Source organism: Brevibacterium yomogidense (assembly GCF_900163715.1).
Taxonomy (GTDB): Bacteria; Actinomycetota; Actinomycetes; order Actinomycetales; family Brevibacteriaceae; genus Brevibacterium; species Brevibacterium yomogidense_A.
The window spans coordinates 1-227,627 of the sequence record NZ_FWFF01000020.1 but is presented as its reverse complement, the minus strand read 5'-3'; the positions used below and the strand labels follow the sequence as shown (position 1 = coordinate 227,627).

212 protein-coding genes, 5 tRNA genes and 2 pseudogenes (1 of these 219 running past the window's edge) are annotated in these 227,627 nt (G+C 69.2%); 129 read left to right on the top strand and 90 right to left on the bottom strand.

Annotated elements, in window-relative coordinates; translation table 11 throughout:
• Together FM105_RS13535 and FM105_RS13530 are read left to right on the top strand one after the other, a co-directional pair.
• Window positions 1-1,397 carry the 3' portion of an MFS transporter gene (locus tag FM105_RS13535; RefSeq protein WP_087009097.1) on the top strand. 19 nt of this gene lie to the left of the window's left edge, so the window shows 1,397 of its 1,416 coding nt (coding positions 20-1,416); its start codon lies off the left edge, out of view; the stop codon is at window positions 1,395-1,397.
• Window positions 1,398-1,520: 123 nt separating this feature from the next.
• Complete coding sequence (locus tag FM105_RS13530; protein WP_143275894.1) at window positions 1,521-2,945, top strand: MFS transporter; 1,425 nt, start codon at window positions 1,521-1,523, stop codon at window positions 2,943-2,945.
• Window positions 2,946-3,048: 103 nt separating this feature from the next.
• Here the strand turns inward: FM105_RS13530 and FM105_RS13525 are convergent, their stop codons facing one another.
• Window positions 3,049-3,804: an SDR family oxidoreductase gene (locus tag FM105_RS13525; protein WP_087009093.1), complete on the bottom strand. Its 756-nt coding sequence runs from the start codon at window positions 3,802-3,804 to the stop codon at window positions 3,049-3,051.
• A 306-nt stretch (window positions 3,805-4,110) separates the two neighbouring features.
• Between FM105_RS13525 and FM105_RS13520 the strand changes: the two genes are divergently transcribed.
• Complete coding sequence (locus FM105_RS13520) at window positions 4,111-4,701, top strand: SRPBCC domain-containing protein (RefSeq protein ID WP_087009091.1); 591 nt, start codon at window positions 4,111-4,113, stop codon at window positions 4,699-4,701.
• Between the two features lie 198 nt (window positions 4,702-4,899).
• Here the strand turns inward: FM105_RS13520 and FM105_RS13515 are convergent, their stop codons facing one another.
• Both FM105_RS13515 and FM105_RS13510 read right to left on the bottom strand, forming a co-directional pair.
• Window positions 4,900-5,925, bottom strand: a complete 1,026-nt coding sequence (locus FM105_RS13515; protein ID WP_143275893.1) for a CobW family GTP-binding protein — start codon at window positions 5,923-5,925, stop codon at window positions 4,900-4,902.
• Window positions 5,922-7,625: an amidohydrolase gene (locus FM105_RS13510; protein ID WP_087009087.1), complete on the bottom strand. Its 1,704-nt coding sequence runs from the start codon at window positions 7,623-7,625 to the stop codon at window positions 5,922-5,924. Before FM105_RS13510 ends, FM105_RS13515 begins: the two co-directional genes overlap by 4 nt.
• A 128-nt stretch (window positions 7,626-7,753) precedes the next feature.
• On the opposite strand from FM105_RS13510, the gene FM105_RS13505 reads away from it, so the two are divergent.
• From FM105_RS13505 to FM105_RS13490, 4 genes are read left to right on the top strand one after another with little or no spacing between them, the layout of a single operon-like run.
• Window positions 7,754-8,638, top strand: coding sequence for a DUF5926 family protein (locus FM105_RS13505; RefSeq protein WP_087009085.1), 885 nt, complete (start codon window positions 7,754-7,756; stop codon window positions 8,636-8,638).
• Complete coding sequence (locus FM105_RS13500) at window positions 8,635-9,450, top strand: glycosyltransferase family 2 protein (RefSeq protein WP_087009083.1); 816 nt, start codon at window positions 8,635-8,637, stop codon at window positions 9,448-9,450. The genes FM105_RS13505 and FM105_RS13500 overlap by 4 nt, the downstream gene beginning before the upstream one ends.
• Window positions 9,447-10,460, top strand: coding sequence for a prephenate dehydratase (gene pheA / locus FM105_RS13495; protein WP_087009081.1), 1,014 nt, complete (start codon window positions 9,447-9,449; stop codon window positions 10,458-10,460). Before FM105_RS13500 ends, pheA begins: the two co-directional genes overlap by 4 nt.
• 37 nt (window positions 10,461-10,497) lie before the next feature.
• On the top strand, window positions 10,498-11,574 hold the full coding sequence (locus FM105_RS13490) for an LCP family protein (RefSeq protein WP_087009079.1): 1,077 nt from the start codon (window positions 10,498-10,500) through the stop codon (window positions 11,572-11,574).
• Window positions 11,575-11,667: 93 nt separating this feature from the next.
• On the opposite strand, the gene FM105_RS13485 is transcribed toward FM105_RS13490, so the two are convergent.
• Entirely contained in the window at window positions 11,668-12,606 is a 939-nt protein-coding gene (locus tag FM105_RS13485) for an NAD-dependent epimerase/dehydratase family protein (RefSeq protein WP_087009078.1), read from the bottom strand.
• Window positions 12,607-12,664: 58 nt separating this feature from the next.
• The gene (locus tag FM105_RS13480) at window positions 12,665-13,438 is read right to left on the bottom strand and encodes an enoyl-CoA hydratase (protein ID WP_087009076.1); all 774 of its coding nucleotides are present in this window, start codon (window positions 13,436-13,438) and stop codon (window positions 12,665-12,667) included.
• 127 nt (window positions 13,439-13,565) lie between these two features.
• Here FM105_RS13480 and clpB point away from each other — a divergent pair, with 127 nt between their 5' ends.
• Entirely contained in the window at window positions 13,566-16,184 is a 2,619-nt protein-coding gene (gene clpB, locus FM105_RS13475; protein ID WP_087009074.1) for an ATP-dependent chaperone ClpB, read from the top strand.
• 16 nt (window positions 16,185-16,200) lie between these two features.
• On the opposite strand, the gene FM105_RS13470 is transcribed toward clpB, so the two are convergent.
• Window positions 16,201-18,012, bottom strand: coding sequence for an OmpA family protein (locus tag FM105_RS13470; protein ID WP_143275892.1), 1,812 nt, complete (start codon window positions 18,010-18,012; stop codon window positions 16,201-16,203).
• A 288-nt stretch (window positions 18,013-18,300) separates the two neighbouring features.
• On the opposite strand from FM105_RS13470, the gene FM105_RS13465 reads away from it, so the two are divergent.
• A complete protein-coding gene (locus FM105_RS13465) occupies window positions 18,301-18,816 on the top strand; it encodes a hypothetical protein (protein WP_087009069.1) in 516 nt (171 codons plus the stop codon).
• Between the two features lie 36 nt (window positions 18,817-18,852).
• Here the strand turns inward: FM105_RS13465 and FM105_RS13460 are convergent, their stop codons facing one another.
• Window positions 18,853-19,644 (bottom strand): exodeoxyribonuclease III, encoded by a 792-nt coding sequence (locus FM105_RS13460; RefSeq protein ID WP_087009068.1) that lies wholly within the window; start codon window positions 19,642-19,644, stop codon window positions 18,853-18,855.
• An 86-nt stretch (window positions 19,645-19,730) separates the two neighbouring features.
• Between FM105_RS13460 and FM105_RS13455 the strand changes: the two genes are divergently transcribed.
• The 7 genes from FM105_RS13455 (at window position 19,731) to FM105_RS14735 (ending at window position 26,427) form a co-directional block, all read left to right on the top strand.
• Window positions 19,731-20,645 carry an acyl-CoA thioesterase domain-containing protein gene (locus FM105_RS13455; protein WP_087009066.1) on the top strand — a complete coding sequence of 305 codons (915 nt, stop codon included), beginning with the start codon at window positions 19,731-19,733 and terminating at the stop codon, window positions 20,643-20,645.
• Window positions 20,642-21,535 (top strand): SDR family NAD(P)-dependent oxidoreductase, encoded by an 894-nt coding sequence (locus FM105_RS13450; protein WP_087009064.1) that lies wholly within the window; start codon window positions 20,642-20,644, stop codon window positions 21,533-21,535. Before FM105_RS13455 ends, FM105_RS13450 begins: the two co-directional genes overlap by 4 nt.
• Before the next feature lie 44 nt (window positions 21,536-21,579).
• Window positions 21,580-22,158: an orotate phosphoribosyltransferase gene (gene pyrE, locus FM105_RS13445; RefSeq protein WP_087009063.1), complete on the top strand. Its 579-nt coding sequence runs from the start codon at window positions 21,580-21,582 to the stop codon at window positions 22,156-22,158.
• 146 nt (window positions 22,159-22,304) lie between these two features.
• On the top strand, window positions 22,305-23,204 hold the full coding sequence (locus FM105_RS13440) for an ABC transporter ATP-binding protein (RefSeq protein WP_256970412.1): 900 nt from the start codon (window positions 22,305-22,307) through the stop codon (window positions 23,202-23,204).
• A 4-nt stretch (window positions 23,205-23,208) separates the two neighbouring features.
• Entirely contained in the window at window positions 23,209-24,615 is a 1,407-nt protein-coding gene (locus tag FM105_RS13435; RefSeq protein ID WP_087009059.1) for an ABC transporter permease, read from the top strand.
• Complete coding sequence (locus FM105_RS13430; protein WP_087009057.1) at window positions 24,612-25,241, top strand: TrmH family RNA methyltransferase; 630 nt, start codon at window positions 24,612-24,614, stop codon at window positions 25,239-25,241. The genes FM105_RS13435 and FM105_RS13430 overlap by 4 nt, the downstream gene beginning before the upstream one ends.
• Window positions 25,242-25,290: 49 nt before the next feature.
• Window positions 25,291-26,427 (top strand): EGFR-like transmembrane domain-containing protein, encoded by a 1,137-nt coding sequence (locus FM105_RS14735; protein ID WP_179207192.1) that lies wholly within the window; start codon window positions 25,291-25,293, stop codon window positions 26,425-26,427.
• Window positions 26,428-26,556: 129 nt separating this feature from the next.
• Here FM105_RS14735 and FM105_RS13420 read toward each other — a convergent pair whose 3' ends face one another.
• From FM105_RS13420 to FM105_RS13410, 3 genes are all read right to left on the bottom strand, one after another.
• The gene (locus FM105_RS13420; RefSeq protein ID WP_087009055.1) at window positions 26,557-27,717 is read right to left on the bottom strand and encodes an acyl-CoA dehydrogenase family protein; all 1,161 of its coding nucleotides are present in this window, start codon (window positions 27,715-27,717) and stop codon (window positions 26,557-26,559) included.
• Between the two features lie 31 nt (window positions 27,718-27,748).
• Entirely contained in the window at window positions 27,749-28,942 is a 1,194-nt protein-coding gene (locus tag FM105_RS13415; protein ID WP_087009054.1) for an acyl-CoA dehydrogenase family protein, read from the bottom strand.
• 71 nt (window positions 28,943-29,013) lie between these two features.
• Window positions 29,014-30,357, bottom strand: coding sequence for an MFS transporter (locus tag FM105_RS13410; protein WP_087009052.1), 1,344 nt, complete (start codon window positions 30,355-30,357; stop codon window positions 29,014-29,016).
• A gap of 224 nt (window positions 30,358-30,581) precedes the next feature.
• On the opposite strand from FM105_RS13410, the gene FM105_RS13405 reads away from it, so the two are divergent.
• On the top strand, window positions 30,582-32,576 hold the full coding sequence (locus FM105_RS13405; RefSeq protein ID WP_087009050.1) for a BCCT family transporter: 1,995 nt from the start codon (window positions 30,582-30,584) through the stop codon (window positions 32,574-32,576).
• A 115-nt stretch (window positions 32,577-32,691) separates the two neighbouring features.
• The gene (fbaA, locus tag FM105_RS13400; RefSeq protein WP_087009048.1) at window positions 32,692-33,714 is read left to right on the top strand and encodes a class II fructose-bisphosphate aldolase; all 1,023 of its coding nucleotides are present in this window, start codon (window positions 32,692-32,694) and stop codon (window positions 33,712-33,714) included.
• A 3-nt stretch (window positions 33,715-33,717) separates the two neighbouring features.
• On the opposite strand, the gene FM105_RS13395 is transcribed toward fbaA, so the two are convergent.
• Window positions 33,718-34,221, bottom strand: coding sequence for an arsenate reductase/protein-tyrosine-phosphatase family protein (locus FM105_RS13395; RefSeq protein ID WP_179207191.1), 504 nt, complete (start codon window positions 34,219-34,221; stop codon window positions 33,718-33,720).
• 128 nt (window positions 34,222-34,349) lie between these two features.
• Here FM105_RS13395 and FM105_RS13390 point away from each other — a divergent pair, with 128 nt between their 5' ends.
• Window positions 34,350-35,636: an adenylosuccinate synthase gene (locus FM105_RS13390; RefSeq protein ID WP_087009044.1), complete on the top strand. Its 1,287-nt coding sequence runs from the start codon at window positions 34,350-34,352 to the stop codon at window positions 35,634-35,636.
• 121 nt (window positions 35,637-35,757) lie between these two features.
• Here FM105_RS13390 and purL read toward each other — a convergent pair whose 3' ends face one another.
• Window positions 35,758-38,130 carry a phosphoribosylformylglycinamidine synthase subunit PurL gene (gene purL / locus FM105_RS13385; RefSeq protein WP_087009042.1) on the bottom strand — a complete coding sequence of 791 codons (2,373 nt, stop codon included), beginning with the start codon at window positions 38,128-38,130 and terminating at the stop codon, window positions 35,758-35,760.
• A 167-nt stretch (window positions 38,131-38,297) separates the two neighbouring features.
• On the opposite strand from purL, the gene FM105_RS13380 reads away from it, so the two are divergent.
• Together FM105_RS13380 and trhO are read left to right on the top strand one after the other, a co-directional pair.
• Window positions 38,298-39,359, top strand: a complete 1,062-nt coding sequence (locus tag FM105_RS13380) for a Glu/Leu/Phe/Val dehydrogenase dimerization domain-containing protein (protein ID WP_087009040.1) — start codon at window positions 38,298-38,300, stop codon at window positions 39,357-39,359.
• A gap of 10 nt (window positions 39,360-39,369) precedes the next feature.
• Window positions 39,370-40,260 carry an oxygen-dependent tRNA uridine(34) hydroxylase TrhO gene (gene trhO / locus FM105_RS13375; protein WP_087009038.1) on the top strand — a complete coding sequence of 297 codons (891 nt, stop codon included), beginning with the start codon at window positions 39,370-39,372 and terminating at the stop codon, window positions 40,258-40,260.
• 13 nt (window positions 40,261-40,273) lie between these two features.
• Here the strand turns inward: trhO and FM105_RS13370 are convergent, their stop codons facing one another.
• The 4 genes from FM105_RS13370 to purD all read right to left on the bottom strand — a co-directional run bounded on the left by FM105_RS13370 (window position 40,274) and on the right by purD (window position 44,845).
• The gene (locus tag FM105_RS13370; RefSeq protein WP_087009036.1) at window positions 40,274-41,437 is read right to left on the bottom strand and encodes a DUF6882 domain-containing protein; all 1,164 of its coding nucleotides are present in this window, start codon (window positions 41,435-41,437) and stop codon (window positions 40,274-40,276) included.
• A 39-nt stretch (window positions 41,438-41,476) separates the two neighbouring features.
• Window positions 41,477-42,253 carry a phosphoribosylformylglycinamidine synthase subunit PurQ gene (gene purQ, locus FM105_RS13365; protein WP_256970410.1) on the bottom strand — a complete coding sequence of 259 codons (777 nt, stop codon included), beginning with the start codon at window positions 42,251-42,253 and terminating at the stop codon, window positions 41,477-41,479.
• Complete coding sequence (gene purS, locus FM105_RS13360; protein ID WP_087009034.1) at window positions 42,250-42,516, bottom strand: phosphoribosylformylglycinamidine synthase subunit PurS; 267 nt, start codon at window positions 42,514-42,516, stop codon at window positions 42,250-42,252. The genes purQ and purS overlap by 4 nt, the downstream gene beginning before the upstream one ends.
• A gap of 76 nt (window positions 42,517-42,592) precedes the next feature.
• A complete protein-coding gene (gene purD, locus FM105_RS13355; protein WP_087009032.1) occupies window positions 42,593-44,845 on the bottom strand; it encodes a phosphoribosylamine--glycine ligase in 2,253 nt (750 codons plus the stop codon).
• Window positions 44,846-44,943: 98 nt separating this feature from the next.
• On the opposite strand from purD, the gene FM105_RS13350 reads away from it, so the two are divergent.
• The 11 genes from FM105_RS13350 (at window position 44,944) to purM (ending at window position 55,313) form a co-directional block, all read left to right on the top strand.
• The gene (locus FM105_RS13350; RefSeq protein WP_087009030.1) at window positions 44,944-45,810 is read left to right on the top strand and encodes an ABC transporter permease; all 867 of its coding nucleotides are present in this window, start codon (window positions 44,944-44,946) and stop codon (window positions 45,808-45,810) included.
• Window positions 45,794-46,567, top strand: coding sequence for an ABC transporter ATP-binding protein (locus FM105_RS13345; RefSeq protein ID WP_087009028.1), 774 nt, complete (start codon window positions 45,794-45,796; stop codon window positions 46,565-46,567). The genes FM105_RS13350 and FM105_RS13345 overlap by 17 nt, the downstream gene beginning before the upstream one ends.
• Entirely contained in the window at window positions 46,564-47,655 is a 1,092-nt protein-coding gene (locus FM105_RS13340; RefSeq protein WP_256970408.1) for a glycosyltransferase family 2 protein, read from the top strand. The genes FM105_RS13345 and FM105_RS13340 overlap by 4 nt, the downstream gene beginning before the upstream one ends.
• A gap of 5 nt (window positions 47,656-47,660) precedes the next feature.
• On the top strand, window positions 47,661-48,650 hold the full coding sequence (locus FM105_RS13335; protein ID WP_143275891.1) for a hypothetical protein: 990 nt from the start codon (window positions 47,661-47,663) through the stop codon (window positions 48,648-48,650).
• 34 nt (window positions 48,651-48,684) lie between these two features.
• Window positions 48,685-49,149, top strand: coding sequence for a DUF3151 domain-containing protein (locus FM105_RS13330; RefSeq protein ID WP_087009024.1), 465 nt, complete (start codon window positions 48,685-48,687; stop codon window positions 49,147-49,149).
• Between the two features lie 5 nt (window positions 49,150-49,154).
• On the top strand, window positions 49,155-50,177 hold the full coding sequence (locus tag FM105_RS13325) for an asparaginase (RefSeq protein WP_087009022.1): 1,023 nt from the start codon (window positions 49,155-49,157) through the stop codon (window positions 50,175-50,177).
• Window positions 50,174-50,572 (top strand): sterol carrier family protein, encoded by a 399-nt coding sequence (locus FM105_RS13320; RefSeq protein ID WP_087009020.1) that lies wholly within the window; start codon window positions 50,174-50,176, stop codon window positions 50,570-50,572. Before FM105_RS13325 ends, FM105_RS13320 begins: the two co-directional genes overlap by 4 nt.
• Before the next feature lie 122 nt (window positions 50,573-50,694).
• Entirely contained in the window at window positions 50,695-52,137 is a 1,443-nt protein-coding gene (locus tag FM105_RS13315) for an aldehyde dehydrogenase family protein (protein ID WP_087009243.1), read from the top strand.
• 65 nt (window positions 52,138-52,202) lie between these two features.
• Complete coding sequence (locus FM105_RS13310; RefSeq protein WP_087009018.1) at window positions 52,203-52,649, top strand: hypothetical protein; 447 nt, start codon at window positions 52,203-52,205, stop codon at window positions 52,647-52,649.
• Complete coding sequence (gene purF, locus FM105_RS13305; protein WP_087009016.1) at window positions 52,636-54,201, top strand: amidophosphoribosyltransferase; 1,566 nt, start codon at window positions 52,636-52,638, stop codon at window positions 54,199-54,201. The genes FM105_RS13310 and purF overlap by 14 nt, the downstream gene beginning before the upstream one ends.
• Window positions 54,202-54,203: 2 nt before the next feature.
• Window positions 54,204-55,313: a phosphoribosylformylglycinamidine cyclo-ligase gene (gene purM, locus FM105_RS13300; RefSeq protein WP_087009014.1), complete on the top strand. Its 1,110-nt coding sequence runs from the start codon at window positions 54,204-54,206 to the stop codon at window positions 55,311-55,313.
• Between the two features lie 136 nt (window positions 55,314-55,449).
• Here purM and FM105_RS13295 read toward each other — a convergent pair whose 3' ends face one another.
• On the bottom strand, window positions 55,450-55,647 hold the full coding sequence (locus tag FM105_RS13295) for a DUF3073 domain-containing protein (protein WP_087009012.1): 198 nt from the start codon (window positions 55,645-55,647) through the stop codon (window positions 55,450-55,452).
• A gap of 216 nt (window positions 55,648-55,863) precedes the next feature.
• On the opposite strand from FM105_RS13295, the gene FM105_RS13290 reads away from it, so the two are divergent.
• The 3 genes from FM105_RS13290 to FM105_RS13280 all read left to right on the top strand — a co-directional run bounded on the left by FM105_RS13290 (window position 55,864) and on the right by FM105_RS13280 (window position 58,956).
• Entirely contained in the window at window positions 55,864-56,682 is an 819-nt protein-coding gene (locus FM105_RS13290) for a hypothetical protein (RefSeq protein ID WP_087009011.1), read from the top strand.
• A 90-nt stretch (window positions 56,683-56,772) separates the two neighbouring features.
• Window positions 56,773-58,032 carry an MFS transporter gene (locus FM105_RS13285; protein WP_087009009.1) on the top strand — a complete coding sequence of 420 codons (1,260 nt, stop codon included), beginning with the start codon at window positions 56,773-56,775 and terminating at the stop codon, window positions 58,030-58,032.
• Window positions 58,033-58,092: 60 nt separating this feature from the next.
• Window positions 58,093-58,956, top strand: coding sequence for a fumarylacetoacetate hydrolase family protein (locus tag FM105_RS13280; protein WP_087009008.1), 864 nt, complete (start codon window positions 58,093-58,095; stop codon window positions 58,954-58,956).
• A 15-nt stretch (window positions 58,957-58,971) separates the two neighbouring features.
• Here FM105_RS13280 and aqpZ read toward each other — a convergent pair whose 3' ends face one another.
• From aqpZ to FM105_RS13260, 4 genes are all read right to left on the bottom strand, one after another.
• A complete protein-coding gene (gene aqpZ, locus FM105_RS13275; protein WP_256970407.1) occupies window positions 58,972-59,742 on the bottom strand; it encodes an aquaporin Z in 771 nt (256 codons plus the stop codon).
• Window positions 59,743-59,812: 70 nt separating this feature from the next.
• A complete protein-coding gene (locus FM105_RS13270) occupies window positions 59,813-60,847 on the bottom strand; it encodes an acyltransferase family protein (protein ID WP_087009006.1) in 1,035 nt (344 codons plus the stop codon).
• A gap of 68 nt (window positions 60,848-60,915) precedes the next feature.
• The gene (locus FM105_RS13265; protein WP_087009004.1) at window positions 60,916-62,058 is read right to left on the bottom strand and encodes a fatty acid desaturase family protein; all 1,143 of its coding nucleotides are present in this window, start codon (window positions 62,056-62,058) and stop codon (window positions 60,916-60,918) included.
• Window positions 62,059-62,169: 111 nt separating this feature from the next.
• Window positions 62,170-62,373 carry a cold-shock protein gene (locus FM105_RS13260; RefSeq protein WP_087009002.1) on the bottom strand — a complete coding sequence of 68 codons (204 nt, stop codon included), beginning with the start codon at window positions 62,371-62,373 and terminating at the stop codon, window positions 62,170-62,172.
• Between the two features lie 505 nt (window positions 62,374-62,878).
• On the opposite strand from FM105_RS13260, the gene FM105_RS13255 reads away from it, so the two are divergent.
• Complete coding sequence (locus FM105_RS13255; protein WP_087009000.1) at window positions 62,879-64,090, top strand: globin domain-containing protein; 1,212 nt, start codon at window positions 62,879-62,881, stop codon at window positions 64,088-64,090.
• Between the two features lie 118 nt (window positions 64,091-64,208).
• On the opposite strand, the gene FM105_RS13250 is transcribed toward FM105_RS13255, so the two are convergent.
• From FM105_RS13250 to FM105_RS13235, 4 genes are all read right to left on the bottom strand, one after another.
• Window positions 64,209-64,928 carry a helix-turn-helix domain-containing protein gene (locus FM105_RS13250; protein ID WP_087008998.1) on the bottom strand — a complete coding sequence of 240 codons (720 nt, stop codon included), beginning with the start codon at window positions 64,926-64,928 and terminating at the stop codon, window positions 64,209-64,211.
• A 312-nt stretch (window positions 64,929-65,240) separates the two neighbouring features.
• Window positions 65,241-65,316, bottom strand: a tRNA-Phe gene (locus tag FM105_RS13245).
• Between the two features lie 92 nt (window positions 65,317-65,408).
• A tRNA-Asp gene (locus FM105_RS13240) sits at window positions 65,409-65,482 on the bottom strand.
• 45 nt (window positions 65,483-65,527) lie between these two features.
• A tRNA-Glu gene (locus tag FM105_RS13235) sits at window positions 65,528-65,600 on the bottom strand.
• A 159-nt stretch (window positions 65,601-65,759) separates the two neighbouring features.
• Between FM105_RS13235 and FM105_RS13230 the strand changes: the two genes are divergently transcribed.
• Window positions 65,760-66,119 carry a metallopeptidase family protein gene (locus FM105_RS13230; RefSeq protein WP_179207190.1) on the top strand — a complete coding sequence of 120 codons (360 nt, stop codon included), beginning with the start codon at window positions 65,760-65,762 and terminating at the stop codon, window positions 66,117-66,119.
• A gap of 88 nt (window positions 66,120-66,207) precedes the next feature.
• Window positions 66,208-66,705, top strand: coding sequence for a Cys-tRNA(Pro) deacylase (gene ybaK, locus FM105_RS13225; protein WP_087009238.1), 498 nt, complete (start codon window positions 66,208-66,210; stop codon window positions 66,703-66,705).
• Window positions 66,706-66,864: 159 nt separating this feature from the next.
• Here the strand turns inward: ybaK and FM105_RS13220 are convergent, their stop codons facing one another.
• Complete coding sequence (locus tag FM105_RS13220) at window positions 66,865-67,491, bottom strand: YigZ family protein (RefSeq protein WP_087008996.1); 627 nt, start codon at window positions 67,489-67,491, stop codon at window positions 66,865-66,867.
• Between the two features lie 117 nt (window positions 67,492-67,608).
• Between FM105_RS13220 and FM105_RS13215 the strand changes: the two genes are divergently transcribed.
• Both FM105_RS13215 and FM105_RS13210 read left to right on the top strand, forming a co-directional pair.
• The gene (locus FM105_RS13215) at window positions 67,609-68,961 is read left to right on the top strand and encodes an aspartate aminotransferase family protein (protein WP_087008994.1); all 1,353 of its coding nucleotides are present in this window, start codon (window positions 67,609-67,611) and stop codon (window positions 68,959-68,961) included.
• Entirely contained in the window at window positions 68,961-69,731 is a 771-nt protein-coding gene (locus tag FM105_RS13210; protein WP_087008992.1) for a GPP34 family phosphoprotein, read from the top strand. Before FM105_RS13215 ends, FM105_RS13210 begins: the two co-directional genes overlap by 1 nt.
• A gap of 9 nt (window positions 69,732-69,740) precedes the next feature.
• On the opposite strand, the gene FM105_RS13205 is transcribed toward FM105_RS13210, so the two are convergent.
• Both FM105_RS13205 and FM105_RS13200 read right to left on the bottom strand, forming a co-directional pair.
• Window positions 69,741-70,472, bottom strand: coding sequence for a DUF6308 family protein (locus tag FM105_RS13205; protein ID WP_087008990.1), 732 nt, complete (start codon window positions 70,470-70,472; stop codon window positions 69,741-69,743).
• Between the two features lie 154 nt (window positions 70,473-70,626).
• Window positions 70,627-71,283 carry a TetR/AcrR family transcriptional regulator gene (locus tag FM105_RS13200; protein WP_087008988.1) on the bottom strand — a complete coding sequence of 219 codons (657 nt, stop codon included), beginning with the start codon at window positions 71,281-71,283 and terminating at the stop codon, window positions 70,627-70,629.
• A 149-nt stretch (window positions 71,284-71,432) separates the two neighbouring features.
• Here FM105_RS13200 and FM105_RS13195 point away from each other — a divergent pair, with 149 nt between their 5' ends.
• From FM105_RS13195 to FM105_RS13185, 3 genes are read left to right on the top strand one after another with little or no spacing between them, the layout of a single operon-like run.
• Window positions 71,433-72,581: a phosphotransferase family protein gene (locus FM105_RS13195; RefSeq protein WP_087008986.1), complete on the top strand. Its 1,149-nt coding sequence runs from the start codon at window positions 71,433-71,435 to the stop codon at window positions 72,579-72,581.
• Window positions 72,574-74,223: a class I adenylate-forming enzyme family protein gene (locus FM105_RS13190; protein WP_087008984.1), complete on the top strand. Its 1,650-nt coding sequence runs from the start codon at window positions 72,574-72,576 to the stop codon at window positions 74,221-74,223. Before FM105_RS13195 ends, FM105_RS13190 begins: the two co-directional genes overlap by 8 nt.
• 13 nt (window positions 74,224-74,236) lie before the next feature.
• A complete protein-coding gene (locus tag FM105_RS13185; RefSeq protein ID WP_087008982.1) occupies window positions 74,237-75,649 on the top strand; it encodes a short-chain fatty acid transporter in 1,413 nt (470 codons plus the stop codon).
• 10 nt (window positions 75,650-75,659) lie between these two features.
• On the opposite strand, the gene FM105_RS13180 is transcribed toward FM105_RS13185, so the two are convergent.
• The 6 genes from FM105_RS13180 to FM105_RS13155 all read right to left on the bottom strand — a co-directional run bounded on the left by FM105_RS13180 (window position 75,660) and on the right by FM105_RS13155 (window position 83,107).
• Window positions 75,660-77,288: an amidohydrolase gene (locus FM105_RS13180; RefSeq protein ID WP_087008980.1), complete on the bottom strand. Its 1,629-nt coding sequence runs from the start codon at window positions 77,286-77,288 to the stop codon at window positions 75,660-75,662.
• Between the two features lie 43 nt (window positions 77,289-77,331).
• Window positions 77,332-79,053 (bottom strand): thiamine pyrophosphate-dependent enzyme, encoded by a 1,722-nt coding sequence (locus FM105_RS13175; RefSeq protein WP_087008978.1) that lies wholly within the window; start codon window positions 79,051-79,053, stop codon window positions 77,332-77,334.
• 109 nt (window positions 79,054-79,162) lie between these two features.
• On the bottom strand, window positions 79,163-79,948 hold the full coding sequence (locus tag FM105_RS13170) for an amino acid ABC transporter ATP-binding protein (protein WP_087008977.1): 786 nt from the start codon (window positions 79,946-79,948) through the stop codon (window positions 79,163-79,165).
• 48 nt (window positions 79,949-79,996) lie between these two features.
• A complete protein-coding gene (locus FM105_RS13165) occupies window positions 79,997-80,791 on the bottom strand; it encodes an amino acid ABC transporter permease (protein WP_218777960.1) in 795 nt (264 codons plus the stop codon).
• Between the two features lie 147 nt (window positions 80,792-80,938).
• Window positions 80,939-81,772: an ABC transporter substrate-binding protein gene (locus tag FM105_RS13160; RefSeq protein WP_087008968.1), complete on the bottom strand. Its 834-nt coding sequence runs from the start codon at window positions 81,770-81,772 to the stop codon at window positions 80,939-80,941.
• A 177-nt stretch (window positions 81,773-81,949) separates the two neighbouring features.
• Window positions 81,950-83,107: an MFS transporter gene (locus FM105_RS13155; RefSeq protein ID WP_256970405.1), complete on the bottom strand. Its 1,158-nt coding sequence runs from the start codon at window positions 83,105-83,107 to the stop codon at window positions 81,950-81,952.
• A 326-nt stretch (window positions 83,108-83,433) separates the two neighbouring features.
• On the opposite strand from FM105_RS13155, the gene FM105_RS13150 reads away from it, so the two are divergent.
• From FM105_RS13150 to FM105_RS13135, 4 genes are all read left to right on the top strand, one after another.
• A complete protein-coding gene (locus FM105_RS13150) occupies window positions 83,434-84,225 on the top strand; it encodes a lysophospholipid acyltransferase family protein (protein WP_256970404.1) in 792 nt (263 codons plus the stop codon).
• A gap of 177 nt (window positions 84,226-84,402) precedes the next feature.
• Entirely contained in the window at window positions 84,403-85,182 is a 780-nt protein-coding gene (locus FM105_RS13145) for a glucose 1-dehydrogenase (protein ID WP_087008964.1), read from the top strand.
• Between the two features lie 99 nt (window positions 85,183-85,281).
• Window positions 85,282-86,496 carry a cysteine desulfurase family protein gene (locus FM105_RS13140; protein ID WP_087008962.1) on the top strand — a complete coding sequence of 405 codons (1,215 nt, stop codon included), beginning with the start codon at window positions 85,282-85,284 and terminating at the stop codon, window positions 86,494-86,496.
• Window positions 86,497-86,603: 107 nt separating this feature from the next.
• Window positions 86,604-88,577, top strand: a complete 1,974-nt coding sequence (locus FM105_RS13135; protein WP_087008961.1) for a DNA/RNA non-specific endonuclease — start codon at window positions 86,604-86,606, stop codon at window positions 88,575-88,577.
• A 12-nt stretch (window positions 88,578-88,589) separates the two neighbouring features.
• On the opposite strand, the gene FM105_RS13130 is transcribed toward FM105_RS13135, so the two are convergent.
• Complete coding sequence (locus FM105_RS13130; protein WP_143275890.1) at window positions 88,590-89,246, bottom strand: hypothetical protein; 657 nt, start codon at window positions 89,244-89,246, stop codon at window positions 88,590-88,592.
• 187 nt (window positions 89,247-89,433) lie between these two features.
• Here FM105_RS13130 and FM105_RS13125 point away from each other — a divergent pair, with 187 nt between their 5' ends.
• Window positions 89,434-89,751 (top strand): 4a-hydroxytetrahydrobiopterin dehydratase, encoded by a 318-nt coding sequence (locus tag FM105_RS13125; RefSeq protein ID WP_087008957.1) that lies wholly within the window; start codon window positions 89,434-89,436, stop codon window positions 89,749-89,751.
• Window positions 89,752-89,825: 74 nt separating this feature from the next.
• Here FM105_RS13125 and FM105_RS13120 read toward each other — a convergent pair whose 3' ends face one another.
• Window positions 89,826-90,482, bottom strand: a complete 657-nt coding sequence (locus FM105_RS13120; protein ID WP_087008955.1) for an RraA family protein — start codon at window positions 90,480-90,482, stop codon at window positions 89,826-89,828.
• A 170-nt stretch (window positions 90,483-90,652) separates the two neighbouring features.
• On the opposite strand from FM105_RS13120, the gene FM105_RS13115 reads away from it, so the two are divergent.
• Complete coding sequence (locus FM105_RS13115) at window positions 90,653-91,579, top strand: threonine/serine dehydratase (protein ID WP_087008952.1); 927 nt, start codon at window positions 90,653-90,655, stop codon at window positions 91,577-91,579.
• A gap of 42 nt (window positions 91,580-91,621) precedes the next feature.
• Here the strand turns inward: FM105_RS13115 and FM105_RS13110 are convergent, their stop codons facing one another.
• Together FM105_RS13110 and FM105_RS13105 are read right to left on the bottom strand one after the other, a co-directional pair.
• The gene (locus FM105_RS13110; protein WP_087008950.1) at window positions 91,622-94,192 is read right to left on the bottom strand and encodes an excinuclease ABC subunit A; all 2,571 of its coding nucleotides are present in this window, start codon (window positions 94,190-94,192) and stop codon (window positions 91,622-91,624) included.
• A gap of 81 nt (window positions 94,193-94,273) precedes the next feature.
• Entirely contained in the window at window positions 94,274-95,227 is a 954-nt protein-coding gene (locus FM105_RS13105) for a malate dehydrogenase (RefSeq protein ID WP_101601698.1), read from the bottom strand.
• Window positions 95,228-95,363: 136 nt separating this feature from the next.
• On the opposite strand from FM105_RS13105, the gene FM105_RS13100 reads away from it, so the two are divergent.
• Window positions 95,364-95,876 carry an ArsR/SmtB family transcription factor gene (locus tag FM105_RS13100; RefSeq protein ID WP_087008946.1) on the top strand — a complete coding sequence of 171 codons (513 nt, stop codon included), beginning with the start codon at window positions 95,364-95,366 and terminating at the stop codon, window positions 95,874-95,876.
• Window positions 95,877-95,917: 41 nt separating this feature from the next.
• On the top strand, window positions 95,918-97,585 hold the full coding sequence (locus tag FM105_RS13095; RefSeq protein ID WP_087009234.1) for a SulP family inorganic anion transporter: 1,668 nt from the start codon (window positions 95,918-95,920) through the stop codon (window positions 97,583-97,585).
• 12 nt (window positions 97,586-97,597) lie between these two features.
• On the opposite strand, the pseudogene FM105_RS13090 reads toward FM105_RS13095, so the two are convergent.
• A pseudogene (locus FM105_RS13090) lies at window positions 97,598-97,975 on the bottom strand (PQQ-dependent sugar dehydrogenase); the annotation flags it as partial.
• 171 nt (window positions 97,976-98,146) lie between these two features.
• On the opposite strand from FM105_RS13090, the gene FM105_RS13085 reads away from it, so the two are divergent.
• The 3 genes from FM105_RS13085 to FM105_RS13075 are packed head-to-tail and all read left to right on the top strand — an operon-like array spanning window position 98,147 to window position 99,632.
• Complete coding sequence (locus FM105_RS13085) at window positions 98,147-98,641, top strand: dihydrofolate reductase family protein (protein WP_218777959.1); 495 nt, start codon at window positions 98,147-98,149, stop codon at window positions 98,639-98,641.
• A gap of 32 nt (window positions 98,642-98,673) precedes the next feature.
• On the top strand, window positions 98,674-99,174 hold the full coding sequence (locus FM105_RS13080; protein ID WP_087009232.1) for a DinB family protein: 501 nt from the start codon (window positions 98,674-98,676) through the stop codon (window positions 99,172-99,174).
• The gene (locus tag FM105_RS13075) at window positions 99,171-99,632 is read left to right on the top strand and encodes a VOC family protein (protein ID WP_087008942.1); all 462 of its coding nucleotides are present in this window, start codon (window positions 99,171-99,173) and stop codon (window positions 99,630-99,632) included. Before FM105_RS13080 ends, FM105_RS13075 begins: the two co-directional genes overlap by 4 nt.
• A 4-nt stretch (window positions 99,633-99,636) precedes the next feature.
• On the opposite strand, the gene FM105_RS13070 is transcribed toward FM105_RS13075, so the two are convergent.
• Complete coding sequence (locus FM105_RS13070; RefSeq protein WP_087008940.1) at window positions 99,637-100,653, bottom strand: helix-turn-helix transcriptional regulator; 1,017 nt, start codon at window positions 100,651-100,653, stop codon at window positions 99,637-99,639.
• A 105-nt stretch (window positions 100,654-100,758) separates the two neighbouring features.
• Here FM105_RS13070 and FM105_RS13065 point away from each other — a divergent pair, with 105 nt between their 5' ends.
• The 4 genes from FM105_RS13065 to FM105_RS13045 all read left to right on the top strand — a co-directional run bounded on the left by FM105_RS13065 (window position 100,759) and on the right by FM105_RS13045 (window position 103,232).
• Window positions 100,759-101,703 carry an SDR family oxidoreductase gene (locus tag FM105_RS13065; RefSeq protein ID WP_256970403.1) on the top strand — a complete coding sequence of 315 codons (945 nt, stop codon included), beginning with the start codon at window positions 100,759-100,761 and terminating at the stop codon, window positions 101,701-101,703.
• Between the two features lie 41 nt (window positions 101,704-101,744).
• Window positions 101,745-102,305: a hypothetical protein gene (locus tag FM105_RS13060; protein WP_087008935.1), complete on the top strand. Its 561-nt coding sequence runs from the start codon at window positions 101,745-101,747 to the stop codon at window positions 102,303-102,305.
• A 259-nt stretch (window positions 102,306-102,564) separates the two neighbouring features.
• Window positions 102,565-102,789: a hypothetical protein gene (locus tag FM105_RS13050; RefSeq protein ID WP_087008931.1), complete on the top strand. Its 225-nt coding sequence runs from the start codon at window positions 102,565-102,567 to the stop codon at window positions 102,787-102,789.
• Window positions 102,790-102,791: 2 nt separating this feature from the next.
• Window positions 102,792-103,232, top strand: coding sequence for an N-acetylmuramoyl-L-alanine amidase (locus FM105_RS13045; RefSeq protein ID WP_087008929.1), 441 nt, complete (start codon window positions 102,792-102,794; stop codon window positions 103,230-103,232).
• A gap of 49 nt (window positions 103,233-103,281) precedes the next feature.
• Here the strand turns inward: FM105_RS13045 and FM105_RS13040 are convergent, their stop codons facing one another.
• The 3 genes from FM105_RS13040 to FM105_RS13030 form a co-directional block, all read right to left on the bottom strand.
• Window positions 103,282-104,409 carry a DNA alkylation repair protein gene (locus tag FM105_RS13040; RefSeq protein WP_087009230.1) on the bottom strand — a complete coding sequence of 376 codons (1,128 nt, stop codon included), beginning with the start codon at window positions 104,407-104,409 and terminating at the stop codon, window positions 103,282-103,284.
• Window positions 104,410-104,568: 159 nt separating this feature from the next.
• Window positions 104,569-104,641, bottom strand: a tRNA-Lys gene (locus FM105_RS13035).
• A 253-nt stretch (window positions 104,642-104,894) separates the two neighbouring features.
• Window positions 104,895-105,362, bottom strand: coding sequence for a VOC family protein (locus tag FM105_RS13030; protein ID WP_087008928.1), 468 nt, complete (start codon window positions 105,360-105,362; stop codon window positions 104,895-104,897).
• Between the two features lie 198 nt (window positions 105,363-105,560).
• Between FM105_RS13030 and poxB the strand changes: the two genes are divergently transcribed.
• Window positions 105,561-107,276 (top strand): ubiquinone-dependent pyruvate dehydrogenase, encoded by a 1,716-nt coding sequence (poxB, locus tag FM105_RS13025; RefSeq protein ID WP_087008926.1) that lies wholly within the window; start codon window positions 105,561-105,563, stop codon window positions 107,274-107,276.
• Window positions 107,277-107,361: 85 nt separating this feature from the next.
• On the opposite strand, the gene FM105_RS13020 is transcribed toward poxB, so the two are convergent.
• Window positions 107,362-108,309: a hypothetical protein gene (locus tag FM105_RS13020; RefSeq protein WP_087008925.1), complete on the bottom strand. Its 948-nt coding sequence runs from the start codon at window positions 108,307-108,309 to the stop codon at window positions 107,362-107,364.
• Window positions 108,310-108,485: 176 nt separating this feature from the next.
• Between FM105_RS13020 and FM105_RS13015 the strand changes: the two genes are divergently transcribed.
• From FM105_RS13015 to FM105_RS13005, 3 genes are all read left to right on the top strand, one after another.
• Complete coding sequence (locus FM105_RS13015) at window positions 108,486-109,139, top strand: hypothetical protein (protein WP_256970402.1); 654 nt, start codon at window positions 108,486-108,488, stop codon at window positions 109,137-109,139.
• A 195-nt stretch (window positions 109,140-109,334) separates the two neighbouring features.
• The gene (locus FM105_RS13010; protein ID WP_087008923.1) at window positions 109,335-109,955 is read left to right on the top strand and encodes a DUF47 family protein; all 621 of its coding nucleotides are present in this window, start codon (window positions 109,335-109,337) and stop codon (window positions 109,953-109,955) included.
• A 9-nt stretch (window positions 109,956-109,964) separates the two neighbouring features.
• A complete protein-coding gene (locus tag FM105_RS13005) occupies window positions 109,965-110,975 on the top strand; it encodes an inorganic phosphate transporter (protein WP_087008921.1) in 1,011 nt (336 codons plus the stop codon).
• Between the two features lie 233 nt (window positions 110,976-111,208).
• Here FM105_RS13005 and pstB read toward each other — a convergent pair whose 3' ends face one another.
• The 7 genes from pstB to mshD form a co-directional block, all read right to left on the bottom strand.
• Window positions 111,209-111,988 carry a phosphate ABC transporter ATP-binding protein PstB gene (gene pstB, locus FM105_RS13000; RefSeq protein WP_087008919.1) on the bottom strand — a complete coding sequence of 260 codons (780 nt, stop codon included), beginning with the start codon at window positions 111,986-111,988 and terminating at the stop codon, window positions 111,209-111,211.
• A gap of 52 nt (window positions 111,989-112,040) precedes the next feature.
• Window positions 112,041-113,246 (bottom strand): phosphate ABC transporter permease PstA, encoded by a 1,206-nt coding sequence (gene pstA / locus FM105_RS12995; RefSeq protein ID WP_087008917.1) that lies wholly within the window; start codon window positions 113,244-113,246, stop codon window positions 112,041-112,043.
• Window positions 113,246-114,217 carry a phosphate ABC transporter permease subunit PstC gene (pstC, locus tag FM105_RS12990; RefSeq protein WP_087008915.1) on the bottom strand — a complete coding sequence of 324 codons (972 nt, stop codon included), beginning with the start codon at window positions 114,215-114,217 and terminating at the stop codon, window positions 113,246-113,248. Before pstC ends, pstA begins: the two co-directional genes overlap by 1 nt.
• A 155-nt stretch (window positions 114,218-114,372) precedes the next feature.
• A complete protein-coding gene (locus FM105_RS12985; RefSeq protein WP_087008913.1) occupies window positions 114,373-115,464 on the bottom strand; it encodes a phosphate ABC transporter substrate-binding protein PstS in 1,092 nt (363 codons plus the stop codon).
• Window positions 115,465-115,666: 202 nt separating this feature from the next.
• Window positions 115,667-116,641 carry an NUDIX hydrolase gene (locus tag FM105_RS12980; protein WP_087008912.1) on the bottom strand — a complete coding sequence of 325 codons (975 nt, stop codon included), beginning with the start codon at window positions 116,639-116,641 and terminating at the stop codon, window positions 115,667-115,669.
• Window positions 116,638-118,845: an RNA degradosome polyphosphate kinase gene (locus FM105_RS12975; protein WP_087008910.1), complete on the bottom strand. Its 2,208-nt coding sequence runs from the start codon at window positions 118,843-118,845 to the stop codon at window positions 116,638-116,640. Before FM105_RS12975 ends, FM105_RS12980 begins: the two co-directional genes overlap by 4 nt.
• On the bottom strand, window positions 118,838-119,809 hold the full coding sequence (gene mshD, locus FM105_RS12970; protein WP_179207189.1) for a mycothiol synthase: 972 nt from the start codon (window positions 119,807-119,809) through the stop codon (window positions 118,838-118,840). The genes FM105_RS12975 and mshD overlap by 8 nt, the downstream gene beginning before the upstream one ends.
• A 229-nt stretch (window positions 119,810-120,038) precedes the next feature.
• On the opposite strand from mshD, the gene FM105_RS12965 reads away from it, so the two are divergent.
• From FM105_RS12965 to gabT, 5 genes are all read left to right on the top strand, one after another.
• A complete protein-coding gene (locus FM105_RS12965; protein ID WP_087008908.1) occupies window positions 120,039-120,836 on the top strand; it encodes an ammonia permease in 798 nt (265 codons plus the stop codon).
• 205 nt (window positions 120,837-121,041) lie between these two features.
• Window positions 121,042-121,659, top strand: coding sequence for an FABP family protein (locus FM105_RS12960; RefSeq protein ID WP_087008906.1), 618 nt, complete (start codon window positions 121,042-121,044; stop codon window positions 121,657-121,659).
• A gap of 29 nt (window positions 121,660-121,688) precedes the next feature.
• A complete protein-coding gene (locus FM105_RS12955) occupies window positions 121,689-122,483 on the top strand; it encodes a hypothetical protein (RefSeq protein WP_087008904.1) in 795 nt (264 codons plus the stop codon).
• Window positions 122,484-122,521: 38 nt separating this feature from the next.
• On the top strand, window positions 122,522-123,724 hold the full coding sequence (ygfZ, locus tag FM105_RS12950) for a CAF17-like 4Fe-4S cluster assembly/insertion protein YgfZ (protein ID WP_087008902.1): 1,203 nt from the start codon (window positions 122,522-122,524) through the stop codon (window positions 123,722-123,724).
• Window positions 123,725-123,885: 161 nt separating this feature from the next.
• Window positions 123,886-125,250: a 4-aminobutyrate--2-oxoglutarate transaminase gene (gabT, locus tag FM105_RS12945; protein WP_087008900.1), complete on the top strand. Its 1,365-nt coding sequence runs from the start codon at window positions 123,886-123,888 to the stop codon at window positions 125,248-125,250.
• 129 nt (window positions 125,251-125,379) lie between these two features.
• Here gabT and FM105_RS12940 read toward each other — a convergent pair whose 3' ends face one another.
• Complete coding sequence (locus tag FM105_RS12940) at window positions 125,380-126,360, bottom strand: bile acid:sodium symporter family protein (protein ID WP_087008898.1); 981 nt, start codon at window positions 126,358-126,360, stop codon at window positions 125,380-125,382.
• Between the two features lie 161 nt (window positions 126,361-126,521).
• On the opposite strand from FM105_RS12940, the gene FM105_RS12935 reads away from it, so the two are divergent.
• A complete protein-coding gene (locus tag FM105_RS12935) occupies window positions 126,522-127,613 on the top strand; it encodes an LLM class flavin-dependent oxidoreductase (RefSeq protein WP_087008897.1) in 1,092 nt (363 codons plus the stop codon).
• 120 nt (window positions 127,614-127,733) lie between these two features.
• Window positions 127,734-128,813, top strand: coding sequence for a C40 family peptidase (locus FM105_RS12930; RefSeq protein ID WP_087008894.1), 1,080 nt, complete (start codon window positions 127,734-127,736; stop codon window positions 128,811-128,813).
• Window positions 128,814-128,959: 146 nt separating this feature from the next.
• On the opposite strand, the gene pepN is transcribed toward FM105_RS12930, so the two are convergent.
• Window positions 128,960-131,635, bottom strand: coding sequence for an aminopeptidase N (gene pepN / locus FM105_RS12925; RefSeq protein ID WP_087008892.1), 2,676 nt, complete (start codon window positions 131,633-131,635; stop codon window positions 128,960-128,962).
• Between the two features lie 197 nt (window positions 131,636-131,832).
• Here pepN and FM105_RS12920 point away from each other — a divergent pair, with 197 nt between their 5' ends.
• Window positions 131,833-133,326 carry an FUSC family protein gene (locus FM105_RS12920; RefSeq protein WP_256970400.1) on the top strand — a complete coding sequence of 498 codons (1,494 nt, stop codon included), beginning with the start codon at window positions 131,833-131,835 and terminating at the stop codon, window positions 133,324-133,326.
• 39 nt (window positions 133,327-133,365) lie between these two features.
• Here the strand turns inward: FM105_RS12920 and FM105_RS12915 are convergent, their stop codons facing one another.
• Window positions 133,366-133,941, bottom strand: coding sequence for a helix-turn-helix domain-containing protein (locus FM105_RS12915; protein ID WP_087008890.1), 576 nt, complete (start codon window positions 133,939-133,941; stop codon window positions 133,366-133,368).
• 80 nt (window positions 133,942-134,021) lie between these two features.
• On the opposite strand from FM105_RS12915, the gene FM105_RS12910 reads away from it, so the two are divergent.
• The 9 genes from FM105_RS12910 (at window position 134,022) to FM105_RS12870 (ending at window position 140,907) form a co-directional block, all read left to right on the top strand.
• The gene (locus tag FM105_RS12910; protein ID WP_087008888.1) at window positions 134,022-134,717 is read left to right on the top strand and encodes an AzlC family ABC transporter permease; all 696 of its coding nucleotides are present in this window, start codon (window positions 134,022-134,024) and stop codon (window positions 134,715-134,717) included.
• 1 nt (window position 134,718) lies between these two features.
• Entirely contained in the window at window positions 134,719-135,060 is a 342-nt protein-coding gene (locus FM105_RS12905) for an AzlD domain-containing protein (protein ID WP_087008886.1), read from the top strand.
• Between the two features lie 194 nt (window positions 135,061-135,254).
• On the top strand, window positions 135,255-135,569 hold the full coding sequence (locus tag FM105_RS12900) for a DUF2516 family protein (protein WP_087008884.1): 315 nt from the start codon (window positions 135,255-135,257) through the stop codon (window positions 135,567-135,569).
• A 259-nt stretch (window positions 135,570-135,828) separates the two neighbouring features.
• Entirely contained in the window at window positions 135,829-136,701 is an 873-nt protein-coding gene (locus FM105_RS12895) for an alpha/beta fold hydrolase (RefSeq protein WP_256970399.1), read from the top strand.
• Window positions 136,702-136,705: 4 nt separating this feature from the next.
• On the top strand, window positions 136,706-137,479 hold the full coding sequence (locus FM105_RS12890; RefSeq protein WP_087008883.1) for a PIN domain-containing protein: 774 nt from the start codon (window positions 136,706-136,708) through the stop codon (window positions 137,477-137,479).
• A 9-nt stretch (window positions 137,480-137,488) separates the two neighbouring features.
• Entirely contained in the window at window positions 137,489-138,817 is a 1,329-nt protein-coding gene (locus FM105_RS12885) for a glycosyltransferase (protein WP_087008881.1), read from the top strand.
• Window positions 138,814-139,374: a YbjN domain-containing protein gene (locus tag FM105_RS12880; protein ID WP_087008879.1), complete on the top strand. Its 561-nt coding sequence runs from the start codon at window positions 138,814-138,816 to the stop codon at window positions 139,372-139,374. Before FM105_RS12885 ends, FM105_RS12880 begins: the two co-directional genes overlap by 4 nt.
• Before the next feature lie 140 nt (window positions 139,375-139,514).
• The gene (locus FM105_RS12875; protein WP_087008877.1) at window positions 139,515-140,069 is read left to right on the top strand and encodes a dihydrofolate reductase family protein; all 555 of its coding nucleotides are present in this window, start codon (window positions 139,515-139,517) and stop codon (window positions 140,067-140,069) included.
• Window positions 140,070-140,160: 91 nt separating this feature from the next.
• Window positions 140,161-140,907 carry a phosphoglyceromutase gene (locus FM105_RS12870; RefSeq protein WP_087008874.1) on the top strand — a complete coding sequence of 249 codons (747 nt, stop codon included), beginning with the start codon at window positions 140,161-140,163 and terminating at the stop codon, window positions 140,905-140,907.
• A 93-nt stretch (window positions 140,908-141,000) separates the two neighbouring features.
• Here FM105_RS12870 and phoU read toward each other — a convergent pair whose 3' ends face one another.
• Entirely contained in the window at window positions 141,001-141,663 is a 663-nt protein-coding gene (gene phoU, locus FM105_RS12865; RefSeq protein WP_087008873.1) for a phosphate signaling complex protein PhoU, read from the bottom strand.
• Window positions 141,664-141,834: 171 nt separating this feature from the next.
• On the opposite strand from phoU, the gene FM105_RS12860 reads away from it, so the two are divergent.
• Both FM105_RS12860 and FM105_RS12855 read left to right on the top strand, forming a co-directional pair.
• Entirely contained in the window at window positions 141,835-143,088 is a 1,254-nt protein-coding gene (locus FM105_RS12860) for a sensor histidine kinase (protein WP_256970398.1), read from the top strand.
• A complete protein-coding gene (locus FM105_RS12855) occupies window positions 143,085-143,765 on the top strand; it encodes a response regulator transcription factor (protein WP_087008870.1) in 681 nt (226 codons plus the stop codon). Before FM105_RS12860 ends, FM105_RS12855 begins: the two co-directional genes overlap by 4 nt.
• 105 nt (window positions 143,766-143,870) lie before the next feature.
• On the opposite strand, the gene FM105_RS12850 is transcribed toward FM105_RS12855, so the two are convergent.
• On the bottom strand, window positions 143,871-144,449 hold the full coding sequence (locus FM105_RS12850; protein ID WP_087008868.1) for a hypothetical protein: 579 nt from the start codon (window positions 144,447-144,449) through the stop codon (window positions 143,871-143,873).
• 268 nt (window positions 144,450-144,717) lie between these two features.
• Here FM105_RS12850 and FM105_RS12845 point away from each other — a divergent pair, with 268 nt between their 5' ends.
• The 4 genes from FM105_RS12845 (at window position 144,718) to ispF (ending at window position 147,297) form a co-directional block, all read left to right on the top strand.
• The gene (locus tag FM105_RS12845) at window positions 144,718-145,200 is read left to right on the top strand and encodes a CarD family transcriptional regulator (protein ID WP_087008866.1); all 483 of its coding nucleotides are present in this window, start codon (window positions 144,718-144,720) and stop codon (window positions 145,198-145,200) included.
• 111 nt (window positions 145,201-145,311) lie between these two features.
• Window positions 145,312-145,896, top strand: a complete 585-nt coding sequence (locus tag FM105_RS12840; protein ID WP_087008864.1) for a PaaI family thioesterase — start codon at window positions 145,312-145,314, stop codon at window positions 145,894-145,896.
• Complete coding sequence (locus tag FM105_RS12835; RefSeq protein ID WP_256970397.1) at window positions 145,886-146,746, top strand: IspD/TarI family cytidylyltransferase; 861 nt, start codon at window positions 145,886-145,888, stop codon at window positions 146,744-146,746. Before FM105_RS12840 ends, FM105_RS12835 begins: the two co-directional genes overlap by 11 nt.
• Window positions 146,743-147,297, top strand: a complete 555-nt coding sequence (ispF, locus tag FM105_RS12830) for a 2-C-methyl-D-erythritol 2,4-cyclodiphosphate synthase (protein ID WP_087008858.1) — start codon at window positions 146,743-146,745, stop codon at window positions 147,295-147,297. The genes FM105_RS12835 and ispF overlap by 4 nt, the downstream gene beginning before the upstream one ends.
• A 13-nt stretch (window positions 147,298-147,310) precedes the next feature.
• On the opposite strand, the gene FM105_RS12825 is transcribed toward ispF, so the two are convergent.
• From FM105_RS12825 to FM105_RS12805, 5 genes are all read right to left on the bottom strand, one after another.
• The gene (locus FM105_RS12825) at window positions 147,311-148,684 is read right to left on the bottom strand and encodes an amino acid permease (protein WP_087009222.1); all 1,374 of its coding nucleotides are present in this window, start codon (window positions 148,682-148,684) and stop codon (window positions 147,311-147,313) included.
• A gap of 270 nt (window positions 148,685-148,954) precedes the next feature.
• Window positions 148,955-149,635: an MBL fold metallo-hydrolase gene (locus FM105_RS12820; protein ID WP_087008857.1), complete on the bottom strand. Its 681-nt coding sequence runs from the start codon at window positions 149,633-149,635 to the stop codon at window positions 148,955-148,957.
• Complete coding sequence (locus FM105_RS12815) at window positions 149,635-150,729, bottom strand: S-(hydroxymethyl)mycothiol dehydrogenase (protein ID WP_087008855.1); 1,095 nt, start codon at window positions 150,727-150,729, stop codon at window positions 149,635-149,637. The genes FM105_RS12820 and FM105_RS12815 overlap by 1 nt, the downstream gene beginning before the upstream one ends.
• A gap of 209 nt (window positions 150,730-150,938) precedes the next feature.
• Window positions 150,939-151,058 carry a methionine/alanine import family NSS transporter small subunit gene (locus FM105_RS12810; RefSeq protein WP_087008853.1) on the bottom strand — a complete coding sequence of 40 codons (120 nt, stop codon included), beginning with the start codon at window positions 151,056-151,058 and terminating at the stop codon, window positions 150,939-150,941.
• Window positions 151,055-152,665, bottom strand: a complete 1,611-nt coding sequence (locus tag FM105_RS12805) for a sodium-dependent transporter (RefSeq protein ID WP_087008851.1) — start codon at window positions 152,663-152,665, stop codon at window positions 151,055-151,057. Before FM105_RS12805 ends, FM105_RS12810 begins: the two co-directional genes overlap by 4 nt.
• A gap of 170 nt (window positions 152,666-152,835) precedes the next feature.
• Here FM105_RS12805 and cysS point away from each other — a divergent pair, with 170 nt between their 5' ends.
• The 5 genes from cysS (at window position 152,836) to FM105_RS12780 (ending at window position 158,172) form a co-directional block, all read left to right on the top strand.
• Window positions 152,836-154,389 carry a cysteine--tRNA ligase gene (gene cysS, locus FM105_RS12800; protein WP_087008849.1) on the top strand — a complete coding sequence of 518 codons (1,554 nt, stop codon included), beginning with the start codon at window positions 152,836-152,838 and terminating at the stop codon, window positions 154,387-154,389.
• Window positions 154,390-154,455: 66 nt separating this feature from the next.
• Window positions 154,456-155,412, top strand: a complete 957-nt coding sequence (rlmB, locus tag FM105_RS12795) for a 23S rRNA (guanosine(2251)-2'-O)-methyltransferase RlmB (RefSeq protein WP_087008848.1) — start codon at window positions 154,456-154,458, stop codon at window positions 155,410-155,412.
• 53 nt (window positions 155,413-155,465) lie between these two features.
• Window positions 155,466-156,401, top strand: coding sequence for a restriction endonuclease (locus FM105_RS12790; RefSeq protein ID WP_087008846.1), 936 nt, complete (start codon window positions 155,466-155,468; stop codon window positions 156,399-156,401).
• 152 nt (window positions 156,402-156,553) lie between these two features.
• Window positions 156,554-157,711: a thiolase domain-containing protein gene (locus tag FM105_RS12785; protein WP_087008844.1), complete on the top strand. Its 1,158-nt coding sequence runs from the start codon at window positions 156,554-156,556 to the stop codon at window positions 157,709-157,711.
• Complete coding sequence (locus tag FM105_RS12780) at window positions 157,711-158,172, top strand: Zn-ribbon domain-containing OB-fold protein (protein ID WP_256970395.1); 462 nt, start codon at window positions 157,711-157,713, stop codon at window positions 158,170-158,172. Before FM105_RS12785 ends, FM105_RS12780 begins: the two co-directional genes overlap by 1 nt.
• A gap of 131 nt (window positions 158,173-158,303) precedes the next feature.
• On the opposite strand, the gene FM105_RS12775 is transcribed toward FM105_RS12780, so the two are convergent.
• Both FM105_RS12775 and FM105_RS12770 read right to left on the bottom strand, forming a co-directional pair.
• On the bottom strand, window positions 158,304-159,029 hold the full coding sequence (locus FM105_RS12775) for a hypothetical protein (RefSeq protein ID WP_087008840.1): 726 nt from the start codon (window positions 159,027-159,029) through the stop codon (window positions 158,304-158,306).
• Between the two features lie 73 nt (window positions 159,030-159,102).
• The gene (locus tag FM105_RS12770; RefSeq protein WP_087008838.1) at window positions 159,103-159,894 is read right to left on the bottom strand and encodes an SDR family NAD(P)-dependent oxidoreductase; all 792 of its coding nucleotides are present in this window, start codon (window positions 159,892-159,894) and stop codon (window positions 159,103-159,105) included.
• Window positions 159,895-160,019: 125 nt separating this feature from the next.
• Between FM105_RS12770 and FM105_RS12765 the strand changes: the two genes are divergently transcribed.
• Window positions 160,020-161,003, top strand: a complete 984-nt coding sequence (locus tag FM105_RS12765) for a LacI family DNA-binding transcriptional regulator (RefSeq protein WP_087008836.1) — start codon at window positions 160,020-160,022, stop codon at window positions 161,001-161,003.
• A complete protein-coding gene (locus tag FM105_RS12760; protein WP_087008834.1) occupies window positions 161,000-162,019 on the top strand; it encodes a LacI family DNA-binding transcriptional regulator in 1,020 nt (339 codons plus the stop codon). The genes FM105_RS12765 and FM105_RS12760 overlap by 4 nt, the downstream gene beginning before the upstream one ends.
• Here FM105_RS12760 and FM105_RS12755 read toward each other — a convergent pair.
• Both FM105_RS12755 and FM105_RS12750 read right to left on the bottom strand, forming a co-directional pair.
• A complete protein-coding gene (locus FM105_RS12755) occupies window positions 162,006-162,935 on the bottom strand; it encodes a trehalose-phosphatase (protein WP_179207188.1) in 930 nt (309 codons plus the stop codon). The two genes, FM105_RS12760 and FM105_RS12755, sit on opposite strands and share 14 nt — an antisense overlap.
• Window positions 162,932-164,440: an alpha,alpha-trehalose-phosphate synthase (UDP-forming) gene (locus FM105_RS12750; protein WP_087008830.1), complete on the bottom strand. Its 1,509-nt coding sequence runs from the start codon at window positions 164,438-164,440 to the stop codon at window positions 162,932-162,934. The genes FM105_RS12755 and FM105_RS12750 overlap by 4 nt, the downstream gene beginning before the upstream one ends.
• Window positions 164,441-164,532: 92 nt before the next feature.
• Between FM105_RS12750 and FM105_RS12745 the strand changes: the two genes are divergently transcribed.
• The 7 genes from FM105_RS12745 to FM105_RS12715 all read left to right on the top strand — a co-directional run bounded on the left by FM105_RS12745 (window position 164,533) and on the right by FM105_RS12715 (window position 171,926).
• Entirely contained in the window at window positions 164,533-166,401 is a 1,869-nt protein-coding gene (locus FM105_RS12745; protein ID WP_256970424.1) for a serine/threonine-protein kinase, read from the top strand.
• A gap of 96 nt (window positions 166,402-166,497) precedes the next feature.
• Window positions 166,498-167,373 carry a DsbA family protein gene (locus FM105_RS12740; RefSeq protein ID WP_087008826.1) on the top strand — a complete coding sequence of 292 codons (876 nt, stop codon included), beginning with the start codon at window positions 166,498-166,500 and terminating at the stop codon, window positions 167,371-167,373.
• Window positions 167,374-167,469: 96 nt separating this feature from the next.
• Window positions 167,470-167,543 (top strand) — tRNA-Thr (locus FM105_RS12735).
• A gap of 94 nt (window positions 167,544-167,637) precedes the next feature.
• Window positions 167,638-169,188, top strand: coding sequence for a sensor histidine kinase (locus tag FM105_RS12730; protein ID WP_087009221.1), 1,551 nt, complete (start codon window positions 167,638-167,640; stop codon window positions 169,186-169,188).
• Entirely contained in the window at window positions 169,185-169,874 is a 690-nt protein-coding gene (locus tag FM105_RS12725) for a response regulator transcription factor (protein ID WP_087008824.1), read from the top strand. Before FM105_RS12730 ends, FM105_RS12725 begins: the two co-directional genes overlap by 4 nt.
• Window positions 169,875-169,935: 61 nt before the next feature.
• Window positions 169,936-170,385 carry a hypothetical protein gene (locus tag FM105_RS12720; protein WP_087008822.1) on the top strand — a complete coding sequence of 150 codons (450 nt, stop codon included), beginning with the start codon at window positions 169,936-169,938 and terminating at the stop codon, window positions 170,383-170,385.
• Between the two features lie 41 nt (window positions 170,386-170,426).
• On the top strand, window positions 170,427-171,926 hold the full coding sequence (locus tag FM105_RS12715) for an NCS2 family permease (RefSeq protein ID WP_256970393.1): 1,500 nt from the start codon (window positions 170,427-170,429) through the stop codon (window positions 171,924-171,926).
• A gap of 93 nt (window positions 171,927-172,019) precedes the next feature.
• Here the strand turns inward: FM105_RS12715 and FM105_RS12710 are convergent, their stop codons facing one another.
• Complete coding sequence (locus tag FM105_RS12710) at window positions 172,020-172,847, bottom strand: SGNH/GDSL hydrolase family protein (protein WP_306298598.1); 828 nt, start codon at window positions 172,845-172,847, stop codon at window positions 172,020-172,022.
• Window positions 172,848-172,978: 131 nt separating this feature from the next.
• Between FM105_RS12710 and FM105_RS12705 the strand changes: the two genes are divergently transcribed.
• Window positions 172,979-174,271 carry an amidohydrolase gene (locus tag FM105_RS12705; protein WP_179207187.1) on the top strand — a complete coding sequence of 431 codons (1,293 nt, stop codon included), beginning with the start codon at window positions 172,979-172,981 and terminating at the stop codon, window positions 174,269-174,271.
• A gap of 41 nt (window positions 174,272-174,312) precedes the next feature.
• Window positions 174,313-176,115, top strand: a complete 1,803-nt coding sequence (locus FM105_RS12700) for a threonine/serine ThrE exporter family protein (protein ID WP_256970392.1) — start codon at window positions 174,313-174,315, stop codon at window positions 176,113-176,115.
• A gap of 47 nt (window positions 176,116-176,162) precedes the next feature.
• Here FM105_RS12700 and FM105_RS12695 read toward each other — a convergent pair whose 3' ends face one another.
• Complete coding sequence (locus tag FM105_RS12695; protein WP_087008816.1) at window positions 176,163-176,858, bottom strand: uracil-DNA glycosylase; 696 nt, start codon at window positions 176,856-176,858, stop codon at window positions 176,163-176,165.
• 231 nt (window positions 176,859-177,089) lie between these two features.
• On the opposite strand from FM105_RS12695, the gene FM105_RS12690 reads away from it, so the two are divergent.
• The 4 genes from FM105_RS12690 to groL all read left to right on the top strand — a co-directional run bounded on the left by FM105_RS12690 (window position 177,090) and on the right by groL (window position 181,460).
• On the top strand, window positions 177,090-178,556 hold the full coding sequence (locus FM105_RS12690) for an aldehyde dehydrogenase family protein (RefSeq protein WP_087008814.1): 1,467 nt from the start codon (window positions 177,090-177,092) through the stop codon (window positions 178,554-178,556).
• 126 nt (window positions 178,557-178,682) lie between these two features.
• Window positions 178,683-178,973 carry a DUF3263 domain-containing protein gene (locus tag FM105_RS12685; RefSeq protein ID WP_087008812.1) on the top strand — a complete coding sequence of 97 codons (291 nt, stop codon included), beginning with the start codon at window positions 178,683-178,685 and terminating at the stop codon, window positions 178,971-178,973.
• Window positions 178,974-178,984: 11 nt separating this feature from the next.
• The gene (locus FM105_RS12680) at window positions 178,985-179,641 is read left to right on the top strand and encodes a LytR C-terminal domain-containing protein (protein WP_087008810.1); all 657 of its coding nucleotides are present in this window, start codon (window positions 178,985-178,987) and stop codon (window positions 179,639-179,641) included.
• A 184-nt stretch (window positions 179,642-179,825) separates the two neighbouring features.
• On the top strand, window positions 179,826-181,460 hold the full coding sequence (gene groL / locus FM105_RS12675; RefSeq protein WP_087008808.1) for a chaperonin GroEL: 1,635 nt from the start codon (window positions 179,826-179,828) through the stop codon (window positions 181,458-181,460).
• A gap of 122 nt (window positions 181,461-181,582) precedes the next feature.
• Here the strand turns inward: groL and FM105_RS12670 are convergent, their stop codons facing one another.
• On the bottom strand, window positions 181,583-182,371 hold the full coding sequence (locus FM105_RS12670; RefSeq protein ID WP_087008806.1) for a DUF1707 SHOCT-like domain-containing protein: 789 nt from the start codon (window positions 182,369-182,371) through the stop codon (window positions 181,583-181,585).
• 69 nt (window positions 182,372-182,440) lie between these two features.
• On the opposite strand from FM105_RS12670, the gene FM105_RS12665 reads away from it, so the two are divergent.
• The 3 genes from FM105_RS12665 to FM105_RS12655 all read left to right on the top strand — a co-directional run bounded on the left by FM105_RS12665 (window position 182,441) and on the right by FM105_RS12655 (window position 184,383).
• Window positions 182,441-183,187 (top strand): sulfite exporter TauE/SafE family protein, encoded by a 747-nt coding sequence (locus FM105_RS12665; protein ID WP_087008805.1) that lies wholly within the window; start codon window positions 182,441-182,443, stop codon window positions 183,185-183,187.
• A gap of 145 nt (window positions 183,188-183,332) precedes the next feature.
• Window positions 183,333-184,163, top strand: a complete 831-nt coding sequence (locus FM105_RS12660; protein ID WP_087008803.1) for a hypothetical protein — start codon at window positions 183,333-183,335, stop codon at window positions 184,161-184,163.
• A 1-nt stretch (window position 184,164) separates the two neighbouring features.
• Window positions 184,165-184,383 carry an RNA-binding S4 domain-containing protein gene (locus tag FM105_RS12655; protein ID WP_087008801.1) on the top strand — a complete coding sequence of 73 codons (219 nt, stop codon included), beginning with the start codon at window positions 184,165-184,167 and terminating at the stop codon, window positions 184,381-184,383.
• Window positions 184,384-184,466: 83 nt separating this feature from the next.
• Here the strand turns inward: FM105_RS12655 and FM105_RS12650 are convergent, their stop codons facing one another.
• The 11 genes from FM105_RS12650 to FM105_RS12600 form a co-directional block, all read right to left on the bottom strand.
• Window positions 184,467-185,585, bottom strand: a complete 1,119-nt coding sequence (locus FM105_RS12650) for an alpha/beta fold hydrolase (protein WP_087008799.1) — start codon at window positions 185,583-185,585, stop codon at window positions 184,467-184,469.
• 146 nt (window positions 185,586-185,731) lie between these two features.
• Complete coding sequence (gene pspAB / locus FM105_RS12645; protein WP_087008797.1) at window positions 185,732-186,307, bottom strand: PspA-associated protein PspAB; 576 nt, start codon at window positions 186,305-186,307, stop codon at window positions 185,732-185,734.
• 86 nt (window positions 186,308-186,393) lie between these two features.
• Entirely contained in the window at window positions 186,394-187,278 is an 885-nt protein-coding gene (gene htpX, locus FM105_RS12640) for a zinc metalloprotease HtpX (RefSeq protein ID WP_087008795.1), read from the bottom strand.
• A gap of 101 nt (window positions 187,279-187,379) precedes the next feature.
• Window positions 187,380-187,664 carry a PspA-associated protein PspAA gene (pspAA, locus tag FM105_RS12635; protein ID WP_087008793.1) on the bottom strand — a complete coding sequence of 95 codons (285 nt, stop codon included), beginning with the start codon at window positions 187,662-187,664 and terminating at the stop codon, window positions 187,380-187,382.
• Complete coding sequence (locus FM105_RS12630) at window positions 187,661-188,455, bottom strand: PspA/IM30 family protein (RefSeq protein ID WP_087008791.1); 795 nt, start codon at window positions 188,453-188,455, stop codon at window positions 187,661-187,663. The genes pspAA and FM105_RS12630 overlap by 4 nt, the downstream gene beginning before the upstream one ends.
• A gap of 124 nt (window positions 188,456-188,579) precedes the next feature.
• The gene (locus tag FM105_RS12625) at window positions 188,580-188,870 is read right to left on the bottom strand and encodes a WXG100 family type VII secretion target (protein WP_087008789.1); all 291 of its coding nucleotides are present in this window, start codon (window positions 188,868-188,870) and stop codon (window positions 188,580-188,582) included.
• Window positions 188,871-189,096: 226 nt separating this feature from the next.
• The gene (locus FM105_RS12620) at window positions 189,097-190,920 is read right to left on the bottom strand and encodes a trypsin-like peptidase domain-containing protein (protein WP_087008787.1); all 1,824 of its coding nucleotides are present in this window, start codon (window positions 190,918-190,920) and stop codon (window positions 189,097-189,099) included.
• On the bottom strand, window positions 190,917-192,815 hold the full coding sequence (locus FM105_RS12615) for a sensor histidine kinase (RefSeq protein WP_087009215.1): 1,899 nt from the start codon (window positions 192,813-192,815) through the stop codon (window positions 190,917-190,919). The genes FM105_RS12620 and FM105_RS12615 overlap by 4 nt, the downstream gene beginning before the upstream one ends.
• A gap of 28 nt (window positions 192,816-192,843) precedes the next feature.
• Window positions 192,844-193,608, bottom strand: a complete 765-nt coding sequence (locus tag FM105_RS12610) for a response regulator transcription factor (protein ID WP_087008785.1) — start codon at window positions 193,606-193,608, stop codon at window positions 192,844-192,846.
• 67 nt (window positions 193,609-193,675) lie between these two features.
• Window positions 193,676-195,292, bottom strand: coding sequence for an FMN-binding glutamate synthase family protein (locus tag FM105_RS12605; protein ID WP_087008784.1), 1,617 nt, complete (start codon window positions 195,290-195,292; stop codon window positions 193,676-193,678).
• A 120-nt stretch (window positions 195,293-195,412) separates the two neighbouring features.
• On the bottom strand, window positions 195,413-196,045 hold the full coding sequence (locus FM105_RS12600; RefSeq protein ID WP_087009214.1) for a CGNR zinc finger domain-containing protein: 633 nt from the start codon (window positions 196,043-196,045) through the stop codon (window positions 195,413-195,415).
• Between the two features lie 155 nt (window positions 196,046-196,200).
• Between FM105_RS12600 and FM105_RS12595 the strand changes: the two genes are divergently transcribed.
• Window positions 196,201-197,193, top strand: coding sequence for an EamA family transporter (locus FM105_RS12595; RefSeq protein ID WP_256970391.1), 993 nt, complete (start codon window positions 196,201-196,203; stop codon window positions 197,191-197,193).
• 235 nt (window positions 197,194-197,428) lie between these two features.
• Here FM105_RS12595 and FM105_RS14955 read toward each other — a convergent pair whose 3' ends face one another.
• From FM105_RS14955 to FM105_RS12575, 4 genes are all read right to left on the bottom strand, one after another.
• On the bottom strand, window positions 197,429-197,851 hold the full coding sequence (locus FM105_RS14955; RefSeq protein ID WP_256970390.1) for an MmcQ/YjbR family DNA-binding protein: 423 nt from the start codon (window positions 197,849-197,851) through the stop codon (window positions 197,429-197,431).
• Window positions 197,852-198,143: 292 nt separating this feature from the next.
• Entirely contained in the window at window positions 198,144-199,292 is a 1,149-nt protein-coding gene (locus FM105_RS12585; RefSeq protein ID WP_218777958.1) for a glycosyltransferase, read from the bottom strand.
• A 150-nt stretch (window positions 199,293-199,442) separates the two neighbouring features.
• Window positions 199,443-201,122, bottom strand: coding sequence for a DNA repair helicase XPB (locus FM105_RS12580; protein ID WP_087008777.1), 1,680 nt, complete (start codon window positions 201,120-201,122; stop codon window positions 199,443-199,445).
• A complete protein-coding gene (locus FM105_RS12575) occupies window positions 201,119-203,467 on the bottom strand; it encodes a helicase-associated domain-containing protein (protein ID WP_143275889.1) in 2,349 nt (782 codons plus the stop codon). Before FM105_RS12575 ends, FM105_RS12580 begins: the two co-directional genes overlap by 4 nt.
• Before the next feature lie 65 nt (window positions 203,468-203,532).
• Here FM105_RS12575 and FM105_RS12570 point away from each other — a divergent pair, with 65 nt between their 5' ends.
• The 5 genes from FM105_RS12570 (at window position 203,533) to FM105_RS12550 (ending at window position 207,373) form a co-directional block, all read left to right on the top strand.
• Window positions 203,533-203,757 (top strand): hypothetical protein, encoded by a 225-nt coding sequence (locus tag FM105_RS12570; protein ID WP_087008773.1) that lies wholly within the window; start codon window positions 203,533-203,535, stop codon window positions 203,755-203,757.
• A gap of 201 nt (window positions 203,758-203,958) precedes the next feature.
• On the top strand, window positions 203,959-204,327 hold the full coding sequence (locus FM105_RS12565) for a cold-shock protein (RefSeq protein ID WP_087008772.1): 369 nt from the start codon (window positions 203,959-203,961) through the stop codon (window positions 204,325-204,327).
• Entirely contained in the window at window positions 204,327-205,328 is a 1,002-nt protein-coding gene (locus FM105_RS12560) for a DUF3027 domain-containing protein (protein ID WP_087008770.1), read from the top strand. The genes FM105_RS12565 and FM105_RS12560 overlap by 1 nt, the downstream gene beginning before the upstream one ends.
• Complete coding sequence (locus FM105_RS12555; protein WP_087008768.1) at window positions 205,325-206,644, top strand: MFS transporter; 1,320 nt, start codon at window positions 205,325-205,327, stop codon at window positions 206,642-206,644. The genes FM105_RS12560 and FM105_RS12555 overlap by 4 nt, the downstream gene beginning before the upstream one ends.
• 228 nt (window positions 206,645-206,872) lie before the next feature.
• Entirely contained in the window at window positions 206,873-207,373 is a 501-nt protein-coding gene (locus FM105_RS12550; protein ID WP_087009210.1) for a DUF456 domain-containing protein, read from the top strand.
• 283 nt (window positions 207,374-207,656) lie between these two features.
• On the opposite strand, the gene serC is transcribed toward FM105_RS12550, so the two are convergent.
• Window positions 207,657-208,814, bottom strand: a complete 1,158-nt coding sequence (gene serC, locus FM105_RS12545) for a phosphoserine transaminase (RefSeq protein ID WP_087008766.1) — start codon at window positions 208,812-208,814, stop codon at window positions 207,657-207,659.
• A gap of 99 nt (window positions 208,815-208,913) precedes the next feature.
• Between serC and pdxH the strand changes: the two genes are divergently transcribed.
• The 7 genes from pdxH to FM105_RS12510 all read left to right on the top strand — a co-directional run bounded on the left by pdxH (window position 208,914) and on the right by FM105_RS12510 (window position 215,780).
• Complete coding sequence (gene pdxH / locus FM105_RS12540) at window positions 208,914-209,612, top strand: pyridoxamine 5'-phosphate oxidase (protein WP_087008764.1); 699 nt, start codon at window positions 208,914-208,916, stop codon at window positions 209,610-209,612.
• A gap of 140 nt (window positions 209,613-209,752) precedes the next feature.
• Window positions 209,753-210,436 (top strand): metal-dependent transcriptional regulator, encoded by a 684-nt coding sequence (locus FM105_RS12535; protein ID WP_087008762.1) that lies wholly within the window; start codon window positions 209,753-209,755, stop codon window positions 210,434-210,436.
• 329 nt (window positions 210,437-210,765) lie between these two features.
• Window positions 210,766-211,632: a C40 family peptidase gene (locus tag FM105_RS12530; protein WP_087008760.1), complete on the top strand. Its 867-nt coding sequence runs from the start codon at window positions 210,766-210,768 to the stop codon at window positions 211,630-211,632.
• Between the two features lie 218 nt (window positions 211,633-211,850).
• The gene (locus FM105_RS12525; RefSeq protein ID WP_087008758.1) at window positions 211,851-212,060 is read left to right on the top strand and encodes a heavy-metal-associated domain-containing protein; all 210 of its coding nucleotides are present in this window, start codon (window positions 211,851-211,853) and stop codon (window positions 212,058-212,060) included.
• 73 nt (window positions 212,061-212,133) lie between these two features.
• Window positions 212,134-214,446, top strand: a complete 2,313-nt coding sequence (locus tag FM105_RS12520; RefSeq protein WP_087008757.1) for a heavy metal translocating P-type ATPase — start codon at window positions 212,134-212,136, stop codon at window positions 214,444-214,446.
• Window positions 214,443-214,802: a metal-sensitive transcriptional regulator gene (locus tag FM105_RS12515; RefSeq protein WP_087008755.1), complete on the top strand. Its 360-nt coding sequence runs from the start codon at window positions 214,443-214,445 to the stop codon at window positions 214,800-214,802. The genes FM105_RS12520 and FM105_RS12515 overlap by 4 nt, the downstream gene beginning before the upstream one ends.
• Window positions 214,803-215,222: 420 nt before the next feature.
• Complete coding sequence (locus FM105_RS12510) at window positions 215,223-215,780, top strand: HNH endonuclease (protein ID WP_087008753.1); 558 nt, start codon at window positions 215,223-215,225, stop codon at window positions 215,778-215,780.
• A 146-nt stretch (window positions 215,781-215,926) separates the two neighbouring features.
• On the opposite strand, the gene FM105_RS12505 is transcribed toward FM105_RS12510, so the two are convergent.
• Entirely contained in the window at window positions 215,927-216,193 is a 267-nt protein-coding gene (locus FM105_RS12505) for a GlsB/YeaQ/YmgE family stress response membrane protein (protein WP_087008751.1), read from the bottom strand.
• 224 nt (window positions 216,194-216,417) lie between these two features.
• On the opposite strand from FM105_RS12505, the gene FM105_RS12500 reads away from it, so the two are divergent.
• On the top strand, window positions 216,418-217,416 hold the full coding sequence (locus tag FM105_RS12500) for a universal stress protein (RefSeq protein ID WP_087008749.1): 999 nt from the start codon (window positions 216,418-216,420) through the stop codon (window positions 217,414-217,416).
• 52 nt (window positions 217,417-217,468) lie between these two features.
• Here the strand turns inward: FM105_RS12500 and FM105_RS12495 are convergent, their stop codons facing one another.
• The 3 genes from FM105_RS12495 to FM105_RS12485 all read right to left on the bottom strand — a co-directional run bounded on the left by FM105_RS12495 (window position 217,469) and on the right by FM105_RS12485 (window position 220,346).
• Entirely contained in the window at window positions 217,469-218,578 is a 1,110-nt protein-coding gene (locus tag FM105_RS12495; protein WP_143275888.1) for a hypothetical protein, read from the bottom strand.
• A 127-nt stretch (window positions 218,579-218,705) separates the two neighbouring features.
• Window positions 218,706-219,584, bottom strand: a complete 879-nt coding sequence (locus tag FM105_RS12490; RefSeq protein ID WP_087008744.1) for a cytochrome c biogenesis CcdA family protein — start codon at window positions 219,582-219,584, stop codon at window positions 218,706-218,708.
• Window positions 219,585-219,593: 9 nt separating this feature from the next.
• Entirely contained in the window at window positions 219,594-220,346 is a 753-nt protein-coding gene (locus tag FM105_RS12485; RefSeq protein WP_087008742.1) for a DsbA family protein, read from the bottom strand.
• Between the two features lie 139 nt (window positions 220,347-220,485).
• On the opposite strand from FM105_RS12485, the gene FM105_RS12480 reads away from it, so the two are divergent.
• The 4 genes from FM105_RS12480 to FM105_RS12465 are packed head-to-tail and all read left to right on the top strand — an operon-like array spanning window position 220,486 to window position 223,111.
• Complete coding sequence (locus FM105_RS12480; RefSeq protein WP_256970388.1) at window positions 220,486-221,142, top strand: hypothetical protein; 657 nt, start codon at window positions 220,486-220,488, stop codon at window positions 221,140-221,142.
• 53 nt (window positions 221,143-221,195) lie between these two features.
• Window positions 221,196-221,561 (top strand): BlaI/MecI/CopY family transcriptional regulator, encoded by a 366-nt coding sequence (locus FM105_RS12475; protein WP_256970387.1) that lies wholly within the window; start codon window positions 221,196-221,198, stop codon window positions 221,559-221,561.
• Between the two features lies 1 nt (window position 221,562).
• Entirely contained in the window at window positions 221,563-222,657 is a 1,095-nt protein-coding gene (locus FM105_RS12470) for a M56 family metallopeptidase (RefSeq protein WP_087008739.1), read from the top strand.
• Between the two features lie 52 nt (window positions 222,658-222,709).
• Window positions 222,710-223,111, top strand: a complete 402-nt coding sequence (locus FM105_RS12465) for an Ldh family oxidoreductase (protein ID WP_087008736.1) — start codon at window positions 222,710-222,712, stop codon at window positions 223,109-223,111.
• Here FM105_RS12465 and FM105_RS12460 read toward each other — a convergent pair.
• A pseudogene (locus tag FM105_RS12460) lies at window positions 223,108-224,073 on the bottom strand (ISL3-like element ISPfr2 family transposase); the annotation flags it as partial. The gene FM105_RS12465 and the pseudogene FM105_RS12460 overlap by 4 nt on opposite strands.
• A gap of 586 nt (window positions 224,074-224,659) precedes the next feature.
• Window positions 224,660-224,971 carry a putative quinol monooxygenase gene (locus FM105_RS12455; protein ID WP_087008735.1) on the bottom strand — a complete coding sequence of 104 codons (312 nt, stop codon included), beginning with the start codon at window positions 224,969-224,971 and terminating at the stop codon, window positions 224,660-224,662.
• A gap of 107 nt (window positions 224,972-225,078) precedes the next feature.
• Between FM105_RS12455 and FM105_RS12450 the strand changes: the two genes are divergently transcribed.
• The 3 genes from FM105_RS12450 to FM105_RS12440 all read left to right on the top strand — a co-directional run.
• Window positions 225,079-226,020, top strand: coding sequence for a GlxA family transcriptional regulator (locus FM105_RS12450; protein ID WP_087008733.1), 942 nt, complete (start codon window positions 225,079-225,081; stop codon window positions 226,018-226,020).
• Window positions 226,021-226,439: 419 nt separating this feature from the next.
• A complete protein-coding gene (locus tag FM105_RS12445) occupies window positions 226,440-227,165 on the top strand; it encodes a hypothetical protein (RefSeq protein ID WP_143275887.1) in 726 nt (241 codons plus the stop codon).
• Window positions 227,166-227,358: 193 nt separating this feature from the next.
• Window positions 227,359-227,627: type II toxin-antitoxin system RelE/ParE family toxin (locus FM105_RS12440; RefSeq protein ID WP_087009207.1), on the top strand; the 269-nt coding region annotated here is incomplete at its 3' end.

The following is a 227,627-nucleotide window of genomic DNA, read 5'->3' as shown; positions in this document are numbered from 1 at the left end:
GTGGAGACGGGACACCCGGCGACCCTCCGGATGATGCGGGCGGCGGTGCGCCGTCACGGGTGCCGGGGCGCGCGGCGTACGTCGCGCTGCTGGGCACGACCTCGGCCGGCACAGTGGGCGGCACGATCATCAACGCGCCGCTGGACTGGATCAAGGAGGACTTCGGGGCGTCCGACAGCCGCGTCGTCCTGAGCATCGCGGCGTACACCGTCGCGATGGCCGTCTTCGTCCCGCTGGCCGGCTGGCTGTGCGACCGTCTGGGCGCCATCCGCGTCGTCGCGGTGGGGCTGGGCCTGCTGTCCGTCGCCCAGCTCGCCGCAGTCTTCTCGACGAGCCTGGAGATGCTGATCGTGCTGCGCGCCGTCCAGGGGATCGCGTGCGCGACGTTCCCACCGGGCGTGCAGAGGTCCCTGCCCGCGCTGTGGCCCGCCAAGGGCGCCTCCGCGCTGGCTGCGTGGGCGGCCGCGATCGGTGTCGGCCAGGCGATGGGTCCGCCCATCGGCGGTCTCGTCGCCCAGTTCTTCGGCTGGCGCGGCGTCTTCGGCTTCGCCGGGATCTTCTCCGCGATCCTCCTGGTGGCAGTACTCGTGACGGTGCCGCATCTCCCGGGCCGCAGGGTGCCGATCCATGCGCCGGGCGTCGTCGTCCTCATGCTGTCGATCGGGCTGTTCGTCGTGGCCGCCACGATGGTCGGCCAGCGCGTCGCCTGGGGCCCGGATGTGATGGTGGGCCTCGCCGCGCTGGTGAGCGGCGTGATCTTCCTCGTGATCGCGGCGAAGCGGCCGGACAGGCTCCTGCCGCCGAGGTCCCTGCTGGAGCGCAGGTACGCTCGCGCGACTGCGATGGCGGCGACGACGATGTTCATCATGGGGATCGTGCTGTCCTCGTTGCCGCTGTGGATCGCGCAGGAGCTGGGTCTGGGACCCGGCCCGGTCGGAGTGATCGTCTTCGCGATGGCGGCTGCGATGGCGACATCGGCGCGACTGACGTCTGCCCTGCGGACGAAGCTGGGCGGCTGGAGAGCCGCGATCACCTCGCTGGGCGCCCTGATCGCCGTCCCGCTGCTCCTGGGCGTGTGGATGGACTGGGGGCCGGGCACGGCGCTCGTCGGCGTGCAGTCGGTGGGCATCATCATCGCCCTGCTCCTGATGGGCGTCGCGATCAACGCGGGCCAGAGCATCTCCGCCTTCTCCGTGTCGCTGTCGCAGACGGGGAAGAACTCCCTGGCGTTCGGCATGCACAACACGGCGCGCTTCATGGGACTCGCGACGGGCTTCGCCTGGACGGCGCTGCTCTACCCGGTCGGGTCGATGCTGCTGCTGTTCGCCGGTGCCGCGGTCGCGGCCGCTGCGGCGATGTCGCTGGTGGTGTCCGGGGGACCGCTCACGGACCGGTGAGGCGCGTGCCGCCCAGCCAGCCCGTAGCCTGCTGCCTGACCCTCCGGTTCGAGAGCACCGCCGTGGTCTAGAGTGACGTGGAGTCGCTGTTTCTATCGAGTGTTCGACAAAGGTGTGGTGCAGATGCAGGAGTCGTCGCGACCCACTGTTTGGCCCCTCTACGTCGTCACCTTCCTCGCCACGTACACGATCGCCGTCGCCGCGATCTCCGCTCCCGGCATCCAGTACGGTCTGCAGATCTCCGAGTCCGGAACCTCCCTGGTCGTCGGCGCGTACTCTGCGACCTTCGCCGCGGGCCTCATCTTCTTCGGGCGACTGGGGGACCGGTGGGGTCGCCGGCGCATGTTCCGCGTGGGCACCCTGGCGCTGGCGATCACCGCGCTGCTCACGGCCAGCGCCCCGACCGTGGAGTTCCTCGTCGCTGCGCGACTGGTCCAGGGCTGTGCGGCAGCGGTCACCACGCCGCAGGTGCTCGCGAGCATCCAGTCGATCCTGCAGGGGAGTGCGCGGCTGCGTGCGGTGGGCCTCTACAGCGTCTTCGCCGGCAGCGGCACCGTGTCCGGCCAGGTGATCGGAGGGCTGGTCAACAGCGCTTTCGGCCCAGACCTGGGGTGGCGAGCCGCGTTCGCCACCGTGGGCGTGCTCGCCGTCATCGCGTGGGTGGGCGCGAGGCACCTCACGGAGACCCGATCGCCGAGGCCGCTGGGACTCGACGCCCGAGGCTCGGTGCTCGTGGCGCTGGCGCTGCTGTTCCTCATCGCCGGGCTCACGAATGTCGCGGCCATCGACCTGGTCGCGCCGCTGTCTCCACCGGGCCCGCTGCTGTGGACCGCGGGACTGCTGGGGGCCTCGGCGGTGTGCTTCGGCCTGCTGGCCCTGCACGCACGCCTGCGCGAGCGCTCGCAGCGTCCCTCGATCCTGCCGCTGGAGGTCATGCGGGAACCGGCGGTGCGCACCGGGATGGCGCTCGCGTGCCTGCTGTTCATGATGATCGGCGGGTTCGCCTACAACTACGCGATCCTCAGCCAGCAGGGCTATGGGCTGGCGCCCTGGGAATCGGGACTGGCGACCGCGACACTGGCGCTCGCCTTCGTCATCGCATCCGCCCTGGCCCCGCGGATCGTGGTGCGGCTGGGCGGCACGGTGCACGGAGGGCGGCGGACGCTGCTCATGGCATCGGTGATCCAGGGCGTCGGGCTCGTGGGCCTGGGCATCGTCGCGATCGTGGGCGTCGACCACTTCTTCGTCTGGTACCAGTTCGCAGGGGTGCTGATCGGCGGCGGACAGGGGCTCATGATGGGGCCGCTGGTGTCCGTCGTCATGGCCGCGGTGCCCGATGAGGCGGCGGGGCTGACCGGCGGGCTGGTGGCCACGGCGCAGCAGACGGGGATCGGGCTGGGCATCGCCGTGCTGTCGACGATCTTCGCGGGGCTGACCCAGCTGCTGCCGATGACGACTGCGTATGGCTGGACCACCCTGGCGACCGTGCTGCTCACGGTGCTGTTCGCCCTCTTCGCCGCGCGGATCGTGGAACAGGCTGAGGAGTAGCGGAACGGGCTGAGGGGCAGGGGCGCGTCACGCCTCCCCTGCCCCTCAGCCTGCACGCCCCGCGGAGGATCTCCGTCAGGGCACGTCGGTCAGAGCGTCGCCCTCAGGCGCCTCCGCCCAGGGTGACGCCGCCGTCTGCGACGACCAGCTCGCCGGTGATCCACGAAGCCTCGTCCGACAGGAGGAAGGCGGCCAGGGCCGCGATGTCCTCCGGGACGCCCAGGCGCTTGGCCGGGTAGGCGGCCGCGACCTTCTCCTCGCCCTCCTCGTAGAGCTTCTCCGCGAACTTCGTCTTCACGACGGCCGGGGCGATCGCGTTGACGCGGATGTCCGGGCCGAGCTCCATCGCGTACTGCTTGGTGATGTGCGTGATCATCTGCTTCGTCGCGCCGTAGAACCCGATCATGTGGGGCTGGCGGACTGCGGCGACCGACGACAGGTTGACGATCGATCCGCCGCGCTCCTTCATCGACGCCGCGTAGACCTTGCGCGTCCACTGCATGGTGGAGAGGACGTTCACGCTGAACAGCTTCGAGATCGCCCGGTCCTCCATGTCGATGAGGGGGCCGTAGACGGGGTTGATGCCGGTGTTGTTCACGAGGATGTCGACGGGTCCGAAGGCCTCGGTCACCTGGGCGATGGCCGCATCCTGGTGGGCGTCGTCGTCGCCCTTGCCGGCGGCGTAGATCGCTTTGTCGGGTCCGCCCAGCTGCTCGACCGCCTCTTTGAGGGCGTCCTCGCCGCGAGCGGTGAGCAGGACGCGGGCGCCCTCATCGACGAGTCGCTGGGCGATCCCCAGCCCGATGCCGCGCGATGCGCCGGTGACGATCGCGACCTTGTCCTGGAAACGTGCTGACATGTTCTCTCCTTCGAGCGGGGTCAGATCAAGTGCGTGGACACGGGTCCCGCACTTCTTATCGTTCGTTCAGAATCTTTCACACCTGCGTGTGCGGGTCAACGGAATTGAGGACGATCTCAAGTGACGGACTCATCGGCCTCTGCGGTTCGTCCTCCGCTGTGCGGACCCGGCCGGGCTCGCCGCAAGGACCCAGCCGGGCTTACTGTGCGGAGCCTGCCCGGCGCGTCGCTCGGAGCCGGTCGGGCAGACCGCTCGGATAGGGTCGGATCGGATACGTCCCCCGCGCACGTGCAGAAGGAGTCCCGCATGCCGCTGACCGATCAGACCGTAGCCGCCGTCACCGGTGCGCTCGCCTCCCTCCCGGTATCCGCGGAGTCGCAGTCGCTGTCGCACGGTACGACGCTGCTGACGCTGGGTCTGACGGTCGATGCTCCTGCGTCGCGGGTCTGGGACCATCTCACGCAGCCGGAGCTGCTGGCGCTCTGGTCGCCGATCGTCCCTGACCGTCCACTCACCGAGGTCGGTCCGGCCCAGTCCCAGGAGTCACCCGACGCCCCCGCGGCCGAGGCCCGGGTCATCGAACTGGAGCCCGGCACCGTCCTGCGCCATGCCTGGGGCATGGGCGAGGTGCTGTGGGAGCTCACGGAGTCCGAGGTCCACGTCGGCGCCGAGGCGGCCGAGCAGCCCATCGAGTCGACGCACCTCGCTCTGACCCAGACATTCGCACAGCAGGAGCTGGTGCCGATGACGGCGGCAGGCTGGCACGTGTGCTTCACGGTGCTCTCGCTGGTGCTCGACGGCCAGGACGTCGAGCGGGTCGTCGGTGAGGACGCGATGGCCGTGGGCTGGGACGCCCTGCGCGACGCCTACGTCCGCAACTTCGAACTCACCGACTGACGGCTCCGGCCGGCCGCCGACTACGGCCAGCTGACGGATACGGCCCCGGCCCCACCCAGCCCCGGGCCGTCCCCGGGCCGCAACGCAGGGTCGAGAGCTCAACACCTGCACGAATCCGGGACGCGGGCCGTGCGGATGTTGAACACTCGAATCCGCAGTACCGCCGCCGAGGTGCCGGTCGCCGCCACCGAGGTCCGATCACTGTGGCGACCGCCCCGCCAGTTCCTGCGCAGCTCGCTCCAGTGCCTCATCTGCGTCAGGTCCCGCTGCGATGAGGACGATGGCGGACGGCCCGGGAGCCGAACCAGACGGCCCGGGAACTGATCCACTGGAAACTGACTCACCGGGAGCCACCGAGCCGGGAGCCGATGACCCTGGGGCCGCCCCGGCCGGCTCGACCGTCACGAGTCCTCCTGCCAGCTGCACCGTGACCCACGCGCCCGCCGAGTCCTGCACGATCCCCTTCGCCCGCACCAGGTTCGGTTCGTGGGACCGCAGCACTTCGACGACCCCCTCGACGTCGATCGGTCCTGTCATGTCGACGGTGAGCGTCGAGTGGACCGCGGAATGCTCTGAAGAGGGATCCGACGGAGAATCCGGATGGCTGTCTGCGGGGCGGCCGGTCTCACGCGCGACACTCTCGAGAGCCCTGAGCGTGGCTGTCCAGTCCTCGCCCCGCACGACCTGCACAGGCACTTCTCCCGCAATCGCCTTGCACGCTTCCACCGTCAGCGAGATTCCCAAGTCGCCCGCCGCATCCGCCTTCGTCACCACCAGCAGGTCGGCAGCCGCGATCTGCGCCCGGACGATGTCGGCCACGTACTCGTCTCGCAGTCGCCTCACCGTCACCCCGGCATCGACGCACACGACTATCCCGCCGGGCCGGAATCCCGGGTAGGTCCTCCACGCGCCCAGCTGGGCGGGGTCGCCGATCCCGCTCACCTCGCACACGACGTGATCCAGGTCGTCGCGTGCCGCCAGTGCGCCCATGGTGCGCTGCACGTCGTCCGTGATCTGACAGCAGATGCACCCGTTCGTCAGCTCGATCGTGTCTGCTCCGGACGACCGGATGAGCGCCGCATCGATGTTCACGTCGCCGAAGTCGTTGACGACGACCGCTGCTCGCCCCAGCGCTCCGCTGCCCAGGACGTGGTTGATGAGCGTCGTCTTCCCCGACCCCAGGTAACCGCTCATCAGTGTGAGCGGCTTCGTGCGTGTACTCACCGCTCCTGCACGTTGCTGGCGAAGTGCTGGCCTCCCACTACGGTGCCGTGGATGCGGATGTCGCCCATGGCCTCGGGCGCGACCGCGAGCGGGTCCTCCGCGAGCACCGCCAGGTCTGCGAACTTGCCCGGCTCGATCGATCCGACCTCGTCGTCGCGTTTGAGCATGAACGCGCTGCCCAGCGTGATCGCCTCCAGCGCCGCCTCCGCACTGATCCGCTCGTTCTCACCCATGACACGTCCGGACTGCGTGAGGCGGGTCGCCGCGTGCTTCGCGGACGCGAGGGGCCCCAGCGGGGTGACGGGGGAATCGGAGTGCACGCTGATCGGCACGCCGCTCCGCAGAGCCGTGGCAGCCGCATTGTTCCGGCGCGCCCGATCAGGTCCCATCGTGAGGTCCAGGTGCTGGTCGCCCCACTGCCAGATGTGGTTGGAGAAGATGTTCGCGCACGCGCCCAGGGCCGCGAGCCTGCGGTACTGCGCGGGGGTGGACATCTGCGAGTGCGTGCACGTGTGGCGGTGATCGGGCCGCGGGTGCGCGATGAGCACCCGCTCGAGGGTGTCGAGGAACAGCTGGGTCGACTGGTCGCCGTTGCAGTGGACGTGGATGAGCAGCCCGGCCTGGTGGAAGACCTCGAACGCGCGGTGGAACTCCTCCGGGCTCACGTTCCACATGCCGTTGGGCTGATCGCCGTAGTAGCCGGGCTCCCGCACCCGTGCGGTGAAGCCCTGCAGCGTGCCGTCGAGCATGAGCTTCACGGCACCGAACCGCAGCTTGTTCGTGGATGCATCCTGCAGCCCGATGAGCCGCTGCGCGTCCTCGACGAGGCCGGAGGACACCGGGCCCACGCCCGCACCGAAGTGGAAGACGTGCAGCCGAGCGGGGTAGTCGTCACCCACCGCGCCGCGGTACAGGTCGACCCCCTCGTCGCTCATGAGCAGGCGCGATCCCAGGTCCGTCACGGTCGTCGTGCCGGTGTTCACCGCGTTCTGGCCGAACTTCGCGAGTGCCTCCGCATCGACGCTCAGCAGGTCGCTGTTCTTCGCCAGCTCCTGCACGAGCCCCATCGCCGCGAACTCGTGCAGCTCGCCGTTGGGCCTGCCGTCCGCGTCGAGCGAGACGCCCTCGACGTCCGTCGCCTCATCCACCCCGCACCGCCGGATCGCCGCGGTGTTGACGGTGCACGCGTGGCCGCTCGCGTGATTGATAAAGATCGGGCGCGTCGTGGACACCCGGTCGAGGTCAGGTGCAGTGAGAGGCTGCCCGTCGAAGAAGATCGGGTCGAGACCCCACGCGATCATCGTGCGGTCCGGGTCCTTGAGCTTCCCCTCCTCCGCTCGCAGTCGGGAGATGACGTCCTCGACCGATCGGCAGCCTGGCCAGTGCACACCATCGGGGTCCGTGCGGTCGACGAACCCGATGTACGTCCCCTTCCAGACGTTGCCGGTGCCGGCATGGCTGTGGGCCTCGACGAATCCGGGCAGCAGGACCGCGTCCTTGTACCGATCGTCGACGACGGCGCGTGGGTAGGTGAGCAGCTCCTCCACCGTCCCGACGGCGCGGAAGCGGTCTCCGCGCACCGCGACGGCCTCGGCGGTGGGGCAGGTGGGATCCATCGTCCGCACCAGCCGTGCGGGGTAGATGATCGTCGGTTCTGCGGCCGACTGCTGGGACGGGCCGGTCGTGGACGGATCAGTCATGGGAGGCTCCTTTGCCGTGTCCGATGATGCGGGCGGTGACGCTTCCCTCATCCTGCCAAACGACCCGGCGCCCGACCCACCGCATCTCACACTCCAGCCCACCCCACAGCCCACGTAGACTCATCCGCATGGGAAAGAAGTCCAAGAAGTCCAAGGAAGAGATCATCGCCAAGCGCCTCGCGAAGGCGAAGGCGGGCGCATGGGTGCCGCGGCCGTTCGACGGCCTGCCGTTCGAGGCGGACCTCGTCTGCCTGCGTGAGCTGGTCCCCGCCGCCACCGCCACCGCGAAGCTGACGGAGGAGTACGGGGGCCGCGAGGTCACCTTCGCCTCGCTGCTGCCCGCCGCATGGCAGGCGCTGCACCGCCAGGACGGCCTCCTCATGGCGGGCCTGCAGGTGCCGTTCTCCTCGCCGGACCCGTCCCGCGACATCGCCGCCGCGCTGCTGGCCGTCGCCGAGGGCGAGCCCGGCACATTCCGCGAGGTCGACTCCCAGCCGGGCGAGGGCCCGCGCCTGCAGGACATCCTCGACCTCTCCGTGCCCTTCGACGTCACCGTCCACGAGACGTTCGACTTCTGGCTCCCGGAGGACGAATCGCAGCGTGACGAGGACGTCGTCGCCGCGCTCGACCAGGCCAACGAGGCGATCAGCCCCACGGAGAAGCTCGTGTCCGCCCCCGCCGCGTACTGGACCAAGATGGCGGGCCGCGTCTACGTCCGCTGGGCGCACACGGAGGACGAGGACACCGTCCTCAACGCCCTGGCCCGCCTGCACGCCGCGGGCGGCAACGACATGGGCGCGGACAGCGGCAAGTACCTGGGCTGCTTCCGCGCCCACGGCATCGCGGTCCCCGTCTGGGAGTTCGCGCCGGACACGCAGCCGGACGATCTCGAGGAGGGCCTCGCGGCCTTCGTCACCCGGTTCGACGAGGCCGCCGCCGTCACCGCACCGCTCGAGCACGAAGAGCGCCGAGCGAAGGCCGGCGTGGTCTCGCGCCAGCTGACCATCCGATGAGCACACCCGTGCAGAACTCCGCCGCCGAGGTCCCGGCCGGCACCCCGCACGCCGTCGCCGTGATCATCCCGGCGAAGGACGAGGAGGACCGGATCGCGGCGACCGTCGCCTCGGCGAAGCTGATCCCCGGTGCCGACCTGGTCCTCGTCGTCGACGACGGCTCGTCGGACGACACGGGGCCGCGCGCTCGCGCGGCCGGCGCCCAGGTCGTCACCCACCGCACCAACAAGGGCAAGGCCCAGGCGATGATGACGGGTTCGTTCGCCGTGCGGAACCGGGAGATCTCCGAGCTGGCCCCGGGGGAGCAGGCGCGCCACCGCGCGCTGCTGTTCATCGACGGGGACCTCGAGGACTCCGCCGTGAACACGGCACCGCTGGCCGGGCCGGTCCTTGCCGGCGAAGCGGACGCGACGATCGCGGTCCTGCCCGCGCAGAAGCGTGCGGGCGGCGGGTTCGGCTTCGTCGTCGGCCTCGCGAAGAAGGGCATCGAGCGGCTGTCCGGGTTCCAGGCCACCCAGCCGCTGTCCGGCATGCGCTGCATGACCCGGGAAGCGTTCACGGCGACCCAGCCGTTCGCCCCGGGGTGGGGCGTCGAGACCGGCATGACGATCGATCTCGTCTGGGCCGGCATGCGCGTGCGCGAGGTCGAATGCGACCTCCACCACCGCGTGACGGGCCGCGACCTCCGAGCACAGCTGCACCGCGCCGCCCAGTACCGGGACGTCGCGCGTGCGCTCGCCGCCCGTGAGCTGCGCGGTCGTGTGAGCGGTGGCCGACGGCCGGGTCGCGAAACCGGAGGCGCGCTCTCGTGACGGACCAGTCCAGCACGCGGTACGCCTACCTGGGCCCCGCGGCGACCTTCACCGAGGCCGCCCTGATCGGCCTCCTCACGGAGCGCGGAGTGCTCGAGACGGCCGAGCGCATTCCGATGCGCTCCGCCGACGCGATGCTCGAGGCGGTGCGCGCGGGCGAGGTCGATGCGGCGGTCGTGCCCATCGAGAACTCGGTCGAGGGAGGCGTGCCGGCCACCCTCGATGCGCTGACCCGCTACGGTCGGCTGCAGATCGTCGCCGAGGCCGTCGTCCCCGTCCGCTTCGTGCTCGCCGCCCTGCCGGGGACGGTCACGCGCGAGACGCTCAGGTCCTACGGCACCCACCCGCACGCGGAGGCGCAGACGCGGCTCTGGATGCAGCGGAACGCGCCCCAGGCCGAGTACCGGGTGACGTCCTCGACGGCGGCGGCCGCGCAGGAACTGGCGGCGTCCGCGGAGCCGGCGGGGGCCTCGGCGGGGGCGGCGGGTTCGACGGACCTGCCCTACCAGGCGGTCATCGGGCCGCTGCTGGCGGCGCAGACGTACGGGCTCGAGGTGCTCGCCGACGACATCGGCGACAACACGCTGGCGGAGACGCGGTTCATCTGCGTCGAGCGCCCGGGCGCGATCCCGGAGCCCACCGGCTGGGACCGAACGACGATCGTCGTGGGGCTGGCGAGCGACAGGGCCGGTGCGCTGCTGGAGATGCTCGAGCAGCTGTCCGCCCGCGGCGTGAACATGTCACGCATCGAATCGCGGCCCACCGGCGACGGGCTGGGCCTGTACCAGTTCTCGATCGACGTACTGGGCCACGTGGCGGAGGCGCGTGTGGCCGAGGCGCTGCGCGGCATCCACCGCGTTGCGGGGTCCGTGAAGTTCCTGGGCTCGTACCCCATGGCATCGGCCACCCGCACAGAGCTGAACGGAACGAAGAAGGCCGTCGATCCGCGGGTCGCGGACGACGCGTTCGACCGGGCGCAGGCGTGGCTCGACGACGTGACGGGCCGGTAGACTGCGGTGAACTCCGACCCGACCCGCAAGGACGCCTGTGTCTCAGAATCCTGACTTCGATGCGATCTTCGGCTCCGACGATGCGACGACTGCATCGGGCGGGGCCGCTGCGACGCGGACCGCTGCCCGCCCGCGCAAGAAGAAGACCGGTCGGAAGCTCCTGGCGATCCTCCTCGTCCTGGTCCTGCTCGTCGTCGCGGCCATCGCCGCCTACGTGTTCTACCTGGGCAGCCTGTGGAACGACAACTCGAACCAGATGGGTGAGGACGCGGTGTTCGGCGGCCAGCAGCCGGTCGCGGAGGACGACGGGGCCCTGAACATCCTCCTGCTGGGCTCCGACGCCCGTGACGAGGACGTCGACTACTCCGGCGATTCCAGCGGCAACCGCTCGGACACGATCATGGTCATGCACCTGAGCGGTGACCGCCAGGGCGCGCAGATCATGTCGATCCCCCGCGACACCTGGGTGGACATCGAGGGCCACGGGCAGGGGAAGATCAATGCGGCCATGAGCCACGGCGGACTCCCGCTCGCCACGCAGACCGTCAGCGACTTCATCGACGCACCCATCCACCACGTCGCGATCATGGACTTCGAGGGCTTCCAGGCGCTCACTGACAGCGTGGGCGGCGTGACGGTGGAATCGGAGAGCTCCTTCGAATCCGGCGGCCATTCCTTCACCGAGGGCGCGAACGAACTCTCCGGCGAGGAAGCGCTGGCGTTCGTCCGGGCGCGCAAGAACTTCGCGGACGGCGACCTCCAGCGCATCCGCAACCAGCAGGCGTTCCTCTCCGGACTCATGGACGAGATCATCACGGCCGGCACCCTGGGCAACCCCGTGAAGGTGGCGGGCTTGGTGCGGGACTTCTCCCCCTACATGACGGTGGACGACAAGCTGGACTCCTCGAAGATCGCATCGCTGGCCTACGAGATGCGCAGCATGCGGTCGGGGGACATGCAGTTCTTCTCCGCTCCGATCGCAGGTGCGGGCCGGTCGGGCGACGGGCAGGCGATCCTCAACGTCGACGAGGAGGAGCTCGAGACGATCAGGGACGCGTTCGCCGACGATGCCGTGGACGAGTACGCGGACAGTGCGGAGTCAGTCCACCTCTGACGGGGCGGAGGACGGCTCGAAGATGCCTCACGAATGAGTTCTGGTCTTTGAGCTGAGCCTGTCGTGCGTTCTGCGAACAGGCCGTCGACCCGTTCAGTCCTGCGGCGAGAGGTGCTGGACCGGCTCGATGTCCAGCAGGGAGCGCAGGCGCGACAGGTCGTAGGTCCGCTCCCGCACGTACGCCTCGATCTCCGCGGTCGTGTGCGGCGGACGGTTCCTGGCAGTCGGCGCCTTGATGCGCTTCTGGGCGATCCACGCGCGCGCCTTCGCCAGGTCGGCCGGACGAGAATCGAGCGTCATATGCGGGTGATCCGTCCGCGCGATGTAGGTGTTGATCGCCTCGTGGAGCACGTAGGGCTGCGGATCCGCGATGTTCACCGGGCCGCTGACGCGTGGGCGGTCGAGTCCCGCGATCGCTGCGGCGACGACGGTGTCCACATGCGCGAGCATCGTCCGGTTCTTCGCACCGTCAGGCAGGGTGAGGACGCCCCGTCGTGAGAAGCGCGTGAGCGCCTCGATCACGCCGTCGTCCTGACCGGGGGAGTAGAGGCGTGCGGGACGCAGCACCAGGGCGTCGGGGCGGACGCGCGTGAGCACGCCCTCTGCGAGCGCTGCGGTCCGCGCGAACTCATCGCGGTACTCGTCGATGTCGAGCGGCCCGGCCTCCTCGTAGAGCCGCGCATGATCCCGGTGCAGTCCGTAGACGGCGGTCGAGGACAGGTGGATGAAGCGTGCGCGGGGGAAGGCGTCGAGCACCTTCCGCGTGCCGACGACGTTGATGTCGTGGAAATCCTCCGGCGCACCCCAGTCGGTGCTCAGTCGGGCGCAGTGGACGACCGCGGTGACGCGTCGTGCGAGCGCCGTGACGTCGACGGGTGCGTTCTGGCGGAGGTCCCAGTCGATGTGGTGGACGTGCGACGGGAGGTCGGGGTTCTGTCGGCCGACGGTGAGGACGGGGGTGCCGCGCGCCAGCAGATCGCGCACGACGGCCTCTCCGACCAGTCCGGTGGCGCCGGTGACGATGACGGTCATGGGGTGGCGGGCTCCTCATTCCAAGGGGGTCGGCACCAGGCTAGCCTGTGGCGCGGGTTCAGCGGCCCTTCCACTCCGGTGCGCGCTTGGTGAGGAACGCGTCGATCCCCTCCTGCGCGTCATCGAGCACCGCGTTCGCGGCCATCGTCTTCGACATCTCCTGGTACGCGTCCTCGACGGGCATGCTGACCTGGCGGTAGAACGCCTCCTTGCCGATCGCCACGGTGGCGGAGGACGCCTGCGCGATCTTCACCGCGAGTTCGTCCGTGGCGCGGATCAGCTGGTCGTCGTCCACGACGTCCGACACCATCCCCAGCTCCAGCGCCCGCTCCGCGCTGACGGGGTCGCCGGTCAGCAGCATCCGCATGGCCTGCTTGGTGGGCAGGGCGCGCGCGATGGCCACGCCCGGGGTGGAGCAGAACAGTCCGATCTTCACGCCCGGCGTGGCGAACGCGGCGGACTTCGCCGCGACCACCAGATCGCACGTCGCCGCCAGCTGCGCACCCGCAGCGGTCGCCAGCCCGTGGACGCGGGCGATGACGGGCTGGGGGATCCGCTGGATCGTGAGCATGAGCTCCGTGCAGACGTCGAAGATCTCCTGCTGGCGGGCGTGATCCGCGCCCCGGACCTCCTTGAGGTCGTGGCCGGACGAGAAGATGGGGCCCTCTGCCGCGAGGACGACGACGTGGACGGAGGTGTCCTCGCCGATCGCGGCGAGTGCGTCGCGCAGCCGGCTCATGAGTTCGGTCGACAGCGCGTTGCGGGTCTGCGGTGAGTTGAGGGTGAGCGTCGTGACGGTGCCCTGCGTGGAGGAGAGGATCAGATCAGCCATGTCGCCATGCTAGGCGTCACATCATCGCGATGACAGAATGGTCCAGAAATGTCACATTGAGTGGAATAGGCTCAACTTTGATGATGTTCTTCTGGCATACGAATCATCCCTGTGGGAAGAAGGACCTATGGAAGCGAAGTTCACCACCAAGAGTCAGGAAGTGCTGGGGGCTGCGGCGAAGGACGCCGTGGCCCGCGGTCACGGCCACATCGAACCCGCCCACCTGCTCGCCCAGCTCGTGGCCCAGCCGGACAGCATCGCGGTGTCGCTGCTGGAAGCCGCGGGGGCCTCGGCGGCGGATGCGGCGAGTGCCGCGAAGCGAGTGCTCGACGGCCAGCCGACCGTCTCCGGATCATCCGTGACCCAGCCGGGCCTCTCGCGGCCGTCCATGCAGCTCATCAATGCGGCGGAGCAGGAGATGCAGGCGCTGGGCGACCAGTTCGTCTCCACCGAGCACCTGCTGCTGGGGGCGGCGGCGGACACCGGCGACATCGGCCAGGCGCTGCAGCGCGCCGGCGCGGGCCGCGACGCGCTGCTGGCCGTGCTGGACCAGGTGCGCGGCGGGAAGAAGGTCACCAGCGAGGACCCGGAGTCCACGTTCCAGTCGCTCGAGAAGTTCGGCGTCGACCTCACCGCGGTCGCGCGCGAGGGCAAGCTGGACCCCGTGATCGGCCGCGACGCGGAGATCCGCCGGGTCGTGCAGGTGCTCAGCCGCCGCACGAAGAACAACCCGGTGCTGATCGGCGAGCCCGGCGTCGGCAAGACCGCCGTCGTGGAAGGCCTCGCGCAGCGCATCGTCGCCGGTGACGTGCCGGAATCGCTGCGGAACAAGCAGCTCGTCAGCCTGGACCTGTCCGCGATGGTCGCGGGCGCCAAGTACCGCGGCGAGTTCGAGGAGCGGCTCAAGGCCGTGCTCGAGGAGATCAAGGAGTCCGACGGCGAGGTCGTCACGTTCATCGACGAGATCCACACGCTCGTTGGCGCGGGCGCCGGCGGCGATTCGTCGATGGACGCCGGCAACATGCTCAAGCCCATGCTGGCGCGCGGCGAGCTGCGCATGATCGGCGCGACCACACTGGACGAGTACCGGGAGAACATCGAGAAGGACCCCGCGCTGGAGCGCCGCTTCCAGCAGGTGTTCGTGGGCGAGCCCAGCGTCGAGGACTCCGTCGCGATCCTCCGCGGGCTCAAGGAGCGCTACGAGGCGCACCACAAGGTGACGATCGCGGACTCCGCCCTGGTCGCCGCGGCATCGCTGTCGAACCGGTACATCGCTGATCGGCAGCTGCCGGACAAGGCGATCGACCTGGTCGACGAGGCCGCCTCCCGCCTGCGCATGGAGATCGACTCCGCACCCATCGAGATCGACGAGCTGCAGCGCTCCGTCGACCGCCTCAAGATGGAGGAGATGGCGCTGTCGAACGAATCCGACGCGGCTTCGAAGGAGCGCCTGAAGGCGCTGCAGCAGGAGCTCGCGGACAAGCAGGAGGACCTGGCCGGCCTCACCGCCGTCTGGGAGCGCCAGCGTGCGGGCCTCAACCGGGTGGGCGACCTCAAGGAGAAGCTCGACGACCTGCGCAACCAGGCCGAGGTCGCCCGCCGCGACACGGACCTGGCGACCGCCTCCCGCCTGCTCTACGGGGAGATCCCCGCCGTGGAGAAGGAGATCGCCGCCGCCGAGGCCGCTGAGGCAGAGGATGCGGGCTCCGGTTCCGGGACGGGCACCGGCCGGCCCATGGTGGGCGACCACGTCACGGCCGACGACATCGCCGAGGTCGTCGCCGCCTGGACCGGCATTCCCGCCGGCCGCCTGCTGCAGGGGGAGCGGGAGAAGCTGCTCCACGCGGAGGACGAGATCGGCAGGCGGCTCATCGGCCAGCACGCGGCGGTCGAGACGGTGTCGGACGCGATCAGGCGATCGCGCGCGGGAGTGTCCGATCCGGACAGGCCCACGGGCTCGTTCCTGTTCCTGGGCCCCACGGGTGTGGGCAAGACGGAGCTGGCGAAGTCCCTGGCCGACTTCCTCTTCGATGACGAGCGCGCGATGATCCGCGTCGACATGAGCGAGTACGGCGAGAAGCACTCCGTGTCCCGCCTGGTCGGCGCGCCTCCCGGGTACGTGGGCTATGAGTCCGGCGGTCAGCTCACCGAGGCCGTCCGCCGGCGACCGTACTCCGTCGTGCTGCTGGACGAGGTCGAGAAGGCCCACCCGGACGTGTTCGACATCCTGCTGCAGGTTCTGGACGACGGCCGGCTGACGGACGGGCAGGGGCGGACCGTGGACTTCCGGAACACGATCCTCATCCTCACCTCCAACCTGGGCTCGCAGTTCCTGGTGGATCAGAGCCTGGGCGCGGACGAGCGGCGCGCCAAGGTCATGGACGTCGTGAACCTGTCGTTCAAGCCGGAGTTCCTCAACCGCCTGGACGACGTCGTCGTGTTCGACGCGCTCAGCACGAGGGAGCTGGCCCGGATCGTCGACCTGCAGATCGCGGCGATGCAGAAGCGGCTGGCGGAGAAGCGGATCACGCTCACCGCGACGGATGCGGCGAAGGACTGGCTGGCGATCGAGGGCTACGACCCGGCCTACGGCGCTCGCCCGCTGCGCAGGCTGGTGCAGCGCGAGATCGGGGATCGACTGGCCAAGCAGATCCTGTCCGGCGACGTCCACGACGGCGATGCCGTGACGGTGGACCGTCCCGCCGAGTTCGAGGAGAAGGGGCTGAGGCTGACCGCCGTGCGGTGACGTGAGCGGCCCTCCCTCAGCCCTCTGCGGCCTCGGGCACCGGCAGGCGCAGCTGCGCGGTGTCCGCGATGCGCAGGACGACCTCGTCCCCGGAGAGCTCCGTGTCCGGGTAATGGGCCCACAGGGTGATCGGCTCGCCGGCGAGGTCCGTGCCCAGGGGCGAGCCCTGGGCGCACAGGCAGTCGGTCGTCGACGCGGTCGTGGGGGAGAGCAGCGTCTGCGCCTCCTCGTCGAGGATGCTGAAGTCCGCGGCGCTGGGCTGCTCGGACTGTCCCGCGTAGGGGTTGGGGCCGAAGTGCTGGTCGCCGGCGGCCGGCTGGAGCACGGACAGTGCGTCGGCCTCGTAGGAGCCGGAGGCCGTGCGAACCTGCGCCTCGAGTCGGATGCCGTCGTCGGTGCGCTCGAAGGCGGTGACGGCGATCTGGATCTCCGCATCGTCGCCCTCGCCGCGCCCTGTCATGACGCCCTCCGCGAGCGCTTCCGACGTGGCATTCGATGCGTTCTCCATGTCCGGGATGTCCGGCAGCTCACGGCCGGCGTCGACGGATGCGTCGACGTCCTCGACGGACTCGAACGAGAAGGACACGCGCCGGTTCTTCTCCTGGTTCGACTCGATCGCCCTGTCCTGGGAGTCACGATTCGGGACCGCTGGTCGCGACTCTCCGAAGCCCTCCGTCTCCAGGGTGATGTCGGAGCCATCGAGGCGCTGCGCCATCTCCTCCTCGACCGCTGCGGCGCGTCTCTCGGAGAGGTCCTGGTTGTAGTCGTCCTCACCTTCGTCATCGGTGTGGCCCTCGATCGTGACCGTCTTCCCGGCGGCATCCTCCTCCAGCTGCGCGGCGGAGTCGTCAAGGATGTCCTGGGCCTCGCCCGTCAGCTCATCGGAATCGAATTCGAAGAGGACGTCCGCGGGCAGGTTCACGCGCGTGATCTCCTGGTCCTTCTCGACGAAGGAGCCGCCGACGGTCTCCGCCGTGGAGGTGAGCGGGAGGGTCCGGGAGATCGTGGCACCCGCGCCGTAGTCCCACGGGAACTCCTGGGAGATCGACGAGCTGTTCGCGATGCGAGTGAGCTCCGTGTCGTAGGTGAACTCCTCACCCTGGCTCACGGGCACATCCGCAAGGGGCTCGAGGTGCTCGCCGGCGAGGATGTCCACCTGGTCGCCGGACGGGGCGGGGAAGTCGAGGTAGAAGAGCTCCGTGGGACCGCTGCTGGGATCGCCGGGCACGCTCGTGGCCAGGGCGGAGCACACGCACTGGGTCTTGTGGACCGTATCCGGGGCGGGGCCGGCCTCCGAGACGTCCGCCGGAGCGCTGGGGTCGAAGTTGCCGCTGCCGCCGTCGTGCTGAAGCGGCTCGAGGAGGGTGTTGGACTCCTGGTCGACCAGTCGCACCCACGGGCGCAGCCCCACGCTCTCAGCAGAGCTGGTGAGCGCGTTCGAGGCCAGGCCCTCGCCCTCGGACGGCTGCAGCCATGCACCGATGAGTCGGACGTGCTCACCATCCGAGTCGAGCGAGACGATCTGCAGCTTCGCGCTGCCGGTCCCGTCCTGCGTGGGAACGGTCACCACGCGCTCCGCGAGGGGATCCGGCAGGGTGTTCGCGCGGTGGAAGCCGTCCTCCTCGACGACCGCCGGTGGTGCCTCCGAGGCCTCGGAGGTCGTGCCGGCGTCTGGTCCGGAGTGCCGTTCGCTTCCGCCGTCACCCCCTCCATCGTCGCCTCCGGAGGTGCATCCGGAGAGCGTGAGGACGGCGGCGAGAACCAGGGCGCCCGCGCGCCCCGGATTCCACCCGGACATGCGTCGGGAAGGCCGTGTCAGTGCGTGCATGGGGCCGAGAGTACACGAGCCGAACGGTCGTCCAATGTTCAATGTATGCCGTGTGACCTGCGGTGATACTAGCGAGAACTGTAGGTTAACGGATGGTTGATCCGGCCTTCTGGCTCTGATCCCGGTGGTAGCGTCACCGGCGGATTGCGCCCCAACGTCCGATTCCGGACACGTCATGGGTCTCTGTCTCCAGCTCACTTTCCCTGCCCTGCTCCCAGTGGCACCTTCCCGATGAGAGGACCCGATGACGGCGAACAGCGCGGCCACGACGAGACCTGAGCGACTCGCATGAACGTGGGAGTCCTGGCCTTCATCGTCGCAGCGGCGGGCTTCGTGGCCCTGCTGATCGGGGCGATCGTCGTGGTGCTGTGGCTGATCCGCCGCTCACGGCCGGGTCGAGCACCGGCCCCTGCAGGACACGAGACGCTCGACGGGGTCATCCGGTGCGTGCTCGTGACGACCGTGCCGCGGTCGCGCGGCCAGCATCAGGACGACAACGACCAGCGGCGCGTGAGCGTGCTCATCGACGTCGAGAGCCCGCATGGACGCAGCCGGATCGTCGATCAGCCGGAGCGCCCCAAGTACCTGCCGTGGATCCTGCGGTGGAGGATCTTCACGAAGAACCCGTTCCGCTACGGCGATCTCCAGCTGCTGATCGATGATCCGGACGAGCGCCGGCTGGCAGCCGATGCCGCTCGCGCCGGCGGCTACGAGTTCCGCCTCGCGGAGCCGCTGCGCGTGCTGGTCACCGACACGGGAGGTCAGGGCCGCCGACCGCGCTGGCGGTTGGCCGACGCGCGGTGAGCACGCGGGCCCCTTCCCGCATCGACGTGAGGCGCCTCAGACGTCGTAGTCGACGATGACCGGCGCGTGGTCGGAGGCGCCCTTGCCCTTGCGCTCCTCGCGGTCGATCATCCCGGCGGTGGCGGTCTGCGCGAGCGCGGGGGATGCGAGCTGGAAGTCGATGCGCATCCCCTCCTTCTTGGGGAAGCGGAGCTTCTGGTAGTCCCAGAACGTATAGACGCCGGGGCCGGGGGTGAACGGCCGTGAGGTCTCCGTGAGGCCCGCGTCCACCAGTGCCTGGAACGCCGCGCGCTCCTGATCGGACACGTGCGTCGCGCCGTCGAAGGCCTCCATGTCCCACACGTCCTCGTCCAGCGGTGCGACGTTGAAGTCGCCCGTCAGCACGAACCTCTCGTCGCCGTCGGCTGCCAGCCGAGCGGCTGCGACCTCACGCAGCCGCTCGAGGAACTCGAGCTTGTAGGCGTAGTGGGGGTGGTCGAGTTCGCGGCCGTTCGGCACATAGAGGGAGTACACGCGCACACCGCCGGTCACCGCGGAGATCGCGCGCGCCTCCAGCGCGGAGTCCTCGCCGAAGCCGGGCATCCCGGCGAAGCCGATCTCCACGTCGTCCAGGCCGACGCGGGACGCGATCGCGACGCCGTTCCACTGGTTGAGTCCGTGGAACGCCACCTCGTACCCGCGCTCGTCGAAGATCTCATGCGGGAACTGCGCGTCCTTGCACTTGAGCTCCTGGATGGCCAGCACGTCCGCGTCGGAGCGGTCGAGCCATGCTCCGATCCTCTCCGCCCGGGCCCTGATCGAGTTCACGTTCCACGTTGCGATGCGCATGGCCCCACCGTAGCGGAGCGCGGCAGCGGCACGCTCACAGCGCCGGGTGGTCATGCATCGGGCCGAACGATCGATAGATTGGTGTCATGCCTGCAGCACTGAACCATCACATCGGCGCGGACGGCGAGACCGTCCCGCACGCGTACTTCGTCCGCACCGGGGAGCGCTCGTTCCGCTCGACCGTCCACTCCCAGGGCGCGTGGCAGGACGGCGAGCAGCACATGGCCGCCGCGTCGGGCCTCGTCATCCACGAGCTGGAGCGCGCGCTCCCGTCGTCCAAGCTCATCTCCCGGATCACCTTCGACATCCTGGGCGTCATCCATTCGGGTGAGTTCGACATCGAGGTCGACGTCGTCCGCCCGGGCCGCACGATCGAGCTGGTCGAGGCACGCATGGTCCATCGCGCGGAGCACACCGGCGCCGCCGAGGTCCCTGCCACTTCTGACCGAGCCGCGCGCCCGGCCGTGCCGGGCCGTCCCCGGACGTCCGTCACCGCGCGCGTGTGGCGGCTGGTCGCATCCGACACGTCCTCCGTCATGGGTGCGGAGGTGGATCCCCTCCCCGCGCGGGACGCGGGTGAGTCCCGGGACCTGTCCGAGCTCTGGCCCGGCGGGTACATCGGGTCGCTCACCGGCGCCGAGGTCCCGGGCGGCCGTCCCGGACGGCGCCGGCTCTGGGCGGACACGGACGTGCCGCTGGTCGACGGCGAAGCCGACGGTGACTATGCGGGCTTCGTGAAGTTCTGCGACGGGATGAACGGGTTCGCCGTGCGGGAGGACCCGCAGCAGGTGTTCTTTCCCAACGTCGACCTCACCCTCCACTTCATGCGGCAGCCGGTTCCCGGCCCCGTCGGGATGGACATCGACGTCGCGTTCGGCGACAGCGGGATGGGCGTCACCCACGGGGTCTTCCACGACGAGCGGGGACCGGTCGCGCACTGCGCGCAGTCCCTGACAGTCCGGCTCCCGCAGGGTTCGCAGCGAGCGGACCAGTCGGGATGACGGCGACCGACTCGGCGGCGACAGGTCCGACGGGGACCAGTCGGACAGGGGCCGGTTCGACAGTGGCCGGTTCGTCTGGGTCCCAGGGCCGGCCTCGGGCACTCATCACCGGCGCCAGCGCCGGTCTGGGCCGCGAGTACGCGCGACAGCTCGCCGCCGACGGCTACGACCTCGTGCTCGCCGCCCGCGGACGCGACGCCCTCGACGAGTGTGCCCGCGAGCTGGAGGCCGGCTTCGGGATCACCGCGGATGTGAGGGTGGTCGACCTCGCGACGCAGGAGGGGATCGACGACCTCGCGGATCTCATCGACCGCGTGCGGATCGATGTGCTCGTCAACAACGCGGGCTTCGGCCTCAAGACGTCGATGCGGGGCACGGACGACGAACGGCTCATCGCGAGCGACATGGTCATGCTGCGGGCGGTGACGATCCTCAGCGTGCGCGCCGCCCGGCGCATGGAGGAGCGGGGGAGGGGCGGGATCCTCACGGTGTCGTCCCTCGCGGCGCTGGGCGCCTACGGCGTGTACTCATCCGTGAAGAGCGCCGCACTGCTGGCGACGGAGGCGCTGGCCGTCGAGCTCGCTGACACCCCCGTCACCGTCACCGCGGTGCTGCCCGGGTTCGTGAAGACGGAGTTCCACGATCGGATGAGGGTGCGCCGCGCGGGCCCGTCCTGGGCGTGGCTGGACGCCGAGGACGTGGTCGCGGAATCGCTGCGCGACGCACGGTCGGGCGCTGTCGTGAGCGTGCCGAGCCTTCGCTACAAGGCGGTGTACGCCCTCGCGCAGTGCGTTCCGCGGTCACTCGTGCGCGACCTCAGCGGCGGATTCGGGATGGCGCGGAGGAAGGCGCAGGCGCGCTCCGGCGGACGCCGGGCGGCAGGGTCGTGAGACGCGTGATCCCCGACGGCGGCGGACGGTTCTAGGATGAGGGCATGACTGACAGTGCTGTGAACCGCTCGCGCCTCCTCGCGCTCATCGATGAACTCGCGGTCGTCCGCGGACGCGTCACCCTGGCATCCGGCATGGAGGCCGACTACTACCTCGACCTCCGCCGCGTCACTCTGGAGCACCGGGCGGCACCGCTCGTGGGCGATGTCGTCCTCGACCTCCTCCACGAGCACGGCATGCTGGAGGGCCCGGACGCGGTGCAGGCGGTCGGCGGCCTCACGATGGGAGCAGATCCCGTCGGCACGGCGGTCATGCACCGTTCCGCAGTCCGCGGCACCCCGCTGGACACCTTCGTCGTGCGGAAGGCCGCGAAGCAGTACGGCATGGGCCGTCGTGTCGAGGGCCCCGATGTCGCGGGGAAGCGCGTCATCGCCATCGAGGACACCTCCACGACGGGCGGTTCCGTGCTCGACGCGGTCGCGGCGCTGCGTGAGGCGGGCGCCCACGTCGTCGGCGTCGTCGTCGTGATGGACCGCGATACCGGTGCGAAGGAGCGTGTGGAGAAGGAAGCCGGGGTACCGTACCTCGCAGCGCTGAGCACACACGACCTCGGCCTGGAATGAGAACCATCGGCGGCTGAGAGGTTTCCGCGAAGCCTCTGACTTCAGCGTCGAGCGGTTTGCTCGCGGAGCCGCACGACAGCAGACTGACCTAGGCGTTCCAACAGCGTCTGCCCGTGTGTGCTCGCTGCGGCGTGCACACAACCGACATGCAGAAGGACGATCAAGTGCTCGAAGTGAAGGGGTTGACGGTCTCCCACGGCCGGAAGACCTACCTCAAGGACGTCTCATTCTCCGCCGATTCGGGACGCCTCACCGGTGTGGTCGGCCTGCGCGGCTCGGGGAAGACGGAGCTGGTCCGCACGATCATGGGCCTCATCGACGCGGATGAGGGCACGATCGAACTGGCCGGCACGCAGCTGGGCTTCGGCGACCGCCAGAACTTCGGGTACCTCCCGAGCGAGCGCGGCGGCTACCCGCGGATGAAGGTGCTCGAGCAGATCGTCTACCTCTCCCGCCTCCACGGGATGACGCTCGGAGCGGCGGAGAAGAACGCCGTCACCCTCCTGGCGCGCCTCGACATGTCAGACCGGGCCTACGCCCAGCTGAGCCACCTCTCGGGCAGCGAGGTGGCGCGCGTGGACATCGCGGCGGTCCTCGCGGCGGACCCGGACGTCGTGCTCCTCGACGAGCCGTTCGACGGACTGGACGCGGAATCGGCGACAGCGGTCTTCCAGCTGCTGAAGGACCATGCGGACTCCGGCGTGCCGGTCCTCTTCACGACGGACAAGTGGCGTCTGGCCCAGGAGCACGCGGACGATCTCATCGTCCTGTCGCACGGACGGATCCTCGCGGAGGGGACGCTCGACTCCCTCCAGGGAGACACGACGACGTACTCGGTCCGCTACGCGGACGCAGCGGCCGCTGATGCCGCAGTATCGACGCTGGAGGACGCCGGCGCGACCGACGTCGTCGTCGATGCGGACACGGTCGCGTTCGGCGCGGTCGCGGAAGACGAAGCGGTCGCCGCCGTGCGCGCGACTGAGGGTGTACGCGCGTTCGGTCCGGTCAAGCGGGACCTCGCAGACCTGTTCAAGGAGTCGGTGTAAGCACATGGTGGACAAGAAGCGCAATGACGAGGTCGATCCGACGGACGACGTCCCCACCGACCCGGTGGTCGAGGACTCGTCGGTCGACGACGACACGATCGATGACGAGGCCCTGGCCGATGACTTCATCGACGTGGGCGACGCGGACGAGGTCCCCGAGGAGCTGCGCGAGGACCGACCGGATCCCGCAGCAGTGCCCAAGACCGGCCTCGTGAGCGAGTTCCACGATCTCTCCGCGTCGCAGGCGGCCTATCTCGTGGCCCACCGGGAGACCTCGTCGGTCTCCCGCAGCCCGCTCTTCTACGTGACCTCCCTCCTGCTGGGCGTGGCCGTCATCGCCGCGATGATCATCGGATTCCAGCAGGCAGGCGCAGGCCCCGGCGAGGGCGAGGGCTCAGACACCCTCGCGATCGTCGGCGTGCCGCAGGAGCAGGTGGACGCGTTCTCACAGCAGCTCGGCCTCCCCGCCGTCGCCGTCGAGGACCAGGCCGCAGGCGAGGCGCTGCTGCGCAGCGGCGAGGCGGGCGCGGTCTACGTGCTCGACCCGACCGGAATGCAGCCCGCGTCCCTGCTCGCGCTCAACCGCGACCCGGAGGCGATCCTCGACAAGCTCAACCAGCCGGTCCCGGTCGACTACCTCGAGCAGCCCGCCGTCGCACCGGTCCTCGGTGATCCCGTGGCCTGGGGCCTCGGCATCGTCGTCGCGCTCGCCGGCCTCACGCTGGGAGCAGCGCTCTACCAGAATCTCCGGACGGAGAAGCGGAACCGGCTCGCAGAGGTGATCGCCTCCACGATCCCCGCCCGCTCGTCCGCATGGGGACGCGTCTACGGACTCTCGCTGCTGTCGCTGACGTTCACGCTCATCGCCGCCGGCGTGCTGCTCGTCGGCCTGTCGATCGGTCAGCAGACCACGATCGCGATGGCTCTGCTCCCCGTCCTGGGGTGGTTCGCGCTCATCGCGCTGATGACGGTATTCATCATCCTCTCCGCACATCTATGGGTCGCGACGAGTGCATCGCGACGGGTGCGGCGGATCGGCTATGCGGCCGTCGTCCTCCTCACCGTCGCCGGTGTGCTGGCACCGCTCGTGCTGCGGACGCAGGAGACCGTCATGCTCTGGCTGTCGTACACGCCGTTCACGGCACCCGTCGCCATGCCGATGCGCTACCTCGCCGGCCAGGCCGAGTGGTGGGAGGGGCTCGCATCCGCAGGTGCTTCGGCCGTTGTGGGAGTCATCGTGTTCTGGCTCGCATCCGCGGCCTACCAGCGCACGCTGCTGCGCGGCGCGGGCCGTTCGGGACGCAAGGCCAAGGCGGGCGTCGCGGCGAAGAGCGGCTCGACGGCGAAGAACGACTCGACAGCGAAGAGTGACTCGACGTCGAAGCGGAGCCCCGCGAAGTCGAAGGCGTGACCGAGTCCGACAGCACGCCTGTGGGGGTGGGGCCCTGGGAGGGCCCCACCCCCACAGGCGATCAGTGGGATCCCCAGCTGCTGGCGGACGGCGACCGCCGCAACGTGGTCGACGGCTACCGGTACTGGTCGATGGACGCGATCGTCGCGGACCTGGATCAGCGTCGTCACGGCTTCCACGTGGCGGTCGAGAACTGGCAGCACGACCTCAACATCGGATCCGTGGTGCGCACGGCCAACGCGTTCAATGCAGCCGCGGTGCACATCGTGGGGCGCCGCCGATGGAACCGTCGCGGTGCGATGGTGACGGACCGCTATCAGCACCTCCACCATCACGCAGACGTCAGCGAGCTCGTCACCTGGGCGGAGCAGGCGGACATGCCCCTGATCGGCATCGACAACTTCCCCGATTCCGTCGACCTGGAGACGTACGAGCTGCCTGCGGAGTGCGTCCTGCTGTTCGGGCAGGAGGGTCCGGGGCTCAGCCCGGAGGCCCACGCCGCGTGCGACGCGGTGCTGTCCATCGCACAGTTCGGATCGACCCGCTCGATGAACGCGGCCGCGGCCGCCGCCATCGCGATGCACGCGTGGGTCCGCCGCCATGTGTTCGGGCAGATGCCCCGCTGACCCGCTGATAGATTGGCCCCAGTCGTATCCACGTCGAATGGAGCCCGCCATGGCCGCCCCCGCCCGGCACACTCGTTCCAGGCCACTCGCGGCGACGGCCCTCGCCGCCGTGCTGCTCGTCCTCCTGAGCGGCTGTGTGAAGCTGAACGCTGATTTCCAGGTCGATGCGGAGGAGAACCTCACCGGAGCGATGGAGATCCTCGTGGATCCTGTCGCGCTCGAGGACATGGGCTCGCCCGACCCGTCGCAGGAACTGGACGACGCCGTCCAGGAGGCGCAGTCGGACCCCGAGGTCCCTGAGGGCACGACGGTCGAGCGGGTCGATGACGAGGAGGGCTACATCGGCATGCGCGTCGCATTCGACGCGGTGCCGGCCTCCGAGTTCCAGAGCGGTGGAGGCGGACTGGGCGATGTGGGCGTCGAGGGCATCCAGGTGGAGAGCACCGACGGTGAGATCACCTTCTCCATGACGAATCCGCTCGTCGCGGGGATGGACTCCGCCGATCCGTACGGGTCCACGAGCGGGATGCCGTCTGCCCGATCGATGTTCGATGAAGCGGTGGTCTCCGTGACGTTCCCGGGCAGCGTGGTCTCCGCAGACGGCGCCGAGGTCGACGGGAGCACTGCGACGTGGAACCTCCGCGAGTACGACGGTGACACCCTCAGCGCCACCGGCGAAGCCTCGAGCTTCCCCTGGGTGACCGTCCTCATCATCGCGGGTGTGGTCGTCCTCCTGCTCATCATCGCGGGAGTCATCGTGCTGCTCGTCGTGCTGCGCAGGAAGAAGGCGCGGCAGGCCGGAGGACCGCAGCAGATGATGCATGCGGGCGCCGCTGGTGGACCGGGAGCCATGGGCCCAGGACCCGGACAGTACCCAGGAGGCCCACCGTCCGGGCCGCACACCGCAGGTGGGCAGCCGGGGCCCTACGGCCAGCCGGGACCGCAGAGGCAGCCCGGCCCATACGGACAGCCCGGTCCATACAGCCACCCAGGACCGCAAGGACAGCCGGGGCCTCACGGACAGCCAGGGTCGTTCGGCCCCGGGCCCCAGGGACCCTACGGACAGCAGCCGGGCGGAGCCCCCTACCCGCCGTCACAGGGTGCGCCGAACGGCGGTGACGATGCTCGTCGCTTCGCGCCGCCGCCGCGGCAGGAGCCGCCTCCCGGCTCCCACCCGAACAGCTGAGGGGAGGGGCCACCGGCACCCGGACCGCTGAGGCACCCGGGCCGCTGAGGCACGCGGATGAATGACGGAGGGGCCGTCCCCTGTGGGACGGCCCCTCCGCTGTGCCTGCTCTGCGCAGGTCAGGTCACCTCAGCTGAGGTCCGCGGCCTGCGGCTCGATGAGCCCGCCCAGCGATGCCAGCTCCTGCGACACGGTGTCGACGTCGTCGAACGTGCGCGGGATGACGGTGAGGCGCTTGGCGTAGTGACCGATGGGGTACTCCATCGTCATGCCGATGCCGCCGTGCATCTGGATCGACTCCTGGCTGATCTCGCGCGATGCGTCATCGATGATGAGCTTCGATGCGAGCACGTCGCGGTGACGCGACTTCGAATCGCCCGCGCCCTCGTCGGCGCTCTCCTCGCCGGTGATGGCGAGCTTCGCGTACAGCGCCATCGACTTCGCGCTCTCAAGCGTCGCGTAGGCGTCGGCGGCGCGGTGCTGGAGCACCTGGTTGACACCGATCGGAGCACCGAACTGCTCACGGGTCTTGAGGTACTCCGCCGTCATGGTGAGCGAAGCCTCCATCGCGCCCACCGCTTCCGCGGCGAGCGCCGCGTTCGCGGTGTCCACGACGCGTTCGATGACCGCGCTCGCGTCGCCGGCGCCCAGGCGAGTCGCCGGAGCATCGGCGAACACGACGGATCCGGTGCGGATGCCATCGGCCTGCATGCGTCCTTCGACCGTCACGCCCTGCGCGTCCGCATCGACGAGGAACAGGCCCACGCCGCCGTCCACGGCGGCGGACACGACGAACGTGTGCGCATCCGCGGCACCGAGCACGGACGACTTCTCGCCGCTCACGGCGAAGCCGCTGCCGGAATCCGCTGCGGTGGTCGAGGGAGCGGTGAGGTCGTAGCGGCTCGTGGGCTCGTAGCCTGCGAATGCGAGCAGCTTCTCACCCTCGATGAGGCCCGTGAGGATGTCCTGCTTCTGCTCCGAGGTGCCCGCCGCGTCGACGAGTCCGCCGCCCAGGACGACCGTCGACAGGTAGGGCTCGAGGACGAGTGCGCGTCCGAACTCCTCCATGACGACGGCGACTTCGGCGAAGCCCATGTCCGCACCGTCGTAGTCCTCGCTGAACGGCAGGCCCAACAGGCCCAGTTCGGCGAATGTCTGCCACTTCTCCTCGCTCCAGCCCTTCTCCGAGCGGAGGATCTCTTCGCGTGCGGCAGCGTCGTACTCGGTGCGCAGCAGGCGCGCCACCGTCGACTTCAGTTCGCGCTGCTCATCAGTGAGTTCAAGGTCCATCTGTGTCTCCTAATCCGATGAAGTCGATGTGTCAGAGGCCCAGGATGGCCTTGCTGATGATGCCGCGCTGGACCTCGGAGGAGCCTCCGTAGATGGTCACCTTGCGGTAGTTGAAGTAATCGCGGATCGCGTCGACCGATGCCGTGGGCAGATCCGTGAAGCCGTCCGCCGTGGCGGGCGCCTCGATGAAGTCCAGGCCCTGCGGGCCCAGCACGTCGACGAGCAGCTCGGTGATGTCCTGCTGCAGCTGCGAACCGTGCAGCTTGAGGACGGAGGACCGCGGGTCCGGCTGGTCGTTGCCCGCCACCTGCGTGGACAGGATGCGCAGCTGGGTGAATTCCAGAGCGGTGAGACGCGCCTCGAGCTTCGTGAGGCGTGCGGAGAACATCGGGTCGTCCAGGAGGGTGCCGCGCGACGTCCTCGTCATCGCCGCGTACGCCTTCGCGCGTGCGAGGTTCACCTTCGACATGCCGATGCGGGCGATGCCGGTGCGCTCGTTGCCCAGGAGGAACTTCGCGTACGTCCAGCCCTTGTTCTCCTCGCCCACGAGGTTCTCGACGGGGACTTCGACGTTGTCGAAGAAGACCTCGTTGACCTCGACGCTGCCGTCGATGAGCTCGATCGGCCGGACCGTGACGCCGGGCGTCGTCATGTCGATGAGGAGGAACGAGATGCCGGCCTGCTTCTTCACGGTCGGGTCCGTGCGGACCAGCATGAAGATCCAGTCGCCGTACTGTCCCAGCGTCGTCCAGGTCTTCTGGCCGTTCACGATGTAGACGTCGCCCTTGCGGACAGCGGACGTCTTCAGCGACGCGAGGTCCGAACCGGCGTCCGGCTCGGAGAAGCCCTGCGACCACCAGATGTCGATGTTGGCCGTGGCCGGGAGGAAGCGCTCCTTGATCTCCTGGCTGCCGAATGCCGCGATGACGGGGCCGACCATGGAGGCGTTGAATGCGAGCGGCTGGGGGACGCATGCCAGCTGCATCTCCTCGAGCCAGATGTGACGCTGCACGGGCGTCCAGTCCTGACCGCCCCATTCGACGGGCCAGTTGGGCACGGCGTACCCGTGCTTGTTGAGGATGCGCTGGGTCGTGACGAGGTCGTCCTTGCCCATCTCCTGTCCGGTGGCGACCTTGTACCGGATCGCCTCAGGGATCTCGGTGCGGTAGAAGTCGCGCATGTGCTGAGCGAACTCCCGCTCTTCCTGATTCAGTAACTGATCCATGAACACTCCTGTGTGGGAATCGGGGCGCTCCGGCGCATGCCGGATGCCGATCGTCGCAGTGATTCTACCAATTAACTGGACGATCGTTCAGCCGACAGCGACCCGGATTGTGACCGACGCAACGTCCAGAAGAGCAGAAGGCCCGCGATCAGCACCAGCGCGATGCCCAGAGCACCTGCCCGCTGGTACCCCAGGAGCGCGATGAACGTCGCGAACATGACGGGCCCCAGGAAGCTGACCGCGCGACCCGTGGTCGCGTAGAGGCCGAAGTTCTCACCGGCCTCCTCGGGGGGCGTGATCCGTGCGAGGTAGGCGCGTGAGGAGGACTGGACCGGACCGACGAACAGGCACATGAACACCGCGGTGGTCCAGAAGACGGCGGGCGAGTCGGAGATCGCGATGGGGACGGTTCCAGCGATGAGGCAGACGAGTCCGGTGATGATGACCGCGGAGGATCCCACCCTGTCATCGATCCAGCCCGCGGCGATCGCGCCGATCCCGGCGGAGACGTTCGCCGCGACACCCAGCATGATCACCTCGGACGCGGAGAGGCCGTAGGAGCCGGCGGCCAAAACCCCGGCGAACGCGAAGATCGCCGCGAGGCCGTCGCGGAAGACCGCGGAGGCGATGAGGAAGCGCAGAGTCAGGCGATCCTCGCGCCACATCCTGACGATGCGACGGATGAGGCGGCGGTAGTCGGCCAGGAAGAGTCGGATGCTGCTGAACAGTCCCGACTGCCCGCGCGCCGCGGCCTGGCCTGAGTCTTCGGATCCGGACGGGACGGGCGAACGAGGAGCGAAGAAGAGGACGGGCAGTGCGAAGACCGCGAACCACGCCGCGGCGAGCACCGCCACGATGCGGTAGCGCAGCCCGTCCTCGTCGACCGCGCCGAACCAGCCGACCTCCGGGTTGATGACGGTGAAGAGGAGGAGGACGAGGAGGGCCAGGCCGCCGAGGTAGCCCATGCCCCAGCCGATCCCGGAGATCCGACCGACGGTGCTGGGGGTGGACACCGACAGGAGGATGCTGTTGTACGAGACTTCGGCGAACTCGAAGAACACATTGCCGAGCGCCAGGAGGACCAGACCCAGCCACAGGTGCCCCGGGGTGTCCTTCACGAAGAACATGGCGGCCATGCAGGCGACGACGACGAACGTGTGGAAGCCCAGCCAGAATCGGTGCCGGCCGCCGGCGTCGGCACGGGTGCCGGCAGCGGGAGCGACGAGGGCGATGACGAGGCCAGCGGCGGCGGTGGCCCAGCCCAGCGCCTGGGAGCCCGCCTCCTCCGTCGCCGCGACGCCCGTGGTCAGGTACGGCGCGAAGACGAACGTCACGATCACCGCGTTGAAGGATGCGGAGCCCCAGTCCCAGAGCGCCCACGAGGCCACGGCCCGACGGCCTCCAGTTCTCACCATGCCTCCAGAGTAGTGCGCCCCAGCTCATCCCATTCAGAAGACCGCGGCGGAAGCGCCGCTTCTGTCAACCGAGAGTTCTCACCCGATTTCGTGACAGGACGCTGGATTCTTGTTTGACTGGGGGCAACTGCAACGAATGATCGAGCCGCTCGAATCCGTCGCAACGTCCCCGGTCTCGCGGCAGGACGGGTGCGGTGCCGGAGCATCGGGCGAGGGGAGGAACCATGTCCACACCGGACGAAGAGCGCGAGGCGACGGGACAGGGAGTGCATTCCCCTGGGAGCGGGGACCCCTCGGGCCCTCCTGCCACGCCGGAGGAGCAGGCTCACGCCGACGTCGCAGTCACTGCGGATCCGGCTCCCGCCCCGATCTCGGATACGGACTCGGACGAGGAGATCACGGAGAAGCTCAAGCGCCAGGGAGTGCGGCTGGGCAAGGGGAGCATCGCTCCGGCCGTGTTCTGGCCGTCGCTGATCATCGTCCTCGCCTTCGCGCTCTTCGCCATCGTCTTCCCGCAGGCCGCAGACACGGCGCTCACGGGGACGCAGAATTGGATCGTCGGCAATCTGGGCTGGTTCTACCAGATCGTCATCGCCGTCTTCATCGTCTTCGCGATCTTCATCGCGTTCTCCCGGTTCGGCAATATCACGCTGGGCAAGGACGGTGAGAAGCCCGAATTCGGCGTGTTCTCCTGGTTCGCCATGCTCTTCGCGGCAGGTATGGGCATCGGCCTGGTCTTCTACAGCGTCGGCGAGCCGCTGACCTTCGCGACCAGCGGTCCGAAGCCCGGGTGGCCGGGCACCGAGACCACTGCAGAGGGCATCACCTCGGTCATCCCGGGGATGGAGATCGACGTGGCCCAGCTGGCCATGGCACAGACCTTCGTGCACTGGGGGCTGCACCCGTGGGCCGCCTACGCCGTCATCGGCCTCGCCCTCGCGTACGCGATCCATCGCCGCGGCCGCCCGGTCTCGATCCGCTGGGCGCTCGAGCCGATCTTCGGTGAGCGGGTCAAGGGCTGGATCGGCGACGTGGTCGACGTCCTGGCGATCTTCGGCACGCTGTTCGGCATCGCCACATCCCTGGGCCTCGGCGTGCAGCAGATCTCGTCCGGGATGATGGCGATGGGCGTGGTCGACTCCGCGAGCAACGCGCTGCTGGTCACCCTCGTCGTCATCATCACCTTCCTCGCGACCGCTTCGGTCGTCACCGGTCTGGGTGCAGGCATCAGGTGGCTGTCCAACATCAACCTGTCCATGGCGGGTCTGCTGCTGATCTCCGTGCTGCTGCTGGGACCCACTCTCTTCCTGTTCCAGAACTTCGCGCAGTCACTGGGCGTCTACTTCTCCGAGGTCCTCGGCATGACGCTGGACGCGGGAGCCTACACGGGCGACGCCGGTGCCGCCTGGGCATCGAGCTGGACGATCTTCTACTGGGGCTGGTGGATGGCCTGGGCGCCGTTCGTCGGCGTCTTCATCGCCCGCATCTCGCGCGGCCGCACGGTCCGCCAGTTCATCGCCGGCGTGCTGCTGGTGCCCACCACCGTCGGCTTCTTCTGGTTCTCGGTGATCGGCGGAGCCGGGCTCTACCGCCAGCTGTTCGGCGCAGGTGACCTGGTGGGCGAAGAAGGCGTCGTCCCCGAGGCGGCCCTCTTCGACATGCTCGGTGGCCTCCCCCTGGGCGGAATCCTGTCGGTGATCGCGATCATCCTCGTGGCGATCTTCTTCATCACGTCATCCGATTCGGGTTCGCTGGTGGTCGACATGCTGGCCTCCGGCGGACACCCGAACCCCCCGACGTGGTCCCGCGTGATGTTCGCGCTGCTCGAGGGACTGCTGGCGATCGGCCTCCTGATGTCGGGAGGACTGACCGCGCTGCAGGCAGGATCCCTGATCACCGCGCTTCCCTTCAGCGTGATCCTGCTCCTGATGTGCTGGGCGACATTCCGCAGTCTGAATGCCGATCAGAAGCGCAGGGACGAGCTGGAGAGGCAGGCCCGCTACGAGTGGTTCAGCGAACAGCTCGCAGAGGACTTCGACGACACACTCGGATACCAGGTCGATTCGCGGATCGACAGCCGGATCGACTACCGCCTCTCGCGCACGACGGGTGCCTTCGACCGCAGCCCGCAGGGATCCGGAGCCGCGCCGGGGTCCGGGACCCCGCAACAGACGGACGAGCGGGGTCGAGGGCTCTTCGGCCGTCGCAAGCGTGACTGATCCGCCCCGCGCGCCGGGCGTTCGGTCCGGCGCGCGGCGCGGTGCCGCCGCAGTGGAGGATTCCGCGATGGAATGACAGCATGAAGCAGGTCAGCACCACATAGAAGGAGTCGTCATGCCTATCGCCACCCCTGAGGTCTACTCCGAGCTCATCGATCGAGCGAAGGAGAACGGATTCGCGTACCCGGCGGTCAACTGCACGTCGTCGCAGACGATCAACGCGGCGATCCGGGGATTCGCGGAGGCGGAGTCCGACGGCATCATCCAGGTCTCCACCGGCGGTTCGGAGTACCTCTCCGGCCCCACGGTGAAGGACCGGGTGCGCGGTGCGATCGCGTTCGCGGTGTACGCCCACGAAGTCGCGAAGTCCTTCGACGTGAACATCGCACTCCATACCGACCACGCCCCCAAGGACGCGGTCGAGGACTGGGTGAAGCCTCTGCTCGAGGTCTCCAGGGAGCGTGCGAAGCGCGGCGAGGGACCGCTCTTCGGATCGCACATGTGGGACGGCTCGGCCGTGCCGCTGCAGGAGAACCTCACGATCGCGGAGGAGCTCCTGGAGCTGTCGAACCAGGCGAACACGCTGCTCGAGATCGAGATCGGCGTGGTCGGCGGTGAAGAGGACGGCGTGGAGAACGCGATCAACGAGAAGCTCTACACGACCGTCGATGACGCGCGGGCGACGATCCAGGCGCTCGGTGCGGGCGAGAAGGGCCGCTATCTCACCGCCCTCACGTTCGGCAATGTGCACGGCGTGTACAAGCCGGGGCACGTGAAGCTCCGTCCCGAACTCCTGGGCGAGATCCAGGAGGCGATCGGCGCCGAGGTCGGGAAGGACCGGCCGTTCGACCTCGTCTTCCACGGCGGGTCGGGATCCTCGGAAGAGGACATCGCGACGGCGGTGCGCCACGGCGTGGTGAAGATGAACATCGACACGGACACGCAGTACGCCTTCACGCGTCCGGTCGTCGACCACGTCATGAAGAACTACGATGGCATCCTCAAGATCGACGGAGATGTGGGCGACAAGAAGATGTACGACCCCCGCGCATGGGGGAAGGCCGCCGAGGCCTCGATGGCCGACCGCATCGCCGAAGCGTGCCGGCACCTCGGCTCTGCCGGCAACCGTATGGCCTGAGGATCAGGCCCGCGCCCGCGCGACCGCGCGGAGGACCTCGTCGATCTCATCGGCGGTCCGTACCGCCTCGGGGGACCCCAGGCGGTACGGATCCGCGATGTCGTCCCTCCGCGTGAGCGCGGGGCGATCAGCGGACGGCGACGGCGCGCTCCACAGCGGGGACCTCGGCGCCGCCGCACGATCCCGGGCGTACGCCTTCATGACGAACGTCCGGTCGGCGAGGTCGGGCCACGCATTTACGACGAACGCGCGGTGCTCGCGCGTGGCGCAGAGGATCAGCCCTGAGGCGTAGGCGATCGGCTCCGTCAGCTGCCGTGCGCTGAACCCGTCAGCCGTGCCGCCGCGCTCGATCAGCACCTCTGCGAGGCTCTCATCCACGCCCCACCCCCGCATCGCGTGGGTGCCGGCGCTGGCGATGGCCGATCCGGGGAACAGCTGCTGCGCACGGCGCTCGGCATAGGCGGATCGGCAGATGTTCCCGGTGCAGAGGAAGAGGACGTCGACCATGTCGCCGATCCTAGCGGCCGCCCTCGACGGGGTGAACCGAGCGTGTCCGCAGGGACGATGCGCTCCGTGGACCCCGGTCGGCGGTAGGCTTGGCCCGCATAGTCCGTCTTCCGCGTGAGGTGATCGCAGTGCCAGCATTAGTCGTCGTCGGCGCCCAGTGGGGCGATGAGGGCAAGGGGAAGACGACGGACATCCTCGGCACCCGAGTCGATTACGTCGTCAAGCCGAACGGCGGCAACAACGCCGGGCACACCGTCGTCGTCGGCGGTGAGAAGTACGAGCTGAAGCTCCTTCCCGCCGGCATCCTGTCTCCCAACGTCACACCGGTGATCGGCAACGGCGTCGTCGTCAACCTCGAGGCGCTGTTCGAGGAGATCGACATGCTCGAGTCCCGCGGCGCCGACACGTCGAAGCTGCGCGTGTCTGCGGACGCGCACCTCGTGGCCCCCTACCACCAGGTGATCGACAAGGTCACGGAGCGCTTCCTGGGGAAGCGCGCGATCGGGACGACGGGTCGGGGGATCGGCCCCACGTACTCGGACAAGTCGGGCCGCCTGGGCATCCGCGTCCAGGACCTCTTCGACGAGTCGATCCTCCGCCAGAAGGTCGAGGGCGCGCTGCGGCAGAAGAACGAGCTGCTCGTGAAGGTCTACAACCGGCGGGCGATCCTCACCGATGAGATCGTCGACTACTTCCTGTCCTTCGCAGACCGCCTGCAGCCGTACGTCACGGACACCTCGCGCCTGGTGAACGAGGCGCTGGACCGTGACGAGCTGGTCGTCATGGAGGGCGGCCAGGCGACCATGCTCGACGTGGACCACGGCACCTACCCCTTCGTGACCTCGTCCAACCCCACCGCGGGCGGAGCCTGCGTCGGAGCGGGGATCGGCCCGACGCGGATCGATCGCGTCGTCGGCATCGTCAAGGCGTACACCACCCGCGTGGGTGCGGGCCCCTTCCCCACGGAGCTCTTCGATGAGATGGGCGAGCACCTGCAGAAGAAGGGCGGGGAGTTCGGCGTCAACACGGGCCGTCCCCGCCGGTGCGGCTGGTACGACGCGGTCGTCGCCCGCTACGCGGCGCGCGTGAATGGCTTCACCGACTACGTGCTCACGAAGCTCGACGTCCTGTCCGAGCTCGAGACCATCCCGGTGTGCGTCGCCTACGACGTCGACGGCGAGCGCGTGGACGAGATGCCGATGACGCAGACCGGCTTCCACCACGCGAAGCCGATCTTCGAGCACTTCGCCGGCTGGCAGTCGGACATCACCGGGGCCAGGACCTTCGAGGACCTGCCTCCGAACGCCCAGGCGTACGTGGAGGCGCTCGAGCGCCTGTCGGGCTGCCGGATCTCCGTGATCGGCGTCGGCCCCGATCGTGAGCAGTCGATCGTGCGCCACGACCTCATCGACTGACGAGAGCGGCCACGGGCATCGGTCCCGTCGCGGCGCACCACAGCACGCAGCGCTCCGCCTGCGCGGATGAGTGAAGCCCCCGGCACCTGCCGGGGGCTTCACTGCTGGGTCCGAGGACGTATCAGCCGAAGTGGCGGGGGAGCGGCGCACCGTGCGCGGCGGCCAGCTCATCCAGCGTCAGCGTGAAATGGTCGACGAACTCGAGCGCGTTCGGGTGCGACTCATCGCCCGTATCGGTCATGCCGATCCGCACGAACGGGAAGCGGCGAGCCGTGCACATGTCGGAGAAGCGCACCTCTTCGCTGCGCGGCACCGCGACGATCGCACGCGCCGTCGATTCGGAGAACAGCGCCGTGAAGAGGTCGATCCCGTCGCGCTCGAGCAGCTCCGTGAGCCAGACCCGCGCGCCGGCGCCCCACCGCAGCGAGGACTCCACGAGCGCCTGGGCGAGACCGCCCTCGGACAGGTCGTGCGCGGCATCGATCATGCCGTCGCGCGATGCGTTGATGAGGATCTCCGCGAGGCCGCGCTCGGCGTCAGGACGGTACTGCGGCGGGACTCCGCCCAGGTGGCCGTGGACCACGTCCGCCCATGCGGATCCGTCCAACTCGTCCGCCGTGGTGCCCAGCAGGTAGATCGTCTGGCCCGGCAGGCGCCAGCCGCTGGGGGTGGCGCGTCCGACGTCGTCGAACACACCGAGCACGCCCACGACCGGGGTCGGGTGGATGGCGGTGGTCCCCGTCTGGTTGTACATGGAGACATTGCCGCCGGTGACGGGGATGCCGAAGTCCACGCAGGCGGAGGACAGGCCCTCCACGGTCTGCCCGAACTGCCACATGATCTCCGGGTCCTCGGGGGATCCGAAGTTGAGGCAGTCGGTCACGGCCAGGGGGCGGGCGCCGGACGTCGCGACGTTCCGGTAGGCCTCTGACAGGGCGAGCTTGGCGCCGACCGACGGGTCGAGGAAGCTGTACCGGCCGTTCGCATCGGTGGCCAGGGCGATCCCGCGCCCCGTCTGCTCGTCCACGCGGATCACCCCTGCGTCGTCCGGGAACGACAGGGCGGTGTTGCCCTGCACGTACCGGTCGTACTGCTGCGTGATCCAGTCCTTCGACGCCAGGTTCGGGGAGCCGACCAGTGCGAGCAGGGTGTCGCGGATCTCCTGGTCGCTCTGCGGCGTGGCGAGTCCCGCGGCGGACACCGTGTCCTGCCGCGTCGCGTCGGTCCACGAGGGGACCTCCATCGGACGGTCGTAGACGGGGCCGTCGTGGGCGACGGAGCGCGGCGGCACGTCGACGATGACGTCGCCGTGCCATTCGATGACCAGGCGCTCGGTGTCCGTCACCTCGCCCAGCACGCTCGCCTCGACCTCCCACTTGCCGGTGATCGCGAGGAACTCGTCGAGCCGGTCCGGGCGGACGACCGCCATCATCCGCTCCTGGGACTCGGACATGAGGATCTCTTCGGGTGTGAGCGTCGGATCGCGGAGGAGGACGTCCTCGAGGGTGATGTGCATGCCGCCGTCGCCGTTGGAGGCGAGTTCGGACGTCGCGCAGCTGATGCCGGCGGCGCCGAGGTCCTGGATGCCTTCGACGGTGCCCGCGCGGAAGAGCTCGAGGCAGCATTCGATGAGCACCTTCTCCGCGAAGGGGTCGCCGACCTGGACTGCCGGCCGCTTGGAGGGCTTCGTGTCGTCGAACGATTCCGACGCGAGGATCGAGGCGCCGCCGATCCCGTCGCCGCCCGTGCGGGCGCCGAAGAGGACGACCTTGTTGCCGGTGCCGGAGGCGTTGGCCAGGCGGATGTCCTCGTGGCGGAGGACTCCCACGGCCAGTGCGTTGACGAGCGGGTTGCCCTGGTAGCTGGCGTCGAAGACCGTCTCACCGCCGATGTTCGGCAGGCCGAGGCTGTTGCCGTAGCCGCTGATGCCGCCCACGACGCCGGGGAGGACCCGGGCGGTGTCCGGGTGGTCGATCTCGCCGAAGCGCAGCTGGTCCATGACGGCCACGGGGCGTGCGCCCATGGAGATGATGTCGCGCACGATCCCGCCGACGCCGGTCGCGGCGCCCTGGTAGGGCTCGACGTAGCTGGGGCTGTTGTGGCTCTCCACCTTGAAGGTGACGGCCCAGCCGTCGCCGATGTCGACGACGCCCGCGTTCTCTCCGATCCCGACCAGCAGGTCCTTCTTCATGTCGTCCGTGACGTTGTCGCCGAACTTGCGGAGGTGGACCTTCGAGGACTTGTAGGAGCAGTGCTCGGACCACATGACGGAGTACATCGCGAGCTCCGCCGACGTCGGGCGGCGCCCGAGCACCTCGCGGATCTTCTGGTACTCGTCGGTCTTCAGTCCCAGATCCGTGTACGGCTGGTCGACATCCGGGTGCTGTGCGGCGAACTCGACGGTCTCCTTGACCCTCTTCTCCGCGTCGTCCGAAGCGGGTGCCGCTGTGCGTGCCGGTGCGGAATCCGCGGGGGTCGAGTGGGTATGGGTCATGATCCTCAGGAGATCCTTTCGTGAAGACTGCGCCGGTGTCATCCTACCGCCGCCCCGAGTCCGCCGAGCGTCCGCCCGCGGGGTACGGTCGGGGCAGGCGGTCGCCCGCGATCCGGGCCCGCCGACTGTCGGAAGCCGTCACCCGGTCACGAACCGAAGGAGCCTTCGTGAAACTCTTCGATCACCCAGAATTCGACCACCACGAGCAGGTCGTCTTCTGCCACGATCCCGCCACTGGTCTGCGCGCGATCATCGCTGTGCACGACCGCTCGCTGGGACCTGCCGCCGGCGGCTGCCGGATGCACCCTTACGCCAGTGAGGAGGAGGCGCTCACCGATGTGCTGCGCCTGTCCCGCGGCATGAGCTATAAGAACGCCGTCGCCGGTCTGCCCCTGGGCGGGGGCAAGTGCGTGATCATCGCGGATCCCGCCCGCCCGGACAAGGCGGATGTGCTCCGTGCCTTCTCCCGTCACGTGCAGTCGCTCGGCGGTCGCTACTGGACCGCGATCGACGTGGGAGTGGGGCCGGAGGACGCTGACGTCCTCGCGGAGGAGTGCGACTTCGTCTTCGCCCGCGCCAGCCAGTTCCCGCCCGGCGTCAGCGCGAGCACCTTCACCGCGCTCGGAGCCTTCACCTCGATGCGCGCGGGCATCGCCCACGTCTGGGGCCGCGGTGACCGGGACACCAGTGATCTGCAGGGCATGCGGGTCGCGGTGCAGGGCCTCGGCGGCACCGGCCGTGAGCTGTGCCGACTCCTGCACGAGGCCGGCGCGCAGCTCGTCGTCGCGGACGTGGCCCAGGCCGCGGTCGACTCCGTCGTCGCGGATTTCGGAGCCGAGGCGGTGGCACCGGATCGCATCCATGCCGCCGACGTCGACGTGTTCGCCCCCTGCGCCCTGGGCGGGGTCGTGAACGACGACACGATCGAGGAGATCACCGCGAAGCTGGTGAGCGGGATCGCCAACAACCAGCTCGCGGCCCCGGCGCACGGACGCAGGCTGCTGGAGAAGGGCATCACCTTCGTCCCGGACTTCGTCGCGAATGCCGGCGGAATGATGGCGGCGGGCGTCTCGATCTACGACGAGCTCTCGATCGATTCGGCGCGTGCGACCGTGCTCTCGCTCTTCGACTCGATCACCGAGGTGCTCACCGAAGCCGAGCGCGAGGGTCTGCCGACTGCGGAGGTGGCCGAGCGGATCGGACGCGACCGCATGGCGGCGGCGCTCTAGGATACTGCCCATGTCCGTCGCCAAGATCGTCCTCTTCTACGTCTTCACCCCGCTGTCCGATCCGGAGGCCGTGCGCCTGTGGCAGCACGCGCTCGCGGAGCGCCACGGGCTCACCGGTCGGGTCATCGTGTCCTCCCAGGGGATCAACGCGACCCTGGGCGGTGACGTCGCGGATCTCAAGCAGCACATGAAGGTGACGAAGTCCTACGCGCCGTTCCGCGGGGCGGACGTCAAGTGGTCGACGGGGACGGGGAACGACTTCCCGCGTCTGAGCGTGAAGGTGCGGGATGAGCTCGTGACCTTCAACGCGCCGGACGACATCGTCGTGACGCAGGAGGGTGTGCAGGGCGGCGGGGAGCACCTCAAGCCCGGCGCCCTGCACAAGCTCGTCGACTCACGGGGCGACGACGTCGTCTTCTTCGACGGGCGCAATGCCATGGAGGCGGAGATCGGCCGCTTCCGCGATGCGGTCGTCCCGCAGACGGACACCACGCGGGATTTCCTGGACGAGTTGGACTCCGGGAAGTACGACCATCTGAAGGACAAGGCGGTCGTCACGTACTGCACCGGCGGGATCCGCTGCGAGGTGCTGAGCGTGCTCATGAAGAACCGCGGGTTCCAGGAGGTCTACCAGCTGGACGGCGGGGTCGTCCGCTACGGCGAGACGTTCGGCTCCGCGGGACTGTGGGACGGGTCGCTGTACGTCTTCGACAACCGGATGCACATGGAGTTCGGCGAGGGCGTCGAATCGCTCGGCACGTGCGTGGAGTGCGGTGAGAGCACTCCGCTGTTCGTGAACTGCGCGAACGAGGCGTGCCGGTCCCTGTTCCTGCGGTGCGAGGCGTGCACCGCGGCCGGCCTGCACCGGACCTGCGGGACCTGCGAGCCGGCACCCGCCTGACGACCCCGTTCGGTCAGCGGCCGAACAAGCGGCGCAGCAGTCCCTTCTTCTCCTTCTGCGGACGCTCGGTGCCCTGTGGCGCGGCCGGCTCGTCCGGCGTCGCGGCGGCGGGCTCCGGCTGGTCGTCGGTCGCCGGCTGGTCGTCGGCTGCAGCAGGCTCTGCAGGTGCCTGCGGCGCTGCGGCGGACGGGGCGGGCTGCTCTGCAGCCGGTTCCTGTGCTGCCGGCTCTTCTGCCGCAGCCTGCTCGCCGGTCGGGGCGACTGCCTCTGCAGGCGACGCCTCGTCTGAGGCTGCCGGAGCAGCTGTCGGGGTCGGTGCAGTCGCCGGAGCCGGCTCTGCAGCGGCGGGTTCGTCCACCGGTGCGTCGGTGACCGGCGCCCGCTCCTCGGGCGCGGCCTCGACCGGAGCGGGGAGTCCTGCGGCTGCGCCGCCGAAGATCGCAGTGCCGGTCACAGCTCCGACCTGCGCGAACTGCTCCGCCGCCTCGCCCTCGAGGGTCTGATGCGCCTGGCAGGACGCGATGCGCTCCTGCTCGTCGAAGGTGACGTCCGCAGAGCCGTCAGCGCAGAGGATCCGCACGCCGCCGTCCGGCAGCGGTGCCGTGCGCAGGCCGCGCAGCTGCGCGTAGGACGCGAGCGCGGTCCGGTGATCTGAGACCTCCAGCCCCGTGATGCCCGAGGCCAGCGCCTTGACGACGGGCTTGAGCTCCGGCTCGCCGAGCGCGAGCCGTTCGTCATCGATCAGCACCCACACGGTCGTGCCGCCGCCCGCCGCGACGGGATAGTGTGCCCACGCGCCGGTGAGGGCCTTCGACGCGAGCGTGAGGGCGAGGGGGAGGTCCTCCGGCTCCAGGGGCAGCTCTGCGTCGATGAGCTCTGCGACCCCGTGCGCGGAACCGTGCTCGCGCGCACGCGCGGACAGGGCCACGACCTGCTCCGGGAACTCGTTGACGTTGTCCCAGGCCCAGTGCCACGACTTCTCCCCGGGCCGGCTCACGGCGGTGCCCAGCATGTGGGGGCGGAAGTCGATCGGCTGGTCGCCGGTGAAGCGCAGTCGCGGAGCAGAGGAGAAGTCGATCTCGAACTCCCGCTCCGCGATGACGGCGCCGAACCTCTGCTGGACCTCTGCGGAGAGGAACGCGGCACGGTCGACCAGGCTCTGGAGGGAATCGCTCATGTCCTCCACCCTAGTGGAGGAGGAGCGCCCGCCCGCAGGTCAGGCGAGGAGGCTCCGCAGCACGGACGTGAAGAACCCCTGCCCGTCGACGCCCGCACGCATGCCGTCCGCCGAATCGGTGCCGAAGCCCGCTTCCACCGCATGCTCCGGGTGGGGCATGAGGCCCACGACGTTGCCCGCCGCATTCGTGATGCCGGCGATGTCCCGCTGCGACCCGTTCGGGTTGAACCCGCTGTAGCGGGCCACGACGCGGCCCTCGCCCTCGAGCTCATCGAGTGTCGCCGGATCCGCGACGAACCCGCCCTCGCCGTTCTTCAGCGGGATGGTGATCGTCTCGCCTGCCGTGTAGTCGCGCGTCCACACAGTGTCCACGTTCTCCATGGCCAGGTCCTGATCGCGGCAGATGAAGTGCTGGTGGTCGTTGCGGATGAGCGCACCGGGCAGCAGGTGCGATTCGCAGAGGACCTGGAAGCCGTTGCAGATGCCGAGGACGGGCATGCCGCCCTTCGCCGCATCGACGACCGCCGTCATGAGCGGAGCGAAGCGGGCGATCGCGCCGCACCGCAGGTAGTCGCCGTAGGAGAAGCCGCCGGGCAGGATGACGGCGTCGACGTCGGACAGCGAATCGTCGCCGTGCCACAGCGGGACCGCCTGGGCTCCGGACAGCGTGACCGCTCGCTGCGCGTCGCGCTCGTCGAGCGATCCCGGGAACTGCACGACGCCCACGCGCAGGGCGTCTGCGCCGGGGATCGCTCCGCCGTCGCCGCGCGCGCCGATCAGGGGCGCTGCCGTCGCCATCGCGGTGCGGCTGCTCATCGGGAGGCCTCCGCGTCATCCGCCTCACGCACGGAGACGACGTCCTCGATGACGGGGTTGGACAGAAGCGAGGCCGCGGCCTCGCGCGCCTGCGCGAGCGCGTCGGCGGTCACCTCGCCCTCGACGGTCAGGTGGAAGAGCTTGCCCTGACGGACACCGGTGAAGCCGGACAGCCCCAGTCGCTCCAGCCCGGTGCCGATCGCCTTGCCCTGGGGGTCGAGGATCTCTGGCTTGGGCATGACTTCGACGACGATGCGACCCATGCGCGCGTGCTCCTTATGCGGTGGAAGAAGAGTGTGGACTCGGTGAAGAAGAGTGTGGGATCAGTCTAGTCCGTCGTCACCCGGGGAACTGCTGGCCCGTGAGTCGTGCGAACGCGTCGATGTAGCGCTGGCGGGTGCGCTCGACGACAGCGGCCGGCAGCGGCGGGGGAGGAGTGTCCCCGGACCGGTCCCAGCCGGAGTCCTCCGACGTGAGCCAGTCGCGGACGAACTGCTTGTCGAAGCTGTCCTGCGGCTGTCCCGGCACGAACGACTCCGCGTCCCAGAAGCGGGAGGAGTCCGGTGTGAGGGCCTCGTCCCCCAGCACGACTGCACCGTTCGCGTCGCGGCCGAACTCGAACTTCGTGTCCGCGAGGACGATGCCCCTCTCTGCGGCGATCGTGCGCGCACGCTCGAAGACCTCGAGCGTGAGGTCGCGCAGGATGGCGGCGTCGACTGCGCCCAGCATCTCCGCAGTCCGGTCGAAGTCGATGTTCTCGTCGTGCTCGCCGACCGCGGCCTTCGTCGCGGGCGTGTAGATCGCGGGCTCGAGCGGGCTCGATTCGCCCAGCCCCTCGGGCAGCGCGTTCCCGCCCACGGTGCCCGCAGCGCGGTAGTCGGCCAGGCCGGATCCCGTGAGGTGGCCGCGGGCCACGCACTCGACGGGGAACATCTCCAGGCGCGTGCAGATCATCGCGCGCCCTGCGACGACGTCCGGCACGTCGACGCTCACGACGTGGTTGCCGACGAGGTCGGCGAGCTGGTCGAACCACCACAGGGTCAGCCCTGTGAGGACCTTCCCCTTGTCGGGAATCTCCGTGGGCAGCACCCAGTCATAGGCGCTGATGCGGTCCGAGGCGACCATGAGGATCTCCTCGGCCGTCTCCAGCGACCCGACACCCTCGCGGATGTAGAGGTCGCGCACCTTGCCGGAGTACGCGTGCGTCCAGCCGGGGACGGCGGGGGCCGCGGGCTGGGAGCCGGCGGCGGCCTCGGCGGCGGTCGGGTTCGACGGGGCCCGGGCGGGCCCGGCTGTCGCAGCCGTTCCGAGTGCGGCCTCGGGAACGGTGATCGCGTCCTCTGCGGCCAGGAGCGCGATGTCCGTGCGCTTCTGCACGCCCTCCCAGTCGATGAGGTCGGCCGCCGCGTAGGCGCGGGAGCGGGCCGCGGCGATCCCGTCGCCCAGCCCGACGACGGACAGGACGCGTCCGCCGGAGGTGATGAATTCGCCCTGCTCGCCCAGCGCGGTCCCGGCATGGAGGACGTCGACGCCGTCCAGCGCGAGCGCCTCCTCGAGACCCGCGATCGGGTCGCCGGTGCGGGGAGCGCCCGGGTAGTTCTGTGCCGCGAGGACCACGGTGATCGCGGTGCGCTCGTCCCATTCCAACGGCGGATGCTGCGCGAGCGTGCCCTGCGCCGCGGCGAGCAGGAGGCCCGCCAGCGGGGTGCGCAGGCGGGCGAGCACCGACTGGGTCTCCGGATCGCCGAACCGCACGTTGAACTCGATGACGCGCATGCCCTGGGACGTGAGCGCCAGGCCGCAGTACAGGAGGCCCACGAAGGGGCTGCCGCGGCGGGCCATCTCGTCGACCACCGGCTGCGCGACGCGGGCGACGACGTCGTCCACCATCCCCTCCGGGGCCCAGGGCAGCGGCGAGTACGCGCCCATGCCGCCCGTGTTGGGGCCGGTGTCGCCGTCGCCGATCCGCTTGAAGTCCTGCGCGGGGGACAGCGGCACGGCGGTGGTGCCGTCGCAGACGACGAAGAGGGAGACCTCGGGGCCGTCCAGGTAGGCCTCGATGACGACGCGGTCGGCGACTGCGAGGCAGCTCTCCGCATGGGACAGCGCGGCGGCGCGGTCGTCCGTGACGACGACGCCCTTGCCCGCCGCCAGCCCGTCCGCCTTGACGACGTAGGGGGCGCCGAACCGGTCGAGCGCCTCCGCCGCCTCCGCCGAGGTCGTGGCCGCCACCGCCTGCGCGGTCGGCACGCCGGAGGCCTCCATGACCTCCTTCGCGTAGGTCTTGGAGCCCTCGAGTGTCGCGGCCTCCTGGCCCGGGCCGAACACCGGGAACGAGGCTTCCCGCAGCGCGTCCGCGACGCCGGCGACCAGCGGTGCTTCGGGGCCGACCACCACGAGGTCGACGTCGAGCTCCTGGGCCAGGTCCACCGCCGCGGCGGGATCCGTCTGGTCGAGGGGTCGCGTGTCGCAGAGGAGGTCGATCCCGGGGTTCCCCGGGGCGGCGATGACCGCCTCGACCTGAGGATCGCGGGAGAGTGCGGAGACGAGTGCGTGTTCCCGGGCGCCGGGACCGATGACGAGTACCTTCACGCCACCCAGAGTAGTCGGTGCGACGCGCCGGTGAGAGGGCACAGGGTTCGAGGGCTAGAATCGCGGTGTCCGTGTCCCTGATGAGAGCAATCCACTCGATGAGCAAGAGTTCCGAACTGGCGGAGAAGGCGGAGAGATTCGGCCTGACCCGCGTCGGTGCCCGACCACCCCTCCCGTCGTACCTCAAGCAGGTCTGGGAGCGCCGGGACTTCACCCTGTCACTGGCCCGCTACCGGATCCAGAGCGAGAACGAGCGCAATCGCCTGGGCATGGCGTGGGTGCTCCTGCGACCCAGTTTCCAGGCGCTGGTCTACGGGACCGTGTTCGGCTTCATCATGACCGGGAGCAGCCGGCCGGACAATTTCGTGTCGTTCCTCATCATCGGCGTGTTCTCGCTGGAGTTCTTCAACTCCTCGATGAACGGCGGCGCGAAGGCGATCATCTCCAACACGAGCCTCGTGCAGTCCCTGCCCTTCCCCCGCATGGTGCTGCCGGTGGCGAAGGTCCTGGAGAACCTCATGAACTTCATGCCCACGCTGGCACTGATGTTCATCCTCGCGATCATCTTCGGTTCGCGCCCCGACTGGTCGTGGTTCCTCTTCATCCCGCTGGTCATGCTCTTCACGATCTTCAACCTGGGCATCGCGTTCATCTTCTCGCGGCTGACGGTCCACTTCCGCGACCTCAGCCAGCTGATCCCCTTCGTGTCGAGGATGATCTTCTACACCTCCGGGGTGTTCTTCGACTCCAGCCGCCTGCTCGATGGACGTCCGCAGATCCTGGCGGACATCTACGACTGGCATCCGCTGCACAACGTCCTGTCGATCTCGCGCGGGATCCTGCTCGAGAACCAGGAGATCCCCGTCGAGTACTGGTTCAACTTCAGCGTGTGGGCGGTCGTCATGGTGTCCGTCGGCACGGTCTTCTTCTGGAAGGCGGAGGAGCGCTATGGCCGAGACCACTGACAAGTGCGCGCGCGACGGCGCGACCGTCGAGGACCCCGTCGTCATCTGCGACGACGTGCACGTCGAGTACCGCACGCTGGCCACCGGGAAGAAGGCGACGCCGGGCAGCACGTCCGGACTGCTGAACCGCGGCCGCTCGCTGCAGACGGTGCACGCGCTCAAGGGCATCTCCTTCACCGCGCACGCCAACGAATCGATCGGCATCATCGGGACCAACGGGTCCGGCAAGTCGACGCTCATGCGGACGATCACCGGACTCACGCCGGCGACGCGCGGAGCCGTGTACGCGAAGAGCCGCCCGAACCTCCTGGGCATCGGTGCAGCCCTGCTGAACGACCTCTCCGGCAGCCGGAACATCATCCTGGGCGGTCAGGCGCTGGGGATGAGCCGCAAGGAGATCGAGGAGAAGTACGACGACATCGTCGAGTTCACCGGTCTGCGCGATTTCATCGACATGCCGATGCGCACCTACTCCTCCGGGATGACCGCCCGCCTGAAGTTCGGCATCGCGACGGCGAAGCACCACGAGATCCTGATCGTGGACGAAGCGCTGAGCGTGGGCGACCGCGAATTCCGCAAGCGCTCCGAGCAGCGCATCCGGAACATCCGCGAGTCCGCCGGCACCGTCTTCCTCGTGTCGCACTCGATGCGGTCGATCCGCGACACGTGCAACCGCACGATCTGGATCGAGAAGGGCGTGCTCCGCGCGGACGGGGATACGGCGGACGTCGTCAAGGAATACGAGAAGCACAAGTGAGCGGCGCACGGCGCGGGGCGGGAACCGGTCTCGGACCGGAAGCCCTTCCTCCGCTGGACGCCCTGCCGGGCGTGTCCTACATCATGCCGATCCTCAACGAGGCGGGCCACGTCGAGGAGGCCGTGTCGACGATCCTCGCCCAGGACTACCCGGGGCAGAAGGAGATCGTGGTCGCACTGGGGCCGTCGACCGACGGGACCACGGAGATCGTCCGCCGGATGGCCGCGGCGGACCCCCGGATCATCACGGTCGACAACCCCGCCGGCGACACCCCGATCGGCCTGAATCTGGCCGTCGCGCAGACGACGCACCCCGTCGTCATCCGCGTCGACGCGCATTCGGAGCTCACCGCGGACTACACCGCCCGCGGCGTGGCCGTCCTGCGGAAGACGCGTGCGGCGAACGCGGGAGGGCTCATGCGGGCCCGAGGCCGCACGGCCTTCCAGCGCGCCGTCGCACGGGCGTACATGTCGCGGATCGGGCTGGGCGGCCCCGCCTACCATGCGGGCGATGAGGCCCAGGAGGCGGAATCCGCGTACCTGGGCGTCTTCCGCCGCGAGGTGTTCGAGGCACTGGGCGGCTTCGACGGGACGCTGCGCCGCGGACAGGACTGGGAGCTCAACCTGCGCGTCCGCGAAGCCGGGGGCCTCGTCTGGTTCGCCCCGGAGCTGCAGGTCACCTACTGGCCGCGGGCCACGTGGTCGAACCTCGTCAAGCAGTTCTACGCCACCGGGGTGTGGCGTGCGGAGATCGTCCGCCGGTACGGTGCGCGGAACTCCGCGCGGTACTTCGCACCGCCCCTCCTGGTGCTGGGCGTGACCGCCTCGCTCGTCGAGGCGGTGCTGCAGCTGACCGGATCCACCCGGCGGTGGCCGCGGTTCGTGCGCGGCTTCACGTCGCTGGTGCACGTGCCCAGCGCCGCCTACGCGGCGGGCATCGTCACAGCGGTGTGGCGAGCCGACGACGCGGGGATCCGCGAACGGCTGTGGTTCGGACTGGTGCTCCCCTCCATGCACGTGAGCTGGGGAGCCGGGTTCCTGCGGGGACTGGCGACCGGTGCGGCGACCAACAGGGACAGGAGCAGGTGAGCAGGGTGGCGAAGAAGAAGCGCGATCGTCGCGACGACGACCGCATCGAGTCCCTGGCGGACCTGACCCCGGAGCGCGTGAAGGGCAGCAGGCGCAGCGGGACCGAACGCGCGAAGCCGGTGTCCGCGGAGGAACGGGCCGCGTGGGAGGAGCGCGTCGCAGAGGCGGAGGCGGCGAAGGCCGGACGCCGGACGTTCGCCCCGCTCATCGTCGCCGGCGTCGCCGCAGCGGCAGTGGTCGGCCTCATCGGCTGGTCCATCCTGTCCGCCGAGGAGCCGCCGACGGCGGAGTCGCTGCCCGCGCCCGTCATCGCCGCCGACGGCGGGGGAGCCGCGGTGTATCCGGAGAATTCGGCGGAAGCCGTCCGGGAGAACGTGCGGTTCGGCTTCATGCCGGCGGTCGACCTCGTCGAGCTGGGTGACGGGACGATCGCCCTGGGAGCGGGCGGACCGGAGGCCGGCGAGGACGTGTACGGGAAGCCGTATGCGGACCTGACCGCTGAGGAGTTCGCAGACGGCACGATCCCCGCCCCCCGGGAAGAGACGAACTCAGGCTCCCCGGCGACGTGGGACGAGGTCTACGAGGACTTCAGCACCGACACGGTGTTCATGCCGTCGGTCGATTCCGACGCGGCGCTCGACGCGGTGCTCACCTCCGCCGAGGATGCGGAGCGCATCGACGCACTCATCGTGCGGACCGACGATGCGGCGCTCGCGGAGCGGACCGCCGACGCCGGAGCGGTGGCGCTCTTCGACGGCGACCCGGAGGGGACATCGCCCGCTGACCTCGCTGCGTCGGGATTCGGCATGGCGGCCGTGAGCGCCGATGCCGAGGACGTGGACGAATGGCTGGCATCGGACGTGGGCGTGTGGCTCACCGGTGTGGGGTCGGCACAGCAGCTGACCGAGCTGGGGGACGCGGGCGCACTGGGCGCGCTGACCGAGGATCCCTTCGCACTCCAGCCCGCCGAGGACGAGGACGGTGCCGAGGGCTGACCGCACGCTGAGGCGCGTGTCCTATTGTGAGGGCATGAGCCAGAACCTCGGTCACCCCTCGCACATCGGCAACCTCGACGCAGCGCAGCTGGGCCCGCAGCCCACCTACCTCCCCGACGACCACCCGGACGTCGATGCGAAGCGCCGCCTGGACGCGGGCGACGAGCCGATCGACGTCGCGAGCGTCCTCCCCTCGTCCTCCCTCGCCTGGGCCGAACTGTCGGACGAGGCCTTCGATGAGGGCCGCACCGTCGACTCCTACGCGTATGCGCGAGTCGGCTACCACCGCGGTCTCGACGCCCTGCGTGGTGCGGGCTGGCGCGGTGCGGGACCGATCCCCTGGACGCACGAGATCAACCGCGGGTTCCTCCGCTCGCTCTACGCGCTGGGACGCGCAGCTGCGAGCATCGGCGAATCGGAGGAGGCCGCACGGGTGGAGAAGTTCCTGAACGACTCCGATCCGACGGCGATGGAGCAGATCGCCGGACACCGGGGCTGACACCCGTGCAGACGGCTGAGACCTTCACCGCGGACGCCGCCGTCGAACTGGCGATCGTCGAGCGCTCGGGCTTCATCGAGTCCCGGCACATCGGCTCCGCCGTGCTCCTCGACCCGTCCGGAACGCCCGCCGCGACCCTCGGAGCAGTGGACGCACCGGTCTTCGTGCGCTCGACGCTCAAGCCGCTGCAGGCGATCGCGAGCATGCGGATGGGAGCGGAGCTCACAGGGCCGGCACTGGGACTCGCGACCGCCTCGCACCGGGCAGAGCAGCGGCACATCGATGTCGTGGCCGACATGCTGGCCTCCGCCGGTCTGGACGAGTCGCACCTGCGCTGCCCGGCCGTCGCGCCCGCCGACCGCGTGACGCGGGACGCACGAGCCGCCGCAGGACACCCCACCTCACGGCTGCACTTCAACTGCTCCGGGAAGCACGCCGCATTCCTCCTGGCCGCCGTCGCGGGCGGTCACCCCACGGACACCTATCTGGATCCGAACCACCCCGTGCAGCAGGAGGTCGAACGGGTGGTCGAGGAGCTCACCGGTGCCCCGCCCCTGGCGATCGGGGTCGACGGGTGCGGCGCGCCCGTCCACGCGCTCACGCTCACCGCGCTCGCCACCGCGATCTCGCACGTGGCGAGAGGGGCCGATGAGCTGAGCTCCCGGCTCATGGACGGCGTCTTCGCACATCCCTGGACGGTCGAGGGCCGCGGCCGGCCCAACACCACCGTCCTCGAGGAGCTGGGGGTCTTCGCGAAGTTCGGGGCGGAGGGCGTCATGGTCATGGCGACCCGCACGGGGTGGTCCGTCGCTGCGAAGTGCCTCGACGGCTCCTCGCGCCCCACCACCCTGACCGCGCTGCGCCTGCTGGAGGCGAGCGGCGACGTGCCCGCGGAGGCGGCCCAGCGGGTGCTCGAGGAACTGACCCAGCCCGTCACCGGCGGCATCGACGACGACGGGCGGACGGTCCACGTGGGCCGTCTGCGCGAGGGTGCGGCGCTGCGGACGTTCGGAGGAGGAGCACGATGAGCACGAAGCGCAGGACGGATCCCGCTGTCGGGCAGCAGGCCCTGGCCGCCTGGTGCACCGCCCGGACGTGCTCCGCGTCCGGCGTCGACCGCAGAACGCTCGCCACCGCAGTGCGCTACGCGCTCGAGGAGTTCGCAGCCCGTCATCCGGGCGGCAGCGTGGAGGTGCGGGTGCCGCCATTCGGTGTGACGCAGGCGGTCGAGGGCCCCCGGCACACGCGGGGCACCCCGCCCAACACCGTCGAGTCCGACCCGGACACGTGGTTGGCGCTCGCCACCGGTGCTGCTGACTTCGCCGAGGCCGTCGGACGGAACTCCGTCGCCGCGTCGGGCGTCCGGTCGGACATCGGCCATCTGCTGCCGCTCTTCGACGAGCAGGGCCGTTCCCTGAGCTGACGGTTCCCCGAGCTGACGGTTCCTTGAGCTAGCCGCCGCGGGCCGCTCACCGGATCCACTCACCGGATCCACTCACCGGACGTGCACTGGGGTTCAGCAGGTCCGTGGTGTTCAATGGCCTCATGACCGCTCCCACTCTGCAGACCACGTCATTCATCGGCGGCCGGCACCTCCCGACGCTGAAGACCTACGCCAACATCGACCCCGCCACCGGGGACGTGATCGGCGATGTCTCCCGCGCGAGCGCCGATGAGGTCGATCAGGCCGTGGCGGCGGCGGCGAAGGCGCAGCGCGAATGGCGTCGCAGCTCGCCGGAGCAGCGCTCGACGCTCCTCGTCGCGGCGGGGAGCCGCATCCGCGCGAACCGCGAGGAGCTGGCGCGCCTGGAGTCGGAGGACACGGGCAAGCCGCTCACCCAGGCCTACGCGGACGTCGACGTCTGCGCCCGCTACTTCGAGTACTACGGCCACACGATCGAGGCGTACTACGGGCACCAGATCCCGATGGCCGACGACATGCACGTCTACACGCGCCGTGAGCCCTACGGCGTGACCGGACACATCGTGGCCTGGAACTACCCGCTCCAGCTCATCGGCCGTGCCGCGGCGACGTCGCTGGCGACAGGGAACTGCGCCGTCGCGAAGCCGGCCGACGAGACCCCGCGCACCACGGTCCGGCTCGCGGAGATCATCCAGGAGGCGGGCTTCCCCCGCGGAGCCTTCAACGTGGTCGTCGGGCTCGGGGCGGAGGCAGGCGATGCGCTGGCGAAGCACCCCGGCGTCGCGCACCTCGGATTCGTGGGCTCGACCGCGACCGGTTCGCTCATCGCGCACGCCGCAGCGGACCGCGTCATCCCCACCGTGCTCGAACTGGGCGGGAAGTCCGCGAACGTCGTCTTCCCGGATGCGGACATCGACGGTGCGGTGCCCAGCCTGGTCCGCTCCTTCATCCAGAACGCAGGTCAGACCTGCTCTGCGGGCGCCCGCCTCCTCGTCCACGCGTCAGTGCACGACGAGGTCATCGAGAAGATGCGTCGGGCGGTGGGGGAGATCACCGTGGGCCGCGGCACCGACGATCCGGGCCTGGGCCCGCTCGTGTCGGCCAAGCAGATGGACCGCGTGCAGGGGTTCCTGGACGAGCTCGACCCGTCGCAGGTCGCAGTCGGCGGAGGTCGGCCCGCGGGGCTGGGCGGTGCGTTGGAGAACGGCGCGTTCGTCTCCCCGACGATCGTCACGGGGGTGGACCCGTCCCAGCGGATCTTCCACGAAGAGGTGTTCGGTCCCGTCGTCGCCGTGTCGACCTTCGAGGACGACGAGGAGGCCCTCGCACTGGCCAACGGCACGGAGTACGGACTGGTGTCGGCCGTCTGGACCCAGAACCTGTCGCGTGCCCACCGGATGGCGCATGAGATCGAGGCGGGCCAGGTGTTCGTGAACACCTACGGTGCCGGCGGCGGCGTCGAGCTGCCGTTCGGCGGATACAAGAAGTCCGGCTACGGGCGCGAGAAGTCCATCGAGGCGTTCGACGAGTACACGCAGACGAAGACCGTCGTCATCAAGCTGTGAACCGGAACTGCGGCGACGACTAGAATGGTGGCGTCCAGTCACCCCCCGTCACTGAGCAGGAGCCGATGAGCGACCCCGATATCCGGATGACAGACGACGTCGACGTAGTCGTCCGCCGCACGCCCCGCTTCGGGACCTTCCTCCTGCTGGGGGTGCTCCTCGGCTTCATCGCCGCGGGTGTGCTGGTCGTCCTGCCCGTGGACACATCGGTGCTCACGAGCGACTACTCGCTCGGTGCGACGATGGCACTCCTCATGCTGCTGCTGGGCCTGGTCGGCGCGGCGCTCGGGCTGTCGGTGGCCCTCATCCTCGATCGCGTCAATGCGAAGAGGGCCCGCACCTACACGGTGCGGGGCGAATACGTCGCCAGGAAGGCCCCGGCCGCGCCGGAATTCGGGGAGAACGGCAATGCCGCCGCGGCCTCGGCGGATGACCGGACCGCGGACGGCGCGGACGGTTCCGCACCGGCGGCGGACGGCGAGCAGGAGCCGAACGGCGATGTGGAACAATGACGACGTGCCAGCCGTGAACCTGTCCCGCGTCGCCCGCGACGCGAGCACCCCCACGCCCACGCAGTCCTCCGAACGGCCCGACGGCCCCGAAGCGCCCGACGGCCTCGAACCGCCACCAGGGGAGGAGTGCGGCGTCTTCGGCGTCTGGGCCCCCGGCGAGGAAGTGGCCCGGCTGACGTACTTCGCCCTGTATGCCCTGCAGCACCGCGGCCAGGAGTCCGCGGGGATCGCGGCGAGCAACGGCGAGCAGATCCTCATCTACCGGGACATGGGGCTCGTGTCCTCCGTCTTCAAGGAGTCCGACCTCGGGACCCTGCCCGGCCACATCGCGCTGGGCCACACGCGGTACGCGACGCACGGCGCCTCCTCCTGGGAGAACGCCCAGCCCACACTGGGACCCACGCCGTTCGGCACGCTCGCACTCGCGCACAACGGCAACCTCACGAACGTCGAGACGCTCGAGGAGATGGCCGAGGACGCCCACGCGAACCACCAGCAGACCGTGGCGCGCGCGACGAACAAGACCCTGCGCACCCGCGGCCACCGGGACTCCTCGAGCGATACCTCGCTCATCACGAAGCTGCTCGGGTCCTCGGAGAAGGAATCGCTGCACGATGCGGCGATGGAGCTGCTGCCGTCGCTGGAGGGCGCCTTCAGCCTCGCGTTCATGGACGAGGGGACGCTCTACGCCGCTCGCGATCGCCACGGCGTGCGCCCTCTGGTGCTGGGCCGTCTGGACCGCGGCTGGGTCGTCGCATCGGAGACGGCCGCACTGGACATCGTCGGCGCCACGTTCGTCCGCGAGGTGGAGCCGGGCGAGCTCATCGCGATCGATGAGGACGGACTGCGGTCGGAGCGCTTCGCGGAGACGACGCGTGCGCAGTGCGTCTTCGAGTACGTCTACGTCGCCCGGCCGGACAGCGTGCTGGCCGGTCGCACCGTCCACGCCGCCCGTGCGGAGATGGGCCGCGTCCTGGCGCGCGAGCACCCCATCGACGCGGACATGGTCATCGCGACCCCGGAATCCGGAGTGCCCGCAGCGGTCGGTTATGCGGAGGAATCCGGCATCCCGTTCGGTCAGGGACTCATGAAGAACGCCTACGTGGGCCGGACCTTCATCCAGCCCACGCAGTCGCTGCGCCAGCTGGGCATCCGCCTCAAGCTCAACCCGGTGCGCGAGAACATCGAGGGCAAGCGCCTGATCGTCGTCGACGATTCGATCGTGCGCGGCAACACCCAGCGCGCGCTCGTGAAGATGCTGCGCGCCGCAGGGGCGAAGGAGGTGCACGTCCGCATCTCGTCGCCCCCGGTGAAGTGGCCGTGCTTCTACGGGATCGACTTCGCCAGCCGCGCAGAGCTGATCGCCAACGGCCTGGACGTGGACGAGATCGGCCGGAACCTGGGTGCGGACAGCCTGGGCTACATCTCCCTGGACGGAATGATCTCCGCGACCCATCAGCCGCGCGCGGACCTCTGCACTGCGTGCTTCTCCGGCAGCTACCCGATCCCGGTGGAGGGCCCCGGGATGGAATTCACCCACACGAGGACATGACGATGACGCTTCCGCACGACGATTCCCAGCCATCCGGCACCACCTACGCCTCCGCCGGCGTGGACGTGGAGGCCGGTGACCGCGCAGTCGAGCTCATGAAGGCGGCCGTGTCCGCGACCCACACCCCGCAGGTGGTGGGCGGCGTGGGCGGATTCGCCGGGCTCTTCGACGCCACCGCGCTCAAGGACTACCGCTCACCGCAGCTCGCGACCTCCACGGACGGCGTGGGGACGAAGGTCGCACTGGCGCAGCAGCTGGACATCCACGACACGATCGGCCACGACCTGGTCGGGATGGTCGTCGACGACATCGTCGTCATCGGTGCCAAGCCGCTCTTCATGACCGACTACATCGCGTGCGGCAGGGTCGTGCCGGAGCGCATCGCGGCGATCGTGCGCGGCATCGCGGAGGCGTGCCAGAGCGCAGGGGTCGCGCTGATCGGCGGCGAGACCGCTGAGCACCCCGGACTGTTGGGCGAGGACGAGTACGACGTGGCCGGCGCGGCGACGGGCGTCGTCGAGGCGGACGAGGTCCTGGGCGCCCACCGCGTGCAGGCGGGCGACGTGCTGGTGGGCCTCCCGGCCTCGGGCCTGCACTCGAACGGCTACTCGCTGGTGCGCCGCATCATCGCGGACGCAGGCTGGTCGCTGGAGCGCGAGGTCGCGGAGTTCGGCCGGTCGCTGGGCGAAGAGGTCCTCACGCCCACGCGCGTGTATGCGGGGCCGCTGCTGGCGCTCATCTCAGAGCTCCCGGGTGCCGTCCACTCGATCTCCCACGTGACGGGCGGCGGGCTCAGCGCGAACGTCGCACGGGTCCTGCCGCAGGGCACGGTGGGCGTCATGCGCCGCGACTCGTGGACCGTTCCGGCGGTGTTCGATGTGCTCGGCGACCTCGGACGCGTCCCCAGGCTCGACCGCGAGCGCACGTGGAATCAGGGCGTGGGCATGGTGCTCGCGGTCGATCCCGCGCGCGTCGACGACGTGCTGTCCGCGTACCCCGGAGCATGGGCGCTGGGCGATGTGCGCACCGATGATGGTGCCTTCGGGGCGGACGCGGCGTATGTCCAGGGTGCGAAGGGCGTCGACGCCGGCGCTGCGATCCTCGTCGACTGACGGGGGCTGTGAGGCTGCGGGGGCTGCGGGGACTGCAGGGCGGCCCCGCACCACCGCACCACGGCTGAATGCGTGAGGGGCGGGAAGACCGGATGGTCTTCCCGCCCCTCACGTCATCTGGTGACGACGGTGTCCGTCAGCGCTCGTCGCTGCTGTCGTCGTCTTCGTCGTCCTCGTTGTACTTGTCCGCGTACATCGAGAAGTCGTCGTCATCCGACACCGCGGATTCCTTGCCCAGCTCACGCTGCAGTGCGCTGAGGTCCGTTTCCGGGCTGTAGTACTTGAGCTTCCGAGCGACCTTGATCTGCTTCGCCTTGGCGCGACCGCGACCCACTGGCCTGACCCCCTCCGTGCTCATCCAGGGCGGGTGACATGAGGTCCCTGGCCTGTCTTGAATCGTTCTCCGGAGCATCCTACCTCTTCACGGTAACCGTAGCCATTCCGGGTCACGGTCCGAAGCCGGGTTCGAACACCCGCCTTCCATATGGCGGACGGTGTTTCGGACGCTCCCTGGGCGCAGTCCGCCACCCGCGGCGATAGGCTTGTGCCCATGTCATTCACACGTCCGTACGAACTCTGCCTGCGGGTCTTCGAGCCCCTTGCCGCCCATCCTGAGTGGCAGCGCAGCGGCCTGGAGGCCAACAGGGAGCGGATCGAGTCGGCACTGCGGCAGGACGCGGACGACCGACTGGTCGTGCTGCCTCCGGAGCCGATGCCTCCCGCGACGCCGAGCATGCGGATGTACCTGCCTGCCTCGCAGACCTCCGACGGGATCGACAGGGTCTGGCCCGTCCAGCAGGACGTGCTGTCCTGGAGCGCGATCCGGGAGCTGGAGGAGGCCGTTCCCACCGCCCTGCTCGACCCGCTCGTGCCGCGCAGCGTGCGCCGCGAGGCGTCGATGGAGCGGATGGACTGGCTGCGTCGCGAGGACGGCGACCTGGTGTACGCGCAGATGGGCGCGTGGCACGTCCCGTTCCAGTGGTGGCTGGCCTTCGACGAATCGGTCGACCAGGTCATCGAGGAGGAGGGTCCGGACGGATCGACGCACATCCGCATGCGCGCGGAGATCATGAGCGCATCCGCCCGCGTCGACTGGGCCCGCGACATCCTGGTGGGCAGCACCCCGCCCGGCGGCGCGGGGACGATCGTCTCCGAATTCGCCGAGTGGCTGGACGGCTTCGACTTCAACTCGATCCTCGAGCTCGACCTGGGCGGGATGTCCGCGTCCAATTGGGAGAACGACCTGCGCGCACTGGTCGAGGAATGCGTGAATGCGCTGGGTGACGATGACGCGGACCGCGCGGCGGACGCCTTCGGCCGGTACATGCACGGTGTGGAGACACAGCGCCTGCAGTCGCGCGCGAACTGACGTGCGTACGACCGCTGTGCGCGCGACTGACCTGCGTACGACTGCTGTGCACACAGGCACCGCAGTCGCATCGAGGCTGAGGAGTGTGATGTGAGCGGGTCCGGCAGCCGGTGGCTGTGGCTGCTCGTCGGCTCCGCGATCCTCACGCAGACGACGCTCAACCTCGTCCGTCCCACCATCAGCTACCAGCTGCTGGGGATGGGCGCGGACGCGGGAGCGGTCGGAATGGTCACCTCCGCCTACGCGCTGCTCCCGCTCGTGCTGGTGCTGTGGCTGGGGCGGCTCACGGAGAAGACTCCCCGGCTGTCCGTCCTGATCGCCGTGGGCGCCGTGATCTTCGCCGCGTCCTGCCTGCTTCTCTCGATCGCGACCAGTGTCTGGGTCGTGGCCCTGGCCTCCGTCGTGCTGGGCGTCGCCCACATCGTGTTCACGATCGCAGGCCAGGCCGCGATCGCGCGCTACCTGCCGTCCGACGAGCTGGATCGGGGGTTCGGCTGGTTCACGGCCGGGTTCGCGGTCGGTCAGCTGATCGGTCCCGTCCTCGGCGGCATGCTGCTGGGCACCGGTGCGGACCCGGACGAGCGCACCGCGACCATCCGCATGATCATGCTGATCGGTGCGGCGGTGTCGCTGGCGGCGGTCCCCGTGATCGCTCCGCTCATCCTCGGCATGTCACTGCCCGGCTCGCACACTGACGACGCGGCTGAAGACGGTCCGTCGCCGAGGTCCCGGTCGGCTTCCGCTGAGGAGGGGCCCGCCGCAGACCCCGCCGCCCCCACCATGCTGGGGATCCTGCGCGTGCCGTCCGTCCCCTCGCACATGGTCGCCTCCCTCGCCCTGCTGGCGATGGTGGATCTGCTCATCGCGTTCCTCCCGGTCGTGGGGGAACAGCGCGGAGTGTCCCCGGTGTGGGTCGGCGTGTTCCTCGCGGTGCGCGCTGCTGCCACGATCCTGTCGCGGATCTGCCTGCCGTGGCTGTCTGCGCGCTTCAGGCGGTCGGACCTGGTGATCGTCAGCCTGCTGGGAGCGGGCGTCATGATCGTCGCGACGCCGTCGACCCTCACCTGGCCGACTGTCACGATCGTGCTCATGGCGATCGGCGGATTCTTCCTGGGCCTGGGGCAGCCGCTGACCATGACCCTGATCGTGCGGGCGGTGCCGATGACGTGGCGGAGCACCGCGCTGGCGGTGCGGCTCATGGGGAACAGGCTGGGGCAGGTGGCGCTGCCGATGGCGGCGGGCGTCGTCGCCTCGACCGTGGGGCCGGCCGGCGCGATCTGGTTCGCAGGACTGCTGCTGGTCATCAGCGGCGGGGAGAAGACCGTGAGACGGTATCGACGAACGACGTGACCGCGTGTCGATGATCTGGAGCACCGTGGAACGACGGTGCCGTGACGAGAGGATGAGGCGATGAGGCTGGGCAACCAGGATGGACGGGCAGTGCTGCTGCTCGAGGACACGGCAGTGGACGTGGCAGAGCAGTCGGACGGGCGCTTCGGCCCGGACCTGATGGACGTCTACGAGAAGTGGGAGGAGTTCTCCGCCTGGGCGAAGGCGGCGGCGCCGGGCGCCGGCCGACCGGTCTCCGCCGCGCAGCTCGGGACTCCGGTCCCGCGGCCGCGCCAGATCTTCGGCATCGGGCTGAACTACCGGGACCACGCGGATGAGGCGAACCTCGCGCACCCGGAGAACATCGTGGTCTTCACGAAGTTCGCCTCATCGCTCGCGGGACCCGAATCCACCGCGGCGGTGTCATCGGACTCGGTCGACTACGAGGCGGAGCTGGTGGTCGTGGTGGGTCGCGAGGCCCACCGCGTGGGCGTCGACGAAGCGGCCGACGTCATCGCCGGGTACTCGGTGGGGCAGGACATCAGCGATCGGGGAGTGCAGATGCGCCCGCCCGCTCCGCAGTTCTCGCTGGGCAAGTCCTTCCCCGGCTATGCGCCGGTCGGGCCGGCGGTCGTGACGCGGGATGAGCCCGCCGATCCGTCCGCGCTGCGCATCTCGTGCGCGTTCACGGGTCCGACCGCGCAGGCGCAGGGGGCCGACGTCTGGACTGCTCAGGACGGCAGCACCGGCGACATGATCTTCTCCCCGGAGCGGATCATCTCCGATCTGTCGCAGGTCGTCACCCTCTACCCGGGGGATCTCATCTTCACTGGCACTCCCGCCGGTGTCGGCATGGCGCGCGGCATCGCTGTCCAGCCCGGTGATGTCATGACGACGACCATCGAGGGGATCGGGTCGATCACCACGGAGTTCGTGGCCGGCTGACGGGAGGCTCTGCCCTCAGGCCTTCGCGGCCGTGAGCATCTTGTAGGTCAGCCCGGCGATCGCGGCTCCGATGAAGGGGGCGACGATGAACAGCCACACCTGTCCCAGCGCTGCCGGGTTGTACAGGGCCATGGCCAATGACCGCGCCGGGTTGACCGAGGTGTTCGTGACCGGGATGGCGATGAGGTGGATGAGGGTGAGGCTCAGCCCGATGGCCAGGGGAGCGAAGCCGGCCGGCGCCCGGTCGTCGGTGGCTCCGAGGATCACCCACAGGAAGACGGCGGTGAGGACGACCTCGATGACGAGGCAGGCGAGCAGGCTGTAGCCGCCCGGTGACAGGTCACCGAACCCATTCGTCGCGAAGGATCCCGCGGCGGCGGTGTCGATGGCGAAGCCCTCCTGGCCGCTGGCGACGACGTAGATGACGGTGGCGGCGATCGCGCCGCCGATCACCTGGACGAGCATGTAGGGCGCCACAGCGCTGCCCTCGATGCGGCCGCCGCACAGTGCCCCCAGCGTCACCGCGGGGTTGAAGTGTCCTCCGGAGAGGTGGCCCAGAGCGTACGCACCCGTCACGACGGTGAGGCCGAACGCCAGTGCGACGCCGAGGAAGCCGATCCCCATCTGGACGCCGTCGCCGTCGATGACCTTCGCTGCGAGGACCGCGGCGCCGCAGCCGCCCAGCACCAGCCAGAAGGTGCCGAGAAACTCCGCCCACAGGCGGGCGCACATCGGGATCAGGGGAGCGGGTGGAGCGGGAGCTGTGTGGGTGTGTTCCGCGGACATGGCCGTCTCCTCATGCAGGACGAGTGGAATACGGACACTGTATGTCAGCTGCACACGCCTGTGGTAGAGATCACTCCTGCGCGTGTGCGTGTCGAGGGACGCCCGCTCCGCGCTGGCACGGTGCGACTCCGCTGGCGCGGTCGCCGGCGGGCCAGCGGAAGAGGATCGTGTTCCGCAGGGGCACCATCGCGAGTGGGACGAGGAGTCCGGCGATGAGGAGGAGCCCGATGACGGCCCACGGCGCTGTGATCCCCAGTGCATCGATGGACTCGAACGCGACGGTGATCGTCGTCAGATTGACCAGGTAGACGACGATCGATCCTCTGCCGACCCATTCGAGGAATCGGATCCGGGGAAGGCGCGGGGCGAGCCACAGCACCCCGAGCACCCCGACGAGCGAGAGGAGAAACGTCGAGAACCCAAGCGCTGTCCGCAGCTCGCTGTCATGGGCTGCGACGTATCCCCATGCGACGGTGAACGCGAGCATCGCGGCGGGCAGGGCGGGGTGGATCCGCTGCCACGTGCGGAGGTGCCTGCTCACGGTCGCGCCGGCGAAGAAGAACGCTCCGTACCAGAGGACCTTCTGGGCGTAGTCGCTCCATGAGCCGTCGCCGACGATGAACGTCGAGGCGAGAGCCATCGGGAGCGGGAGCGTCCACGCCGGCAGGAGGCGGGTGAGCGGTGCGACGGCATAGCAGACGATGAGCACCGACAGGAACCACAGGTGCTGCCAGCCCATGAGCATCGCGGGGACGTCCTTGAACAGCCACAGCGGATCCTCATCGGTCCAGAGGGCTTCGAAGCAGATGACGACGATGACGGTCCAGAGGGCGAACGGCCACACGAGCCCACGGAGCTTTCCCGCTGCGTAGTCCTTCATCGGCTTCGACAGCGACCGCGGCAGGAGGAGCCCGGAGAGGAAGAAGAGCAGAGGCATGCGGAAGGGCTGCATCGCCTCTCCGAACCGCATCAGCGCTTCGGGGGTTCCGGGGACGCGCTCGCCGACCGGGTACTGGATGTGGAACAGCGCGACAAGCAGCACCGCGAGCCCGCGGAGCATGTCCATCCACCCGGCACGCGTTCGTGCGGGTTCGGTGTCAGCCATCGCCACCAGCGTACGGGAGAGGTGCCGAGCAGCGGATGCGAAGCGGGCCTCGGCGGCGGTGGTGCGGGTCAGCCCCGGCGGTATTCGGCCATCATCGGGCAGTCGAACGGGTCACGTGCGGCGAGGCCCACACGATTGAGGTAGCCGATGACGATGCCATAGGACTGGAGCAGCCCGGTCTCCGTGTACGGGACACCCAGTTCGCGGCACTTCTCGATGACGATCCGGCGGGTCCTCGCGAGATGCCGGCGCGGCATGCTGGGGAAGAGGTGGTGCTCGATCTGGTAATTGAGGCCGCCCATGAACCAGGTCGCCCACCAGCCGCCGCGGATGTTGCGTGACATGCGGACCTGCTTCGAGAAGAAGTCCAGCTTGACGCTGTGGTCGATGACGGGCATCCCCTTGTGGTTCGGTGCGAACGATGCGCCCATGTAGACGCCGAACACCGCCAGCTGGACGCCCAGGAACGCGAAGGCCATGCCCAGCGGCAGGAACATGAAGAGGGGGATGAGGTACGCGGGGAAGCGGATGGCGAGCAGTGTGAGCTCGATCCAGCGGTGCTTGACCTTGCCGCGCGAGCACAGGTGGCGGATCCCCTGCACATGCAGGTTGAGCCCTTCCAGGGTGAGGAGGGGGAAGAAGAGCCAGCCCTGGTAGCTCTGCAGCCACCGGATGGGTCCCTTCGCCTGAGCCGCGTCCGTCGCGACGAAGGACAGGACGCCCGGTGCGATGTCCGGGTCCTTCGAGACCTTGTTCGGGTTCGCGTGGTGGCGCGAGTGCTTCGAGTCCCACCACGAGTAGCTCATCCCGACGACCCCGCCGAAGAAGATCGAGAGGCGGTCGTTCGCGCGGCCGGACGACAGGATGGTGCGGTGCGCCGCCTCGTGCGCGAGGAATGCGACCTGGGTGAAGAGGATTCCCAGTGCCGCAGCGATGAGGAGCTGGAACCAGCTGTCACCGAGGAGGACGAACCCCACGCCGCATGCGACGAATCCGAGGATGAGGCCCGCGCCGATGAGCGCGTAGAACCACGGTGTCCGGGCAAGGAGTCCCTCGGCGCGGACGACCTTCGAGACCTCCAGGTACGACTTCGCCAGAGGGGGGAACGGGCGGGTGCGGACCACACCGGATTCCTTGGCGGGGGAGCTCGTGATGGGGCTGGGGGAGGAGGGACGGGAGATCGTGAGCTTTGAGGGCGCAGATGCAGGCATATGGGTCTACCGCTTCTCGTCGTGGGACGTCATCGTCGATGCCGGGGACGGCGTGGTGAATGGAGAACGGGGGTGGATGGTCGATGACCATCCACCCCCGTTCAGAGCAGATCAGAGAGCCTGGACTCGCGTCGCCTGCATGCCCTTGGGGCTTGACTCTGCGTCGAAGTCGACCGACTGACCCTCTTCGAGGCTGCGGTAGCCGGAGCCCTCGATAGCGCTGAAGTGGGTGAAGACGTCAGCGGACCCATCGCTGGGCTCGATGAAGCCGAAGCCCTTTTCCGCGTTGAACCACTTGACGGTGCCTGTAGCCATACTGCATATCCTTTGTGTACGGGCCACCCACCTGAGTGACCGTGTTTTCCGAGCCGATTGCCGGTCCGGAGATCTGGGGGATGCACACCTGAGAGTGTGCGGTGCATCCGACGCTGCGCGCCGGACGGGTGTGGGTCATCCGCGGTGACGGCTTGGTGTGGCACGCGACGGTGCGTGCAGTGCCTGCCTGCGGACTGTGAGGGGTGAAGCGAGTGAAGAAGATGAAATGTCGTTTCGTCGGGCCTGTGAGGCTGGTCGAATATTCGCCGGGTGCAGATGGGCCTGTCGACCGGAGTGGCTCTCCGACTGACTCAGCGGTGGTGGCTCCTGGCGCCTTGTGAGCGTCCGGCTGCCGCACCGATTGATTTCATCCTAGCACGGCGGATCGGATTCGATGCATCGGCAGGATCCCGAATAATCACGGTCGAACCGGAGGCGCGGAATCGCGCGGCGGAGGAGGATCGGACCGTACTCACCCACGGTGACCACGAGAGGAAGGCACCCCATGAAGCTGTCCCCTGATTCTGAAGCCGTCGTCGCAGCGACGGCGGAGGTCGTCGCCGCGCATGCGGAGGAGATTACGACCGTCTTCTACCGCGACATGTTCGACGCGCACCCGGAGCTGCTCAACGTGTTCAACGTCGCCAATCAGGCGGTCGGGGAGCAGCCCAAGGCGCTCGCGGCCTCTGTGGTGGCCTTCGCGGTGAACCTCATCGATCCGGACGCGCCGGACTTCACCCCGATCATGCAGCGGATCGCGCACAAGCACGTGTCCCTGGGCATCAAGGCGCGCGAGTACACGATCGTGGGCCGCTACCTGCTGGGTGCGGTGGGGAAGGTGCTGGGCGACGCGGTGACGCCGGAGGTCGGCCAGGCGTGGGACGAGGTGTACTGGCTGTTCGCGACGTCGCTCATCGCGGAGGAGGCGAAGCTGTACGCGGAAGCGGGGACCGACCCGGAGGAGCCGTGGCGGCAGTACCGCGTGGTCGAGCGCTTCGAGGAATCCGACGAGGTCTTCTCCCTGCTGCTGGCACCGGTGTCGGGCCAGATCCCCAGCCACCGCACGGGCCAGTACGTCGCGATCGCCGTCGATGTCCCGGGTGGGACGCGGCAGCCGAGGCAGTACACGATCTCGTCCGGGCCGCGCGGCGATTCGATCCGCGTGACGATCAAGCGGGTCCGCGGTGTCGCCGGTGCGCCCGACGGCCAGGTGTCCGGGTGGCTCCACGAGAACGCGGTGCCCGGTACCGTCCTCGACGTGTCGCAGCCTGCCGGCGACGTGATCCTGGATGAGTCCGATTCGCCGGTCGTCCTCGTGTCCGCGGGCATCGGGATCACGCCTGTCGCCGCGATCCTCGAGGACCTGTCCCGCCGGCAGCCGGACCGCACGGTGCGGCTCTTCCATGCGGACAAGTCGCACGGCCAGCACGCCCTGTACGACGGTCTGCGCCGGCAGGTGCTGGCGATGTCCGACGCGAAGGCGCAGAACTGGTACGAGGAGGAGGCGGAGTCCGCCCCGACCCTGCATCCCGCGCGCTCGGGCTTCATGGACCTCACCGACGTGGAGCTGCCGGCCGAGGCGCAGGTGTTCATGTGCGGACCGCTGCCCTTCATGCAGATAGCCCGGCGCACCCTGATCTCGCAGGGCGTTCCCAGCGACAGCATCCACTACGAGGTCTTCGGGCCGGATCTCTGGGTGCGGAACCCGGAGGGTTGATCGAGTCCGCGTGAGCTCCGCGGGTCGATCTGGCCGAGACGCCGGTTACCGGCTCGAAACCCCGCTTCCCGGCGCGGTGTTTCGAGCCGGTAGCCGGCGTCTCGCGTGGGTGATGGTCCTAGGACTGGTCCTGGAGTGAGCGGAGCGCGTTCGCTGCATGCTGTTCGAGTGCGGCGTCGTCCCTGTCGCCGTCGATCCCGCCCGGCCTGTTCGCCCGGGGCGCCTCTCCGGAGAGTCCCAGGACGAGCATGCACCGGTCCGGCCCCACGAAGGGGTGGAGCCTCTTCAGCTCGAGCGGTCCGGAGACCTGTTCGAGCTGGTGGCGGACGAGCTTGGCGTGGACGGAGCACACGAGCGGGCGTTCCTCATCGATGAGCTCCTGGTAGAGGCAGGGGACCAGGCCCACGGTGAGGTCGCGTTCGTCGACCTCCGGTTCGAGGCCGGCGTCGTCCAGATGCTCGTACAGCGCATCGAGCTGGTGGACCGCGTCGTCGCCCAGGTCGTCGCTGTGGTCGAGGTCGGGGTCGATGCGGCGCAGCATCGAGCCGCGTGATCTGGCCTCGCCAGCACGGCGCTGAGCTTCGGGGTTGTGCTCGGCGCGGGTCACGGGGGAGTAGCCCATCGGGGGACGGCCGCGTCTGCCGGTCTCGACGGGAGCGCTCACGACGAGCCCCTCCTCCTCGAGGACGCGCAGGTGATCGCGGGCGGTGTTGATGTGCACGCCGGCATCGTCGGCCAGAGCCGTCAGCTGCTGACCGGGTTTCCGGTGCACGGCCTGCAGCAGTCTCAGGCGGCTCACCTGAGTGAGCCCCCTGTAGTCATCGGTCCGGCGCGGCATGCTGTCAGTGTAGGGATCCGGTGGATTCGGTCGTGGAGTGCGGCTGAGCCCCGGACGTCTGCGTCCCAGTACGTGAGCCGCACTCTCGTCGTCCCCCTCATCGAGTGAGTGCAATCCGGCCCGAGATCTCTCGAACTGGGCCGGATTGCACTTACTCGGCGCGCGCTGCTGAGGTGCGTTTCGTTGCCGCGCTCGGCGCTCGGCGCACAGCGGGCCGGCGATGCGGCGGTCGGCGCGCGGCGAGCGGTAGGTCGGCGATACGGCAATGCGGCACGAAGAAGCCCCCTGGCGGGCCAGGGGGCTTCTTCGTGATGGTGGCTCCGACCGGCGTCGATCCGGTGACCTTTCGATTTTCAGTCGAACGCTCTACCAACTGAGCTACAGAGCCATATTCTGTTGTCGGCCGGATCGGATGAGGGCGATCATCCGGACCGATGAAAGAACAAAGGCTCTTCCTTGAGAGAAGAGCCTTATGCTCCGCGACCCTGACGGGACTCGAACCCGCGACCTCCGCCGTGACAGGGCGGCGCGCTAACCAACTGCGCTACAGGGCCATATTCATTTGTGCGTGCGATGTGCGCAAACGCCTATCGTACACGTACCCCCAACGGGATTCGAACCCGTGTCGCCGCCGTGAAAGGGCGGTGTCCTAGGCCACTAGACGATGGGGGCTTCTAGCGGTCTACCGCCTTTCGGCCTGCGAACCTCCGTAAGCTTAGCCCCATCCTCAGGCGGTTCGCAAATCTTCTGAGCCGTGTGCTCCGTCACAGGGGCCGCCGCTGATCCGGGCGGCAGACTGCCCCTGCTCCCGCCCTCCGTAGACTGGCGCGCATGGACGTGAGTGAGGTCAGCGACGAGCTGTTCGACTCCCTGGTCGACCAGGCGGTGGAGGATCTGCCGCCCGGCGTCGTCGATCATATGGATAACGTCGCGCTCTTCGTCGAGCCGGAGCCGCCGGCGGACACCCCCGGGCTGCTGGGCATCTACGACGGCATCCCCCTGACGGAGAGGGGAGGGGGTTCCTTCAGCTTCGTCCCGCCGGACACCATCACCCTCTTCAAGAACCCGCTGATCGCCTTCGCGGAGGATGTGGAGCATCTGGCCGACGAGATCCTCGTGACGATCGTCCACGAGATCGCTCACCACTACGGCATCGAGGAGGACCGGCTCCACGAGCTGGGGTGGGGCTGAGATACCGGCCCGGATGAGGCGGTGCGCCGTGTGACGCAGGTCGCTCGATTTCGTGTGGGTACAGCGCATCTCGTATCGTGGTCACATCATGTCCCGTCGAACTCAAGTGGTAGCCGCCACGCCCGCTCTGCGCGTCCTCGGATTGGCCGGTATCGAATACACGGTCCACGAGTACGAGCACGACCCTCGCGCTCGCCGCTACGGCAGCGAAGCAGCAGAGAAGCTGGGCGTCATACCGAACAGGATCTTCAAGACACTGCACATCCTCGTCGACTCCCAGCCGGTCAGCGCGCTGGTGCCGGTGTCGGGGCAGCTGGATCTCAAGGCACTCGCCTCCGCCGCGGGCGGCAAGAAGGCGACCCTCGCCGGCGTCGCGGAAGCGGAGCGCCGCACCGGGTACACCGCAGGCGGCATGAGCCCGTTCGGGCAGCGCACCTCCACCCCCGTCTACGTCGACGAATCCGTGGTCGGCCACGACACGGTGTTCATCTCCGCCGGTCGTCGCGGCCTCGAGATCGAGATGCGCCCGAATGACCTGCTGATGCTCACCAACGCAGCCGTCGGCCGCATCGCCCAGCTCGACTGATCGTCCGGCCGATTGACCGTACGGCCAACTGATTGTCCGGCCAACTGACCGTGCGGCCGGCTGGCCGTACGGTCACGTCGACCACCGCGCCCGAGGCCCCAGGCCTCGGGCGCTCTTGTCTTTACTTCCAGCCCGTCGTCGTGCGGATCGCGGCTGCCCTCACGCGGACCACTCCGGTTCGCCGATCGCGGGCTCCGCAGAACCGGCGCTCACATCGGCGAGGCTGTGCAGGCCCGCGTCCAGTTCCGCGGGCGGGATGCGGACGGTGACGACGACCTCGGCGCCGTACTCCGACTCCGTCGTCCAGCCGGCGGCGTGCGCCATCCGATCGATCGCGGCGGCCAGCGCGTAGTCGACCGTCACCGTCACCGGCACGCGCTGGGAGTGCGTGACGATGCGTGCTGCGGCCACTGCCTGCGAGGTCGCGTCGCCGTAGGCGCGCACCAGACCGCCGGCGCCCAGCAGAGTCCCGCCGAAGTAGCGCGTGACGACCGCCAGCACGTAGGTCAGCTCATGGCCGACGAGGACGTCGAGGATGGGTGCGCCCGCAGTGCCGGCGGGTTCGCCGTCATCACTGAAGCGGCGCGTGCGGGAATCCGGGTCCAGGACGAACGCGGTGCAGTGGTGCCGTGCCTTGGGGTGCTCGGCGCGCCGCTGGGCGATGACCTCGCGGGCGCCGTCCTCATCCGCGACGGGAGCGAGGAGGCTCAGGAAGCGGGACCGCTTGATCTCGATCTCCGCCTCCACAGAGCTGGTGAGCGTACGATACGAGGTCGGGGAGGACATGCCGCGACTCTATCCGTCTGCGGGAACGGACCGTAGTGTGGGAAGGGAGGCCGGGGAGGCTGCCCGGCACGTCACTGCGGTGAGGGCCGGCCCCACCCGGAAGCCTGGAGGACGACGATGCTGGATTTCTCGGAGGACGAGTTGGAGGAGCTGCGCGGGGAGTCGCAGCGCGCCTACGACCTGGACCGCGCGCACGTGTTCCATTCGTGGTCAGCGCAGAAGCAGATCACGCCGATGGTCGTGTCCCGCGCCGCGGGATCCTACGTGTACGACGGGGAGGCTCGGCCGCTGCTCGACTTCTCCTCGCAGCTGGTCAACACGAACATCGGCCACCAGCACCCCGCCGTCGTGCAAGCGATCAAGGATCAGGCCGACGTCCTCTGCACGATCAACCCGGCACACGCGAACGACAAGCGCTCCGAGGCCGCCCGGCTGATCGCCGAACGGCTGCCGGAGTCGCTCAACCGGATCTTCTTCACCAACGGCGGTGCGGACGCCGTCGAGCACGCGGTGCGCATGGCCCGCCTGCACACCGGGCGGCGCAAGGTCCTCTCCCGCTACCGCAGCTACCACGGCGGCACGGAGCAGGCCATCAACATCACCGGTGACCCGCGGCGATTCCGCAATGACATGGGCGACGCGGGGACGGTGCACTTCTTCGGCCCCTTCCTCTACCGGTCCGAGTTCCACGCGACGACCGAGGCGGAGGAGACCGAGCGCGCGCTCACGCACCTGCGCCGCACGATCGAGCTGGAGGGCCCGCAGACGATCGCCGCCGTCATCCTCGAATCGATCCCCGGCACCGCGGGCATCATGATCCCGTCGACGGAGTACATGCAGGGCGTGCGCGCACTGTGCGACGAGTTCGGCATCGTCTACATCGCCGATGAGGTCATGGCGGGCTTCGGTCGGTCGGGAAAGTGGTTCTGCTTCGAGCACTTCGACGTCGTTCCGGACCTGGTGGCCTTCGCGAAGGGCGTGAACTCGGGCTACGTGCCGCTGGGCGGCGTGGCGATCAGCGACCCGATCTTCGATACCTTCGCGGACGTCGCCTACCCCGGCGGACTCACCTACTCCGGACATCCCTTGGCCTGCGCCGCCGCCGTCGCGACGATCACAGCGATGGAGGACGAGCGCATGGTGGAGAATGCTGCGCAGCTGGGTGAGGCGGTCGTGGGACCGAGGCTGCGGGAGATCGCCTCGCGGTCGCCGATCGTGGGCGAGGTGCGCGGCACGGGGATGTTCTGGGCGATCGACCTCGTGACGGACAAGGATACGAAAGAGCCGCTTGCACCGTACGGCGGATCGTCGCCGCAGATGAACGAGATCATCGGTCGGATCAAGGCCGGCGGTGTCCTGCCGTTCGCCAACTACAACCGCATCCACGTGGTCCCGCCGCTCAACGTGAGTGAGGCGGAGCTGATGGAAGGCCTCGCCGTCCTCGAGCGCGCGTTCACGGAGCCGGTCTGATGCTCATCTGCGAAGACCTGCTCCTGCTGCTCACCCGCGACGACGGACGGACCGAGGCCTGGGTGAGCTACCGCGACTACGCGCTGGCGGCCGGACTCCTGGCCGATCTGGCGCTGGCCGACTGCGTCGAGTTCGAGGACCGGAAGAATCCGAAGGTATGGCTGGCCGGTGAGGTCGGAGGCGGCGCCGGGCAGGCCCGGAGCGAGGCACGGAGCACGTTCCCGGCGCCGGGCGCCGCACCGGGCGCAGCCGAGGACGCCGGGCCCGGAGCTGTCATGGAGTTCGGCATCCGGGCGCTCGCGGAGCGCTCGAAGCCACCGCGGGTCCAGTCGCTCGTCACCGCGGGCTGGTTCAATCCGCGGGAGGTCGTCTCCCGGAGCCTCGTGGCCCAAGGAGTGCTGGATCTGGAGGAGGCGAAGTACCTCGGGCTGCGACCCGAGCGGTACCCCGCCGTCGATGACGGGCCGGAAGCGCACACCCGTTCTCGCCTGCGAGAGGCACTGGCCGGCCGTGGGGAGATCTCCGTATCGGACGCGATGGTGCTGGGGATCCTGCGGGGCATGGACTCCGCGAAGGTGATCCTCAAGGAGGAGGCCGCGGCCGAGGGGCTGAAGGGCGGTGCACTGAACAAGCGCATCGAGCAGATCACCGACGAGCTGCCGGCTCTCGCCCAGCAGAGCGGCAGGGCCGTCAAGGCGTCCATCGACTCCATCAACGCGGCCATCGCGGCGGGGATCGCCGCGTCCGCCGCGGTGACAGCCTCGACGTAGTCGCTGGGGTCAGTCCCGGGCCTCGTGTTCGTCGCACGGTGCGGGATCTACATCCGTCGCGTGGACCCACAGGGCCGCGTCGAGGACCCGGAGCCGCTCCTTGTCGCTCTTCACGCGGCAGGGCGACGACGAGGCCAGATCCTTGAGGCCGTCGCGGAGGTCGTCGAGCACGTCGTCCACCTGCTCGTCGCGCATGAGCTCGCGGAACACCCGCCAGTCCTTCCCGAAGTCCCGAAGCTCGGCAAGTCCCAGGAAGTCGCAGACCGCAGCATCGCGCACGGGGAAGAGGTCCGGACGCTTGCGTGCCGTCAGCTTGCTGGCCGTCACCCAGGGGTTCGGGTCCGCCGCGCCGGCCTGGCCCAGATTCGCCTTCACGAACTCGTAGAAGTCGCTCATGGGCGCGAAGTGCTTGCCCTTCGCATCCTCGAGTCGGCGGTCCGGCAGAGCCTCGAGCAGACGCCGCACCGTCTTGCGGGTGCCCTTGTCCTCGACGAACAGGCGCACGGAGTGCGCGGGGATCGAGACGGACAGCATGCTCGTCGCGAGGAGGTCTGAGGCGGAGATCGCATCGGACGGGTTCGGGGTGATCCGGGTGAAGCTCGCGCCGGCGTAATCGGTGTCGACGCAGTAGTAGCGCCGCAGGCGCTGCGGGGTCTCCGGACTCGTGAGCGCGGTCAGAGTCTGTTCGCGCGCGTGGTCGATGTACTGCTGCTCCACCTCTGGGAAGCCCTTGCGAGACATGATGTCTCCTCTTCTGCGCCGGAAGGCGTCCTCGTGGATTCGGTGTTCCCCGAGTGTATGCGCTCGCAAGGACCCCTGTGCTTCAGAGCCTCACGTGCGCTCAGCCTCGTGCGCTGCACAGCCTCGCCTCAGGTGCACTCAGCCGTGCATGGGCTCAGCCTCGTGTGACCGTGCGGCAGCCGACCGCGGCGAGTGCGATCGCGCAGTAGCGCTGCGCCAGTTCGGAGCTGCTGAGTGCTCCGTCCGGTCGATACCAGTGGGAGACGGACGTGCACATGGTCACGACCGCACGGCAGGCATCCCGCGGGTGGGCGGCCTCGAAGACGCCGTCGGCGACGCCCTGCTCCACGATCTCCTCCACCAGTCGCTGCTGGCGGTCCCGCTTCGCGATGTGCGCGGCGCGCGCCTCCGCGTCGAGGCTGCGGATCTCCGTCAGCGCGATGAACGCGTCATCTCTGCGCTGGGTGTGGAATTCGAGCAGGCACGTGATCACGTCGGTGAACCGATCGACGGGGCCCTCAGCCGCGGCGTCCGCGGCGGTGGAGCGCTGCCAGAGGTCCTCCATCGCCTGGCTCATGACGGCGACGAGGATCGCATGCTTGGACGGGTAGTGGTGGTAGACACCCGCGACGGACAGGCTGCTCTCCGCGGCGATCATGCGGATGGTCGTGCCGTGGTACCCGTGCAGGGCGAAGCAGCGCAGCGCCCCCTCCAGGACGGGGTGCAGCCGCGAGCGCCCGTAGTCGTGCCACGTGTCCGCGGCGTCGGCGTCAGCGTCGGTGCCGACGCCGGTGCTCACAGAATCGCTCATGGGGCCTCCTTCGCTGCGGGACCTCGGACGGCGGCTCATTGACACGGATCATGATGTGGACCACAGTACTGTGAAAGCTCACCGAGCGCTCGCTCGGTTCACGCTGGCAGCGCAGACGACGGTCGATGAGGACGGAAGAGGTGCGGTGAATGGACGAGCAGTCCGCAGGAACCCAGGTGGACGCCGGTGGCACACAGCCCGGCACGGCACAGCACAGTGATGAGGATCCGTTCGCGCCGGAGGTCGTCGCGACCGCAGCGGACGTGCCGCCGGAGGCGCTGTCGCCCCTGCTGATCCTCGACGTGGTCGAACGGTTCCTCGATGCGCACGGGATCGGGACGGGTCCGGTCACGGCCGCGCGGATCGGCGACGGGCACTCGAACGTGACCTTCCGGGTGACGCGGGACGGCGCCGACGTCGTGCTGCGCCGCGGGCCGCGACCGCCGCTGCCCCGATCCGCGCATGACATGGTGCGCGAGGCGCGGATCCAGCAGGCGCTCGCCGGGAACGGCGTGCCCGTCCCACGGATCCTCGCCGTCTGCGACGACCCGGATCTGCTGGGAGTTCCCTTCTACGTCATGGACCACCTGGACGGCGACGTCATCACGGATGTGGAGCCGCAGCGGATCCAGACGCCGCAGGCCCGCCGCGCGGTCGCGATGAACATGGTCGACACGCTCGTGTCCCTGCACCGCATCGACGTCTCCGCACCGCCCGTTGCAGACATCGGCAGGCCCAGCGGCTACCTCGATCGGCAGGTGGCCACCTTCCGCAGGCTCTGGGACGTGAACACGCAGCGTTCGGTCCCGGACGTGGTGCGGGTGGCGGACCTCCTGGCCGCGGACGTTCCCCGCACCCAGCGCCACGCCGTGGTGCACGGCGACTATCGACTGGGGAACCTCATGATCACCGGTTCCGGTGACCCTGAGGTCAAGGCGATCCTCGACTGGGAGATGGCGACACTGGGGGATCCGCTCGCAGACGTCGGCTATCTGCTGGCGAACTACTCGGAGGCAGGATCGCCGGACTCGGCACTCGATCTGTCGCCGGTCACCCGCCGCGACGGGTACCCCTCGGCGGCAGAGCTCGCGCAGCGGTACGCAGAGGCATCGGGCCTCGACCTCAGCGACCTCGGGTGGTACCGCGCGCTCGCCTATTGGAAGTCCGCTGTCTTCTGCGAGGCGATGTACACCCGCTATCTGGCGGGCGAGCGCCCCGGAGACGACTTCGCACCCCAGCTGGAGGTGGGCGTGCCGGAACTGGCCAAGCGCGCACTGGAGGCATTGGGCCATGGCTGATGAACCGATCTGGACCGCTCTGTACCCGGACGGCCTCAGCGCTGCCCCGCCGCACGTCCCCACCTCCCTCGTCACGGCGTGGAGCGACCGCGTCGCCGCGTCCCCGGAGTCGCCCTGCCTGATCTACTTCGACAGCACGCTCACGGTGCGACGGGTCGATGACGACTCCGACGCGCTGGCCGCCCATCTGCAGGACCGCGGAGTGGGTCGCGGGGACGTGGTGGGCGTCCAGCTGCAGAACATCCCCCAGTTCGCGATCGCGATGCTCGCGCTGTGGAAGGTCGGGGCGACGGTCCTCATCCTCAACCCGATGTACCGGGGCGGCGAGCTCCGTCGCCTCATCGACGACTCCCGCGCGATCGGCTTCATCGGGCTCGACCGGGAGGGCGAGGAGGCGGCTTCGACACTCGCCGGGTCCACGGTGGCGTGGCGCATGACCACCAGTGACCTCGACCTCCAGTCGGAGGACGATCCGCGCCTCTTCGAGGATGCGGCACGTGTGGTCGTCGACGGCGCCGACGACCTCCTCACCGCGGTGCAGGAGAACGCGGGCCGGACCCCCTCCGCCGCCGAGGTCCGGGCTGAGGATGCGGCACTGCTCACCTACACGTCCGGGACCACGGGCCCGCCCAAGGGCGCGCTCAACACGCACCGCAACGTGCTGAGCACTGCGGTCTCCTTCAACGCGTGGCAGGGGATCGGGGCCGGGGACGTGGTGCTCGCCGTCGCCCCGCTCTTCCACATCACCGGCGCCGTCGCCACCGCCGCGGCGACGCTCATCTCCGACGCCCCGCTCGTCTTCATCAACCGCCTGCACCCCGAGGTCATGCTGGAGTCGTTCAACCGGCACCGCGTGAGCGTGACCGTCGGCGCGATCACGGTCTACAATGCCCTCCTCGCCCTGGATCGCGGCGATGCGGCGGACCTCGGCTCCGTCCGGTGGCTGTACTCCGGAGGTGCGCCGATCCCTCCGTCGACCGTGGAGCGGTTCCAGGAGAGGTTCGGCCATTACATCCACAACATCTACGGCATGACGGAGACCGCTTCCGCCGTCATCGGCGTGCCGCCGGGGGCGCGTGCGCCGGTCGATGGCGGCAGCGGAACGCTGTCGATCGGCGTGCCACTGCCGGGCCTCGACGCCCGTGCCGTCGACACCGACGGCCGTGAGGTCGCGGCGGGACAGGAGGGGGAGCTGCAGATGCGCGGCCCCCAGGTCATGCCGGAATACCTGCGCAAGCCCGAGGAAACCGCGCACGTCCTCTCCGCAGACGGCTGGCTGAGCAGCGGAGACGTCGCGATCATCGACGAGGACGGCTGGATCTACCTGGTCGATCGACTGAAGGACCAGATCAACGCGTCCGGCTTCAAGGTCTGGCCCCGCGAGGTCGAGGACGCGCTCTACGAGCACCCCGACGTGTACGAGGCCGCAGTCGTCGGCGCTCCGGATGAGTACCGCGGGGAGACCGTCACCGCCTACGTCTCACTGCGCCCGGGATCGTCCACGACGGCCGCAGCGCTCCAGGAGTTCACGAAGGAGCGGCTGGCGGCGTACAAGTACCCCCGACACGTCCACATCATCGACGAACTGCCCAAGACCCAGACGGGGAAGATCAAGCGCCGCGACCTGCGCGACGCAGTGTGAAAGGCCACCGATCATGCTGAGAGCACTCACCCGGCCCGTCGTCTATCTCGTGGAGAGATGGCTGCCCGGCCCCCTGATCCTCGCGATCATCCTCACGATCATCGCGGCGATCGCCGCCCTGACCATGACCGATACGACGCCGGGCGAACTGGTCATGGGCTGGGGTGAGGGACTCACCGGCCTCCTCGCGTTCATGACCCAGGTCTGCCTCGTGCTGCTCCTGGGCTACACGCTCGCGAACACCAGGCCCGTGCACCGCCTGCTCACCGGCATCGCGTCGGTGCCCAGGACGCCGGTGGCTGCGTACGGCTTCGTCACCGTCGTCGCGGGCCTCGCGTCGCTCATCAGCTTCGGCCTGGGACTCGTGGTGGGCGGCGTCATGGCGATCGAGGTGGCGCGCGCCGCGAAGGAACGGGGCATGAAGCTCCACTACCCGCTGCTCGTGGCATCCGGCTACAGCGGGTTCGTCATCTGGCACATGGGGTATTCGGGGTCGGGACCCCTCAACGCGGCGACGGAGGGCGGCGCCTACACTGACCTGCCCGGCGGGCTCGTCGACATCACGCGCACGACGTTCTCGTGGTGGAACATCACGGCCGCGATCGTCACACTCGCCGTCGTCACGATCGCAATGATGATGCTGGCCCCGAAGAAGGACGAGGAGATCGTGACGGCCCCGGGCCGGGTGTTCGACCGTCCGGGTGACGGTGGTGACGAGGCACGCGCCGGCGACAGCGGCCTCGGCGACCGTGCGGAGGGCGACGCACCCGCAGCGGTCGCCGGACGGACGAAGAGGACGCCGGCGGAGTGGGTGGAGGGCTTCCGCGGCTTCACGACCATCCTGGGCGTGTTCCTGGGCATCTACCTGGTCATGTACTTCGGCAGCAACGGCTTCAACCTCACGCTGGACATCGTCAACTGGACGCTGCTGTGCCTGGTGCTCCTGCTGGTGGGCAACGCCCGCGAACTCGCGAAGCTCGTCGCGGAGGGTGGGCACACCGTCAGCGAGGTGCTGCTGCAGTACCCGCTCTACGCCGGACTGATCGGCATGATGGGCGCCAGCGGACTGACCGTGATCATCAGCGAGTTCTTCATCGACATCTCCACACCGGGGACGCTGGGCTTCTTCGCGTTCCTCGCGGCCGGGCTGCTCAACATGTTCATCCCGTCCGGCGGCGGCCAGTTCGAGGTCATGGCGCCCCTCTTCGCCGCCCCGGCCGATGCGCTGGGCGTCCAGCAGGAGGTCGTCATCATGGCGATCGCGTACGGCGATCAGTGGACGAACATGATCCAGCCGTTCTGGGCGATCCCCCTCCTGGCCGTCGCGGGGATCAAGGTGCGGGAGATCCTCGGGTACACGACCGTCACCCTGGTCCTGTCCGGCATCGTCCTGGGCGCGACGATGCTGCTGGTCGGGGCGGGGTGAGGCGGTCTCGTCACAGGGTCGAGTGCGTGAAGTCCCCGCCTACGAGTGTTGCGACGACGTCGATGTCCTTGATCGTCGTCGGATCGACTGAGAGCGGGTCGTCGCCCAGCACCACCAGGTCGGCGAGCTTGCCGGGTGTGAGAGTCCCCTTCACTGCACCGTGGCCGGAGGCCTCCGCCGCAGTGCGGGTGTAGGCGGTGACCGCCTGCTCCGCGGTGAGGCATTCGTCCGCCGAGCCCATGACATCGCCCGTGCTGGTCAGACGGTCGACGAAGGCCTGGATCCCGCGCAGCGCGTTGCCGTCCGCGCACGGGCGGTCGGAGGACCCGGCGAGCATGACTCCCGCGTCGACGAACGAGCGGGCGCGGTAGAGGAGCCGGCGGCGGTCGGGTCCCGCGGACACATTCATCCCCGCACCGATGTCGCGGGCGAAGGCCGCCTGCGGGGTGACGGCGATCCCGTACTCCGCCAGTGCGGGCAGATGCTCGTCGTGGACCGTTCCCGCGTGCTCGATGCGGTTCGGCACGCTGCGGCGTCCGTACGTGTCCACCGCTTCGATGATGTTGCGCACCGCATGGTCGACCGCGAGGTCGCCGATCGCGTGGACGGCCAGTGACCAGCCGGACCGGTACGCGTCCAGGATCGTCCGGCGGAGCTTCTCCGGGTCGTCCTGCAGGTAGCCGGCGGTGTCGCGGCCGGCGTAGTCCTCCCGCATCGCGGCGGTCTCACCGCTCATCGCTCCGTCCATGAAGATCTTCACGGGGCCGATGCTCAGCCAGTCATCGCCGAATCCTGTCCGCAGGCCCGTGTCCAGACCGATCCCGTAGCCGTCGGCGGAGTGCGATGCGATGGAGTGCAGGCCGTCGGCCATCGGGAGGAGCTGAGCGCGTGCTCGCAGCTTCCCCTGTTCCCGCGCCAACTGATAGGCGTGCACCTCGAGGGGCGAGTGCCCGATCCAGCCGGCGAAGATCCCGCATTCGCCGAAGCTCGTGATCCCCTCCGACGCGTAGCCGGCGGTCGCGCGGTCGACGCAGTCGACCACGGTGTCGAGTGAGTACGGGCGGACGAGGTCCTGGATGAGTTCCTGCGCGGTCTCCTCGACGAGACCGGTCGGCCGGCCCCCGGCATCGCGCACGACTCTTCCGCCCACCGGGTCTGCGAAGCCGGGCGCGAGCATGCCGGCGCGCTCCATCGCTGCGGTGTTGACGATGGCCGAGTGCCCGGACTGCTGACGGAGGAAGAGAGGACGGTCGCCGGTGATGCGGTCCAGCACGTCCAGATCCGGGTACTGGCCGCCGTAGTCCCGGTGACCGTATCCGGTCGCATTGATCCAGTCGCCTTCCGGAGTGGTGCGGGCGGCGTCCTCGATCCGGCGGTAGACCTCGTCGAGGCCGCCGGGCAGCGCGGTGCAGTCGATGCTGGCCAGCGTGAGCCCGTACCACGTGGTGTGGCAGTGCACGTCGTTGAAACCGGGCAGCACCGTCGCCCCGTCGAGGTTGATCCTCCGCTTCGCGTTGAGGCTGCGCACGTCGTCGTCGAAGCCGACGATCCGTCCGCCCCACAGGCCGATCGTCCGCGCGCCGGGGCGGTCGTCGTCCAGGGTGCGGATCCGGGCGTTGTCGAGGATCAGATCGAGCATCGGGGGTCTCCGTTCGACGATCGTGCAGCGGTGACGGTGAGTGTCAGACCCGGGGCAGCCGGACCTCTGGATCCGTCTGGATGTGGAGGAGGGCCGGACCGTCGTACGCGAGCGCCTCCTTCAGCATCGGCACGAAGTCGTCCGTCCGCTTCACGGAGAATCCTCGTCCGCCGTACGCATCGGCCAGTGCGGCGAAGTCCGGGTTGGTCATCGTCGTGCCGGAGGGGCGGCCGGGGTACTCCCGCACCTGGTGTCCGACGATCGTCCCGTAGACGGAGTTGTCATCCACGATGACCGTGATGTTGAGGCGTTCGTGGACGGCGGTCGCGAACTCCTGGCCGTTCATCATGAAGCAGCCGTCACCGGCCAGTGCCACGACGGTGCGATCCGGGAACGTGAGCGCCGCCGCCACGGCGGCGGGCGTCCCCATGCCCATGGCCCCGTTGCGCGGTGCCGCGACGGATCCTGGGCCGTGCAGCGGCCAGTACCGCAGCGCCCAGGCGGAGTAGTTCCCCGCCCCGTACGTGAGGATCACGTCGCGAGGGAGGACGTCCGCCGCACCCCGGTAGGCCCGATCGCGGTCGATGAACGCGTCGCTGCGCTCGCCGCCGACGACACTGGTGCGCCAGTGGACGTACCGGTCCCGGTAGTCCGCGTACCAGGCGGCGCCCGAGGTGCCGGCTGCGCGGGCGCCCGCGGAGACTCCGGCGGGGTTCCCTGCCGACCCGCTGTCTGCGGCAGAGGACGACAGTGCCCGGGACAGGGCCTCCGGGGTCGTGAGGATCTGCCGGTCCAGCGGCCCGAAGTGCCCGTGGGCGTCCGGGTCCGGTCCCGCGACCAGCGTGCTGTCCGGGCTCACGCCGAAGGAGTATCCGCCCGTCATGACGTCGGCGCGCACGCAGCCGATGAACACGTGGAGGTCCGCGTCTTCGAGTGCGTCCCGTGTGCCGGGCCAGCTGGAGTATCCCAGCGGTCCCAGGAAGACCGGCTCGTCGTGATCCACAGCGTCGTGCGCGCGGAAGTCGGCGACGACGCCGACCCCACGGCTGCGGGCCCAGGCGGTGATCTCAGAAGCCGCACCGTCCGTCCAGCCCTGCCCGCCGACGATGAGCAGCGGCTTCTGCGCGGAGGCGACGGCCGATTCGAGGGCGGCGACGTCCTCGGGAGTGGGGGCGGGGGCGGGCCGTGGACGGGGCGCGACCGGCTGGGAGGTCGTCTGCTCGAGCAGCGTCTCCTCCGGCAGCCCCACGATGACCGGACCGGGGCGGCCGGAGGCGGCCGTGTGGAGTGCGTCGGCGACGATCCGTGCCGCGGAATCCGGGTCATCGAGGATGAGCACCTTCTTCGCGGTGGAGCCGAACCATCCCGCGAGGTCGAACTCCTGGAAGGCTTCCCGACCGCGCTGCGCAGTGGGGATGAGCCCGACGAAGAGGACGAGCGGTGTCGCATCCTGGTACGCCGTGTGGACGGAGATCATCGCGTTCGAGGCGCCCGGCCCGCGGGTGACCATGGCGATCCCGGGACGGCTGGTGAGGCGGGCCTCCGCGAGTGCGGCGTAGCCCACTCCGCCCTCCTGGCGGCACACCACCGTGTGGATGGGGGAGTCGTAGAGCCCGTCGAGCACGTCGAGGAACGATTCGCCCGGAACGTTGTAGATCCGCTGGACCCCCTCCGCCTCCAGCTGACGGACGATGAGATGACCTGCGGACATGGTGGCTCCGGCGGCGGCGGCGGCGGCGGTGGCGGAGGCTGTGGCGTCGCTCATGTCCACAGTCCTATCACGCGGCCCGGACGCGGTGCAGTCCCCGTCTCGCTCGCAGGACAGGAGCCGGGACGGGGACTGCAGGGCGGGGGAGCGCAGGGCAGCGAGCGGCTCAGCCGTCGACGGTGCCGTCCGGGTGGAGGACGCGGGCCAGGAACGACTGCGTGCGCTCGTGCTGGGGGTTGCCGATGACCTCGCGCGCGGGCCCCTGCTCGACGAGGACGCCGCCGTCCATGAAGAGGACGCGGTCAGCCACGTCGCGGGCGAAGCCCATCTCGTGGGTGACGACGACCATCGTCATGCCGGCCTCCGCCAGCTGGCGCATGACGCCCAGCACGTCGCCCACGGTCTCCGGGTCCAGCGCGGAGGTGGGCTCGTCGAAGAGCATGAGGGACGGCTGCATCGACAGGGCGCGGGCGATCGCGACACGCTGCTGCTGACCGCCGGACAGCTGATCCGGGAACCGGTCGGCCAGGTGCGCGAGCCCCACCTGCTCCAGGTGCTCCCGCGACTGGGCATCCGCCTCGTCCTTGCTCCGCTTGAGGACGCGCCGCTGAGCGATCGAGCAGTTGTCCAGCGCGCTCATGTGCGGGAAGAGGTTGAAGCTCTGGAAGACCATGCCGACGTGCGCCCGCATGTCGTCGAGCTGCACATCCGGGTCCGTCGCGTCGAAGCCCGCCACGGTGATCGTGCCGTCGTTCGGCTGCTCCAGGAGGTTGATGCAGCGCAGCAGCGTCGACTTGCCGGAGCCCGACGGGCCGATGAGGCAGACGACCTCTCCCGGCTTCACATCGACGCTGATCCCCTTGAGGACCTCGACGTCACCGTAGGACTTGTGGAGGTTCGTGATCGTGCAGCCCTGTGCTGCGGGCGCGTGAGGGGTGGCGGGGGTGCTCATGGGCGCTCCTTGTGCGGGTTCGGGACGGCGGTGCTCATCGACCCGGCCCTACGTTCTCGACAGCTTGGCGGTGCGCGATTCGAACCTGCGGGCCAGCATGCCCAGCGGCACGGTGATGACGAGGTACGCGGCGCCCGCGATGACGAGGGGGGTGAGGCCCGCGTTCGGCGACGAGATCGCCTCGCGGCCGAACTTCGCCAGCTCGTATTGGCTGGCAGTGAGTCCCAGCAGGTAGATGAGCGAGGAGTCCTTCGTCATCATGATGATCTCGTTGGTGAGCGGGGGCAGGATGATGCGGATCGCCTGCGGGATGACGATGGTGATCATCGCGCGAGTGTGGCTCATGCCCAGCGAACGAGCGGCCTCGTACTGGCCCTTCGGGACCGCCTGCAGACCCGCTCGCAGGGTCTCCGCGATGTAGGCGGACTCCACCATGCCCAGCGACAGCATGACGGTGGTGTAGGTGTCGAGCCGGATGCCGAAGGCGAACGGGACCGCATAGCCGAAGGCGATGAAGACGAGCAGCGCGGGGACGCCGCGGAAGAACTCGATGTAGAGCGTCGCGAGCCACCGGTACGGTCCCACGGAGGAGATCTTCATGAGCGCCAGGAGGAGGCCCAGCGCTAGGGCGAGGACGAAGCCCAGCGCGGTGTAGATGATCGTGTTCTTCAGGGCGACCGTGACGACGCCGGGGAACTGCTGGAGTGCGATCTCCGGGTTGAAGAACTTCTCTCCGACCGTCTGCCAATCGGTGACGAAGGCGGCTGCAGCGGCAGCGACGATGAGGATCGCGTACTGCACGATCCTGGACGTTTGTGCGCGCTTGCGCGGACTCATTGCCACGGGGGCTCTCCTCGATCAGAGGTGGGTGTGCAGAGGCGGGTGTGCGGGCTGCGCCCCGCTGCGTGAGGGGGGGCGCAGCATCGTGCGGGGGCCAACGGGTGATCGTAGCCGACCCGGTGGCCCCCTGGATGCGTCACTCGGGACGGGTCACTCGGAGGCGGACCCCGCGTCGGCCTCTTCAGCGCTCAGCCGAGCCGCGTCCGCGACCTCGCCGAACCACTGGTCGACGATGTCGTCGTACTCCCCGGACTCGCGCAGCTCCGTCACCGTCGTCTCGAACTGCTCGAGCATCGCGGAGTTGTCCTGCTTGACCGCGGCGCCGATGACCTCGCCGGTGTCGAACTCCTCGACCAGGTGGAGGGTGTCGTCGGATTCCGTGGCCGCGAAGATCGTGGAGATGTTCGCGATGACCGCGTCGACCTGTCCGGACTGGATGCCCTGGGTCATGAGGCCCGCGTCTTCGAACTGGACGGGAGTGACGCCGTTGTCCGTGGCGTACGCCTCGCCGGTCGTCGCCTGCTGGACACCGGCCTCCTCGCCCTGGATGTCCTCGATGCTCTCGACGTCCGAGTCCTTCTTCGTCATGAGGGCGAGGTTGTCCTTGAGGTACGGCTTGGAGAAGTCCATCTGCGTCTGGCGCTCCTCCGTGATCGTCATGCCGGACAGGGCGATGTCGCACTGGCCGGTGTCCAGCGCGGATCCGGACTGGATCGCTTCGAAGGCGGTCGTGATGACTTCGAGTTCGACGCCCATGCTGTCAGCCGTCGCCTGCGCGAGGTCGATGTCGAAGCCGACGTTCTCGCCGTCCTGGACGAACTCGAAGGGCTCATAGGGGATGTCGGAGCAGAGCGTCAGCTTCCCCGCGCTGACCAGCTGGACTCCGTTGACCTCCTCCGCCGCATCGGGATCATCCCCTCCGCAGCCGGACAGTGCGAGGAGCGCTGCGGCGCTCGCCGCGATGGCAGGCAGGATCTTCTTCACGTGGTGCCTCCTGGGACCGAGTGTGCGGCGGGTGGAGGAGGCGGGATGGCCGACCTGCCCGGTCCGCGGACATACAGGTGAAATATACCTGTGGTTCACGTCACTCGTCACGTGATGGGTATGGATGCGGCGCGGGCCGACGCTTCTGCGGGATCGGTGCCAGCGATGTCAGCAGCGTCAGGCGATGCGCTGGCGGTGGCGCCGGCGGCCCATCCCGAAGGCGATGAGCAGGACGGCGGTGCCGGCGATCGAGCAGAGGACGCCCACTGCGGCAGGAGCCCGGTAGCCCAGACCGGCGGCGACGACCACGCCGCCCAGATAGGCGCCCAGCGCGTTCGCGGCGTTGAACGCGGCGTGGTTCATCGCCGCTGACATGTTCGGGGCCTCGGGGGACTCGCGCAGCAGGCGCGCCTGCAGGCCGTTCGTGAAGAGGCTCATCGCGATGCCGTTGAGGAACAGCAGTGGCAGGGCGATCCACCAGATGTGGGCCAGCAGGGCGAAGAGTGCGAGGATCACGCCCATGCCCGCGACGCCGGCCAGTGCGGACTTGTCGATGGACCGGTCCAGGCACGGTCCTGCGACGAGTGAGCCCGCCGTCATGCCGCAGCCGTAGAGGACGAGGACCCACGGCAGGAGTCCGCCCGGGATGCCCGTCACCTGTGTGACGGTCGGCGTGATGTACGTGTAGAGCGCGAACGAGCCGCCGAATCCGACGGCTCCTGCGAGCAGTGGCAGCCAGACCTGAGGGCGGGTCATGGTCTTCAGCTCCGCCCTCGCAGACGACGTGGGCCGTGCGGGGACCGCCGGCAGGAACGTCAGCAGTCCGACGATCGTCGCGAGGCCGATCACTGCGATGACCACGTAGGCGGCTCTCCAGCCGGCAGCGCTTCCCAGCGCCGTCGCCGCGGGGACGCCCACGATGTTCGCGATCGTGAGACCCAGCATCGTCCGCGAGATCGCGGTGCCGGACCGTTCGGGCGGCACCAGGCCCGCCGCGACGATCGCTGCGATGCCCAGGGTGATGCCGTGGGGCAGTCCGGTGAGGAACCGGACGCCCAGGAGCATCGGCAGATTCACCGCGAGGATCGTGAGCAGGTTGCCGAGCGTGAAGGCGGAGGCGGCGAGGATGAGCAGCAGCTTGCGGTCCATCCGCGGCGTGAGTGCGGTGAGCAGCGGGGCGCCCACGACCACTCCGATCGCGTATGCGCTGACGGCCATTCCGGCCTGGGGGATCGTGATGCCCAGGTCCTCGGCGATCCAGGGCAGCAGCGTCATGGACGCGAACTCGGTGGTGCCGACTGCGAAGCCGCCCGTTGCCAGGGCGGTGAGCGCCATGCTGGGGGAGCGGGGAGCGGAGGGGCGATCTCCGAGGGGACGGCCGCGGGCCATGGGATTCCAATCGGGCAGGCGGTGCGCCGGGCTGCGGCTCCGCGCACGAAGACTCGATTCTAGGCCTCCTCACCGGCGGGGCGACAGGCGAGAAGGGCCGAGGTGACCGTTCTCACCGGATCGGAGCCGAGGAGGTTCGGCGAGGCGGTTCGGCGAGGCTGTTGTGCGGCGCGCGTGCGGCCGGTGGTTACGATGTTCCTAGCATTCAGTCAGGAAGACGGCGTCGCGGCACCCGAGGGGCTGTGCCCGTGCGGGAGGACAGCAGTCAGGACATGAGTCACGAGATGGATGACGGTACGGCGGAGCGCCCGGGCGAGCACGAGGCGACCGGATCGGAGATCGAGCGAGCGGCCGACGAGGGCGGCAGCAGCGGTCTTCCGGCGGGTGTCGGCGACGAGCAGCTCTCGTTCAAGTACAGGGCCATGCGCTCGATGTTCCGCGGATCCATCCGAGCCGCGCACCGGCCGACGGTCACGGGCATCACGAACGTCCCCAAGACGGGGCCCGTGATCATCGCGAGCAACCACCGCTCCTTCGCGGATTCGATCTACCTGTCCGCTCTGTCGCCACGGCGCGTGAGCTTCATGGCGAAGGCCGAGTACTTCGAGCGCAGGAACACCGTGAACAAGATGGTGGGTGGCTTCATGAGCGCGGTGGGGGCGTTCCCGGTGGAGCGCGGATCCGCTGCGGCGGCGGTCAAGGCGTTGGAGACGGGTGAGGAGATCCTGCGCGCGGGCGGCGTGTTCGGCATCTACCCGGAGGGCACGCGCAGCCGTGACGGCTCGATCGGCGAGGGGAAGACCGGGGCTGCGGAGCTGGCGATCCGGACGGGTGCGACGATCGTGCCCGTCGGCATCGTCGGCACGGAGGACGTCATGCCCGTCGACGCGAACGCACCCCAGCCCAAGACGTTCTCCATGACGTTCGGCAAGGCGATCCCCGCCCCGCCGCGCGCGCATCCCGCCGGGCCGCAACGCCGTGAGGTCACGGAGCAGATCATGTCCGCGATCCGCGCTCTGGTCGAAGAGGCCGAAGCGGAACGGGACGCCAAGCGCCGACGCTGACGTGCGGGTGCGTGCCGCTGACGCGCGAGCTCGAACCGCTGACGCGCGCCGTCGCTGACGAATCCTGAGAATCGGGAATGAAACGTTGTAGTTGAAGGTTGTACGAGATGGAGGGGCTGATCGTCCTTCTGACTGCCGGGCGGAGGCCCGGTCCGTACGACGAGGAGTGGTTCTCACATGGCACGTTTCTCTGGCAAGACCGTCATCATCACGGGCGCAGGCTCCGGGCTGGGGCAGGCGACAGCACTGCGCCTGGCGCAGGAGGACGCGAATCTCGTCCTGGTGGACATGAGCGCCGAAGGTCTCGAGGAGACCGGGAAGCTGGTCGAGACCGCAGGCGCAGGCGGCGTCGAGCTCGTCACGGCGAACGTCACGAAGTCCGAGGACGTCCAGAAGTACGTGGACACCGCTGTGAACGCGTTCGGCTCGATCGACGGCTTCTTCAACAACGCGGGCATCGAGGGCCGGCAGAACCTCACCGAGGAGTTCGGCGACGATGAGTTCGCCAAGGTGCTCGCCGTCAACCTCACAGGTGTCTTCGCCGGCATGGCGGCCGTCCTCAAGCAGATGCGGACACAGGGCTCCGGTTCGATCGTCAACACGGCGTCGGTGGGTGGCATCCGCGGCGTCGGCAACCAGTCCGGCTACGCCGCGTCGAAGCACGGAGTCGTGGGCCTGACTCGCAACTCCGCCCGCGAGTACGGCGAGCACGGCATCAGCATCAACGCGATCGCTCCGGGTGCCATCATGACCGCGATGGTCGAGGGCTCGCTGCGCCAGCTGGGCGGTGAGGACTGGGAGGCCGCCGGCAAGGAGTTCGTGTCGGTGAATCCCATGAAGCGCTTCGGCAGGCCGGAGGAGGTCGCGGCACTCGTCGCGTTCCTGCTCTCCGAGGAGTCTGGCTTCATCAACGGCACGATCGTCCCGATCGACGGCGGCCAGCACGCGATGTACTGAGTCGCAGCCAGCGTCACCGGACGACCGAGTCACCGGACGACCGAGTCGGTGGACGACTGAGGCGGTGGACTACTGACTCAGCGGGGGAGACTGGGAGGCATGGCAGCCTCGCAGTCTCCCCTCTCCGCGTCTGACCCCGTCTACGCCGACTACAACGGCACCACGCCCGTCGACCCCCGCGTCGTCTCAGCGATGGGCCCGTACCTGTCCGCGCACTTCGGCAACCCCTCCAGCTCCCACGGGTTCGGAACAGCGCCCGCCGAGGCGGTGGCGCGCGCCCGATCCCAGGTCGCCTCGCTCATCGGTGCGGCCTCGCACCACGAGATCATCTTCACCGGCAGCGGCACCGAAGCCGACCACCTCGCGATCCGAGGCGTGCTGCGGGCGGCGCGGGCGGCCTCGGCGGCGGGTGCGGGAGCCCCGACCCACGCTGCCGGTTCCGGCGCCGGCGCGGCCCGTCCCCACCTGGTGATCCAGGAGACGGAGCACCCTGCGGTGCTGGCCGCCGCCGAGGTCCTGGCTGAGGACGGCGTCGAGGTCACCGCCCTGCCGGTCGACTCGGAGGGACTCGTCGACCCCGCGTCGCTCGCCCGCGCTCTGCGACCGGACACGGTCCTCGTGTCGATCATGCACGCGAACAACGAGACCGGGGCGATCCAGCCGATCTCCGCACTGTCGCGGATCGCTCGGGACGCAGGGGTGCTGTTCCACACGGACGCCGCGCAGAGTGTCGGCAAGGTGCCCGTCGACGTCGACGCGCTGGGCGTCGACCTGCTGACGGTGGTGGGCCACAAGCTCTACGCGCCCAAGGGCGTGGGTGCCCTGTATGTGCGCGCGGGTACATCGATCGCGGCGCTGCTGCCCGGCGGCGGGCAGGAGGCAGGACTGCGAGGCGGGACGGAGAACGTCGCCGGGATCGTGGCGTTCGGTGAGGCGGCGCGGCTGGCGGCGGACGACCTCGAGGCGGGCTCGGGGGAGCGCATGCGGGCTCTGCGGGATGCGCTGGAGTCCAGGCTCGTCGACCTGCTGCCGGGACGGGTGCATCTGAACGGTCCCCGGGAGGCGCGGCTGCCGCAGACGCTCAACGTGAGCATCGCGGGAGCCCGCGGTGTCGACGTGCTGGCGGGAGCGCCGGGTGTATCTGCGTCCACGGGGTCTGCCTGCCACGCGGGCACGGATGCGCCCTCGCCGGTGCTGACCGCGATGGGAGCGGACGCGACGCGGGCGATGGGTGCGCTGCGCCTGTCGCTGGGTCGGTGGACGACCGAGGCCGACGTGGCGCGGCTCGCCGAGGAGATCGCAGCACAGATCTGAGTGCGGCTGACACCTGACGGCCGCTGGCCCCTGAGGGCCCCGCCGATCTCAGTCGTTGCTCAGCCTCTCGCCACATCGGCGACACGTGGAGGGCGGACACTGAGTGCATGGCACAGGAATCCGATACGCCCGACAGCTCCGCCGCCGCCCCGAACTCCGACCCGACCTCCGACTCGAGCTCCGACCCGCGAGCCGTCTCGACGCCGCGGCTCGAGCGCATCCGCGCGTGGATCCGACGGTACGGGCGCCACTACCTGGACGATCCGAACGTCACGTCCGTGGGCGTCGGGTACAAGGAGAAGGACGGGGCGCGCACCGATCAGCTGAGCCTGCAGTTCACAGTGCGGACGAAGGCCGCCGGCGCGCAGCTCGAGCAGATGGACACGAGGGCCATCCCGGAGACGCTGGAGATCGACAGCGACCCCGTCGTCACCGATGTGGTCGAGCGCGCCTTCGTCCCCGCGTACCGCGTCGTCCCGGAGGCGGAGCGCAGCGAGCGCAAGACGCGCAGGGATCCGCTGGAGCCCGGTGTGAGCATCTCCCATCCCGTCGTCTCCGCGGGGACGCTCGGAGCGATCGTGCACGATCGGACGACCGGCAGGCCCGCGGTGCTGTCGAACTGGCATGTGCTGCACGGGCCGACCGGCGCCATCGGCGATCCCGCGCTGCAGCCGGGCAGCCACGACGACAACTCCGGCGACCCCCGCAACGAGTTCGGCCGTCTGCTCCGCTCCCACCTGGGCGCAGCGGGAGACGCCGCGCTCGCCTCCGTAGGGTCCCGCCGGGTCGATCCTGCGATCATGGGCCTGGGCGTCGTGCCGGAGGAGATCGCGGACCCTGATCTGGGCGATCGCGTCGTGAAGTCGGGCCGCACCACCGGCGTGAGCCATGGCGTGGTCAGCCGCATCGAGACGATCGTGTCGCTGGACTACGGCGAGGGCGTCGGTGAGACGTCCATCGGCGGGTTCGAGATCGAGCCCGATGAGCGCCGGGACAACGAGGACGACCCCGCCGGCACCGGGATGCTGAGCGACGGCGGGGATTCGGGCGCCGTGTGGATGCTCAAGGCCGGCAACGGCCACACCTCGCGCGTGATGGCGGGGCTGCACTTCGCGGGAGCGGACTCGCTGAGCGGCGACGAGCGGGCGATCGCATGCCTCGCGTCGTCGGTCCGTGACGTGCTCGACTTCTCGCTGGACGGTTCCGTCGCGCAGGAGACCGCCGCCGAGGCCGCGGTCGGCTCCGGCTTCGACGAGGACTTCCTTGCCGTGCCGGTGGCGGTGCCGACGTTCGCCTCCACCGCGTCGCAGGCGGACGAAGAGCTCGGCGCTGATGACGCTGTCGAGGTCGACGGGTCGACCGTCGTGCCGTACACCCACTTCAGCCTGACGATGAGCCGGGCGCGGCGGTTCGCCCGCTGGGTCGCGTGGAACGTGGACGGCGACGACATGCGCCGCCTCTCGCGTGACGGCATCGACTTCCGCCTGGACGAGCGGCTGCCGGCCGATGTGCAGGCGGGGGAGGACCTCTACGCGACGAATGACCTGGATCGGGGCCACATCGCGCGGCGGGCCGACCTCCTGTGGGGTCCTCGTGCGGAGGCGGAGCGGGCGAACGAGGACTCGTTCCACTTCACGAATATCGTCCCGCAGATGAACACCTTCAACCAGGCCGGACGATCCGGGGTGTGGGGAGAGCTGGAAGACGCCCTCTTCGACGCCGTCGATGTCGCCTCGCTGCGCATCAGCGTCGTCGCCGGGCCCGTCTTCAAGGCCGCTGACCGCGAGTACCGGGGATTCCGCATCCCGCGGGAGTTCTTCAAGGTCGTCTACTACGTCGTCGACGACGAGCTGCGCGCCGCGGCGTTCGTGCTGACGCAGGACCTCGACGACCTTGAGATCGTCGACGGGCTGAAGGACTTCTCCACCTATCAGGTGACGCTCGCGGAGCTGACCGAGAAGACCGGGCTGGAGTTCGCCGAGGCCGTGGAGGCGGAGGTCGGCGCGGAGGCCCGCGCGGAGGCGCGTGCTGGTGCCGGGAGTCCCCGCCGGGTCGGATCGGCGTCCGACATCAGGTGGTGAGGCGCCCCCGCGTCAGAGCGCGCCGTGCTTCTTCATGCCGTCCCGGCCCACCAGCCAGAGGATGAGCCCCAGCAGTGTGACCGCGCCGAATCCCAGGGCACCGAACACACCCACGAGCACGCCGCCGACCCCACTGAGGATTCCACCGACGTTCGTGGGCGGCGCCACGACCACGTCGATGCCTGCATCGGGGCTGCATGTGACGGTGTAGGTGCCCGCCTCCTCTGCGGTGAACCCGCCGTCGCTCACGCGGGTGCCGCCGCTGCTGGACGAGGTGTGCTTCGTCCCTCCGGGCCTGATCTCCACGACGGCGGGGCCGGTCGCAGAGCAGCCAGCGGATCCGGCGGCGACGTAGTCGGGCGAATCGGAGTCGTCGTCGGAGCCGTATCCTGAACCGTTCGTCGACCCCTGTGTCGTCGGGTCGATGACGCCGGGCACGTAGTACAGCATCTGGTCACCGGCCTCGAGGTCGATCTGCGTGGGGCCATCGACGGGATGCGAGATCGAGGCGGTCTCCGCGAGACGGGTGAAGCCGGAGACGGCGAGGATGATTCCTCCTGCGATGCAGATGACGGTGAGGACTCCGCCGATCCAGAAGAGCAGGCGCCCGATGCCGCGCATCCGTGTGCCGGGAATGGGCGTCGGTCTGTAAGGTCCTGCTGCGTGCATGGTGTCTTCCGTTCGTCGTCGCATCTCCAGTCTGACGGGTGAGGAACCTGTCCGTGTGTCCGCGCGGTGGCGGATCAGCCACACGGCCGTGACTCCGCCAAGCGGCGGTGCATCGTCAAGGGGCGGTGCATCGGATCAGGATCGGATGCACAGGTCCCGGGCCGGGCGCGGGACGTAGGGTGGAGACATGACTGAGTACAGCGGACAGCAGCTCACGCACGCACTGCAGGAAGCCCAGCTCACCGACTGGCATGCGGCCGAGGACGGCCTGCGCACCCGCTTCAGCACGGGTGACTTCATGGCCGGACTGGAACTCGTCCAGCGGATCGCCGCCGTCGCGGAGGACGCGGGGCATCACCCGGATCTCCTGCTCACCTTCCCTCACGTCGAGGTCCGTCTCATCAGCCACGATGTCGAAGCCGTGACGGACCGGGATCTGCAGCTCGCACGGCAGATCAGCGAGCTCGCGGCCAGTGCGGAGATCGAAGTCGCCCCGACTGACTGACTGGACGAGCTGGGCTGGTTGGACGGACTGACCCGACCAGCCGCCTCGGCGGTGGTTCGCCAGCGCAGGCTGGGTCAGGGGCCGGACTGTGACTGTGTGCGCTCGATGGACGGAAGGTCCAGCAGGTCGACGGTCGTCGCTCCGTTCCGCAGCTGGTCCATGAACGCTGCTTCCTTCGCGACTCGTTCATCCGCACTCTCGAGTGCCTCTCGTGCGTGCTCGGCCGAGATGATGACGACCCCATCGGCGTCCGCGACCACGAGATCGCCTGATCGCACGGCCGCGCCACCCACTCTGATGGTTCCACCGAACTGTCCGAACCAGTCTTTCCGCGTACCGACTACGGAGGTTCCCGAGGAGAAGACCGGGAAGCCCATCTGGCTCATCGCCTCAGTGTCGCGCACGCTGCCGTCGATGATGAGGCCCGCGATGCCGCGCGTTCGGGCGGCGACGGCGAGCACTTCGCCCCAGTGCCCGTACTCGGCTCCCTGGACGTCGACCGTGAGGACGGTGCCGGACGGCGCCTGGAGCACGGCGTGGTGGAGAGCGAGGTTGTCGCCGCCGCGACCTCGGACAGTGAACGCGCGACCCGACACTTCCGCTCCCGGCCAGGCAGGCCGTAACGACGCGCTGCAGGCGAGGCTGTGCGTGGAGGCTTCGTACAGCGTTGCCGCGGAGTGTCCACGAGCCGCTGTGCCCTGCCGGTCGTCCACACGGCCGCAATCGTCCATGCTCCAAGAATGGCTCGACACGACGCGGGTGGGAAGAGCTGACGCTGAAGAATCGCTCATCGACCGGCTCGTCGCGTGTGCGCTAGCCTGACGGCGACCCAGCTCACGCCGCTGTGACGTCGTCGTGCGGTGCAGTACATCGTCGGCGGTTCCGCTTCGAAAGGCCACGCATGCTCTCGCGCTCCGATGTCCTCTCCGCCCACGAACGGGTGCGCGCCCACGTGCGTCGAACCCCCATGCTCGAGGTGGAGGGTGCCCACGGACGATTCCTCCTCAAGTGCGAGTACCTCCAGCACACGGGATCCTTCAAGGCGCGCGGTGCGTTCAACCGCGTGTTCGCGACCCTGGAGCGCGGAGAGCTGGACCCGGAGATCGGCATCGTGGTGGCCTCCGGCGGGAACGCGGGGATGGCGAACGCGTACGCCGCCCGCCGGGCGGGGGTCCCCGCGACGGTGTTCGTGCCGGAGACCGCCCCGCCGGTGAAGGTCGCGCGACTCGAGTCCTACGGTGCGGATGTGCGCCAGGTGGGAACGGAGTACGCGCAGGCCTTCACCGCCGCGATGGAACACACCGGACGCACCGGCGCCGTCTACTGCCACGCGTACGACCAGCTGGAGATCACCGCGGGTGCGGGCACGATGACGGAGGAGATCCTCGAGGACGATCCGGAAGTCGACACGATCATCGTCGCCGTGGGCGGCGGCGGACTGCTCGCCGGCACGCTCGCCGCGGCGGAGGGCCGGGCGAACGTCGTGGGCGTCGAACCGGAGACCGCCGCGACCCTCGCGACGGCTCTCGCGCAGGGTGAGCCGACGGACGTCGAGGTGGCGGGGATCGCAGCCGATTCCCTCGGTGCACGACGGATCGGCGACATCGGCTTCGACACCGCGCAGCGCGTCGGGGTGACGAGTCTGCTCGTCGATGACGAGGCGATCGTCGCGGCGCGCGCTGGACTGTGGGAGGACTTCCGGATCGCGGCGGAGCACGGAGCTGCCGCCGCATACGCTGCCCTGCTGTCCGGCGCGTACGTGCCGGCGGACGACGAGCGGGTCGCGATCGTGGTGTGCGGGGCGAACACGGACACCACGACGCTCTGAGTCGGGTCGCTGACACGAGCCAGCACGGCCGACTTCTGTCCTTCACACCCGCAGGTAGCGGCCTGTCACGCTGTCCGGGTCGGCGGCGATCTGCTCCGGCGTGCCGGTCGCGATGATCCGGCCGCCCGCGTCGCCGCCGCCGGGCCCCATGTCGATGACGTGGTCGGCGTTCGCGATGAGGTCGAGGTCGTGCTCGATGACGACGACGGTCCCACCCTGATCGACCAATCGCTGGAGCACTCCGACGAGCACGCGGACGTCCAGCGGGTGCAGCCCCACCGTCGGCTCGTCGAACACGAAGAGCGTCTGCTCCTGCCTGCGGTTCAGCTCGGAGACCAGCTTGAGCCGCTGAGCCTCGCCGCCGGACAGGGCAGGCGTCGATTCGCCCAGGGTCAGGTAGCCCAGGCCGACTTCGCGCAGACCCTCGAGTCGCGTCCGGACACGGGGCAGGTCGCCGACGTGCTCGAGCGCCTCCTCCACGGTCATCGCCAGCAGCTGCGGCAGCGACACGTCGTCTCCGTCCGCGCCCTCCGGCCCGCCGTCCTCGGCGCTCGTCGCTGACCGCCGCCTGTGCTCCTGCGCGTCCTGCCCGTAGCGGGTGCCATCGCAGTCGGGGCAGACGACGTCGATGTCCGGCAGGAACTGCACGTCCAAGGAGATCTGCCCGGTCCCGTCGCAGCGCGGGCACCGCAGCGAACCCGTGTTGTACGAGAAGTCTCCGGCCTTCAGGCCGGCGGCTTTCGCAGAACCCAGCCGCGCGAACACCTTGCGCAGCTCGTCGAGAGCGCCAGAGTACGTCGCGACCGTCGACCGCACGTTGATCCCGATCGGAGTCGCATCGACGACGTCGACCCGCTCGACGCCGGACGCGTCCAGCCGGGTGACGTGGGCGGGGGAGCCGGCCGGGGCCTCGGCGGCGGTTCCAGCGGATTCCTCCGCGTGCGCGGCTCCTACCGCGGCGGAGAGCGCGGGCACCAGGCTCTCGAGCACCAGCGTCGTCTTGCCGGACCCGGACACGCCGGTGACGGCCGTGAGGCGACCGCGGGGGATCGTGACGTCCAGCGCGTGGACCGTGTGGATCGGGTCGGTGCGCAGTCGGATGCGGCCGCGTGCGAACGTCTCCGCGGCAGGAGTGCGGGGGCGGGTGATGGCGTCCTCGACTCCTGTGAGGAACCCGCCGATCCGCGAGTCCGGATGCGCGCCCACCTGCTCGACGGTGCCCTGCGCGACGACCGTGCCGCCGTGCCGGCCTGACCCGGGACCGATCTCCACGAGGTGGTGGGCGCGCCGCAGCACGTCGACGTCGTGATCGACCATGACGACGGAGTTCCCGCCGGACAGCAGGTCCTCGACGACGCCCACCAGGCCCTCGAGGTTGGTCGGGTGTAGGCCGATCGACGGCTCGTCCAGGACGTACAGGACGCCGGTCGTCTCATTGCGGACGGCCCGCGCGAGCTGGACTCGCTGCCGCTCGCCGGTCGACAGGGTCGACCCGGCCCGGTCCAGCGCGAGATAGCCGAGACCCAGTTCGAGCAGTCGTCCGGCCATTCCGACGAAGGTGTCCGCGAGTCCGTCCGCCAGCGGGCGCATCTCATCGGGCACCCTGTCGGGCAGTCCGCGGACCCATGCGACCGTGTCCGTCAGCGGCTGGGCCGTCACGTCGCCGAGGCCGTCGTCGCTGATCCGCGGCGCCCTGGCCTGCGAGGACAGCCGGGTTCCGTCGCAGTCGGTGCACCGGTGGGCGGTGAGGAACCGGCTGACGCGGGACAGGCGCTTCTCATCGGTGGCGCGCTCGAGCTCCTTCGTGACCGTGAGGCGGGCGTTGCGGAAGGTGAAGTCGAGCTCGTGGAGGCCCTTCTTCGTCGAGACCTCGATGTGCTTCTTCTCCTCCGGGCCGTCGAGCACGATGTCGCGCTCGTCGTCCGTGAGGTCGCGCCAGGGGACGTCCGTGCGGACGCCGAACTCGCGCACGATCTGCGGCTGCACGTTGAAGCCGAACATCTGCCACGGGATCACGGTCCCGTCGTCGATGGTGAGCGCCGGGTCGCGGATGAGGGAGTCGTCGTCGACGCGGCGGACGGTGCCCGTGCCCTCGCAGGTGGGGCAGGCGCCGCCGGAGTTGAACGCGAGGTCCTCCGCTCCCGGGGCGTCGAATCGGATGCCGCAGGTCTCGCAGGTGAGCGTCTGCTCCGCCGCGACGGCGAGGGTGGGGCGGTGGTAGTGGCCGTTGGGGCAGGCGTGGGATCCCAGCCGGGAGAAGATCAGGCGCAGGACGTTCAGCAGCTCCGTCGATGTGCCGAAGGTCGAGCGCACACCGGGGATCCCGGGTCGCTGCCGCAGCGCGAGCGCGGCCGGTACGTGCGTCACCCGGTCGACGTCCGCGCGGGCCGACTGCCCCATCCGCCGCCGCGTGTAGGTGGATAGCGCCTCGATGTAGCGGCGCGAGCCCTCTGCGTAGAGCACCCCCATCGCCAGTGACGACTTCCCGGAGCCGGAGACTCCGGCGATCCCCACGAGCGTGTGCAGCGGGATGTCGACATCGACATCCCGGAGGTTGTGGACGCGGGCACCCCGGACTGCGATGACGTCCGGCTGTGCGGGGCGGCTGCTCATATGGACTCCTTCCGCCGCCACCGTACGCCGAGACCGGCGCCTCCGTACGCTGAGCCCGGCGCTGCGCGCGCCGGACCGTCGTCACACCCCTGCGGAGTCGAACGCGATCTGATCGGCCTCCCGCAGGATGCGGGCGCTCTCGTCGAGCAGCGACTGCTCCTCATCGGTGAGCTCAGGCTCGAGGATGCGCACGGCTCCGTCATGGCCCAGCACCGTCGGGAGACCCACGAACGTGCCGTACGTCGACTGGTAGGAGGCGACGGCCATGATCGCATGGCTGTTGTCGACGATCGCCTCCGCGATCTGCGCGACGACCGCGCCGATGCCGTGCTGGCTGGCTCCGATGCCCTCGATGATGGAGATGTTCGAGTACTTCACGGCCTCGCGGATGCGGTCCTGGACGACGGCGACGTCCTCGCCGGTCTCCTCGATGAGGTCCAGGACGCGCCTGCCGCCCACGCGGGCGGTCGACCAGGCGTACACCGCCGAGGTGCCGTGCTCTCCCAGCACCACCGCGTCGACCTCGCTGGCGGGCACGCCCAGCTCCTGCCCGACCCGGTAGCGGAACCGGATGGTGTCGATCGTCGTGCCGGAGGACAGGATCGTCATCTCCGGGGCGAGGCGGCGGGCCAGCGCGGCCAGCGGGTCCGGCGGATCCGTGACGACGAGGACCGTCGCGGTCGGATCGACCTCCTTCAGCTGTCCGATCATGTCCGCATACGCGCGGGCGTTCGCGGGGATGAGCACGCGGCGCCCTGCATCATCGGAGCGATCCGTGGCTCCGCCGTCCTTCTCGTTCACCCCGGCGGTGATGATGACGAGGTCCGCGCCCTTCAGATCCTCGTAGTCACCCGCGCGCACGCGGGCGCGAGAGGTCGCCGCCGCAGCATAGGTGAAGTCCTCCGCGAGGCCCACGGCCTTCGCATGGGTGCGATTGACGAGGATGATCTCCGGGTCCAGGCCCGTCGGTGCGATGAGGGAGGCGACGGTGGCCGCCGTGACGGCGCCTGCGCCGATGATGCCGATGCGCTTCAAGAGGTGACTCCTCGTCGTCGGGGGGGGGGTGACGTTCTGGGAACAGCCTATACGTCGTGCATTCCGGTGAGCGAATGCACGATTCTGCACAGTGAAATCGAAGAGCATGTCTTGTGACTGATATGATGAATCCATCATGCCATCAATAGACGCGCAGAAGCCCCTCTACGAGATCAAGGCGAATCTCTTCAAGGGCCTGGCCCACCCGTTCCGCATCCGCATCCTCGAACTGCTCTCCGAGGCCCACCATGTCGCAGTGCTCCAGGGCGACGGGTCCGTCGACGGGCCAGGCTCTGACGCGGTGATCGTCGAAGGTGCGAGTGCGGCCACGGGTGAGATGAACGTGACCGACCTGCTGCGCGCCACCGGGCTCGAGGCCTCGCATCTCTCCCAGCATCTCGCAGTCCTGAGGCGGCACCGGCTCGTCGAGTCGCAGCGCCGCGGCAGCCACGTCTACTACCGGCTGGCGCACGTGCGCGTCTCACGCATGCTCGCGGTCGCGCGGCAGCTGCTCTTCGACACCCTCGCGTCGGACGAGAAGCTGCTCTCCGATGCCGGTGACCTCCCTGTGGTGCATGGTCTGGAGCCCCGCGCCGATGAGAACAGCGATGAGAACACCGATGAGAGCGCCGAGCAGGTGGGCCGGTGACCGCCCAGGCTGTGTCGGCAGGGTCCTCGGTGTTCGCCCGCATGCGCGGGCACCTGCGCAGCCTGCGCCCGGGCCGGCGGGACTACGCGGACCTGCGCGCGACCTGGCGGGCGGATCTGGTGGCCGGCGTGACGGTCGGCATCGTCGCGCTCCCGCTGGCCCTCGGCTTCGGCGTGAGCTCTGGGCTCAGCGCGAGCGAGGGTCTCATCACCGCGATCGTCGCGGGCTTCCTCGCCGCCGTGTTCGGTGGGTCGAACGTGCAGGTGTCAGGCCCGACCGGCGCGATGGTCGTCGTGCTCCTGCCGATCGTCGCCTCCCATGGGGCGGGGGCGGTCGCGGTGGTGTCGATCCTCGCCGGGGTGCTCGTGGCACTCGCCGGACTGCTGAAGCTGGGGCGGACCGTGGGCGTCATCCCGTGGCCCGTCATCGAAGGATTCACCCTGGGGATCGGCGTCATCATCTTCCTGCAGCAGATCCCCTCGGTCACGTCGCCCGAGGGTGTGGGCGCCGGTGGCCACAGCACGAACGCGCTCGTCGCGGCTCTGCAGTCGATCGCGGAGGCGGACTGGGGCTACGTCGCGTGGGCCGTGGGCATCGCGGTCGTCGTCATCGCGTGCATGCTCGTGGCGGGACGCATCCATCCGTCCGTGCCCGGGTCGCTGCTGGGCATCGTCGTGGCGACCCTCCTCTGCCTCGCGCTTCCCACACCGCTGGCCGTCATCGGTGCGCTGCCGTCGGGGCTGCCCGCGCCGTCGCTGCCGACGTTCGACGTTGCTGCCCTGCCGGACCTCGCGGGGCCGGTCGTCGCAGTCGCGGCGCTGGCCGCGATCGAATCGCTGCTGTCCGCCCGCGTCGCCGCGTCGATGGCGAACACCGGTCCGTACAACGCGGACCGGGAGCTCGTGGGGCAGGGCATCGCGTCCGTGGGCGCGGGGCTGTTCGGCGGCATGCCGGCGACGGGGGCGATCGCCCGCACCGCGGTCAACATCCGTGCGGGCGCCCGCACGCGGCTCGCGTCCGTCGTCCACGCGGTCGTCCTGCTCTGCGTCGTGCTCTTCGCGGCAGGACCCGTCGGCATGATCCCGCTGGCGGCGCTGGCGGGGATCCTCATGCTGACCGCCTGGCGGATGGTGAACTGGGCGACGGCCGCGTCGATCATGCGGTCGACCCGGGCGGATGCCGCAGCCTTCCTGCTGACCGCGATCGTGACGGTGGCGTTCGACCTGATCATCGCGGTGGTCATCGGGGTCGTCGTCGCGGCGTTCTTCGCGCTTCGGAACCTGGCGCGGGTCACGCGGGTGACGCGCGAGGCCGTGCCCGGCGAGCCGGAGCCCGGGGACGAGAGGATCGCGATCGTCCGCTTCGACGGACCGCTGATCTTCGCGTCCGGCGACAGGATCTTCGACGAGGTGATGGCGTTCGACGACATCCACGTGGTCATCCTGCGCATGTCCTCCGTCGAGGTCATCGACGCGACGGGCGCGCATGTGCTGGAGGACATCGTGAAGTCGCTCGAGAGGCGCGGTGTCACGGTGCTCATCAAGGGTGTGCAAGCACGGCATGAGGAGCTCTTCCGCACCGTGGGCGTTCTGCGGGCGCTGCGGCACTCCCGTCACCTGTTCGACGACCTCGGTGACGCGGTCGTCCATGCGCGCAGCCACATCGAGCGGGCCGGTCTGCGGGGAGGCCCCGCACAGAGCGGAGGCTGAACGACCTCACCCCACCGGCGCCTCCCACACACGCTCGCCGCGCAGGCTCGCGATGACGATCGAGTCGCCGGAGACCGCGAGTCCGGACGGGCTTGCCTCCGCTGGCTCCCGCTGCTTGACGGGATCGACGAACTCATCGTCCCCGCCGATGCCCTCCACATCCGGCCACCCGTAGTTCGCTCCGGGTTCGATGATGTTGAGCTCGTCCCACGTGTCCTGCCCGAATTCGCTCGGGTAGAGGGTCCCGTCGTCCGCCCAGTCGAGCCCCTGCGGGTTGCGGTGGCCCAGGCTGTAGACGAGGGAGTCTGCGAACGGGCTGTCCTCCGGAACGCCGCCATCGGGCGTGAGGCGCAGGATCTTGCCTGCGGGCGACTCCAGGTCCTGGCCACCGCCCGTGAACGGTTCCGCACGAAATGGTGACGTGCGTAACATGGCGGGTGACCGATCGGCGCCGTCACGGAAGGTGCATATGACCACGATCGCGAATCTGAGTGTCTCGCTCGACGGCTTCTACACCGGGGCGGACCCGAGCGCGCACAATCCATTGGGCGAGGCCGGGGGGTGCTGCACCGGTGGTTCGGCCGCGACGTCGGGGATCGGGCGCAGCTCACCGCCGATGACATCCTGCGCCCCGAGTTCGAGCGGATGGGTGCGCTGGTCATGGGGCGGGACAGCTACGAGCACGCGCAGGCCTCGTGGGGGCCTCGGCCGCCGTTCGAGGTGCCGCTGTTCGTCGTGACCCACAGACCGCGGGCGGACGACGTGCGGGAGGGGTCGACGTTCCACTTCGTCGAGTCGTTCGAGGAGGCGTGGGCGCTGGCGCGCTACGAGGCGGACGACAGGGCGGTCGGACTCCACGGCGGAGGCGCGATCCGGCAGGGGCTGCGCGGTGGCCACCTGGATGAACTGCAGCTGCACCTCGTGCCGGTGCTGCTGGGGCGCGGTCGGAGGCTGTTCGACGATGTGGTCGAGGCGCCTGTGGGGCTGGAGATCCTCCGTGTGGCGGAAGGCCCAGGAGTGACGCATGTGAAGTATCGGGTGCGGCCTGGTGGGTGAGGGTCGTGCCCATCGACGGGGAGGGGCGCATCATGAGTGGTCGAATCGAGTGGAACAGCAGTCTCCGGGATCAGTTCACGTGGCATTGGGATCACCTGCTCCGTGAGCGCCTGAGCGGCCTGACGGATGACGAGTACTTCTGGGAGCCCGTCCCTGCACCGTTCACGACCATCGCATGGCGGCTGGGCCACGTGATCGTGGGAGTGTTGGCGATGCGGAACGCCTCGCACTTCGGACGCGAACCGGTGGACTACTTCACCTTCGACTATGCGGCGACGGCGGACGGTGCACTCGCGCAGCTGGACGAGGAGCTCGCGCGGTGGCTGGCCGGAGTCGAGGCTCTGGGCGAGGACGGACTGGCCCGACCGTGCGGAGAGGCGGAGGGGCCGTTCGCGGAGGATCCGATGTCGCAGCTGGTGCTCCACATCCATCGCGAACTCATCCATCACCTGTCGGAGGTGTGCCTGCTGAGGGATCTGTATCTGCACTCGCGGGGAGACGCCGCAGGGTCCGGAGGAGGTGGCGGAGCATGAGCCGAACCGTGCAGGTCACGTTCGACGCGCGCGACCCGCGTGGGCTCTCCGCCTTCTGGGGCGAGGCGCTGGGGTACGCGCATCCGGCGCCGCCGGGAGTGGAGCTCTCACCCGGCGCGGATGCCATGGCCGCGTGGGATGAGTTCCTCGAGCAGGCCGGTGTCCCGCAGGACCAGTGGAACAGCTCATCCGCGCTGGAGGACCCGGACGGAGCAGGCCCGCGGATCTTCTTCCAGCAGGTGCCGGAGGGCAAGACCGCGAAGAACCGGGTGCATCTGGACGTGCGCGCCGCGCCCGGACTTGAGGGGGAAGAGCGGATGGAGGCGTTCGAGCGCGAGTGTGACCGCCTGGTGGCGCTCGGTGCGACGCGGCTGGAGCGCTTCGACCCCGCACCGCCGTTCAGCCACGGCTTCATCGTCATGGCCGATCCGGAGGGCAACGAGTTCTGCCTGGACTGAGGTCTCACACGGTGGCGTCGTCCGCTTCGCGCGGCTGATTGCAGATCCTCAGGGCCTCTGCCCTGTCGTGGATCGCCCGGCGCAGCGACGCGGGTTCGAGCACCTCGACTCCTGGTACTGCCATGAGCTGGGAGCTCGCGATCGCCACAGATTCCATCCGCAGGCGGATCTCCACGCGCTCGCCTCCTCTGTCCGCTCCTCCGATCGCCGTTCGGGTGCCCGCGCCGGGCACGGCCGCGACCAGGGCCTCGGCGGAGGCCGTCGGCAGCGACAGGCGCACCGGAAGCCTGGCGAGGGACGCTTCGAAGGCCCCGCGCGATTCTCGCCAGTACTCAGCCAGCGAGAAGTCCGCCGGCCTTGCAGCAGGCTCCGGGTGGACCTCGACGTGGGACATCCTGGAGAGCCGATACGTGCGCGGGGTGCCGCGCCGTGCGGCGACGAGGTACCAGCGATCGGTCTTGAGGACGAGGCCGAGCGGATCCACTGCACGATGTCGTGGAGAGACCTCCGCTGGCGGGGACCCGCTCGCGGCTGCGTCGACGGGTGGACGGGAGGTGTAGTCGAATGAGAGGCGTCGACCCTCCCAGACGCTGCGCGCCACCTCCGCCAGGGACGTGGGCCGGTCGGTCGGGGTGAACCACGCCTCGTTGTCGAGGAGGAAGCGCTCGTGGGTGTGCTCGGGGCTCGGCCCCAGTGTCGACCCGGCGGCCAGCATCTTGAGCCGTGCGGCGGTGAAATCGTCGTGCAGCCCGAGGTCCCGTGAGCCCGCCTCCCCGATGATCAGCGTCTGCAGTTCGACGGCTGTCATTCCGGTGACGGGTGAACGCCATCCCTCCACCAGTCCGACGCCGCCTGCTGGCCCGGTGCGGGTCCACACCGGCACGCCGATCTGCTGCAGCGAGGCGATATCGCGCTGGATCGTGCGTGTCGACACCTCGTGCCGATCTGCCAGTGCCTGTGCGGTGGTGGGACGTGCGTTCCCGAGCTCCAGCAGGATGGCGAGCATCCGTGAGGTCCTCATGAGCGAATCCTAGGCCATTCTCGACAGAGGGTGTCCGGAATGGCTGAGACGGTGGGTGGGCACTGGAGGAATCGATTTGGAGGGATCGACATGGAGGGACTCACTGTGGATGCATCACCACTGGACGACCGGATCGCACTGGTGACGGGTGCGACGCGCGGGGCGGGCCGCACGATCGCCCGAGAACTCGCCGCCGCTGGTGCGCACGTGTACTGCACCGGACGCTCCACGCGGGCGCACGCCTCGGACTATGACCGCGAGGAGACGATCGAGGAGACTGCGGCACTCATCACCGATGCCGGTGGGACGGCTACCGCGATCGCTGTGGACCATCGGGACCACGAGCAGGTCGAGTCGCTCATCGAACGGATCGAATCCGAGCAGGGGCGCCTCGACATCCTCGTGAACGACATCGGGGGAGAGGCATACGTCGATTTCGACGTCCCGCTCTGGTCCTTCGACTGGGAACGCGGGATGAAGCTGTTCGAGACCGGCTTCATGACCCACCTCATCACCAGTCATGCTGCTCTCGGTCTGCTCAGCCGGACCACGGGTGGGCTCGTCGTGGAGGTCACCGACGGCACTCGGGAGTACAACGCCCACCAGTACCGATCCACGGTCTTCCTCGACCTCACCAAGACGGCCGTCGACCGGCTGGCGTTCACCGAGGGGCACGATCTGGAGGCCCGTGGCGGTACGGCGGTCTCCGTGACACCGGGCTGGCTGCGCTCGGAGATGATGCTCGATGCATTCGGGGTCACCGAAGAGACCTGGAGGACGGCTGCCGAGGCGAACCGCGGTCGCGCCGATGCCGTGCCGCCGTACGACTTCGTCATCTCCGAGACCCCCATGCTGCTGGCGCGAGGAATCGCGGCGCTGGCCGCAGATCCGCAGCGGGCACTGTGGAACACCCGTTCGACGAGCTCCTTCGAGCTGGCTGAGCACTACGGGCTCTACGACGTCGATGGCTCACGGCCGGATGCGTGGTCGTTCATCGCGGCTCTGGGCTCGTCTTCCGCCGATGAGGTCGAGGTCTCCGACTTCCGTTAGGGGCATTGACCTGCGGACGCGTGACGACTCAGGGTGGAACGATGCTCATCGGATCGATCGTTGCCGCCGAGATCGCCTTCTGGGCGTTCCTCGTCGGAGGTCTGGCCATCAGATACCTCCTCGGTGCGCCCCGGGTGGGAATCGTGTTCCTGATCGCGACCCCGTTGATCGATCTCGCCCTCCTCGTCCTCACCTACATCGATCTGAGCAGCGGGAGCGATTCGAACTTCGCGCATGGTCTCTCCGCGACCTACATCGGCTTCACCGTGGTCTTCGGACCCTCCGCGATCAGAGCCATGGATGCGAAGTTCGCAGGGAAGGACCAGGAGGGGCCCAATGCCGAAACTGATCGGTCCTCGGTCGATGAGCAGCAGAGGATCTGGCGGCGTTGCTGCCTGGCCTCGGGAATCACCGGTGCCCTCCTCTTCGCCGGAATCGCGGTCGTTGGTCTCGCCGGCGCCTTCTGGTTGATCTACTGGTTGGTGGTCGTGGTCTCGATCGTCATCGTCTGGTGGTTCGTCGGGCCCGGTGTCGCCCGACGGCGAGCGAAGCAGCGCGGGTCGAGGATGGACGGCGACGAGAGGCCCGACGGCACCACCTGACCGAAGCGAAAGGTCTTGGAGGTTCAGAGGATCCGAGGCTGTCCTCGGTGGTTCATGAGCCCAACCGCGACATATCGGTCAGCACCATCCGCTCCGAGGTGTTCACCCTTACGACCCCCGGCAGCCTGCTCAGCTCGTGGTCCGGCGTGGAGTGGAAGGCGGTCATGCTGTCCGACTTCGGGACGTTGCGACTCTTCCCACTGCGAGTTCACTCGGGCGTCATTGATCCTGGTCACGGGTCGTACATAGCGTCGTAGCCATGAGTATCCCCACGAAGAACTCAGCAGTGACCCGACGCAGACTCTTCATGACCGGAGGTGCAGGAGCCGCCGCGCTGGGGGCCACCCTGGTCTTCGGCGCGAGCGCGGCCCAGGCCTCGGACCGCGACTTCACTCAGTTCCGCACCACCGACGGCGACGGTGGGGAGATGTCCAACCCCGCGAACCTGACCGGCTGCCCACTGGGCCGCGGAGAGGGTGAGTGAGCATGGCCCTCTGGAAGGGAAGCCCGAACTTCAACACCGGTCGCAACGGCAGCAGCGTCGACCGCATCGTCATCCACTACATCGTCGGCACGCTCGCCGCTGCGGACGCGACGTTCGCCGACCCCAACGCGCAGGTGAGCGCCCATTACGGCATCGGTGAGGGCGCGGTGCACCAGTACGTGAATGAGATGGACACCTCCTGGCATGCCGGCGATCTGGCGATGAATCGCCGCAGCATCGGCATCGAGCACTCCGCGGACCAGTCGCGGCCGCCGGACGCCACGACCTACGCGGCCTCCGCCGAGCTGTGCGCCCGCATCTGCCGCGACTTCGGCATCGACCCGAACACGCAGATCATCGGCCACAGCGACGTCGTGTCCACGGCGTGCCCCGGCACGGTGGATCTCCAGCGGATCATCTCGGAGACCGCCGCGCTGGTCTGATCGTCGCTCGACCTGGCTCGGTGGGTCGGCCCACCACGGCGTTCCCTGCTCAGACTGAGCAGGGAACGCCGTTCGTCGTGAGCTCGAACTCTGCGCGAGTCGTTTCAACTCCGTTGACCTGCAGGGAGAGCGCGTGGGCGCCCGGGTAGTAGCGCCGAGTGCTGATGGGACGGAACGAATGCGAGCGCCGCAGCTCCGTCATCTGACCAGGACGCAGAGTCATCGTCGTGAGCTTGAAGGTCTTGGGCGACTGCCGTCCGTTCGCCTTGAGGTGGTGCACGACGTAGTCGATGGTGAGGCGGACGTCGTCCTCACTGATGTTGCGGATCGCGGCGTGGAACTCGACGGCTTCGCCCACCGCGACGCTCTGCCGGTCGACGGCGGGCCCCTCGATCTGAAGTGCCTGTCCGACGGAGGGGAACCCCAGCAGCGCGAGCGCATCGGGATCGCCTCTCTTGATGAGGGTGCGCAGTCCGTGGCGCACCACCCGTTCCGTGCTGCCATCCGGTTCAGCGAGCCAGCGCTCGGCCGTTCCGATGACGAGGGCCGCGTGGTCGCGGCTCAGGTCGTTGAAGTGATTGGCGACGGAACGGCGGACGTATTCGGCGGGATCTCGATAGAGGTCCTCGAGGAGGGGGACGGTCGCCCCAGGCGTTTGCGAGAGCTCTGGGATCCGCTTTGCCCAGGGCAGGTGGGGGCGGGTGCCCTCGGACGCGAGCCGGCGGACATGGACGTCCGAGGACGCAGTCCATGTCCGGATGATCGCCAGCGCTCGATCGGGATCGTGCGTGATGAGAGAGCGGATGGCGAACTCCGCGGTGAGGAGCCCCGTGAGCTCCGCGAGCAGGGCCATCGCATCGTCGAACGCCTCTGTCCCGCCGTCCGCGACTGCCTTCGACGCGATCACCTCCGTGACCGGCCAGATCATCCAGCCGGTGAAAGTCGGGTTGGTGCCGTGCGCACTCCTGACGACACGCGCCAGCGCGGCGTAGTCGCCCGGCACGTCGGCCAGGAGTGCTGATTCCAGCTGTTCGACCCGTGCACGCAGGGGCAGTCCCTCGAGCTGCGCCGCGGCCGCGTGCAGGCGGGTGAGGGGGAGGTCCGGGACGACGGTCCGGAGCGCGTGTGCCAGTGCCTCGGCTGTCTGAGAGCTGATCAGTTCGTCGGCTGTCGGCATGATCCGCACCTTCTTCCTCACGGGTGCCGCCGGCGGTCCCGGCACGGAACGCGGAAGCGCCCTGAACGAGTGGGTCCAGGGCGCCTCCGCTGTGCACTGACGCCACAGGCTGTGCTGTGACACCTGTGCCACCGCAGACGGACTGCGACATCAGACGGGTGGGCCCAGTGGGGATCGAACCCACGACCCACGGATTAAAAGTCCGTTGCTCTGCCAACTGAGCTATAGGCCCACGCAGAGTCTACCGTCCCAGCGCGGCTGCGCATCCAGCAGCTGCGCAGCCATCCGCACACACGTGTGGCGAGCCCTCGTGGGGCCGCCGCCGCGTCGCGAGTGAGTGCAAACCGGCCCCTCGAGCGCCGAATCTGGGCCAGGTTGTACTCACTCGCGGCGAGGTGGGCTGTGCGTGGGCCGCACGATGCGCAGCTGCGCGGTCCACGCGTCGCGCGGTCCACGCGTCGCGCGGCCCACGCATCGCCCACCCCTCAGGGCATCGGCGTGCCCGGATAGGTGCCGAAGGACCAGAGGTTGCCCTCCGGGTCCTTCACCGTGAACTCGCGACTGCCGTAGTCGGTGTCGACGAGCGCAGCGATGATCTCCGCCCCCGACCGCCGTGCCCGCTCGTGCAGCGCATCGACATCCCGCACGACGATGTACGTGCCCGCGGTGCCGGGCCTGCGCGACCACTCGCGGCCCTCCCGGTACGACCCGAGCATCAGGCCGCCCGCGCCCTCGGGCCACAGCAGCTCTGCGTGGGCGACCATGTCGCCGTCGTCATACCGGGCCGTGAGCCGGAAGCCGAACGTCTCCGTCAGGTAGATGATCAGTGCGTTCGCGTCCTGCGCCTGCAGAGTCGCCCAGACGGTCGGCGTGCCCGATGCCTGTCCGGCGCCGCCGCCCTGTCCAGCGCTGTCGATGTCCGAGGGGTCGCGAGGTTCCGTTGCTCCAGTCATGCCTCCAGCGTGCTCGCTCGAAGCCGTCCGCGAAAGTGCCGCGGCACACTCCGAAGACGATTCACACCGCGCAGTGATCTGCCGATGCGCTCCTGCCCTGACCTGCCGCACATCGCCCACGGCCGCCCCTGCACTTCAGCGGCGCGCCGGGCTAGTCTCGTAGATGGACACACGCCGCAGATCCGTCAGGAGAACGTCATGCCCACCGCAGCACAGCACATCGTCGACACACTGGCAGCGAGCGGCGTGAGCCGCGTCTACGGGATCGCGGGCGATTCCCTCAACGGATTCACCGATGCACTGCGGGACACGGAGGGCATCAGCTGGTTCAGCACCCGGCACGAGGAGGCCGCCGCCTTCGCCGCCTCCGCCGAGGCCGGGCTCACCGGTTCCCTCGCGGCCTGCGCGGGCTCCTGCGGACCGGGCAACACGCACCTCGTGAACGGGCTGTACGACGCGATGCGCTCCCGCGTCCCGGTGCTGGCGATCGCCGCCCAGATCCCCAGCGAGGAGATCGGCACGGGGTACTTCCAGGAGACCCATCCGCAGGAGCTCTTCCGCGAGTCCAGCGTCTACATCGAGCACGTCAGCAGTGCGGAGCAGCTGCCTCGGCTGCTGCGCATCGCGATGCGCGAGGCTCTGTCCCAGCGCGGTCCCGCGGTGCTCGTCATCCCCGGTGACGTGCTGCTCACGCGGATCGACACCGCCGCCGAGGCCGTCCTCCCCGCCGACTCCGCCACCGTCCCAGCCGGGCCGGGGCTGGCGGGCGCCGCGCAGGCGCTCAACGACTGCACGAAGGTGACGATCCTCGCAGGCGCGGGCGTCGCAGACGCGCGCGAACAGGTGATCGAGTTGGCGGAGAGGCTGCAGGCGCCCATCGTCCACGCGCTGCGCGGCAAGGAGTTCATCGAGCACGACAACCCCTATGACGTGGGGATGTCGGGGCTGCTGGGCTTCGCGTCCGGCTACCACGCGATGATGCAGGCGGAGACGCTCGTGATGCTCGGCACGGACTTCCCCTACCCGCAGTTCCTCCCGCGGGATGCGACCGTCATCCAGGTCGACATCCGCGGCGGCCAGATCGGGCGCCGCACCCGGGTCGACCACCCCCTGGTCGGCGATGTGCGCTCGACCGTCGACGCGCTCCTGCCGATGCTCACACAGAAGAAGGACTCGAAGCACCTCTCCCGGATGGTGAAGCACTACGGCAGGACCCGGAAGGAGCTCGACGAACTCGCGACCCCGGCCCGCCGGCGGATCCACCCGCAGTACCTCACCCGGCTGCTCGACGAGGGGGCGACGGACGATGCGGTCTTCCTGCCGGACGTCGGCTCCCCCGTGATGTGGGCGGCCCGCCACCTCACGATGAACGGGAAGCGCAGGCTGATCGGGTCCTTCACCCACGGCTCCATGGCGAACGCCCTGTCCCAGGCGATCGGTGCGCAGGCCAGCCACCCGGATCGCCAGGTGGTCGCGATGGCCGGCGATGGCGGACTGTCGATGCTCCTGGGGGAGCTGCTCACTGTCAACCAGCACGACCTGCCGGTCAAGACCGTCGTCTACAACAACGACTCCCTCAACTTCGTGGAACTGGAGATGAAGGCCGCCGGGTTCGTCACGCACGCGACGGACCTGGGCCGCACGGACTTCGCGGCGATCGCGGATGCGGTCGGGATCAAGGGATTCCGCGTCGAGAAGCCCAAGGAGCTCGAAGAGGCGGTGAGGGAATTCCTCGCACACGACGGTCCTGCACTGCTGGACGTAGTGGTGGAGCGGCAGGAGCTCTCCATGCCGCCCTCCATCAAGGCGGAGCAGGCGGCAGGCTTCGCGCTCTTCGCCGTCCGCACCGTCCTGTCCGGTCGCGGCGATGAGCTGATCGACCTGGCGAAGGCGAACCTGCGCCAGCTGCTGTGATGCGACTGCGGCCCGCCGCCGCACCTCGCGCTGAGCGCGGCAGGTGCGGCGGCGGGCCGCAGCGTGCTCCGGGAGCCCCGGTCCCTCAGAGGCGAGGGTCCGGCCGCCAGGTGCGGGGGGCCTCGGGCGCGTCGCCGTTCTCGCCCGTCGCCTCGTCGATGCCGGGCAGTCCCAGCTGGTCGACCGTCTCACCCTCGATGTCCTTCTTCCCCCTACGCCGCGACGCGGCCGCCATGAGATGGCGCAGGCCTGCGGTGATGTCCGCATCGCGCAGCGGCGAGCTGGACGCGGGGTCGAGGTCAGGGGAGAAGTGGTTCGGCATGTCGCCGAAGGCGTTCTGCGCGTTCTTCACGACGGTGCCCGCCATGATGCGGTTGGCGGTGCCGCCGACGACGGCGCCCACGCCGAACGGCAGCGCGCGCCCGATGACCGATCCGCCGGTGCGTGCGGCGTAGGTGCGGATGAGCTTCTTCCGCAGCTTCTTCACCACCGAGTCCATGACGACGGAGGGGATCTGCTTCGTCACGAGCGCGCCGAAGTTCGAATGGACGGGCGCGCCGCCGTCGACCTGGTCGGAGAACTGGCGGACGAGGTCCTTGCCGGATCCGCCCAGCATGAGCCCCATGACGAGCGCGTTCGCGCGCTTGGGCTCGCGCACCTGCATGCCGTGCAGCTCTGCGAGCGACTGCGAGTACAGGGCTGACAGCTCGAGGAAGCCGCCCGTCTCGACGGCAGCCAGCCCGAGCGCCGCACCGGTGCCGATGCCGGGGACGACGGCGGTCGCGCCCACTGCCGCGCCGCCGCCCATCGCCAGGGTCACGTAGTGCTTGCGGAGGATCTCCGCGATCTCCGCCGGCGAGGCGTGCGGATGGCGCCGGCGCACGCTGCGGATGTAGGCGAGCACGACCGGCCGCTGGACGGACAGTGCCTTCTCGAACAGGCCCTTCGCCTGCGGGCGGAGCTCGCCGTTCTTGTCGAACGCGAGCTTCGTGGCCGCGCCCAGTCCCTTCGTCGCAGTGGAGTTCGTCGTCATAGGTCCTCCTCAGGTCCTTGCCGGAGCCCGCGCCGTGTGGGGGCGTCGTCTCGTGGGGTGCCCGGGCCAGCCGCAGGATCGCTGCGGAGGGGACTCCACCCACGACAGTACAAACGTCGCCTGAGTGCTTCCCGATTCCTGTGAGTCTCCAGAGTCGGAGAGTAGCCTGGAGCATGATGCGCAGACACCACAAGCCCCTCCCGAAAGCGGATCTCGAGGGCTACGCCACCCACCCGGACCCCGCCCAGCTGGCCGAACTCGCGCACGCCGCGGCCTCGCTGCTGGTCTACGGGAACACCGACGGCGCGCCCGCAGCCGCCGATGACGCGGACCGCGCTGCGCGTGACGACGAGGCGACCGCCCGCTTCGTCCACCTGTCCGATGAGATCGGCCTCGAGGCGATCGCGGAGATCTGGGCCACAGCGCCGGCCGTCTCGCTGCCCGGCGTCCTCTGGCGGCTCTACGCCCTGCGCGAATGGATCGTGCGCAGCCCCCGACGCGCGGCGGAGGAGTACACGACCGGCCGCAACGTGTCCCGCGCCGACGGTCTGGGCGGTCGCATCCGCGTCGACGCGTATCTGGCGGAGCTGGTGGCGGGGATCGAGGATCCTCCCGGCCCCGACGAGGTCGCGCGCGCCGCGGACGAGATCCTCGCCGGCGCCTTCCGGGGTGACTTCACCATGGCCCTGCTGCGGGCGGCCGCCTTCGCCGAGGTCGCCGCCGCCGGCCGCTGGGAACTGGGCCGGCGCGACGATTCCCGCGCGTTCGAGCAGCTGGCGACCGACCTCGCCTCATCTGCGCGTTCGCATCGCGCGAACGAACTGGCGTGAGCCCGCCGGGTGATGAGTGGGGTGCTGCCTGGGGTGTGAGTCGTTAGACTGGTGCCGTGGCCCTCGGGCCACACCGGGTGTCGGGCTGCTGAAGCCCCGGGCTCCAACACACGCCGCTTCGAGCGGCCTATCGCCGAGAGGCGCTCTCAGTCCGGCACCCGCCTACTCTTCTGAAGCAGTGAGGATGGTGTTCCTGTGCGCCTTCGCCGTTTGTCTCACGAGGCGGAGTACTTCACGCACCTCACAGGCCTCTCCTCGAGCCTGCGGCAGAGCAGTCTGATCCTCGCGGAGCTGTCCGGCATCCCCGTCGAGGAGCGCCGCGAAGCGGCGGGTCGCCTCGCAGCCGTCTCCGACGAGGCGGATGCCGCGGAATCAGCGGTGCTGCGGGCACTGCGGGAGAACTACGCCACGCCGATCGACCGCGACGCGCTCTATCGACTCACCAACGCACTGTGCCAGACCACCCACAGGCTGGAATCCGTGGGATTCGCGCTGTCGTCCTCCGCCTTCGAACAGCTCCCCGTGGGTGTCCTCGAGATGCTCGCCGTGCTGTCGAACGCGACGGACCAGACGCACAGCATGCTCAAGCGGCTGCCGGGCAAACCGGATCAGTGGCAGTACGTGGAATCGATGTCACGGCTCTTCTACCGGGCGGAGGCGCTGCACCTCCAGGTGTCCGACGCGGTGCCCGCCGCGCGGAGGGGCCTCGCGTATCTGGCCGCCGCGACCCTGCTGGGGCAGACGTTCTACGAGGCCGCCCGCTCCTTCACATCCATCGGCACAGTCGTCGCCGAAGTCGCCGTCCGCGAATCCTGAGCGGGGAACGTGGAGCTGCTCTTCGTCGTCGCGGTCCTCTCCGTCACCGCCTTCGCCTTCGTCAACGGCTTCCATGATGCCGGCGTCACGGTCGGCAACGCCGTCGCGAACCGAGCGCTGAACCCGCGCGTCGCACTGTGGCTGTCGGGGACGTTCAACTTCATCGGTGCGCTCCTGGGCCAGGGGGTCGCACTGGTGATCGCGGAGAACACGGTGTCTCTGCCGCATGACCCGCACGGCATCCTCTCCGTCATCGTCGCGGGGATGATCGCGGCGACGGCCTGGGGGATCGTGACGTACATGCTGGCAGTGCCGGTGTCGTCGTCCTACAGCCTCGTCGGGGGAGTGCTGGGCGCCGGGCTGGTCTACGGGGCGGTCGCTGACTTCGAGGGCATGCTGATGCGGCTCATCCTGCCGCTGCTGATCGCCCCGCTGGTCGTCCTCGGCCTGTCCGCTCTGGTCACAGCCGTCGTCACCAGGCTGGCCGCCACCTCTGCGCCCAAGCCGCTGTTCCGCACTGCGCGCGCCGCGGACGCGGTGATGACGGGGCTCCTGTCGCTGGGGCACGGTGTGCAGGACGCCCAGAAGTCCGCCGCAGTGCTCGCGATGGCCGTCCTCGCCTACGAGGGGATCGACTTCGTGGCGGGGGAGGACACCACCGTGGGCTGGCCCGTGAGGCTCCTCGTCGCGACGGCACTGGCGGTCGGCACCGTCACCTCCGGCTGGCGCGTCGCCCGGACTGTCGCGGTGCGGATGGTGAAGCTCGATCCGCTCAAGTCCGTCATCGCGAACGGCGTCGCGGCGACCACCACGCTCGTGTCGGCCTTCGCCGTCGCGGTGCCCGTCTCGATCGTCTACACGGTGTCCGCCGCGAACGTCGGCACCCAGTTCTCCGGGCGGCGCGGACATATCCGCACGCGCTTCCTCTACCCCGTCATCGGCTCGGCCCTGCTGGGGATCCCCGTGCCGGCGGTCCTGGGCGCGGCGCTCGCCGGGCTGCTCGTCTTCATGGGTGTGTGAGGTGATCGAAAGCAGCCTGCTGGGAGCCAGACGGCGCCCGGGGTGAGTTCGAAAGCTCAACATGCGGACGAAATCGGCTGCCGACCTGTGCGAGTGTTGAGCATTCGAACTGGGTGTGAGCCCGGGTGGGGCTGAGCCCCGGTGGGGTCTCGCGACGGTGATGAATGCAGGAGGGGCCCGGACGGATCGTCCGAGCCCCTCCTGCGCACATAGGGTGCGGTCACATCATCGGATCATCCGAAGCGACCGGAGATGTAGTTGAGCGTCTGCTCGTTCTCCGGGTTCTGGAAGATCGTCTTGGTGTCCGCGTACTCGATGAGCTGGCCGGGCTTGCCGGTGCCCTGGATGTTGAAGAACGCGGTCTTGTCCGCCACGCGCGCAGCCTGCTGCATGTTGTGCGTGACGATGACGACCGTGTAGTCCTCCTTGAGCTGGTTGATGAGGTCCTCGACGGCCAGCGTGGAGATCGGGTCGAGCGCGGAGCACGGCTCGTCCATGAGGATGACGGACGGCTCGACGGCGACGGTGCGGGCGATGCAGAGGCGCTGCTGCTGACCGCCGGACAGTCCGGAGCCCGGCTTGTCGAGTCGGTCCTTCACCTCGTTCCAGAGGTTCGCACCGCGCAGCGACTTCTCCAGGATCGCATCCGCGTCGGACTTCGACAGGCGCGTGCCGTTGAGCTTGTAGCCGGCGAGCACGTTCTCACGGATCGACATCGTGGGGAACGGGTTGGGGCGCTGGAAGACCATGCCCACCTCCGCCCGGATGTTCACCGGGTCCACGCCCGGGTCGTAGATGTTGTCGCCGTCCAGGAGGATCTTGCCGTCGGCATATGCGCCGGGCAGCACCTCATGCATGCGGTTGATCGTGCGGAGGAAGGTGGTCTTGCCGCAGCCGGACGGACCGATGAAGGCCGTGACCGACCGGGGCTCGATGCGGATGTTCACATCTTCGACGGCGAGGAAGCTGCCGTAGTAGACGTTGAGGTCGACGGTGTCGATGCGCTTTGCCATGGGTCTTCGTTCCTTTGCTTCTGTGCCTGCTCGTGCGTGGCTCGCGCCTGGGTCAGCGTCCGGTCTTCGCCGGCGCGAACGCCTGGGCGACGATGCGGGCGATGAGGTTGAGCAGCATCACGATGACGATGAGCACGAGCGCGGCGGCCCATGCACGCAGCTCCGACGGCAGTGGAGCGCCGGGAGCCGTCGGGTTGATGAGCTGACGATAGATGTAGACCGGCAGCGCCGTCATCCATCCGTTGAACGGGTTCCACGTGGTGGTGGCGAGGAAGCCTGCCGTCACGAGGATCGGGGCGGTCTCACCGGCGACGCGCGCGATCGCGAGCGTCACACCGGAGGCAATGCCGGAGATCGACGTGGGGAGGACGACCTTCATGATCGTCTTCCACTTGCGGACGCCCAGTGCGTAGGACGCTTCGCGCAGCTCGTTCGGCACGACGCGGAGCATCTCCTCCGTCGACCGAACGACCACCGGGATCATGAGCACGGACAGGGCGATCGACGCGGTGAGGCCCATCTTCACCATCTGGAGATGAGCGGGGCTGGTGCCGAGGAACGTCGTGACGAACAGATTGACCGCGGCGAACGCGAACAGACCGGCGACGATCGAGGGGATGCCCGTCATGACGTCGACGAAGAACGTGATGGACCGCGCGAACAGGCCGCCCCGGCTGTATTCGGTCAGGTAGATCGATGCCATGAGGCCGATCGGCACGGAGATGACCGTGGCGAGCACGGTGATCATGAGCGTGCCGATGAGTCCGTGGACGAATCCGCCGGCCAGTGGTGCGCCCTCGTCGACGGTGGCCTGGTCCGTGGCTCCGTTGGTCGTGCTCATGTCCTCGGTGAGCAGGCTCGGATTCGAGAGGAGCGTCGGCAGTCCCTGTGCGAACACGGTCCACAGGAGCGAAATCAGCGGGATGAGTGCGATGAAGAACGCCGCCCACACCAGATTGCGCCACAGGCCGTCGGTCGCACGGCGCTTGTTCTCCATCACACGGGTCGTCACGTACATGCCGATGACGAACACGATCGCGGAGAAGATGAGCCAGCCGGTGACGGAGAAGCCCTCCCCGCCGAGCAGGACGGTGATGCCCGCACCGATGATGAGCGCGCCGGCGAGGACGACGGCCCACACCCAGCGCGGCTTCTGACCGGCGGTGAAGGCGTTGCCCTTCTTGGCGGACGTGCCGTTCTTCGACGGCTGCGGTTCGGGGGCGGCCCCCTCGTCTGTCTTCTTCACTGCTGTCGACATCAGTTGGCCCCCGAGAATTCCTTGTTGCGGTTGACGATCGCGCGGGCGACCATGTTCACCGCCAGCGTGATGATGAAGAGCATGAGGCCGGCCGCGATGAGTTCGGACTGGCGCATGCCGAACGCCTCAGGGAAGTTGAGCGCGATCTCAGACGGGATCGTCTGGTTGCCCGACGAGATGAGGCTGAGGTTGAACACGCCGCCGGACAGGACGAGCGTGACGGCCATGGTCTCACCCAGGGCGCGGCCCAGTCCCAGCATGATGGAGGAGATGATGCCCGCGCGTGCGAACGGGAAGACGGTCATCCTGATCATCTCCCACTGCGTCGCACCCAGGGCCAGGGCGGCCTCTTCGTGCAGCTTGGGCGTCTGGAGGAAGATCTCGCGGCAGAGCGACGTGATGATCGGCAGGATCATGACGGCGAGCACGACCCCGGAGGTGAGCAGGGTGCGGCCGGTCGTGGACGGGTCGCCGGCGAAGAAGGGGATGAAGCCGAGCGTGTCGTGCAGCCAGCCGTAGATCGGCACCATCGCGGTGGAGAGCGTGAGCATGCCCCACGCGCCGTAGACGACCGACGGGATCGCGGCCAGCAGGTCGATCACGTAGCCGACCGGCGTCGAGATGCGCCGCGGCGCGTAGTGCGAGATGTACAGTGCGATCCCGATCGCGACCGGCGTCGCGATGAGGATCGCGATGAGCGAGGCCATGACCGTGCCGCCGATCAGCGGGAGGACGTAGACCCAGAAGTTGTCTGCGCTGTTGATCGAATCCTGGTTGGAGAACACCGTGGGCGCCAACGCGGGCAGCGATTCGGTGACGAGGAAGACTGCGACGAACGCGAGCACCACGAGGATGAGGGCGCCAGCGCCGTACGACAGACCGGCGAAGATCTTGTCCCCGGAGGCGTTCCCCGCTGACTTCGTGGTGGGCGAGGGATTGTTCTTCCTCGCTTCGGTGACCTGCTCAGTCACGATGACTCCCCTCGGAGTTCGACTGTCCGGAACGGAATGCCGGATCCATGGTGGTACTCAGTGGCGTGCGCATCAATGGTCGGACACGACGGTGCCGCCGATCCACTGGGTGAGTGGACCGGCGGCAGTGCCGTGGCCTGTCCGGAGAGCGTATATCAGCCCTGGACGGTGATGTTGTCGATGCGCTCGGTGGCCGCGGTGCGTGCGTCCTCCGAGATCGGCGCGGAGCCGGCCGATTCCTCAGCGGCAGCCTGGCCCTCCTCGGAGATGACGTACTGGCCGAACGCCTTCGCGAGGTCAGCGGTCTCCTGATCCTGGTACTGCTGGCAGAAGATGTGGTAGGAGACGAGGACGATCGGGTAGACGCCGGCCTCCTCCGTGGAGCGGTCGAGCTCGACTGATCCGTCGTCGTTGGCCTCGGATGCGTCGACGGCCTTGGCCGCTGCGTCCGAGGAGTACTCGACGTACTCGTCGCCGACGCCCACTGCGACGGTGCCGAGCTCGCCGACCTGCGAGGCGTCCGCGTAGGTGATCGCACCGTCGGTGCTGCCCGCGAGGGACACGACGCCGGAGGTCTGCTGAGCGGACTCGGCAGCGATCTCGGACGGCCAGGTCTCGACCTCGTCGTACTCCCAGGCGTCACCGGCGGCCTCGTTGAGGTACGCGGTGAAGTTCTCCGTGGTGCCGGAGTCGTCGGAGCGGTGCACGACGGTGATCGGCGTGTCGGGCAGCTCGGTGCCCTCGTTCTGCTCTGCGATCGCCTCGTCGTTCCACTCGGTGATCTCACCGGCGAAGACCTGAGCGATGGTCTCTGCATCCATGTTCACCGTGTCGACGCCCTCGAGGTTGAAGGCGACTGCGACGGGGGAGATGTAGGACGGGACGTGGAAGACGCCCTCGGGGCCGCAGACTGAGGCGGCCTGTTCCTGCTCCTCCTCGTCCATCGCGGCGTCGGAGCCGGCGAACGAGTACTGGCCGGCGAGGAAGCCCTCACGGCCCGCGCCGGATCCGACCGGGTCGTAGTTCACGGTGAGGTCGGGGGAGACCTCCGTGACGCCCTGGGTCCAGGCGGTCATCGCGGCCTCCTGCGACGACGCGCCGCCGCCGATCAGGGTGCCGGAGACCGAGCCGGCGTCAGCTGCGGGCTCGCCGCCTTCGCCGCCGCCGGATCCGCCGCCGCAGGCGGAGAGGGTGAGTGCGCCTGCTGCGAGGACTGCTGCAGCCGTGCCGAAACGCTTGAGCTTCACGTGGGTGCCTTTCGCTCCATGTGTAAGGGGTATCCAGGGGGTGTCCCCAGGTGCAGGGGATACCCCCGTGTGCGGACCCCACGTTACGAGTGCAGTATGACCCGTAGGAGAGTCGAATGTGAACGGCCGGTGAATGGGGCGCGGGAGGCTTGGGATCCTCATCACACCCGGGTATCTTCGCCGCGGGCGCGCGTGTCGCAGGTCACGTGTCGATCGGCCGATAGCGCTCGAACTCGACGATGCGCGGGATCGTTCCGGGACGCACGTAGGCGACCAAGATCTCGCCCGGATTCATGTAGGGGTCGCGCGGGGGAAGGCATTTCGCGAGGCCTTCGGGCGAGTGGTCCGCGAGCACTTCGAGGACGGTCGGCAGGACCGGACGGTGCGTGCACAGCGCTGTCGGCACCCCCTTCACGAGGATCTTCTCCAGCACGGCGCGGGTCTTCTGCGGGTTCTGCGCATTCGCCTTCTCGCTGAGCGCCGTGCGCTTGCGGATGCTCTTCCCCGCCGCGGCGGACATCGGTGCGAGTGTGGCGACGCAGCGCTTCCACGGGCTGGAGACGAGCTTCTTGAGCTGCCACGCGGACAGCAGACCTGTGAGCGCCAGGGACTGTCGGGTGCCGATCGCCAGCAGGGGGCGCTCATGTTCGATCTCGTGCCACTTGGCGCGGGGGAAGGCCTTGCCGTGCCTCACGATGATGAACGGCCACGCTCGCAGGGTGCCGGTCGAATGGGCATGGATGACCTTGTCGAGCTGATCGCGATCGGCGAAGCGCGTGAGCATGGCCTTCGCCCGCTCCGCGGTCACCCATCGGACCTCGTCGATCTCCCGGGGGTTGTGCACGGAACCGGTGGGCTTTGCGGTGACCTCTGCGGCCCAGTAGGACACGTGCTTGCGCAGATTCTTGCCCACGGTGTAGCGGGAGCTGGGCAGGGGCAGCCCGAGGGTGACCGTGTACCCGGTCTCCTCGAGTACCTCGCGGACGGCGGCCTCGGGCAGGGTCTCGCCCTTGTCGACCTTGCCCTTGGGCCAGGACCAGTCCCGGTAGCGGGGACGGTGGACCAGCAGCACCTCGAGCTCCCCGGTGCGGTCCCGCCACGGCACGCAGCCGGCGGCGAGGACATCCGCGTGCAGGCGCGCCGACTCGCCGGCGTTGCTCACCGATGAGGGGCTCATCCGCGCTGCCTCGACCAGCGGCGACGGTGGATTCGGTGGAGTGCGGTCTGATAGTCGGCGAGCGGAGCGCCGTGCGCATCGACGGACGTGCGCGTCCACAGGCCCTCGCCGTCGAGGTCGAAGCGTGCGGTGTCGTCGGCGAATGCGAGCTCGAAGAGATCCCGCGCCTCGCTGATGTGCCGCGGGTCCTGCAGCTGCACGAGCGCCTCGACCCGGCGGTCCAGGTTGCGGTGCATGAGGTCCGCGGAGCCGATGTACGCCTCCGTGTGCTCGTAGTCCTCGCCGGACTCGAAGACGAACACCCGCGAGTGCTCGAGGAACCTGCCCAGGATCGACCGCACCTGGATGTTCTCGCTCAGCCCCGGGATGCCGGGGCGGATCGCGCAGATCCCCCGGACGAACAGCTGGACGCTCACCCCCGCGCGGGAGGCCAGGTAGAGGTGGTCGATGATCCGCTCATCGACGATCGAGTTCACCTTGATGCGGATGCGGGCGCGCTCACCGGCACGAGCGCGCGCGGCGGCTTCGTCGATGTGCTCGAGCAGTCCGTCGCGCACGCGCGCAGGCGCCACGAGCAGGCGTGAGTAGGTGGTGCCAGGCGCCAGGCCGGACAGCTGGTTGAACAGCTTCGCGATGTCCGCGCCCAGCTGCGGATCGGCGGTGAGCAGGCCCATGTCCTCATAGCCGCGCGCGGTCTTCGGGTGGTAGTTGCCGGTGCCCACGTGGCAGTAGCGGCGCAGACCGCCCGCTTCGTGACGGACGACGAGGCAGAGCTTCGCGTGCGTCTTGAGCCCCACGATGCCGTAGACGACGTGGACCCCCGCCCGTTCGAGCTTGCGGGCCCACGTGATGTTGTTCGCCTCGTCGAACCGGGCCTTGATCTCCACGACCGCCAGCACCTGCTTGCCGGCCTGGGCCGCCTCGATCAGGGCGTCGACGATGGGGGAGTCTCCGCTGGTGCGGTAGAGCGACTGCTTGATCGCGACGACGTGCGGGTCGGCAGCGGCCTGTTCGATGAACGCCTGCACGCTCGTGGAGAAGGATTCGTAGGGATGCTGCACGAGGATCTCGCGGTCCCTGAGGGCGCCGAAGACGTCCGGCTGATCCGACGATTCGGCCTCCGCCAGGTCGCGGCTGACGATCGGCACGGCCTTCCTGAAGTGGAGGTCCTCCCGCGGGATGTCGGCGATGATGTCGAGCCCGCGCAGGTCGAGCGGGGTCGGCAGCTCGTAGATCTCCGATTCGTCGATCGCCAGCTCGTTCACGAGCAGCTCGCGCACGCGCGGGTGCATGTCCTCGGTGATCTCGAGGCGGACGGCGGGTCCGAAACGGCGCCGCTCCAGCTCCTTCTCGAGCGCCTTGAGGAGGTTCTCCGCGTCGTCCTCCTCGACCTCGAGGTCCTCGTTGCGCGTGATCCGGAAGCATGCGGCGGACACGATCTCCATGCCCTCGAACAGGGAGTCGAGGTGTGCGGTGATGACGTCCTCGATCGGCAGGAACCGGGCGGGCGTCTCCGGGCTGACCGGGGTCTCCGCGCCGGGTGCGAGTGCGGCCGAGGCGCCGGGGCCCACGAACTCCGACACGTTGATGAACCGCGGCAGGACCGGCGGCACCTTGACGCGTGCGAAGTGCTCTGCGCCGGAGCGCGGGTGCCGCAGCACGACGCCCAGGTTGAGGGAGAGCCCGGACACGTACGGGAAGGGGTGGGCGGGATCGACCGCGAGGGGTGTGAGGACGGGGAACACCCGTTCGCTGAAGAGCTCTGAGACCCCGTCGAGCTCCGACTCCGTGAGGTCCTCGAGACCGACGACGTAGATCCCCTCCGCCTCGAGGCGGGGCATGATGTCGTCGCGGTAGAGCTCCGCATGGCGACGCACGAGGCCGCGGGCGGTCTTCGTGATCGAGCGCATCGCGGTGCGCGGCTGCGTGCCGGTGACCGACGGAACGGCGAGCCCGGTCGAGATCCGCCGCTTGAGCCCCGCGACGCGGACCATGAAGAACTCGTCGAGGTTGGACGCGAAGATCGACAGGAAGTTCGTGCGCTCGAGCAACGGCAGAGTGGTGTCCGCGGCCATGTCCAGGACGCGCTCGTTGAAGGCCAGCCAGGACAGCTCGCGGTCCAGGAACCGGTCTGCCGCGGCGGGGAGATCGTGCTCCACGCCGAAGGTCGTCACGTCATACGTCGTCTGCGACTCATCAGTCATGGGGGCTCTCCGGCGGCTCGTAGCTCACATGGACAACCGTACGTGAGAATCCGACGTCCCTGTACAGCGGCAGGGCCTTCTCGTTGTCGCTCTCGACGTACAGTTCGATCGCCTCCGCGCCGTCCGCGATCATCCTCGCCATGCCCTCGACGAGCAGCGCGCGGCCCAGGCCCCGCGCATGCACCTCGGGGTCGACGCCGATCACGTGGACCTCGCCCATCGCGAGGCCGGACGGGTGCTCGGCGTGCCGCTTCGTCTCGTGGAAGCCGAGGACCCGTCCGTCGTCGGTCCGCTCCGCGATGACGACCGTCCTGGGGTCGAAGTCGCTCTCGCCGGTCCGCCGGCGGTAGTCCGCGGGATCCTGGCCGCCCTGTTCGGGGTGCCAGCTGAACGCGGCGTTGTTCACCGCCGCCCAGGCGTCTGCGTCATCGGGCCGCACGTCGCGCAGCACCACGCCGTCGGGCACGGTCGCAGCCGGCAGCGTGGGGGCCCCGTCCGTCGTGAGCTGCAGCAGCTCACGGGCCCGGCGGCGCCCGGACTCCTCTGCGAGGTGGGATGCTGCGGGGTGGTCGCCGTGGGACCAGAACCACGGGTCCCCGCCCGAGGCCCGGGCCGCCTCGGTGAGAGCGGCGACGAGGGCCCGGCCCAGGCCTCGGCGGCGGTGTTCCGGGGTCACGACGGCCTCCGCGGCCCAGCGCTCGCCCTGCAGGGCGGCGACGCCGACGCCGGCCAGCGGGACGTCGGGTGAGTCCGGCCCGCCTGCGGTGGCCGTGTCTGACGGGACGTCGACGATCCCGAGGATCACGGCGCTGCCGTCGGCCGCCGCCTCGAGGAGGCCGTCGGAGATCGGCGCGATGCCGTCGGCCTGCGTCGCAGCTGCGAGGACCTCCTGCGCGGCATCCAGGGAGGTCAGGGTGATCGTGCGGGGTGCGGCGGCGGGCGTCGGGGCGTTCGTGTGGGTCATCTGCGTCCTCCAAGTCGTCGTGTGCACGAATCGTCGTGCGCGTTCACCGCGCGGGGGTGAGCCGTTCTCTAGCTCCCAGCTTGGCCCTCGGCCGCCCGATATGCACGTCGCCGTCCCGGCGGGAACATCGGTGTGAACATGCGCGCGGGCGTGGGGATTCCCTGTGCGCGGAGCGCGCCGATGCGACGTTGAGCGCTGGGTGTTGCAGGATGGAGGGGTGTTGAGATGGATGCGAGTCGCGATCGCCGTGTGCCTGACCCTGGTGCTCGGCGCCTCGACCTTCGTGGGCGAATACCTGCTGAAGCCGTCGATGGCCTTCGCCCCGGGGGCGCTGCTCGTCATGCTGGTCTTCGCCTACGGCTGGCCCCGGCTGACGGACTCGCCGCAGCCGCGGGCGACCTCGATCATGCTCGCGGTCTTCGGCGGAGCAGGCGTCGTGGCGACCGTGCTCGCGGAGGAGGGCCCCTTCCTCGAATGGCTGCCCATCCTGGTCGGGATGGGACTCCTGTGGGCGTTCGTGCAGAACCTGACGCGCGGGCTCGGCGCGTCCCACGCGACCGTGAACGTGTCGGCCCAGGTCGCCGGACTCGCCATCATCCTGTCCGCGGCCACGTGGGTGGCGGCGTTCCGACTCACGAACGACCACACGACGATCCTGTCCGGCCTCGTCGCGGTCGTCCTCGCGCTCGCCGCCACCGCGCTTCCCTGGCCGGCCCGCTACACCTCGCCGCTCGCCATCGTCGCCGGAACCGTGGGCGGTCTGATCGCGGCCGTCGCCGTCGGCGGGGAGTCGGCCGTGCTCGTGCTGGCCGGCGGTCTGGGTGCGGTCATGGGCGTCCTCGCCGCGGCCGTGGACCGGCTCCTGGGCCTCATCGCCGAATCGAAGTACCAGGCCGCTGCGCTGACCGAGGCGCGCCGTCGGGACAAGGCGAGGCTCTTCGCGGTGCACGCCTCTCTGGGTGCGGCGCCCATCGCCCTGGGCGGCGTGGTCGTCTACGTCCTGACCCGCGTCGCCGGCCCGGTCTGAGAAGGAGCACCCGGATCGTCGCGGATCGTCAGGGGCGCGCACTCCCGATGTGAGCGTGTCCCGGTGCTGGGATAGACTGCCGCGCATGGAGGAATTTACCGGACTTGTCCTGTTCTTTGAAGCTCTCGTCGCGATCGTCGGCCTGGGTGCCCTGGCTGTGGGCGTGAAGGTCGTGACCAGCCTGTTCAAGGTGAAGCGCTGACCGATGCCCGTCGAGATCCCGGTCGATCTGCAGCCTGAGCTCGTTCCGCTCGCGTGGCTGATCGGCACGTGGGAGGGCCACGGTGCGGTCGTCTACACCGATGCGGATGAACGGCGCGTGTTCCAGCGCGCCGAATTCTCGATCGAGGGCGATCAGCCGTACCTGCTCTACACCTGCCGCACGTGGTTCGACGACGCTGATGCGACCCCCGGCGCTCTGCTGGGCGTGGAGACCGGTATCTGGCAGCTGGCCCGTCCCCGCGGTGACCACGACACCGGACCCGGCCTCATGCCGCCCACCGCTGACACGCCGTACACCAGTGCCGCTGCGGTCGAAGAGCTCCGCACGGAGCGCAACGACTTCGACATCGAAGTGGCGCTCGCCTATCCCCACGGGCTCATGGAGCACTACGCGGGACGGATCGCGGGACCGCGCGTCGACCTCGTCTCCGACGGTGGGGTGAAGACCCCGAACGCCCTCGACTACCGGGCCTCCAGCCGCATGTACGGACTGGTCGAGGGCCGCCTCATGTGGGTGTGGGAGATGGCCGCCAACGGCTATGAGCCCGCCTCCCACGTCTCTGCTGACCTGCAGCGCACCACTCCTTCAGTCCTGGGCTGACGCGCAGGTGCTCCCGTGAACGGGCTCTGGTGAACGAGCCGACCGCCGTGCTGGGGTCTGCCGGGTCCGGCTCTCCCGCGGGCACCGCCCCTCGTCCGGCCGACCGCCGTCGCCGCTGGCCCGGCCTGGTCGTGTCGGCGGGGATCATCGTCCTCACGCTGGGACTGGTCGCCGCAGCGTGCGCGGTCACCGTGATGAATCGGGTCGACCGCCTGTCGACCGCCCTGGATGCGGCCACGGACAGCTCCGAGACGCTCTTCGAGACACTCCTCACCGATCCCACCACCGCCGAGGCGGAACTCGCCGCCGTGCGGACCGCCCTGGATGACGCGCAGGAGGAGTTCGCCGCCTTCCCGATGCCCCAGCTGGGCTGGATCCCGGGTCTGCGCGATGATCTCGCGGCCGCAGATGAAGCGCTCACCGTCGCGGACACGCTGGTCGAGGAGGCCGCGCCCACGCTCATCGACGTCGCCACAGTCGTCGACCTGGAGACGGGCTCGCTGCGGAACCCCGCGTCGGTGGGATGGGGAGATTCGTTCAGCTCGATCGGCGACATCGCGACGCAGGGCGCGGACGCGCTCGACTCGCTGTGCGCCGGTGCGGACACCCTCGACGCGATCGATCTGACCGGCGTCATGGACTCCGTCTCCCAGCCGATCGACGACTTCCGCACCGCGGTGCGCGGGGCGTGCGACGACGCGTCGGAATACGGACCGGTGCTCGGGGCATTGGACTCAGGGGGAGACCTGCTGAACCAGCTGGTCGATGACATGAGGGATGAAGTGTCAGGGCTCGAGGACGCCCTCCGCGACATCATCGGATGAACGGGCGGACCTCGCCGCCACGACGAAGGAGCCGCACAATGACCACACCCAAGAATTCTCTGATATTCCCGCGGTCCTCCGCCGTCTTCGGCATGGAGGAGCACGCGGGCGAGGTCGCGCACTTCGGGATGCCCCTGCGCGAGCAGCGGCAGCTGGCGGATGGGACTGCGCTGGCGGACCTGTCCGCGACGCGCGTCTTCCGCTTCGAGGGGGCGGACCGCCTGACCTTCCTCAACACGCTGACGACGCAGAAGGTCGATGCGCTCGCGCCGCACGTCTCGACGGAGACCCTCGTGCTCTCGCCCACCGGGCACATCGAGGGGTGGCTGCGGCTGATCGACGACGGCGAGGTCCTTTGGGCGCTCTCCGACGTCCGCACCGACGAGGCGATCGACTTCCTCGACCGCATGCGGTTCATGATGCGCGTCGAGATCATCGATGTGACCGACTCCTATCAGGCCGTGGGCTTCATCGGCGCACCGCCGGAGGACCTCGCCACTGCGATCGTGTGGAACGACCCCTGGCCGGCGATCGGGGCGGGGTCCACCTCCTACGCCGCGGTCGACCTGGGTGCGCGGGTCGCCTCCGAGGATCACCCCGGTGCTGACATCGACTTCCGCATCGCCGTCGTCGACCGCGCCGTGCTGCGCGAGTGGCAGCACGACGGCCTGGCAGTCGCCGGCCGCGACGCGTGGGACGCGCTGCGGGTGGAGGCCTGGCGCCCTGCCGCACCGGAGGTCGACCACCGCGCGCTCGTGGGAGAGCTCGACGTGCTGCGGACCGCGGTCCACCTCGCGAAGGGCTGCTACCGCGGGCAGGAGGCCGTCGCCCGGGTGCACAACCTGGGCCAGCCGCCCCGCCGGATCGTGTTCCTCCACCTCGACGGGTCGGGCCACATCGTGCCGGAATCCGGCGCCGAGGTCCGGGCCGAGGTCCGCGGCCAGATGCGGTCCGTGGGCTCAGTGACGACATCGGCGCTCCACTGGGAGCTGGGACCCGTCGCCCTGGCCGTCATCAAGCGCAGCGTGGACCCGGAGGCCCAGCTGCACGTCGTGGTGAAGGGTGCCGAAGGGCAGCCGGCGGGGGAAGCTGAGGGGACGGCTGGCACTGAGGGCCAGTCCGAGCCCACGGGACCGGAGGAACTGGTCGTCGCCGCGCAGGACCAGATCGTCGTGTCGAAGAGGGAGCCGTCGGGACCGCGCGTCCAGCGGAACCCCGTCGTCGACCAACGTCGTCTCTGACCGGCACGGTTTCTGACAGACGTCGTCTCAGACCGGCACCGTCTCTGCCCAACGGCGTCTCGGACCAGCGGCAGGTGGGGTCCTGCCGGTCAGCCGTGGGCGGCGGGAGCCGGCGGCCGGGAAGTGGTGACAGGGGCCTCGGCGGGGGATAGGTTCGTCCTATGACACAGCTGGAGAAGGGCGGCCCCTCGCTGCCGCAGGAACGCAGGATCGTCACAGCCATCCCCGGGCCCAGGTCGCAGGAGATCGAGGAGCGCCGCAAGAAGGCGGTCGCCCCCGGTGTGGCCTCGGGCATGCCCGCCTACGTCGTCGCAGCCGGCGGCGGCATCCTCAAGGACGCGGACGGCAACCAGATCATCGATCTGGGCTCCGGCATCGCGGTGACGACCGTCGGCAACTCGAACGAGCGGGTGGTGGCGCGCGCGAAGGAGCAGCTCGACGCCTTCACCCACACGTGCTTCATGGTGAACCCGTACGAGTCGTACGTCGAGGTCGCAGAGGCACTCAATCGTCTGACCCCCGGTGACCACGAGAAGCGGACCGTGCTGCTGAATTCCGGCGCGGAAGCGGTGGAGAACGCGGTGAAGATCGCGCGCGTCCACACGAAGCGCAACGCCGTCGTCGTGTTCGATCACGCCTACCACGGCCGCACCAACCTCACGATGGCGATGACCTCGAAGGTCGCGCCGTACAAGAAGGGCTTCGGCCCGTTCGCGGGCGAGGTCTACCGCGCGCCCATGTCGTACCCGTACCGCGATGACGCGGCAGCGGGCACGAAGGTGTCCGGCGAGGACGCGGCGCAGCGCGTGATCAGCATGATCGACAAGCAGGTCGGGGCGGACGACGTCGCTGCGATCGTCATCGAGCCGATCCAGGGCGAGGGCGGCTTCATCGTGCCGGCGGAGGGCTTCCTGCCCGCGCTCGTCGAGTACGCGCGTGAGAACGGCATCGTCTTCGTCGCGGATGAGGTACAGGCGGGCTTCGCGCGGACGGGGAGGATGTTCGCGTCGGAGCACGAGGGCATCGTGCCGGACATCGTCACGACGGCGAAGGGCATCGCGGGCGGGTTGCCGCTCGCCGCGGTGACCGGTCGCGCGGAAATCATGGACGCGGTGGGCGGCGGTGGTCTGGGCGGCACGTACGGCGGCAACCCCGCCGCGGTCGCCGCAGCGCTGGGTGCCATCGAGTCCTATGAGCAGGACGGTCTGGTCGAGCGGGCCGTCGAGATCGGCGAGATCCTGGTGCGCCGCGTGGAGGCGCTGCAGGCGAAGCACCCGGAGATCGGCGATGTGCGCGGTCGGGGCGCGATGCAGGCCATCGAGCTGGTGCAGCGCGACTCGATCGATCCCAACCCGGGACTGGCGAAGGCGATCGCTGACCATGCTGCTGCGAATGCGGTGCTCGTGCTGGTGACCGGCACGTTCGGGAACGTTCTGCGCTTCCTCCCGCCGCTGTCCATCAGCGATGAGCTGCTGAACGAGGCGTTCGACGTGCTCGAGGAGGGCTTCGCGAACGCACTGGGCTGAGGTCAGTGCCTTCGCACCAGCTGCAGCCGTATGCACCAGCTTTCATCAGGCCGCACGACTTCTTTCCTGTGCGGTCTGATGAAAGTTGGTGTCTATCGCTGTGTCATGCGCTGAGTCTGGCGCAGCCCCTCAGCCCTTCAGCGGACGACGGGCGAAGAACGCCGCGAGGATTGCACCGGACACGTTGTGCCACACGGAGAACACCGCGCCGGGCAGCGCCGCGGTGGGTTCGGTCGGGAAGTGGGTCGCCGCCAGTGACGATGCGAGCCCGGAGTTCTGCAGACCGACCTCGAACGACAGTGCACGTCGGGCGGCCCCGTCCAGGCCCGCGGCCCGTGCTGCGAGGTAACCCAGCGCCAGTCCGACGACGTTGTGCAGCACGACCGCCAGGAGCACCAGTGCGCCGGCCTGCAGGAGGGACCCCGCCGACCCTGCGACGACGACCGCCACGACGTAGGCGATCGCGACCGTGGACAGCCACGGCAGGATCGGTCCCAGGACATCGATGAGGCGGGAGAAGAGCGCCCGCACGATGACGCCGCCGATCACCGGCAGCAGCACGGTCTGGACGATCGAGACCATCATCGAGCTCGCGGACACGTCCATGTACGAGCCCGCGAGCCACAGCGTGAGGACCGGTGTGAGGAGGGGCGCGAGCAGCGTCGACACGGTCGTGATGGAGACGGACAGTGCGACGTCGCCCTTCGCGAGGTAGGTGACGACGTTCGACGCGGTCCCGCCCGGAGCGCAGCCGACCAGGATGACGCCGATCGCCAGGGCGGGCGGCAGTCCGAGCACCTGCGCGATGGCCCAGCCGGCCAGCGGCATGACGATGAACTGGCTGCCGGTGCCCAGCAGGACGACCCAGGGGCGCTTCGCGATGCGGGTGAAGTCAGGCAGCGTGAGCGTGACGCCCATGAAGAACATGATGACGCCGAGGCCCCACGGGATCGTCGGCCCCAGTGGGCTGATCGAGTCGGAGCCGAAGAAGCCGATCAGTCCGCCTGCAATGACGAGCAGCGGGAAGATGGTCACGGCGATCCGGGCGTTGCGCTCCGTCCGTCGTTCCGCCACAGGATCGGTCGGCGTCGTCGCGTGCTCGTCCCGCATGGTGCATGTCCTCCATCGACTGTGTGCGTGCACGACTCGCGCGTGCATCAAGCGCACAGGCTATAGCAGCGGACGGAGCGCGTGCGGGCTGTTCCAGCGGGCGATACCGGACACTCGAGCCGCGTGGGAAGAACCCCGCGCACCTCGGTGTTGCCACGGACATGACGACTACGCCTGCCCTTTCGCTCCTCGACCTCATCCCCGTCAGACAGGGCCAGACGACCGGCCAGGCCCTCGTGGCATCGAAGGAGCTGGTCGAGGTCGCGGACCGGCTGGGCTTCACCCGCTACTGGGTCGCGGAGCACCACAATATGCCCGCAGTAGCCTCGACCACCCCGGCGACGGAGCTCATGCACCTCGGGCAGAACACCTCGCGCATCCGACTGGGATCCGGCGGAGTGATGCTGCCCAACCACGCGCCGCTCGCCGTTGCAGAGCAGTTCTCCCTGCTCAGCGCTGTGTACGGAGACCGCGTCGATCTGGGCATCGGCCGCGCGCCCGGCACGGACCCGTACACGTCCGCCGCGATGCGCGGGCACCTGGGGGAGGGGCGGTTCGTCGACCGGGACGGGAAGCAGATCGATCCGGTCGAGCAGTTCCCGCAGCACATCGTCGACATCCTCGCCCTCCTGTCGCCGGCCGGCGCAGCATTCCCCGTGCCCGGAGGCCGGCAGCACCTCATGCACGCCACTCCTCGCGTCGATGAGGCGGCGCAGGTGTGGCTGCTGGGCTCGAGCGGCTATTCGGCACAGCTCGCTGCGGCGCTCGGCCTGCCGTACGTCTTCGCCAACCACTTCGCCGGCCGGGGCGCCTCCGCTGCGATGGAGCTCTACCGCGACTCGTTCACGCCGACGGAGCACGGCCAGGAGCCGCGCACCTTCATGACGGTGAACGCGGCCGTCGGCGCGACGACCCAGGAGGCGTGGGACCTCGTGCAGCCGTTCGTCTATCAGATGGGACAGCTGCGGATCGGCCCTGAGCTCCAGGCGCAGCGCCTCGTCGGAGACGATGTGGAGTCCGTCATGACGGACGGGCACCGACGGATCGGCGAATCGATGTGGGACTCCTGGGCCGTGGGAACGGCCACCGAGGTCGCGGATCGGCTGCGCGGGATCGCCGATGAGTTCGGGGTGGACGAGATCATGATCCAGCCGATCGCGGGAGCGGGCCCGGACGACCCGATCGACAGGGTCCCCGCCCGCGTGCGGACGGTGGAGGCGCTCGCAGCGGAGTTCGGCCTCGAGCGGTCCTGAGGTCGCTGGACGGTTTACTCAGCGGGTGTCCAGCCGCTACCCTCGGAGGTGAAACGGTGTCTTCCCCCATGCACCATGACCGACCGCTGTCTGGTCGGTGCTGACCGAAAAGAGAATTCTGTGAAAGCGAAAGCACTTCTGCCCGTCCTCGGGCTGTGCGTGACCGCGCTCATCGCACAGCCCGCCCTTGCGAGTCCCGGCCCGGACATGTCCGGCGGCGCCGATGACGGCGTTGCCCTGCGTGCCGAATCCAGCGGGAAGATCGCGAAGGGCGACACGGCGTTCGTCAATGTGACGTCCGCGACCGTCTGGACCTCGCCCGACTCTCCCCGCTCTGTCGATTCCCCCGCGACGCAGGCGCCCGTCGACCTCGACGCCTGGAACGAGGCGCTGTCGTCGACGGAGACCCGACGCGGACTCACCGGCCTCGTGCAGACTCAGGCGCCCTATGGTGCAGAGCTGACTGTGCTCGAGGTGCAGGGGAAGTGGGCGAAGGTCGCTGTCGCGGACCAGTCGAGCCCCAAGGAGGACCGCGGGTACCCGGGCTGGGTGCCGAAGAAGCAGATCGTGGAGAACGACCGGTTCGTCGAGTTCCGCGAGGACCAGCCGACCGCCGTCGTCACCGCCCGCACCGCAGACCTCGAAGGCGTCCAGTACGCCGATCTGCCGGGCGATGAGACGCCGGAGGCGACGATCAACGTCGAACTGCCGCTCCTCTCGCAGGACGTGGACGACGTCCGAGTGGCGCTGCCCGGTGGCGGCGCCGCCTGGATCGACTACGACGACGTCCGCATCGATGATCCGGAGCACGACTTCACCGTTCCGGAGCCCTCGCGCTCCGACATCGTGGAGACGGCAGAGCAGTTCGAGGGCCTGCGCTACCTGTGGGGCGGCGTGAGCCCCTACGGCTTCGACTGCTCGGGCTTCACCTACACGGTGTTCCGCGCGCACGGCATCGACATCGCACGCGATGCCGGCGACCAGCAGAAGCAGGGCAAGGCCGTGAAGCAGTCGGATCTTGAGAAGGGCGATCTGCTCTTCTTCGCCTCGGGCGGATCGGGACGCGCGCACCATGTCGGCGTGTACGTGGGCGACGGCAAGATGATCCATGCGCCCAACGCATCGAAGTCCGTCGAGGTCGTCGACTGGAAGTCCTGGGACAGCGGCGGCCAGTACGTCGAGTCCCGCCGCGTCCTCTGACAGCGACCTCAGTCAGAGCCCTCTGACAGAGACCACTGACCCACTCACCGCTCGATGAAGCTCCGGCCCCTCAGGGGGTCGGAGCTTCATCCGTTCTCGTTGCACTCGCCCGCGCGGACGCGCCGTCAGTCACCGCCCGCCGACCGTCAGTCGCGCACGGTCTCACCGCGCAGCCGCATCGCGCGCTGCAGGTCGTCCAGGGCTTCGATGAGCAGGCGGCGCTGTGCCGCGGGGGCGTCGGGGTGCTGCCGCAGCCAGTCCTCGGTACGCGATGCGACGCGCCGCGGCCGTGAGGACCAGTCGGGGTAGAGCCCGACGACCAGGCGGCGGGAGATCTCGATGGGACGCGTCGACCAGAACTCCTCGAGCAGTGAGAAGTAGTCGTCGACGCAGTCCTCCATCATGGGGTGCGGCACCGGCGCATTGAGCCCGCCGATCCGAGCCGACAGCATGTCGTTGCTCAGCGAAATGTCCCGCGTGGCCTCGTCCCAGGCCCGCCGGCGGGCGACCGCCAGGGGACGGGCAGCGCGGACCATCGCGGCGTTCACCGCGCCGGACCCCGTGCGGTCCAGCTGCGCCTCCGCGTCGATGTCCTCGACGTCCGCCCAGCCCAGCACCACAAGCGCCCGCAGCGCCATCCAGCGCAGCGCGTGGTCGACGACCAGGCCGGGGGCGACATCCGGGAGCGCTTCGCCGGGCTGGGTCTGCAGCACGAGCGACGCGAATCCGCGCCCCGCGGCCACCGTGCGATCCGATCCGCGAGCGCCCGCTGTCCGCGCGCACATCCCCATGGCGAACCGCGCGAGGCTCAGCTGCCGGTCCGATCCCGCGGGCTCCGCCTGCATCGCCGCGAGTGCGGCATCGAGCACTGCCGCGACCGCATCGACGCGTTCTGCGACGGGCAGCCACAGATCGAGCGCGGTGCTGAGCGTCGTCATGACGGAGGACAGGATCCCGGGGTGCTCCTCCGTCATGAGCAGGCCCGTGGCCGCCTGGAGGTACGTGGGGACGGGCATGACGCCGTCGCGCACTGCGTTCGCGAACGCGGAGATGACGATCGCCCGGTCCAGGGGCTCGAGGTCTGCCGTGCGGCTCATCGCCGTCTGCTCGGAGACCTCGTCCAGACGTACCTTCGCGTAGTCCTGGTCGCCGTGATTGAGCAGGAGCAGCGCCGGCCGTGCACGCCCGACGAGCTGGGGCAGGTCGGTCGACGCACCGGTCACCTCGACATCCCACGTCTGCGTGAGGCGAAGACCGCCGCCGAGGCCGTCGTCGCCTCCCGTGCCCTCCTCGAACGCTGCGAGGGTGAGACGGTGCGGGCGCAGGACGCCCGGCTCACCCTCGGGGGCGAAGCCGTCGCGCTGGATAAGCCGCGCGGAGGTGATCGTCCCCTCCTGGTCCGCGATCTCCAGGCGGAGCTCGGACGTGCCGCGGGTCTGCAGCCAGGCAGCCGCCCACGCGCGGACATCGCGGTCCGGCGCAGCCTCATCGAGTGCGCTCAGGAAGTCCTCCAGGCGCGCGTTGCCGTAGGCGTGCGCGTCGAAGTACGCGTTCGAACCGGAGAGGAACGCCTCCTCGCCGACGTACTCGACGAGTGCCTTGAGGACGGACGCCCCCTTCGCGTACGTGATGCCGTCGAAGTTCAGCTTCGCGGCCTCGACGTCCGGGATGTCCGCGACGATCGGATGCGACGTGGGGTGCTGGTCCTGGCGGTAGGCCCAGTCCTTGCGACGGAGTGCGAAGCTCACCCAGCCGTCGGAGTACTCCGTGGCAGAGGCCAGCGCGTGGCCGCCCATGTAGTCCGCGAACGATTCCTTGAGCCACAGATCGTCCCACCACGTCATCGTGACGAGGTCGCCGAACCACATGTGCGCCATCTCGTGGAGGATCGTGTTCGCGCGGGCCTCGCGATCTGCGCGGGTGGCGCGATCGCGGTGGATGTAGTGGTCCGTGAACGTCACGAGGCCGGGGTTCTCCATCGCGCCGAGGTTGTACTCCGGCACGAAGATCTGGTCGTACTTCCCCCACGGGTACGCGGTGCGGAAGATGCTGTGGAAGAAGTCCAGGCCCTGCCCCGTGACGCGCAGGATGTCCTCCGCATCGACATACGGGGCGAGCGACTTCCGGACGTGGACGCCCAGCGGAATGACCTCACCCGTCCGAGCGACGCGGTGCTCGCGGGTCGCCGCCGCATAGGGTCCAGCGCACACGCACGTGAGGTAGGAGGACATCGGCAGGGTGCGGGCGAACCGGTGCATGCGGACCGCGCCGTGGTCCGGGCGGGTGCCCGCGGCCTCGGCGGACAGGTCTGTCACTGTGTCCGCGGCGGTGTTGCTGAGCACCGTCCACGCGGCGGGCGCCAGCACCTGGAAGGTGTACGCGGCCTTGAGGTCGGGCTGGTCGAAGACGGCGGCGACGCGGCGGGCGTCCGTGGGCTCGTACTGGGTGTAGAGGTAGGTGAGCCCGTCGGCGGGGTCGACGAACCGGTGCATCCCCTCGCCGGACCGGGAGTAGGCGGCATCGGCCAGGACGATCAGCCGGTTCGCCCCCTGCTGGACGGGGAAGCGGATGCGGGAGCCGTCGAAGGCCTCGGCGGGGTCGAGCGCCGTCCCGTTGATCGACACCGCCCGCACGGACGGGGCGATGAGGTCGATGAACGTGGAGCCGTCCGCGCGGGCGGTCATGTCCACGGTCGTGCGGCTGCCGAACGTCGCGACCCGGGGGTCAGCGGCGCCGGAGAGGTCGAGGTCGACGGCGTAGTGCTCGACGGTGAGCAGCGCGCTGCGGGCTTCGGCTTCGTCCCTGGTCAGGTTGGTCGTCATAGTCGTCACGGTGGTGTGTTTCCCCTCTCCTCCCCGGTGCCGAAAGCATGTCACACCCCCCGCCGTCGGTCATGCACCGCGACGAGGTGTCCTGGTGTCCGCTCAGCACCGGCTGAAGGGGTGCTCCGGAACAGGCGTGACCGCGTGCCGGACGCAGGCGACCTGGATAGAGTGGCCGCGTGGGTGCGAAAGGGCGTATGCGCAGATGGACCGCCACAGGGGGGCTGGTCCTGCGCAACCGTGTGCGCATGGGCACGCGCCGCCTGCGCCTGAACATCAGCCAGGTGCTCCAGCTGACGGTCGCCGCGACGTTCGCGTACGGATTCTGCGTCTACGTCCTGGGCCACAGCGCCCCGTTCTTCGCGGCGGTCGCGGCGGTCGTGGGGATCGGTCCGATGATGGATCGGCGGCTGCGCCGGTCGATGGAGATCGGCTGCGGCGCGGTCCTGGGCGTGCTGTTCGGCGACCTGTTCGTCCATATCTTCGGAAGTGGCCTCTGGCAGCTGACCGTCATGCTGTTCACCGCGGTGTGCCTGGGCATGTTTATGAATTCCGGTGCCATCTTCGTCACCCAGCTGGGTGTCCAGTCGATCTACATCGTCACCGTTCCAGCGGACCTGTCTCCCGGCACGTTCTCCCGGACGACGGACGCCCTCGTGGGGGCCTCGACCGCGGTGCTCCTGGCGTTCATCACCCCGTCCGATGCACGCAAGCGTCCCCGCAACCAGGCGGCGAACCTGCTCGAGGAGATCACAATCCTCCTGCGGGAGGCCGCGGACGCCCTGCGCAGGTCTGATCCGGATGCCGCCCGCCGTGCCCTGTCGCGAGCGCGGGACTCCCAGCAGTACGTCGACTCGTGGCGGGCAGCCCTGCGCATCTCCGAGGAGGCGGCGCGCATCAACGCCCGCTCCCGCCGCTACGTCGCCGAGGTGTCCCGCCTGGCCCGCGCGTGCGAGTTCGCGGACCGGTCGATGCGCATGATCCGCGTGGTCCTCCGCAGAGCCGTCTCCGTGTCAGAGAACGGGCCATCGGATCCGGTCCTGTCAAACGCGATCGAGCAGATGGCCGACGCGTCGTGGACGCTGCGCGCAGCGCTGCTGGAGGGGAAGGACCGGGCCGAGGCCGAACGCGCGTTCGGGGAGGTGGCCGGCACCCTGCGTCCGACCGTCGCCATGCACGAGGACATCGAGCAGACCACGATGCTGCTCCTGCTGCGGCCGCTGGTGGTCGACCTGCTCCAGGCGGCCGGTGCCTCTGCGGCGGAGGCCAACGAGACGCTGCCGACCCTCGAGGTCGAACCGGAGACCGGCACCCTCCGCGTCGTCGAGGACGATGCGAAGCCCAAGGGTGCGGCGGGCACGGCTGCGGCGACGGCGATCGCGGACACGTCCGGTGCGATGGGTGCCGACGGTCCCGCACTCGACGCGGCGGAGGGGCACGAGGCCCATCAGGCGCGCCTCGCCGGGAACCGCCGCAGGCCGGGGCAGACCCCGGACACGGACGACCCCGCGCCCGAGGTCGCAGTCCTGCCCGTCGTCGCCGACCCTTCCCGGCGGGGTCGGGGAGAGGCCGAGGCGGTCGGTGATTCCGACAGCGCTGATCGCGACGGCGACTCCGGCGGGGCCGGCCGCGGCGAAGCGACCGCCGAGGACCGCGACGACACCGACGATCCGCGCCCGCAGAAGGACTGACGGAGAAGCCGGCGGGTCCGCTGTCTCAGACGATCGGTGTCAGGACGCTTCGACGATGCAGACCGCCATCGTGTCGGGGGTCAGCGCCTCGTACGCGTGGACGGAGTCCCCGGCGTGGCGAGCATAGTCGCCCGGGTCGAGGTCGATCGATTCCCCGTCGATGGTGAGGCGGAGACTGCCCGCCGAGACGACGAGGTGCTCGATCGTGCCGACGGGATGGGGCTGGGCGACGCGGGCAGAGCCCGGCTCGAGCTGCACGAGGAAGACGTCGCGGCGCGCGTGCGGAGGGCAGGCGGACAGCAGGGCGGCGGAGTAGTCGGCATCGGTGGAGGGCAGCGGCATCGCCTCGCCGCGGCGGATCACGGACAGCGGAGGGCGGTCCGTCTCGAGCAGGCGTGAGATCTGGACTCCCAGTGCTGTCGCGATGGCCCAGAGGGTCTCGACGCTGGGGTTGCCTCCGCCGCTCTCCAGCTGCGACAGCGTCGACTTGCCGATGCCGGCGCGCTTGGCGGTCTCGGACAGGCTGAGGCCCTGCCGTTCCCGCTCGCGCTTCAACCCGCCGGCGAGCCGATCCATGGGGGTGTCCCCCCGCGATGTCTCCGTTCCTCCGTCCATGGTTTCAGCATAGCGGTCGTTCTCTATAAAGTCCGACTGTTCTGTTGACGGAACGCTCCGTCACTGGGCACGATGGGCGCATGCGCGCACTGAGAGGAGTTCCCGGGACGGTCTGGCGCGACGCCGTGCTCATGAACGTCATGATCCTGCTCGTGTCCATCTCCTACGGTGCGATCGCCCACGCCGCGGGGTTCCCCCTCTGGCAGACGGTGCTGCTCGCAGCGGTGGCCACCGGTGGAGCAGCGGAGCTCACCTTCGTAGGCGTCATCGCGGCAGGTGGGCTCCCGATCTTCGCCGTGATGGGCGGCCTCCTGGTGAATGCCCGCAACTTCGCCTTCGGGCTGAGCATCGGCCAGTACGCGCCGCCGGGCTGGAGGACGTACCTCGCCGCGCATCTGGCGAACGACGAGGCGACGGCATTCGGCCGCGCGGGACGCACAGATCGCGAGAAGTGGTCGCGGTTCTCGATCTCCGCGGTCATGCTCTTCATCGCCTGGGTGGGCGGTGCCACTCTGGGCCAGCTGCTGGGCTCCGTGGTCGACGCGAACTCCCTGGGCCTGGACACCGCACTGCCGATCCTGCTGTTCTGCCTGGTCGTCAACGATCTGAGGGACAGGCTCCTCGGCATCACTGCGGTGGGCGGAGCGGTGCTGGCGCTCGCCCTCACGCCGGTCGCGCCGCTGGGCATGGCATCCGTCGCGGCACTGGTGGCGCTGCTGCCGGCAGCGGGATACCTGCATATGCGCAGGAGACCTGTCGATGGAGAGGGGGTCTGAGATGGACACCGTCCCCTTCCTCCTCGCGCTCGCCGGTCTGGCGGGCGGCACGTACTTCCTGCGTTTGCTGGGCGTGCGTCTGGGCGCACGTGCGCGTGCGGGCGGGGAATCGACCGAGGCCTCGGGCGGTCGGCTCTGGATGGATCGCGCGGTCGTCGTGCTGGTGCTCGCGGTGGCTGTGACCGGCGGCTTCTTCGATGGTCAGGAGCCTGCCGATGCCGGTCGTGTCCTGGGGGTGTCTGCGGGCATGGTGGCGGGTGTGCTGCGTGTGCCGATGCTCGTGTGCGTCCTCATCGGGATGGTCGTCTGTGCGGTCGTGCGTGCAACCGGGTTCGGCTGGTAGAACAGGTCGGCTGGTGGACCGAGTGCGGCCGGGAGACCGGATCGGTCGGTGGGCAGGTCGGTTAGTGGACCAGGTCGGTTGGTGGACCGGGTCGGTTGGTGGGCCGGGTCGGTCAAGAGTCCACGTGCGGCTGGTGGAAACGGACGGTGCTCTCCTGAGGGAGCTGTTCAGGCGCACCCGTTACGCTGGAGTGCATGCAGGCCCTCGCATCCATTCAGAGCACCGTCTTCCTCGTCATCATCGTGGCGATCTTCGTGTTCACGGTGGTGGGTCTCGTCTCGTCCCTGCTGTACTCGGATGAGATGTACCGGGCCGCTGACAAGCGGACGAAGAAGTTCTGGTGCCTGATCCTGGGCGCGTCCGCGCTCGTGGGCTTCCTCGCGGTTCCTCCGCTGAGCGCGATGCCCATGTTCGTGACGATCATCGCGCTCATCGCCGTCGCGGTGTACTGGGTGGACGTGCGCCCCGCGCTGCGCAGCGTGGACCCGCGTCGCCGCAACAAGCGCTGAACGACCCGCCGGGACGCCCATGCCGTGGGACCGCCCATGCCGCCAGCCTGCCCATGCCACAGAACCGGCCATGACATGGGGCCGATCGGTCCCTACGCGCGAACCAGCCTGATCTCCTTCAGCCCGTCCACCTCGGCGTCGAGTCCGGGTCTCCCATACCTACCAGCTTTCATCAGACCGCACAGGAAAGAAGTTGTGCGGTCTGATGAAAGCTGGTGGGTGGCGGGTCGCCCCGCAGCGGCTCTCTAGACTGTGGACCATGACGGATCCCTCCTCGTCGGGCACCGCGGGCGACGGTCCCGCACGCATTCGCGCTACTGGCCACAATCGCCCCGTCTCCGACCGCAACCGCCCGGGTGCGGACACCGACTGGATCTCGACGTTCGGCTCCGGCGACCCCGTCACGCTCTTCGCCCACGGCTTCTCCGGCCAGATCCGCGACACCCGCCCCTTCGCCGCAGGAATCGACGGCACCCGCGCGCTCGTCCACCTGGGCGGACACGGCGGTCGACCATCGCCGGGCACAGGGTGGGACTACGGCACGATCGCCTCCCAGCTGTCCACCGCGCTCGCCACCACGGGTGCGACCCGCGCACTCGGCGTCTCCATGAGCGCGGGAGGCCTCGCCCGCCTCCTCACCTCCGGCGACACCCACACCGCAGCGCTCACGAAGGTCGCATTCGTCCTCCCCGCCTCCTGGGCAGGGTTCTCGCCGACACTCAGCGACGCGATCGACGACAGCCTGACCCGTATCCGCAGGCTGCTCGCCGACGGTGACCGCGACGGCCTCGTCGACTACTTCCTCTCCCGCGAGCCCGCCGAGGTCCAGACCCTGGAACCCGCCCGCGCCTGGGCCCGCCAGAAGGTCGACGCGCTGGTCGAGACCGACATGTCCGACGGTGTGGGCCTCGCCGCGAAGATCGCCGTGGACCAGCCCGAGGCCGCAGGCGACTTCGCCGGTGACGTCCTGGTCCTCACCCATGAGGACGATGCGTCCCACCCCGTGGAGGTCGCCCGTGAGTACGCTGCGGCCTTCCCGCGTGCCCAGCTCGAGGTCCTCCCGCCCGGATCGATCCTGTGGCGCGGCCGCACCCGCATCCGCCAGATCCTCACCGACTTCTTCAACGGCTGACCCCATGCCAGACAAGCAGCTGCCCGACATGACGCCCGGAGCCGGACCCGAGACCACACCGCGGACCATGCCCGAGGCGCCAGCCCAGCAGCCGTCAGCCGACCCCTGGCGCGTACTCATCGACACGAGCGTGCTGGCACCGGAGCCGCTGTGGCTCTGGACTCTCGCCCTCACGGATGGGATCCCGGACGGCCTCCGCCCGCACCTGGGCGTCTCCCGCGGCGTCCTGCATGAACTGCGGCACGCGCTGCGCCGCATCGACCCGCAGTTCACCCGCGCACAGGCGGATCGAGCGGCGCGTCTGCGCACGGACTCGCTCACGCGCATCGACGACGCCCCCGCCGCTCCGCCCCTGCATCAGCCGACGGGCCAGCCCGCCCACCCATCACTCCACCAACCACCTCGCTCCCACGTGCTGGACCCGGACGACGCCCACCTGGACGCCGCAGCGCTGGCCTGGGGAGCAGACCTGCTCGTCACGGATGACGTCCACGCCTTCGCCCCGATCCCCACCGAGCAGCGGGGCTACTCGCTGCTCACCGCCGATGAGTTCCTCTGCACCCTCGTCGACACCCACACCCTGTCCGTCGCCGAGGCCCTGCCCCGCTACCAGCACCGACTCACCCGGGTGCTGGAGGAGACGAGCGTCGCGGCGTCCGCCGGCTCGCCCAGCCATCGCCTGCGCCGCTCCCGTGCCCATCGCTTCGCCAGGCGCGTCGTCCGAGCGCAGCGTGCGGCGGGGGACGCGGCCGTCTCGCCGCGCCGCGCCGCCGGATAGACTTCGCCCGTGCGTATCGTCGTCCTCTCCCTCCACACCTCACCGGCGGCGCAGCCGGGCACCGGGGATGCCGGTGGGCTGAACGTCTACGTGGCCCACACCGCTGCCCACCTGGTCCGAGCAGGGCACGCCGTGGACATCCTCACAGCGGACCCCGGGATCGCCGATGCCCCCGCCGCGGTCGACCTCGGTGAGGGAGTGCGCCTCCACACCGTCGCGGTGCAGGCGACGTCTAAGGACGAGATGGGCGCCGAGGCCGCGCAGATCGCCCGCCGGATCGCAGACGACCCGGACCTGAGCACGCTGCTCCGGCAGGCCGATGTCGTGTGGGCGCACTACTGGGTGTCGGGCCTCGTCGCGTGCGAGCTGCGCGAGATCGCTGCGGCTGCCACAGCGGATTCCGTCACGGACCCCACCACGAACCCCACCACGAGCCACGCCACGGACCCCACCCCGACGAGGCCGGCGCTGGCGATGTCGTTCCACACGATCGCGGCGGTGAAGGACCGCGATCTGGGGGAGGCGCGGGAACCTGCCGCCCGGCTCGCGGCGGAGGACCGTATCGCCGCGACGGCGGACGTCCTGCTGGCCAACACCGCGTCCGAGGCGCACGACATGGCCGCACTCCTGCACGCACCCCCGGCCCGCATCAGGATCGTCGCGCCCGGAGTCGACACCGACACCTTCCGCCCCGGCCCCGTCCAGGTGGCGCGGCGCGCGATCGGGATGGAATCCGCGGATCTCCTCGTCCTCTGCGTGGGCCGCATGCAGTACGTCAAGGGCACGGACATCCTCCTCGACGCGCTGTCCGACATCGCCGTGACCGAGCCCGTCCTCGCGGGCCGCACCCGCGTCGTCATGCTGGGCGGCGCCTCGGGCGAGGCCGACGAGAGCGGGATGCAGGAGGCGGCCAGGACCTCGGCGGCGGGCAGTCTGGTCGAGTTCCGCGAGCCGGTCCCGGCGCGCGTGCTCGCCGACTGGTACCGGGCCGCGGACCTCGTCGTGGTCCCGTCCCGCTCGGAATCCTTCGGGTTCGTCGCCGCCGAGGCCGTCGCCAGCGGCACCCCGGTCCTCGCCTCACAGGTGGGCGGGCTGACCCACATCGTGCGGCCCGGGGAGTCGGGCGTCCTCGTCGCTGACCGCAGTCGGTACACGTGGGCGCACGCGATCGTGACGCTGCTCGCGGACCCGCTCGGACGGACGCGGCTGGCCGCCGGTGCCGTCGCGATGCGGGAGGAACTCAGCTGGGAGACAGCGGAAGCAGGCATGCTGGACGTGCTGATGGAGCTCGCTGCCCCGTCCGGTGCAGTGGGCGAGGACGAAGGGAGAAGCGCATGACTGACGTCATCGAGCTGGTCCGTCGCTGGGCGGACGACAACGAGGTCGAGGTCGAATCGGTGAGTGCTGAGCAGGCAGTGGTCATCCTGCCGGGTGAGAAGAAGCTCAAGACGAACGTGTCGATCCGAGCGGGCGCGCATGCGGTCGACTTCCAGGCGTTCATCGTGCGGAAGCCGGATGAGAACCGGGAGCGCTTCTTCCAATGGCTCCTCCAGCAGAACGGGAGGCTGGGCGGACTGTCGTTTTCCGTCGACGGCCACGACGACGTCTACCTCAACGCGAGCCTGCCTCCGGAGGCGTTCGCCGCGGACAGCGCGGAGGACGTGCTGGATTCGTACCTGGGTCGGTTCCTGGGGATCGCGGACAAGTCGTTCAACGAGCTGCTGGTGCTCGGGTTCCTCACGAGCATGAAGCGCGAATGGGCGTGGAGGATCGCGCGCGGGGAGTCGACGCGCAATCTCTCTGCGTTCGAGCATCTGGTGTCCGGGGAGGACAACGAGTTCATCGGCACGTTCACGGACCTGGGACCGGGGCCGGAGGACGCGTCCGGCAGCTGACGGCTGCAGGCCGGAGAGTGCAGGTGAGGCCGCCGATGGCTGGTCACAAGTGACCGACTGCCGGCGCGTGAGCGGACCGGAATCCGACCGTCGGATCCCGGCGAACAGCGGTCCGGCGGGGCCGCAGTGGGGAGGTCGCAATGGGGCGACTCGTGTATTCGATGATCATGTCCGCGGACGGATTCGTGCGGGACGATGACGGGGTCTTCGACTGGGGAGAGCCCGACGAGGAGGTGCTGGCGGCCGTCAACGAGGTGACCGCCGGCGTGGGAACGTATCTCTACGGCAGACGCATGTATGAGCTCATGCACGTGTGGGAGACGGACCCCTCCGCGACCACCCAGTCGCCGGAGTCGGCGGAATTCGCGATGATCTGGCAGCGCGCCCAGAAGGTCGTCTACTCCACGACCCTCGACGAGGTGCGGACGGAGAGGACTCAGCTGCGCCGGGAGTTCGACCCGGAGGAGGTCCGGGCGCTGGTGGAGGCCGCGCCGGGTGACGTGACGATCGAGGGGCCCACGCTCGCGGCGCATGCGCTGCGCGAGGGTCTCGTCGACGCAGTGCACGTCTGGGTGCAGCCGCTCGTGCTGGGGAGCGGGCTGTCGTTCTGGCCGGATTCCCGCATCGATCTCACGCTGCTCCGCGAGCGGTCGTTCGCGAGCGGCACCGTGGAGCTGGTGTACTCGCTGCGGTGAGGGGCCCCGGTGCGTGCCGCCGGTGCATGTCCGCTGGCCCCCGGTGAGACGCGCTGCGGGCGCTGGGCCGGGGCCGTGCCAGAATGTGAGCATGACGTACAACCTTGTGCTGCTCCGCCACGGGGAGAGCGAATGGAACCAGAAGAACCTCTTCACCGGGTGGGTCGATGTGCCGCTCACGGAGAAGGGCCGCGCGGAGGGGGTGCGCGCGGGCGACCTCCTGCGTGAGCACGACCTCCTGCCCGACGTGCTCCACACGTCGCTGCTCAAGCGCGCGATCCTCACGGCGCAGATCGCGATGGAGACGGCTGATCGCCCGTGGGTCGACACGGTCCGCTCCTGGCGCCTCAACGAGCGCCACTACGGTGCGCTCCAGGGCAAGGACAAGAAGGCGATCCGCGACGAGTACGGCGAGGAGCAGTTCATGGAGTGGCGACGCTCCTTCGACACCCCGCCCCCGCCGCTGGACGACTCCTCCGAGTGGTCGCAGGTGGGCGAGGCCCGCTACGGCAACCTGGGTGCGGCACTGCCGCGCACCGAATGCCTGGCCGACGTCATCGTGCGGCTCCTGCCGTACTGGTACGACTCGATCGTTCCGGACCTGCAGCTGCGGAAGACCGTGCTGATCGCCGCGCACGGCAACTCGCTGCGCGCGCTCATCAAGCACCTCGAGGGCATCTCCGATGACGCGATCACCGGACTCAACGTGCCCACCGGCATTCCGCTGCACTACGAGCTGGACGAGCAGACGCTCACTCCCGTGGGCGGCAGGGGCCGCTACCTGGACCCCGAGGCCGCAGAGGCCGCGATCGGCGCGGTGGCGAACCAGGGCCGCTGACCACCGACTGCATGCACGAGGCCCCTCTCCGGAGCGATCCGGGAAGGGGCCTCGTGCGCACGGCGACGGCCGTGCTGGTGGCGAGTGTGCGACTCAGCCGTGGTCGCCGGGAATGAGCTCCGACTTCCACTCGCCCGTGAGCAGGTACTCGATGCGCTGGGCGATCGACACCGCGTGGTCGCCGAACCGCTCGAGGTAGCGCGACAGCAGCGTGACGTCCGCGACCTGCGAGGGGTTCAGGTTGGAGCCGGCGATCTTGGTGAACACCGCGAGGTGCAGGGTGTCGATCGACTCGTCGAGGTCGTCGATCGTCGGGACGGCCTCGAGTCCCGGCTCGGACACGAGTTCACGGATCGCGTGCGAGATGCGCACCGCCGCCGTCGTCATGTCCTTGAAGATCTGCTCGAAGCCCTCGGGCACAGCCGATTCGGGGAAGCGGATGCGCACCTGCTGGGCGACGTGGCGGGCGAGGTCGCCCATCCGCTCGATCGACGCGCTCATGCGCAGCGATGAGATGACCACGCGCAGGTCGTGTGCGACGGGGGCCTGGAGTGCGAGGATCTCTGCTGCAGACTTGTCGAGCTGCAGCTGAAGGCGGTCGATCTCCACGTCACCGGCGATGACCTCCTCTGCGAGTTCGAGGTCGTTGGTCCGCAGCGCCTCCTTGGACTTCTCCATGGCGGCGCTGACCTTCTCGGTCATCTCGACGAGCATGTCGGCGAGTGAATCGAGTTCGTTCTGGAAGACTTCGCGCATTCGGGGGATTTCCTTTCCACAGGGTTCGCGCCGGGGCGGGCACAGATCCATCGGATACTCTCGCACCGCTGCGTGAACCGCTCCTGGCCTGTCGGTGAACCTTTGCCATCATTCTAGGCGTTGGCCGCTCCCATGACGCCCGCGCCCCCGCCATCGGTCTAGGCTGGGAGCGTGGACCTGCTCATCGTCGCCGTGCTCACGGGAACCGTGGGGCTGGGGCTCGGCATCGCCGGGATCCTGGCCTTCCGCTTCTCCGAGCACAGTCGCAGCGCCGCGGACCTCCATTCGGACAACGAGCTCCCGGACGGCATCGCGGAAGTGCTCGCCGTGCTGCCCAGCGCCGCGATCGTCGTGGACGCGGGGGACGACGTCGTGAAGGCCTCGCCCGCCGCCTATACCTTCGGGCTGGTCCGCGGGCATTCGCTCGTGGCCGACACCCTCGCCGAGGTCGTCGAGCGCGTCCGTGCGCGCGGGCTCATCGAGGAGCTCGACTTCGAGCACGCGATCGCGTCGTCCGCGACGCCCCGCTTCCTCCATGCCCGCGTGGCCGCGCTGGGCTCCGCGTTCGTCGTCGTGCTCTGCGATGATCAGACCGAGGCCCGTCGCGTCGACGCGGTGCGCCGCGACTTCATCGCGAACGTCTCCCACGAGCTCAAGACCCCGATCGGCGCGGTCTCCCTCCTCGCGGAGGCCGTCACCGAATTCGCCGACGATCCCGAGGCCGTGGCCCGGTTCGGCTCGAAGATGCAGCGGGAGTCGATCCGGCTCACGCAACTCGTCAAGGAGATCATCGACCTCTCCCGCGTGCAGGACCACGAAGTGCCGGCGAGCCCGGAGCGCGTCCCCGTCGCCCGGGTCGTCGAAGAGGCGGTGGACCGCGCCCGCACCGTGGCCGACGGCAAGAACATCGAGCTGTCCGTGCTGCACGGCGGCGACTGGTACATCGAGGGCAGCTTCGAGCTGCTGGTCAACGCAGTGCGGAACCTGGTCGACAACGCGATCCACTACTCCAATGAGGGAACACGGGTGGGCGTGGGCGCCAAGCTCGAGGACGAGCGCGTCGCGATCGCCGTGACGGATCAGGGGATCGGCCTCAGCACCGAAGACACGGAGCGCGTGTTCGAGCGCTTCTACCGAGTCGATCCGGCCCGCTCGCGCATGACCGGCGGGACCGGGCTGGGACTCAGCATCGTCAAGCACATCGTCGCCACCCATGGCGGTGAGGTGCGCGTATGGTCGAGACTGGGTCAGGGGTCGACCTTCACGATCCTGCTCCCGCAGGCGCACGCAGAGGACATCACCCCGGGTCTCGCGGAAGCCGCGCGGCAGGGGATCCTGATCGACTCCAGCGCGGACGACGCGGCGCAGCATGCCGTCGACTCCGCCGCGGATGGAGAGTACACACATGGAAGAGGAGCATCGTGACGCGCATTCTGCTAGTCGAGGACGAGGAATCGTTCTCCGACCCGCTGTCGTACCTGCTGGGCAAGGAAGGGTACGAGGTGACCGTCGCGGCCGACGGGCTGCAGGCGATCAGCGAGTTCGACCGGGCGGGAGCGGACCTCGTCCTGCTCGACCTCATGCTGCCGGGGGCATCCGGGACGGAGGTCTGCCGACAGCTGCGCGCACGGTCGACCGTGCCGATCATCATGCTGACCGCGAAGGATTCGGAGATCGACAAGGTCGTGGGGCTGGAGCTGGGCGCCGATGACTACGTCACGAAGCCGTACTCGTCGCGCGAGCTGCTCGCCCGCGTGCGTGCGGTGATGCGACGCAACGCGGAGCAGACGGACCTCACCGACTCCGTGATCGAGGCGGGCGGTGTCCGCATCGACGTCGACCGGCACGTCGCATCCGTCCGCGGCGAGGAGATGTCGCTCCCGCTCAAGGAGTTCGAGCTGCTGGAGATGCTGGTGCGCAATGCCGGCCGCGTCATGACGCGCGGTCAGCTCATCGACCGCATCTGGGGCCAGGACTACGTGGGCGACACGAAGACGCTGGACGTGCACATCAAGCGTCTGCGGGCGAAGGTCGAGGAGGAGCCGTCCTCGCCGAGCCTGCTCGTCACCGTCCGCGGCCTCGGCTACAAGTTCGAGGCCTGAGAGCCGACCCGCGGCACCCGCAGCCTCACGAGACCCCGCAGCCTCACGACGAAGGGCTCGGAAGGAGTGATCCTTCCGAGCCCTTCCTCATGCGTGGCGTCTGGTTCAGCCTCCGGCCGTCGCAGCTCCTTCGGTGCCTTCGGCGCCCTCTGCAGCTGCGCCTTCCTCCGTCGGATCCGTCGTGGGCTCTTCCGCGCCGCTCGTGGGGACGAGGTCCGCGTACTCGGGGAGCGAGCCGTCGAGCACCTGCACGGCGATCGTCTCGGATTCGCTGCCGACCGTCACCTCGACGTCGAACAGGGAGCCGACCTCTTCATCGAGACCGCTGATGATCGCCGGTTCGGCGTCCGATGCGGGGTTCTCCGGGTTCTGGCTCACGACCTCGTCCGGCTCCACCGTGTGGTTGTAGGTCTCCGGACCGACTTCGAGCGTCACGTCGCGGGGCTCATCGGCGCCGTTGATGACGGTGTAGAAGACCTGGGCGTCGCCCTCCTCGCTCTGGAGGAGGAGCAGTCCCCGGATGTCGACGCCCTCGAGGTCCTCGCGGGACCAAGCGCCGTCACCACCGTGGTACTCATAGTTCGCTGTCTGATCTGCGGACAGCATGTTGGCACAGCCGCTGAGGGGTGCGATGGCTGCGATCGCGGCTGCGGCCACAGTCAGGCGCGCGGTCCTCTTCTTCACGATCCGGGCTCCTTGGACGGTACGACGACACGGAACTTCGCAGTCATCCTATCGCTCTTTCGACCTGACGTAGAACTCGCTGCGATTCCGCTGGCAGAACCATGGATTCCGCAGGTCACAGGGGTGCTCCGCCGGACGAGGGCGGCGATCGCGCGCGTGTCCGCATGGCGAGAAACGCCGGACCTTATCATTCTGTTCATGTGAACCGCATCATTTCTGCGGCGCGTCACATGTTAGACTTGGGTACTGCGAAAGGGGTTCACAGAATATGGCATTTCAGGTCGGCGACACCGTCGTCTACCCCCATCACGGGGCTGCGACTGTCCAGGAGATCAAGACTCGCGCGATCAAGGGAGTGGAGAAGCTCTATCTGAAGCTGCAGGTGTCACACGGCGACCTCGTCATCGAGGTCCCCGCTGAGAACTGCGACCTCGTGGGTGTGCGGGACGTCGTCGGTGAGGAGGGCCTGGAGAAGGTATTCCAGGTCCTTCGTGCGGAAGTCACGGAAGAACCCACGAACTGGTCCCGCCGCTACAAGGCGAACCTGGAGAAGTTCCAGTCCGGCGATGTCATCAAGGTAGCAGAGGTCGTCCGCGACCTCTGGCGCCGCGAGCAGGACCGCGGACTGTCCACCGGTGAGAAGCGCATGCTCGCGAAGGCACGGCAGGTGCTCGTGTCCGAACTCGCACTGGCGGAGAAGAAGGAAGAGGAGGAGGCAGAGGCGATGCTCGACGAAGTCCTCGCCTCCTGACGTCCCCCCATCCGCCCCCGCGGCGGAGCGCACCGGCCGATCACCCCACCAGGTGGTCGGCCGTTCGCATGCCGCACCCGCACCGACCCCCGCACTGACACCGAGGACCACATGACGCCGTCACCCATCGCCCCGTTCACGGAACTCACCGCGCGGCTCAGCCGTGAGCTCATGACCGCACTCGTCACCGAAGACGACACGGACGCACTCGCCCGGCAGGTCGCCGGCATCGCGGAGCAGCTGACGCGGGCGGCCGCAGCGCCGCACGCCGTCACCGTCGAGGACCCGCACACCACGCCCAACCACATCACGGGCGACATCACCCCCGCGTCGTCCGCGCGCAATCCGATCGCGCCGCCCATGAGCATCGTGCCGGACGGGGACGACTACCGGTGCGACCTCATACTGCCGCTCCAGTACCAGGGCCCTCCCGGCCGTGTGCACGGAGGAATCGTGGCCCTGCTCATCGATCACATACTGGGCCATGCTGCGAACTGGAACGCGGAGAAGCGCTCCTTCACCCGCTCACTGACGCTGAACTACGACGCAGGCACGCCTGTGGGGGAGCCGCTCACCGTGCGCGGCCGCATCGCCCGGGTGGAGGGTCGCAAGAAGTTCATGGAGGCGGAGATCCTCTGCGACGACGTCGTGCGCGTGCGAGCAGAGGGTCTCTGGATCTCCCCGCGTGAGACCTGATCCCGTGTCTACGGTGCTCCTCATCCCCGCCGCGGGGTCCGGCACCCGGCTGGCTGCCGGGGTGCCCAAGGCGTTCGTGCCGCTGGCCGGACGGTCACTGCTCGCCCACGCGGTCGAAGGCGCCGTGCGCTCAGGCGTGATCGACGCGATCGTCATCGCCGCTCCGTCCTCGCTGGTCGAGGACGCACGACGGATCGCGGAGACCGCCGCCGAGGCCCCCGCCGGCTCAGCGGACGACGCGGACGACCCGGACGGCTCCGGTGCGCACTCAGTCCCGGTCTCAGGCTCAGCCCCGGTCTCAGGCTCAGCCTCGGTCCCCATCAGCGTCGTCGTGGGCGGTGCCGACAGAGTGGTGTCCGTCGCCGCAGCACTGGCGGTCGTGCCGGAGGCGGACCTGGTGCTCGTCCACGATGCCGCGCGCTGCCTCACCCCTGCGTCTGTCTACCACCGCGTCGTCGCGGCACTGGCGGAGGGTGCCGCGGCCGTCGTCCCCGTGCTGCCGATGACTGACACCGTGAAGACCGCGACGGATGCGGGTACCGTCGTCGGCGACCTCGATCGCACCGCCCTGCGCCGGGTCCAGACCCCTCAGGGCTTCGTCCGGGACGTCTTGGTGGCCGCACACGATCTCCAGCGCACGGACCCGGATGCCTCCGCCACCGATGATGCGGGGCTGGTCGAGCGCCTCGACATCGCCGTCGTCGGCGTGCCCGGTGACGAGGCCGCACTCAAGATCACCCACCCCATCGACCTGCGCATCGCAGAGCTGTACGTGACGGGTGATCTCGACGCGACACCGGACACTGCCGCAGCCCGCACTCCAGATCATGCACGAAGGAGAATCGAATGACCGATGCACCTGTCCCGGCGCCCGGGGTCCCCTCACCGCAGGGCCCCTCTCCGGAGGTCCCTTCGGCCGTGCGGCTGCCCCGGGTGGGAGCGGGGGTGGACGTGCATGCGTTCTCGACCGACCCGCAGCGGCCCATGTGGATGGCCGGACTGCTCTGGGAGGGGCAGGCAGGGCTGGAGGGCCACTCGGACTCCGACGTCGTGGCCCACGCCTGCTGCGATGCGCTGTTCGCGGCTGCCGGCATCGGTGACCTGGGGGCGCACTTCGGGACGGACCGTCCGGAGCTGTCGGGGGCCTCGGGCGCGGTGCTGCTGGCAGAGGCGGCCCGGCTGGTCCGGGCGGCAGGCTTCGAGATCGGCAACGTGTCCGTCCAGGCCGTCTGCGTGCGGCCGAAGATCGGCACCCGCCGCGACGAGGCCCAGCGGGTGCTGAGCGAGGCCGTGGGCGCTCCGGTGTCCGTGTCGGGCACGACGTCCGACGGACTGGGACTCACCGGCAGGGGAGAGGGCGCCGCCGCGATCGCGACGGCACTCGTCGTGCCGATGGGCTGAGGCGCGGAGTGGCTCAGCCCTCGTCGACGTCCAGCCGCGAGCGCTTGGGGCTGCTCACCGCATGGTCGGCAGACTGCACTCCCCGTCGGGTCGCGAAGCGTCCGAGGACCAGGAGCGCGGCGAAGAGGGCGAACGTGAGGAGCAGCTGCGTGCGGACGTCGGGGACCGTGAAGCCCAGCACGATGATCACGACGAGCCCCGCGAGCGTCGCCCACGACAGGTACGGGAACAGCCACATCTTCAGCGGGAGCTCCTCACCGGCCTTCTCCGCGCGGGTGCGCAGGATCAGGTGGGCGATGATCGCGGACAGCCACGTGACGATGAGTGTGGAGCCGACGATGTTGAGGAGGAGCCCCAGCACCGCCTCGGCCCAGAAGTAGTTCAGCAGCACGGCGACGAAGCCGAACGCGACGGACATCCACACGCCCAGCGACGGCACCGCGCGCTCATTGAGGCCGCCCATGCGGCGGGGCGCCATCCCGCGCTGCGCCAGCGAGTAGAACATGCGCGAGGCGCCGTACATGTTGGCGTTGAGCGAGCTCAGCAGCGCGGCGACGATGATCATGCCGATGATCGCGGCGAGCACGGGGAGTCCGGCGCGGTTGAGGACGGCGACGAACGGGCTCTCGAGCAGGGACGGGTCGTCCCACGGCAGTGCGAGCACCATGATGCCCACGGAGCCCATGTAGAAGAGCAGGATCCGCCAGAGGATCGTGCGGGTCGCGGAGCGGATGGATCGCTGGGGCTCCGCGGTCTCCGCCGCGGCGACGGCCACGATCTCGATGCCGCCGAACGCGAACACCACCACCAGCAGGCCCGCAGCGATCCCGCCTATCCCGTTGGGCATGAACGAGGTCTCCGTGATGTTCGTGAGGCCGGGGCTGTCCGCGGGCGTCCACCCCAGCAGGAACGCCACTCCCAGGGCGAGGAACAGGAAGACGAACGCGACCTTGATGAAGGAGAACCAGAACTCGAACTCGCCGAAGTTCCTCACGCCCCACAGGTTGATCCATGTGAAGAGCACCATGAACGCGAGCGCGTAGCCCCACTGCGGGAACAGGGGCACGACGCCCGCCATGATCTGCGCGGCGGCGGTCGCCTCCGCGGCGACGACGAGGCAGAGGGTGATCCACCACAGCCAGCCGACCGCGAACGCGGCGGACGGGCCCAGTGCCTTGCCCACGTAGTAGGAGAACGCGCCGGGGTTCGGGTCCGCTGCGACCATCTCCCCGAGCATCCGCATCACCGCGATGACGATGAGGCCGGCGATGGCGTAGGACACGAGCACGGCCGGTCCCGCGGCGGCGATGCCGGCGCCGGACCCCACGAAGAGTCCGGCGCCGATCGCGGATCCCAGACTCATCATGATGAGATGCCGAGGACGCATCGCGGCGCGGAGTCCGCCGCCCGACGCGCCGGGTGACGACGTCTGGTCGTCCGCTGGCGCCGAGGAGCCGGTCGGTTCGCTGTTCGCAGGCTGGTTCTTCACAGCCCTGATCCTAGGGCAGGGGAGCTTCCCGGACACGGTGCGCCCCGTGAATCACCGCGCCCCCTCCTCCAGTGGACGGATCCACCGGAGAAGGGGGCGCAGCGTCCGCTGACCGGAGCCGGCAGGTCGGAGCCCGCAGGTCGGAGTCAGCAGTTCACAACCCGCACGTCACTCTCCGCGGTCCAGCCATTCCTGCAGGTGCGGCATCTCGCTGCCGATCGTCGTCGCGTCACCGTGACCGGTGAGGACGACTGTGGTGCCGGGCAGTTCGAAGAGCGTCTCGGAGATTGACGCCACGATCGTCTCGAAGCTCGAGTACGAACGGCCCGTCGCGCCGGGACCTCCCTGGAACAGCGTGTCCCCGGAGAACAGGACGGGACTCGAATCCGTTGCGCCCTGCGGCAGGACGTCCTCCGGGATGCGCAGGGATTCGCTCACGTAGAAGCAGGTGGACCCGGGGGAGTGCCCTGGGGTGTGGAGTGCGTTGAGGTGCACTCCCGCCACGATGTACTCCGAGCCCGGCTCGATGACCTTGTCGGGACTCTGGTCGGGGAAGACCATGTCCCACAGCACGCGGTCGTCGGAGTTGAGGTGGATCGCCGGACCACCCAGCGCCTCCTGCGTCTCGTAGACCGCGCGGATGTGGTCGTCGTGCCCGTGGGTCAGGAGGATGGCCTTGACCTTCCGCTCTCCCACGGCGGCCGCGACGGCCTGCGCGTCGTGCGCGGGGTCGATGACGATGACCTCGGAGTCGTCGCCGATGATCCACACGTTGTTGTCGACGTCGAATGTGCCGCCGTCCAGGGAGAACGTGCCGGACGTGACGATCCGCTCGATGCGTGCACTCATCAGAACTCCACCACCGATCGCAGGACGTCACCCTGCTTCATCTTCGAGAACGCCTCTTCCACCCCGTCTACTCCGATCCTCTCCGTCACGAAGCCGTCCAGGGGCAGCCTGCCCTGCTCGTACAGATCCACGAGCATCGGGAAGTCGCGCTCCGGCAGGCAGTCGCCGTACCAGGAGGACTTGAGGCTGCCACCGCGGCCGAACACGTCGAGCAGCGGTACGGACAGCTCCATGTCCGGGGTCGGCACGCCCACGAGCACCACGGTGCCCGCGAGGTCGCGCGAGTAGAACGCCTGGCGCCAGGTCTCCGGTCGTCCGACGGCGTCGATGACGACGTCCGCGCCGAATCCGCCCGTGAGCTCCTGGACCGCGCTCACGACGCCGTCCTCGTCGAGGTCCGACGAATCGATCGTGTGCGTGGCCCCGCGCTCCTTCGCCCAGTCGAGCTTCTTCGGGTCGCGGTCGATCGCGATGATCGTGCCGGCGCCTGCAAGCCTCGAGCCGACGATCGATGCCATGCCCACACCGCCGCAGCCGATCACGGCGACCGACTGGCCGCGCGTGACGCCGCCGGTGTTGATCGCCGCGCCGATGCCGGCCATCACGCCGCAGCCCAGGAGGCCCACGACGGCTGGGTCTGATTCCTGCACCTTCGTGCACTGCCCGGCGGCGACCAGTGTCTTCTCCGCGAACGATCCGATGCCCAGAGCTGCCTCGAGCTCTGCGCCGTCCTCGGCCAGGGTCATCTTCTGCGTGGCGTTGTGGGTGTCGAAGCAGTACCAGGGCTCACCGCGCTTGCACGCACGGCAGATGCCGCAGATCGCGCGCCAGTTGAGGATGACGAAATCGCCCACCTCGACGTCGGTGACGCCTTCGCCGATCTCGGAGACGACACCCGCGGATTCGTGCCCGAGCAGGAACGGGAAGTTGTCGCTCACCCCGCCATCGCGGAAGAGCAGATCGGTGTGGCACACTCCGCAGGACTTCACGTCGACGACGACCTCACCGGGACCGGGGTCCGGGATGACGATGTCGACAAGCTCTACGGGAGCGCCCTTCGAGCGGGAGATGACTCCCTTGACCGTTGACGGCATGAGGCTCCTTTCGACCACACCCCAGGTGGGGTGTGCGGGAACGGGTCACCGCCAGCCTATCGACGGCGGCTGGGATTGGACAGTGAGGGGCGGGGGTGGCGCGGGAGACGGGCCGGAATGCGCCGAGGCCGGGGCCGGCACCGCGGATGCGGCACCCGGCCCCGGCCTCGGGCGCGGTCGTCCGGCGATCGCCGGGCGGTGGGGAGAGGTCAGTCGACCTCGCCCGTGGTTGGATCCGGGTGGCGACGCAGGTGCAGGATCGACCACACCAGACCTCCCCAGACAGTGCCCAGTGACAGGACCATCATGATGACGGCTGCTGCGCTCATGCCTTCTCACCTCCAGTGGATGCGGCTGGGTTCCCTTCGCCGGTCGCAGTGGTGTCGCCCCCGGTCCCGGATTCAGCTTCGAACTCTGCCCGCGCCTGCTCGACGCGTGCCAGACTCTTCTTCGGCCACGGGATGATGCTGATGAGGAAGGACACGTATGCGAGTGCCGCGATGAGGCCCCAGCCGAACAGCAGCAGGTGCCATGTCGGGTACCCCTCGTATCCTTCCTGCGCGAACGTGATGATCTGCTGGATGAGCATGAAGCCCAGGACGATCGGAGTGACGACGGAGACGAAGACGATCCACGTGCGGCCGACCTTGAACGACGAGACGCCGTTGAGGTGATCCCGCAGCTGCGGCAGGCCGACCAGCAGCCAGCCCACCGCGATGATGGCGGTGAGCGCGACGCCGACGATGCCGATATTGTTGGTGAACGCGTCGATTGTGTCCAACACGCTGAGGCCGGTGGCCGTGGGCATGATGAGGATCGAGACGACGGCCATGAGGCCACCCACGATCACCGTCGAGGTCCGCTCGCTGATGCCGGTCTTGTCCGCGATCGCGGCGATTGGGACCTGGATGATCGAAACGAGCGAGGTGAGCCCGGCGAAGATCAGCGTGAGGAAGAACAGGACGCCGAAGATCGCGCCGCCGGGCATCTGGCTGATGATCGTCGGGAACGCGATGAAGGCCAGGCCCACGCCGTTGCTGACGACCTCGTCCACACCCGTGCCCGCAGTGTGGGCCATGAACCCGAGTGCGGCGAACACGCCGACTCCGGCGAGCATCTCGAAGCCGGAGTTCGCGAAGCCCACGACCAGGCCGGAGCCTGTGAGGTTCGTCTTCCGCTTCAGGTACGAGGCATAGGTGAGCATGATGCCGAACATGATCGACAGGGAGAAGAAGATCTGTCCGTAGGCGGCGACCCAGACCGACGGGTCGAAGAGTGCGGACCAGTCCGGAGTGAACAGCGCGTCGAGTCCTGCGGCGGCTCCCGGGAGGAACAGCGCGCGGACGACCATGATCGCGAAGACGACGACGAGGAGCGGCACGAAGATCTTGGAGAACCGCGCGATGCCGCTCTGCACACCCGCGTAGAGGATGACGAGGCAGATGACCCACACGATGATGAGCGGGATCATCACGCCGGGGACGAAGTCGCCTGACAGTCCGGCTTCGCCGTTCTGCTGGAGGTACTCCGCGATGAAGAAGCCCTCGGCGTCGTCGCCCCACGCCTGCGTGAAGGAGAAGCCGGTGTACGACACCGCCCAGCCGACGATCACGGCGTAGTAGATGCCGATGAGGGTCGCGATGCCGGTCTTGAACCAGCCGATCGGCTCTGCGGCCCGGTGCAGGGACCGGTACGCCAGCGGAGCCGAGGAGCGCGACCGGTGGCCGATCGCGTAGACCACGAACAGGAGCGGGATGCCTGCCGTCAGGAGTGCGATGAGGTAGGGGATGATGAAGGCGCCGCCGCCGCTGTCATAGGCCACGTAGGGGAAGCGCCAGATGTTCCCCAGTCCGATCGCGGATCCGATCGCGGCCAATATGAAGGCTGAGCGGCTGACGAACACCTGGCGTTCAGGTGCCTGCTGTGCCGACGACATGAAGTGTGATCCTTTCGTCTGAGTGCGACTTTGCACTGAGGTGTGAAGTGTAAGTCGCGACCGGGCACTCACTGTGAATAGTGCCTCAAGTGTGGCGCAGATCACCGCGAATGGTGTAAGTTTCGCACGCTGGGTGCGCCTGGGTCCGTCGGGAAGCGCTCTCGGCGCTGATGAGTGCACGCGAGGCAAGCCCCGTGTGCGGTCCTCTCGGTACACTTACGGACGTGATACGACTGCACAGCACTGCCACCGGAGATCTGATCCCCCTCGAGCCCGTCCGTGACGGCGAGGTGGGGATCTACGTCTGTGGTGCCACAGTGCAGGGAGCGCCCCACATCGGGCACATGCGCTCTGCGGTCGTCTTCGATCAGCTGCGTCGCTGGCTCACCTACCGCGGTCTGCGCGTGACGCTCGTGCGCAACACGACGGACGTCGACGACAAGATCCTCACGAAGTCCGTCGAGGAGGAGCGCGAGTGGTGGGCCCACGCCTATCACTACGAGCGGGTGTTCACCCGGGCCTATGAGGCGATGAACGTCCTGCCGCCCACGTACGAACCGCGTGCGACAGGGCACATCACGGAGATGATCGCGCTGATCGGCCGGCTCATCGAGGCAGGGCACGCCTACGCGGCGGACGACGGGTCCGGGGACGTGTATTTCGATGTGCGGTCGTGGGCGGACTACGGAGCACTGACCCACCAGAGCGTCGACGACATGGCGGACGCCGCTGACGCGGATCCCCGCGGCAAGCGCGACGTCCGCGACTTCGCGCTGTGGAAGGGGCACAAGGAGGGCGAGCCGGACACCGCGTCGTGGGGGGCTCCCTGGGGACGCGGCCGGCCCGGCTGGCACATCGAGTGCTCCGCGATGTCGACGAAGTATCTGGGTGCGGAGTTCGACATCCACGGCGGTGGGCTCGACCTGCGCTTCCCGCACCACGAGAACGAGATGGCCCAGTCCAATGCCGCCGGCGATGCCTTCGCCCGCATCTGGATGCATTCCGGGCTGCTCAACGTGGGCGGCGACAAGATGTCGAAGTCGTTGGGCAACTCCGTGTTCGCGCACGACCTGCTCGAGGCGTTCCCGGCGGCCGTTCTGCGCTACTTCCTGTCCACGGCCCATTACCGGTCGACGCTCGAATTCTCGCCGCAACTCATCGAGAAGCAGCGGACCGCCTACGACAAGCTCGCCGGATTCGTGGCGCGTGCCCGGGAGGTGCTGGGTGCGGAGGCACCCGCCGCGCCCGAGGCCGCGGTCGGCTACGACTCCCGCGTCGCGGATGTGCCCGACGAGTTCGCGGTGGCGATGGATGAGGACCTGTCGATCCCACGGGCCCTGTCCGTCGTGTTCTCGACCGTGCGCGACGGGTCGAAGCTGGTCGCCGCGGCGAAGGTCGGCGGACTCGGCGACGCCGACCGCGCGCAGCTGGTGCAGCTGCTCGCGCAGGTCGAGCTGATGCTCGACATCCTCGGGGTGAACCCCACCGACCCGGCGTGGGCCGGTCAGGCGGACGGGGCCTCGGCGACGGAGGGTTCCGGCGACGACGATCCGGTGCGGGCGGCGCTCGACAGCCTGGTCGACCTCGTCGCGCACCAGCGGCTCGACGCGAAGGCGGTGAAGGACTTCGCGACCGCGGACGCCCTCCGTGACCGACTTCGGGAGGCTGGCGTCCTCATCGAGGACACCCCGGATGGCTACCGCTACGACCTGGCTCGGGACTGACGCGGCCGCGCGCCGCTCGAGCCGCCATGACGACTTTCTCAATCAACCCTCGGAAGAGGAGACACCATGCCACCTAAGCCACGCAGCGGAGCAGTCCGCAAGTCCAAGAAGGGCCCCCAGAAGGGGACCGGCGGCCTGGGCCGCCGCAAGCTCGAGGGGAAGGGCCCCACTCCGAAGGCGGAGGACCGGGTCTACCACAAGGCCTTCAAGAACGAGCACGAGAAGGAGAAGGAGCAGCGTGCCCGGCAGTCCCGCCGGCGCAAGCGCGAGTCCGGACCGGACACGGTCGCGGGCCGCAACTCCGTCGTCGAGGCGCTGCGCGAGGGGGTGCCGGCGACGGCTCTCTACGTCTCGTCGCGCACAGAGGCCGATGACCGTGTGAAGGAGTCCATCTCCCTCGCGGCGGACCGTGGGATCGCGATGCTCGAGGCGAGCAAGCAGGACCTCGACCGGCTGACGAACGATGCGATCCACCAGGGCATCGCCCTGCAGGTGCCGCCGTACGAGTACGCGCAGCCGGAGGATCTCCTGCACACGGCGAAGAGCCGGCTGGAGACGCCGCTGCTCGTGGCGCTCGACGAGATCACCGACCCCCGCAACCTGGGTGCGATCGTGCGATCGACCGCAGCGTTCGGCGGGCACGGCGTCATCGTGACGGAGCGCAGGGCGGCGTCGATGACGGCGGCGGCGTGGAAGACATCCGCCGGTGCGGCGGCCCGCATCCCGGTCGCGCAGGTGGTCAACCTGGTGCGCACGCTGCAGAGCCTCAAGAAGCAGGGCGTGTTCGTGCTGGGCCTCGACATGGAAGGCGATGTCTCGCTGCCGGGCCTGGCACTGGCGGACTCGCCGGTCTGCATCGTCGTCGGCTCCGAGGGGAAGGGCCTGTCCCGCCTGGTGCGCGAGGCGTGCGACCAGATCGTGTCGATCCCGATCGTGTCGTCCACGGAGTCGCTCAACGCCGGTGTCGCGGCTGCGGTGAGCCTGTACGAGATCGCCCGTGCGCGGGGTGAGAAGAAGCGCTGAGAAGGCGTGGATGTCTTCTTTCAAATGCCGATGTGTGTTTTGGAAGGTGAGTTGTGACTGACGAGAGGCAGGCATCACAGGTTCCGATATGGCCACACTTCCTTGTGCCGGTACTCGAGGTGCTGGTTGACGGTCAACCACGAAAGCGCCGCGAGATTCTAGCTGCTGCGCAGGACCGACTGGGACTTTCTGAAGGTGCGCGCGCGGAGACGATCTCCTTTGGAGAATCTCGTGCTGATAACCGGGCCGGCTGGGCCGTCTCCCACATGTTCAAAGCAGGGTGGCTCGAACGACCTGTACGCGCGACGTATGCGATCACGGAGCGTGGAAAGTCGTGGCTCGCACAGAATCCGAACGCGAAGCTGTCGTTTTCTGAAGCGAATCAGCTGTTCAAGGATTACTGGCCCGACACGTCGGCCAGTGGCGGCCAGATTCTCTCCGACGTGACTGTGTCCTCAGCGGAGGAGGTGGAGACGTCGCCCGAGGAACAGATCCAGGGTGGCATCGATCTGATCCATGCGACGGTCGCGGGCGATCTGCTCGAACGCTTGCGCGCTTCCGAACCTGCGTTCTTTGAAGAAGCGGTGGTAAGACTCCTGCTTGCGATGGGCTACGGGGGCGCTGAACAGCGCGGCATGCGGATCGGTGGGACCGGAGATGGCGGGGTGGATGGGGTTATCGATCAGGATCCCTTGGGTCTTGATCAGATCTACGTGCAGGCGAAGCGATACGCGGCGGGAAACAACATCGGTCGCGAGACGATACAGGCGTTCATCGGTGCGCTGGCTGGAAGGGTGGCGACACGTGGAGTGTTCATCACGACGAGTGATTTCACCCCGAACGCCCGGGCCTATGCTCAGTCGATTTCGACGAACATCGTGCTGATCAACGCAAAGCGCCTCACGGATCTCATGATCAAGTACAAGGTGGGTGTTCAGGTTGCTCGAACGTATGAGCTGGTGGATGTAGACGAGGACTTCTTCGAGTAGGTCACGTGTTAAGTCCACTCGTTAAGTGAGCGGACACGTTTTCGCGGCGGGTTGAGGACGCTCGTGCGCGGGGTGAGAAGAAGCGCTGACCGCGGCTCGGGCGTGCGCTACGATCGTCAGATACTGAACGATCGATCACTAGGAGTCGGTGCGTGAGCATTCGCGGCCAGGCGATGATCGCGGGGGCGTTCGAGCACCCCCTGCGGAAGATCCCCGATACGTCCATCCAGCGCATCCACGCAGAGGTCGCCGCGGGCGCCCTTGCGGACGCAGGTCTCACCTTCGCGGACGTCGACGCGTATTTCTGCGCGGGCGACGCTCCCGGCTTCGGCCCGCTGTCGATGGCCGACTACATGGGGCTGAACCTGAAGTACGTCGATTCGACGGACATCGGCGGCTCGTCCTACGTGGCGCACATCGGCCACGCGGCCGCAGCGATCGCGGCGGGCAAGTGCGAGGTCGCACTCGTGACGCTCGCGGGCCTTCCGCTCCAGGGTCTCGCAGCGGGCGCGGTGACCGACCGTGCACCGGAGTTCGCGTTCGAGAACGTCTTCGGCACGACGACCCCTGCGATGTACGCGCTCGCCGCGCAGCGTCACATGCACGAGTACGGGACCACGGCGGAGCAGCTCGCGGAGGTCAAGGTCGCGGCCTCCCACCACGCGCAGCACAACCCGAACGCGCTGCTGCAGAAGGTCGTCACGGTCGAGGACGTCCTGAACTCACCGCTCATCGCAGACCCGCTGCACCGGCTGGACTGCTGCGTCATCACCGACGGCGGCGGCGCAGTGGTCGTCGTGAGCCCTGCGGTCGCGAAGCGGCTGGAGCGGCAGTCCGTTCCGGTGCTGGGCCACGGTGAGGCGCCCAAGACGGCGGCAGGCGGCAGGATCGACCTCACGCACACCGGCGCAGTGTGGTCCGGACCGGCGGCCTTCGCCGAGGCCGGGGTCACCCACGCGGACATCGACTACGCCTCGATCTACGATTCGTTCACGATCACCGTCATCGAGACTCTCGAGGACCTGGGCTTCTGCCCCAAGGGGCAGGGCGGTGCGTTCGTCGCCTCCGGCGCTCTGCGCGCACCTGACGGCGGTCTGCCGTTCAACACCGACGGCGGTGGGCTGTGCAATAACCACCCGGTCAACCGCGGCGGCATGACGAAGATCCTCGAAGCCGTCCGCCAGCTGCGCGGCGAGGCCCACCCAGCGGTGCAGGTCCCTGACTGCGACATCGCACTGGCCCACGGCACGGGCGGATCACTGGGAACCCGGATGGGCTCTGCGACGCTCATCCTCGGACGGGAGGCATGATGACCGACGCGACGACGACCTCGGCGGCGGGGGCTGCTGCACGGATCGGCAGCGAGCTGCCGGCGCCCACCCCACCCATCAGCGCGGAGACCGCAGGCTTCTGGAAGGCGACGACCCAGGGGCGGCTCCTCTTCACGCGCTGCGACGCCTGCAGCGAGCCCACCTGGTACCCGCGCGAGTTCTGCCCCCACTGCGGCACGCTCGACGTGACGTGGGAGGAGGCCTCCGGCAGGGGAGAGATCCACAGTTTCACCGTCGTGCGCCGCGGCGGACTGGGCGCCTACGCCGGCGGCCCGCCCTACGTGCTTGCGTACGTCGAGCTCGTGGAGGGCGTGCGGATGATGACGAACATCGTCGACGTCGACGAGGCCGACCTGCGGATCGGGCTGCCCGTCACGGTCGTCTTCCACGAGACGGACGGCGAGGCGGCACTGCCGAGGTTCGCTCCGGCGAAGAGCTGACGCTGGCTCCAGCCCTGGGATAACCGTCAGCCACCAGCTTTCGTCAGACCGCATGACTTCTTTCATATGCGGTCTGATGAAAGCTGGTGGCTCGACACGTGGGAGGGGTGGCTGCTGTGACCGGGTGCTGGTCACCTCCGCCGTGACAGCTCCCAGCTGGCAGCGCCCACGGCGAGGAGCAGCCCACCGGTCGTCCACGTCATGAGCACTGAGTGCATCGACTCGGAGAGCGCGAAGACCATGAGCGCGGCTCCAAGCGCTCCGATCACGGCGTAGGACCACCGGAGGCCCCAGCAGAGCGCCGCGCACACGAGGATCCACGGGATGCCGACCGCCCACGGCGTCCACCACAGCGGGTAGGACGGCGGCAGCGTCAGGGGCAGACCCACGAGGAATGGCAGCGCGAGCGCGACTCCCGTGAGGACCCGAACGACGATGACCCACACGGGTGGGCGCGTGCTGACGGCGGTGGGAGCCGCGCGCGCGGTTATCTCTGAGGCGACCACCGCGGTCCAGCACATCAGCGCGAGCATCAGGGCCAGCACGCCCGCCTCCGCGACCGCGAGCGACGGCACGACCGCTGTGAGGAACAGCAGGGTGGCGGCGACGGCAGCGACCAGGCGTCTCGTCGTCCTGACCATTCGCGTCCACCGCTGCGGCAGGAGCACCGCAGCGGCCGGCGCCAGCGCGAAGACCGACACCACAGCCGGGAAGGCGTTGACGAAGGTCTGCGGGGCGTCCATGACGGGCATGTCGTAGAACAGTGGGCCGATGACGGTGAGAACGGCCACGATGACGATCGCGAGGTCGAGGGCCCGGAGCACGGGTTCCCTGTGTCTGAGCCTCGTCGCTGTCATCCCCGCTCCTCCGATCGCGTCCGGATCACGCGTGGCTCACGTCCGGTCCCCGCCCGCTCACTTCCAGGCGGTCTCACACCCGCGGGGTGAACCGCCCGTCCTGCGCCATCCAGCCGCCGTCCACCAGCAGCGAATGGCCCGTCACGTACGAGGACGCGTCCGATGCGAGGAACAGGACCGGTCCCGCGATCTCGTGCAGGACGCCCCAGCGGCCCAGGGTGCCCTTCTCCGCGTAGGCGTCCCACCATTCGCGGTCGGCCTTGATCTGCTCGGTGAGCGGTGTCTCGAAGGGTCCGGGCAGGATGGAGTTCACGCGCACGCCGGATCCGCCCAGTTCGCTGGCTAGTGTCTTCGTCAGCTGGACGACTCCCGCCTTCGCCGCGGCGTACAGACCCTGGCCGGGCTCGATGACGAGCGCGCGGAAGCTTGCGAATGTGACGATCGAACCCCGTCCTCGCTCCGCCATCCGAGTGCCGAACGCACGCATGAGCCGGTAGGTGCCCTTGAGGTTGATGTCGATGACGCGGTCGAACTCCTCGTCCGTCGTCGCGGCCATCTTCTTCCGCACGTTGAAGCCCGGGGTCATGACCAGCACGTGGGCGTCGGCGAACTGCTCCGCAACGGCCTCGACGTTCTCCGTCGACGTGATGTCGAGGGCGACCGCCTCGCCCCGGCCGCCGCGATCGGCGATGATCTGCGCCGTCTCCTGGGCGCCGTGCGTGTTGAGGTCCGCGCACACGACGTGCGCACCCGCGTCGGCGAGCCCCACCGCGGTGGCACGGCCCAGGCCGGACGCGGAGCCGACCACGACGGCGGTGCGATCGGCGAGGTCGAAGAGGGACGGGATGTTCGGCAGATCTGACACGGTTGGGGCCCTTTCTGAACGGAGGCGTCCGGGGTGCGGACACCTCGATCATCCGCCATCCCGGACCATCCGCGCGACTCCGGTCCGCATGCCGGTAGGAGTGCTCCGCGCCCTAGGATGGCGGTATGAGCGTCACGGTCGAGGACATCGCGGAGCGGGCGGGGGTCTCCCTGTCGACCGTGTCGCGCGTCCTCAACGACCGCGGCCCGGTGGCGGAGTCCACAGCTGCCCGCGTCCGCACCGCGATGACCGACCTGGGGTATTCGCGCTCGACCCTGCTGCGCAGCACGGAGCACCCGCTGGCAGCGGTGTGCGTCCCCGCACGCCCCGAGCACTGGCAGCTCGACGTGCTCAGCCGCGTGGACTCCGCTCTGCAGCAGCGCGGAGTCCTCACCGCGACCCCGGCGATCGGTGCGGACCTGTCGGAGGTCTTGGCGGTCGTCGACGCGGGTGCGGCGCTCGTCATCACCCCCATGCTCACGCCGCTGGAGATGGACATCCCCGTGGTGCGCTTCGCCGGTGCCAGCCACACCGACGACCGCCGGCCCCACCCCAACGAGCTCGTCGCAGCCCGCATCGATCTCACCGGTGCGCTGTCTCTCGCGTTCGACCACCTGTCCGCGATCGGACACCGGCGGATCGGCCTCATCTGCAACGATTCCGGAGTGCTCGCCGATCAGCTGCGCGCCCGGTTCCTCGCGGAGCATCCGATGGCGCGGTTCAACGACTCGCTCGAGGACTGGATCGCACCGGTCCCCAAATCGGTCTCCGGCGGTGCCGACGCCGCGCTGCGCCTCAAGGACCTCACGTGCACGGCTGTCATCGTGCAGTCCGGGCTGCAGCTCTACGGGGTGTTCCAGGGCATCCGGCAGCGCAGCCTCGCGGTTCCCCGCGACCTGTCCGCGGTGGGTCTGGGCGACTCGCTCACCGTCCGCTACACCCGTCCTCCCGCCACGGTGCTGGGCTTCGACGCCGAGGCCATGGCCGAGGCGCTGGTCGCCGGCGCACGCACCGTGCTGGGGATGCCGGGCGACGGGCTCCCCGCGGTCCCTCCCACCTTCCGACCGATGCTCGTGGCGCGCCGCTCGACGACGGCGGTGCTGCGATGAGCCGCCCCACGCTCGCCCGCATCGCGGAGGCCTCCGGGCTCTCCCTCTCCACGGTGTCGCGCGTCCTGCGCGACCGGCCAGGAGTGTCCGAGGACGCGCGCAGAGCGGTGTCGATCGCACTGCGCAGCCTGGGCGTCGAACCGCCGCCGGCGACGAACCCGGATACGGCGAGCGGCGCCCGGCTCATCGCCGTCGTCTCGAACGCGCTCGTGGGTCCGGACGTCGACCCCTACGCCACGCTCGCGCTCGCACTCAACCGCCGCATCTTCGAGCTGGGGGACATCGCGGTGACCGCTGCGGCGGGCGATGGGCTGGACCCCGCCACGGCGTTCGCGTCGCGCGGAGTCGCCGGAGCGATCGTCCTGGGCGGGGCTGACGCAGGCAGTGAATCGCAGCGGCTCGCCGCAGCGGGGATGCCCGTCGTGCGCATCTCCAACGCGCCGCACTCCGGCCTGCCGCAGTTCGTGCTGGATGCGTCGAGCGGCATCGAGACCGCGGTGCGCCACCTCGCGCACATGGGCCACCGCCGGATCGGGTTCGCCGTCGTCCAGAACTCCGCGGCGGAATCGCGCGCGAACGTGTTCCGGCAGGCGGTCGCCCAGACGCTCCACGTGCAGGCGACCCGCGCCGAGGCCCCCGTCGAGATCACGCGCGAGGGCCAGCTCGCGGGCGCCCACGCCGCCGAGGTCCTGCTCGCCCAGGGCATCACCGCCGCCATCAGCTCGTCGCCCGCGATCACCCTGGGCTTCCTTGAGGCCACAGCGCGTGCACGGCTGCACATGCCGGAGGACCTGTCGCTGCTCACGGTGGGCGATCTGCCGGACGCCGATGTGCTCGACCCACCGATGTCGCAGGTCACCTACGACTGGACGCAGCTCGCGGAATCAGCGGTGTCCGAGCTGCGGCGGATCATCGGCCAGCGCGATGCGGGGCACTCGCCGTCGGTGCCCGCGCACTACCGGGTGGTGCCGGAGCTCGTGCTCCGCGCGTCCGTCCGTCCGGTCACGAAGCGCTGACGGGACCGGAGGTCCCCGTGGAACCACCGCCGAGGTGCCGGCCGCGGTCCGCGGCGAGCCGGGCGAGGAAGGTGGAGACGGCCTCGGGATCGGCGACGCGGAACGGCGCGCACGTGGCCTGCGTGCCCACCTTGACCGGCAGCGACGCGATGTCGGTGCGGTCGTTCAGGTAGGCGAACGCGTCCTCGTCGGTGGTGTCGTCGCCCAGGAAGACGACGGCGTCCGCGCCCGTCGCCTCGAGCATGCGCGCCAGGCCATGGCCCTTCGTCTCCATGCGCACCGCGAATTCGGTCATCGCGTGTCCCGCGAAGCTGCGCAGCTGCGGCATCCGCGCCGCGAGGGCGGTGAGCTCCGCCTCGAAGAAGGCCGCTCGCTCCGCACTCGTGCCGCGGGTGTGCGCCGTGCGGCCCAGCGGCTTCCGCTCGATCCGCAGCTCGCCGTGCCCGGCTTCGGGGGTCCGGGAACGGATCGACTCGAACGCGGCGTCCAGCTGCGCGAGCGTGTCCGCCTCCGCTGCGGTGAGGGGAGTGGAGTACCGGGGGAGACCGTCCGCGGCGGGTGCGGTCGCGGATGTGCTCCCGTTCGGTGTGCTCCCGTTCGACGGATCGAGTGCGGAGAAATCCGTCTCCAGGCCGTGGGAGCCGATGAAGATCGCGCCGGTGGGGGCATTCGACAGGTCCTGCAGCACGTCGATGTTCCGCCCGGAGATGTACCCGACCGGGGTGTGCGGCAGCGCCGCCAGCGCCACGACCGCGTCCGCGGAGGCCGGCAGGGGAGCGGACGAGTCCGGATCGTCCTGCAGCGGGGCGATGACCCCGTCGAAGTCGAGGGCGACCAGCAGAGTGTGCGCGGAGCTGATCGCGGTGATGTCGAGGGCGTCCGGCGGGATGACGGGCGGGCGGAGGGCGAGGGTCACTGAGCGGTCTCCGAGGATGTGGGGTGATCAGGGACGACTGGCCGCTGCATGACGGCCGGCGCGGTTCCCTGGCGCGCGGCGGCCAGCCCGCGGAGCGTGCCGAGGAAGTCAGCGGACCAGCGTCGCACGTCTTCGGTGCGCAGCTTGCGGCGCATCGCGCGCATGCGGCGACGGCGCTCCGCGTCGGGCATGCGCACCGCCATGAGGATGCGGGCCTTGAGTCCGGAGATGTCGTAGGGGTTCACGGTGACCGCCTGGGTGAGCTGTTCGGCGGCACCGGCGAACTCGCTGAGCACGAGCACCCCGTCGTCGTCCGTTCGGCATGCGACGTACTCCTTCGCGACGAGGTTCATGCCGTCGCGCAGCGCTGTCACCAGCATGACGTCCGCGGCGAGGTAGTACGCAGCCATCTCATCGCGGGGGTAGGAATGGTGGAAGTAGTGCACCGCCTGGTGATCGAGCGTCGAGTGCTCGCCGTTGATGCGGCCGACCGCCAGCTCGACGTCGTCGCGGATCTGCCGGTACTGCTCGATCCGTTCACGGCTGGGCGTCGCGATCTGCACGAGTGTGGCTTCGCCGGGCAGGATGCTGCCGTCGTTGAGCAGCTCGCCGAACGCCTTGATGCGATGGCGGATGCCCTTCGTGTAGTCGAGCCGGTCGACGCCGAGCATGAGCACGTCGGGATCACCCAGCTCGGACCGGATCTCCCGGGCCCGCGCCACGATCCGCTCCTCCCGTGCGAGCTGGTCCAGCTCCTCCGTGTCGATCGAGATGGGGAAGGCACGGGCGTGGGCGACGTGTGACTCGCGCTCGCCGTCAGCGGTCGGCACCGTGATCGCGGTGTCCTTCGTGGAGCGGTTGAGGTTGATGCGCACGGCACGGCGGAAGTTCGCGGCGTCCGCGGCCCGCTGGAAGCCGATGAGGTCCGCGCCCAGCAGGCCCTCGAGGACCTGGGACCGCCAGGGCAGCTGCGCGAAGAGCTCCCAGCCGGGGAACGGGATGTGGTTGAAGAACCCGATCGCGAGGTCCGGGCGGGCCTCACGCAGCAGCGCCGGCACCAGCTGCAGCTGGTAGTCGTGCACCCAGACCGTCGCACCCGGAGACGCGACGCGTGCGGCGCGCTCCGCGAACCGCTCGTTCACCCGCACGTAGTCGTCCCACCAGGTGCGGTGGTACTCCGGATGCACGATGAGGTCGTGGTAGAGCGGCCAGAGCGTGGCGTTGGAGAACCCCTCGTAGTACCGCACGATCTCCTCGGAGCTCAGCGGGACCGGCACCAGGTGCATGTCGTCGAGGTCGAACGGATCGAACTCCTGGTCGGTCGCACCGGCCCACCCCACCCACGCGCCGCGGTTCTGCTGCATGACCGGGGCGACAGCGGTGACGAGCCCGCCGGGGGACGTGCGCCAGGTGGGCGGCTCCGTCGACATGTCCCGGTCGACGGGGAGGCGGTTGGCGATGACGACGAAGTCGAACGTCTCATCCTGAGTCCCGTCGATGGTCATGCGGTGCACTCCTCCCGAGCTCCTGCTGAACGCCGGCCGAACGGCCCGGCCGGGTGCTTTCAGGTCTCTCCTCTAAGCTTAGCCGCGTGGGAATGGAGGAACTGGGCGGATACCGCCTGATCGAGGAGCTCGGTGCGGGCGGCATGGGCGTCGTGCACCTGGGGATCGACGGCGGCAACAGCCCCGTCGCGGTCAAAGTGCTCCACCCGCACATCTCCAGTGATGAGACGGCGCGCCGCAGGCTCGCCCGCGAGGTGCGGACGCTGCGGCGCATCAAGCACCCGCGGATCGCAGAGGTGCTGGATGCAGAGCTCGAGTCCGACCGTCCCTTCATCATCACCGAATTCGTCGACGGCACGACGCTGTCCGAGGATGTGCGCGAGAATGGGCCGTTCCAGGAGGACGAACTCGTCCACTTCGGCCACGCCCTGCTGGACGCCCTCAACGCGGTCCACGACGCAGGCGTCATCCACCGCGACCTCAAACCCGCGAACGTCATGATCATGGACGGCGAACCGATGGTCATCGACTTCGGCATCGCGCAGGTCGCTGACGAGGTCAAGGTCACCGCGACGGGGCTCGTCATGGGGACTCCCGGCTATCTCAGCCCGGAGATCGCCGACGGCAAGCCGTCCAGCGAGAAGACGGACTGGTGGGGCTGGGCGGCGACGATGGTGTTCGCCGCGACCGGCCGGAACCCGTTCGGCTCCGGTCCGCTCGAAGCAGTGCTGGGGCGCGTCGCGATGGGACGGGCGGACCTCGACGACGTGCCGCCGCGGTTCGTGCCGCTCCTGCGCGCCTGCCTGGAGCCCAAGCCGGAGCGCCGCCCGTCGGGAGCGATGATCCTGCAGGCGCTCGTCGACATCGAGTCGGGACGCGTGCCGGAGCTGGGCGGCGGGACGAGCGCGCAGATCCCCCGCGCGGATGCGATAGGGGCCGCCGGCGCCTATCCGGGACAGCCGCGCGCGCACCACGGTCCACCGCAGACCGCCGTGGGCCTGCCCGCAGTCGCCCAGCAGGCCGCCGGACCTCCCGGGCAGTACGGAGCCGGAGGCCCGCAGCACGGAGCCGCGGTCGGCTCGGCCGGCCCGCCGATGGCAGGTCCTCCGGTCGGTTCGCCTCCCGCCCCGCCGCAGCACGGTCAGGGATATGGACTGCAGCCGGGTGAGCGCCCCTACGGCGCCCTCACACTCGACGAGGCCGCGCGTCAGCGGCAGGGACAGTCCTCGCCGAACGGATACGTGGGAGCTGCCTACGCCGGTGGTCCCCACGGTCCCGGGCAGCCGGGACCGCACGGACAGATGCAGCCGTACGGCCAAGCCCGGCCTGTCGACGCGCAGGGCTACTCGCCGTACTCCGCGCAGGGCCGACGGCTGCCGGGCGCCGCCTGGTTCCTGCTGGCGCTCAACCTGTTCGCGATCGCCTTCACCGCGCTGGGACCGCTGCTCGTGGCCATCGTCATGCTGCTGTGGCAGGTCGTGGCCCGCACCGCCGGGCGCCTCCACGCCGCGCAGCGGCGCCGATTCGTGGAGTACGGGCCGCAGTCGGCGTCAGGCTGGTCAGCGGTCGCCCGCGCTCCCGGCTCCGCTCTCGCGTCGATCCTCACCTCGACCCTCAGCCTCATCCTCCCGACCGTCGCCGCAGCCGCAGCGGCTGTGCTGGCGTGGCTGGATGTCGTGGGGATCGTACCGGAGGGGCGCAATGAGGAATGGGCCCTCTGGACTGCGGCACTGGTGTTCGGCGTGGTCCTGTGGCTGGGCCCCGGGTCGCAGAACCTGCGTCTGGGCTCACGGGTGCTCGTGGCGCCCCTGGTGCGGAGTCCGCGCGCGGAGGGGATATGGGCGATCGCGCTCGTCGTCCTCGCCGCCCTCGCACTCACGACGGCGCTGAGCGGGGCGTCCGCCGTGTGGTGGCCATCGTCGGAGAACCCGTTCGATGTCCTTCCGGAGCCGGGACTGTGAGACCACTCGTTCTGTGAGCGACCTGACAGTGGTCGACTGACTCCGGGCTGTAGCCTCGTACTGTAAAAATTCAAATGTCAACGATCATGAGGGCCCATGGCGAATCATCCGTCACCCAAGGACCGGCGCAACACCGCGCGGGAGCAGGCACGCCAGATCGCCGCAGCGCAGGCGAAGAAGGAGAAGACGGTCAAGACCATTCTCTACGCCGGCATCGCCGTGGTAGTAGTGGCAGTGGTAGCCGTCGTCGGAACGCTGGTCTGGCAGTCATCGCGACCCGTGGCGCCTCCGCAGGCGATGGTGTCCGGCACCGTCGCGTTCGCGGCGGGTGAGGACGGGATCCAGGCAGTGCAGCCCTCGGGTGAGGAGGAGGGCGCTGACGTGTCCGACCTCCCGACGGCAGCGGACTCCGGTGCCGCCGAGGGCGCGGCCGTGGTCAAGGTGTACCTGGACTTCCAGTGCCCTGGCTGCAAGGCCTTCGAGGAGACGAACGGCGAGACGCTCAGCACCCTGGCCGAAGACGGCTCGATCGTGCTCGAGTACGAGCCCGTCGCGATCCTCGACCGCCAGTCCGGCGGCAACGAGTACTCGACGCGGTCGGCGAACATGGCCTCCTGCATCGCGGACTCCGGCCAGTCGGAGCTGCTCCCCGATGTGATGCTCGAGCTCTTCGCGCAGCAGCCGGGCGAGGGCCAGACGGGCATGGAGGACGAGCAGCTGCTGTCGATCGCCGAATCGGCAGGTGTGGACGTCGACGCGGAGGTCGCCAACGAGGATTCCGCGACCGTCCGCGACTGCGTGACGGAGGTCGCCTTCGACCGCTACGTCGAGAGCAGCACGCAGGATGCGCTGAACGACGAGGGCCTGCAGGGCACCCCGCACATCACCATCGACGGTGAGCCGTACCAGGGCGACTGGTCGAACCGCGAGACCTTCGCGGCGGACCTCATCCGCGCCTCCGGCCAGAGCTGAGTCTCCGGCCAAGCTATCGCGGCGGTCGGCGGGAACGCCCGCCGACCGCCGCGGCATGCGGCGCACCGCCCCATCGTCTACACTGGGTCGCCGTACGCCTCCTTAGCTCAGCTGGCCAGAGCATCTGTCTTGTAAACAGAGGGTCATCGGTTCGAATCCGATAGGAGGCTCCGAATCCGCAGAGCGCCTCTCCCATCCTGGGCGAGGCGCTCTGCGCGTCAGCGGGAGTTGTCGATCTCGCACCGATCGGCGATGCTGATGCGCATGACGCATGAGAGCGGCGGAACGGAGCACACGCCTCGTTCGTCGTCGACGGTGCTGCCCGGGCGTCGCACCGTCCGCGGACGGGTCCTCGCGATGATGCTGGCATTCATGCTCGTGGGACTCGCCGCCGCCGGCGCAGTCACCTACACCTCGCAGTTCGAGACGCTCGAGGATCGCGTCGATCTGGAGCTGCGGCAGGAGATCGATGAGCTCACACTGCTCGCCCAGCAGTCGATGGACCAGTCGCCCGCAGGTCTCGAAGAGCTCCTGAAGTCCGCCACAGCGGCGGTCGTTCCGGGCCAGTACGAATCCGTCCTCGCGCTGGTGGACGGAGCACCGCGCTACCAGCCGGAGGACCTGCCCTACTCCCTCTCCGACCAAGCGGTGCTCGAGCAGATCCGCCGTCACCGCGTTCCCGGTCGGACGGTCTTCGTCGACCTCACCGTCGACGGTGAGGTGCATCGTGCCGCGGTGGCCTCCGTATCCGTCGGCGGAGACGACCGGGAGGGGACGTTCGTCGTCGCCAACCGGATCTCCGTGCAGCGGGAGGAGATCTGGACGTCGGCCGGGATCTTCGCGGCCACGTCGTTCGGCGTCCTGCTCCTCGCCGCGGTCGCCGGATACCTGGTGAGCGGACGGCTCATGCGCCCGCTGGGGGAACTGCGGGAGGCGACGGAGTCCATCACCCCCGACGACCTCGAGATGCGGGTCACGGTCCCGGAGACCGACGATGACGTCGCCGCCCTGGCCCGCACGTTCAACACGATGCTGGATCGGATCGACGACGGATTCATCGAGCAGCGGCGCTTCATGAGCGATGTGAGCCACGAGCTGCGCACGCCTCTCACCATCATCCGCGGGACGTTCGAGACCACAGACGCGACGGACCCCGACGACGTGGCGGAGAGCCGGCAGATCGCGCTCGAGGAGGTCGAGCGGATGGACAAGCTGGTGACCGACCTGTCGACGCTGGCGAAGTCGCGGAGGCCCGATTTCATCCGCACCGCACCCGTCGACCTGGAGCAGTTCGGATCGCGGGTGCTGGCCCGCATCGAGCATCTGGGAACGCGGGACTGGACGCTGGAGTCCGATGCGCGCGGCACCGTGCTGGCGGACAGCGATCGCCTCATCCAGGCGGTCGTCCAGCTCGCGGCGAATGCCGTGCGGTTCAGCGCGGAGGGCTCCCGCATCCGCCTGCGCGTCACGACGATCGGCCGTCGACCGCTCCCCGGGACCGCTGATGCGGGGTCTCGCAGCATCCTCATCAGCCTGCGGGATGAGGGCGCGGGGATCCCGACCGACAGGCTCGATACGATCTTCGAGAGGTTCGTGCAGGTGGACTCCGGGAGTTCCGTGTCCGGAAGCGGTCTGGGCCTGTCGATCGTCCGGGCGATCGCGGAGGGGCACGGCGGGCGCGTCCACGTCGATTCCCAACCGGGGGTCGGCTCGGACTTCTCGCTCATCCTCCCGCTGCTGGAGGTGCCGCCTGTCCCATCGAGCCCACCCCAGTTCCCGAACCAGCCCCCACCCGATGCCAGGAGGCATGCATGAGGATCCTCGTCGCGGAGGACGAACCGCGCATCTCACGATTCGTCGCGCGCGGTCTCAAGGCCAGCGGATACACGCCGACCGTGGTCGACGACGGCATCACGGCACTGGACTATGCGAGCAGCGGAGATTTCGACCTCCTCGTGCTCGACGTCGGCCTGCCGCGGATGGACGGCTTCACCGTCCTGCGCAACCTGCGCGAACTCGGATCGACGATCCCCGTCATCATCGTCACGGCGCGGGACTCCGTCGAGGACACCGTGCACGGGCTGGAGGGCGGGGCGGACGACTACCTCTCGAAGCCCTTCCGCTTCGAGGAGCTGCTCGCGCGCATCCGGCTGCGGGCCAGAGCCGTCGGTGCGAACGGAGCGGCGTCCGCGGAGACCGCCTCGGACGTGCTGGAGGCGGGCGATCTGTCGCTGGACGTGCGCACCCGCACCATCGCGGTCGCGACCGATACCGGCACCCGGCAGGTCGAGCTGAGTGCACGCGAGTACTCGATGGCACTCATGTTCTTCGAGCACCCGGGGCAGGTCCTCAGCCGCGAGCAGCTCCTGTCGCGCGTGTGGGGCTACGACTACGACGGCGCGTCCAATGTGGTCGATGTCTACGTGGGGTATCTGCGCAGGAAGCTCGGGGCCGAATCGATCGCGACCGTCCGAGGCTCCGGGTACCGCCTCGTCGCGTGAATGAGAGATCTCTCATCACCGCTTCACTGCCGATTCACACACGGTTGGAACAGTAGGTGGCATGAAGTCGGTGCAGGCCCCCATTCTGGTCGGCGTCGTCGGTCTGGTCGCCGCCGCCGCCTTCGTCATCGTGCCCCTGACCGATGACAACGGCGCCACGAGCCCGGGTATCAGCGTCGGTGAGACCACCGCACCCGCAGTGGATGACCCCGAGTCCAGCGATGGAGGCTCGATCCTCATCCGGAACGAGGACGGCACCGTCACCCGCCGCGATGCCGAGGACCTGCCGACGAGCAGCGCCTCACTCCAGGAGAAGCCCGCGCCCGTCCCTGCGGCTCGAGATTCGGGTGGCAGCTCCGGCGGAGGCACCGGCGGCGGTTCCGGAGAGGTCTGCGAGTGGGACGACGGCGAGTGGGAGTGCGACGACGATGACGACGACTACGACTACGACGACTACGACGACGACGATGACGACGATGACGACGATGATGACGATGATGACGATGACTGAGGGGTTCTCCGCGCGAAGCGGCCGGACGCTAGCATAGAGCGGTGATTCCTCAGAGCACTCCCAGCGAGCACGCGGCCGACAGCGCGAAGACCACCGGATTCCTCGATCGCTTCTTCGAGATCTCCACTCGCCATTCGAGCGTGGGACGGGAAGTGCGCGGCGGTGTCGCGACCTTCTTCTCGATGGCCTACATCGTCGTTCTCAACCCTCTGATCCTCGGCACCGTCGCCGATTCCGCGGGTGAGTTCCTGGGCGGAGGCGACGTCCCGAACCTGCCGGCGATCGCCGCGGCGACCTCGCTGGTGTCCGGCCTGCTGACGATCCTCATGGGACTCGTGGGCAACTTCCCGATGGCGGTGTCCTCGAGCCTCGGCCTGTCCGCTCTGCTCACCTACGGCATCGTCGCGCTTCCGGGCATGACGTGGGCGGACGCGATGGGGCTCGTCGTGATCGAGGGCATCATCCTGCTCATCCTCGTGCTCACCGGCTTTCGCACCGCGATCTTCAACGCCGTGCCGCCGGAGCTCAAGACCGCGATCAGCGTGGGCATCGGACTCTTCATCGCCATGATCGGCATGATCAACGCGGGCTTCATCTCCTACGACGGCGGCCCGGGCTTCCAGCTGGGCATGGGCGGCTACATCTCCGGCTGGCCGCTCGTCATCTTCCTCGTCGCGCTCTTCGCACTCTTCGTCATGTGGGCGTCGGGACTGCGCGGCGCGATCCTGCTGTCCATCGTGGGCGCCACGGTCCTCGCCCTGGTGCTCGAGGCGATCTTCCACGTGGGACCCAAGACCGGCGACGACGGTGAACCCGCGAACGAGCACGGCTGGGGCCTCTCCGTCCCCACACTGGATCAGCAGTGGCTGTCGCTTCCGGACTTCTCCGTCCTGGGCTCCTTCAACCTCCTGGGCTCATGGCAGCACATCGGCATCATCGCCGCGACGCTCGCGGTCTTCACGATGCTGCTGGCGAACTTCTTCGATCTGCTCGGCACGATGGTGGCAGTCGCGAAGACCGGTGGAATCGAGGACGTGGACGGCGAGATCCCCCATTCCCGGCGGATCATGGTCGCGGACGCACTGGGTGCGATCGGCGGCGGCATGGGCGGCACCTCGTCGAACTCCGGCTTCATCGAGTCGACCGTGGGTGCCGGCGACGGTGCGCGGACCGGACTGGCGAACGTCGTCACCGGCGTGCTGTTCCTCGTGACGATCCTCCTGGCCCCGCTGGCCGCGGTCATCCCGACGGAGGCGGCGGCGCCCACCCTGGTGCTCGTGGGCTTCCTCATGATGCAGCAGATCACGGACATCGACTGGAAGGATCTGGAGCTCGCGATCCCGGCCTACATGACGATCGTCATGATGCCGTTCTCCTACTCGATCACGAACGGGATCGGGGCGGGGTTCCTCACCTACGCGATCATCAAGATCGTCCGCGGGCGGATCCGCGAGGTGCACCCCCTCATGCTGCTCACGAGCGCGCTCTTCCTCGTCTACTTCGTGTCGGGCCCGCTGCAGGACCTCCTGGGCGCGGCCTGACGGCCAGCCCTGCCCACGCCAGTCCCACCCACGCCGGACCTGCCCCGGCAAGCCCTGCCCCAGCCAACACCGCCCAAGCCAGTCCCGCCCGGGTCAGTCCTGCCCCGGATCCTGCCCGTCCGCGCCGCGCACGCGCGTGAGGGTGGGCAGCTTCGGTTCCAGCCCGTCGCCGCTGGACACGCCACGCAGCCGGCGCGATACCCAAGGGGCGAGGTGGGTCCGCACCCACGTCGTCTCCTCGGCCACCGCCTGCCGCACGGGACGCCCTGGCCGCTCCGGCATCGCGAAGCCGCGGCGCGTGGCCGCCGTGCCCTCGAGCGTCGCGAGTGCCTGCCGTGACACGAGCTCGTGCCCCAGTGCGCTCAGGTGGATGCGGTCGTCGGCCCACATCTCAGAGCTGTAGAGGTCGCGCAGGCCCCACAGGTCGAGCATGTGGCAGCCGTGCCGCTGGGCGATCGTCCAGAGGTGGCTGTTGAAGATGGCGACGCGGGACCGCACCGCACGCAGCAGGGGCGACGCGGTCTCCGTGTCGTAGCCGGTGGCCATGAGGACCTCGACCCCGGCCTCGCGCAGCCGGACGACAGCGGATTCGATCTCTCCCGCCAGCGCGTCGATGTCCGTGTATGGACGCAGGCAGTCGTTGCCGCCGGCGACGATGCTCACGAGGTCCGGTGCCAGTTCGAGGGCTCTCGGCAGCTGCTCGGTCAGCACCTGGTCGGCCAGGCGGCCGCGGATCGCGAGGTTCGCGTATGCGAGGTCGGGTGAGCCAGCCGGCGAGGTGACGAGCTGCTCGGCGAGCCGGTCCGCCCATCCGCGGAACCCGTCGCCGGGGTCGGTGTGCTCGGAATCGGCGGCGAAGTCCATGAGTCCTTCCGTGAAGGAATCGCCGATCGCGACGTAGCGTGAGAAGCGTGCTGCCACTGTGATCTGCCTCCTGATCGAGGTGGTGAGGGGAGCCATCGGGCCACTCCGGACGATACCGTTGAGGTACCACCGGATCGTTGGGTCACCACCGATCCAGTCCAGCGCAGCATCGCCACACAGGAGGCGCCGTGTATCGATCCGTACCCGTTCCGACCGTGCGAGACCTGGCCGTCGTGGGTGCCCGCATCCTTCCCGTCGCGGATGCCGCGGGCCGTCGGGCCGCGCCCATCGACGACGGCGTGCTGATCGTGCGCGCCGGCCGCATCGCTGCCGTGGGCACCGCCGCCGAGGTCCCGGTCCCGGACGGCATCGACGTCGTGGACGGTGCCGGGATGGTGCTGACCCCGGGCCTCGTGGAGGCCCACGGGCACCTGGGCGTGCACGAGGACGGCGAGGGCTGGTCCGGTGATGACACGAACGAGATGACGGTCGTCAATGGTGCCGCGCTGCGTGCGCTCGATGCGATCAATCCCGCGGAGCTCGGCTTCAAGGATGCGCTGCGCGGCGGAGTGACGAGTGCTGTCATCAAGCCGGGCTCGGGCAACCCGATCGGCGGTCGCACGACGGCGATCAAGACATGGGGCCGCGTGGTCGACGAGATGGTGATCCGTGAGGACGTGTCCGTGAAGTCCGCGCTGGGGGAGAACCCCAAGCGCGTCCACGGCGACCAGGGCCGTCTGCCGTCCGTCCGCATGGGGGTGGCTGCGGCGCTGCGCGAGGCGTTCGTCGGCGCGCAGAACTACGTGGCGGCGCGGGCCCATGCTGAGGCGGAGGGGAAGCCCTTCGACCGCGATCTGGGCAAGGAGACGCTCGCCGCAGTGCTCGCGGGCGACCTCGTGTGGGACCAGCACTGCCACCGTGCCGATGACATGGCGACGGCCATCCGGCTGTCCGAGGAGTTCGGCTACCGCCTCGTCATCAACCACGGCACGGAGGGGCACGTCCTCGCGGACTTCGTGGCGGAGAAGGGGATCGACGTGATCGTCGGGCCGCTCATGACGAGCCGGTCGAAGGTGGAGCTGCGCGAGCGCACCCTGGCGACTCCGGCGGCACTGGCGAATGCGGGCGTGCGCATCGCGCTCACGACCGACCATCCCGTCATCCCCATCAACTTCCTCATCCATGAGGCATCGCTGGCGGTGAAGGAGGGCCTGGACCCGGTGGTCGCACTCGAATCCCTCACGATCAATCCTGCTGTCATGATGGGGCTGGATGATCGCGTCGGCGCCCTGGCACCGGGCCTCGACGCGGACTTCGCGCTCTGGACGCAGGACCCGCTCGAGCTGGACGCGCGTGCCGCACGCGTGTTCGTCGACGGGCGCGAGGTCTTCCACTACGACGAATCGACGGGGATGGGAGAGGTCGCCGACCCGTTCGGCACCACTCGCATCGCAGAGCCAGGAGGCAGCACACCGCAGTGATCGAGGACGACGGCCCCCGCAGCACCTCACACTCGAGGCGCGTGGACCCTGAGCAGGGCTCAGGGTCCCCTGAGGCGATTCCTCCCACCGGCCCCATCGATCCCACCGGTCACAGCGGTGAGGCGGGCACCGCTCCGACGGGCGGGCGCCTGCCGCAGTCGGAGGCCGGCACGGCGCCCACCGGCGGTCACCTCCCGCCCTCCGAAGCCGGGACGGCAGCCACGCGCAGGGTGGGCTCGCAGCGGGCGCGGTCCGGGACCTCGGGCGCGGATGCGCAGGGGTCGCAGCGGGCACGGGTCAGCGGACTGCTGGGCCGATCGAAGCGGTCGGGGTCGGGGAACGCCACGAGCGCGGCGCGCGCCGCCCAGCGGATCGCGCGGCGGGCGGTGGAGAAGATCGTCGAGGACCCGTCACCCACGACCCAGCCGATCCCGATCGTCGCGGTGCTGCGGGGCACGCCGTACTCCGCACCCGTCCAGGCGGCGGCCAAGAGCGAGGACGAGGCGCGGATGATCCTCGACCTCGCGGTCGACATGGGGCAGATGATGCTGCGCGCGGGCGCCTCGTCGCAGGACGTCGAGGTGTCCGTCATCGCGACGTGCACCGCGTGCGGACTGTCGACCGCGGAGGTGGATCTGACATCGAACTCACTGACGGTGCACTACACCGATCCTGAGGGCCGGATGGTCACCGTCATGCGCGTCAATCGCGAGGACTCCGTCCACTTCGCGAAGCTCTCCGCGTTCCACGCGCTCGTGACAGACCTGGTCGACGGGAAGATCGACTACGAGCGCGCCCGTGAACGGCTCGACGCGATCCGCAAGCAGAAGCGCCCCTACCCGGAATGGCTGGTCGACATCGCCTGGGGCGGGCTGGTCGCCGGGGTCGTGAACCTGGTGGGCGGTTCGCTCATGTCGTCTCTGCTGGGCTTCTTCATCGCGATCGCCAATCAGCGGTTCGGCGCGCTGCTGAAGCGCACGGGTATGCCCGGCTTCTTCATCACCGTCATCCAGGCGACCGCCATCACCGTTCTGTCGATGGGCGCTGCGACGCTCGACGTCATCGCCAGACCCCAGTTCCTGGTCGCAGCGGGCATCATCCTCCTGCTGCCCACCATGGCACTGGTGTCAGCGGTGCAGGACGCGCTCACGGAGTTCCCGCTCACCGCCTCGGGGAGGGCGATCTCCGTGGGCCTGACGTTCTCCGCCATCGTGGCGGGCATCGCCGCGGGCATCATGATCGGTCGGGCCGCCGGTCTGCGCACGATCGAGGTGATCCTGCCGGGCACCGGCACCCAGTTCCTCACGACCCTCTTGTCGCTGGTCGCCGCGCTGCTGGTCGCCGCCGGCGGTGCGATCGGCATGCAGGCGCAGAAGCGCCTCATCATCCCCGCGAGCCTCATCGGCCTGGCGGGCTTCGCGGTCATGGTGGCCTGTCTGGTCGCCGGGGTGAACGGCATCCTCACGAGCTTCGTGTCCTCGACTCTGGTGGGCCTCCTCGCCCGTCCGGTGGCCCTGCGGTTCGGCGCACCGGCGATCGCGCTCGTGGTCCCCGGCATCTACCCGCTGCTGTCCGGCCTGTCGATCTTCAACGCGGCCTTCCTCATCGTGCAGCCGGAGGAGGCCGTCGGGCTCGCCCACGGGCTCTCGTCGCTGTTCACCGCGGTGACGGTGAACGCGGCACTGGCGGTGGGTGCTGTGTTCGGCACGTACCTAGCGACGTGGATGCCGTACGGGCAGGGCCGTCGTGCGAAGGCGGTCGACACGGCCGTGGACAAGGCGGAGTCCATGGATTCGACGAGCTTCGACCGCAACGCCCCCACCGGGGGCGAGGACCGGCACTGAGAAGCTGTAGGCAGGTGCGGGGAGCAGCGCGCCGTCTGCAGCGAGCCTCAGCCCTCGAGTCGCCAGTCGACCGGCGGTGCTCCCATCTGCTCGAGCAGCGTGTTCGCGCGCGAGAACGGCCGTGAACCGAAGAATCCGCGCGAGGCGGACAACGGGGACGGGTGCGGGGACTCGATGCACGGGATGTCCGTGAGCCGCGGCTTCAGGGACTGGGCGTCCCTGCCCCAGAGGACCGCGACGAGCGGTGCGGCCTTCTCCGCACGCCTCTCGACGAGCGCTTCGATGGCGCGGTCGGTCACCTCTTCCCAGCCTCGGCGGCGGTGGGAGGCGGGCGATCCGGGGGCGACGGTGAGGCAGCGGTTGAGCAGCATGACCCCTTGGCGCGACCAGGGACGCAGGTCGCCGTTCGCGGCCGGCGGGATGCCGAGGTCATCGTGCAGTTCCCGGTAGATGTTCGTGAGCGACCGGGGCAGCGGTCGGACATCGGGGGCGACGGAGAACGACAGCCCGATCGGGTGGCCGGGGGTCGGATACGGGTCCTGTCCGACGATGAGCACCCGGACCTCGGCGAGGGGTTCGCGGAACGCGGCGAGGATGTCCTCACCCGCCGGGAGGTACCCGCGGCCGGCCCGTGTCTCCTCGCGCAGGAACTCTCCCATGCGGTGGATCGTGGGTTCGACGGGGGCCAGCGCCTGCGCCCAGTCCGGGGCCATGAGGGTGTCCAGAGGTGCGGATGAGCTCATGCGGCCAGCGTACGGCGGCGGCGCGGCTGGTGTGGAACGCCTCGGTCAGCCGCCCGGTCAGCAGTCCGGTCAGCAGTCCGGTCAGCCCGGTCCGCAGTCCGAGAGGCCCCCGCCGCACACCCGGTGTGCGGCCCTGTGCACCGGAGGGGGATCGCGTCCGCGCGCCTGCGTGGATATGCTCGAACAGGTTCAGTGACGAATGCTCGAAGCGATCGCTTTCAAGGAGGCGCAATGACCGGGTTCCCGGAGAAGAAGCACTATCCGATGCTCATCGGTGGCGAATGGGTCGACGCGATCGACGGGGAGACGTCGGACGTCATCACCCCGATCGACCGCAACGTGGTGATCGCGACCATCCCCCGCGGCAAGGAGGCGGATGCGGACCGTGCCGTCGAAGCGGCGCAGAAGGCGTTCCCCGCATGGGCTGGGATGCACTTCAAGGAGCGTCAGAAGCTCATCCTCCGTGCCGCGGACGCGCTCGAGGCGAAGATCGAGGACCTCGCGCAGCTCACCGCGCTGGACACGGGCAACGCGCTGCGCACGCAGGCGCGCCCCGAAGCGCAGACGCTCGTCGACCTCTTCCGCTACATGGGCGGCATTGCCGGTGAGGTCAAGGGCGTCGTCCTGCCCGCCGGGGACGATCAGCTGCAGTACACCCGTCGTGAGCCGCTGGGCGTCGTCGCGGGCATCCTGCCGTGGAACTCGCCGCTCATGATCGCCGGGTACAAGACCCCCGCATCGCTGGCGGCCGGCAACACGCTGGTGCTGAAGTGCGCAGAGGACGCTCCGCTCACGATCCTCGAGATGGGCCGCATCATCGCGGACATCCTCCCGGCAGGCGTGCTCAACATTGTCACCGGCAAGGGATCCGTCATCGGTGAGCGCCTGGCTGTCCACCCGGACGTCGCGAAGGTCTCGTTCACCGGGTCCACTCTGGTGGGCCGTCACATCAACGAGGTCGCCGGTCGCCGACTGGCCCACACGTCGATGGAGCTGGGCGGCAAGTCGCCCACGATCGTGTTCCCCGATTCGGACCTGGACGAGGTCGCGGACCAGGTGGTGCTGTCCACCCGCTTCGCGCGTCAGGGCCAGTCGTGCACGTCCGGTTCGCGTCTGTTCCTCCATGAGGACATCTACGACTCGTTCCTGCAGAAGATCGTGGACCGCGTCTCGACGATGAAGGTCGGCGACCCGCGGGATGAGGCCAGCGACATCGGTGCGGTGAACTCGCAGAAGCAGTTCGACACGATCCAGAGCTACATCGAGATCGGTGAGTCGATGGACGGCGTCGAGATCGCTTACGACGGCCGCAAGACGCTCGAGGTCGGCGAGCCCGGCTTCTACCACGCGCCGGTGATCTTCTCGAAGGCCCGCAACGACTGGCAGACCAGCCAGGAGGAGATCTTCGGCCCCGTCCTCTCCGTCATCCCGTGGAAGGACGTCGACGACGTCGTGGACATGGCGAACGACAGCGAGTACGGCCTGGCGGCGTTCATCTTCTCGAAGGACATCGACCGCGCGCTGTCGACCGGCAACCGCATCCAGTCGGGCTGGGTCCAGATCAACCAGGGCGGTGCCCAGATGGTCGGCCAGTCCTACGGCGGCTTCAAGCAGTCCGGCCTGGGCCGCGAGGCGTCGCTCGAAGGCATGCTCGAGGGCTTCACGCAGATCAAGCAGATCAACGTCAAGCTGCGCTGACGCAGTCCTGCCCCCGCCGAGGCGCCGGTCACTCCACAGGTGACCGGCGCCTCGGCGTCTGGGCGGGGGTGGGGAAATCACAGCGGTGTTCTCCGCAGGTAGACTCTGCGACGGAGGAGGTGTCCATTGACTCAGAAGGCAGACGCGCAGGACGCGCACGGTGGTGACGGCGACGGGCTCAACGAGCTCGATGCGGCGATCCTCGACTTCGAGCGCACGTGGTACTCCTACGGCGGTGCGAAGGACCACGCGATCCGGGAGCGCTTCGACCTGTCCGCAGGCGCCTACTTCCAGCGGCTGGCCGTCCTCTTGGACGACCCGCACGCCTATTCGCACGACCCCATTCTCATCAAGCGTCTGCGCCGAATCCGCGACTCCCGGCAGCGCAGCCGGTCGGACGCACGCATCGCACGCTGAGGAGCTGGCCCGTGGCCTCATACCCTGAAGACGAATTCGACCGCCTCCCTCCCACCGGGCGCCGTGGTGCGCACCGGAAGGAGACGGGCGGGGGCATGCGCGGTGCCTATGTGGTGATCGCGGTGATCGCCGTCGTCGCCGTGCTGCTGGTGATCGGCGTCTTCAACATCATCCGCTCATCGTTCTCGGGTCCCGAGGAGCAGGTGGCGCAGCCGCCTGCTGCGGAGGAGACGGAGTCTCCCGGCGAGGAGCCGGCGGAGGAGACCGAAGAGGCGGTGCCGGAGGTCGACAAGACCGAGGTCTCCGTCGCGATCTACAACGGCTCCGGTGTGAACGGTGCGGGTGCGGAGTACTCCGAGGCGGTGGAGTCGAACGGCTGGACGCTCGCGGAGACGACGACGTATGCGACCCCGGACACGACGTCGACCGTCTTCTACGCGGACCCCGCCCACGAGGACCACGCGACGGCCCTGGCCGCGGAGCTGGGCATCGAGCAGGTCGAGGAGTCGGCGGAGTTCACGTCCGACCTCACCGCGGTCATCACCTCCGACATCGCCGAGCAGGGGCCTCCCGGTTCCGAGGGTGGAGCGGCGGAGTCCGAGGGCGAGGGCGCCGCAGTCCCGGATGAGGGCGCTGGCGGCGAGGGCGCGGAGGGCGCACAGCCCTGACCGTTCGCCGACGGCGGAACTTTTTTGCACTCTCGAGTGCCGAGTGCTAAAAGTAGAGCGTGAGCCTCTCTCGACACTGAGGGTCCCGGCCCCTGCGGAATGGAGCAGTGGACGGAGCCCCGCCGTCGCGGGCATGTCGACGTGAGGAGCACATCCACCCCGAAAAGGGAGGCAGCAAGCCACTATGGCAAAGCTCATCGCATTCGACGAAGAGGCCCGTCGCGGCCTTGAAACCGGCCTCAACACGCTGGCCGACGCAGTCAAGGTGACGCTGGGGCCTCGCGGTCGCAACGTCGTCCTGGAGAAGAAGTGGGGCGCACCCACGATCACGAACGACGGCGTCTCCATCGCCAAGGAGATCGAACTCGACGATCCATACGAGAAGATCGGTGCGGAACTCGTCAAGGAGGTCGCCAAGAAGACGGACGACGTCGCGGGTGACGGAACGACGACGGCGACCGTGCTCGCACAGGCGCTCGTCCGCGAAGGCCTGCGCAACGTCGCAGCCGGCGCGGATCCGCTGAGCCTCAAGCGCGGCATCGAGAAGGCCGTTCGCGCCGTCTCCGACGTGCTGCTCGCTTCGGCCACCGAGGTCGAGACGAAGGAGCAGATCGCTGCGACCGCCGGCATCTCCGCCGGTGACCCTGCGATCGGCGAGCTCATCGCGGAAGCGATCGACAAGGTCGGCAAGGAAGGCGTCGTCACCGTCGAGGAGTCGAACACCTTCGGCCTGGAGCTCGAGCTCACGGAGGGCATGCGCTTCGACAAGGGCTACATCTCCGGATACTTCGTGACTGACACGGAGCGCCAGGAGACGGTGCTCGAGGATCCCTACATCCTCATCGCCAACTCCAAGATCTCGAACGTGAAGGACCTGCTCCCGGTCCTCGAGAAGGTGCAGCAGTCAGGCAAGCCGCTGTTCATCATCGCCGAGGACGTCGAGGGCGAGGCCCTGGCCGTGCTGGTCGTCAACAAGATGCGCGGCACCTTCAAGTCCGTCGCCGTCAAGGCTCCGGGCTTCGGCGACCGCCGCAAGGCGCAGCTGGCCGACATCGCGATCCTGACCGGCGGTCAGGTCATCGCGGAAGAGGTGGGCCTCAAGCTCGAGAACGCCACGGTCGACCTCCTGGGCACGGCGCGCAAGGTCGTCGTGACGAAGGACGAGACCACGATCGTCGAGGGCGCCGGCGACTCCGAGGAGATCGCGGGACGCGTTTCGCAGATCCGTGCGGAGATCGAGGCATCGGACTCCGACTACGACCGCGAGAAGCTCCAGGAGCGCCTCGCGAAGCTGGCCGGCGGCGTGGCCGTCATCAAGGCCGGCGCGGCGACGGAGGTCGAGCTCAAGGAGCGCAAGCACCGCATCGAGGATGCAGTGCGCAACGCGAAGGCAGCAGTGGACGAGGGCATCGTCGCCGGCGGCGGCGTGGCTCTCATCCAGGCGGGCCTCTCCGCGTTCGACTCGCTGTCCCTCGAGGGCGACGAGGCGACCGGCGCATCGATCGTGAAGGTTGCGATCGACGCTCCGCTCAAGCAGATCGCCTTCAACGCCGGGCTCGAGCCGGGCGTCGTGGCGGAGAAGGTGCGCGGCCTCACCGCCGGGCACGGCCTCAACGCCGCGACCGGGAACTATGAGGACCTGCTGGCCGCGGGCATCAACGACCCGGTCAAGGTGACTCGTTCGGCACTGGAGAACGCCGGATCGATCGCCGGCCTGTTCCTCACGACCGAAGCGGTCGTCGCGGACAAGCCGGAGCCGGCTGCTCCGATGGCCGATCCCTCGGGCGGCATGGGAGACATGGGCGGCATGGGCTTCTGATCCCCTGCAGCGGACCGGCTGAACGCCGGGCCGCACGTCGTCAGGGCTGATCGGCCAGAAGCTGATCGCCCGGACGAAGGGCGGGAGCGGTTCCACACGGAACCGCTCCCGCCCTTCGTCATTCAGCCGCGCTCGTCGGAGTCGTCGAGGTCCTGCTCGCCGGGGTCCTGGTCGTCTGCACGAGTCCGCTTCCGGCGGATCTCGCGGCGCTCATCGCTGCGTGAGCGCGGGCCGCTTCCGCCGCCGTACGTGCCGGGGCCCGCGTCGAGTTCTCGCTGCTTCCGGGCCTGCCGCGTGAGCTTCCGTCGACGGTCCTCGATGGTCCGTCGTCGCGAGCTGATCGTGGAGATGACGTTGATGCCGGTGCCCAGCATGACGAAGATCGGCCAGAAGAGGGAGAATCCTCCGCTGAAGAGTCCCACCGCCAGCCAGACGAGCGTCGTGATCGCGCTGGCTCCGACGAAGCTGCTGAGACTCGCGCGGAGCATCTTCGCATAGTGCTCGCGTGATGCGATGTCGATCTCGTCATAGGTCTGGGGCAGAGGGGGCGACAGCGGGTCGTGGGATGCGCCGCGCGACAGAGTGCCGCTGGCACCGGGAGCGGCACCGGTGCGCACCATGCCGGTCTCCGGCGCTGTGCCCCGGTCCAGCGCCCTGCCCTCGTCCGAGTCGGGGTCGATCGGGCGGGCGTCCAGGACCAGATCGGACAGGGAGTCCAGCAGGTCGCCCAGCAGCCGGGCCTCGCCCACGGCCGCGAGCCGTTCGTCGAACTCGTCGCGGTCCAGGCGTCCGTCGGCGAAGGCCTCGCCCAGGCACTCCCGGACGATGTCACGGTCCTCATCCGCTGCGCGCAGGCGTGTGTGCAGTCGTGGATCGAGGCGGAAGCGCGACCAGATGTTCTCCTGCGGCATACAAGAACCATAGACCGCCCGGCGTGGGACGCGTGCGCGTCCCCTCGATTCCCCGTCTAGTCTGAGGGGATGGGCTCCGTCATCATCCTCATCCTCCTCGCCGTCTTCGTCGGTGCATTGGCGCAGCGGGTGACGGGCATGGGGTTCGCCATGGTGTCGGGCCCCTTCCTCGTCCTGCTCCTCGATCCCCTCTCCGGCGTCGTCCTCGTGAATCTCTGCGGTCTCACGTCCTCTCTCATCGTCCTGTGGCGCACGTACCGGGAGGTCGACTGGAGGCTCGCCGCGGGCCTGATCGTCACCTGCGTGCTCGGGACCCTCCCCGGTGCGCTGTTCGCGGTCGTCATGCCGGCGCGCGGTCTGGAGATCTTCATCGGATCACTCATCGTCGTGACGTTGACGCTGTCGCTCGTCCTCAACCGCTTCGCTCCTCCCATGCGCCGCAGCTGGACGGCCGTGGGCGTCACGGGTCTGATCTCCGGCGCGATGAGTTCCTCCGCGGGAGTGGGCGGACCGGCGCTGTCGACCCTCGCCCTGCTGTCCCGGTGGGAGCAGCGCTCCTTCGCCGCGACGATCCAGCCCGTCTTCGTGGCGACCTCGTCCGCCGCCGTCATGTCGAAGCTGCTGTTCGACCCGTCCGGATGGCCCGACCTGGACGGAGTGACGTGGGCACTGCTGCTGGGCGCCCTGGTCGGCGGGCAGGTGCTGGGGGAGTGGCTGTCGAAGATCACGCCGGTGCAGGCGGCGCGCGCCGGGATGCTCACGCTCGCGTTCCTCGGCGGGCTGCTCACGATCGGCCGCGGGCTCGGAGTGCTCTGAGACGAGTCGCGGAGGCTTCTTCGGGGTCGTTGCTCAGAGCGCTTCCAGGATGGACTGCGATACTTGAAGACGGAATGACGCCGGTCCGCACTCCCGTTCGGGAGGACCGTGACCCTCGCGCACACCATCGGAAAGGTGACTCGGCATGACCTTCGTGTTCCTCCTGCTGCTGGCGGCGATCGCCGCAGCGTTCCTCATCGGCTCCCGCAGGCAGAAGGCCCGCGAACTCGAGGAGAAGGCGGAAGAGCTCGAGCGTGTGAAGACGACCGTCGAAGAAGATGTCGTCGCCTTCGGCGAAGAGGTCGCCGATCTGGACGTCATCACCGGCGGCGTCGAGCTCGATGAGGGCGGCCGCCAGGACTACTCTCGGGCGATCGATGAGTACGATCGCGCCAAGGACCTGCTCGACCGCATCTCGTCTGCAGATGAGATCAGCCACGTGACGGAGGCGATCGAGGACGGTCGGTACGCCGCGAAGTGCGTGCGCGCCCGTGTCGAGGGCGAGCCTCTCCCCGTGCGACGTCCCCCCTGCTTCTTCAACCCGCAGCACGGACCGTCCGTCGAGGACGTGGATTGGGCTCCCGCGGGCGGTCAGCCGCGTCCCGTTCCGGTCTGCGCTGCGGACGCGGAGCGCGTGAGCTGCGGCGCCGAGCCCGCTGTGCGCACCGTGCCCGTGGGCAACGGCCTGCACCGGCGCGCCTACTGGGAGGCCGGTCCCGCCTACGCGGAGTACAACCGCGGCTACTTCAACTCCTACGCGGGCTCCGGCCTGCTCCCCGGTGTCCTCATGGGTGCCATGATGTTCGGCGGCTTCGGCGGAGGCTGGGACGGCGGCGGCATGGACGGTGGTATGGACGGCGGCGGCATGGACGGCGCCGATGCCGGCGGTGACATGGGCGGCGACATGGGCGGAGGCTTCGGTGACTTCGGCGGTGGCGACGGCGGAGGCTTCGACTTCGGCGGCTTCGACTTCTGACATGGAACGCATCGAGATCAGAGACGAAGCCATCACCCTGGGACAGCTCCTCAAGCTCCAGGGGGTCGCCGGCACCGGCGCAGACGCGAAGGACATGCTCGCGGCAGAGGCCGTGAGCGTCAACGATGCGGTCGAGACCAGACGGGGTGCGAAGGTGCGCCCCGGGGACGTCGTCGACGCCGCCGGTGAAGTGTTCACCGTGGTGGCGCGCGAAGCCTGACGCCTCCGGCCTCCGGCCTGCGGCAGGTCGGTCGGGCCGGCAGCTGCGTGAGCTGACCGGTGACTGGTCGAGCAGGCGCGCGGCTACTCGAGCAGGTCGACCTCGCCCACCACGTCGCGGGTGAACGCTCGGACTCGCTGCACGAACTCCCGCGGCCGCTCGATGTGGAATCCGTGGCCGGCCGCCACCCTCTCCGCACGGACGTCGGGGATCAGCATCTCCGCGCGCGCCGCGTCCGCATCATCCATCGCCCCCAGCAGGATTCCGTCCCGCGTCTGCCAGTCGCAGTGGATGAGCAGCGTCGGGCGGGAGATCGCGGACAGGGTGTCTGCGTGGTCGAACAGGTCGTGGAACGCGCCGTCGAAGAACGCCAGGCCGAACATCGGGTCGTATGAGTCGAGTGCACGGTAGACCTCGTTCATCGCCGGCGGCATGTACGGCAGTGTCGGGGGCCTGTCGCGATGCGCGCGTCGTCTGCGCAGCGCATCCGTGCGGATCCGTTCGCCTGCGGGTCCGAAGAGGTCGAAGAGTCGGCTGTGCTCGAGCAGGAACTCGGTGAAGTCCGCAGCGTCGGATGCGAGGAAGTCGCGGCACGGCTGCGCGAGCTCGACGTGGTTCCACGTCGCTTCGGAGCGGGGCGGCACGGAGGAGAAGAGGGGCGGGTCCTCGAGGATGGCTGCGACCACCTCGTCCGGCCGTGCCGCGGCCATCCACGCGGCGATGAGGCCGCCTGAGGAGTGACCGGCGATGATCGTCTGCTCGCCGATGACGCCCGCGATGAAGTCGGCGAAGAGCTCTCCGAGCACCGGACCGTTGTAGAGCTCCGGATCCCAGTCGGAGGCTCCGTGGCCGGGGACATCGATCGCGAAGACGTGGAAATCGCGTGCGAGTGCGGGCATGACGGGTGCCCACGACCACAGATCCGTGCTCTGGGCGTGGATGAGGAGCAGCGGCGGACCGGACGCAGGGCCCTCCACGAAGCGCAGGCCGTGGCCGTTCACCATCGTCGTGCGGTCGACGAAGCCTGCGCGCTCGCAGGCCGTGCGGGCGATGCGAGCGTGGAAAGTGTTCCGCGCGGTCCAGAGGGCGGCGGCGCCTGCGGCCGCGCCGGTGAGGACGGCAGCGGTGAGCCCCAGCGTGCGGAGCGGTGATGGTCGCGATGAGGAGTGGATCGACGGGGTCGTTCGGTCTGCAGCCGGCATGCGGTGCCCTTCACGAGAGGTCGTTCGCGGCCAGGCTATCGCACAGACCGGTCGACTTTCCGGAGGAGAGGCCGACTACCCGGAGGAGACAACGGCGGTCCGCAGGTGAGGGACAGCTGCCCGGAAGCGGAAGCGGAGAACGGGCCTCAGCGGTCCATGCCAGGGGCGTCCCACAGCGGTGACCACTTCGTCATGTCCTCCTCGACCGGGAGGTCCTCGTCGAGCACACCGCGCAGCTGGATCGCGAAGGCGCTGTCGCGCTGGTGCTTCGCGCGCTGGACGAACGGGTAGAACGTCCCGCGCTTGTAGAGGTACACCACCGCGATCGTGCGCCCGTCGGGTGCCCGGAAGTACACGTTCGAGCACAGCAGCATCGGGCCGAACCCCTGGGCTTCGAGCGCGGCGTTCACCGCGTGGAGGCTGGTCACGAGGTCCGAGGTGCTCGCCGCCTGCTGCTCGACGACCTGCCACGTGTATCCGTAGCCGTCGTTCACCTGCGTGACGTCCGTGTTGGGATCGGCGGAGATGAGAGCCCGCGCCTCCTGCTCCGCGCGGTCGAACGCACCGCCTTCGACCTCACGGAACGCCACGGCCCCCACCCCGGTCGGAGTGATCCCGGATCGGGCTTCGAGCGTGAGTGCCGCGGACGGCACGGCGAAGAGGTCGTCGAGGTTCGGTTCCTTCGGCTTGGTGCGGCCGAAGAGTGCGTCGAAGAATCCCATCGCTGTGGCTTTCGTGTCGAGGACGGCGGGACGAGCGGAGGACGAGCAGGCGTGAGCTGACGCGGTGTCGCCACGGCCCGCAGTCGTCAGAGCTCGGTGGAGAGCTGGTTGCTGATCTTGTCGAGCTGGGCGAGGCGCTTCTCCAGGCTGGGGTGCGTGGAGAACAGGCTGCCGACGTTGAAGAACGCCAGGTGGGATGCACCGGCGGTCTGCCGGAGGTCCTGCTGCGGCATCTTCTGCGTCTGGCCGCTGATCTTCACGAGCGCGGAGGCCAGCGTCGACGGGCTGCCGGTCAGCAGCGCGGCGGCGCGGTCGGCGGCGAGTTCCCGGTAGCGCGACAGGACGCGGATGAGCAGGAAGCTGAGCGCGTAGACGACGACTCCGACGAGCATGAGGAGCAGCTGGATCGGCACGCCGTTGTTGTTGCGGCCGCCGCGGGCGAAGAGGAACGACCGCATCATGAGGCTCGCGACGATGCCGGTCACTCCTGCGACGGTCATGACGGTCACGTCGCGGTGCGCGACGTGGGAGAGCTCGTGCGCGAGCACCGCCTCGACCTCCTTGGGCTCCAGCTCGTCGAGCAGACCGCGGGTGACGGCGATGACGGAGTGCTCGGGGGAGCGCCCCGTCGCGAACGCGTTGGGGACCCGGGTGTCGGCGAACGCCACCTGGGGCTTCGGCATGTCAGCCTGCTGGCAGAGCCGGTCGACCAGGCTGTGCAGCTCCGGGGCCTGCTGCGGGCTGACGACGCGTGCGCCCATCGCCTTGATCGCGACCTTGTCGGAGAAGTACCACTGGAACCAGAAGATGCCGACGGACAGGAGGACTGCGATGACGACGCCGCCGGTGCTGCCGCCGAGGATCCACCAGATGGCGGCGATGAGGACCACGTAGATGAGCCCGTTCAAGAACATCGTGAGGCCCATGCGGGCAGACAGCCCCGCGTCCTTCGTGAAGCGCGTGCGCGCCATCAGCGGCTCCTTTCGCGTGTGCCGGTGAGTCTGTCGTATGCGGTGCGGTCAGCGGACGGAGACAGCTGGGCCGGGCTCCGAAGAGCCCGGCCCAGCATCCGTCAGACCCCGTTGGGGATGAAGCCCTCGCCGCTGAGCATCTCTCGTATCTCTGCGAGCGTCGCGTCCTCGCCGGGCACCAGGATGTCGGAGGTGCCCAGGTAGTCGTCGGCCACCCGCGCCCCCTTCGAGGTGATGAAGTCGTGCAGTCGGTGCAGTGCGTCGCGCACAGTGGACTCATCGCCCACGTCGACGGCTCGCTCCACTTCGTCGTCGAAGCTCTGCAGGGCAGTCTGCTCGACGTCGGACAGATCGAACTGGCCTTCTCCCATGATGCGGATGATCATGCCTGTGCACCTCCCTGTCCGGTCTGCTCGCCTGCGTCGGTGACATCAGCGTCCTCCGCTTCCAGCGCGGCGCGCGGGCCGCCTGCGGAGCCGCCGGGGAGCGCCTCGCGCATCCGCTGCAGCTCGATCTCGACGTCCTGGTCGGATGACAGGGCATCCAGCTGTGAGCCGATGTCGTCCCGGGGGGTGCCGGACAGGTCGTCCAGTGCGCCGGACGCGAGGAGCTCGTCCACCGCACCCGCACGTGCCTGCAGGCTGGCGGTCTTGTCCTCGGCCCGCTGGATCGCCATGCCCACGTCGCCGAACTCCTCGGAGATGCCGCTGAAGGCCTCGCCGATCTTCGTCTGGGCCTCTGCGGCGTTGTACGTCGCCTTGAGGGTCTCCTTGCGGGTCCGGAACGAGTCGACCTTCGCCTGCAGGCGCTGGGAGGCCGTGGTGAGCTTCTGCTCCTCCTGCACGAGGTTCTGGTGCTGTGCCTGCAGATCGTTGATCTGCTGCGTGAGGCCCGATCGGCGGCTCAGGGCTTCGCGCGCGAGATCCTCGCGGTTGACCTCCATCGCCTTCTGGGCCTGGCCCTGCAGCTTGCCCTGCTGCTGCTCCAGCTGGCCCATCTGCAGTTCGAGCCGCTTGCGGCTCGTTGCGACGTCCGCGACACCGCGGCGTACCTTCTGGAGGAGTTCGAGCTGCTTCTTGTACGAATAGTCCAGGGTCTCGTTCGGGTCCTCCATCCGGTCGAGGGCCTTGTCCGTCTTCGCGCCGAATATTGTCTTGATGCGCTGGAAGATGCTCATGTGCGTGGGGTCTCCGTTCTGACGTCTCGCAACTCCGCGACGGAGGAGCCGCGTGCAAGCGCGTGTGCAGCTTGTCCCCCACACTAGTCGGTGTGCCTGGCAATTTCTGTGGCCGGTCCATCACTCAGGGTGAGAACATCCGCGTGTTCGCCGCTTCGACCTCCTGATACTGCTGACCGGCCATCCTGAGCGCTTCGTTGATGGAGCGGAGTGAGTCGTGGACGCTCGTCTGCACGCTCCGCCACTCCTCGGCCGCCGACTGGAAGCTCGACGCCGCGGTGCCCTGCCACGTGTCAGCGAGCGATGCGAGGTCGTGCATGAGCGCATCGACGCTCGTGGCGATCTCATCGGATCTGGTCTGGGCGGATGACGCGGTGGCGAGCACTCGGTCGGAGTCGACGTGGAACAGGGACATGGGGCCTCCTCGAGGACAGGAACCCTCCCGGCCCTGCATGCCGCATCAGCAGGACCGGGAGGATCCGCGGCGACGATCGCCGTGGGACCCATGCTCGGAGACCGGCGACCGGTGCGGAACCGCCGGTGGCCGCCTGTGGACGGCGCGTGCTCGTCCACAGGAGGAGTGTGCGCGTGTCCGACCGCGCGCGGTCACCGCTGTGACGCACTGCCGGCCGGCCGGCGCCTCATCGAGCTTCGAGAGTCGCCTGCAGCGTCTGCTCCTGGCCATCGCGGATGACGGTGAAGTCGACGGGCTCACCGGGCGCGGTCGACCGGACCAGCGCCTGCAGGGCCACGCCGTTGTTCACCGGCTTGTCGCCCATCGCGATGATCTCGTCGCCCTCCTCGAACCCCGCAGCGGCGGCGGGGGTCCCGTCGTTGACGGATTCGACCCGGGCGGACCCGCGGGAGACGCCCTGGGCGTCGACGGTCGAGTTCACCATCGTCACGCCGAGGAACGGATGCTTCGCCTCACCGGTCTGGATCAGCTGGTCGGCGATGTACGTGGCCTGCTCGACGGTGATCGCGAAACCGATGCCGATCGAACCGCTCTGGGCCTCGCTGGAGGACGGGTCCGACAGGGTGGCGGCGGAGGAGTTGACGCCGATGACCTCCCCGTTGCCGTTGACCAGCGGACCGCCGGAGTTGCCCGGGTTGATGGCGGCATCGGTCTGGATGGCGTTGGTGATCGTCATCTCGACCTCCTGCTCGCTCACATCGCCGATGTTCTGCGTCGACACGGGGCGGTCCAGTGCCGACACGATCCCCGTCGTCACGCTGTCGGCGAGTCCCAGCGGGTTGCCGAGGGCCATGACCGGGTCGCCCACGAACATGTCTTCGGACGATCCGATGGGCAGGGGGGTGAGGTCCTCCGGGACGGTCTCGAGCTTCAGGACTGCGACGTCCGTCTCCGCGTCACGCCCCACGAGGGCGGCGGGGATCATCGAACCGTCGGTCATGACGACCTGCACTTCGCCGCCCTCGGTGTCTGCGGGGGCCACGACGTGGTTGTTCGTGATGACGTGGCCCTGGTCGTCGTAGACGAAACCGGAGCCGAGGCCGGAGACCTCGCCGTCCACGCCCACCTGGATCGCGGCGACGCCGGGGGTGGTCTGGTCTGCGATCTGCGCCCAGTCCGGCGTCTCCGTCGACTGGCTGATCGAGCGGTCCGACTGCCCCGGCGAGTCCTGGGACGGCTGGGACGCGACCGGGGAGGCGTCACCGGACAGGAGCCATGCGCCCCCTCCGCCCAGCGCCCCGCCGACGATCGCCGCAGCGACGGCGGCGGCGATGAGCGCGCCCCAGCCGGGACCTCGGCGGCGGGGCCTCTGTGCAGACGGGGGAGGTCCGCCCGGAGGCATCTGGCCGGAGTGGTGAGCGGGGGCCCCTGCGAAGGCCGCGGTCTGGCCCTCGCCGCCTGTGGTGGGCTGTGCTCCGGCGGGCTGTCCGCCGGCGGGTGCCGCGGGACCGGCGTGGGGGACCGGACCCGTGACCGGAGCGGACCCATCGTGCCCCGTGTGACCGGGTCCTGAGTGGCCGGGTTCTGGGTGTCCGGGTCCAGAGTGTCCGGGTCCCATGCGACCGTCAGCGGCGCTGCTGTGACCACTGTGCAGTCCACTGCCGTGATCACTGCTCTGTCCGGGTCCCTGTGCAGGGTTCACGCGAGGGATCGCTCCGGTCGCCAGTCCGGCGGCCGGGGGAGGAGTCTGCGAGGAGTAGCGTGCACCTGCCGCGCCGTACGGGTTCTGTGCGCTGCCACCGGACCCTCCGTCGTCGGGCGAGCCGATCTGCGGGACGAGCGGCGAGGTCTGCCCGTCCGGGGCGTGTACCGACTGTCCCGGATGCGCCGGCCGGTCCGAGGACGCGGACGGCGGGGGTGCCGACGGCGGTGCCGGGGCGTCCGCCGGGAACGTGTGCCGCGAGTCGCTCACCCGCCGACCCGGCGGAGGGGTCGGCGCACCCGGATCGCGCGGGACGGAGGGGCGCGTGGGATCCGTGGGCTGACTCATGGGATGTCCTTTCGGGGTGTGGCCTGAGATGTGGCCCGGCTGGCCTGTCGGCGGACCGAATCAGGGCCGGGCACCGGCATGTCGACGCGGAACGTCGCGCCGCCGCCGGGGGTGGGGTGGACGGAGATCGCACCGGAGTGGGAGTCGACGATCGCCTTGACGATCGACAGCCCCAGACCGGACCCGCCCGTGTCCCGTCCGCGGGAGGAGTCGAGCCGGTAGAACCGCTCGAAGATCCGTGAGACCTGGTCGGGGGCGATGCCCTCGCCGTGGTCGCGCAGTTCGAATCTGACGCGTCCGTAGGGGAAGCCGGACAGGTCCTCGCCCAGTTCCAGCGGTCCGGTGACGAAGGGGTTCGAATGCGTGACGCCGCTGGTCGGGATCGCCTGCGACGGTGCGTCGCCGGACGGCACCGACGCCGAGGCGGTGGTGCCGTGGGGCCCCGTCGGTGACGGACCCGCGGACTGCGCGGACGGTGGCGTGTCCTGCTGGGAGGAGGCCGCGGCGTCGGGGGAGGGGGCCTCGGCGGGGGGCTTCTGCCCCCACGATGTGGGGAGGCGCAGGAAGTTCGGGACGGGAAGCCCCCGCTTCCGTGCCTCCGGGCGCCGTGCCTCCGCCGGTGCCTGCGGAGCCTGCTGCTGGTGCGGGACATCGACGACGCCCACGGCGAATTCGATCTCGGTGCCCTCCGTCGTGTGCCTCACGGCGTTGCCTGCGAGGTTCACGATGACCTGCCGCAGACGTGCTTCGGATCCCAGGATCATCGGTGTCTGCTGGGCGTCCTCCCCGTCCAGACCGATGAAGCTGATGTCGCGGTCCGGGGCCTGGGCGAGTGCGTCCGCGGCACCGTCGCGGACCAGCCGCGTCATGTCGACCGGGCCGATCTCCGTGGGACGGCGCTCGTCCAGCCGTGCCAGCTGCACGAGGTCCTCGACGAGCACGGTCATCCGCTTCGCCTCCGACTCCATGCGCCCCATCGCCTGACCGATCTGATCCGGGTCCGTGAGCGCCCCCTGCCGGTACAGCTCTGCGTACCCGCGGATGGTCACGAGCGGGGTGCGCAGCTCGTGGGAGGCGTCGGACACGAACTGCCGGATGCGCTTCTCCGACTGCTTGCGGCCGTCGAAGGAGTCCTCGATGTGGCCGAGCATCGTGTTGAGAGCGGCGGACAGCCTGCCGAGCTCCGTGTTCGACGGGTACGTCGACACCCGCTGGGAGAGGTCGCCGGCTGCGATCTTCGACGCCGTGTTCTCGATGTCGTGCAGCGGACGGAAGGTGTTCGTGATCGCGAAGTAGCCCACGCCGGCGACCAGGGCGAGGGCGAGCATGCCGATCCCCAGCACGGTGTTGCGGGCGCGCTCGCCCACCGCATCGATGTCCTGGTCGAACGGGACCGCGATCGCCACGAGCAGCTGCGAGTTCTCCACGCGCAGCGCGCGGACGCGCCACTGGGACTGCGAGCCGTCGGTGGTGAAGGGTGCGCCCTGCATCGTCGTGACGGTCTGCTTGTCGATGACGGGCAGCTGCGGCTCGTTCCCGTCGAGCGGGGCGACGGGGCTGTAGACCTCGCTGCCCTCGCTGTCGTAGAACTGCACGTAGTACGTTCCGGGCAGCAGCTGTCGCAGCGAGTCCTCCGTGGGGGACCGGTCCTCGGAGCTGGCCAGCGGAGAGGGTGCGAGGACGGTCTCCGCCGCCTGGATCGCGAGTGCCTCCGATGCCTGGATGAGCTGGGCGTCAGTGCGCTCGATGAGGCTGGACCGGAGGTTCTCCAGCACCCACGCACTCGTGCCGGACAGCACGACGAGCATGAGCGTCATCATGATCGTGAGGAGCTTCGCGGTGAGCGACCACTCCTCCCAGATCACGCGACGGCGGCGCTTGGTGTGTCGGGTCACGTGCACGGGTGCTCGCGGAGAGCAGTGATCACTTGGAGTCCGGGGTGCGCAGCATGTAGCCGACGCCGCGCTTGGTCTGGATCATCGGGGTCCAGTCGACATCGATGGGGTTGCCCGCCTCGTCCGATGTGGGGGCGACGTCGATCTTGCGGCGCAGGTACGAGATGTAGGACTCGACGATGCCTGTGTCGCCGCCGAAGTCATACTCCCACACGTGGTCGAGGATCTGCGACTTCGACAGCACGCGGTTTGCGTTGAGCATGAGGTAGCGGAGCAGCTTGAACTCCGTGGGGGACAGGTCGATCAGGATGCCGCCGCGGCGCACTTCGTGCGTGTCGTCGTCGAGCTCGAGTTCGCTGACCTCGATGACCGCCGTCTCCTCGTCCTCTGCACTGTGGGTGCGGCGGAGGACGGCGCGGATGCGGGCGACGACCTCTTCGAGGCTGAACGGCTTCGTGACGTAGTCATCGCCGCCCACCGTGAGTCCGGTGATCTTGTCGGAGGTGTCGTCGCGGGCAGTGAGGAACACGACGGGGATGTGCTTGCCGGCCTGGCGGAGGCGGCGCGTCACGGCGAATCCGTCCATGTCGGGGAGCATGACGTCGAGGACCAGCAGGTCCGGCTCCTTCTGCTCCGCGATGCGCAGGGCATCGGTCCCGTTCGCGGCGGACAGCACGTCGAAGCCCGCGAAGCGGAGGCTCGTGGACAGGAGCTCGCGGATGTTGGGTTCGTCGTCGACGACAAGGAGTGTTGCCTCGACCTCTGCGGGGGTGTTCTGCTGGGGGCTTTTCATGGTATCCAGTGTGACGTTCGAGTCTGGGAGTCTCCTGGATCAAGGCTGGACGTGAGTGTGCGCCTCGTCACATTCTCCCGGAGGGCGTGATGGGTTCCGGGATGGCGCCGAAGCGGTCGGCGTCCGCACGCTCCCAGTCGCCGGCCCAGCCCCGCGGCGGGGCGTTGAGGAGCTCGTCGGGCGCGAGCCAGTTGTAGAGGGATGCGTAGGAGACGACCTCGGTCTGTGAGATGCGTCGCCGGAGCATCGTGGGCGAGAGCTCCTGCGGTCCGCGGGCGCCGAGCGTCGCGATCATCTGTGCGACCTCCTTGACGGCCGCCTGGTGGTAGCGGAAGACGCGCTCGCCCTTGGTGGCCGGGTCGAGGCCGCGGTAGTAGCGGGGATTCTGCGTCGCGACGCCGGTGGGGCAGCGATCGGTGTGGCACTTCTGCGCCTGGATGCAGCCGACGGCCATCATCATCGCGCGGGCCGACATGGTGAAGTCGGCGCCCTGGATGAGCCGGCGGACCACATCGTGCCCGCTGCTGATCTTGCCGGCCGCGCCGATCCTGATCTCTTCGCGCAGTCCTGCGCCCACCAGCGCGTTGTGCAGGATGTGGAGCCCTTCGATCAGCGGCGTGCCCATGTGGTCCTGGTACTCGAGCGGGGCGGCGCCGGTGCCGCCCTCCGATCCGTCGACGATGATGAAGTCCGGGCGGATGCCGGTGTCGATCATCGCCTTGCACATGGCGAGGACATCGATCCGTGTGCCGACGCAGAGCTTGAAGCCGACGGGCTTCCCGTCGGACAGCTCGCGCAGTCGGCCGATGAACTGCATGAGCTCGCGCGGTGTGGAGAAGGCCGTGTGTCCCGGGGGAGAGATGCAGTCCTGGAAGGCGGGGACTCCGCGGATCTGCGCGATCTCCTCCGTCACCTTGGGCGCCGGGAGGACGCCGCCGAGGCCGGGCTTGGCTCCCTGCGACAGCTTCACGTTGATCATCTTCACGTGCGGGTGCAGGGCCTTCTCACGGAACGCGTCCGGATCGAAGTCGCCTTCGCGGGTGCGGCATCCGAAGTAGCCGCTGCCGAACTCCCAGAGGAGGTCGGCTCCGCTGTCCAGGTGGTAGGAGGTGAGTCCGCCCTCCCCGGTCTCGTGGAGGAAGCCTCCCTTCGCGGCTCCGGCGCTCATTGCGCGGACTGCATTCACGGACAGCGAGCCGTAGCTCATCGCGGAGATGTTGAGGAGGCTGGCGTCGTAGGGCTGTGCGCACTGGGGGCCGCCGATCGTCACGCGGTGCTCCTGGGCGGCCGGGGGCGCGGGGAGGGTGGCGTGGGTGAGGTACTCGTACCCCGGCTGGCGGACCTCGAGCTCCGTGCCGAAGCTCTTGACCGATGCTCTGCCCTCTGCCCGGTCGTAGATGAGGGCGCGCGCATCGCGGTCGAAGGGCTTGCCGTCCCAGTTCCGCTCGATGAAGTACTGCTGGATCATCGGCCTCACCTCTTCGAGCATGAAGCGGCCGTGCCCCAGGAGCGGGAAGTTCCGCAGGATCGAGTTCTTCGGCTGGGCGTAGTCGATGATCGCGACGATGAGGAGCGCTGCGCCGACGGCGGCGAGGATCCACCACCACGGACTGATCGTCAGAGCGAGCACCGCTCCGGCGAGGGTGAGAAGGGCCGGCAGCGCTGCGAATCCCAGGAGTGACATGGGTCCAGCGTAACGATCGGAGGGCGTCGTGGTCGGAGGGCGTGACGGTCGGCCTGCCGACGCAGAGTGCTCGTCGTGCTGGGGCGGCGTCCGCTATAGCTGCACCTATAGCTGCACCCGCTACGACGTGAGGCGCGCGCGGTACGCGGCGACGTGGGTGCGGTTCGCGCAGTTGCCGCGATCGCAGAACCGCTTGGACCGATTGCGCGACAGGTCCACGAAGAGGGCGCTGCAGTCGTCGGCGGCGCAGCGGCCGATGCGGGAGACCTCCCCGTCGATCACGGCGTCCGCCAGGGCGATCGCGATGTCCGCGGCGGTGCGGACTGCGATCCCCGCTTCGTTCGGCACGGCGTGGAGGTGCCAGCCCCACCCGTCATGGCGCTGCAGCTGCGGCAGCGTGTTCGTCTCCTGGAAGAGGGCGTTCGCCAGATCCGCGGCGCGGGCGACGGTGGCGCTGGCGGCGGCCTCGTGCGCGTCGGTCGCCTTATGCGCGTCGGTCGCTTCATCGATCTCTGCGGTCCCTGTCGCTTCGGCGGCTGGGGCCTCCGCAGCGAAGGCGGCGCGGAGGCGCTCACGCAGGGCGTGCAACCCGGAGGCGTCATCGGCGGTGACGCGGACCGGGGGAGAGAAGCCGTGGGTCAGCGCGAAGTCGCGGACGTCCGCCTGCGTCACGAGCGTCTCGCGGTCCAGGGCGGAGTTCGCGAGTGCGGCGATCAGTCGCAGGATCGACTGCGTGTGGACGGAGAGGGGCATGCCGACGATGGTGGCACAGAATGCGCGCGAAGTCAGGACCGTCACGCATTTGACTCATGACGGTCGGCTCGTGTTCGATGTGGGTGCACTGACCGTTCGACGTGTGTCGTGCGATGTGCGCGCATCGCCGCAGGGCTCCCGAGGAGGACTTCGCCGTGAACCGCACTGCTGTGGGCTTCGGGCTCGTGCTCCTGTCCGCGTTCTTCTTCGCCGCGTCCGGTCCGTACGCGAAGGCGATGTACGCGTCCGGCTGGTCCCCCGGCGCGGTCGTCCTGCTGCGCCTGCTGGGGTGTGCGCTGGTGCTCCTGATCCCGACGATCATCAGTCTGCGCGGTCGGTGGCGCGAGGTGGTGCGGGGGTGGCGGACCGTCGTCTCGTACGGCGTGGTGTCGATGGCGGGAGTCCAGCTGCTGTACTTCCTCGCGGTCGAGCACCTGGCGGTGGCGGTCGCACTGCTGCTCGAGATGACTGCGCCCCTCCTCATCGTGTTCTGGCTGTGGGCGACGACGCGGATACGTCCCGCGACCGTCACCTTCATCGGGATGGCGGTGTCACTCGTCGGGCTGGTGCTCGTCCTGGACCCGGGCGGCTCGGAGCTGTCCCTGGCGGGAATCGTGTTCGCGCTGGGCGCGGCCGTGTGCCTGGCAAGCTATTTCATGGTGTCCGCGAAGGTCGAGGTGGACGTCCCACCCGTCGCGCTCACCGGTCTGGGGATGCTCGTCGGCACTCTCGTGGTCGCAGGTCTCGTGCTGCTAGGGGTCCTCTCGGCGGACTTCTCCACGGCGGAGGTGACGCTGGGGGCGTCGCCGTTCAGCTGGGTCGTCCCGATCCTCATCATCGTCTTCACGACGGTGGGCGCCTACGTCTGCGGGATCCTCGGCCTGCGGATGGTCGGCGCGACCGTCGGGTCGTTCGTGAATCTCACCGAGGTGCCCTTCTCCGTCATCGTCGCGTGGTTGGTCGTCGCGGAGCTGCCGTCGGTGATCCAGATGTACGGCGGGATCGGCATCGTCGTAGGCGTCGTCTTCATCAAGTGGGGCGAGGTGCGGCAGGAACGCCGGATCCAGCGGCGAGCGGTGCTGCTGTCCGACCCCGCGACGGGACCACTGTCGATCGTCGAGGTGCCGGACAGCCGCACAGCGGACTGACGCGATCCGTCGCACACCGCTGACTCCGCAGACGCCGAATCGCCGCTCGCGTGCTCCAGACGCCGCGCTAGGACACGGCGTCTCGAACACGGAAGTGGCGAGTCCGAGGATCGGCTCCGGCCGGCGGCGGGTGTTCGAGGCGTCAGATGGTCGTATGGAGCGAGTCGGCGTCAGATGGTCGTGTGGTGCTCGAGCGGCGAGTCGACGTGCGATGAGTCCACGTGCGGCGCGCCACTCACCGCAAGACGTCCGGGTCATCCCAGCCGAACGGTCGCGCATGCCGTGGCAGGGACTCGACGACGAGCCGGTAGGAGTCCGTCACGAGTTCCCGGATGAGGTCCGCGTCGATCGAGGAGCCGGTCGCCACGCTGACCCAGTGGCGCTTGTTCAAGTGATAGCCGGGCGCGACCGAGGGGTGCTGCCTCTGCAGGGCCTCCCCGTCCTCCGGTTCCGCCTTGAGGGTGATGACGGGCTGACCGCGCTGGGTGTCGTCGACGCCGTACCCTTTGCTGGACGCCGGCACGGTCGTGAGCATGAGGAAGACCTTCTCGCGGACCTTCATCACCTCGTGGTTCGGTCCGAACGGCCACCCGGCCCAGGCACCCGGCAGTTCCAGCGCATACCCGCGCGCGATGTCGTGCAACTCGTCACCGTCCACGTGCGGCTCCTCTCCTCGCTCGCCATCCCCCCCCACGGTAAGCACCCCGAGGTAACCACCCCACGGTAACCATCCCGCGGTGACGGCGACGGACTCTCCGAGACGGGCTCTCCGCCGTTCGTCACGGAGGCCCGATCCGGACGGACCGGCGGATGAGAGGCTACCGCTGGGACCGTCGACGGATCCCCTGCAACGGCGGGGCGCCGTCCATGCTGCACCTCTACCGCACAGCGGTGCTGCACCCCTACTGCACGGCGACGCTGCACCCCTACTGCACGGCGACGCTGTGCCTCTACTGCACGGCGACGTCCACGATGGCACGTGCGGCATTCTCCGCGCCGACCGGTTGGGCGTCCGGCTGCAGGCGCCGTGCTGCGGCCCGCATGCCTTCATCGGTGAGAAGCCGCGACAGCACGTCAGGGAGTCGACCGTGCCGGACGTCGGCAGGGGTGAAGCGCACCGCATTGCCGTACCGTGCGCATTCGTCGACGTTGAACCGCTGCTCGGTCTGGAGCCCGATCCCGGCGAATGGCGCCCCCGAGGCGCACGCCGTCTGCACCGTTCCCTCACCTCCGTGGATGATCGAGGCATCGATGAGTCCGGCCAGCCGGTGTGCCGGGAGGAAGTCGAAGACCTGCACGGTGGCGGGCAGACCAGCGCGATCAGCCTCGCTGAGGTACCTTCCGGCACTCGAGACGACCTCGATGTCCAGCCCCGCCAGCTGCCGGAGCACATCGAGGGCCAACCGCCGTCCAGCCGACGATCCGAGCCCCACGTAGACGACCGGTCGAGGTGAACCTGCGAGTCCACTCACGCTGGCCGGCAGTTCGTCATCGTGCTGGGCGTAGATGGGTCCGACCGCGAGCTCGCGAGGTGCCAGCGGCCGCCGGTCCAGGTGCGGGAACAGGGAGGCGATGAGATTGAGATCAGCATCGATCGCCTCCAGCGTGCGGGAGGGCAGCGCAACACGGTGCTCAGCGGCAGCGCGCCGGAAGGAGGCGGGCTGCCAGCGGATCAGCGGGGTCACAGCCCGGACCAGTTGACCAGCCGCCCTATCCAGCTGCTCCCCGCACCACGAGCTCCCGTCCGATACCGGGAACGTCTCCATGCGGGCGAGGTGTCCTCGGCTCATCGCATACGGGCGCACGTAGACGAGCGGCACCGCGGCGGCCCGGGCGGAGATGAACAGCGACAGCGTGCTGCCGATGACCACGCAGTCCGGCCGCCAGCGCAGCATCAGCGCGAGCTCGCTCGCGACCCTGCGCCGCACCATCGCCGTCGAGAACGGATGGCGCAGACTGCGGCCCTGGTCGACTGCGATCAGCTGATCAGCCTGCTCCTCGCTGAGCGCGGGATCCAGGAGCCTGAGCGTGAACCCCGCACGGCGGATATAGGAGGCGAAGCGATCCGAATAGCCCATGAACAGCACCTCGTGCCCCATGCGCCGGACCTGCTCCGCGACTTCGACCGCTCGTGAGGTCTCACCCAGGTTGAACGTCTCCGGAGCGAACAGGATCCGGAGTCTGTCAGGCCGCCCGGTCCCACCAGGTCTCGCCGTCCCACCCGGACCCTCCGCTGCGGGACCCACGACTCACCGGTTCTCGATCGTGTACGAGTAGCCCTGTTCGGTGAGGAACCGGCGCCGGTGCTCCGCGAACCGCTCATCGACGGTATCGGCGGTGACGACCGTGTAGAAGGTCGCCGCCTGGGAATCTGCCTTGGGCCGGAGGATCCGACCCAGCCGCTGAGCCTCCTCCTGGCGCGATCCGAAGGCTCCGGACACCTGCACGGCGACCGATGCCTCCGGGAGATCGACGGAGAAGTTCGCGACCTTGGACACGACGAGCACGCGCACGGAGCCATCGCGGAACCCGGCGTAGAGCTCCTCGCGCTCCTTCTCCGGCGTCTTGCCGGTCAGTACGGGTGCGTCCAGCGCCTCACCGAGCTCCTCGAGCTGATCGATGTACTGCCCGATGACCAGGATCTGCGCATCGGGGTGGCCCTCCACCAGGTCGCGGACGACCGGCACCTTCGTGTCCGCGGTCGCCGCCAGCCGGTACCGGTCCTCGCCCTCCGCGGAGCCGTATGCGCGGCGCATGTCCGCACCGAGCGGCACCCGCACCTCGTGGCAGCTGGCGGAGGCGATGAACCCGTCGCGCTCGATCTCCTTCCACGGCAGCTCGAAGCTCTTCGGCCCGATCAGTGAGAACACCTCGTCCTCGCGGCCGTCCTCGCGCACCAGCGTCGCGGTCAGCCCCAGCCGGCGCCGGGCCTGCAGGCTCGCCGTCAGGCGGAACACGGGTGCCGGCAGCAGGTGGACCTCGTCGTAGATCACGAGGCCCCAGTCGCGGGCATCCAGCAGCTCGAGATGCAGGTAGGAGCCCTTCCTGCGGGTCGTGAGCACCTGGTACGTCGCGATCGTCACCGGGCGGATCTCCTTTGTCGTCCCGGAGTACTCGCCGATCTCGTCCTCGGTGAGGGAGGTGCGCCGCAGCAGCTCCGCCTTCCACTGCTTCGCGGCGACGGAGTTCGTCACGAGGATGAGGGTCGTCGTCGACACCTTCGCCATCGCCGCCGCACCGACGATCGTCTTCCCCGCGCCGCAGGGCAGGACGACGACGCCGGACTCACCGGCGAGGTACGTGTCGACCGCCCGCTGCTGATACGGCCGCAGCGACCACGTGGACTCCTGCTCCGCCTCCACATGCGCTTCGTGCGCCAGTGCGATCTCGTGGGCCTCGCCGTCGACGTAGCCCGCCCGGTCTGCGACGGGGTGCCCCAGCTTGAGCAGGACGTGCTTGAGCTCGCCCCTCTCCGACGGGTGCACCGCCACGGTCGAGTCGTCGATCCGCGCGCCGGCCTTCCCCGCGAGGTCGGGCTGCTGCAGCAGGTGCTCCAATAGGGCGGTGTCCGTGGTCTCGAGGACCAGGCCGTGGACGGGGGAGCGGGTGAGCGAGAGGACGCCCCACCGGTCCATGACGTCGACGATGTCGAGCAGCAGTTCGTGCGGGACGGGGTGCTTCGCGTAGTCGAGCAGCACGTCGACGACGGATTCCGCGTCGTGCCCCGACGCCCGCGCGTTCCACAGCCCCAGCGGCGTGATGGCGTAGGTGTGGACGTGCTCCGGGGTCTTCGACAGCTGGGCGAAGGGCGCGATCGCGATCGCGGCCTCTGCCGCGTCCGGATGGTCGGATTCGAGCAGGACCGTCCTGTCGGACTGCACGATGAGGGGTCCCCTCGTCGTCACGTCGCCGTGCCCGTCGATCGTCATCCGCGTGTGCTCCCTTCGTCGTCCCTGCTGCCGGAGCGCCGCACCCTCACGATGCGCGCCACCGATATCCGCAGAGCCTTCCCCGCGTCCGTGCGACCCAGGACGCGTCCGCCGCTCACAGACTGCGGGACCATGCGCACAGTCCGCTGGGTCCCGTCGGTGGTCGTGAGGATCACGTCGACCGGCGCCGACACCGCCGCGGCCTCGCCCAGTTCCGCGAGCACCGTCTGCGGGTCGCCGTCCGCACTCGCGGCAGCATCCTGCCCAACGGCCGTGCCGGTGCCGGTATTCCCCGCCCCCTCGCCCGCCGCAGTGCCCGAGGCCCCTGCCGCCCCTGCTGCACCGGTGGTGCTGGTGGTACTGGTGGTGCCGGACGACCCTGCGGTCGTGCCGCGCCCCGCGGCCGAGGCCCCTGCCGCACTGGGGGAGGTCGCTCGCCTGGCCGGGGAGCTGGTGCGCGGGGGCTGCGCTCGAGCAGCGGCGAGATCGTTGATGTGCGCCTCGATCCGCGCGGCCGGCACGCGCGTCGTCCGCGTCGTGGGAGGCGCGGCACGGGCGGGGACGGGCGCGCGGGTGCCGGCCGGGTCCTCGGCGTCGGGGTCGATCCGGAGGATCGGACGGTCCTCGGTCTCCAGCAGCGCGCTCACCCGGTCGGAGGAGGCATCCGCGACCGCGACCGTGGGCGCGAGCCTGCGCAGCCCGATCGCGGAGGCGACGGGGTCATCGAGCAGGATGTCCAGATCCGTCGGGTCGTCCACGACGACGACCGACCGCGCACGTGCCACACGGATCCTGTGGAGCCGGGCGCCGGCCGCGTGCACGAGGTGCTCGAGCGTCGTGGGGACCTCGGTCGCGGAGACGTCCTCCAGGACGGCGAGGATCGACTCGACGGATTCGCCGGTCCGCAGCGCGCGGGTCACCGAGTCGTCCGTGAACCGGTAGACGGTGCCCTGCCCGCGGGTGTCCACGTCCGCGATCCGCTCGAGGCGCAGGCTGACCGTGTGGTCGAGCGGCCCGAACGCCACTCCGGTCAGATCGGACTGGAGTGTCACCGCGGTCTCCAGCGGGGGCAGCAGCGCCGCGATCTGCTCGCGTAGGGCCGCCGGCGGTCCGCTCGCCAGCTCCTGCGCATTCACCGGACTCGATCCGAGCAGGTCGAACGGATCGTCGACCGCCGCGATCCACTCCGCGAGCACCCGGCCGATCGGCGTGAGCGCGTGCGCGTCCGGATGGCCCAGCGGCGAGGCGGTGAGGCCGAACGACTCCGCCTCGTCGAGCACCTGCGCCACCTCATCCGTGCGCACGGCGGCCAGCAGCGGGTGGGTGAACGACAGGAGGGCCACGACGTCCTCCTCGCTCAGCGCGCGGCCCCCACCTTCGCGCAGCAGTGCGACGAGCACCAGCCGCCGCAGCGTGAGGATCTGCGGACGCGCGGAGGGGAAGCCCCCGAACGCAGTGCGCGCGTGCTCATCGCGGCCCAGGAGGTGGATGCGCTCGCCCGCAGGGGTGGTCCCCGCGAGCACGTGCGCGATGTCGACGGGATGCGTGAGCCACGCGGTGACGAGGTCGGTCCACACCTGCTCCCGCGGCGAGGCGGCTGCGGTGTCGAACTCTGCCGTGGGCCTCCACTGCGGGTCGGCGGGATCACGCGTCGTGGACAGCCACCCCAGGTACGAGGCGAGCTCGACGAGCAGCGCGAAGCGGGCGGTGTCCGTTCCCGCGGCGCGGGCGAGGGTCTGCGCATCGCGCTTGCCGACGCCGCCGCTCACCAGCTGCGAGACCTCGTGGTCGGAGAACTCGGCGACGACGGTGAGGGCACGGGAGACGGCTCCGGCCACGCCGGCACCCTGCGCGTTCTCCAGCAGCGCGTCCGACACCGCGGCGGTTCGCAGCGGTCGCGGATCCGCTGCGGACTGCCACGGCTGGGGCGTCGCGCGAGCGGCTGCGGTGACGGGCAGCAGCGCACCGGCCTCCGGCTGGACGCGGTACGCCGAGGCCGCGGCCGGGTCGCCCGAACCCGTCGCCGGCCACAGGAGTCCGGCCGTGATCGCGGAGGTGAGGGCGGCCTCGGGAGCGGGGTCCTCTGCCGCGGCGAGCAGCTCGGAGCGGTCGACGGCAGGGGCGATGCGGGCCAGCACAGCAGCGCGGTGGACGACGCGCAGGGCCGGCGCGTCGAGGGACTCCAGACCTCGGGCGACCGCCGCCTGCGAGGCCGCGAGCGCGGCCAGACGGGCGACGTCGGTCACATCGGTGCGGAGCAGATCGGTGCGGTATGCGGCGAAGGCCCGGAACCAGGGTTCCGGCGCGGTGCGCAGCCAGGCGGCGAAGGACGGCGACTCGGGCATCCTCCCCATCCTAGTCGGGGCTATCATGGTGGGGGCCCACGGTCAGCGGAAGAAGGAGGTGCCCGATGGCAGAAGACACGCAGAGACCCCCGGGTGCCGTCCTCGGCACGGCTGCCGCAGTGATCGCACTGCTCGGCCTGGCCTGCCTCACCCTGGTGGTGATCGTCGGACTGCTCGGATCGTCGGTGTCACCGGTGTTCACCTGGACGGGAATGGTACTGCTGCCGCTTGCGTTCGTCCTGATGCTGGTGGTGCTCGTCCAGGGCATCGTCCGCCGCCGCTCCGTCTGAGTCCCGGACGGATCCGGCCTGCGGGCCCCACATCTCACTGCGCCGCATGGCGCGACCCGGCGCGGCACCGTCGACACGCGACCTCGCCGCCCACACAGTGCGCCTCGCGCACAGCCCCAGTGCGCACCGCGCACTCCCACACGTGCGCACCGCGCACCACATCGACCGGCCGCGCCGCCGCGCGGTCGTGAAAGGACTGACATGCCCACAGGACGCGTGAAGTGGTTCGACGCAGACAAGGGATTCGGCTTCGTCACCGCAGAGGACGGCGAGCAGATCTTCCTCCACGGCTCGTCGCTGCCGAACGGGGTCACCGCGACCCCCGGAATGCGGCTGGAGTTCGACATCGTCGACGGCCGCAAGGGCAAGCAGGTGCTCAAGGCCCGTGTCCACGAGTCTCCTGCCCGCGTGCGCCGGAACCCGGAGAAGACCGCATCGATGATCGAGGACGTCATCAGGATGCTGGACGACACGTCGAACGGCCTGCGCCGCGGGCGGTACCCTGATGCTGGGCACTCCCACCGCGTGGCGGAAGTGCTCCGCGCAATCGCAGACGACCTGGAGGGCTGATGTCCGGACTGTTCGACCGCTGGCTGGCGTCCATGGAAGCCGCCCCGCCGACGGCGACGACCGAGGCGGCTGGTGCCGCTGAGTCGGCTGATACAGCTGAGGCGGCGTCTGCAGAGGCGACCGTGCCTGCTGAGGCGACCACCGCCTCGGCGTCGGATGCGCCGACCGCACGGGAGCGCCGTCAGCCGCGCAGGCCGGCCGCGATCGTCCTGGACACCGTCCTGGCCGAGGCCGTCGACGTGGCCCGTGCCGCCATCACCGAGGTCGCAGGCGAGTCCGAGGTCGGCGCCCACCTGGGCGCTGTCGCCGAGGACACCCGGCTCGTGACCCACAGCTTCGAGTGCACCAACCCGGCCTACCGCGGATGGCACTGGGTGGCCGTGCTGGCGCGTGCACCGCGTGCCAAGAAGGCCACCGTGTGCGAGACCGCACTGCTGCCGGGCGCGGACGCCCTCGTCGCGCCCGCGTGGGAGCCGTGGGAGGAGCGCGTGCGCCCCGGCGACATGCGGCCCAAGGACGTCCTGCCGAAGGCGGAGGACGATCCGAACCTGGACCTCGGCCTCGAGCAGGTCGACCTGCGCCCGGGCGATGACATCGACCAGGTGCCGAACTTCGAGTACGGGCTGGGCCGGACCCGCGTGCTGTCCCGCGAGGGGATCGCGAACGCCGCGCAGCGGTGGGTCGAATCCGACGCCGGACCGGACGGTGAGTTCGCCCGCGAGGCCCGCAGCCAGTGCTCGACCTGCGGCTTCCTCCTGCCCATCGCCGGCAGCATGCGCACCCGCTTCGGCGTGTGCGCGAACAAGTGGGCGCCCTTCGACGGGCGCATCGTGGCGCTCGACGCCGGGTGCGGTGCTCATTCGGAGACGGATGTGCAGCGCCGCTCCTCGGAGCCCGTGAAGTCCGTCGTCGACGACTTCGACGAATCGCTCGACCTCGTCGAGAATGTGGGAGCACGGACTGCGGGAGCACTGCCTGAGGAGGCGCACTCCCGCGGATGACGTCGATGTTCCGGTCGCTGGCCGAGCCCAATTACCGGAAGTGGTTCGGCGGTGCACTGGTGTCGAACACCGGCACCTGGATGCAGAGGACCGCCCAGGACTGGATCGTCCTCACCCAGCTCACCGATGAGGACGCCACTGCTCTGGGCATCACGATGGCCCTGCAGCTGGGGCCGCAGCTCGTCCTCTTCCCTGTGGCCGGCACGATCGCGGATCGGTTCCAGCGGCGCAGGCTGCTCCTCATCACCCAGATCCTCATGGGCACGATGGGGCTGGTCCTCTTCGTCCTCACCGTCACCGGGGCGATCCAGCTGTGGCACGTCTACCTGCTCGCCCTGGCGCTGGGCATCGTCGCGACCGTCGACAACCCCGCTCGGCAGACGTTCGTCTCAGAGCTCGTGGGCGACTCGCTCGTCGCCAACGCCGTGTCGCTGAACTCCGCATCGTTCAACACCGCGCGGATGCTGGGCCCCGCGGTCGCCGGCGTGCTGACCGCGGCGATCGGTGCGTCTACCGTGTTCCTGCTGTCCGGACTGGCGTTCGCCGGGACCGTCGGGGTGCTGCTGTCGCTGGACCGCAGCCGCCTGCAGTCGCCGGACGCCCGCACCCGCCGAGCTCCCGGTCGGGGGATCATGGGCGGCTTCCGCTACCTGCGCACAAGGCCTGACATCATCGTCGTCCTGGCGGTGATCTTCGTGGTCTCGACCTTCGGCATCAAGTTCAACATCTTCACGGCGACGATGGCGCGCGTGGAGTTCGGCCGGGACGCCAGCGCGTTCGGGCTGCTGAACTCCATCCTGGCAGTCGGCTCCCTGACCGGTGCTCTGCTGGCCGCGAGGCGGGACCGGCCGCGCCTGCGCACCGTCTTCTGGGCGGCGGGAGCGTTCGGTGCGGCGTGTGCGGCAGCGTCCGTCATGCCGAACTACTGGACGTTCGCGCTGACGCTCACCACGCTCGGCCTGTCGTCCATCACGATGCTCACGGCCGCGAACGCGTATGTGCAGACGACCACTCCGTCAGGCGTGCGCGGTCGGATCATGTCGATCTACGCGGCCGTGGTCCTGGGCGGGGCGCCGCTGGGGGCGCCGTTCGCCGGGTGGATCGCCGATCAGTTCGGTCCGCGGGCCGCGCTGGGGGTCGGAGCCGCCGCGGGTGCGGTGGGGATCCTCATCGGGGTGGTCTGGATGGTGTCCGCGAAGCACATGCGCGTGCACTACGTGCGCCGGTCGCGGCGGTTCATCCGGCTGAGCTACGACGGGCGGAAGTCGAAGGGGCGTGGGTCGGCGAGTCCGGTGCGGCCGGAGCCGGAGGGCTGAGAGTCCGACGGCTGAGAGTCGGAGTGCTGAGAGTCCGACGGCTGGGAGTCCGTGGGCTGGGAGCCCGACGGCTGAGCGATCACAGCTCCATCACAGTGTGAGTCCCGGCCCCTTCTGCACTGTTCGCGTGTTCAGCCCCGCCCGTAGACTGCGGACCGGACGGATGCGCCAGGACCGATCCTCCTGTCGGCGTCCCTCCGCACCCCGATCCGAATGGAGCTCTTCACCGTGACCGCAGACGTCATCGTCACCGTGCTCGCTGGACTCGCGATGTTCGTGGGCATCGTGGGAATCGTCGTCCCGGTGCTGCCGGGCTCCGCCACGATCGCGGTCGCCGCGCTGGTGTGGGCGATCGTCGCGGGGACCGGCCCCGGCTGGTCGGCGTTCGCAGCGATCACGGTGCTCGTGGCCCTGGGGATGGCAGCCGGCTGGGTGCTGACGGGTCGACGGCTGAAGGAGCGGGGGATCCCGAACCGTTCGCTGCTCATCGGCGGGATCCTGGCCGTCGTCGGATTCTTCGTCGTGCCAGTGATCGGTCTGCTGCTGGGCTTCGTGGGCGGACTCTGGGCCGCGGAATGGCAGCGGCTGGGCGACGCGCGGAAGGCCTGGGACACGAGCTGGGCGGCGATCAAGGCCGCGGGCATCGGCATCCTCATCGAGTTCGGCTGCGCAGCACTGGCCCTCGCGGTCTTCAGCGGGACGGTCATCCACCACTTCGTCACCGCCTGAGGCCACCACGTCGCCGCCTGAGGTGGGCGGGACTTCTCGCACGCCGCAGGCCGCACTCCTCCCACCCCACACGCCACACCTCGCACCCCGCACGCTGGACGCCGCACCCCGTACGCCGCAACGACGAAAGCGCAACATCCGAACGATTCGCCCCCTCGGAGGGCTCGGATGTTGCGCTTTCGACGTGTGTACTGTGATCGGTCCGCGGTGCCGGTTCGGCTCAGCCCTGTGCTGCCACGCCCCAGCCTCGTGCTGACATGCCCCAGCCCTGTGCCGGCGGGCCTCAGCCCTGTGCGGTGGCGGAGGCCCCCCACTGCTCGAGGACGTGATCGATGCAGGCGAGCAGCGCACGGACGTCATCCGGGTCCACGGCGGTGAACGTCGCGATGCGCAGCTGGTTGCGGCCCAGCTTCCGGTACGGCTCGACATCGACGATGCCGTTGGCGCGCAGGACGGATGCCAGGCGCGCGGCATCGATCGACTCGTCGAAGTCGATGGTGCAGACGACCGGCGAGCGGTCGGCCGGGTCGGCGACGTACGGACGAGCCACCGGGGACGATTCTGCCCACGTGTAGATGAGCGCGGAGGATTCCTCCGTCCGGGCACCTGCCCAGGCGAGTCCGCCATTGGCGTTCATCCACTCGATCTGCTCCGCGAGCAGGATGAGCGTGCCGACGGCCGGAGTGTTGTACGTCTGGTCCTTGCGGGAATTGTCCAGCGCCGTCGCGAGGCTGAGCGATTCGGGGATCCAGCGGTCCGACCCGGCGATCTCCTCGATCCGCGCGATGGCCCGGGGGGAGACGAGGGCGACCCACAGGCCGCCGTCCGATGCGAAGTTCTTCTGCGGGGCGAAGTAGTAGACGTCGGTCTCGCGGATGTCGACGGGGATGCCGCCGGCCGCGGACGTCGCGTCGATGACGACCAGTGCGTCGTCGGCGATGCCGGACGGGCGCTGGATCGACGTGGCGACACCGGTGGACGTCTCGTTGTGGGGCCACGCGTAGACGTCCACGGAGGCATCGGTCTGCGGCACGGCCGAGGTGCCCGGTTCGGCATCCACGACGAGAGACTCCTCGAGGAACGGCGAGGTCGTCGTCGCCTTGGTGAACTTCGACCCGAACTCACCGAACTGGGCGTGCGAGGCGCGCGTGCGGACCAGCCCGAACGCGGCGGCGTCCCAGAACACGGTCGAGCCGCCGTTTCCGAGGATCACCTCGTAGCCGTCTGGCAGGGAGAACAGCTCAGCCAGTCCGGTGCGCACGCGACGGACGATCTCCTTCACCGGCTTCTGGCGGTGGGAGGTGCCCATGACGGTGGAGCCGGCGGCGGAGAGCGCGGCCATCTGCTCGGGGCGCACGCGCGAGGGACCTGCGCCGAAGCGTCCGTCGGCGGGCTTGAGGTGTGCGGGGATCACGATGTCTGCGGGGGTGTCTGTACTCACGCGAGCGATCCTACTGCGAGGCCGCTGGTCGCGCGCACCGAGGGAGGGCCGGCCGCGGGCACCGTACGCCCGTGGGCTTGCCGAGAGTAGCGTGGAGCCATGGACGAACAGACTGACGCCACTCCCGCGGCTGCGCAGGACGCGATCGCCGCACTGGCGCGGCAGCGGGTCGAGTACGACGATGTGGACATCGACCTGCCTGCGGATACGCCCCACGGCATCTTCTCGCGCTGGTACGAAGAGGCGGGAGAGGCCCTGGGGGAGCCGAACGCGATGGTCGTGGCGACGGACGACGACGCCGGCCCCGCTGCGCGCATCGTCCTCCTCAAGGGCTTCGACGCGCGCGGCTTCGTGTTCTACACCAACTACCAGTCCGCGAAGGGCCGCCAGATCGAGGCCCATCCGCTCGTGGCGCTCGTCTTCCCCTGGCATGACATGCAGCGCCAGGTGCGGGTCCGAGGCCTCGTGTCGAAGGTGATGCCGGAAGAGTCGGATGCCTACTTCGCGCTGCGGCCCCGCGGCTCGCAGATCGGGGCGGCGGCCTCGGCGCAGTCGCAGCCGGTGCGAGGCCGGGATGCCTTCGCGCAGACGGTGGAAGAGCTCGAGGCCCGGTGGGAGGGGAAGGACGTCGAGCGGCCGGCCCACTGGGGCGGCTATCGAGTGCAGCCCTACGAGATCGAGTTCTGGCAGGGGCGGCTCAACCGCATGCATGATCGGTTCCTCTTCACCAGCCGGGATGGCCGTCCGGCACCCCTCGACGACGCGGCGACGTGGTCTGCGGTGCGCCTCCAGCCATGACGCCGCGGTGTGCGCCGATCCGGCTGAGTATCAGTTCCCCGCCGCACCACGTAAAATGACCGCGGGTGCTTCCGCCCTGTCCAGACGGATGCGATGGCTCCCCGACACTGCGTCGGGACTGCGTAGAGAGAGCGTGAGACGTGAACGACCTCATCGACACGACCGAGATGTACCTCAAGTCGATCATCGAGCTTGAGGAGCAGGGGATCGTGCCGCTGCGAGCGCGGATCGCTGAGCGTCTCGAGCATTCCGGCCCGACGGTCTCTCAGACCGTGGCGCGCATGGAGCGGGACGGTCTGGTCGTCGTGGACGCGGACCGTCACCTCGCTCTGACCGACGAGGGACGCGAGCTCGCGACGCGCGTGATGCGCAAGCATCGTCTTGCCGAAAGGCTCCTGTCCGACGTGATCGGTCTCGAGTGGTCACTCGTCCACGACGAGGCATGCCGGTGGGAGCACGTCATGAGCGAGCAGGTCGAGACGCGACTCCTCTCGATGCTCCCGGAGCACACGACGGGTCCGTACGGGAATCCGATCCCCGCCCTCGAGGATCTGGGTGCGGATCCCGCTGCCGTTCCGGAGACGACCTCGCTCACGCGCGCGGTGAAGTCCGGTGAGAAGCGGACCGTGGGCATCGCGTGGCTCGCGGAGCCGCTCCAGGTCGACATCGAGCTGCTGGCGCAGCTGCAGGAGACCGGGATCGTGCCCGGCACGGTGGTGACCGTGGAATCGGACGGCGACTACGTGAGCATCCGTGCCGAGGGGTCCTCCGATGTGCTGGATCTTCCGTCCGAGACCGCGGCGTTCGTGTTCGTGACACGCTGACACATCACCTCGTTACATCCGTTTCATCCCGTTACTTGGCGCTCTGACCTGCATCGATGATGACCCGCCGGGGCAGAGGATCACGATATGAGATCTGATCCGTGATCCAAATGTGACATGACGTTGCTGATCGTTTACAGTTGTCGAGGCGCCTTCGGAAGAAGGCCATCCGACCCGGGTTCCGCACGCCGCACCCGCACGATCGGATCGAAGAGACAGCAACAGGACCTGAGCGGCGGCGAGGGGCCGGGAAACCGGCAGCACAGTCCGGAAGGACAGGGCGTCTCCAGCTCGACGTGCGTCGCCTCGTAGGAAATGGAGAGGACATCGTGGCTACAAGGAAGCATGGTCGCCGCGCGGCCGAAACCCGCGTCAAGACCCCGCTCACAGAACTCACCGACGCGCTGGGTGCCAACTACGGCGTCGTCGGTCGTCGCGCGGCGGTCGTCGCCGCAGCAGGCGGACTCGTCGTCACCGCCACTCTGCCCGCAATGGGCCAGGGCGAAGACGAGGCGGCAGCGGTCACCGCTGAGGCGGAGAACAAGCCCAGCACTGATTTCGTGAACCAGGCGAAGACGGTCATCCCGGAGCAGGGCGAGGACAGCGAGGACGCAGACGTCGTCGGTGCCGCCTCGGTCTCCAACGTGACCGCGACCGAGGCTCCGGAGCCTGAGCCGGAGCCCGAGCCGGCTCCCTCCGAGTCGGTCGAGTCGAACGCCGGTTCGGCTGACTCCGAGTCGGACTCCTCCGAGTCGGACTCCTCTGAGTCGGGCTCGTCCGACTCCGGTTCGTCTGATTCCGAGTCCTCGGATTCGGGCTCCTCTGACGGTGGCGGCGACGCTGCGCTTCCGGACGGCTCGAAGGCCGAGCAGGTCCTCGCGATCGCCAAGCAGTACACGGGCGTTCCCTACGTCTTCGGCGGCACCACCACCTCCGGCTGGGACTGCTCCGGCTACACCTCCTTCGTGTACAACAAGGTCGGGGTGAACCTGCCCCGCAACTCCGGCGGCCAGGCGGCAGCCGGCCAGACCGTCTCCCCTTCCGAAGCGAAGCCCGGCGACCTCGTCTACAAGCCCGGACACGTGGGCATCTACGCGGGCGACGGCATGATGTACGACGCGGGCTCGCCATCATCCGGCACCTCGTACCGCAGCCACTCGTGGATGGGAAGCGTCACGTACATCCGCGTTCTCTGATCACGCGCAGCATAGAGACACCCGCACTCCGTCCCCAGGTCCGGACGGAGTGCGGGTGTCTTCGTGTGTGCGCCTGCGAGTGACTGAGGTCCGCACCGCTCGATGATGAGTATCACAGTCGGGGGAGACTGCGCCTTTGATTCATACCCCATAGGGGTATAGGGTATGAGGTGACGGGGCGGCCCCGTCCCGCAGATTCGCAGCGAAAGGGTTCCATCATGGCGACAGCGACGAAGAACTACACGGTCGAGGGTATGACCTGCGGCCACTGCAAGGCCTCCGTTGAGGAGGAAGTGCGCGAGGTCGCGGGCGTGACCTCCGTCGAAGCCACTGTGGACGGCGGCCGGGTCGCTGTGAGCGGTGAGGGATTCACTGACGAGGACATCGTCGGCGCAGTCGAAGAGGCCGGCTACACGGTCAAGCTGTGAACCCCTCCCGGCCTCGCCGCAGCGTGCCGGCCGAACCCCCATCGTCTTCATCTGCTCGAAGGAATGATCCCTGATGACTCAGACTCCACCATCGGTAGACCTGCTCGAGATCGACTTGGGCGTCACCGGGATGACGTGCACATCGTGCTCGTCGCGAGTCGAGCGCAAGCTCAACAAGCTCGACGGCGTGGACGCGAGCGTCAACTTCTCCACCGAGACCGCGACGGTGAAGTACGAAGCGGGCACGACAGACACCGATCAGCTCATCGAGGTCGTCCGCGGTGCGGGCTATGACGCTTTCGCTCTGAGAAGTGATGCTGATTCCGGGGGTGACGAGTCCGGTGACTCCACTGGAGGGGCAGTGGGTCCGCAGGACCAGATCGGGGCTGCCCGTGAGCGGGAGGCCGCTGATCTGAAGCAGCGGGTGATCGGCTCGGCGATCCTGACGGTGCCGATCACCGGGCTGAGCATGGTCCCGGCGCTGCAGTTCACCAACTGGCAGTGGGCGGTACTGGCGATGACCACCCTCGTCTACGTCTGGGGCGGCGCACCCTTCCATCGAGCCACCTTCGTGAACCTCCGCCACGGTGCGGTCACGATGGACACCCTGATCACGATGGGGACGACTGCCGCCTACGCCTGGTCCCTGTGGGCGCTGTTCGTGGGCAACGCCGGTGTCGCCGGGATGACCATGGAGATGCATCTGCTGCCGACGAACTCCACGATGGATGAGATCTATCTGGAGACGGCGGCTGTGGTCATCACCTTCCTGCTGCTGGGCCGCTGGTTCGAGACGAAGGCCAAGGGGAGCTCGTCGGAAGCGCTGCGCACCCTGCTGGACATGGGCGCCAAGGACGCCGCTGTGCTCCGTGACGGTGCCGAGGTCCGGGTGCCCGTCACACAGCTGCAGATCGGTGATGTCTTCATCGTCCGTCCGGGTGAGAAGATCGCGATCGACGGCCGGGTGGTCGAGGGCTCGTCGGCCATCGACGAGTCCATGCTCACCGGTGAGTCCGTGCCGGTCGAGGCGACCGTGGGAACGAAGGTCACCGGCGCGACCCTGAACACGTCGGGCCGTCTGCTGGTGGAGGTCACCCGCGTCGGTGCGGACACGACGCTGTCCCAGATGGCGAAGCTGGTCACTGATGCGCAGGCGAAGAAGGCGCCGGTGGAGCGTCTGGTGGATCGGATCTCCCAGATCTTCGTGCCCGCGGTCGTCGTCATCGCGCTCGTCGCACTCATCGTGCACATCATGCTGGGTCATGGCGTGGCCACGGCTTTCACCGCCGCCGTCGCGGTGCTGATCATCGCTTGCCCGTGCGCCCTGGGTCTGGCGACGCCGACGGCGATCCTCGTCGGCACCGGGCGCGGCGCCCAGATGGGGCTGCTGATCAAGGGGCCGGAGATCCTGGAGTCGACCAAGAAGGTCGACACGATCGTCATGGACAAGACCGGTACCGTGACCTCCGGCGTCATGTCCGTCCGCGACGTCACCCCCGCCACTGGATTCGACCCCACCGAGGTGCTGGCCATGGCGGCGGCAGTGGAGTCAGCCTCCGAGCATCCCATCGCCCAGGCCATCGTCCGCGAGGCCGAGCGCTCTGCGCCGCTCGTCGAGGTCACCGACTTCAGCAGCACCGCAGGCCATGGCGTGACCGGCACCGTCGAGGGAGCGCGAGTGACTGTCGGCCGTCCCGCCGGTGACCTCTCCACGGACCTGCAGGACGCGTTCACCGGAGCTCAGGACCAGGGCGGCACCCCCGTCGTGGTGCAGATCGACGGCGTCAGCGCCGGCGTCATCGCGGTGCGCGACACCGTCAAGCCGACCTCCGCCGAGGCCGTGCGCGGGCTCAAGGACCTGGGCCTGACTCCGTGGCTGCTGACGGGTGACAATGCCGGGGCTGCCCGGGCCGTGGCCGCAGAGGTCGGCATCGACGCGGAGCACGTCATCGCAGGCGTGATGCCCGAGGACAAGGTATCCGAAGTCGAGCGCCTGCAGGACACTGGGCGCAATGTCGCGATGGTCGGCGACGGTGTCAATGACGCCGCCGCACTGGCCCGCGCCGATCTGGGCCTGGCCATGGGCGCGGGCACGGATGTGGCGATCGAGGCCAGCGACATCACGTTGATGAACAATGACCTGCTCTCTGCCGTCGACGCGATCCGCCTCTCCCGGAAGACCCTCGGTACCATCAAGGGCAACCTGTTCTGGGCGTTCGCCTACAACGCAGCACTCATTCCGGTCGCAGCGTTCGCGCTGCTCAACCCGATGCTCGCCGGAGTGGCGATGGCCTTCTCCAGCGTCTTCGTGGTCGGCAACAGCCTGCGACTGCGCCGCTTCCGCAGCTGGGCGGGCACCACATCCCGCGAAAGGACATCCGCATGAGCACTCATACCGGGGAGCACGACGCGTCCCACGAGCCCGCCGATGGCGAACCGACCGACGCCGACCAGCACGGTCACCACGGCTACATCACCGACAAGAAGCGGTACCTGACCCGCCTGAAGCGCATCGAGGGTCAGGCCCGCGGCGTCCACCGCATGGTCGACGATGAGCAGTACTGCATCGACATCCTCACCCAGATCTCTGCTCAGATCTCCGCACTGCGCAATGTCGGCCTCGGGCTGCTCGACGACCACCTCAAGCACTGCGTCGTCGATGCCGCCGCAGTCGGAGGCGAGGCGGCCGACGCCAAGATGCAGGAGGCCTCGGACGCGATCGCCCGTCTCCTGCGCTCCTGACGACTGCGCGTGAGTCCCGCCCCGGCAGGTGAACGAAGCGGGAACGCAGACGGCACGGTCGATGACACAAGGGCCGCAGTACTCCACATCGAGCCCGGATGGGCCTACCCTTGGTGAAGTGAGTCCAGGAGGGGTCATGGGTGAGAGGCACGCACTGCCAACGGCGACGACGCCGGTGATGCGCACGCGCCGCACACTGTGCGCGCGTGGCTTCGCAGTGCTGTCTGCGCTCGCCGGCATCCGACGCGCCGTGACCGGCGCGGAGGAGATACGCCCTCATCTCATACCTGTCGAGGGGATATGCCCAGAGGCGATATCCCCTCTCTTCGGCCCAGGGTCGGTCCACCACGAACGGTGTCACACGCATGTGTGGCGCCGTTCCGTCATTCACGCGCATCCGCGCAGTCCCGGAGGTGTGTCGTGAAGACCCTCGTCCTGAACGCCGGCTACGAGCCGATGTCCGTCGTGTCCTTCAAGCGCGCAGTGGTGCTCGTGCTGACGGGCAAGGCGGCAGTGGTGCAGTCGGACGACGCCGTCCCGATCCGCAGCGAATCCCTCGAGCTGGACCGGCCGTCGGTCATCATCCTCACGCGGTACGTGAAGCCGCCCCGCAACCGGCGGGTCATGCTGTCCCGCAGGGGCGTGCTGCGACGGGACGGCCATCTGTGCGCGTACTGCGGCGCGCACGCGACGACGATCGATCACGTGCTGCCGCGTTCGCGCGGCGGGCAGAACACGTGGACGAACCTGGTGGCCTGCTGCCGGGCGTGCAACTGCCGCAAGAGCAATCGGACGCCGGAGGAGATGCGGTGGAAACTGCGCTTCACCCCGGCGCCGCCGCGGGTGGGGCGGTTCTGGCTGCGCGAGATCGACGAGCCCGTCGAGGAGTGGCGTCCCTTCCTCGTGCCCGACGGCCAGCGGAGTGGGAGAGCTGCGGTGACGACGACCTCGGCGGCAGTGTCAGCGCCGGCTGCCTGAGGCTGAACAGTCTGCCTGAGGCTGCACAGTCTGGAGCGGCCGGTCGCTGTGTGGCGCCGTGAGCACATGACAGAGGCGCGCCGGAGTGTTCCCACTCCGACGCGCCCCTGTGCGTCAGCTGTGCTCGCGCTGCTGCGCGAGCGGCGTCACTTCCGGCTGATGGCGCGGGAGATGAAGCCCCACACGACCAGCACGATGAGGGCGCCCAGGATTGCCAGCAGCCATGAGCTGAGCGACCAGAACTCGGACACGCCAGTGCCGAACACTGCGCCGCCGATCCAGCCGCCGACCACAGCACCCAGCGCACCGCAGATGAGTGCGCCGATCCAGCCGCCGCCCTGACGACCCGGAAGGATCGCCTTGGCGATGGCGCCTGCGATGAGTCCCAAGAGCAGGAACGCGAGGATTCCCATATTGCCTCCTTGTAGTTCGGATCTTCAGCTTACAAGGAGACTTGCAAGAGTCAGTGCATTGGCCGCCGCGCGGCGGTCCAGGATGCGGGTGCGGGTCGATCACATGGTGGTGAGTCGGCCAGTAGGACGGCTTCGCCGGTAATGTGAGCTGTGACGCACCCGCACATGGGGTGAGCGAGGCACGGACCGCCCAGTGCGGCACGTGGTGACACGGAGGAGGAGACATGGCAGACAACCAGACCTCGGAGGTTGCGGACCCCGATGCGATCGTCGTCGGCGTCGACGGGTCGAATGCCAGCCGCAACGCGCTCCGCTTCGCGATCGGTGAGGCGAAGTCCCTGGGCCGTTCCATCCGCGTGGTCGGTGCGTACACGGTGCCGAGCGTCGCCGCAGCGACCATCGACGTGTCGTACGTGCCCATCGATGATTCTGCAGTGCGCTCCTCTGTCACGACTGTGCTCAAGGAGGCGGCGGCGGAGGTGAAGGCGGCGGATGTCCCCGTCGAGGCGATCATCGAGATCGGCGATGCTGCGGGTGTCCTCGTGGAGGAGTCGAAGCAGGCCAGCCTCACGGTGGTCGGGTCGCGCGGCAAGGGCGGTTTCGCCGGGCGACTCCTGGGCACGGTGTCCTCGGCGCTGCCGGCGCACTCCGCATGTCCCACGATCGTCGTGCCGGTCGGGTGGACGCCGGAGGGCACGGGCGAGGCCAGGCCCAGTTCGTCCCGTCCGGTCCACAGCAGCGCGGAGGGCCCCATCGAGCGGTCGGAGGAGACGGACACGGTTCCGGGCATCGACTACTCCGGTCAGGTGGTCGTGGGCGTCGACTCGCTGGGGAAGGAATCCCCGGCGCTCTGGGAGGCGGCGCACATCGCGATGCGCCGGAAGTCTCCGCTCCACATCCAGGCCGTCATCACGACGACTGTGATCGGCCCGGAATGGATCCCGTCCCAGGGCGATCTGGAGCGGCTGATCCAGGAGGGCACTGACAAGCTCGAGGCGGCCCGCGCGGCGCTGCTCGAGAAGCACCCCGACCTCGACGTGCGCTGGACGCTGTTCGACGGTCAGCCGGCCGAAGTGCTTGTGCGTGCGTCGGACACGTGCGACATCCTCGTCATCGGCTCCCGAGGCCGCGGCGGGTTCGCGGGGCTCCTCCTGGGCTCGACCTCGCAGTCGGTCCTGCCCTACTCCGCCGCTCCCACGATGGTGGTGCGCGTCAAGCGCTGAGCATGCCGCGCGGGGAAGCTGCCGCGCGGGGAAGGGGCGACGCGGTCGCGCATCACCCCTTCTGCTCGTCTGCCCGTTCGGTTGCGAGGACGGTCCGACCACCCACGGTCAGCGTCCCGGCCCCCTTCTCAGTCACGAGGTCGGGGACGGCGACGGGGCCTTCGCCGTCCTGTGCATAGGCCTGCGCGACGCGTCCGGTGACGCCGTTGTGGACGCGCACGGAGCTGCCGTCGCGCAGGTAGACGAGTGCCCCGACGACAGCCTCGAGCGTCGTCCCTTCCCGGACTGACATCGCCAGCTGCTGTTCTCCGTGGGCGTCGCGCACAGTGAGGCCGTCAGCGTCGAGGAATGCAGTGATGCCGGCCCCCGCGTCGTGGGCTGCGTCGTGCACCGTTTCACCGAGCACCTCACCGGAATCGAGGTCGAGCAGCGGGCCCGTGCCGTCGCCGGTGTCGAGCAGCGCGAGTCCGTCCGCTGCCGAGGCCGCGGCATGGGCCTCCAGCGACGACGCGCCACCGCCGATCTCGCTGAGCGGCGTCGACCACGCATCGTCGGAGCCCGTCTCGGCGGTCACGTCGTCGCCCTCGACTCGCAGGACGGTGCCGTCGAACTCGCCGATCACTCTGCCGTCGTCGCCGAGCGGCTCGCCGGTCGTCGGGTCGAGCGCCACAGACTCACCGCTCTCGCCCATGAATCCCTCGGGCGGTGCTGCGAACACGAGACCCGGACCGGTGTGGGGTCCGGGCACCTCGACCGGTCCCCACACCTGCTCGCCGCTGCCGAGGTCGTAGGCGCTGGCCGTGGTGATCGACAGGCTGCTGTCGGAGGTCTCCGCATCGGTGAGCACCGCGAGGTTGCGGCCCTCCGAATCCTGGGTGACGACGAAGCCCGCGCAGGCGAGGGGGCGCTGCGCGGTCCAGAGCACGGTGCCGGTGGAGTCGACGGCGCGATACACGAGCGCCCGGTCGGTCTCCTCGGCAGACAGGAAGACGTCCCCGCCGCGCTGCACGGGCAGATCCCACGTGGGTTCGACGGTCACGAGCTGATCGAACTGGGTCGGCAGGCGCACGTCGGAGGTGTCGGCCGCGGGCAGATGCTCCGAGGATGCGTTGGGCACACGATCGAGCCCCTCGACCTCGGCGGGGTCCTGACCCTCGGTCACTCCGTGGGATGTGCACGCGGTGAGGGTCAGGGCGGCGGCCACGGAAACCGCAACGACCGCTGGACGGCGGCGGAATCCTGTGCGGGTCCGGGCGGGCTTCGCGAACGGGCGTATATCGACCGGGCTGCTATCGATGCGTCTGATGATCCGCTCCTTCCGTCTGGGAGGCGGAAGCGTCCGCCCGCCTGTTCCGGCGGTCACGAGCGAACCACAGTGCGAGGATGAGAGCCGCGACGACGAGGATCGCGGTGATGTCTGCCGCGGCGCTCGTGAGGAATGCGGACGACTGGAGCTCCGCGAGAAGGTCCGGGGGGACGAATGACGGTATGGACGCGAGCCCGTTCGTGGTCCAGAACATGATCCCCACGACGACCATGAGTGCTCCGGTGAGCATGGAGATCGTGTGCAGTCGCATGCCGAGGATCGAGACCTCGCGCCCGCGCAGCAGCGCCCGCCCGCGTCCGCCCAGGCGGTGCCACAGGGCCGCGACGACGAGGAGCGGGACGACCATGCCGGCCCCGTAGACCGCGAGCATGATGACGGATCCCACCAGGTCGCCGCGAGCGGCTGCGAGAGTGAGCACTGCGCCGAGGATCGGGCCGGCGCACATCCCCGCGACACCGCTCGTGGCTCCCAGCAGGAATGTCTTGGGCATCCCGCTCATCTGCGCCGTGCGCGTGCGCGCCGCGTCACCGCCCGGCACGAGCTTCGCCGGGTCGAAGCCGAGTCCTGCGAACTGGGCGACGCCCAGCACGATGAGGATGATCGCCGCACCGATGACGATCTGCGTGCGGTAGGCGGTGAAGAGGGACCCCAGCGCCCCTGCACCGATCCCCAGCGGGACGAGCACCAGCAGCATCCCGATGTAGAAGACGGTGCCGTGGAGCAGCAGGCGGGTTCCCGCTCCCACCGTCGAGGCGAAGAACGCCGGCAGGAGGAGAGCGGCACACGGACTCAGCAGGGCCAGGATCCCGCCGACGAACGCGCTGACGAAGCCGATGTCCACGAGTGCGCTTCAGCCCTGGGCCGCGAGCGCGGAGTCGACGGCCTCGACGAACACGTCCGTGGGCTGGGCGCCGACGATCGGCTCGCCGCCCACGAGGAAGGCGGGAGTGGAGAACGCACCGAGGTCCAGCCCCATCTGCGCGTAGGCGTCCACCTTCTCCTGTGTCTCGTCGGATCCCATGTCCTGCTGGAACTGGTCGGCGTCGAGGCCCAGATCGTTCGCGGTCTCCGTGAGTGCTTCTGCGGTCAGTCCGCTTGCGGGGCGATGCTCTCCGCCGGCGAAGAGCTCGTCGTGGAACTCCCAGTACGAGTCCTGGAGGCCTGCGGCATGCGCACCTTTGGCTGCCTGCTCGGAGGCGTCGCCGAACACGTTGACGTCCCGCCACTCGATGCGCATGTCCCCACTGTCCACGTGCTCCATCATCACCGGCAGCGTGTCGTTCGCCCACGTCGCGCAGTAGGGGCACTGGTAGTCGGAGAAGACGACCAGCACGACCGGTGCGTCGACCGGACCGATCGCCTGGATGTCGCCCTCGTCGCGCGTCTCCGCCTCGGTGAAAGCGGCCTGCTCCGGCCCCTGGACGTCGGTGGCGGCGTCGTGGGCCTGTGTGCCGGAGGTCTCCGTGGTCTGCGCCGAGGGAGCCGCCGCGTCGCCGTCGCGGTCGACGACGAGAACCGCTGTCACGAGGGCGGCCGCAGCGACGACGACGGTCGCGGGGATCCACCACCTGCGGCGGCGGTGGCGCGTTGAGCGTGCGGTCATGGAGACCTCCTGGGATCTGTGCCGAGTCCATGTGGGCGAGACCGACTACTACTATGACGCATAGTCGACTAATGTGCATAGTCATACCGCTGACGCCGCACATGGCGGCGTGAGCCGAAGCCGACTGAGGGAGCCCGCCGTGTCCGCACCGCAGCAGTCGAAGGGCGGTCCGTCGGTGGCGACGGACCGCACGAGCTCGCCGTCAGCACGCCCAGCCGGTCGGAAGCCCCGGGGGCGGATGCCCTGGCGGATCGATGGGCGGACGGTGCTTCTGGGCCTGCGGACCTGGACGCTGCGGCGGACTCTTGTGGCCTGTGCCGTGGCGGTGCTGGTCGGGAGCCTCATCGGTGTGGCGACAGTCCTCATCCCGAACCCCGTCTTCGCGCGCGACATCCCGCCCGTGTGGTGGAATGCGCCCGTCCTCGTCCTCATGGCCGGTCTCACGGGCATGCTCTCTGCGACCTATGTGCGCATCGACTCACCGGTGCGACGGGACAGGACGCCCGGAGAGGAACCGAGCGCGAGCGACAGCGGACACGAGGGCGGAGGCAGCAGCGGTTCGCGCGGCGGCCGCATGGGTATCCTCGGGACTGTGCTCGCGTGGTTCGCCGTCGGATGCCCGGTCTGCAACAAGATCGCGCTCCTGGCGCTGGGCTACACGGGAGCGCTGACGTACTTCGCGCCGCTGCAGCCCATCCTCGCGGTCCTGGCGCTCGCCCTCACCGGGTATGCGCTGCTGTGGCGGCTGCAGGGCCTGGTCGCCTGCCCCGTGCCGCGACTGCGGACATCGGTATGAGCCGTGCGGGCAGCGACGCGCGACACCCGACGACGACTATGGAAGGGGATCCGGTGGATCGACAGCCGAAGGCGCTCGGCCCGCTCGAGCGGCAGGTCCTCGAGATCCTCTGGGACCACGGCCCACTCACGGTGCGGCAGGTCATCGACCAGTTGCCCACCGACCCCGCCTACACGACGATCGCGACTGTGCTCACGAACCTCAAGCGCAAGCGGTATGTGCGGTCTCAGCGTGAGGGCAGTTCGACCCGGTACGTGCCGGTCACCAGCCGGGCCGACCACGACGCCGCGGTGATGGGCGGAGTGCTTGCCGCCAGCCGGGACCGGTCGGCGACGATCCTCCGCTTCGCGGACTCGATGTCCCAGGAGGATCTCGATCTGCTCCGGGAGCATCTGCGCGCGCCGGGCGAGGAGCATTGACATGACTGGTGCGCTCGCCCTCGCTGCGGCCCTGCTCGCCGCCCTCGTCTGCGTCGCGTTCGCAGGACCCGTGGCGCTCGGCGCGGTGCGGCCCCAGCTCTCCGCGCGCCCGAAGGCATCGATCGCCGCCGTCGCCGCGGGAGGCACGGCATGGGTGCTGGCGCTGATCGCTGTGGGCCCCGTCCTCACGTGGTCGGTGACCGGCCCCGGCCTGGTCCCGGGTGCAGTGGGTGCGGTCTGTCAGCAGTGCCTCGCAGCGACCAACCCGTTCTCCGAGCAGCCGGTTCCGGCGGGTATACCGAGCGCGGTCCTCGTCGGAGCCTCCGCGCTCACCATCGGTGTGATCGCCGTCTCCGTGCTGCGGGAGTCCATGTTCCTGATCCCGCGGGTGTGCCGCATCGGTCGAGCCGACCTCCGCGCGGCCGTATCAGTGTCCGGAGTGCGGGTGCGGATAGACGAAGACCGGGAGGCCTTCGCCTATGCCCTGCCGGCGCGCTGCGGCGGGATCGTGGTCTCCCGTGGTGCCATCGATCTCTTCGACGAGGACGAGCTGCGCGCCGTCGTCGCTCACGAGGCGATCCACGTGAAGCACCGGCACCACCTCATCGCCGCCCTCGCGATGGGAATTGCAGCCCCGCTGCGCTGGGTCCCCTTCATCGCGACGTGCGAACGGACGGTGCTGGACCTGCTGGAGATCGACGCGGACACGGGCGCACTGCGCACGTCCAGGACGAGCGCGCTCGTGAGTGCGCTCGTGAAGCTGCAGGACGCCGAGGGGCGCCGGGCTCACGAGGCGGCCGGCGCCTCGGCGATGGAAGCGGTCTCGAGCGCGAAGCCGGAGGCCCGCGCTGCGGGAGCCCTGTTCGTCCTGGGGGTGTCAGGAGGGGGGCCTGGCGAAGGCCCGCCGGTGCGAGGGGGTGCCCGCGGAGGTGGCGGCCCGAGTGCCCGGGTGGCGTCCCTCGTGGGCCGGCGACAGCGCCCCCGGCGCTGGTCGGGTGCCGGCCTCGCGGCGCTCATCGCGCCGGTGTCCGCGGCGGGGGTGGGAGTCCATGCCGCCGGTGCCGTCGCGCTGCTGAGCGGGTGCGCCGTCCTGTGAACGCGCAGACCGCTGGCCTGGGTGATCGGAGCGACCCGATAGCGTGGCAGGCATGGTGCCACCGTCCTCGACCAGCGCGACTGAGTCCTTCCACCGCCTCACGCTTGAGCAGTTGGAGACTCTGTGCGAGGCCGCTGTCCTGAGAGACGGCGGGTCGGAGGCCACCGCGAGGGCACTCGCGCGGGCCACCGTCGCCGCCGAGGCGCGGCGGAACACCGCCGTAGGGGCCGCGCACCTGCTCGACTACCTCGACGCGCTGCGCCACGGCCGCCTGGACGGCGCCGCAGAGCCGCGCATCACCGTCGCGCGGGCGGCCACGCTCACAGTGGATGCGGCGAACGGCACAGCTCAGCGCGCGTTCGACTCCGTCGCGGAGGACCTGGTGCGCCGTGCGCGTGACTGCGGTGTCGCGGTGCTGAGCATCCACCGGTCGTTCCCCGCCGGGGAGCCGTGAGCGTCATCAACGAACAGCGCGCGTAGCCTGTCGCTCCGCTTGTCGGTGAGCAGGTCCGCGCCGGTGTGCAGCGTGCGCCGCGACTTGTAGAGCGGGTCGTCCCTGAACCCACGGTGCCCGTGGATCGCGAGTTGGACCCGGCGCGGGCACCTGTCGAGGGCGTCACCGGCCAGGCGCACGACGTGGAAGGGATCCATCACCGTGACCGCGTCCGGGATCTCCTCTGCAGCGGCGGTCTTGAACCCGGTGAAGCCGTCCATCGCGACCACCTCGACCGCGTCACGGAAGGCGTCGTCGCGGTCGGCGAGCCAGGTCTTGAACGCCGCCTTCGACCGGCCCTCGACCATGTCCAGCAGCCTTGCTGGGCCGGCGCCATCGCGGACCGGGGTGAGGTCGATGATCACGGTGACGTACTTGTCGCCACGCCTGGTGTGGCGCCAGACGTGCTCATCGACGCCAATGACCTTCACGCCCTCAAACCGCGTGGGGTCGTTGATCAGCAGCCGCTTGCCTTCAGCCAGGACCGCGTTGTTGGCGGTGTCCCACGCGACCCCGAGTCCCTCGGCGACACGGGCGACGGTGAGGTGTGCGACCACGATCCCTTCCAGCGCCCACCGCAGCCCGGTGCGCGAGAGCTTCGCGCGTGGCTCCGCCGCGGCGCTGGTGTCTTGGCGCCACACGTGTCCGCAGTCGGCACAGCGGTAGCGGCGCACTACAACTTCCAGCACGGTCGGTCGCCAGCCCAGCGGCTCGTGGGCCAACCGCCGGATCACGGTGTCACGAGCAGCGCCTTCGCTGCCGCACCGTCGGCACCACTGATCTGGTTCCACCACGCGGCACGCGAGGACCGCACGATCCGGTTCAAGTCGTTGTCCGGTCACGCTCAGACCGAGGCCGTCGAGTCGAGCGAAGGCGGTCAGGTCAGGGCGGCCGAAGCCGGCCGGCGGGGTAGCGTCGGACACGTCGAGGTCTTTCGGATGGATGGCGTAGGAACCTCCGTCGTCGGGAGACCTCGACGTCTATCTGCGGACCGACGCGCCCGGCCGACCTACACCGTCATCTGAGAAGACCCCTGAAACGTCTTCGACGATGACGGGACCGGCGAGGAGGAGGGCGCGGTGAGCTAAAGGAATGGAGCTTGCTCGGCTTCGACGCCGCCGCAAGCTCCGGTGAAACGGTCGGTACTGGTCGGTCGTCGTCGGTCACCACCGGATGGCGGCGTCCGCCACGCTCGGCGTTTGCGCAGGTCAGCGGCTCGTTCGCCCAGTGGGCGCATCAAGCGATAGACGCAAAGCCGACGTGATTAGGTCGTCGGTTCGATTCCGACAGGCGGTTCGGTTCTGGTGGTCGCGCGATGCGCTGGCCTCACGGCTCTGCCCGACACCGACGTCGCTCTCCTCTGCGACGGACCCCTCGCCGGCTGAGCGCTCGCGGCCGGCATCCTGTCCGTGTGCCGATAGGCCTCGCACCGCTCGGCAACGCAGTATGGCGTTGCGTCGCGACCTGGCGACGGCTCGGCGGGGCGCGATCGTCTCGTGCGTTGGCGGACTACGGGAGCTTGGACGCGAGGACGTCGGCCGCCAGGATCTCGGGTGCTGCGCTGAGGAGGTGCTGGTTGGCCATCAGGGCTGCGACGATGGCGCCGTTGGCGTGGGCGTCGCGAGCGGCCTCGTCGGGGAATGCGTCGAAGATCCAGAAGGTGTCGGCGTGGGTCCTGACCGCGAACCAGACAATCGTTCCTGCTTCTTCGTTGGCGAGTGCGACAGCGCCGGCGAGCAGATCGGCGAGCGCGTCGTGCTGTCCATCGGCCGCGACGATCTTGGCGACGAAGGCATACGGAAGTGATGCGGGTGTGGACATGAGGGACTCTCCTAGGTGTCGGGGTTCTTCGTGGGACGAGTTCAGCGTATGACGAGCGAGGGCCGGTGGGGAGTGGCGTATACGGCAGTATTGCTATTGTTTACGTCATGCGTATCGGACTGATCGCGATCGACGGCTGCTTCGGTTCGGCTATCGCGTCGATCATCGACATCGTGCGGGTGGCCGACGGAGCTCGCGGCGATGTCGACCCGCGGATCGACCCGATCGAACTCGCCATCCTCGGACCGAAACGGCGAGTGACCACGACGGCATCGATGACCCTGTCGGTGGACCAGCCGCTGTCGGTGTCCGGAGAGTTCGACGTGGTCGTCGTCCCTGCGCTTGGAACCCTTACGGCCGCCGCTACCAACGACGTCCTCCAGAGCCGAGATGCTCGTTCGGTCATCGCCTCGCTCGGGCGCCTCGACGAGGCGACCACCCGGATCGCCGCGGCGTGCACCGGCGTGTTCGCTGTCGCCGAGACCGGACGGATGCATCATCGGCGGGCGACGACCAGCTGGTTCCTGGGGCCGGAGTTCCTGAAGCGCTATCCGACCGTCGCCCTCGATCTCGACACCATGGTCGTGGTCGACGGGAACCTCGTCACCGCCGGCGCCGCGTTCGCCCACATCGACCTCGCGCTCTCACTCGTGCGATCGATCAGCCCCGACCTGGCCCAACATGTCGCCAAGCTCCTCATCATCGACGAGCGCCCGTCGCAGGCGGCCTTCGTCGCCTACGAACATCTCCGGCACGAGGACCCGATCGTCGTCGAGTTCGAACGCTTCGTGCGCGCCCGCCTGGACGAACCGTTCAACGTCGCCTTCGTCGCGCAGTCGCTCGGCACCAGCCGGCGCACCCTTGAACGACGAGTCCGTGCGGCGCTCAACCTCACTCCGCTCGGCTTCGTCCAACGGCTTCGCATCGAGCGAGCTCGGCACCTCTCAGCAACCACGGACCTCACCTCCGCCGAGATCGCGCTACGGGTCGGCTACGCGAACGCCGAGACTCTGCGCTCCCTCCTGCGTAGGGAGCGACGCCGTTCCTGACCTATCGCCATGCCTGTAGCCGGTGTGCTAGTGCTCGACTGGAACCACCTCTCAGCACGTCGCGTCGACGCTCCCGCGTCGCCCCTGGACGACCCACTCGACACGCCCGCAGCACAGGCCATGTGACGTGTCCCGGCTTCGCGGACGGTCGGGGTTGGGCGGCTGTGATGTCGCTGCGTTCTCGTCGAGAGGATCAGCAGACCCGATCAGAGCCGATTGGGATAAGACGCGAAGGCGGTCAGGTCAGGGCGGCCGAAGCCGGCCGGCGGGGTAGCGTCGGTCACGTCGAGGTCTTTCGGATGGATGGCGTAGGAACCTCCATCGTCGGGAGATCTCGACGTCTATCTGCGGACCGACGCGCCCGGCCGACCTACACTCTCTTCTGGGAAGAGCCGGTAAACCACCCCAGGAGGTGCGTCGTGTTCGGTCGTCTCTGGCGCGCAGGCGCAGTGGTCGCAGCGCTCGCCGTCATCGCGGTCGTCATCTGGGTCGACGTGATGACCCCCGTCTGGCAGAACCTCGTGATCGTCTCTGGACTGGTCGCCGGTGTCGTGACGTTCCTGTTCACGACGCTCTTCATCGACCGATTCATCCAGCGTGCGGCACGACGACGATGGGCGCCGGTGACTCGTCTGGCGCTCACGGAGATGCTCAACCAGCTGGCTGACGAGGGGCAGTGCCGTGAAGGCCAGAGCTCTGCTCAGGGGGCTGCCGAGCCGCGTCTACTCCCGATCCCGGACGCGTCACACGGTCAGGGCGCTCTGCTGGCCGGGACCGAGGAGCTGCGCAGTGCGGTCGTGCGCGAGCGCAGGCGCCTATCCACAGCACTGGTGACCTGGTGGAATCTGCTGTCGTCGGTGCCGGATACGGAGGAGATCATCCGGCACACGGCGGACGTCGCCCTGCTGTTCGACGGAGTCCGGGACGCGTCATGGGAGCTGGACGATGCGGTGAGAAGCAGCAACGACGACGCGGTGAGGGCCGCGTACGACACGCTGCGAGCCCGGACCATGGCGTGCAACGGCTCCATCGCCGGAATCGTCGAGGAGATCTCTGCCCGACTGGCTGCGGATGAGGTCGAACTGAGTGACAAGGCCCAGCGGACGCTCGCGGCTATGCATCGGCGGGTCGCCCGCGAACGGTGAGGGGAGTGTTGCATCGACTGGGCGTCGATGGGTGTTACGTGGTGGGTCCGAGTGGGGTGACCTGCGCAAGTGTCTACGACTGTGCCGCGTTGTGTGGTTCCGAGTGGTGTTCCGACCATGAAGCTCAATGAGCCATGAGCCCCTGCTCTCCACGGTTCGTGACCGCAGAACCTGTAGGTTCTAAGCCGAGGGCATGTGGAGTGTGGACATCGAGCTGATCTCTGGGTGGCTCGCGTCACTGGATGGTGACTCACGTGAGCAGGTCGTTGCCGCCGTGGAGTTGCTTGAGGATCGAGGTCCGCATCTGGGTCGCTCGCTGGTGGACACCGTGGTCGCATCCCGATACAAGAATATGAAGGAGCTTCGGCCCGGTTCTTCAGGAAGGTCCGAGCTTCGTGTGCTCTTTGCGTTTGACCCCGTGAGGAGTGCGATCCTCCTTGTGGCCGGAGACAAGGGGGGGGG

Bases quoted from the DNA above. Each gene is read 5' to 3' on its own strand.
- FM105_RS13530 (WP_143275894.1), top strand. From the start codon at position 1,521: ATGCAGGAGTCGTCGCGACCCACTGTTTGGCCCCTCTACGTCGTCACC.
- FM105_RS13525 (WP_087009093.1), bottom strand. From the start codon at position 3,804: ATGTCAGCACGTTTCCAGGACAAGGTCGCGATCGTCACCGGCGCATCG.
- FM105_RS13520 (WP_087009091.1), top strand. From the start codon at position 4,111: ATGCCGCTGACCGATCAGACCGTAGCCGCCGTCACCGGTGCGCTCGCC.
- FM105_RS13510 (WP_087009087.1), bottom strand. From the start codon at position 7,625: ATGACTGATCCGTCCACGACCGGCCCGTCCCAGCAGTCGGCCGCAGAA.
- FM105_RS13505 (WP_087009085.1), top strand. From the start codon at position 7,754: ATGGGAAAGAAGTCCAAGAAGTCCAAGGAAGAGATCATCGCCAAGCGC.
- FM105_RS13500 (WP_087009083.1), top strand. From the start codon at position 8,635: ATGAGCACACCCGTGCAGAACTCCGCCGCCGAGGTCCCGGCCGGCACC.
- FM105_RS13485 (WP_087009078.1), bottom strand. From the start codon at position 12,606: ATGACCGTCATCGTCACCGGCGCCACCGGACTGGTCGGAGAGGCCGTC.
- FM105_RS13480 (WP_087009076.1), bottom strand. From the start codon at position 13,438: ATGGCTGATCTGATCCTCTCCTCCACGCAGGGCACCGTCACGACGCTC.
- clpB (WP_087009074.1), top strand. From the start codon at position 13,566: ATGGAAGCGAAGTTCACCACCAAGAGTCAGGAAGTGCTGGGGGCTGCG.
- FM105_RS13470 (WP_143275892.1), bottom strand. From the start codon at position 18,012: ATGCACGCACTGACACGGCCTTCCCGACGCATGTCCGGGTGGAATCCG.
- FM105_RS13465 (WP_087009069.1), top strand. From the start codon at position 18,301: ATGAACGTGGGAGTCCTGGCCTTCATCGTCGCAGCGGCGGGCTTCGTG.
- FM105_RS13460 (WP_087009068.1), bottom strand. From the start codon at position 19,644: ATGCGCATCGCAACGTGGAACGTGAACTCGATCAGGGCCCGGGCGGAG.
- FM105_RS13455 (WP_087009066.1), top strand. From the start codon at position 19,731: ATGCCTGCAGCACTGAACCATCACATCGGCGCGGACGGCGAGACCGTC.
- FM105_RS13450 (WP_087009064.1), top strand. From the start codon at position 20,642: ATGACGGCGACCGACTCGGCGGCGACAGGTCCGACGGGGACCAGTCGG.
- pyrE (WP_087009063.1), top strand. From the start codon at position 21,580: ATGACTGACAGTGCTGTGAACCGCTCGCGCCTCCTCGCGCTCATCGAT.
- FM105_RS13440 (WP_256970412.1), top strand. From the start codon at position 22,305: ATGCAGAAGGACGATCAAGTGCTCGAAGTGAAGGGGTTGACGGTCTCC.
- FM105_RS13435 (WP_087009059.1), top strand. From the start codon at position 23,209: ATGGTGGACAAGAAGCGCAATGACGAGGTCGATCCGACGGACGACGTC.
- FM105_RS14735 (WP_179207192.1), top strand. From the start codon at position 25,291: ATGGCCGCCCCCGCCCGGCACACTCGTTCCAGGCCACTCGCGGCGACG.
- FM105_RS13420 (WP_087009055.1), bottom strand. From the start codon at position 27,717: ATGGACCTTGAACTCACTGATGAGCAGCGCGAACTGAAGTCGACGGTG.
- FM105_RS13415 (WP_087009054.1), bottom strand. From the start codon at position 28,942: ATGGATCAGTTACTGAATCAGGAAGAGCGGGAGTTCGCTCAGCACATG.
- FM105_RS13410 (WP_087009052.1), bottom strand. From the start codon at position 30,357: ATGGTGAGAACTGGAGGCCGTCGGGCCGTGGCCTCGTGGGCGCTCTGG.
- FM105_RS13405 (WP_087009050.1), top strand. From the start codon at position 30,582: ATGTCCACACCGGACGAAGAGCGCGAGGCGACGGGACAGGGAGTGCAT.
- fbaA (WP_087009048.1), top strand. From the start codon at position 32,692: ATGCCTATCGCCACCCCTGAGGTCTACTCCGAGCTCATCGATCGAGCG.
- FM105_RS13395 (WP_179207191.1), bottom strand. From the start codon at position 34,221: ATGGTCGACGTCCTCTTCCTCTGCACCGGGAACATCTGCCGATCCGCC.
- purL (WP_087009042.1), bottom strand. From the start codon at position 38,130: ATGACCCATACCCACTCGACCCCCGCGGATTCCGCACCGGCACGCACA.
- trhO (WP_087009038.1), top strand. From the start codon at position 39,370: ATGTCCGTCGCCAAGATCGTCCTCTTCTACGTCTTCACCCCGCTGTCC.
- FM105_RS13370 (WP_087009036.1), bottom strand. From the start codon at position 41,437: ATGAGCGATTCCCTCCAGAGCCTGGTCGACCGTGCCGCGTTCCTCTCC.
- purQ (WP_256970410.1), bottom strand. From the start codon at position 42,253: ATGAGCAGCCGCACCGCGATGGCGACGGCAGCGCCCCTGATCGGCGCG.
- purS (WP_087009034.1), bottom strand. From the start codon at position 42,516: ATGGGTCGCATCGTCGTCGAAGTCATGCCCAAGCCAGAGATCCTCGAC.
- FM105_RS13350 (WP_087009030.1), top strand. From the start codon at position 44,944: ATGAGCAAGAGTTCCGAACTGGCGGAGAAGGCGGAGAGATTCGGCCTG.
- FM105_RS13345 (WP_087009028.1), top strand. From the start codon at position 45,794: ATGGCCGAGACCACTGACAAGTGCGCGCGCGACGGCGCGACCGTCGAG.
- FM105_RS13330 (WP_087009024.1), top strand. From the start codon at position 48,685: ATGAGCCAGAACCTCGGTCACCCCTCGCACATCGGCAACCTCGACGCA.
- FM105_RS13320 (WP_087009020.1), top strand. From the start codon at position 50,174: ATGAGCACGAAGCGCAGGACGGATCCCGCTGTCGGGCAGCAGGCCCTG.
- FM105_RS13315 (WP_087009243.1), top strand. From the start codon at position 50,695: ATGACCGCTCCCACTCTGCAGACCACGTCATTCATCGGCGGCCGGCAC.
- FM105_RS13310 (WP_087009018.1), top strand. From the start codon at position 52,203: ATGAGCGACCCCGATATCCGGATGACAGACGACGTCGACGTAGTCGTC.
- purF (WP_087009016.1), top strand. From the start codon at position 52,636: ATGTGGAACAATGACGACGTGCCAGCCGTGAACCTGTCCCGCGTCGCC.
- purM (WP_087009014.1), top strand. From the start codon at position 54,204: ATGACGCTTCCGCACGACGATTCCCAGCCATCCGGCACCACCTACGCC.
- FM105_RS13290 (WP_087009011.1), top strand. From the start codon at position 55,864: ATGTCATTCACACGTCCGTACGAACTCTGCCTGCGGGTCTTCGAGCCC.
- FM105_RS13280 (WP_087009008.1), top strand. From the start codon at position 58,093: ATGAGGCTGGGCAACCAGGATGGACGGGCAGTGCTGCTGCTCGAGGAC.
- aqpZ (WP_256970407.1), bottom strand. From the start codon at position 59,742: ATGTCCGCGGAACACACCCACACAGCTCCCGCTCCACCCGCTCCCCTG.
- FM105_RS13270 (WP_087009006.1), bottom strand. From the start codon at position 60,847: ATGGCTGACACCGAACCCGCACGAACGCGTGCCGGGTGGATGGACATG.
- FM105_RS13265 (WP_087009004.1), bottom strand. From the start codon at position 62,058: ATGCCTGCATCTGCGCCCTCAAAGCTCACGATCTCCCGTCCCTCCTCC.
- FM105_RS13260 (WP_087009002.1), bottom strand. From the start codon at position 62,373: ATGGCTACAGGCACCGTCAAGTGGTTCAACGCGGAAAAGGGCTTCGGC.
- FM105_RS13255 (WP_087009000.1), top strand. From the start codon at position 62,879: ATGAAGCTGTCCCCTGATTCTGAAGCCGTCGTCGCAGCGACGGCGGAG.
- FM105_RS13250 (WP_087008998.1), bottom strand. From the start codon at position 64,928: ATGCCGCGCCGGACCGATGACTACAGGGGGCTCACTCAGGTGAGCCGC.
- FM105_RS13230 (WP_179207190.1), top strand. From the start codon at position 65,760: ATGGACGTGAGTGAGGTCAGCGACGAGCTGTTCGACTCCCTGGTCGAC.
- ybaK (WP_087009238.1), top strand. From the start codon at position 66,208: ATGTCCCGTCGAACTCAAGTGGTAGCCGCCACGCCCGCTCTGCGCGTC.
- FM105_RS13220 (WP_087008996.1), bottom strand. From the start codon at position 67,491: ATGTCCTCCCCGACCTCGTATCGTACGCTCACCAGCTCTGTGGAGGCG.
- FM105_RS13215 (WP_087008994.1), top strand. From the start codon at position 67,609: ATGCTGGATTTCTCGGAGGACGAGTTGGAGGAGCTGCGCGGGGAGTCG.
- FM105_RS13210 (WP_087008992.1), top strand. From the start codon at position 68,961: ATGCTCATCTGCGAAGACCTGCTCCTGCTGCTCACCCGCGACGACGGA.
- FM105_RS13205 (WP_087008990.1), bottom strand. From the start codon at position 70,472: ATGTCTCGCAAGGGCTTCCCAGAGGTGGAGCAGCAGTACATCGACCAC.
- FM105_RS13200 (WP_087008988.1), bottom strand. From the start codon at position 71,283: ATGAGCGATTCTGTGAGCACCGGCGTCGGCACCGACGCTGACGCCGAC.
- FM105_RS13195 (WP_087008986.1), top strand. From the start codon at position 71,433: ATGGACGAGCAGTCCGCAGGAACCCAGGTGGACGCCGGTGGCACACAG.
- FM105_RS13190 (WP_087008984.1), top strand. From the start codon at position 72,574: ATGGCTGATGAACCGATCTGGACCGCTCTGTACCCGGACGGCCTCAGC.
- FM105_RS13185 (WP_087008982.1), top strand. From the start codon at position 74,237: ATGCTGAGAGCACTCACCCGGCCCGTCGTCTATCTCGTGGAGAGATGG.
- FM105_RS13180 (WP_087008980.1), bottom strand. From the start codon at position 77,288: ATGCTCGATCTGATCCTCGACAACGCCCGGATCCGCACCCTGGACGAC.
- FM105_RS13175 (WP_087008978.1), bottom strand. From the start codon at position 79,053: ATGAGCGACGCCACAGCCTCCGCCACCGCCGCCGCCGCCGCCGCCGGA.
- FM105_RS13170 (WP_087008977.1), bottom strand. From the start codon at position 79,948: ATGAGCACCCCCGCCACCCCTCACGCGCCCGCAGCACAGGGCTGCACG.
- FM105_RS13155 (WP_256970405.1), bottom strand. From the start codon at position 83,107: ATGGCGCTCACCGCCCTGGCAACGGGCGGCTTCGCAGTCGGCACCACC.
- FM105_RS13150 (WP_256970404.1), top strand. From the start codon at position 83,434: ATGAGTCACGAGATGGATGACGGTACGGCGGAGCGCCCGGGCGAGCAC.
- FM105_RS13145 (WP_087008964.1), top strand. From the start codon at position 84,403: ATGGCACGTTTCTCTGGCAAGACCGTCATCATCACGGGCGCAGGCTCC.
- FM105_RS13140 (WP_087008962.1), top strand. From the start codon at position 85,282: ATGGCAGCCTCGCAGTCTCCCCTCTCCGCGTCTGACCCCGTCTACGCC.
- FM105_RS13135 (WP_087008961.1), top strand. From the start codon at position 86,604: ATGGCACAGGAATCCGATACGCCCGACAGCTCCGCCGCCGCCCCGAAC.
- FM105_RS13130 (WP_143275890.1), bottom strand. From the start codon at position 89,246: ATGCACGCAGCAGGACCTTACAGACCGACGCCCATTCCCGGCACACGG.
- FM105_RS13125 (WP_087008957.1), top strand. From the start codon at position 89,434: ATGACTGAGTACAGCGGACAGCAGCTCACGCACGCACTGCAGGAAGCC.
- FM105_RS13120 (WP_087008955.1), bottom strand. From the start codon at position 90,482: ATGGACGATTGCGGCCGTGTGGACGACCGGCAGGGCACAGCGGCTCGT.
- FM105_RS13115 (WP_087008952.1), top strand. From the start codon at position 90,653: ATGCTCTCGCGCTCCGATGTCCTCTCCGCCCACGAACGGGTGCGCGCC.
- FM105_RS13110 (WP_087008950.1), bottom strand. From the start codon at position 94,192: ATGAGCAGCCGCCCCGCACAGCCGGACGTCATCGCAGTCCGGGGTGCC.
- FM105_RS13100 (WP_087008946.1), top strand. From the start codon at position 95,364: ATGCCATCAATAGACGCGCAGAAGCCCCTCTACGAGATCAAGGCGAAT.
- FM105_RS13095 (WP_087009234.1), top strand. From the start codon at position 95,918: ATGCGCGGGCACCTGCGCAGCCTGCGCCCGGGCCGGCGGGACTACGCG.
- FM105_RS13080 (WP_087009232.1), top strand. From the start codon at position 98,674: ATGAGTGGTCGAATCGAGTGGAACAGCAGTCTCCGGGATCAGTTCACG.
- FM105_RS13075 (WP_087008942.1), top strand. From the start codon at position 99,171: ATGAGCCGAACCGTGCAGGTCACGTTCGACGCGCGCGACCCGCGTGGG.
- FM105_RS13070 (WP_087008940.1), bottom strand. From the start codon at position 100,653: ATGAGGACCTCACGGATGCTCGCCATCCTGCTGGAGCTCGGGAACGCA.
- FM105_RS13060 (WP_087008935.1), top strand. From the start codon at position 101,745: ATGCTCATCGGATCGATCGTTGCCGCCGAGATCGCCTTCTGGGCGTTC.
- FM105_RS13050 (WP_087008931.1), top strand. From the start codon at position 102,565: ATGAGTATCCCCACGAAGAACTCAGCAGTGACCCGACGCAGACTCTTC.
- FM105_RS13045 (WP_087008929.1), top strand. From the start codon at position 102,792: ATGGCCCTCTGGAAGGGAAGCCCGAACTTCAACACCGGTCGCAACGGC.
- FM105_RS13040 (WP_087009230.1), bottom strand. From the start codon at position 104,409: ATGCCGACAGCCGACGAACTGATCAGCTCTCAGACAGCCGAGGCACTG.
- FM105_RS13030 (WP_087008928.1), bottom strand. From the start codon at position 105,362: ATGACTGGAGCAACGGAACCTCGCGACCCCTCGGACATCGACAGCGCT.
- poxB (WP_087008926.1), top strand. From the start codon at position 105,561: ATGCCCACCGCAGCACAGCACATCGTCGACACACTGGCAGCGAGCGGC.
- FM105_RS13020 (WP_087008925.1), bottom strand. From the start codon at position 108,309: ATGACGACGAACTCCACTGCGACGAAGGGACTGGGCGCGGCCACGAAG.
- FM105_RS13015 (WP_256970402.1), top strand. From the start codon at position 108,486: ATGCGCAGACACCACAAGCCCCTCCCGAAAGCGGATCTCGAGGGCTAC.
- pstB (WP_087008919.1), bottom strand. From the start codon at position 111,988: ATGGCAAAGCGCATCGACACCGTCGACCTCAACGTCTACTACGGCAGC.
- pstA (WP_087008917.1), bottom strand. From the start codon at position 113,246: ATGTCGACAGCAGTGAAGAAGACAGACGAGGGGGCCGCCCCCGAACCG.
- FM105_RS12980 (WP_087008912.1), bottom strand. From the start codon at position 116,641: ATGAGCCCCTCATCGGTGAGCAACGCCGGCGAGTCGGCGCGCCTGCAC.
- FM105_RS12975 (WP_087008910.1), bottom strand. From the start codon at position 118,845: ATGACTGATGAGTCGCAGACGACGTATGACGTGACGACCTTCGGCGTG.
- mshD (WP_179207189.1), bottom strand. From the start codon at position 119,809: ATGACCCACACGAACGCCCCGACGCCCGCCGCCGCACCCCGCACGATC.
- FM105_RS12965 (WP_087008908.1), top strand. From the start codon at position 120,039: ATGCGAGTCGCGATCGCCGTGTGCCTGACCCTGGTGCTCGGCGCCTCG.
- FM105_RS12960 (WP_087008906.1), top strand. From the start codon at position 121,042: ATGCCCGTCGAGATCCCGGTCGATCTGCAGCCTGAGCTCGTTCCGCTC.
- ygfZ (WP_087008902.1), top strand. From the start codon at position 122,522: ATGACCACACCCAAGAATTCTCTGATATTCCCGCGGTCCTCCGCCGTC.
- gabT (WP_087008900.1), top strand. From the start codon at position 123,886: ATGACACAGCTGGAGAAGGGCGGCCCCTCGCTGCCGCAGGAACGCAGG.
- FM105_RS12940 (WP_087008898.1), bottom strand. From the start codon at position 126,360: ATGCGGGACGAGCACGCGACGACGCCGACCGATCCTGTGGCGGAACGA.
- FM105_RS12935 (WP_087008897.1), top strand. From the start codon at position 126,522: ATGACGACTACGCCTGCCCTTTCGCTCCTCGACCTCATCCCCGTCAGA.
- pepN (WP_087008892.1), bottom strand. From the start codon at position 131,635: ATGACGACCAACCTGACCAGGGACGAAGCCGAAGCCCGCAGCGCGCTG.
- FM105_RS12920 (WP_256970400.1), top strand. From the start codon at position 131,833: ATGCGCAGATGGACCGCCACAGGGGGGCTGGTCCTGCGCAACCGTGTG.
- FM105_RS12915 (WP_087008890.1), bottom strand. From the start codon at position 133,941: ATGGACGGAGGAACGGAGACATCGCGGGGGGACACCCCCATGGATCGG.
- FM105_RS12910 (WP_087008888.1), top strand. From the start codon at position 134,022: ATGCGCGCACTGAGAGGAGTTCCCGGGACGGTCTGGCGCGACGCCGTG.
- FM105_RS12905 (WP_087008886.1), top strand. From the start codon at position 134,719: ATGGACACCGTCCCCTTCCTCCTCGCGCTCGCCGGTCTGGCGGGCGGC.
- FM105_RS12900 (WP_087008884.1), top strand. From the start codon at position 135,255: ATGCAGGCCCTCGCATCCATTCAGAGCACCGTCTTCCTCGTCATCATC.
- FM105_RS12895 (WP_256970399.1), top strand. From the start codon at position 135,829: ATGACGGATCCCTCCTCGTCGGGCACCGCGGGCGACGGTCCCGCACGC.
- FM105_RS12890 (WP_087008883.1), top strand. From the start codon at position 136,706: ATGCCAGACAAGCAGCTGCCCGACATGACGCCCGGAGCCGGACCCGAG.
- FM105_RS12880 (WP_087008879.1), top strand. From the start codon at position 138,814: ATGACTGACGTCATCGAGCTGGTCCGTCGCTGGGCGGACGACAACGAG.
- FM105_RS12875 (WP_087008877.1), top strand. From the start codon at position 139,515: ATGGGGCGACTCGTGTATTCGATGATCATGTCCGCGGACGGATTCGTG.
- FM105_RS12870 (WP_087008874.1), top strand. From the start codon at position 140,161: ATGACGTACAACCTTGTGCTGCTCCGCCACGGGGAGAGCGAATGGAAC.
- phoU (WP_087008873.1), bottom strand. From the start codon at position 141,663: ATGCGCGAAGTCTTCCAGAACGAACTCGATTCACTCGCCGACATGCTC.
- FM105_RS12845 (WP_087008866.1), top strand. From the start codon at position 144,718: ATGGCATTTCAGGTCGGCGACACCGTCGTCTACCCCCATCACGGGGCT.
- FM105_RS12840 (WP_087008864.1), top strand. From the start codon at position 145,312: ATGACGCCGTCACCCATCGCCCCGTTCACGGAACTCACCGCGCGGCTC.
- ispF (WP_087008858.1), top strand. From the start codon at position 146,743: ATGACCGATGCACCTGTCCCGGCGCCCGGGGTCCCCTCACCGCAGGGC.
- FM105_RS12825 (WP_087009222.1), bottom strand. From the start codon at position 148,684: ATGCGTCCTCGGCATCTCATCATGATGAGTCTGGGATCCGCGATCGGC.
- FM105_RS12820 (WP_087008857.1), bottom strand. From the start codon at position 149,635: ATGAGTGCACGCATCGAGCGGATCGTCACGTCCGGCACGTTCTCCCTG.
- FM105_RS12815 (WP_087008855.1), bottom strand. From the start codon at position 150,729: ATGCCGTCAACGGTCAAGGGAGTCATCTCCCGCTCGAAGGGCGCTCCC.
- FM105_RS12810 (WP_087008853.1), bottom strand. From the start codon at position 151,058: ATGAGCGCAGCAGCCGTCATCATGATGGTCCTGTCACTGGGCACTGTC.
- FM105_RS12805 (WP_087008851.1), bottom strand. From the start codon at position 152,665: ATGTCGTCGGCACAGCAGGCACCTGAACGCCAGGTGTTCGTCAGCCGC.
- cysS (WP_087008849.1), top strand. From the start codon at position 152,836: ATGAGTGCACGCGAGGCAAGCCCCGTGTGCGGTCCTCTCGGTACACTT.
- rlmB (WP_087008848.1), top strand. From the start codon at position 154,456: ATGCCACCTAAGCCACGCAGCGGAGCAGTCCGCAAGTCCAAGAAGGGC.
- FM105_RS12780 (WP_256970395.1), top strand. From the start codon at position 157,711: ATGACCGACGCGACGACGACCTCGGCGGCGGGGGCTGCTGCACGGATC.
- FM105_RS12775 (WP_087008840.1), bottom strand. From the start codon at position 159,029: ATGACAGCGACGAGGCTCAGACACAGGGAACCCGTGCTCCGGGCCCTC.
- FM105_RS12765 (WP_087008836.1), top strand. From the start codon at position 160,020: ATGAGCGTCACGGTCGAGGACATCGCGGAGCGGGCGGGGGTCTCCCTG.
- FM105_RS12760 (WP_087008834.1), top strand. From the start codon at position 161,000: ATGAGCCGCCCCACGCTCGCCCGCATCGCGGAGGCCTCCGGGCTCTCC.
- FM105_RS12750 (WP_087008830.1), bottom strand. From the start codon at position 164,440: ATGACCATCGACGGGACTCAGGATGAGACGTTCGACTTCGTCGTCATC.
- FM105_RS12745 (WP_256970424.1), top strand. From the start codon at position 164,533: ATGGAGGAACTGGGCGGATACCGCCTGATCGAGGAGCTCGGTGCGGGC.
- FM105_RS12740 (WP_087008826.1), top strand. From the start codon at position 166,498: ATGGCGAATCATCCGTCACCCAAGGACCGGCGCAACACCGCGCGGGAG.
- FM105_RS12730 (WP_087009221.1), top strand. From the start codon at position 167,638: ATGACGCATGAGAGCGGCGGAACGGAGCACACGCCTCGTTCGTCGTCG.
- FM105_RS12725 (WP_087008824.1), top strand. From the start codon at position 169,185: ATGAGGATCCTCGTCGCGGAGGACGAACCGCGCATCTCACGATTCGTC.
- FM105_RS12720 (WP_087008822.1), top strand. From the start codon at position 169,936: ATGAAGTCGGTGCAGGCCCCCATTCTGGTCGGCGTCGTCGGTCTGGTC.
- FM105_RS12695 (WP_087008816.1), bottom strand. From the start codon at position 176,858: ATGAGCTCATCCGCACCTCTGGACACCCTCATGGCCCCGGACTGGGCG.
- FM105_RS12690 (WP_087008814.1), top strand. From the start codon at position 177,090: ATGACCGGGTTCCCGGAGAAGAAGCACTATCCGATGCTCATCGGTGGC.
- groL (WP_087008808.1), top strand. From the start codon at position 179,826: ATGGCAAAGCTCATCGCATTCGACGAAGAGGCCCGTCGCGGCCTTGAA.
- FM105_RS12670 (WP_087008806.1), bottom strand. From the start codon at position 182,371: ATGCCGCAGGAGAACATCTGGTCGCGCTTCCGCCTCGATCCACGACTG.
- FM105_RS12665 (WP_087008805.1), top strand. From the start codon at position 182,441: ATGGGCTCCGTCATCATCCTCATCCTCCTCGCCGTCTTCGTCGGTGCA.
- FM105_RS12660 (WP_087008803.1), top strand. From the start codon at position 183,333: ATGACCTTCGTGTTCCTCCTGCTGCTGGCGGCGATCGCCGCAGCGTTC.
- FM105_RS12655 (WP_087008801.1), top strand. From the start codon at position 184,165: ATGGAACGCATCGAGATCAGAGACGAAGCCATCACCCTGGGACAGCTC.
- FM105_RS12650 (WP_087008799.1), bottom strand. From the start codon at position 185,585: ATGCCGGCTGCAGACCGAACGACCCCGTCGATCCACTCCTCATCGCGA.
- pspAB (WP_087008797.1), bottom strand. From the start codon at position 186,307: ATGGGATTCTTCGACGCACTCTTCGGCCGCACCAAGCCGAAGGAACCG.
- htpX (WP_087008795.1), bottom strand. From the start codon at position 187,278: ATGGCGCGCACGCGCTTCACGAAGGACGCGGGGCTGTCTGCCCGCATG.
- pspAA (WP_087008793.1), bottom strand. From the start codon at position 187,664: ATGATCATCCGCATCATGGGAGAAGGCCAGTTCGATCTGTCCGACGTC.
- FM105_RS12630 (WP_087008791.1), bottom strand. From the start codon at position 188,455: ATGAGCATCTTCCAGCGCATCAAGACAATATTCGGCGCGAAGACGGAC.
- FM105_RS12625 (WP_087008789.1), bottom strand. From the start codon at position 188,870: ATGTCCCTGTTCCACGTCGACTCCGACCGAGTGCTCGCCACCGCGTCA.
- FM105_RS12620 (WP_087008787.1), bottom strand. From the start codon at position 190,920: ATGAGTCAGCCCACGGATCCCACGCGCCCCTCCGTCCCGCGCGATCCG.
- FM105_RS12610 (WP_087008785.1), bottom strand. From the start codon at position 193,608: ATGAAAAGCCCCCAGCAGAACACCCCCGCAGAGGTCGAGGCAACACTC.
- FM105_RS12605 (WP_087008784.1), bottom strand. From the start codon at position 195,292: ATGTCACTCCTGGGATTCGCAGCGCTGCCGGCCCTTCTCACCCTCGCC.
- FM105_RS12600 (WP_087009214.1), bottom strand. From the start codon at position 196,045: ATGCCCCTCTCCGTCCACACGCAGTCGATCCTGCGACTGATCGCCGCA.
- FM105_RS12585 (WP_218777958.1), bottom strand. From the start codon at position 199,292: ATGGGGCACGAGGTGCTGTTCATGGGCTATTCGGATCGCTTCGCCTCC.
- FM105_RS12580 (WP_087008777.1), bottom strand. From the start codon at position 201,122: ATGACGATCGACGGGCACGGCGACGTGACGACGAGGGGACCCCTCATC.
- FM105_RS12575 (WP_143275889.1), bottom strand. From the start codon at position 203,467: ATGCCCGAGTCGCCGTCCTTCGCCGCCTGGCTGCGCACCGCGCCGGAA.
- FM105_RS12570 (WP_087008773.1), top strand. From the start codon at position 203,533: ATGGCAGAAGACACGCAGAGACCCCCGGGTGCCGTCCTCGGCACGGCT.
- FM105_RS12565 (WP_087008772.1), top strand. From the start codon at position 203,959: ATGCCCACAGGACGCGTGAAGTGGTTCGACGCAGACAAGGGATTCGGC.
- FM105_RS12560 (WP_087008770.1), top strand. From the start codon at position 204,327: ATGTCCGGACTGTTCGACCGCTGGCTGGCGTCCATGGAAGCCGCCCCG.
- FM105_RS12555 (WP_087008768.1), top strand. From the start codon at position 205,325: ATGACGTCGATGTTCCGGTCGCTGGCCGAGCCCAATTACCGGAAGTGG.
- pdxH (WP_087008764.1), top strand. From the start codon at position 208,914: ATGGACGAACAGACTGACGCCACTCCCGCGGCTGCGCAGGACGCGATC.
- FM105_RS12525 (WP_087008758.1), top strand. From the start codon at position 211,851: ATGGCGACAGCGACGAAGAACTACACGGTCGAGGGTATGACCTGCGGC.
- FM105_RS12520 (WP_087008757.1), top strand. From the start codon at position 212,134: ATGACTCAGACTCCACCATCGGTAGACCTGCTCGAGATCGACTTGGGC.
- FM105_RS12515 (WP_087008755.1), top strand. From the start codon at position 214,443: ATGAGCACTCATACCGGGGAGCACGACGCGTCCCACGAGCCCGCCGAT.
- FM105_RS12505 (WP_087008751.1), bottom strand. From the start codon at position 216,193: ATGGGAATCCTCGCGTTCCTGCTCTTGGGACTCATCGCAGGCGCCATC.
- FM105_RS12500 (WP_087008749.1), top strand. From the start codon at position 216,418: ATGGCAGACAACCAGACCTCGGAGGTTGCGGACCCCGATGCGATCGTC.
- FM105_RS12485 (WP_087008742.1), bottom strand. From the start codon at position 220,346: ATGACCGCACGCTCAACGCGCCACCGCCGCCGCAGGTGGTGGATCCCC.
- FM105_RS12470 (WP_087008739.1), top strand. From the start codon at position 221,563: ATGACTGGTGCGCTCGCCCTCGCTGCGGCCCTGCTCGCCGCCCTCGTC.
- FM105_RS12465 (WP_087008736.1), top strand. From the start codon at position 222,710: ATGGTGCCACCGTCCTCGACCAGCGCGACTGAGTCCTTCCACCGCCTC.
- FM105_RS12455 (WP_087008735.1), bottom strand. From the start codon at position 224,971: ATGTCCACACCCGCATCACTTCCGTATGCCTTCGTCGCCAAGATCGTC.
- FM105_RS12450 (WP_087008733.1), top strand. From the start codon at position 225,079: ATGCGTATCGGACTGATCGCGATCGACGGCTGCTTCGGTTCGGCTATC.